This is a genomic window from Pseudomonas capsici (assembly GCF_017165765.1).
Taxonomy (GTDB): Bacteria; Pseudomonadota; Gammaproteobacteria; order Pseudomonadales; family Pseudomonadaceae; genus Aquipseudomonas; species Aquipseudomonas capsici.
In genome coordinates, this window is sequence record NZ_JAFGZD010000002.1 from 57431 (window position 1) to 288116 (window position 230686).

Sequence of the window (230686 nt, forward strand, 5' to 3'; positions counted from 1 at the left end):
AGGCAATGACACGCTCACCGGTGGTTCCGGCAACGACACTCTGGACGGCGGCAGCGGCAATGATTCGCTGGACGGTGGCTTTGGCTCCGATACCTATGTGTTCCGCAAAGGTTCGGGCCAGGACACCATCAGCAACTATGCCTACAACGACACGACGCCGAACAAGCTCGATGTTGTGCGTCTGGAAGGCTTGAACGCCGATGATGTGAGTATCCGTCGTGAGTCCGACGATCTGCTGATCCAGATCCGTCAGACCGGAGAAACTCTGCGGGTCGGATCGCATTTCTACAGCGATCAAAGCTATGGATATGCGATCGATCAGTTGCAGTTTGCCGATGGCACGGTCTGGGATCAGGCAAAAATCACCTCGGCGCTTTTGATTGGCACGGAGGGCAGCGACACCATTACCGGCTATGCGACAGATGATGACCTGATTGGTCTGGACGGTGACGACGTATTGAGTGGCCGTGCTGGTGACGACGTGCTCAGCGGTGGTGATGGTCGCGATACCCTTTACGGCGAAGAGGGCAATGACACGCTTCTCGGAGGCTTTGGCAACGACACCCTGTCCGGTGGTGCTGGCAACGATACGCTCGATGGCGGTGCGGGCAATGATTCCCTTGAAGGTGGCAAGGGTTCGGATATCTATATTTACCGCAAGGGCTCCGGGCAGGACACCATCTCCAACTATTCCTACAACGACACCACGGCCAACAAGCTGGATGTCGTTCGTCTGGAGGGTTTGAATACCGGTGATGTCAGTATCCGTCGCGAGTCCGACGACCTGCTGATCCAGATCCGTCAGACCGGCGAAACCCTGCGGGTCAGCTCGCACTTCTACAGCGATCCAAGCTATGGCTATGCGATCAACCAGTTGCAGTTTGCCGATGGCACTGTCTGGGATGAGGCAAAGATCACGGCAGCCTTGCTGATTGGTACTGAAGGCGATGACAGCATTACGGGCTATGCCAGCGATGATGACCTGATCGGCCTGTCGGGCAATGACACCCTGAGCGGCCGTGCCGGCGATGACCTGCTCGATGGTGGCGATGGCAAGGACACGCTCTACGGCGAGGACGGCAACGACACGCTGCTTGGTGGTGCCGGTAACGATACGCTGAGCGGTGGAGCGGGTAACGATCTGCTGGATGGTGGTGCCGGTAATGACACTCTGGATGGCGGCAAAGGCTCCGATACCTACGTGTTCGGCAAGGGCTATGGTCGTGACACGATCAACAACTATGCCTACAACGACACCACAATCGACAAGCTCGATGTCGTGCGTCTGGATGGGCTGACTACGGAAGATGTCAGCATCCGTCGCGAGTCCGACGACCTCGTGATCCAGATTCGTCAGACCGGCGAATCGCTGCGGATCAGCTCGCACTTCTACAGCGATCAAAGCTATGGCTATGCGATCAACCAGTTGCAGTTCGCCGACGGAGTTGTCTGGGACCAGGCTCAGATCACCGCTGCCTTGCTGATTGGTACAGAGGGCGACGATAGCATTACCGGTTACGCGGGCGATGATCGTTTGTCCGGTGCCCAAGGCAACGACATTCTCTACGGCCGTGCCGGTAACGACACCCTGGAAGGTGGTGACGGTAAGGACACGCTCTACGGTGAGGATGGAGACGATACCCTGCTGGGCGATGCAGGCAATGACACCCTCTCCGGTGGCTATGGCAATGACACTCTGGACGGCGGCAGTGGAAATGATTCGCTGGATGGCGGCTATGGCTCCGACACCTATGTGTTCCGCAAGGGCTCGGGCCAGGACACCATCAGCAACTACGCCTACAACGACACCACGGCCAAAAAACTGGACGTGATCCGTCTGGAAGGTCTGAATGCCAGCGATGTGGTGATGCGTCGTGAGTCCGATGACCTGATCATTCAGATCAAGGACAGCAATGAAACATTGCGTGTCAGTTCGCATTTCAATAGCACCCCGCTCTATGGCTATAACATCGATCAGGTGCAATTTGCCGATGGCACAGTGTTGACCAATGAGCAGATCCGTACGGCGTTGCTGACCGGTACCGAGGTCGATGAAACCCTTACAGGTTACGAGTCGGCGGACAGTCTGTTCGGTCTGTCGGGCAACGACACCCTGAACGGGCGTGCCGGTGACGACATCCTCGACGGTGGTGATGGCCGCGACACCTTGAACGGTGAAGATGGCAACGACACGCTGCTGGGTGGTGCAGGCAATGACGCGCTGAGCGGTGGTTATGGCAACGACACCCTGGACGGCGGCAGCGGTAACGACTCGCTGGATGGTGGCTATGGCTCCGACACCTATGTGTTCCGCAAAGGCTCGGGTCAGGACACCATCAATAACTACTCCTACAACGACACCACGGCCAACAAACTGGACGTGATCCGTCTGGAAGGCCTGAATGCGGCCGATGTGGTGATGCGTCGTGAGTCCGATGATCTGATCATTCAGATCAAGGAGAGTGGCGAAACCCTGCGGGTCAGCTCGCACTTCTACAGCAGTGCGATCTATGGTTACGGGATCGATCAGGTGCAGTTTGCCGATGGTACGGTGCTGACCAATGAGCAGATCCGCACGGCGTTGCTGACCGGTACCGAGGCCGATGAAACCGTTACAGGTTATGAGTCGGCAGACAGTCTGTTCGGCCTGTCGGGCAACGACACCCTGAATGGCCGTGCCGGTGACGATATCCTCGATGGTGGTGATGGTCGCGACACCTTGAACGGTGAAGATGGCAACGACACGCTGCTGGGTGGTGCAGGCAATGACGCGCTGAGCGGTGGTTATGGCAACGACACCCTGGACGGCGGCAGCGGTAACGACTCGCTGGATGGCGGCTACGGCTCCGACACCTATGTGTTCCGCAAGGGCTCGGGCCAGGACACCATCAATAACTACGCCTACAACGACACCACGGTCAACAAACTGGACGTGATCCGTCTGGAAGGCCTGAATGCTGCCGATGTGCTGATGCGTCGTGAGTCCGATGACCTGATCATTCAGATCAAGGAAAGTGGCGAAACCTTGCGGGTCAGCTCGCACTTCTACAGCAGTGCGATCTATGGCTACGGCATCGATCAAGTGCAGTTTGCCGATGGCACGGTGTTGACCAACGAGCAGATCCGCACGGCGTTACTGACCGGTACCGAAGTCGATGAGACCCTTACAGGTTATGAGTCGGCAGACAGTCTGTTCGGCCTGTCGGGTAACGACACCCTGAACGGGCGTGCCGGTGACGATATCCTCGACGGCGGCGATGGCAATGACACTCTCAACGGCGATGAGGGCAACGACACCCTGGATGGTGGCAGTGGCAATGACTCGTTGATTGGCGGCTACGGCTCCGACACCTATGTGTTCCGCAAGGGCTCGGGCCAGGACACCATCAACAACTATGCCTACAACGACACCACGGCCAACAAACTGGACGTGATCTGTCTGGAAGGTCTGAATGCTGCCGATGTGCTGATGCGTCGTGAGTCCGATGACCTGATCATCCAGATCAAGGAGAGTGGCGAAACCCTGCGGGTCAGTTCGCATTTCTACAGCAGTGCCATCTACGGCTATGGCATTGATCAGTTGCAGTTTGCCGATGGCACGGTGCTGAACAATGAACAGATCCGTACCGCTTTGCTGATTGGTACTGAAGTCGATGAAACCCTTACAGGTTACGAGTCGGCAGACAGCCTGTTCGGCCTGTCGGGTAACGACACCCTGAATGGTCGTGCCGGTGACGATATCCTCAATGGCGGCGATGGCAATGACACTCTCAACGGCGATGATGGCAACGACACCCTGGATGGCGGCAGTGGCAATGACTCGTTGATTGGCGGCTATGGCTCCGACACCTACGTATTCCGCAAGGGCTCGGGTCAGGACACCATCAGCAACTACGCCTACAACGACACCACGGCCAACAAACTGGACGTGATCCGTCTGGAAGGTCTGAATGCGGCTGATGTGGTGATGCTCCGTGAGTCCGATGATCTGATTATTCAGATCAAGGACAGCGCTGAAACCCTGCGGGTCAATTCGCATTTCTATAGCAGTGCCATTTACGGCTATGGCATCGACCAGGTGCAGTTTGCCGATGGAGTGATCTGGAGCAAGGAGGATATCAGCGCCAATCTGTTCACACCTGTAGCAGTCAGTGCCTTGACTGTCTCCGGCACGGAAGCAAACGAAACCCTCACCGGGGGCGCTGGTAACGATACGCTCTACGGAAATGGTGGAGATGATGTGCTGGATGGCGGTGCGGGTAATGACCGTCTGGACGGTGGTTATGGCAATGACACCTACCTGTTTGGCGCGGGTTCGGGCCAGGATACTGTCTCGGCCTATGATCCAACCCAGAACAAGGTCGATACCGTCAGGCTGGTCGGGCTGAACAGCAGCGATGTGATTGTTTCCCGGGAGAGCAGCGATCTGGTGATCAGGGTAATCGGTACCACTGACATTCTCCGGGTCAGCAGCCACTTCGTCAGCGATGCGACCTATGGCTATCAGATCAACCAGATCGAGTTTGCCGATGGCAGTATCTGGGATCACCAGGCCATCAAGACCCAGGTGCTGGAGGGGCGTGAAACCGACCAGGCTCTGTGGGGCTACGCCAGCGATGATCTGATCGATGGCGGTGCCGGAAACGATACCCTGAACGGTGAAGGGGGTAACGATCTGCTGCAAGGCGGTGCCGGTAATGACACTCTCAACGGTGGTCTCGGCAACGATGTGCTTGATGGTGGTACTGGCAATGACCGTCTGGATGGCGGTGCCGGTGACGATACCTACCTGTTCGGCAAGGGCTCGGGCCAGGACATTGTCTCGGCTTACGATTCAACGCAGAACAAGGTCGATACCGTCAAACTGGTCGGGCTGAACAGCAGCGATGTGATTGTCTCCCGGGAAAGCAGTGATCTGGTGATCAGGGTGATCGGCACTACCGACAGCATTCGCGTCAGCAGTCACTTCGTGAACGATGCGACCTATGGCTATCAGATCAACCAGATCGAGTTCGCCGATGGCAGTATCTGGGATCTGCAGGCCATCAAGACCCATGTACTGAAGGGGCGTGATGGCGACCAGTCGCTGTGGGGCTACGCCAGCGATGATCTGATCGAGGGCGGTGCGGGTGCCGATACCCTGAACGGTGAAGGGGGTAACGATCTGCTGCAAGGCGGATCGGGCAATGACACCCTCAACGGCGGTGCTGGTAACGATGTGCTGGATGGCGGTGCTGGCAATGACCGTCTGGATGGCGGTGCCGGAAACGATACCTACCTGTTCGGCAAAGGCTCGGGCCAGGACATTGTCTCGGCTTACGATTCAGCGCAGAACAAGGTCGATACCGTCAAACTGGTCGGGCTGAACAGCAGCGATGTGATTGTCTCCCGGGAAAGCAGTGACCTGGTGATCAGGGTGATCGGCACTACCGACAGCATTCGCGTCAGCAGTCACTTCATGAACGATGCGACCTATGGCTATCAGATCAACCAGATCGAGTTCGCCGATGGCAGTATCTGGGATCAACAGGCCATCAAGACCCAGGTGCTGGAGGGGCGTGATACCGACCAGTCTCTTTGGGGCTACGCCAGCGATGATCTGATCGAGGGCGGTGCCGGTGACGATACCCTCAATGGCGGGGCAGGCAACGACACTCTGTCTGGAGGCTCCGGTGCCGATACTCTGAACGGCGACGAGGGTAATGACCTGCTGCAGGGCGGATCGGGCAATGATGTCCTTAATGGCGGATCAGGCAATGACATCCTCGATGGCGGTGCAGGTAATGACCGTCTGGATGGCGGTGCCGGTGACGATACCTATCTGTTCGGTAAAGGCTCGGGTCAGGACACCATCTACTACGCCAATGAAAGTCGCGCAGGCAAACTCGATCAGGTCAGGCTGATTGATCTGAACGCGGCCGATGTCAGCGTGGCGCGTGAGGGTTATGACCTGGTGCTTCGTATCAACGGCACGACCGATACCTTGCGTGTCGTTTATCACTTCATGGGTGATGCGACCTCCGGTTATCAGATCGACCGTATCCAGTTCGCCGATGGCAGCGCCTGGGATCAGGACGCGATCAAGACCCAGGTATTGCAAGGCAGCGAGGCTGACCAGTCTCTGGCGGGTTACGCCAGCGATGATCTGATCGAAGGCGGCGCCGGTGACGACACCCTCAGTGGCGGTGCGGGCAACGACACTCTGTCCGGAGGCTCCGGTGCCGACACCCTCAACGGTGACGAGGGCAATGACCTGCTGCAAGGTGGGGCGGGTAACGACATCCTCTACGGTGGCAACGGCAACGACATCCTCGATGGCGGTGCAGGCAATGACCGTCTGGACGGTGGTGCCGGTGACGACACTTATCTGTTCGGCAAGGGCTCGGGTCAGGACACCATCTATTACGCCAATGAAAGTCGTGCAGGCAAGCTCGATACCATCAAACTGGTCGGTCTCAACGCAGCCGATGTCAGCGTTGCACGCGATGGCTATGACCTGGTCGTTCGTATCAACGATACGAACGACAGCTTGCGCGTCGTCTATCACTTCATGAGCGATGCCACGGCGGGCTATCAGATCGATCGCATCGAGTTTGCCGACGGCAGCTTCTGGGATCAGAGCGCAATCAAGGCCCAAACGCTTACCAGCACTCCAGCCGATCAGACCCTGACCGGTTTTGCCAGCGATGACCTGATCGATGGCGGGGCAGGCGACGACACACTCAGTGGCGGTGCGGGCAACGACAACCTGGCCGGTGGAGCAGGTGCCGATACCTTGAACGGCGACGAGGGTAATGACCTGCTGCAAGGCGGGTCGGGCAACGACATCCTCTACGGCGGCAGCGGCAACGACATCCTCGATGGCGGTGCAGGTAATGACCGTCTGGATGGCGGTGCCGGTGACGATACCTACCTGTTCGGTAAAGGCTCGGGCCAGGACACCATCTACTACGCCAATGAAAGCCGTGCAGACAAGCTCGATCAGGTCAGGCTGGTTGATCTGAATGCGGCCGATGTCAGCGTCGCACGTGACGGTTATGACCTGGTGATTCGTATCAACGGTACGACCGATACCTTGCGCGTTGTCTATCACTTCATGAGTGATGCCACAGCCGGTTATCAGATTGATCGGATTGCGTTCGCTGACGGCAGTTTCTGGGATCAAACCGCGATCAAGGCGCAAGTGCTGCAAGGCACTGAAGCGGATGAAACCCTGTCTGGTACAAGCAGTGATGACACCATCAACGCCTCGGCGGGTGATGATGTCGTCAACGGTGGCAGCGGCAACGATACACTTTCGGGCGGTAGCGGTGCCGACACCCTGAATGGCGAGGATGGCAACGATGTGCTGAATGGGGGAGAGGGCAAGGACACTCTCTACGGCGGCAACGGTAACGATGTACTGGATGGCGGTGCAGGCAATGATCTGCTGGACGGTGGTAATGGCGACGACACTTACCTGTTCGGCAAGGGCTCGGGTCAGGACATTATCTACTACGCCTATGAAGGTCGTGCAGACAAGCTCGATACCGTGAAACTGATCGACTTGAACGCGGTGGATGTGAGTGTGCGTCGTGATGGTAATGACTTGCTCATTCGCGTGCCAGGGACCACCGATAGCCTGCGTGTGGTTTATCACTTCCAGAGTGACGCCACAGGCGGTTATCAAGTCGACCGTATCCAGTTTGCCGATGGAAGCTTCTGGGATCAGGCAGCGATCAAGTCCGCCGTTCTGCAAGGCACCGATGCCGACGAAACGCTGGCGGGTACCGCCAGTGACGACAGTATCGATGCGGGTGCCGGGGACGACACCGTCAACGGTGGCAGTGGCAACGATACGCTGTCGGGCAACAAGGGCGCAGATACGCTCAATGGCGATGCCGGAGATGATCTGTTGCTGGGCGGTCTGGGCAACGACATCCTCAATGGTGGTGCTGGCAACGATGTGCTTGATGGCGGTGCAGGCAATGATCGTCTCGATGGCGGAGATGGCGACGATACTTATCTCTTTGCCAAAGGGGCCGGTCAGGACAGCATTTACTACGCCTATGAAAATCGTGCGGGCAAGCTCGATACCGTCAAGCTGGTTGATCTGAATGCAGCGGATGTCAGCGTGCGGCGTGATGGTAACGACCTGCTTATCCGCGTGCTGGGTAGCACCGACAGTCTGCGCGTCGTTTATCACTTCATGAATGATGCGACCTCTGGCTATCAGATTGATCGCATCCAGTTCGCCGATGGCAGTTTCTGGGATCAGGCAGCCATCAAGAATCAGGTGTTGCAGGGCAGCGAAGCCGAGGAAACCCTCACGGGCACCGAGGGTGACGATGTCATCGATGCGGGAGAGGGCGATGACGTCATCAACGGTGCTGCCGGCAACGACACACTGATTGGCAACGCTGGAGCCGATACGCTGAACGGCAACGCTGGCAATGATCTGTTGCAGGGCGGTTCGGGTAACGACACGCTCAATGGCGGAACCGGCGATGACATCCTTGATGGCGGCCTGGGCAACGATCAGCTCGACGGTGGTGATGGCAACGATACGTATCTGTTCGGCAAGGGAGCGGGTCAGGACACCATTTATTACGCCTATGAAAACCGTGAGGGCAAGCTCGATACCATCAAGCTTACCGACCTCAATGCCTCTGATGTCAGCGTGCGCCGTGACGGTAACGACTTGATCATCCGTGTATTGGGCAGCACCGACAGCCTGCGAGTGGTTTACCACTTCCAGAGTGACGCCGCTGGCGGTTATCAAATCGATCGTATCCAGTTTGCCGATGGCAGCTTCTGGGACCAGGACCAGATCAAGTTCCAGGTGCTACAAGGCTCTGACATCGATGAAACGCTGTCGGGTACGTCCAGCAATGACGTGATCGACGCGGGGGCTGGCGACGACACGGTCAATGGTGGCAGTGGCAATGACACCTTGTACGGCGGTGCTGGCGCTGACGCGCTTAACGGCGGAGCTGGTGACGACTGGCTGCAAGGTGGTGCTGGCAATGACACGCTCTACGGCGACGAGGGTAATGATGTCCTGGACGGCGGCGCAGGCAACGACCAGTTGAATGGCGGTAACGGCGACGATACCTACCTGTTCGGTAAAGGCGCAGGCCAGGACACCATCTACTACGCCCACGAAAGCCGTATCGGCAAACTCGATACCGTGAAGCTTGCTGATCTCAATGCGAATGATGTCAGCATCGTTCGTGAGAGCAGTGATCTGATCATTCGTGTGAACGGTACGACTGACAGTCTGCGAGTGATGAGTCACTTCTCCGAGGACGCCGCGGGCGGCTATCAGATCGACCAATTGCAATTTGCCGATGGCACGATCTGGAACCAGTCGCTCATCAAGTCGCACGTATTGCTCGGCAGTGCATCCGATCAGACCCTGCGTGGCTACACCAGTGACGATGTCATCAGCGCTGGCGACGGCGATGACAGCGTCTTTGGTGATGCGGGGAATGACAACCTGTCCGGCGGCACGGGCGCCGATACGCTGTATGGCGACGCAGGCAACGATAACCTCTTCGGTGATGCCGGCAACGACACGCTCTACGGCGGAACCGGCAATGATGTACTCAATGGCGGCGCTGGCAATGACTACCTCAGCGGTGGTGATGGCAGCGATACCTACGAGTTCGGCATTGGCTCAGGCAGAGACACCATCAGCAACTACGACACCAGCAGTGGTACTGATGTGCTGCAGTTCGGTGCCGATGTCAGCCTGGAAGACCTGTGGTTCCGCCGCAGTGGCAACGATCTGGAAGTGAGCATCATCGATACCAATGACAAGGTGCTGGTGAGCAACTGGTATGCAGCCAACGACTACCAGTTGGATCAGTTCAAGACGGCCGATGGCAAAACCCTGCTCGACAGCCAGGTACAAAACCTGGTCGACAGCATGGCGTCATTCGGAGTGGATGCCGGTGCAGAGAGAAACCTGACAGCTGCGCAACAAACGCAACTGGAGGCGGTGCTGGCTGCTAACTGGCAGTAAGTCTGAGAAAGAGGTGTGCCGGTAACGGTGCACCTCTTTTTGAAGAGAGCTGAAGGTTTATACGTTCAGATAGACTTTTGTGTGTGAAGGAGTTTCTTGATTTAAATAAATCGTCAGGCCGTAAAGTTTTACAAAAAAATAAGGAGTTTTTATGCAAACAGGAAATGTTGAGGCTCGAGATAATACATCTGAGGTCTGGTGCGATAAGTGCGCAAGAGAAGGGCAGCGAAAAGGGAGTTTTATAGTTACAGGAGATGCTTCTGCTCAACCTTGTCAAAGACCAAGCTGTGATGACCCTCTGGCAGAAATGAAAGCCAGGAAAAAATAACGCGTCTGGTGAGCGTTATTTCAGATTCGCTCACCAGTTTTTTAAAGTGTGATTCTGTGCAGTTCCATACTGATCCCTGAATTGATATATCCAATCTGATCCGCATTTTTCTCCGCCACCTGAATCTGTACCGAAAATCATCCCTTCCTCACAATACCCACACCGCAGCACTCCGAGAGGCGTCTGCCACCTGCTGTATCGCAAATCTGTTCCTGTAGGAGGCCTGAAATGGCTAAGCTTGCATTGTTTCTGATTGGCTTTTTGATCCTGACCATTGGCATTGGACTGCTGGGTACTATTTCTCCTCTGTAAGCGGGGGAATTCCGGGACATTATCGTGTGGGATATAAAAAGAGATGATCTCGCTGAAAATCTCTTCTGGCCGTTGAATTCTGTCGTCGGCTAGCATTCCTTGTCGTTTATAAGCATGTTTTCGGTGCTTGTGAAATGAATAGTCACAGAGAAGGGTAGTATAAAAGCTCTATTCAATCATACGTTTGATTGCAAGTGGCCATTATCCTGTTTACGATAAATCTTCTTTCTAAACGCATGGAGCGACTTGATGAAGATTGTCCATAAGGCTGGCCTCGCCGCAGCTTTCGTACTGTTCTGTACCACCAGTTTGCTGTCGGTGACGCAGGTCGCAAAGGTTCGTGACACTCTTCACAGTCAGGTTTCGGCAAGCATTGCCGAGTCGAGCACTACATTGGCCAGACAGATCGAGAACTGGCTGAACTCCAAGCTCAAGCTCATGGATCTGTTGAGCCAGAATATCGACAGCAACTACAGCACCGAGAACCTTCAGCACCTGATTGGCAGCCCTTTGCTCAAGGATGAATTCATTCTGGTTTTTGGTGCCTTGCAGAGCGATGGCAAACCCATCAAGAACCTGGAGTCCTGGAAGCCGAAACCTGACTGGGACGGACGTACACGTCCCTGGTATGCAGTCGGCAAGGCGGCCAGCCAGGCTGTGCTCACTGAACCCTATGTCGACTCCACAACCGGAGAAACGCTGATTTCTGCCGTGACGCCGTTGCGCGGTGCCGGTGAGTTTCTCGGCGTGATGGGGGGGGATGTCCGCTTGAAAAGCGTGTCCGACACGATCAACACCATGGACTTCAATGGTGCCGGTTACGCTTTTCTGATGAGCAGCAGCGGCAACATCATTTCTCACCCGAACAGTGCCTTGAACGGCAAGAACTACAGTGAGCTGTTCGAGGGCAAGAAGCCTGCTCTGGAGAACAGGCTGCAGCCGGTCAGTGCCGCCGGCAAGGATCTGCTGGTGTCCTTTACGCCGCTGTCCAACCTCAAGGGCATGAACTGGTACATCGGTGTCGTGCTGGATAACAGTATCGTCATGGCCGAGGCCAACAGCCTGAGCTGGCGAGCCACTATTGCCACGCTGCTGGGGGTTCTTATCAGCTTGCTGGTGCTGGGCGCGCTGATGAAGCGGCTGCTCAAACCGCTTGAACTTCTGCACACCTCCCTGCGCGAAATCAACAGCGGTGAAGGCGATCTGACCCGACGTCTACCCGATTCCGGCAAGGATGAGATTGCCCTGCTGTCCCGTGAATTCAATCGCTTCATGGAAAGCCTGCAGACCCTGATCGTTCAGGTGATGGGCAGCTCGCAACAGGTGCATGAAAGCACCAACCGCACTTCCGGCGAGGCCAACCAGGCCGATGGCCGCCTGCAACGACAATTGCAGGAGCTCGATCAACTGGCCACGGCAATGCAGGAGATGGCTTCCACGGCCGAAGAGGTGGCGCGCAACGCTCAGGCCGCAGCTCAGGCGGCGCTCTCGGCCAATGACGAGGTCGACAGCGGTGTGCGTGTGGTGTCGCGCTCGACCGAGGCGATCAAGACTCTGGCCGTCGAAATGGATGAAGCCAGCCAGGCGATTACCGAGCTGGCCAGGCTCAGCCAGAATATCGAATCGATTCTGTCGGTGATCAACAGCATTGCCGAACAGACCAACCTGCTTGCTCTGAACGCGGCCATCGAAGCGGCACGTGCCGGTGAGTCCGGGCGTGGTTTTGCGGTGGTTGCCGATGAGGTGCGCTCCCTGGCCTCGCGCACCCAGCAATCGACTCAGGAAATTCGTCAGATGATCGATCAGTTGCAGACCGGCGTTAAGCAAGCCGAGTCGCGTATGCAACTGAACCGCGACAGTGCCAGCAAGACCGCTGAAGAGGCGGGCGCTGCCAATGAGATGCTGACGGATATCCGTCGGGCAATCATCCGCATCAATGACATGAACATGCAGATTGCCACGGCGGCGGAACAGCAGAGCGCGACCACTGAAGAGATCAACCTCAATACCACCAATATCCGCGATATCAGTCATGAAGTTGCGGCCGGTGCCGAGGTTCAGGTGCGTCAGTGTGCATTGATGGTGGAGCAGGTCGATCAACAGAATCGTTTGCTCAGACGCTTCAATGTCTGAGCTTCAGACGAGCGATAGCTTTTAGAGTCATGGACGGTTGACTTGAGTGGGCATGTTTGTGAAAGCATTCATGCCCACTGTCATTCATGTTCAAGGATTCGTACATTGAAACTCCTGCCCATTCTGCTTCTGGCTTTATTGCCGCTAACCGCCCAGGCTTTGCAGGTCGGTGACCGCCTGGCACCCTGGACCCTGCTCGACCAGTACGATCAGCCCTACACCCTGAATAACCAGACCCGTACGCTTCTGGTCGCCCGCAGCATGGACGCGGCCAAGCTGGTCAATGTCGCGCTCAAGGACAAGCCCAAGGGTTTTCTGGAGTCGCGACAAACCGTGTTCGTGGCCGATATTCAGAAGATGCCCAGTGTGATTGCCAGTCTGTTCGCGATCCCCAAGATGCGTGATTACTCCTATCGCGTCATCCTCGACCGCGATGCGCGTATCGTTCCGCAATATGCAGGCGATGAAGACAAGGTGTTGTGGTTGCAGTTGCGCGATGGGCAACTGGTCGGTCAACAGCAATTCAGCAGTGCCGAGCAGTTGCTGGCCGCGCTTGAAAGACCATGATCGGTGCACAGGTACTGACCGCAGGCAGCATGACGCTGTGCTGGCTGCTGTATGTGCCTGTGTTGTGCTGGGCGGCATGGCGTGCGCCCTGGGTGGAGTTGTTTACCGACAGTCGTCGCCAGCATTTGCTGTTCGGGACGATATTTGCCTTGTTCCTGTTGTGGCTGGTGCGTCGTGATTTTGAAACGGGGGTTTCCTATCACTTTATCGGCATGACCGCCGTGACCTTGCTGCTGGACTGGCCTCTGGCAATCATCGGTGGGCTGGTGGCGCAGTTGGGGCTGCTGGCGCTGGGGCGTCAGGACCTTGCGGCTTTAGGCGTCAACGGTCTGCTGTTCATCGGACTGCCAGTGTGGGTGACAGAGGTCTGCGCGATTCTGGTGGAGCGGGCTCAGCCCAGAAGCCCGTTCGTGTATATCTTCTGCTCCGGCTTTCTGGCGGCTGCGCTGTCGGCTTTGCTCTGCCTGTTGTTGGCCCTTGCCGTGTTATCGCTGGAGGGGATTTTCGGGATGCCGTTCTGGCTGAGCGATTACATCGGCTATCTGTGGCTGCTGATCTTTCCTGAGGCGTTCATCAACGGCATGGTCATCAGTGCGTTGGTGGTGTTCAGCCCGGAATGGCTGGAGACGTTCAATCGCACTCGCTACCTGTCGGCTCCCTGGAACGACAAGTCCAACGGCGGCACCTGACTTCCGGGTGCCGCGTGCGGTCGATCAGTGTCCGCGTGGTGGCAGGTCCAGATCACCGGAGAACAGATCATCTTCGGCATCCGGGCTGACCGGAATCGCATGTTCTTCGGATGCCCAGGCTCCCAGGTCGATCAGTTTGCAACGATCGGAGCAGAACGGACGGGCCGGGCTGGCGGCGCTCCACTCCACCGGGGCGCCACAGGTCGGGCATTGGACGGTCATTGGTTGGCTCACGATTGGCCTCCACGCAAAGTCAGGAAAAAGTGATGCAGCCGCTCGACTTCGCTTTTCAGCCAGGCGGTGTCGCGGTCATTGGTCAGTACATTGTCGGCGTGGCGCAGGCGCTCTTCGCGCTGTGCCTGAACCTTGAGGATGGCCTGGACCTGCTCCGGGCTGGAGCCGTCGCGCTGCATGGTGCGTTCTATCTGCAGGTTTTCGGGAGCATCGATCACCAGAACCCGCTGCACCATCTTGTATTGTCCGGATTCGATCAGCAGCGGCGAAACCAGGATCGCGTAAGGCGATTTGGTCTGAGCCAGATAGCTGACGATTTCCTGGTTGATCAATGGATGCAGCAAGGCTTCCAGCCAGCGTCGTTCTTCCGGGTTCTGGAAAATCCGGGCGCGCAGGGCTCCACGATCCAGTTCACCGCTGGCTTGAAGCACCTCGGCGCCGAAGTGTTCGGCAATCCGGGCCAGTGCCGGACGGCCTGGTTCGACCACCCAGCGGGCGACATGGTCGGCATCCACGGTATGAATGCCCAGGTCGATAAAACACTGTGCTGCTGCACTTTTACCGCTACCGATGCCGCCAGTCAGGCCAAGAATCCAGGGTTTGAAAGCAGGGTTGGTCATTTGAAACCGGCAAACTGCAAATAGGAGTCGGTTATTTGACCACCCCAGAGCAAAGCGATCCACCCCGCGATGGCCAGATAAGGACCGAAGGGGATCGGCGTTCCCGCTTCGACCTGACGAATGCGCATCAGCATCACGCCCAGTACAGCGCCTACCAGCGACGATAAGAGGATCGTCAACGGCAGGATCTGCCAGCCACCCCAGGCACCGAGCATGCCGAGCAACTTGAAGTCACCGTAGCCCATGCCTTCCTTGCCGGTCAGCAACTTGAACAGCCAGAACACCGACCATAGCGCCAGATAACCGGCCACGGCTCCCCAGATGGCATCGCTGAGGGATGTGAACAGGCCGAAGGCATTGACGATAAGCCCCAGCCACAACAGGGGCAGGACCAGAGAGTCCGGCAGTAACTGGTGATCGGCATCGATCAGGCTCATGGCCAGCAAGCCCCAGCTCAGCACCAGTATCGCTGCAGCCTGCCAGCCAAAACCGAAGTGCCAGGCGATATAGCCTGACAAGATCCCGCAGGTCAGCTCGACCAGCGGGTAGCGTTTGCTGATCGGCGTCTTGCAGTTAGAGCATTTACCACCCAAGGCCAGATAACTGATGACCGGAATGTTTTCCCAGGCGCGAATCCGGTGGTTGCACTGTGGGCAACTGGAATGCGGAAGGATCAGGTTGAAAGTGTCCGGCTTTGGTTCGGCGGGCAGGCCAAGCACTTCACGGGCCTGGATTTTCCAGTCCTGTTCCATCATCTTCGGCAGTCGATAGACGACGACGTTAAGAAAACTGCCCACCAACAGGCCTAGAACAAAAGTGGAAATAACGAAGGCCAGCACAGAGCTGGCCAGGAAATCGATGAGGAGCATATCAGACGACGTTTCCGAGCTTGAAAATGGGCAAGTACATGGCAAGCACCAGGCCACCGACGATAACGCCGAGTACTGCCATGATCATCGGCTCCATGAGACTGGTCAGACTGTCGACCATATTATCGACTTCGTCTTCGTAGTAAGTCGCAACCTTGTCGAGCATGGAGTCCAGAGCACCGGACTCCTCACCAATCGCAGTCATTTGAATGGCCAGACTCGGGAAAACGCTCACTGAACGCATGGAGAAGTTCAGTTGCATACCTGTGGAAACGTCTTGCTTGATCTTGTTGACCGCATTCTTGAACACCACATTGCCGGTTGCACCTGCTACCGAGTCCAGTGCTTCTACCAGTGGTACGCCGGCGGCAAAAGTCGTGGCAAGGGTTCGCGCATAGCGGGCAACTGAAGATTTATAAATCAGTGGGCCTATGATCGGGACTTTCAACAGAAATCTATCGATGCTGTCACGGAATTTCTGAGACTGTTTATAGGCTCGTTTGAACATGAAGAAGCCCGCAATAAACAGACCGATAATGGCCAGCCACAGTTGCTGCACGATTTCTGAAAGTCCGATGACCATCAAGGTAAAGGCGGGAAGGTCTGCTCCGAAGCTTGCAAATACTGTCTGAAATTGCGGTACGACCTTGATAAGCAAAATGCCCGAAACAATCACCGCTACAACCATGACTGCAATGGGGTAGGTCATGGCCTTCTTGATCTTGGACTTGAGTGCCTCGGTCTTTTCCTTATAGGTGGCAACCCGATCCAGGAGACTTTCAAGCGCACCCGCCTGCTCGCCGGCATCCACCAAGTTGCAGTAAAGGTCGTCAAAGTACTCAGGCTTTTGCCGCAGGGCCGTTGCCAGGCTGTTACCCGCCGATACTTCCTGCTTCAGAAAATCCACCAGCGCACGCATGTTCGGGTTTTCGGCACCCTCGCTGATGATGTCGAAGGACTGCAGCAGCGGTACCCCCGCTTTCATCATCGTTGCCATCTGTCTTGAGAAAAAGGCGATATCCAGCGGCTTGATCTTCTTGCCCTTGCCGAATATGGAGACGGACTTTTTACGCACCTTGGTGGGGTTGATGCCTTGCTTGCGCAACTGGGCCTTGATGAGTGCCGGGTTATGGCCGCTCAACTCGCCACTCATTTTCGAGCCTTTCTTGTCCAGGCCTTCCCAAGTGTAAACAGTGACTTTGACTGCTTTGCTAGCCATGTTTAATCCTTGGTCACGCGGTTGACTTCTTCAAGGCTGGTGATGCCTTGCATTGCCTTGTGCAAGCCTGAGGTGCGCAGGTCATTGAAACCGTCCTTGCGCATCTGTTTTGAAATTTCCAGTGAGTTGCCTTCTTCCATGATGATGCGTTCCAGCTCCGGGGTTTTCTTGACCACTTCGTAAATACCGACCCGGCCTCTATAGCCACCGTTACAGTGATCGCAGCCGACAGGGCCGTAAATCTTGAACTTGCCGATTTCAGACTCGGGGAAACCTTCCTTGAGCAGGGTTTCCCGCGGAATGTCGAGTTCTTTCTTGCAATGCGGGCAAAGCTTGCGGGCCAGACGCTGGGCAATGATCAGGTTGATGGCCGTGGCAATGTTAAAGGCCGCGACGCCCATATGATGCAGACGAGTCAGGGTTTCCGCCGCACTGTTGGTGTGCAATGTGGACATCACCATATGGCCGGTCTGTGAAGCCTTGATCGCAATCTCGGCGGTTTCCAGGTCGCGGATCTCACCGACCATGATCACGTCCGGGTCCTGACGCAGGAATGCCCGCAGTGCCTGGGAGAAGTCCATGCCCTGGCGCGGGTTGACGTTGACCTGATTGATACCTTCCAGGTTGATTTCCACCGGGTCTTCGGCGGTGGAAATATTGATATCCACGGTATTGAGGATATTCAGGCCGGTATAGAGCGAAACGGTTTTACCCGAGCCGGTGGGGCCGGTGACCAGAATCATGCCTTGTGGTTGCTTCAAGGCTTCCAGATACAGGGCCTTCTGTTCCGGCTCATAGCCCAACGCATCGATCCCCATCTGCGCACTGGTGGGGTCCAGAATCCGCATCACGATCTTCTCGCCCCACAGCGTCGGCAGGGTGTTCATACGAAAATCGATGGCTTTGCTTTTGGACACTCGCAGTTTTACCCGGCCGTCCTGCGGCTTGCGCCGTTCCGAGATATCCAGGCTGGCCATGACTTTCAGGCGTGCAGCAATCCGGCTTGCCAAGTGGATAGGAGGTCTGGCGGCTTCATGCAGGATGCCGTCGGTACGAAAGCGCACGCGAAAGACTTTTTCATAGGGCTCGAAGTGCAAGTCCGAAGAGCCCATACGGATGGCATCCATCAGCATCTTGTTGACGAAGCGTACGACTGGCGCATCGTCGGCGTCATCCTTTCCGGAAATCGATGTTTCTTTTACGTTATCGGCCTGTTCTATATCTAGGCCCAGATCGACATCGGCCATTTCCCCCAAGCCCATGCCGGTGTCGAACAGTTTTTCGATGGCATCGCTGAGCTTGTCGTCCTCAACCAGAATCGCTTCGGTATTCAGGCCGGTGCTGAACTGGATATCGGTAACGGCCTGGTGGTTGGTGGGGTCCGATACGCCCACGAATAGCTTGTTGCCACGCCGCCACAAAGGCAGGGCATGATGCTGACGCACCAGCTTTTCGCTGACCAGTCCCTTGGGCTGGCTTTCTTTATCCAGGCAGTTGAGGTCAAGGAAGGGGACGCCGAATTGATCGGATGCCAGCTCCGCCAGTACCAGACTTTTGACCAGCTTGTTCTGGACCAGATAGCTGACCAGCGAGATCTTGTCGCGTCGTGCCTGTTGATAAGCCTGCTGCGCAGTTTTTTCGGTGAGAAGCTCGGCTTCGACCAATTGCTTGGCCAGACCGGTAAGGACGACATCAGACATAAAGCCACCAGACACAGACAGTGTGAGGTTTATAGCGCAGTCGGGCTTTGCTGCCAAATGGCTGTGCGGGATGTGACGAAAATTGTCAGTTTCTGATGATTTCGGTGGGCGCGAAGAGCACTTATGCTTGGTCTTGGTCAATCAATTGCGCGGTATCTGAATTTGGCATGGCCTGTGCTTTTGTTCCTGCAAGGCACCACCTCATTGACGCCTTGGAGATGTATCCATGCAAACACAAAAAGGTTTTACGTTGATCGAGCTGATGATCGTGGTTGCGATCATCGGTATTCTGGCAGCGGTAGCCATTCCGTCCTATCAAAATTACACCTTGCGCGCGCAGGCCTCTGCTCTGCTCGCAGGCTTGGATTCCGCCAAATTGGCGGTAGCAGAGAACTGGTCTAATGGATCTGCAGCTGCTGATCTTTGCGGTACGGGCGCTAGTGCGATCAGTGGATGTTCAGGTAGTGGTGTTTTGACTGCTTCACGTACAAACCCAGCTGTTACAGTTCGTCTGCAGCCGACCCCGCCAGCAACTACAACAGTTGGTGGAGCTGTTACTTGGTCATGTACTGTTACACCAGCAAACGCAGCTCCTAGCGGATGCCAAGGCTCGTAATAGCTTGAAAGAAAGGCGCTTCGGCGCCTTTTTTGATGTCGGAGGTCTGGAGTCTCCAAGTGTTATCTACAGCAAAAAAACATATTTTTTTCTTCTGCTGCTGTATCACTCTTTTTATCTGTGCGGGCACCTTCGAGTTCTCCGGTCACAACTTCCAGAGACTGGCACAGTTTGTTATTGGCACCCTCTCTGTATTGGCTCTCTGTCTATATTCGACCAAGGGCCTGAATGTCAGTGTGTTTCAACCGGGCATCAAGGCTGTTTTTTCATGTGTGTTGCTGGGCGGAATCATTTCCAGTCTGACAGCCCATCAGCCTCTTTGGGCATTGATCGAGTTATCGGTCTTGTTGTTGTGTTGCGCCATCGCCAGTGCATTTGCCCAGCAGCGAAGAATTCACGGCGCTCGGCTTGATCGGTTTTTCATTGGCTTCGTTGTCTTCATCTGCGCTGTCAAAATACTTCAGTTTCTTTCTGCAACTGCTGCAGCCTTCCTGAGTTTTCCCCCCGCGCTGGATACCGATCTGCTGCTGGAAGGTTTTTCCAACAAGCGTTTCTATGGTCAGTTTCAAACCTTCACCTTGCCGTTGCTTGCATTGCCCCTGCTGCTGGTTTCTGCGCGGCGCTCTATCAAGGTTTCGATCTTTATCCTGCTGAGTCTCTGGTGGATGATCGCCGTGACCGGCGGTACGAGAGGTACATGGCTGGGGATGGGGGCTGCTGTGGCCGTAGCTTCCTGTCTCGGAGGCACTGGACGCTATTGGGCTGGCTGGCAACTGGCAGCCGCCTCAGTGGGCATATTGCTGTTTCTTCTTCTTTTCAGTCTTGTACCGGCCTGGATGGGCATTGACGTCGTCAATTTTGCAGGTGAACGGCTGAATACTTCGCTGTCTGCCCGTGAGCTGCTGTGGCAGCAGGCATGGACCATGATCCAGGAGCATCCGCTGCTGGGGTTTGGTCCGATGCATTTTGCCGATATCTGGAATCCGTATGGCGCTCATCCGCATCAGGCGATTCTGCAATGGGCAAGCGAGTGGGGAATACCTTCCACATTGTGCGTGGCCGGTCTTGCTCTGTATGGGCTTGTGGTGACCGCTCTCTTGTTGCGCAATAGAGCCCACTCTCGGGAGCCTGTCGATTTGCTAAGGCTTTGCCTGTTCGCAAGTCTTGTTGGGGCACTGACACAGGCCATGGTCGATGGCGTCATTGTCATGCCGTATTCGCAATTATGGCTGGCAATCATTGTTGGCTGGTTATTGGCCTTGCATGAATGGCAGATCACACCGGTTTCGCGCAGCCTGATTCTTGATCGTTTATGGATAGCCTGTCTCGTTCTGGCGGCGGGCCTGATTTTCTATACGATCATTCGCGATTTCCCCGACCTGGAGAATCTTCAGCAGCAGTCCGGGCAGAGTTTTGGAGGTCCTTCTCTGCCTCGTTTCTGGCTGCAGGGGATTATCGCGCATCCTCCCGAATGAATTCGGTAAGGGCGAATCCATTCGCGAGACTGCATTTCACGCTGCCGGATGTATTCGCCCTTCACGAATAAATTAATTCGCTTATTCCCTCACCACCCCATCAACCCGCGGTTGCTTGCGAAACCGGCGCTTGACCACAATCACCACGACCAGCACCAACAGCGTCAGCACGCCGAAGAAGATCGCGTTGAAGATCGGAAACGGTTCGTCACGGCTGGTGGTGGGCTGGATTTCGGTGATGTTGGGGAACATCGACAGTAGCTGGATGCGCCAGCCGTAGTAGCGGATCAGCGCCAGTTGCTGGGAGTCGCGTGAGTAGCCCTGGGCCTTGGCCTGGATGTCCGCCGAGTCGAATTTGAAGTACCACGGGAAGCTCCAGCCGGTGTCTTCGTTGCGGTAGACCACGACCTTCTTGGTGTCCGGCTCTTCGGTGTTGATGAAGTAGACATCCCGGGTCGGGCCATCGGCCACGTTGTCGGCATTGATCACGCCGTCCGCATCCATTCTTTTGACTTCCACGCCCGTGACCATCACGACATCATGGCGCGGCAAGATGTAGTGGAGGCTCAGTGCGCTGATCCCCAATAAAACGAAAACCACCAGCCAAATCGACCGTTTGAGCCACTTCATGTCATTGTCCCCCAGTGAAAAATGGCGTGACTTTGCCTTAATCCGAACATTTTGAAGCAAAACAGTTATTACAAAATTCGACAAAGATGCTTAGAAAGCTGCTTTGTTTTCTGGAGACTCACATGATTTGGTTCCTTGAAGGCCAGTCCAGCCAGCGCGAAGTCATCATGGGCGCGCGTCATGCCTTGCCGAAAACGGTACGGATTATCGCCTCCCATCGTCAGGATCGCCCTGAAATTACCGGGCAGGCCGACGTTGCCTTGCAGGAGCCGCGCAACAATGCAGAGCGCATCGACTGGGTCATCCAGACGGCCCGGGAGCTGGGCGTCAAAGTCATTATCGCGGGGCGTGTCGGCAGCTTTTATGAGGCGCATCGCGAGCGTTTCGTGGCCGAGGGTTTTGATCTGGTCACCGGCGGCACCAGTCTGCAGACCTTTCTCAATGTAGACGACAAGAGCCTTTTCACTGCCGCCGCCGAGCAGGCCGGCCTGGCCTGCATACCGGGAATCAGCGCACACAATGCCGAAGAATTGCAGGCGGCCTATGAAACCCTGTCCCGCACAGGCGAGGTCTGCATCAAGCCGACCGTTGGCATCTTTGGCCATGGTTTCTGGCGCTTCAAGGCCGGTGTCGATGACTTCCGCTGTTTCGCCAACCCCGATGCCCGGGAAACCAGTTTCGAGGCTTACATCAATGCCTATCGCCAGTCGGATGACAGGCCGCCGATGTTGCTCATGCCGTATATGCCGGGCAGCGAATGTTCGGTGGATATGGTCTGTGAGCAGGGCAAGGTCGTGGCGTCTGTCGGTCGACGCAAGCAGGGGATGAACCAGACCTTCGAGCGCGACAGCGAGGCGGTTCGGCTGGCGGTACAGGCGGCCGAGCATTTCGGCTGCGATGGTTTGATCAACGTCCAGACCCGCGACGATGCCAGCGGCAAGCCGCACTTGCTGGAAATCAATCCGCGCTATTCGGGCGGCATTGGCTACACACGAGAAACCGGTATCAACCTGCCGGGCATTTTCGCGACCCGGCGGCTTGGGCTGAAAGAACCGGAAACACATTGGCGGGATAATATCCGGGTCAAGGCCATTACCGTGGCTGTACTGGCTACGGTTTGATCGGGATAATAGTTTTTTGCTATTGCCTTGCTCTTGTCAGGGAGGATTGGGCATGAAAGTGCTGGCACCGGGCGCCAATACAGCTATTGCGAATGCACATTGCACATGGCTGCTGGAAAGCGGCAAGGCCTCGGTATTCGGCGAATACGTGGCGGTAGCATTGCTGCCGGTTGACGAAAAACGTCAGCCCAAGGGCGATCCGGCATTGTTGCATCGTGAGCAGGACTGGATGGAGTGGAGCGACGGGCCGGAACGGGTCGGTTGTTCGCTCAGGCTGGATCGTCTGCCCGCCGGCAGTGATCGCGTTCTGGTGATGGCTTATGTCTATGCCGCCACCGGGCCGATTCGCGAGATTTCCAGTCTGCGGCTGGTGATCGACAAGGAAATCGAAGTCCTGGCGGATCTGCGGGACAACGGTGAGGCGTCGATCATTATCGGCGAGTTTTACCTGCGTAACGATCAATGGAAGTTTCGAGCGCTGCATGAAGGCTCTGCCTACGGACTGGCAGCGTTTGGACGCAAGATCGGTCTGGACGTCGATGATCGACACCCACGGCGCAGTTCCATCAACTCTCCAGGCGGTCATCAGCACCAGTCGGCTACCGGTACTGCGTTTGTGGTCGGGCCTTCCCATGTGATGACCTGCGCCCATGTCATCGAAGACATGAACGTGCTGTATATCAGCTCTCTGGAAGGGCGCTTCAAGGTCGAGCCGGTGGTGGTCGATCGACGCAACGACATCGCCTTGTTGCGGGTACAGGGCGCTTCGCCGCTCAAGCCGGCCATCTTTCGGGAGGGCTTGGGGGCAGAACCGGGCGATACGGTGGTGGTACTGGGTTATCCGCTGGCATCGATTTCCGGTGGTAGCCTGCAGGTGACGCAAGGCGGGATATCCAGCCTGTTCGGCTTGCACAGCGATGCCAGCCTGTTTCAGTTCACGGCACCCATTCAGCCGGGTTCCAGTGGCAGTCCACTGTTCGACAACGGTGGCGCGGTTATCGGGATGGTGACCTCAAGTGTGCCGGATGCACAGAACATGAATTTCGCGGTGAAGTCGGCATTGCTTCTGTCTTTTCTGGAAGCCTGCCGCGTGACGGCATCCCATGCCCGTCCGGAAAGGACGTACACCACGACCGAAATTACACGCTCTGCCCAGTCGGCGCTCTGGCTTCTCGAGGCCTCGCGTACATGACGGCTTCCCTCCGGGAAACGGGCAGGCGCAAGGGGCATCGGCCCCGTTAACCAGGAATCTATCCATGGACAGCAGTTCAGCTCTTTCCACCCCCACAAGGCTTCGCGCTGATCTGCTCCGTGGTCGTCTCGACGTGATGGTCGATTCGTCCAGCATCGCGCCGGCCTCCCTGTTCGGCTTTGCCGAGCGGCGAAATCCCAAGCGGGCGTTTCTCTTCGTTTCCCGCGTGCTCGGGCGACATATTCCGGTGCGCCCAAGCGTCATGCTCAAGAGCTTCCAGGACCTTGCCCACAAGATCCCGGCCGATCTGCCGGGGCCGGTACTGGTTATCGGCATGGCCGAGACGGCGGTCGGGCTGGGGGCTGGCGTACACCGCGCCTACAGCGAGTCGCGCCCGGATGCGCTGTATCTGGTCAGTACCCGTCACCCGACCGGCACCGAGCTGTTTGCCCGTTTCGAGGAAGAACACAGCCACGCCAGTGCCCACCTGATCCATTTGCCCACCGACCCTGCGCTGCGCGAGATGATGCTGGGCGCCCGTTCGCTGGTGCTGGTGGACGATGAAGCCTCGACGGGCAAGACCTTCATCAACCTCTACCGGGCGCTGGTCGAGGCGGGACTGAGCAAGGTCGAGCGGGTCGTGACCTGCGTCCTCACCGACTGGTCGGCCGGTGCGGTCAGCAGCACCATGGGCGATGTGGCCGAGCAGGTTTCGTTGCTGCAGGGTTCCTATTCCTTTGCTGAAGATCTGGCTGCGCCACTGCCTGACATGCCGGAGGTCGGCACCGTGGCCATGGGCGACTGGCCTCTGGTCACCGCCAATGACTGGGGACGTCTCGGTGTTCGCTCGGTACGCGATACTCTGGCTCCCGACATTCAGGTCGCCAAGGGCGAGCGTGTTCTTGTGGTGGGCACCAGCGAGTTCGTCTGGCGTCCGTTCCTGCTGGCCGAGCGTCTGGAAAAGGCCGGTGCCGACGTGCATTTCAGCTCCACCAGCCGTTCACCGATTGCCCTGGGACATGCCATCGATCATGCCTTGTCGTTCTCCGACAACTACGGCCTGGGGATTCCCAACTTTCTCTACAACGTACGGCCCGGTCAGTTCGATCGCGTCCTGATCTGCACCGAAACCCCTCAGCAGGCCGTGCCTGCCGAGCTGGTCGAAGCGCTGAATGCCGAGGTGATCTGCGATGAGTAACGAACGTCCGCTGATATTCGTGGATCTGGACGACACCCTTTTCCAGACCGCTCGCAAGACGGCTCCCGGTATCGAGAAACATATGGCTACCGTCGACCTCACCGGCAATGCCAATGGCTACATGACCAATGTGCAGAAGTCCTTTGTGAACTGGCTGCTGGCCCACTCCGATGTGGTGCCGGTCACGGCGCGTAGCGTCGAGGCTTACAGTCGGGTGAAGTTGCCGTTCAGCTCGGGCGCGATCTGTTCTCATGGAGGCGTGATGCTCGATGCTGCCGGTCGCCTGGACAGCGACTGGAATGCACAGATGAAACAGACCCTGGCCGCTTATCAGGGCCGACTGCATGAGCTGAGCGCTGCCACCCTGGCCATTGGTCAGGAAATGGGCGTTTCGTTGCGGGGCTGGGTAGTGGAGGAGGCGAAACTTTTCCATTATGTGGTCACCAAGCACAACGAAAGCGATGACAGCATTCTGACCCGGGTGCTGGCCGAAGTGCAGGCACGTGGCCTGCTCGACGACATGCATGTGCATGGCAACGGCAATAACCTGGCATTCCTGCCCAACGGTCTGGCCAAGCGTTATGCGGTGCAGGAGTGGCTACGTCGTGATCGTGCCGTTAACGGCGAGCGCCCGGTACTGGGTTTTGGTGACAGCATCACCGATCTCGGTTTCATGGACGAGTGTCACTGGTGGGCAACGCCTGCGCGCAGTCAGTTGGCCAGGGTGTTCGCCGGTGCCGCGCATGACTAATCCCGTCCACGGGCTCGATACGGTGGGCAGCGGTAGCTATCTCGCGGATGACGTGCAGTTTCTGCTGCGCAGCGTCGAGATGGCCGCTACCGATGTCGAGGAAAAAGAGCGTCTGATCCAGACGAAGCAAAAGCATTATTCGGAAATGATCAGCCAGGAGTCCGCGCCCGGCGAGGCTCATTGCGCGTTGTTCGAGCGTGCGCTGGTGCAGAACGGCGTGCGCATGGCAACCGACGTACAGGCTCTGGCGCTGGCCCTCGATCAGGCGTGCCAGGGGCGCGAGATCGTTCTGGTGTCCTTTGTGCGCGCCGGTTTGCCGTTGGGCGTCCTGCTGCGCCGGGCCTTGATCGAGCTGGGTCGCGAAGCGCATCACTATGGCATCAGCATCATTCGTGATCGTGGTATCGACTCGGTTGCGCTGGAAGCCATCATTCAGGCCCATGGCGCACAGAACATCGTTTTCGTGGATGGCTGGACCGGCAAGGGTGCGATTTCCGGAGAAATCAAACGCAGTCTGGCCGGCGACAACCGGTTCCCGGAAGAGCCGCGTCTGGTGGTGCTGGCCGACCCGTGCGGCAGTGCCTGGCTGGCGGCGTCCTCCGAGGACTGGGTGATTCCGTCCGGCATTCTCGGTGCCACGGTGTCAGGACTGGTATCGCGTTCCATATGGCCCGCCGATGGCGGGCTGCACGGGTGTGTCGTTTACGATCACTTGCAGGAACATGACGTGACCCGCTCGTTCATTGAGCGGATCGAAAGCCAGCGCCGCAATCTGCAGGCCGTTGTTGCGGCGCAGCCCTGGACGCCACAGCAGCGCATGGAGCTCAGGAGCGCGGCCCGCCAGGTTGTCGACCATCTGGCCGAGCGGTTCGGGATCAATAACCTCAACCGGGTAAAGCCGGGGATTGCCGAGGCGACCCGTGCCGTCATGCGCCGGGTGCCCGATCACGTACTGGTGCGCAATACCACTGACAGCGATGTGCAGTTGCTCATGCACCTGACCGAAAAAGCAGGCATCCCTGTCGAGGAAGCCGCAAATGCCTTGGGGCCCTATCGGGCGATAACCATTATTCGGAGTCTCAGCTAATGGCCATACCTTCGCCTTATGCTTTGGGGGCAACGCTGTATATGCCTGCCACCCGCGACGACATTCTCGATGTGGTATTCGGAGAAAAGATCCCCGAACTGCGTTCGCTGGTCGTGTGTCTGGAAGACGCCGTGGCGCTTATCGATGTCGAGACTGCGTTGGTCAACCTGCGCAATGTGCTGACACGCATCCAGGACCGTGGCGGTCGGCCGGATAATGGCCCGTTGCTGTTTGTACGTCCTCGCGATGCGGCAATGGCGAAAATTCTCAATGACTGGCCGCTGATGACTCACGTCGACGGGTTCGTCGTCCCCAAGCTTTCGCTGCAAAGTCTTGCAAGCTGGGAGGATGCCGTTACCAATCCCGAGCTGGCCCTGATGCCTACACTGGAGACCCCCGAGGTGTTCAACCCGACGGCCATGGTCGAGCTGGGGCAGGCTCTCAAGGTCAATCTGGGTGAGAGGATCATCGCCCTGCGCATTGGCGGCAACGATCTGATGGGCTGCCTCGGTCTGCGCCGCAATCCGGCCATGACGCTGTATGGCACGCCCATGGGGTATGTGATTCCGATGCTGGCCGGCGTGATGGGTTCGCAGGGTTTTGCCCTGACTGCGCCGGTCTTCGAGCAACTGGCAACTCCCGACATCCTCGAACAGGAACTGGCGCTGGATATCTCCAACGGTCTGGTGGGCAAGACAGCAATCCACCCCTCGCAGGTCAATATCATTCAGAATGCGTTTCGTGTGAGCCTGGAAGACCTGAACTGCGCCCGTATGATTTTGAACTCTGTCGCTCCGGCGGTGTTCAAGTACAACGATGCGATGTGTGAACCGGCCACTCATTACAAATGGGCAACCCACATCATGGAGCGCGCCAAATGGCACGGAGTCCTGCCGACTCCCGCTTCGATCGTGGATGCCAGCATTCGACTCGCTGAGGCAGTTAGTTAAATGATAGAGCCTGATCTTGAAGTGGAAGTGGAGCAGCGCCTGCTGGCGGTGTTCGATTTTGACGGGACACTGACCCGCCATGACAGCTTTGTCCCATTTCTCAAATTCGCTTTTGGGCAGCGTGCTTTTTCCGTCCGCATGGCCCGTCTGGTATTGCCAAGCCTGGGCTACCTGGCCAGGCGTGTGACGCGCGATGAACTCAAGGGCCGTCTGATAAAGGCCTTTCTGACAGGCGTTGAGGTGCAGTGGTTGCAGCAGAAGGCCGAAGCGTTCTGCGAGCTGTACTGGACACGCCTGATGCGTCCCGCGGCGCTGGAGTCGGTAGCGGCGGAAATCGAAAAGGGGGCCATTGTCACGCTATGTTCAGCATCGCCTGCTATGGTCCTGCAACCTTTCGCAGATCGCCTGAAAGTCGAGTTGATCGGCACCAATCTTGAAGTGATCGACGGCAAACTCACCGGTCTTATCGAGGGCAGCAACTGTCGCTGCGACTCCAAGGTCATGCGTCTGGAAGGGGTTTACGGGCCGCTTTCACAATTTCGTGTACGGGCCTGGGGTGACACGCGAGGCGACCACGAATTGCTCGCGGCGGCACAGGATGCGCACTGGCGTCTGTTCCATCCGGCGTGGCGTCGGGGCCGCTATAAAGGGCCCGTTAACGCCAAGTTACATAATCGGGATGGCAATGATGGCCCATCGCGGTAAGGCTGTAACACTTTTATCCGAATTCCGTAGTTCACATGGAGCGAAAAATGGCACTCACTTTGGCAAAAAACCAGACGATCTCGCTTGAGAAAACCGCTGGTACAGGCCTTAAGAAAGTCAGCATGGGGCTGGGATGGGACCCTGAAAAGCCGAGCGGTTTCTTCGGCAAACTGTTGGGCGGCGGTGGCGGCGATATCGATCTGGACGCCTCCTGCATCATGCTCGATGGCGACAAGAAGCCTCTGGATCTGGTCTGGTTCCGTCAGCTGCAATCGCGTGACGGTGCCATTCATCACTCCGGCGACAACCGTACCGGTGAAGGCGCGGGCGATGACGAAACCATCAGCGTCGATCTGGAAAAGCTGCCGGCAACCGTGAAATACCTGGTGTTCACCGTCAACTCGTTCACCGGCCAGAACTTCGAAAAAGTCGCCAATGCCTACTGCCGTATCGTCGATCTGGGCTCGCGCAACGAGCTGGGCCGCTTCGATCTGTCCGAAAAGGGTCAGCACACAGGCGTGGTCATGTCCTATCTGTCGCGCACTTCCAGTGGCTGGGATTTCACCGCTGTAGGTCAGGCCACCAATGGCCGTACTGCCGACGATCTGGTCGATCTGGCCATTGGAGCGGTACGCGCATGACTCAACTTGTCCCAGGCGCCAATGCGCCAGTAGCTGCAGGCCCATTGACGGTCGACGTCAGCTATTCCCCTCTAGCGGGCGCGGACATCGATGTCTCCGCGTTCCTGCTGACCAGTGCAGGCAAGGTGCGTGGCGATCACGACATGTGTTTCTTCGGCCAGAAGAGCGTGAGTGGCGGCGCAGTTCAGCTGACGGAAACGTCGGCGGGCCGTGCCGTATTCAGCCTCGATCCGGGCCGTCTGGATGCCGCCATCGAGAAGGTCGCGCTCACTGCAACCATCTATGAAAACAAGGCCAGCTTCGACAGCGTCTCGCGTCTGGCCCTGACCGTCACCGGCGGAATCGAAGCGGTCATTCCTACCAGTGGCATGAAGGAAACCGCGCTGATTCTGGGTGAGCTCTACCTGCGTCAGGGCGCCTGGAAATTCCGTTGCGTCGCCCAGGGCTTTGCTGGTGGCCTCGAACCTCTGGCCAAGAACTTCGGTGTTGAAGTCGCAGCGCCCGAGGCCCAGCCTCCTGCACCTGCACCTGCACCTGCACCTGCACCTGCACCTGCACCTGCACCTGCACCAGTAGCTGCGCCCAAGCCCACCGTCAGTCTCAGCAAGATCACGCTGGACAAGACACGTGCTTCCGTCAGTCTGGAAAAAACCAGCGCCGGTTTCGGCGAAATCAGGGTCAACCTGAACTGGAATCGTCGCAGCGAGAGCAAAAGCAGCGGCTTCTTTTCGATGAAGAAGAGCAATGCGATCGACCTTGATGTAGGCTGCCTGTTCGAGTTACAGGACGGTTACAAAGGCGCGGTCCAGGCCTTGGGCAATTCGTTTGGATCGCTCAACACCGAGCCTTTCATCAAATTGATGGGCGATGACCGTACTGGCTCCATCAGTGACGGCGAGTGGTTGCATATCAACGGAGCGCACTGGAGCAAGATCCGTCGCATTCTGGTTTACGCATTCATTTATGAAGGTGCGCCGAACTGGAAAGAAACCGACGGTGTTGTCACCATCCACGCCCCTGGCCAGCCGCCTATCGAAGTTCGCCTCAACGAGGAAGGCGGTCGTCAGGGCATGTGTGCGATTGCACTACTGGAAAACGACAACGGTGCCGTCAAGGTGACTCGTCGTGTGGATTTCCACAATGGTCACAGTCATATGGACAAGGCATATGGCTGGGGCATGCGCTGGGCTGCAGGTTCCAAGTAAACAACACGATTGATTTTTCTGAGGTGGCCTGGCTGCCTCGTAGGGGATTGAAATGCTGGACTGGTTGAAAACAAACGCAACAGCCGCTCGCGACAAGCTTGCTTCCGAAGTCTCGAAGTTCAAGAACCGTGAGTTCATGGATGCAGTGGTTTCAGGTTGTGCCCTGGTATCTGCAGCCGATGGCGAAATCAGTTCCAGTGAAAAACAGAAAATGGCCGGCTTCATTCAGAACTCTCAGGAACTGAAAGTCTTTGACATGAAGGACGTCATCCAGGCTTTTCAGGATGCCTGTGCCAAATTCGACTTCGATGTCGAAATCGGTCGTGCCGAAGCGCTGAAAACCATCGGCAAGATCAAGAAAAAAGAAGATGCTGCCCGCCTTCTGGTGCGCGTCTGCTGTGCCATCGGTGGTGCAGATGGCAGCTTCGACGAGAAGGAAAAGGCTGTCTGCCGTTCTATCTGTAACGAGCTTGGCCTGAATCCTTCCGATTTTGACCTGTAATTTTTGACCCTTTTGAGGAACGCAGTTAAATGGAAAGCACCGCTCTTGGCTTCCCTCCACTCACCATGGCCGTTTTCGTCGGCCTGGCCATCTCGGCCCTGGCCGTCGACATGTTTTCCCATCGGGGAAACAAGCCGATCACATTGACCCAGGCTTCGGCCTGGTCGATTTTCTGGGTGGCAATCTCGCTGGCATTCGCCGGCTTCCTGTACGTTCAGCACGGCTCCGAAGTCGCCACGCTGTTCGTGACCGGTTATGCACTGGAAAAAGTCCTGAGCGTCGATAACCTCTTCGTGTTCATGGCCTTGTTCGCCTGGTTCAAGATTCCTGATGGCCTGCGCCATCGCGTTCTGTACTGGGGCATCATCGGTGCCATCGTATTCCGCGGCATTTTCGTCGCCATCGGTACAGGCCTTCTGGCTCTGGGCCCGTGGGTCGAAGTGGTGTTCGCGGTAATCGTTGCCTGGACTGCAATCATGATGCTCCGGGCTGGCGATGACGACGACGAAGAAATCGACTACTCCCAGCACATGGCCTATCGCTTTGCCAAGAAACTGTTCCCGGTATGGCCGAAACTGCACGGCAACAACTTCTTCGTAAGACGCGCAGTCCTGGAAGAAGAGATCAAGAAGCCAGAGAACAGCGGTATCACCCTGGCTGCCAAGGGCGCGATCTTCGCGACTCCTCTGTTCCTGTGTCTGGTCGTGGCTGAAATCTCCGACGTACTGTTCGCCTTCGACTCCGTGCCGGCCATCATCGCCGTGAGCCGTGAGCCGCTGATCGTATTCTCGGCCATGCTGTTCGCAATCCTGGGCCTGCGTACCCTGTACTTCGTACTGGAAGCCCTGAAGCGCTATCTGGTTCACCTGGAGAAAGCGGTCATCGCGCTGCTGTTCTTCATCGCAATCAAGCTGGGTCTGAACGCAACCGACCACTTGTTCCATCATGGATACAGCATCAGCGCCAACACCAGTCTGCTGGTTGTGATGGTGGTGTTGGTCATCGGTATTGTCGCTAGCCTGCTCTTCCCGGGAAAAGACGAGTCGGCTGAAGAAAAAGCGTAAACACTGGAAAAAGGAGATAAACGAATCATGGCTTTGACTCTGCAAAAAGGTGGCAACCTTTCGCTGTCCAAAACCGACCCGACCTTGACCAATGTATTGATCGGCCTGGGCTGGGACCCGCGCGCCACTGACGGCCAGGAGTTTGACCTGGACGCCAGCGCATTCCTGCTGGGTGCCAATGGTAAAGTCCGCAGCGAAGCCGACTTCATTTTCTACAACCAGCTCAAGAGCGCCGATGGCTCCGTGGAGCATGCCGGTGACAACCGTACCGGCGCTGGCGACGGTGATGATGAAGTCGTGAAGGTCGATCTGACCCGCGTGCCTGCCGATGTCGAGAAAATCGTATTCGTCGTGACCATTCACGAGGCCGACAGCCGCAAGCAGAACTTCGGTCAGGTGGGTGGTTCTTTCATCCGCGTCGTGAACGAGAAGTCCGGCTCTGAAATCGTTCGCTACGATCTGGCCGAAGACGCTTCGACCGAAACCGCGATGATCTTCGCCGAGCTGTATCGCAATAACGGTGAGTGGAAATTCCGCGCCGTAGGCCAGGGTTACGCAGGTGGCCTGAAGGCTGTTGCCAACGCTCACGGTATGAATTTCTGATTCCTACCCTTACTACTTCTTTTAGAAAAGGATTACGCAAATGGCTGTAAGTCTGAGTAAAGGCGGTAACGTTTCCCTGTCCAAAGAGGCCCCTGGCCTGACCGAAGTCACCATCGGCCTGGGTTGGGACCCGCGTGTCACCGACGGCACCGAATTCGACCTGGATGCTTCCGTTTTCATCGTGGGCGAGAACGGCAAGGTGCTGGACGACAGCGGCTTCATTTTCTACAACAACAAGAAGTCGGCTGACGGTTCGGTCGAGCACCTGGGCGACAACCGCTCCGGCGCTGGCGACGGCGACGACGAGTCTGTACTGGTCAAGCTGCCAAGCCTGAACGCTGCCGTGAAGAAGCTGGTTTTCGGCGTGACCATCCACTCGGCCGACGAGCGCAAGCAAAGCTTCGGTCAAGTGGCCAACGCCTACATCCGTGTTCTGAACAAGGCAGACGGCAAGGAAATCGCTCGTTACGACCTGTCGGAAGATGCATCGACTGAAACCGCGATGATCTTCGGCGAGCTGTATCGCCATGGCGACGAGTTCAAGTTCAAGGCCATCGGCCAGGGCTTCGCAGGCGGCCTGAAGCCACTGGCAGAAGCACACGGCGTATCGATCGGCTAAACCCGGTCAGCGTCATGAAAACCCCGCCAGCGATGGCGGGGTTTTTTATTTGTGGAAGGGGCCTATGGTGGAAACTGGTGGCAGGGTCACAATCCGTGGGGGGGCCTTGGCCGCGACAGCCAGTGTGAAGGTACTGAAAATGTATTGCCTGTAAGCGGGTCGTCGCGGCCAAGGCCCCTCCCACAAGCGATAGATCGGGCTAAAAACTACAGAATTCCCGCACCCTTGGCTGCCTTGAGCCAGTCTGGAAACTCTTCCATCAGCAAGTCGTAAAGCTTCTCTTCCGGGACCTCATCCAGTTGGTCCAGAGCAAAGAAATTGCAGTTATCCACAACCCGTCCGGTCATGTCGTCGAGCTTTTCAAGAATTCCATAGCCGCGTCCGCCCAGGCCGACGAATTGCCAGAAGATCGGCAGTTTCGCCGCTTCGGTCATCAGCCGAGTGATTTCCCTGTTCTGATGAACACCGCCATCGCTGATGAACAGAATGTAGATCGGTGTCCGGTCGCCTGATTGCTTGTAGTAGTCAATGACCATGCGCATGGCCTTGGGCTCGTCATTGACCCTTGCACCCAGCTCCCAGTTCTTCCAGCCACCGTTGTCGGTCTGAATGAAGTCCTTGAAGTTGCCCAGCGACACCGACGACAACTGGCAAGGCTGGGCCCCGAAAGCCCAGCAATCCAGTGCGCCGTCATCATCGAAATGCACTGCCAACGGGATCAGACGGTTGACCACTTCCTGTACGTGGCCGCGACTGTATTGCGCATTCATGGAGCCGGAAGCATCCAGTACCAGGCCGACACGAGCCTTGGTGTCGGTCAGTCTGGCTTTCTCCAGGCTGACCTGAGCTTTTTTCGCCAGGCTGACCAGTTGTGGGGCTGCTTCAGCGATTTTCTTCTCCAGCGACACCCTTGTTGGAGCTGGCGCGGGAGCTTCGGCGATTTCGCCACCGAAGTGCACCACCAGAGCATCCAGTCCGGCGTTATAACCCTGCAGGTTGGATGCGATGCGCCATTCACCGTTCTTGCGATAGAGCTCAGTGACCATGATGGCTTTCTCGGCAGCGAAGGTTGCGCCAGAGAACTCGCCGCGAGCGACTTCGCGCCCGGCATCCTTGATGCTGAAATGGCTGGCCTGGATGTCGCTCATTGCCCCGATGCCATCGATGGACGCCGTGAACACCAGCCGGTCTATGGAGGCGGGCAGCCCGGCGAGGGCAATCTGAAAGTCGCCGCCGTTGATCTGCCTGACTCTGTTGCAAGGGCTGGCGGGCTGGTTGAAGAAAATCATGTAGCGGTCATCCGACAGCTTGCCTTGGGCATCAACACCGAAGCAGACGTAATCGATCACATGGGCGGACTTGATGTCGATGGATAGGGTGAGATCCGAGCCTTGAATCAGGCTGGAAAGCGGGATTCGCTGGCCTTGAGTGATTTGCATGTCTCTTCCTTGTGCATTCGGGGGCTGCCTGCGGCCCCGGGATTGTTCAGCGCTCGCTGCGTGCCACTCCGGCAGGGCTGGCCGCCAGCATGCGTCCGGCCAGGCGCGAGAAAGGCAGGCTTTGCAGCCATACCGTGCCGGGGCCTGTCAGTTTTGCGAAGAACACGCCTTCACCGCCAAACAGCATCGATTTGATACCGCCGACCATGCGGATGTCGTAATCGACGCTTTGGGTCATGGCTGCCAGGCACCCGGTATCCACATCCAGAGATTCGCCTGCCGCCAGCTCGATCTTGCGCACGGTACCGCCCATGTGCACAAAAACCCAGCCGTCACCCTCCAGCTTCTGCAGCACGAAACCCTCGCCGCCAAACAGGCCGGTGAGGATTTTCTTCTGGAGCTGGATACCGATGGAAACGCCTTTGGCTCCGGCCAGGAAACTGTCCTTCTGACAGATCAGCTTGCCGCCGAAGTCGCGCAGGTGCAGGGGCAGGATGGTGCCGGGGTAGGGCGCGGCGAATGCGACGCGACCCTTGCCGGAGCCTTGTTGCGAGAACACGGTGGTGAACAGGCTTTCACCGGTGAGCATGCGCTTGCCCGCGCCGAAGAGCGAACCCAGCAGCCCTGAAGACTGGCTGCTGCCATCGCCAAAGATGGTTTCCATCTGCACGTCGCAGGTCTTGTACATCATCGAACCGGCCTCGGCCACGGCGCTTTCGCCACGGTCCAGTTCCAGTTCGACGAACTGCGTTTCGCTGCCGTAGAGCTTGAAGTCCACGCCATCGGTGGCTTGCCCGGAGCCAAACCCGCTTGAAGTGCCTGGGTCGGGAGTGAACGAAGGTCGTCTGCTGGCCGATGCAACTGCTGGTGCAGGTGTTGGAGCAGGAGCAGCATGGGCGGGCAGGGCCGCTGGCCGGGGCTGGATCATGTCGGGCGTCGGGTCCGGGAAGGGCGTGACGCCATCCTTCTTCATGGCCCGAACTTCCTGGACCTGATAAATCGGCTGCCAGTCCGGCATGCCTTGTTTCCAGCACCATGCGCCCGGCGCTTCGCGAGCGATAAGTCGGGCCGCTGCTGCGTCCATGGGGCCGAGCTGCTTGCCCGCATTCACTACGAACCATTGTTCCAAGATGACGGCTCCTCTCTCTCGAGTTGTGTGCAGGTCAGAGACTCAAGCGCATGGACAGGTCCACCGCTTTCACATCCTTGGTCATCGCGCCAATGGAGATATAGTCGACGCCGGTTTCGGCAATCACTCGCAAGGTGTCGTCATTGATACCGCCGCTGGCTTCGAGTTTGGCGCGTCCTGCTGTCAGACGGACTGCCTCGCGCATGTCATCCAGGCTCAATTCGTCGAGCATGATGATATCGGCACCGGCTTCGAGCGCCTGTTTGAGTTCGTTCAGGCTTTCCACTTCGACTTCCACCGGCTTGCCGGGGGCGATCTTGTGCGCGGCGGCCACGGCCTGGGCAATGCCGCCGCAGGCAGCAATGTGGTTTTCCTTGATCAGGAAGGCATCGTACAGACCGATGCGATGGTTATGGCAGCCGCCACAGGTTACGGCATATTTCTGCGCCAGACGCAGGCCGGGCAGAGTCTTGCGGGTGTCGAGCAGTTTGACCTGAGTATCGCTCACCATGTCGGCATAGTGCTGCGCACGGGTGGCGACGCCTGAAAGCAGTTGCAGGAAATTGAGCGCGCTGCGCTCGCCCGTCAGCAGCGAGCGGGCCGGACCTTCCAGATGAAACAGCGCCTGATTGGGGCTGACCCGGTCGCCATCGGCCACTTGCCAGTGCACCGCAACCCGTGGATCGAGTTGACGAAAAACCGTATCGACCCATGCCGTACCCGCGATCACGGCGGCGTCGCGAGAAATGATGGTGGCCTTGGCCAGCCGCTCCTGCGGAATCAATTGAGCGGTGATATCGCCACTGCCGACGTCTTCGAGCAATGCACGCCGCACATTGGCTTCTATTTCGGCTGTCAGGTCGGCGAGTCGTAAATTCGGCATAGCAGGCTCCACTAACAAAGTCGCAGGAGTATAAGGCACCGCACCTTCGTAACCCACCTGTCCGGCTTGTCCTGTCCGCAAAGTGTGCTGTTGGTCGGTTTTGTAAATTCCTTTGCGATATATGTCGATTGGCGTTGTCTATCGCTGCACATCCCCTGATCTGTAATGCGCTTGTTACAAGGCGCAATACTTCGCTGGCGTTCCGTACAAGTTTTGAAAGATAATCCGACTTGTATTTGACGTCATAGCTTTGACGTAGCGCGAAGACCATGGGGATCGCTTCACAGGCGAAGGTTGCAAACCGCGTTTGTGATGGGATTAAAGCCGTTTCCTGTCTGGGGGTTTGATGCAAAACGACGAAAACGTTGTGCCGTTGAGCAAGGGAATTCCTGCCCAGGGTACAAGTACGCCTTTGGCCCGGCTGCCCGTCGTGTTGTTGCAGGTGCGTGATAAAGCCGCACAGCAGCTCAAGGATGCCTTGCAGGCGCTGTTCGACAACGCTGACGACACCCTGTTCGAGATGGCCGACCGCGCTGTCAGTAATACTGACCAGAACCTGTTTTTCGAGGCCATGCGCGATTTGCGCCTCAAGCGCAAAAGCATCGAGCGGGCGTTTCTCGACAAGTTCTACGAATCTTTCCTGGCGCTGGGCCAGTACCAGATCACCGAGCCCGTGCTGCCGGCAGCGGTCGCGTTCGACAAGCTGTCGCTTGTGCCTAACGACGAGCTGGAAAAAACCGTAGCCGTCGATTCGATGGTCGCCAAGGTCATTAGCCGCGATGGCGTTGCCCTGAGCCAGCTGACGGCGCGCCTGAACGAGCTGATTCCCCAGCCGATCACTGTCGACACCAACCCCATGGGGCCGGCAATGCTGTGCAACTTCTTCCTGCAGGCCAAGCGCAGCCTGGGGGTCGAGATCAAGGTCAAGCTGATCGTTCTCAAGCTGTTCGAGAAATACATCCTGACCAACATCGATCACCTGTATGGCGAAGCCAACCAGTTGTTGATCGCCACCGGCATCCTGCCCGAAATGAAAGCCTTGCCTGCCCGTCGCTCTTCCGACCGGCCTGCTCCCAGGGCGCGGCCCAGCGAACTGTCCGATCCGGCACTGGCGCAGGCGGCGGACAAGCTCGACAAGGGGGTGCTCGAAGTGTTTTCGGCGCTGCAGGAGCTCTTGCTGCAAGTGCGCGGCAACCTGACTCCGCGTCATGGCCCGAGCTCTGAGGTGCGCCCCATCTCCAGCAAGGACCTGCTGCGTCTGCTTTCGCATCTGCAGCAATATGTGCCGACCTCGGATGCCCCCGAAGATTTCGATCTGCGTAACCAGCTCGAGCAACTGCTGACCCGTGTCAGCGTCAAGAGCGGTAAATCTCGCAGTGTCGGTGCCGGCGATGAGGATGTGATCAACCTGATCGCCATGCTGTTCGAATTCATTCTCGATGACCGCAACCTGCCGCATTCGCTGCGGGCGCTGATCGGGCGTCTGCAGATTCCGATGCTCAAGGTCGCCGTGATCGACAAGAGCTTCTTCAGCCGTGGCAGCCATCCGGCCCGCCGCCTGCTCAACGAAATCGCCACTGCTGCACTGGGCTGGGGCGGGCGCGATGACTATCAGCGCGACTCGCTGTACATGCGTGTCGACCAGATCGTGCAGCGTCTGCTCAACGACTTCGTCGACGACCCGGCGATTTTCTCCGAACTGCTGGCTGACTTCCTGGCCTTCACCAGCGACGAGCGCCGCCGTAGCGAGCTGCTTGAGCAGCGTACCCGTGATGCCGAAGAAGGCCGCACCCGTGCCGAGCTGGCGCGTCAGTTGGTTCAGCATGAACTCAACCAGCGCTTGCTGGGCAAAACCCTGCCCGAAGCGGTAGTACGCCTGCTGGAGCAGGCCTGGAGCAAGGTACTGCTGCTGACCTGTCTCAAGCATGGCGAAGGTTCGAGCGAGTGGCTGGCCGGATTGCAGGCCATGGACGACCTGATCTGGAGTGTTGAACTGCACGAAGACCCGGAAGCGCGGCAGAAGCTGCTCGAACTGGTTCCGGGCCTGCTCAAGTCATTGCGCGAGGGGCTGACCAGCGCCGCCTTTGACCCATTCGCCACCAGCGAGTTTTTCAGCCAGTTGGAAGTGCTTCATGTGCAGGCTTTCCAGCACTTCTCCCGCTTGCAGGACGTGCAAGGCGATGAGCTTCAGAGTGCAGATGCATTGACTGAAGTTGAGCCTGCCGAAGGCCCGGCCATGATGGTCGTGATGGAAGAGATCGTCCTGACTGCGCCGGACGAGCCGTTGAGCAATGAAAGTGTCCTGCAATTGCCCAACGACGATGCCGGTCTGCAGATGGTCGACAAGCTGCGCGTGGGCAACTGGGTCGAGATCCAGGAAGACGAAGAGAACAAGTTGCGTTGCAAACTCACGGCTATCGTCGAGCCTTCCGGACGCTACGTGTTCGTCAACCGCACCGGCATGAAGGTGCTGGAAAAGTCCCGCATGGGGCTGGCCATCGAATTGCGTCGCGGCACCATCCGCATCCTCGACGATGCCTTGCTGTTCGACCGGGCACTGGAGTCGGTGATCAGCAGTCTGCGCAAGCTCAAGGGCTCATAAGGCCCGCAGGAGGAGGGGATGCCTGCCAGGGTGCCCCTCCTGTCTGGGTGCAGCGCCTGAAAAAATGTCTTCGCGAATGAATTCGTTCCTGTCTCCGATTCTGTTTGGGCATACTTGTGCCCATCGACCTCGTTCTTCAAGGAGCCTTCATGCAGTTGGACCCCGCAAGCGGTTGGTGTGACAACGTACGGCATTGCCCGTCACCCAATTTCAATGCGCGACCCGAGGGTGAGATCTCGCTGCTGGTGATCCACAACATCAGCCTGCCGCCTGCTCAATTCAAGACGGGCAAGGTCCAGGCGTTTTTTCAGAACCGGCTGGATATCACCGAGCATCCCTATTTCGAAGGCATTGCCGACCTGCGTGTCTCAGCGCATTTTCTGATCGAGCGTGATGGCGAGGTGACTCAGTTCGTCTCATGTCTTGACCGGGCATGGCATGCTGGCGTTTCCTGTTTCCAGGAGCGTGAAGCCTGTAATGACTTTTCCATCGGTATCGAACTGGAAGGCACGGATGACCAGCCCTTTACCGATGCGCAATATGCCGCCTTGATCGATCTGACGCGCCAGTTGCGTCAGGCATTTGTGGCAATCACGCCCGAGCGCATTTGTGGGCACAGCGATATCGCACCCGGACGCAAGACCGATCCGGGGCCATGTTTCGACTGGGCTCGTTTTAAAGCCGCCTTGCAGGACTGAAGTGAGGATCAAGCGATGAGTTTTCTGGTGTTGCTGCTGGCAGTCTGGGTCGAAAAGTTTTCGGCGCTGCGTCAGCGTGTACAACGTGACGGGCCATGGCTGAAGGAACTGGCCAGGCTCGAGTCAAGTCCGCGAACCGCTTCTCGTCCCTGGGTCATGCTGGCTCTGCTGATCCTGCTGCCGCTTCTGATACTGCATCTGGCACTGACCATCGTCGGCTCGGTGGCCTACGGCTGGCTGGCGCTGCCGCTTCATCTTCTGGTGCTGATCTACAGCCTTGGCCGTGGCGACCTGCTGGCTGCACTCGGACCCTTTCGCGATGCCTGCCGGCGTGGCGATGAACAGGCTGCCGTGCATGTGGCCGAAAGAGACATGGGCGTGCTGGCCGACAACAGCGAGCAACTGCTGGAAGGCGTTCAGAGTTACATGCTCTGGCAGGCCTATCAGAGCTTCTTCGTGGTGATTTTCTGGTACTTCCTGCTGGGACCGGTTGCGGCGCTGGCTTATCGCTTGCTGGCCCTGGCGGCCGAAAACGGCAAGACTCCGGCGCTGGTGGAGCGGGCGACGCAATTGCGTCATGCCTTCGACTGGATACCTGTCAGGCTGCTGGCGGCGAGTTTCGCGCTGGTGGGCAACTTCGTTGCGGTCAGCCGGGTGATGCTGCATGAATTGCTCAACTGGAACATCAGCGCTGCGCAACTGATTGCCCGCATCGGCCGGGTCGCCAGCGAAGTCCCGGCACCTGTCATGGGAGCCGATGGCGTGACCAGCCTCGATCTGCTCTGGGAGCTGCTGATACGTGCCGCCATCGTCTGGTATGCGGGTTTTGCGCTGTGGACACTGTTGATCTGATCTGTATTGGGAGCCCATTCATTCGCGAACAGGCCACCCGAACAGTTCACAGGCATTGCGGGTGCTCACCTGCGCCAAGCGTTCGGGGCTGACCTTCAACAGCCCGGCCAGTGCCTTGGCTATCTCCGGCAAATGCTGCGGACTGTTGCGCTGATTGGAGTACATCGCCGGAGCCATGTCCGGCGAGTCGGTTTCCAGGACGATGCTTTCCAGCGGCAGTTCGGCGATGACCCGGTGCATGCGTAGCGCCTGTGGCCAGGTCGCGGCACCGCCAAGTCCGAGCTTGAACCCCAGCTTCATGTACTCCCGAGCCTCTTCCCGACTGCCGGCAAACGCATGAATGATCCCGCTGCGCCTGAGCTTGTGGCGCTTGAGTGTCGCAATCACATCCGCGTGGCTGCGTCGTACATGCAGCAGAGCCGGTAGATCGAAGTCGGCCGCCAGTTGCAGTTGTGCCTCGAAGACCTGCTGCTGGCTCTGGCGGTCCGGGTTTTCGACGTAGTAATCCAGCCCGATCTCGCCCACGGCGCACAGCTGAGGATGGCCTTTGAGGCGACTCAGCCAGTCGCCCAGCTCGGTCAGGTGCTCGGGGCGATGCTCGTCGATATAGATCGGGTGCAGGCCGAATGCTGCATACAGCGACGGATGCTCCAGGGTCAGGTCCCATAACCGTTGCCAGTTACGTTGATAAACCCCCAGAACCACCATGCGCTCCACGCCAAGTGCGCGGCAGTTGTCGAGTACCTGCGCACGATCGGCGTCGAAATCCGGGAAGTCCAGGTGAGTGTGGGTATCGATCAGCATGCCCGGTCAGCTCTCGTGAATGCGCTGCTTGAAGGTCCGTACGATGGCATGTACGCCGGGTTCGTACTGATCGTTTTCGATGGCATCCAGTGCCAGTTGCAGGGCCTTTTCGGCAATCAACTGATGCTGCTGTGCCATGGCATTGACCGGCAGCGGCAGGAAGTCCAGCAACTGGGTGTCACCGAAAGTGCCCAGGTGCAATTGCGCAGGGTTGAGGTCCTGGCTTTGCAGCACATCGAAAACACCTTGCAGCAACACGTAGGACGTTGTGATCAGTGCATCGGGCAAATGTCCCAGGCGTTGCAGCATGTCGCTCATCAGGCGCTGGCCACACTCGCGACTGAAAGCTTCGCCATGTTCGATGGTGGTCGTGCCGGTAAAGCCATCGAGCGCATGCCGGAAACCCTCTGCCCGCGACTGGCTGACGCTCAGTTCAGGCCGCGCGCCCAGCAGGGCGATATGTTCGGGATGCGTTTGTAACAGGCTGCGGGTCAGTTGCAGGCTGGCGTCGTGGTCGTCGCTGACCACCGAGCAGAAGAAATCGGCGTTCATTTCCCGGTCAATGGCGATGATCGGCAGGCCTTTGTTCTGCAGTTCGCGGTAACTGTCGTTGTTGGAGGGCAGGCAACTGGCGACCAGCAAGGCATCGCAGCGGCGGGCACGGAATACCTGCAGCAGTTGCAGTTCGCTGGCGGGATCGTCGTCGGAACTGGCGATCAGCAACTGATAGCCGCGGGCGCGTGCGCCTTGCTCCAGCAGTTTGGCGATACGGGCGTAACTGGGGTTTTCCAGATCCGGCAGGATGAAGCCCAGAGTGCGGCTGTGACGGGTACGCAGGCCCGCAGCTTGAGGATTGGGGCGGAAGTCATGCTGTTCGACCACCGCCTTCACACGCTCGACGGTCGCGGGGCTGATGCGTTGCTGTTCGGCCTTGCCATTGATTACGTAACTGGCTGTGGTGACGGAAACGCCTGCCAGGCGCGCAATATCGCTGAGTTTCACGCGAAAAGTTCCTTTTCGTGGTTGTCTCGTATCAACGAGGAGTTTCGCTGAATGCGGAGCATCTTTACACCAGACCATAGGGGACCCCCAAGTGCTCGGTGTATTTTGAGACGTCTCCTACAGCTATCGGACCGGCTGGGCTTCAACGCGAGTCCATAATCGAGTAACGTGCCGTGCAATTCTAGATTAAACGATTCAGCAAGCTGATATTTGCTGCAAATCAGGATGAAAGTGCAATCCGACAGGCAGCACTTTCGTCTTCCAGGCTGTCGATCACTGATGATCGTCATTAAAACAAGAATCAGGTGGCGCTACGGCGCTGCACAGGAGTCAGGACATGCTCGAACTTTCTCTGGAGCAAATATCCATGGGCCGCACAGCTGTGGATAAGTCGGGCGCGTTGCAACTGATCGCCGACCATCTGGTCGCTGACGGTCTGGTTGCCGAGGGTTACCTCAACGGGCTGATGAGTCGCGAGCAGCAAGGCTCTACCTTTCTTGGCCAGGGCATCGCAATTCCCCACGGCACCCCTGAAACCCGCGATCTGGTATTCAGTACCGGCGTGCGCCTGATGCAGTTCCCTGAAGGCGTGGATTGGGGCGACGGGCAAATTGTTTACCTGGCCATCGGCATTGCGGCCAAATCGGATGAACACCTGCGGTTGCTGCAATTACTGACCCGCGCACTGGGCGAGGCGGATCTGGGCCATGCCCTGCGCGAGGCGAAAACCCCGGAAGACCTGCTGCGGCTCTTGCAGGGCGCGCCTCAGGAGCTGGCCCTCGATGCCCAGATGATCAGCCTCGGCGTATCGGCCGACGATTTTGAAGAACTGGTCTGGCGCGGGGCTCGCCTGCTGCGCCGGGCCGATTGTGTAAACAACGGCTTTGCCGCGATCCTCCAGCAGGTCGAAGCGCTGTCGCTGGGCGATGGCCTGTGGTGGCTGCACAGCGAGCAGACGGTCAAGCGCCCTGGCCTGGCCTTCGTGACACCGGACAAACCCCTGCGCTATCTGGGCCAACCACTGACTGGACTGTTCTGTCTGGCCAGCCTCGGGGAAGCTCATCAGACACTGCTTGAGCGTCTGTGCTCGCTGTTGATCGAAGGCCGTGGCCACGAACTGGGCCATGCCACCAACAGCCGCGTCATCCTGCAAGCCCTGGGCGGTGAGCTGCCAGACGAGTGGCCGACCCGGCAGATTGCTCTGGCCAATGCTCATGGCTTGCATGCCCGTCCGGCCAAGGTGCTGGCGCAACTGGCCAAGGAATTTGAAGGCGAGATTCGTGTGCGCGTGGTGGAAAGCGGCGAAACCGCAGTGTCGGCCAAGAGCCTGAGCAAGCTGCTCAGCCTCGGTGCCCGTCGCGGGCAGACGCTGGAATTCATTGCCGAGCCGAGTATTGCGCAAGACGCTTTGCCTGCCTTGCTGGCGGCTGTGGAACAAGGTCTTGGTGAGGAGGTCGAGCCACTGCCGGTCGCGACCGAGCCGCAGGCCGCTCCCCAAAAAGCTGCGGTGGCCAAGGCTGTGGCTGCGCCCGGCGAGGGTGCCGTGCTGCAAGCGGTGTCGGCCTCACCGGGCATTGCCATCGGACCTGCTCATGTTCAAGTATTGCAAGCCTTCGATTATCCGCAGCAGGGCGAATCGGTGGCTGCTGAGCGGGCGCGTCTGCAACAGGCTCTGGCCGAGGTGCGTCAGGATATCGAAAGCCTGATCCAGCGCAGCAAGGCCAAGGCCATCCGCGAAATCTTCATCACCCACCAGGAAATGCTCGATGACCCGGAGCTGGGCAGCGAGACCGAGCTGCGCCTGAACAAGGGCGAAAGCGCCGCTGCTGCCTGGGCCGGGGTGATCGATGCCGCCGCTTCCCAGCAGGAACAGTTGAATGATGTTCTGCTGGCCGAGCGTGCTGCGGACCTGCGTGATGTGGGGCGTCGTGTGCTGGCGCAAATCTGTGGTGTCGAAACCGTTGCTGCTCCCGATGAGCCTTACATTCTGGTGATGGACGAAGTCGGCCCGTCCGATGTGGCGCGACTGGACCCGGCGCACGTCGCGGGCATTCTGACCGCCCGGGGGGGCGCAACGGCGCACAGCGCTATCGTGGCGCGGGCCCTGGGTATTCCGGCGTTGGTGGGGGCTGGTGATGAGGTCTTGCAACTCAAGTCGGGCACCGTTCTGCTGCTCGATTGCCAGCGGGGGCGGCTGACTGTCGCGCCGGATGAGTCGACCTTGCAGCGTGCGGTCCAGGACCGCGATGCCCGTGAGCAGCGTCTCAAGGCGGCAGCCGCCTCGCGCATGGAGCCCGCAGTGACTCGCGATGGTCATGCCGTCGAAGTCTTCGCCAACATCGGCGACAGCACGGGCACTCCGGCTGCGGTTGAGCAGGGTGCCGAAGGTATTGGCCTGCTGCGCACCGAATTGCTGTTCATGGCTCATTCCCAGGCGCCGGACGAAGCGACTCAGGAAGCCGAATACCGTCGTGTGCTCACCGATCTGGGCGGTCGTCCTCTGGTGGTTCGTACCCTGGACGTGGGCGGTGACAAACCGTTGCCCTACTGGCCCATCGACAAGGAAGAAAACCCGTTCCTCGGCGTGCGTGGCATTCGTCTGACCCTGCAACGCCCTGACGTGATGGAAAGCCAGTTACGCGCCTTGCTGCGCTCGGCTGACAGCGGACCGTTGCGCATCATGTTCCCCATGGTAGGCACCGTAGAAGAGTGGCGTCAGGCGCGGGACATGACCCAGCGTTTGCGTGAAGAAATTCCGGTCAGCGATCTGCAACTGGGGATCATGATCGAAGTCCCGTCGGCTGCCTTGCTGGCCCCGGTACTGGCCAGGGAAGTGGATTTCTTCAGCGTCGGCACCAACGACCTGACCCAGTACACCATGGCCATCGACCGTGGCCATCCGACCCTTTCCGCCCAGGCGGACGGCTTGCACCCGAGTGTGCTGCAACTGATCGACATGACCGTGCGGGCCGCCCATGCCAACGGCAAGTGGGTCGGTGTGTGTGGCGAGCTGGCGGCGGACCCGCTGGCGGTGCCGGTACTGGTCGGGCTGGGTGTGGATGAGCTGAGTGTTTCGGCGCGCAGCATTGGCGAGGTCAAGGCGTGTGTGCGTGAACTGGAACTGAGCACCGCTCAGCAACTGGCGCAACAGGCGCTGACTGCAGGCAGCGCAGCCGAAGTGCGTGCGCTGGTGGAGGCTTTGTAATGGCGAAGATTCTTACCCTGACCATGAACCCGGCGCTGGACCTGACTGTGCAGTTGGGTCAACTGGAGCTCGGGCAGGTCAATCGCAGTGACGCCATGCTCAGCCATGCGGCCGGCAAGGGGCTGAACGTGGCTCAAGTCCTGGCTGATCTGGGGCATGAACTGACCGTGGCCGGTTTTCTCGGCATCGATAATCAGCAGCCGTTCGAGTCCCTGTTTACCCGTCGCGGTTTTGTCGACGAATTCGTGCGTGTGCCGGGCGAAACCCGCAGCAACATCAAACTGGCCGAAGGCAGCGGGCGCATCACCGACTTGAACGGTCCGGGCCCACAGGTCAGCGAAGCGGCCCAGCACGCTCTGTTTGCCAGGGTCGAGCAGATTGCACCTGGCTTCGATGCCGTGGTGGTCGCCGGTAGCCTGCCTCGTGGCGTCACTCCCGAATGGCTGCAAAAACTCTTGCTGATGCTGAAGGGGCTCGGCCTCAAGGTGGCGCTGGACAGCAGCGGCCTGGCCTTGCGTGCCGGTCTTGCAGCAGGCCCCTGGCTGATCAAGCCCAATACCGAAGAACTGGCCGATGCGCTTGATGCACCGATCATCTCTATCGCTGCCCAGGCCGAAGCGGCGACCCGCTTGCGTGCTCAGGGTATCGAGCATGTGGTGATTTCCCAGGGTTCGGAGGGGGTGCACTGGTTCAGTTCCGGCATAGCGCTGCATTCACTGCCACCGAAAGTCACTGTCGCCAGTACCGTGGGGGCCGGAGATTCTCTGTTGGCAGGCATGGTTCACGGTCTGCTTGGTGGCCATGAGCCTCAGAAAACCTTGCGCACGGCGACCGCGATTGCCGCCATGGCAGTGACCCAGATCGGTTTCGGCATTACCGATGCCGCCCGACTCAAACGACTTGAAAGCGGCGTCACTGTACGCAGCCTGACAGAACAATAAGAGAGGATCGTGATGAAGTTAGCCATTGTAACGGCCTGCCCGAACGGCAAGGTCAGCAGCGTCCTCAGCGCACGATTGCTCGATGCGGCAGCCCAGCGTCAGGGTTGGGAAACCAGCGTCGAAGTCGTGGATCCGAACAAGCCCGAACAGTGCCTTTCGGCGCTGGATATCGAAGCGGCCGATCTGGTGCTGGTGGTCAACACCGGCCCGCTGGACCTGAGCCGTTTTGTCGGCAAGCGCCTGTTCCAGGACACGCCGGCCCATGCCTTGCAGGATGTCGACGGTTTCCTGAAGCATGCTGCCGATGAGGCGCAAGTCTATGCTGCGCCTGCGACCGATGAGGCTGTCGCGGTCGGCAGCTCCGGCAGCCAGCCGCGCATTGTTGCCATCACCGCTTGTCCGACCGGTGTTGCACACACCTTCATGGCCGCCGAAGCGATTCAACAGGCTGCCAAGCGTCTGAATTACGACCTGCAAGTGGAAACCCAGGGTTCGGTCGGGGCGCGCAATCCGCTCAGTCCGCAGGCGATTGCCGATGCCGACGTGGTGCTGCTGGCGACGGATATCGAAGTCAATACCGACCGCTTTGCGGGCAAGAAAATCTACCGCTGCGGCACCGGCATTGCCCTCAAGCATTCCGACGCAACCCTGAAAAAAGCCCTGGCCGAGGGGCAGGTCGAGTCGGTGGATGAAGTGGCCAAGTCGCCTTCCAGAAAAGAAGGGACCGGCGTCTACAAGCACTTGTTGACCGGTGTGTCGTTCATGCTGCCGATGGTGGTCGCGGGCGGTCTGCTGATTGCGTTGTCGTTCGTGTTCGGCATCAAGGCTTATGAGCAAGAGGGCACTCTGGCAGCGGCGCTGATGAAGATCGGCGGCGAGTCGGCATTCAAGCTGATGGTGCCGTTGCTCGCAGGTTACATCGCTTACTCCATCGCCGACCGTCCGGGTCTGGCACCGGGCATGATCGGCGGCTTGCTGGCCAGTACGCTGGGCGCGGGTTTCATCGGCGGTATCGTGGCCGGTTTCCTGGCGGGTTACAGCGCGTTGCTGATCAACCGCTACGCCCGCCTGCCGGCCAGTGTCGAAGCGCTCAAGCCGATTCTTATCATCCCGTTGCTGTCGAGCCTGTTTACCGGCCTGATCATGATCTATGTGGTGGGCCAGCCGGTTGCGGGCATGCTCGCCAGCCTGACCACCTTCCTGGACAGCATGGGCACCACCAATGCGATTCTGCTGGGTGTGCTGCTGGGCGCGATGATGTGCGTGGATCTGGGCGGGCCGATCAACAAGGCTTCCTATGCGTTTTCCGTAGGTCTGCTGGCGTCCCAGAGCTATGCACCCATGGCGGCTGCGATGGCTGCCGGTATGGTGCCGCCCATCGGTATGGGCATCGCCACGATCCTGGCGCGCCGCAAGTTCGCGCAGAGCGAGCGCGAGGCCGGCAAGGCCGCGTTCGTACTGGGACTGTGTTTCATTTCCGAAGGCGCGATTCCTTTTGCCGCCAAGGACCCGTTGCGGGTGATTCCGGCCAGCGTGATTGGTGGTGCGCTGACCGGCGCGCTGTCGATGTACTTCGGCTGCAAACTGATGGCGCCTCACGGTGGTCTGTTCGTGATGCTGATCCCCAACGCGATCAACCATGCGTTGCTGTATCTGCTGGCCATTGTCGTGGGCAGCGTGGCGACCGGTGTGATCTACGCAGTGCTCAAACGGCCTGAAGCGGTAGAGATGGAACTGGCAAAAGCCACCGCCTGACACTTGGCTGCGGGTTGTCATATCTCTCCAACATTGGCCTGCTAGGTTTCCCCTTTCGCATCTTGAAAGGGGTTAACCATGAGCCAGTTCGATCTCAAGCGCCGTCGGGTGATTCAGGCTGTCGGAGCCGGTTTTCTGTTGCCGGGTCTGGCACCGGCAGTCATTGCCTCGGTGCAGGATCGCCCGAAGATGACCGAGGGTGTGCAGTCCGGGGATCTGCTGGGTGATCGGGCGATGGTCTGGAGCCGCAGCGACCGCCCTTCGCGCATGGTGGTCGAATGGGACACCCGCAGCATGTTCCCCAATCCGCGCCGGCTGGTGTCGGCGCTGGCCGATCAGCAGACGGATTTCACCGCCCGGGTCGAGCTGAGCGGTCTGCCTGTGGACCAGGCGATTTTCTACCGTGTGCATTTCGAGGATGCCCAGTCGGGTGTTGCCAGCGAGCCCTGGTTCGGTCATCTGCGCAGCATGCCGCAACAGCGTCGCGACATCCGTTTTGTGTGGAGTGGCGACACCGTCGGCCAAGGCTTTGGCATCAACCCGGACATTGGCGGCATGCGTATCTACGAAGCCATGCGCCTGCGCCTGCCTGACTTCTTTATCCACAGCGGCGATACCATTTACGCCGATGGTCCGATCCCGGCGCAGATCACCACCGAAGGCGGGCGTATCTGGCGCAACATCATCAGCGAAGCGAAAAGCAAGGTTGCCGAGACGCTGGACGAATACCGTGGCAACTACCGCTACAACCTGATGGACGAGAATCTGCGCCGCTTCAACGCCGAGGTGCCGCAGATCTGGCAATGGGACGATCACGAGGTCACCAACAACTGGTCGCCCAGCAAACAGCTGGATGATCGTTACAAGGTCAAGGACATCCAGTTGCTGTCGGCTCGCGGGCGGCAGGCCTTTCTGGAATACGCGCCCATGCGTTTGCAGCAGGCCGATAACGGCGGGCGCATCTACCGCAAGATCCCTTATGGCCCGATGCTCGATGTGTTCGTGCTGGACATGCGCAGCTATCGCGATGGCAATGACGCCAACCTGGCCGACAAGCCGGGGCCGACCACGGCCTTTCTGGGCCGTGAGCAACTGGACTGGCTCAAACGCGAGCTCAAGGCTTCGAATGCGCAGTGGAAAGTCATCGCAGCCGACATGCCCATTGGTCTTGGTGTCCCGGACGGCGAAGTCAGCCCCGGTGTGGGGCGCTGGGAAGCCATCGCCAACGGTAACGATGGCCCGGTCCTGGGGCGCGAACTGGAAGTGGCCGAGCTGCTGGCGTTCATGCGGGCACAACAGATCCGCGATTGCGTATGGCTGACTGCCGATGTGCATTATTGCGCTGCCCATCACTATCAACCGGAGCTTGCAGTGTTCCAGGATTTCGACCCGTTCTGGGAGTTTGTGGCCGGGCCGCTCAATGCAGGAAGCTTCGGCCCCAACCCGCTGGACAAGACCTTCGGCCCGGAACTGGTCTTCCAGAAAGCCCCGCCGGCCCAGAACACCTCACCTTTTGCGGGCTTCCAGTTCTTCGGGGAAGTGAACATCGATGGACAGACCGCAGAAATGACCGTAACCCTGCGGGATCTGGATGGTGTGTCAGTGTTTGAGCGCAAGTTGCAGCCTGCGGTTTAGTTTTTCGTGTCATGTGCATTTTGTGGGAAGGGCCTTGGCCGCGACTTCAATTGATGGCCCTGAAAATGTGTTGCCGTCATGAAAGTCGTCGCGGCCAAGGCCCCTTCCCACAATGTGCCTGGAAAACCAGGAACTGAAATTCCCTGCAACACCTTCACTCCCTGCTGGCTTATGATGACGGGACCTAATGACGGGATCAGGTCTGCGGCATGCTGGCTATTTTTCTTGAAACCCTGAACATTACCGCGCCTGTATTTGCCATGCTGTTTCTGGGCGTGCTCCTCAAGCGCATCCATGCGATCAATGATGGCTTCATCGTCGTGGCGTCGGGGCTGGTGTTCAACGTCACCATGCCGGCGCTGTTGTTTCTGGGGATCATTCACGCCAACCTGAACGAAGCGCTGCAGCCCGGACTGCTGATTTTTTTCAGCGTTGCGACCGTGTTGAGTTTCGCGGCCACCTGGGGCTGGGCGATCTGGCGTTGCCCCAGGGAGGATCGGGGCGTATATGTCCAGGGGGCGTTTCGCGGCAACAATGGTGTGGTGGGCCTGGCTTTGGCCGCCAGCATGTATGGGGCATACGGTATTTCGCTGGGAGCGATTCTCGCTGCTCTGGTGATTGTGTTTTACAACGCGCTTTCGACCATTGTGCTGGCGGTCTACAGCCCGGTGATCAAGTCCGATCCGTGGAGCATCTTCAAGAGTGTGCTGGCCAATCCGCTGATCATCAGTGTCATCGGCGCTTCACCTTTCGCCTATTTCGGTATCGGCCTGCCCAAATGGCTGGAGACGTCCGGTAGTTACCTGGCGCAGATGACCTTGCCGCTGGCGCTGATCTGTATCGGCGGTACGCTGTCGCTGGCGTCCTTGCGCAAAAGCGGCGCGCTGGCGATCAGTGCGAGTATGGTGAAAATGGTCTGGCTGCCACTGATCTGCACTTTTGCAGCATGGCTGGTGGGCTTTCGCGGTGCGGAGCTGGGGATTCTGTTTCTGTATTTCGGCAGCCCGACGGCAGCAGCCAGTTACATCATGGCCCGTACTGCCAACGGCAATTACGAGCTGGCCGCCGCGATCATCGTTATCACCACGCTGGCTGCGGCTGTGACGACCAATATCGGGATCTTCCTGTTGCAGTGGGGCGGCTGGATCTGATCGGCTGTCAATGCTGACGCCGCCAGGCCTTCACAATGCCAAAGGCTACCGCGATACCCAGCAGTGGCAGGATGAACTGGATCATCAGGTGCTCAAGCCTTTCGGCCAGCAGCATGCCGGTACTGAACGACACGATATGCAGCCCGTAGGTCAGGTACAGCGCCAGCAGCAACAGCCCTTCGAAGCGGGTGATGCGATAACCGGCGTAAAACAGCGGCAGGCAGAGCACGGCGACGCCGAGCATGATCGGCAGGTCGAACACCAGCGCATTGGGAGATATCGACAACGGCACGGGTGAGATCAGCGCGGTCACGCCCAGAACGCCCAGCAGATTGAACAGATTGCTGCCAATCACGTTGCCCACCGCAATATCCCGCTCGCCGCGCAAGGCCGCGATCAGGGACGTCATCAGGGCAGGCAGGGACGTAACGATGGCCATCAGTGTCAGGCCGATGATGCGCTCTGAAAGCCCCAGATTGATTGCGATCACCACCGCAGCATCCACCAGCAGATGACCGCCGAACGCCAGCGACAGCAGGCCGCAGGCCAGCAGGGCAATGCAGGTCAGGGTGCGGGGTTTTTCCTTGCTGTGGGTGTGTCCATGACGTGCGCCTCCAGCCTGGCGCAGCACGATAAACAGACAGCCCAGCATCGCGCCCAGCAGCAATCCCCCGTCGAGCTTGCTGAACTCGCCATTCCACGACAGACCGATGACCAGCAGACTGGCTCCGATCATCAACGGGATGTCGATGCGCAGCACCTGACGGGCGACCCGCAACGGAATGATCAGGGCACACAGGCCCAGAATCACCAGCACATTGAAGATATTGCTGCCGATGACGCTGCCTACGGCAATGTCGGTGCTGTCGGAATACGCGGCTTGCAGGCTGACGGCCATCTGCGGTGCGCTGCTGCCCAGTGCAACCACGGTCAGGCCGATGATCAGCGGCCGAATCCTGAGGATCGAGGCCAGGCGCACGGCGGCGCGCACCGATAATTCTGCGCCGATCAGCAGAAGCAGAAGACCGCTCAGCAACTGGATGAGCGCGGGGGCGGGAAGGGTCGATAGCTGGATAATTCGGGCTGTCCTCAGTCGAGGCTCTGGACACGCACCGGCGCGGTTCCGCTGCGCAGCATGCCCAGTTGTTCGGCGGCTTCGCGGGATACATCGATCAGCCGGCCTCGTACATGAGGGCCGCGATCATTGATGCGCAGCACGACACTCTTGTTGTTGTCGAGATTGGTAACCTTGACCCGGGTGCCGAAAGGCAGCTCGCGATGAGCGGCGGTCAAGGCATTCTGATTGAAGGGCTCGCCACTGGCGGTACGCTTGCCGTGATGTCGGGAACCGTAATACGAAGCACGACCGGTTTCGTCGTAGCCGTGGGGATCTATGTCATGACTGGCGCAACCGGCCAGCAGGGTGAGCAGGGAGCAGGCAGTGACAAGTCGGCGCATCGGTCAAATCCTGTGATGCCTGTTTAACGATGTGAGATCGGGTTGATCCGCGAAAAGCCCCGAATGGCTTTCGCGGATAAATCCGTTCCAATGGCTTGGATCAGCCTTCGAGCTTGGCCTTCAGCAGTTCGTTCACTTGCTGCGGGTTGGCCTTGCCTTTGGAGGCTTTCATTGCCTGACCGACGAAGAAGCCGAACATCTTGCCGCGTTTGGCTTCGTCTGCGGCGCGGTACTGTTCGACCTGTTCGGCATTGGCAGCGAGCATCTCGTCGAGCATCGATTCGATGGCACCGCTGTCGGTAACCTGCTTCAGGCCACGTTTCTCGATGACTTCGTCGGCACTGCCTTCACCATTTGCCATGGCTTCGAACACCATCTTGGCGATCTTGCCGGAAATGGTGTTGTCCAGGATGCGCTTGAGCATGCCGCCCAGTTGTTCGGCGCTGACCGGCGACTCTTCGATCTCCAGGCCTTGCTTGTTCAACAGGCTGCCCAGCTCGACCATGACCCAGTTGGCCGCCAGCTTGGCGTCGCCGCCGATGCTCACGACCTTCTCGAAGTAGTCGGCCTGCTCGCGGCTGGAAGCCAGCACGCTGGCATCGTAGGCCGACAGACCGAACTGGCTCTGGAAGCGCTCGCGTTTCTGGGGCGGCAATTCCGGCAGGGTGGCGCGGGTTTCGTCGAGGAACGAGTCTTCGATGATGACCGGCAACAGGTCCGGATCGGGGAAGTAACGGTAGTCGTTGGCTTCCTCCTTGCTGCGCATGGCGCGGGTTTCGTTGGTGTTCGGGTCGTACAGGCGCGTCTGCTGGATGACCTTGCCACCGTCTTCGATCAGGTCGATCTGGCGCTGGATCTCGCTGTTGATCGCTTTCTCGATGAAGCGGAACGAGTTGACGTTCTTGATCTCGCAGCGAGTACCGAATTCGGCCTGGCCCTTGGGGCGAACCGACACGTTGCAGTCGCAACGCAGCGAGCCTTCGGCCATGTTGCCGTCGCAGATGCCCAGGTAACGAACCAGCGCGTGGATGGCCTTGACGTAAGCCACGGCTTCCTTGGCGCTACGCATGTCCGGTTCCGAAACGATTTCCAGCAGCGGCGTACCGGCGCGGTTCAGGTCGATGCCGGTCATGCCGCTGTAGTCTTCGTGCAGGCTCTTGCCCGCATCTTCTTCCAGGTGGGCGCGGGTGATGCCGATGCGCTTGACCGTGCCGTCCTCGAGGGTGATGTCCATATGGCCCTTGCCGACGATTGGCAATTCCATCTGGCTGATCTGGTAACCCTTGGGCAGGTCCGGGTAGAAGTAGTTCTTGCGGGCGAACACGTTGTGCTGACCGATTTCGGCATTGACCGCCAGGCCGAACTTGACGGCCATGCGTACCGCTTCCTTGTTGAGCACCGGCAATACGCCCGGCATGCCCAGATCCACAAGGCTGGCCTGGGTGTTGGGTTCGGAGCCGAACGTGGTGGCGCTACCGGAGAAAATCTTCGATTGGGTCGAAAGCTGGGTGTGAATCTCCAGCCCGATGACGACTTCCCATTGCATATTAAGTTGCTCCTCAGAAGCCTTCAGGTGTGCGTGTGTGCCAGTCAGTGACTTGCTGATACTGATGGGCCACATTCAACAGACGGCCTTCCTGGAAATACGGCGCAAGCAATTGCACACCCACCGGCAGGCCGTCGACGAAGCCGGCAGGCATGGACAGGCCCGGCAGACCCGCGAGGTTGGCGGTGATGGTGTAGAAGTCTTCCAGATAGGCAGACACCGGATCGTTGTTCTTGGCGCCGATTTTCCAGGCCGGGTTGGGCGTGGTCGGGCCGAGAATCACGTCGACTTCGGCGAAGGCATTCATGAAATCATTCTTGATCAGGCGACGAATCTTCTGCGCTTGCAGGTAGTAGGCGTCGTAGTAACCAGCCGACAGCGCGTAGGCACCGACCATGATGCGGCGCTGTACTTCAGGGCCGAAGCCTTCGGCGCGGGAGCGCTTGTACAGGTCGGTCAGGTCTTTTGGCTCTTCGCAGCGATAACCGAAGCGCACGCCGTCGAAGCGCGACAGGTTCGAGGAAGCCTCTGCCGGAGCGATGACGTAATACGCAGGAATCGCGTGCTGGTTGTTCGGCAGGCTGATTTCCTTGACGATCGCGCCGAGCTTTTCCAGCTCCTTGACGCTTTCGTGTACCAGTTGCGCAATGCGCGGGTCCAGACCTGCGCTGAAGTATTCCTTCGGCAGACCGATGCGCAGGCCCTTGAGCGAGGTATTGAGGCTGGCGGAGTAATCCGGCACCGGCTCATCGATGCTGGTGGAGTCCTGTGGATCGAAGCCGGCCATGCCTTGCAGCAGCAGGGCGCAGTCTTCGGCGGTGCGGGCCATGGGGCCTGCCTGATCGAGGCTGGATGCGTAGGCGATCATGCCCCAGCGGGAAACGCGCCCGTAGGTCGGTTTCAGCCCGGTCAGGTTGGTCAGTGCAGCCGGTTGGCGAATCGAGCCACCGGTGTCGGTGCCGGTGGCCGCAGGCAGCAGACGTGCCGCAACCGCAGCAGCCGAACCGCCGGACGAACCGCCGGGAACGTGCTCCAGAGCCCAGGGGTTTTTCACCGCGCCGTAGTAGCTGGATTCGTTGGCCGAGCCCATGGCGAACTCGTCCATGTTGGTCTTGCCGAGAGTCACGGTGCCCGCGGCTGCCAGCCTGGCAACCACGGTGGCGTCGTAGGGCGCCTTGAAGTTGTCGAGCATGCGCGAGGCGCAACTGGTACGGATGCCCTGGGTGCAGAACAGGTCCTTGTGTGCCAGGGGCGCGCCCAGCAGGGCGCCGTTCTCACCGGCAGCGCGACGTGCGTCTGCGGCCTGCGCCTGGGTGATCGCCAGGTCTTCGGTGAGGGTGATGAAGCTGTTGAGCTGAGGGTCGAGCTGCGCAATGCGCGCCAGCAGGACACGGGTCAGTTCTTCGGAAGAAAACTTTTTATCGGCGAGTCCGCGGGCGATCTCGGCCAGAGTCATTTGATGCATGCAGGCTCTTTCCCTTACTCGATGACTTTCGGAACCAGATAAAGCCCGTCCTGGACCGCTGGTGCGATGACTTGGTAAGTGTCGCGACGATTGTGTTCTGTAACGGCGTCTTCGCGCAGGCGCTGGGAAGCTTCCAGCGGGTGAGCCAGAGGTTCGATGCCTGTGGTATCGACCGCCTGCATCTGATCGACCAGCCCGAGAATGCTGTTAAGTGCTTCGGTGGTACGCGGGATATCGGCGTCATCCAGGCCCACTCGGGCCAGATGGGCGATCTTTTCCACGTCGGAGCGTTCAAGCGCCATGGGGTATCTCCAGTGGAATGCCGGTGAATCGGTCTGCCGGCAAATTGCGGAACACCACCGCATTTATGCGGTCTTAAAGCCGCTAACGTCGCGGGGTGTGTTCAGAAAACCGCCAATTTAACATATTGGCTCCTTGCCCAAAATCCCTGTCGTTGTTAGAGTTTGCCGCACTTTTTTACCCACGCGTTCCCTAGGGTCCCATATCCCATGTTCAAGAAACTGCGTGGCATGTTTTCCAGTGATCTTTCCATCGACCTGGGCACTGCCAACACCCTTATTTACGTGCGTGAGCGCGGTATCGTTCTGAATGAGCCTTCTGTAGTTGCAATTCGTACTCATGGCAACCAGAAGAGTGTCGTGGCTGTCGGCACCGAAGCCAAACGTATGCTGGGCCGTACTCCAGGCAACATCGCAGCCATTCGTCCAATGAAAGACGGCGTTATCGCCGACTTCAGCGTGTGCGAAAAGATGCTGCAGTACTTCATCAACAAGGTTCACGAAAACAGCTTTCTGCAGCCCAGCCCTCGTGTGCTGATCTGCGTGCCGTGCAAGTCTACTCAGGTCGAGCGTCGCGCCATTCGCGAGTCGGCTCTGGGCGCCGGTGCCCGTGAAGTATTCCTGATCGAAGAGCCAATGGCCGCTGCCATCGGTGCCGGTCTGCCGGTCGAAGAAGCTCGTGGTTCGATGGTCGTCGATATCGGTGGCGGTACCACTGAAATCGCTCTGATCTCGCTCAACGGCGTGGTCTATGCCGAATCCGTACGTGTCGGCGGCGACCGTTTCGACGAAGCGATCATCACTTATGTGCGCCGCAACTACGGCAGCCTGATCGGTGAGTCCACCGCAGAGCGCATCAAGCAGGAAATCGGTACAGCCTACCCAGGCGGTGAAGTCCGTGAAGTCGACGTGCGCGGCCGTAACCTGGCCGAAGGCGTGCCACGTGCCTTCACCCTGAACTCCAATGAAGTGCTCGAAGCTCTTCAGGAGTCTCTGGCGACTATCGTTCAGGCCGTCAAGAGCGCCCTGGAGCAATCTCCGCCGGAACTGGCTTCCGATATCGCCGAGCGCGGTCTGGTGCTGACCGGTGGTGGCGCACTGCTGCGTGATCTGGACAAGCTGCTGGCCCAGGAAACCGGTCTGCCGGTCATCGTTGCCGAAGACCCGCTGACCTGTGTGGCGCGTGGTGGTGGCCGTGCGCTGGAAATGATGGATAAGCACACCATGGATCTGCTCTCCAGCGAGTAATTCGCCGGGGCGCTGTTCATAGGGTCTTTTGTATGCAGGTAGCGCTTGTGCTACCTGTATGCGTTAGGCTGACGCCGAAACAAGGTGCCTATTTCTTTCATCTGTCCAGGCCGGTTCATACCGCATGAATAACAGCCAATTGAAGCTTGATCCTTTGATCGCATGCCCGGGAGGAGCGGCCTATTAAACCGCTTTTCGCAAAAGGCCCGTCGCTGGGCGTACGTCTTCTGGTATTGGTCGTGCTGTCGGTCGCGTTGATGGTGGTGGACGCACGTTTCACTATCCTCAAGCCCGTACGCAGCCAGATGTCGCTGGTATTGATGCAGGCCTACTGGATTGTCGATCTGCCACAGCGCATGTTTCAGGGCGTTGCCAGCCAGTTCGGCAGTCGTACCGAGCTGATCGCCGAAAATGAAAAACTCAAGACCGAAACCCTGCTCCTGCAAGGTCGCCTGCAAAAACTGGCGGCGCTGACCGAGCAGAACGTTCGTCTGCGCGAGTTGCTCAACTCTTCGGCGCTGGTCAACGAGAAGGTTGAGGTCGCCGAGCTGATCGGCATGGACCCGAACCCTTTCACTCACCGCATCATCATCAACAAGGGCGAGCGCGATGGCGTGGTCCTTGGGCAGCCGGTGCTCGATGCCCGTGGCCTGATGGGGCAGGTGGTCGAGCTGATGCCCTATACCTCCCGTGTCCTGTTGCTGACCGACACCACCCATAGCATTCCCGTACAGGTCAACCGCAACGGTCTGCGCGCCATTGCCAGTGGCACCGGCAACCCGGAGCGCCTGGAGTTGCGGCATGTGGCGGATACCGCAGACATCAAGGAAGGCGACCTGCTGGTCAGTTCCGGCCTGGGTCAGCGTTTCCCGGCGGGCTATCCGGTGGCGACGGTCAAGGAAGTCATTCATGACTCCGGCCAACCGTTTGCCATTGTGCGCGCCGTTCCCACTGCTGCCTTGAACCGCAGCCGCTATCTGTTGCTGGTGTTCTCCGATGGGCGCTCGCCGGAAGAGCGCGCTGCCGATGCGGCGCAGGCTCAGGAATCTCTCGACAAGGGCCTTGAGCCGACCGTAGCGCCAACGCTCCCACCGCTGTCACCGGCTTTCCCGATGGTGCCGGTGCCAACGATGCCATCATTCCCGACCGGCACCACCCACGCCAGACCGGCTACCCACGGCACTTCGGCCCCGGCTGCAACTCCGGCTCCGGCCACCCAGCAGGCGCCTGCACGGCCTGCTGCAAGGCCAGCCATGTCACAGCCCCCGGCGTCTCCACCTTCCAACTCTCGGGAGCGAATCGATGGTTAGTCATGTCTCCGGGCGCAATGGCTGGGTTGTCTGGCTTACCTTCGTCATCGGCCTGCTGTTGAGCATTTCGCCACTGCCGCAGTTCATGGAAATCTTTCGTCCGCTGTGGCTGGCGCTGCTTCTGAGTTTCTGGGTTCTGGCCCTGCCGCATAAAGTCGGCATGACCACCGCCTGGCTGCTGGGCCTGATGGAAGATGTGCTATATGGCAACTATCTGGGGCAGAACGCACTGACCCTGACGCTGATCGTTTTTCTGGTCATGTCCTTGCAGCAGCGTCTGCGCATGTTCCCCATGTGGCAGCAATGTCTGGTGCTGCTGGTGGTCTTTGGTCTGGCGCAGCTCGTGCAGCTGTGGATCAGCGCCTTGAACGGCAATCGACAGCCAACGCTGGCGCTTGTGCTGCCCGCGCTGGTCAGCGCCCTGTTGTGGCCATGGGTGAGTTATGGTCTGCGTGGGTTGAGCAAGCGTTTGAAAATCAACTAAGCGCAGCGTGAGCGCAGGACTGCGTCGTGCTGCGCTTATCGTCACAGACACGGAGATGTCCTTATGCCCTTGCTCTATCTGGCTTCTGGCTCACCGCGCCGGCGTGAACTGCTCACTCAGATCGGTGTGCCTTTCACTGCGCTGAGTGCGCAAATCGACGAAACCCCTCTGAACGATGAAGCCCCGGCGGCCTATGTCGAGCGTCTGGCGCTTGGCAAGGCCGCAGCCGGTCTGGCATTGCTGGGCGATGAAGATGCCTGTGTGCTGGGTGCCGATACCGCCGTGGTGCTGGACGGTCGCATTCTGGGCAAGCCGGTTGATCGGGACGATGCGCTGGCCATGCTGGCTGCGTTGTCCGGGCGTGAACATCAGGTGCTGACCGCCATTGCGCTGATCGATCGGCAGCGCAGCGAGACTCGTGTCGTGACCAGCCGTGTGCGTTTTCGCACGATCGAACCTCATGAAGCGCGGACCTACTGGGCCAGCGGCGAGCCCCGGGACAAGGCGGGCAGTTATGCTGTTCAGGGGCTGGCAGCGATTTTCGTCGAAGAGCTGCATGGCAGCTATTCTGGAGTCGTTGGGCTACCTCTGTGCGAAACCGCAGACCTGCTGGGCAGTTTCGGCATACCCTGTTGGCAAGGCCTGGAAGGTGAAAAGCCATGAGTGAAGAGATTCTGATCAATATCACCCCGATGGAGTCGCGGGTGGCAGTGGTGGAAAACGGTGTCCTGCAGGAGGTCCATGTCGAGCGGACCCAGCGTCGCGGCATCGTCGGCAATATCTACAAAGGCAAGGTGGTGCGGGTGCTCCCCGGCATGCAGGCTGCGTTCATCGATATCGGTCTGGATCGCGCGGCCTTCATTCATGCGTCGGAAATCTCCATGCGTGAAGGCCCGGCGGTGGAAACCATCAGTTCCCTGGTTCATGAAGGCCAGAGTCTGGTGGTGCAGGTCACCAAGGACCCGATTGGCAGCAAGGGCGCACGCCTGACCACGCAACTGTCGATTCCCTCGCGCTATCTGGTGTACATGCCGCGTACGGCTCATGTGGGTATCTCCCTGAAGATCGAGGACGAGGGCGAGCGCGAACGACTCAAGAAGGTGGTCAGCGATTGCGTGGCCCTTGAAGGCATCAAGGAGTCGGGCGGTTTTATCCTGCGTACCGCCGCCGAAGGTGCGGGTGCCGATGAAATCCTCATGGATATCCGTTATCTGCGCAGGCTGTGGGATCAGATCGGCGAGCAGATCAAGACCATCAGTCCGCCCAACGTGATCTACGAAGATCTGGGGCTGGCGTTGCGTACTCTGCGCGATCTGGTCAGCCCGCGCATCGAGAAGATTCGTATCGACTCCCGGGAAACCTTCCAGAAAACCACGCAGTTCGTGGCCGAGCTGATGCCGGAAATCGCCGACCGCCTTGAGCATTATCCCGGCGAGCGTCCGATCTTTGATCTGTACGGCGTGGAAGACGAAATCCAGAAGGCGCTGGAGCGCAAGGTGCCGCTCAAGTCGGGTGGCTATCTGGTGGTCGACCCTGCCGAGGCGATGAGCACCATCGACGTCAACACCGGTGCGTTCGTCGGCCATCGCAATCTGGAAGAAACCATCTTCAAGACCAACCTGGAGGCCGCGACGGCCATTGCGCGGCAACTGCGTCTGCGCAATCTGGGCGGCATCATCATTATCGACTTCATCGATATGGAAGATGGCGAACACCAGCGTCAGGTCCTGCGTACTCTGGAAAAACAGCTGGAGCGCGATCACGCCAAGACCAACATCATTGGTATCACCGAGCTTGGGCTGGTGCAGATGACCCGCAAGCGCACCCGTGAAAGTCTGGAGCAGGTGCTGTGCGAGCCCTGTCACTGCTGCCAGGGACGCGGCAAGCTCAAGACCCCGGAAACCATCTGCTACGAGATTTTCCGTGAGATCCTGCGCGAGGCCCGGGCCTATCAGGCGGTGGGCTATCGGGTACTGGCCAATCAGCGCGTTGTGGACCGGCTGCTCGATGAGGAGTCGGGTAATGTGGCAGAACTGGAGAGCTTTATCGGACGCACCATTCGTTTTCAGGTAGAAACCATGTATTCGCAGGAACAATATGACGTGGTGCTGCTCTGAAGTTGCTCGTGTCGTGAAAGCCTGATGCTCACGCCGACGAGTCGTATGTCCTTATAACGAGAATGATGCGTGGTAAATGAGCAAAACCTGTACCGGGCCGCACCTGCACTATTGAGCCAGGTTTATTTCAGCACTGCTGACTGGCTGACTTTATTGCGGAGGGCTCTCTGAATGGAGCGTCTGTCCCGTTTCTTTTCTGCCCTGACTCGCTGGGGGCTTGGTCTTTGCGCGCTGGCGCTGATTCTGGCCGCCTTGTATGTGAGCCTGGGGCGTCAGTTGATGCCCATGGTCGCCGAGTATCGGGTCGATGTGGAAACCCGTGCCAGTGCAGCGCTTGGCATGCCGTTGAGCATCGGCAGTCTGGAAGGAAGCTGGAGCGGGTTTTCTCCGGTGCTGGTTGCCCATGATGTGATGGTGGGCGAGGGCTCCAGTGCCCTGCGTCTGGATCAGGTCACGGTATTGCCTGATATTCCAGGCAGCCTGAAGGCCCGGGATGTGCGAATCGCTCATCTTGAAGTCGGCGGTCTGCAGGTCATTCTCAAGCAGGACAAGGACGGTGCCTGGGCAGTCCAGGGCCTGCCTGTTCAGGACGACGCACCTCTCGATCCCGAGAAACTGCTCAACCAGATGCAGATCGTGTCGCGCCTGTCGCTGCTCGACAGTCAGGTGACGCTGCAGCCTTTCGACGAGTCGCCGCTGACCCTCACCTATGTCAATTTCACCCTGATGACCGGCAGTTATCATCAGCGCCTCGATGCACGCATGACCCTTCCGGACGGCCAGCCGGTGAGCCTGAACCTGCGCTCGCGAATTCAGGCCAGCCAGTGGAAGGATGGCGAAGCCGACCTGTATCTGAGCCTGCCTCAGAGCGACTGGGCCAAATGGCTGCCCAAGGCCCTGACCCGTGAATGGAAGGTTTCCACCCTCAAGACCGGTGGCGAGTTCTGGCTGAGCTGGGGCAAAGGCACGGTGCAGAGCGGTGTCGCGCGCCTCAATGCACCCCGGATCAAGACGGGCTATGCCGAGCGCAAGCCTGCCGTTATCGACAATCTGGCCCTCAATGCCTGGTTCCAGCGCAGCGATACAGGTTTTGACCTGACGCTGGATTCGCTGGCCATGAGCCTGGGCAAGGATCGCTGGGAAAGCCGTATGAAGCTGACCCGGACGGCCGCTACTGCTGATCGGGAAGAACTCTGGCATGTGCAGGCCGACAGGCTGGACCTGACGCCGGTCACGCCGCTGCTCGATTCCGTCGCTCCGCTGCCGGAAGGTTTTCGCACGGCGCTCAACAATCTCAAGGCTACCGGTGGCCTGCGCAATGTCCTGCTCGATTACCGGCCTCAGGCAGAGGGCGACAAGCGCCTGAGCTTTGCTGCCAACCTGGACAGGGTGGGTTTCAACGCCTATCACGGCGCTCCGGCAGCCGGAAACGTCAGTGGCGCCATCAGCGGTGATCTGGGACAGGGTGAGCTGCGTCTGGCCACCGACGACTTCATGCTGCATCTGGACCCGATCTTCAAGAATCCCTGGCATTACCTCAAAGCCAATGCGCGCCTGACCTGGAAACTGGACGATCAGGGCTTCACTCTTATTGCGCCTTACATCAAGGTGCTGGGCGAAGAGGGCAAGATTGCCGCCGACTTCCTGATTCGCCTGCATTTCAGTCACGACCAGGAAGACTACATGGACCTGCGGGTCGGCATGGTCGATGGCGACGGTCGTTATACCGGCAAGTACCTGCCAGCGGTGCTGAGCCCGGAACTGGACAAGTGGTTGCGCACGGCAGTGGTGGGCGGTGCGGTCAATCAGGGTTTTTTCCAGTACCAGGGCTCGCTGAACCATGGTTCCCCGGACACGGCTCGTGTCATCAGCCTGTTCTTCGATGTGCATGATGCCACTCTGGACTTCCAGCCGGGCTGGCCATCGCTCAAGGGTGTCGATGGCCAAGTCTATGTGGAGAACAGTGGTGTGAGGGTCAAGGCCAGTAAAGGCCAGTTGCTCAATACCCAGGTCAGCAAGGTGTTGGTGAACATTCCCCATGTGCCCGCCGGTCAGCCGAGTCATTTGTTGGTGGATGGCGAGTTTGCCGGTACTGTGGCCGACGGCATGAAAATTCTTCAGGAAGCGCCCATCGGCACCGGCAAGACCTTTGCTGGCTGGCAGGGCGAAGGGCCGCTCAAGGGCAAGCTGAAGCTGGATATCCCGCTGGCCAAAGCGGTTGAGCCCAAGGTCGCGGTGGATTTCAGTACCGAAGGCGCACGCCTGAAAATCGCCGATCCGGTGCTGGAGCTTACCCAGCTCAAAGGTGATTTCCGCTTCGACAGTGCCAAGGGCGTGAGCGGCAAGGGAATTCGTGCCCAGGTCTTTGATCGTCCGGTGACGGCCGAGGTCTTTGCCGAAGGCAAGCCCGGTGCCAATGTGACTCGTGTTGCGGGCAGCGGGCAGGTCGCACTGAAAAAACTCACCGAATGGTTGGGCATTACCCAGCCGTTGCCGGTGTCAGGCGATTTGCCTTATCAACTGCAACTGACCCTCAACGAGGGCGACAGCTCGTTGCTCATCAATTCCGGGCTCAAGGGGGTGACGGTCGATCTGCCGGCACCGTTCGGCAAGGCCGCCGAAGAAGAGCGGGACAGTGAGTTTCACATGACGCTGCAAGGAGCCGAGCGACGCTTCGATGCAGCGTATGGCGGGTTGGCGAATCTGGCTTTTGCCACGCCGGCTGGCAAGTTTAACGAGGGACGCGGTGAGCTGTTTCTGGGCCAGGGGAACGCTGTCGTTCCCGATGCCAAGGGGTTGCGCATACGCGGCAACCTGTCGGAGCTGGATGTTGCGCCCTGGCAAGCGATTGCACAGCGTTACTCGGGTAACGATCCTGGCGGCAGTGCCAGACAGTTGCTCAGTGGCGTGGACCTGCAGGTCGGCAAGCTGACGGCAATGGGCACTACTCTGGATCAGGCTCGTGTGCAGTTGCAGCGTAACGCCGCTGCCTGGGCGCTTTCTCTGGACAGTGCCCTGGTCAAGGGTTCTGCCACGCTGCCCGACAGCAAATCCGTGCCCATTGGCATTGACCTGCTGTATGTGCGCCTGCCTGCTCCCGATCCAAATGCTGCCGTGGTCGAAAATCCGCCTGATCCACTGGCCGATGTTGACCCGAGCAAGATTCCCGCGACGGATATCAAGGTTGCCCAGTTGTTTCAGGGCGATCAATTACTGGGTAGCTGGGCCTTGAAGATCAGGCCTTCGGCAACCGGCATTCGCCTGTCCGACATGAACCTTGAACTCAAGGGCATGTTGCTCAAGGGCGAAGGCAGTTGGGAAGGCGCGCCCGGCACGAGCAGCAGTTGGTTCAAGGGTCAGATCAGCGGCAACAATCTGGCCGATGTCCTCAAGGCCTGGGGCTTTGCGCCCACGGTCACCAGCGAAAGCTTCGAGATGGACGCCGATGGCCGCTGGCCGGGGTCGCCTGCCTGGGTCGGACTCAAGCGTTTCTCCGGCAGCCTTGACGCCACATTGCGCCAGGGGCAGTTCGTTGAAGTGGAAGGCGGTGCTCAGGCCTTGCGGGTGTTCGGCCTGTTGAACTTCAACTCCATTGGCCGTCGTCTGCGCCTGGACTTCTCCGACCTGCTGGGCAAGGGCCTGAGTTACGATCGGGTCAAAGGCTTGCTGGTGGCCAGTGACGGCGTTTACGTCACGCGCAAGCCCATTACCCTGACGGGCCCGTCGAGCAATCTTGAACTCAACGGCACACTTGACATGGTGCGTGACCGGGTCGATGCCAAACTGCTGGTGACCTTGCCGGTGACCAACAACCTGCCGATTGCCGCGCTGATTGTCGGTGCTCCGGCCATCGGCGGTGCGCTGTTTCTGGTGGACAAGTTGCTGGGTGATCGCGTTGCGCGTTTTGCCAGTGTGCAGTACAAGGTCGAAGGGCCCTGGAAAGAGCCGAAGATCACCTTCGACAAGCCTTTTGAAAAACCTCAATAGCGCGTCATGGAGTACAGTGGCGGCAGGCCATTTAAGGGAAGTGCCATGTCTTTTGCCGTGATTCAGATGGTCAGCCAGAGCAATGTGCAGGACAATCTCGCCCAGGCCCGCAGGCTGTTGGAGCAGGCTGCCGAAAGCGGGGCGCGTCTTGCGGTGCTGCCCGAGAACTTTGCCGCCATGGGACGTCGTGACATTGCCGATATCGGTCGTGCCGAGGCCCGTGGGCAAGGCCCGATCCTGCCATGGTTGAAACGGGCTGCCCGTTACCTCAAGTTATGGATCGTGGCCGGAACCTTGCCACTGCCGCCCGATGACCAGCCCGATGGCAAGGTCACGGCCTGTTCGTTGCTGGTGGACGAGCAGGGTGAACAGGTGGCCCGCTATGACAAGCTGCATCTGTTCGATGTCGACGTCGCAGACAATCGTGGTCGCTATCGTGAGTCCGATGACTATGCTCATGGGAACAACGTGGTGGTTGCCGACACCCCGGTAGGCCGTTTGGGCCTGAGTGTCTGCTACGACCTGCGTTTCCCGGAGCTTTACACTGCCCTGCGCGAAGCCGGGGCTGAATTGATTACCGCGCCTTCGGCCTTCACGGCTGTGACCGGCGCGGCGCATTGGGAGGTCCTGATCAGGGCGCGAGCCATCGAAACCCAGTGTTATATGCTGGCGGCCGCCCAGGGCGGGACTCATCCGGGACCTCGGGAAACATACGGGCACGCGGCAATTGTCGATCCATGGGGTCGCGTGCTGGGCCGGCAGGAGCAGGGTGAGGCTGTGCTGCTGGCTGAGCGGGACAATGAAGAACAGGCGTCCATCAGGGCGCGGATGCCGGTGTCCAGTCACCGGCGCTTTTTTTCGCAGGACGCCGTGCGGCCTGCTTCGGAGTGAATATGAGTGGCTTGTCCTCTGTCAGCGAACATCTTCTGGCGCCCGGTGGCTTGACTCTGGACAGCCTGCAATCGGTTCTGGGCGAGCTGGCCGGCCCGGGAATCGATGCGGCTGACCTTTACTTTCAGGGGATGATCTCTGAGTCCTGGTCTCTGGAGGATGGCATCGTCAAGGAAGGCAGCTTCAACCTTGACCAGGGCGTCGGGGTGCGTGCGCAATCGGGTGAGAAAACCGGTTTCGCCTACAGCAATGCCATCACCCAGGAAGCCTTGAACACGGCAGCCCGTGCCGCTCGCTCGATTTCCCGTGCGGGCCAGAACGGCCGGGTCCAGGCATTCACCTCGCAGGACGTGGCCCAGTTGTATGCGCCGGACAACCCGCTGGAAGTGCTGACCCGTGCCGAGAAGGTCGAACTGCTCAAGAGCGTCGACGTCGCCACTCGTGCCCTGGACCCACGTATCCAGAAGGTATCGGTGAGCATGTCCGGTGTCTGGGAGCGGATTCTGGTGGCTGCCGCCGATGGCACGCTGGCTTCCGATGTGCGACCGCTGGTGCGTTTCAATGTCAGCGTCATCGTCGAGCAGAACGGTCGCCGCGAGCGCGGCGGCCATGGTGGCGGCGGGCGTACCGACTACCGTTATTTCCTCGCTGAAGACCGCGCCATGAGCTACGCCCGCGAGGCGCTGCGTCAGGCTCTGGTGAACCTTGAAGCGATTCCGGCACCGGCGGGCACCTTGCCTGTGGTACTGGGTTCCGGCTGGTCCGGTGTACTGCTGCACGAAGCGGTCGGCCATGGCCTGGAAGGCGATTTCAACCGCAAGGGCAGTTCAGCCTACAGCGGCCGGATTGGCGAAAAGGTTGCTTCCAGCCTCTGCACCATCGTCGATGACGGTACGCTGGCCGGTCGTCGCGGCTCGCTCAGCGTGGACGATGAAGGCACCCCGACCGAATGCACGACCCTGATCGAGAACGGCATTCTCAAGGGCTACATGCAGGACAAGCTCAATGCGCGCCTGATGGGTGTCGCTCGCACGGGTAACGGTCGTCGCGAATCCTATGCGCATCTGCCGATGCCACGCATGACCAACACCTACATGCTGGGTGGCGAGAGTGATCCGCAGGAAATCATCGCTTCGGTGAAGAAAGGTATTTATTGCGCCAATCTGGGCGGTGGTCAGGTCGACATCACCAGCGGCAAGTTCGTGTTTTCCACCAGCGAAGCCTACCTGATCGAAGACGGCAAGATCACCGCTCCGGTCAAGGGTGCGACCCTGATCGGCAACGGACCTGAAGCCATGAGCCGGGTGTCGATGGTCGGCAACGACATGTCTCTGGACAGCGGCGTGGGTGTCTGCGGAAAGGATGGCCAGTCAGTACCGGTAGGTGTCGGTCAGCCGACTCTGAAGATCGATGCGATCACGGTCGGTGGCACTGGCGGGTGAGGATGTGACGGGGCTGACTGACAGCAGTCAGCCCCATGGTCGCGATCAACGCAGACCGCGTTGAATCTCGTCCAGATCACGGATGTATTTGAAGATTTTGCGGCTGGTGGCCGGCGGTTTGTTGCGTGCAACTTCGTGTTGAGCCTGACGGATCAATGAGCGCAGTTGCTGGCGGTCAGCATCCGGGTAGTCGATGACGAACTTTTCCAGATCGCCGTCGTTGCCCGAGATCAAACGATCACGCCAGCGCTCCAGAGCGTGGAAGCGTTCGTTGTACTGGCGAGTGGAGGCATCGAGTTGGTCCAGCAATTCCAGAATGGCTTCCTGGTCCTGATCGCGCATCAGCTTGCCGATGAACTGGATGTGGCGCTTGCGGGCAATGTGCGCGGTGTGCTTTGGCGCATCGGCCAGAGCCTTGCGCAAGGCGTCGGTCAGAGGCAGCTTGGCCAGTACATCGGGTTTGAATGTCGTCAGTCGCTCGCCAAGATCAACCAGAGCATGCAGCTCGCGTTTTACCTGGCTTTTGCTTTTCTCCCCGTCGAGGGAGTCGTCGTAAGAATCAACCATGGGGGCCGTCCGCAAATAAACGCCGCCATGATAACCAGTCGAGGGCCGCTTGTCCGGTCCGGTCGGTATTCGGCGTGTGCCGAAAGCAGAATTTGATGGAGAAAATCATGAGTGCAACCCAAAGCGTCGGCCCTCAGGCCTTGCCCGAACTGCAGGAACAGGTCGAGCAGATCATTGCCGAAGCCAGGCGTCAGGGCGCCAGTGCCTGTGAAGTTGCGGTGTCGCTGGAGCAGGGGCTGTCGACATCCGTTCGTCAGCGCGAAGTGGAAACCGTAGAGTTCAACCGCGACCAGGGTTTTGGTATCACCCTGTATCTGGGGCAGCGCAAGGGTTCTGCCAGCACCTCGGCCAGTGGCGCTGACGCCATTCGCGAAACCGTGGCTGCGGCATTGGCCATCGCCAGACATACCTCCGAAGACGAAAGCTCCGGTCTGGCCGATGCCGCGCTGATGGCCAGGGAAAACAAGGATTTCGATCTGTACCACGCTTGGGACATCACGCCCGAGCAAGCGATCGAGAAAGCTCTGATATGCGAAGCCGCAGCCTTTGATGCCGACAGCCGGATCAAGAACGCTGATGGCACCACGCTCAACACCCATCAGGGTTGCAGGGTCTATGGCAACAGCAATGGTTTCATCGGTGGTTACGCTTCGACACGTCACAGCCTCAGTTGCGTGATGATCGCCGAAGGCGAAGGTCAGATGCAGCGTGATTACTGGTATGACGTCAACCGTATCGGCACCTTGCTGACGGATGCCCAGAGCATCGGTCGCAAGGCCGCGCAACGTGCCGCCAGTCGTCTGGGCGCGCGTCCGGTTCCGACCTGTGAGGTTCCGGTGCTGTTCTCTGCCGAGATGGCGGGTGGACTGTTTGGCAGCCTGCTGTCGGCGATTGCCGGTGGCAACCTGTACCGCAAGTCTTCGTTCCTGGAAGGTACTCTGGGGGAGCGCCTGTTTCCTGAGTGGATGACCATCGACGAGCGTCCCCATCTGATGCGCGCCATGGGCAGTTCCGCTTTCGATGGCGACGGTCTGGCGACTTATGCCAAGCCGTTCGTGGAAAACGGCACGCTGGTTTCCTACATCCTGAGCACTTACTCAGGCCGCAAACTGGGTCTGCCCAGCACGGCGAACGCCGGTGGCGTGCATAACCTGTTCGTCACTCACGGCAGTGAAGATCAGGCTGCGCTGATCCGGCGCATGGGACGCGGCCTGTTGGTCACCGAGCTGATGGGCAGTGGTCTGAACATCGTGACCGGCGATTACTCCCGCGGTGCAGCGGGTTTCTGGGTCGAGAACGGTGAGATTCAGTTCCCGGTTCAGGAAGTCACCATTGCCGGCAATATGCGTGAAATGTTCAAGCAGATTGTCGCGATTGGCAGCGATCTTGAATTGCGCAGCAACATCCGTACAGGCTCGGTGCTGATCGAGCGCATGACTGTCGCGGGTAGCTGACCCCTCTTCGCGAATGAATTCGTTCCTCCCGGTCCGGGAGCGAATTCATTCGCGAATCCCCATCCCTCCGAATCCCTTCTCAATCCCTCTGCGCAAAGCTCACTTTAAACTCCACACTTGTTTTGATTCTTAATCTCATTCAATAATGAATATCATTTCCAAAATGAGATGCGGTCATGGGGTCTGTGTTACACGAGCTGCCTTACCTGGAAAACTGGCGCGGTCTGAGTCTGCGGATTCGCTGTGCCCTTGAGCCTGACGAACCGCGCCTCATCGATCATTACCTGGCAGAAGGGCGCTATCTGGCGCGTTTCACGGCTACGCCACAGATCCTGATCGCCGAAACCACTTTCCGCCTGTTGATGGACACCGCGCGCGACACGGTCCTGCCGTGGCACTGGCGCTGCCTGTGTCTGGATCAGGCCTGGCGGCCTCTGCGCGACGTAAAGGCGCTGGCTTCCACACCCGCACGACAGCAACGCTGGGCAGCCTGCGCGCATCAACTGGCTTCCTGCGTTTTGCAGCCTTCGATTTCTCTCACTGAACTGGTGCAAGGATATTCCGATGAGTAATACCCGTATCGAACGCGACAGCATGGGCGAACTGCAGGTCCCGGCCGAGGCCTTGTATGGCGCACAGACTCAGCGTGCGGTGGATAACTTTCCAATCAGCCAGCAACGCATGCCGAAGCAATTCATTCGTGCCCTGTTACTGGCCAAGGCTGCTGCTGCCCAGGCTAACCTCGAATTGGAGCAGATCAGCGAAGGGCAGAGCAAAGCCATCGTAAGCGCGGTGAAAGAGCTGCTGGCCGGTGATTTCATGACTCACTTCCCGGTGGATATCTACCAGACGGGGTCCGGCACCAGCACCAACATGAATGCCAACGAGGTGATTGCCACCCTGGCGACCCGAGTGCTGGGGGAGACGGTCAACGCGAACGATCACGTCAACTGTGGTCAGAGCAGCAACGACATTATCCCGACCACCATCCACGTCAGTGCGGCCCTGGCCCTGCATGAGCAACTGCTGCCGGCCCTGAATCATCTGGTCCAGGTCACCGAGCACAAGGCTGTGCAGGTACACGACTTCGTCAAGACCGGCCGCACCCACTTGATGGATGCCATGCCGGTCCGCCTGAGCCAGGTCCTCAATGGCTGGGCACAGCAGATTCGCGCCAATATCGAGCACCTGCAAGGTCTGCAACCCAGCCTGCAGGCGCTGGCTCAGGGCGGCACAGCTGTCGGCACCGGCATCAACGCGCATCCTGAATTCGCAAAACGTTTCAGCACGCACTTGAGCGCCCTGAGTGGCGTGCAGTTCGAGCCTGGCAAGGATCTTTTCGCCCTGATCGGCTCCCAGGACACCGCCGTTGCGGTTTCCGGGCAACTCAAGGCAACAGCCGTTTCCCTGATGAAAATTGCCAATGACCTGCGCTGGATGAACTCTGGCCCGCTGGCCGGTCTGGGTGAGATCGAATTGCAAGCCTTGCAGCCGGGCTCCTCGATCATGCCGGGCAAGGTCAATCCGGTGATCCCCGAGGCGACTGCCATGGTTGCAGCGCAGGTCATCGGCAACGATGCGGCCATTACCGTCGCGGGTCAGTCCGGTAACTTCGAGTTGAATGTGATGCTGCCGATCATCGCCCAGAACCTGCTCAGCAGTATCGAATTACTGGCCAACTCCAGTCGTCTGCTGGCGGACAAGGCGATAGCCAGCTTCAAGGTCAACGAAGCTAAGCTCAAGGAAGCCCTGTCGCGTAATCCGATTCTGGTGACTGCGCTCAATCCGATCATCGGCTACCAGAAGGCCGCCGAAATCGCCAAGAAGGCGTACCAGCAAGGACGTCCGATCATCGATGTAGCCCTTGAACACACCGATTTGCAGCGCAGTCAGCTGGAAGTGCTGCTCAATCCCGAAAAACTCACTGCTGGCGGCATCTGATTCAAGCCCGTCTGGAGGTATGTCATGCAGCATTGGAAACGCACCATCGAACTGGCCAATCGCTGTTTCAATCAGGGGGAGTGGGTCGAGGCTCGCGAGCTCTACCTTCAGGCGCTGGCGCTGGCTCAAGTGCTGTTCGAGCGCTGGCCGGATGCCGACGAAGCGGTGGCGGCCTGTGTCATTTCCCATCACAACCTGGCCGATCTGCACCTGAGCCTGGGCCAGCCGGAGGAGAGCGCCGAGTACCTGTGCGCGATCCACCAGCACCTGCTGCAGACCATGCAGGACCCGCGTCTGCCCAAGGCCCTGCGCGAAGCCGCGTTGCGCCACAGCAACAAGACCTATGCCGAACTGTTGGGCTTCATCGGCGAGCACGGCGAATACCCAAGAACGCATCGGTTGCTGAACAGCAACAACGAGCATACGCGCTCATCGTTGCAGCGAGATTCCGCCGCCAGTCCTGGCCTTTTCTACGGAGCACATTGAAATGCCTTACACCTTGCCTGCACTGCCTTACGCTTACGATGCCCTGGAGCCGCACATCGATGCGCAGACCATGGAAATCCATTACACCAAACACCACCAGACCTACATCAACAACCTCAACGCCGCTGTCGAGGGCACCGAATTCGCTGAGTGGCCCATCGAGAAACTGGTGGCCAGCGTTCAGCAATTACCGGAAAAACTGCGCCCGGCGGTTATCAACCAAGGTGGCGGCCATGCCAACCACTCCCTGTTCTGGACCGTCATGGTTCCCGGCGGCGGTGGCCTGCCTCAAGGCGAAGTTGCCAAGGCCATCGACGAGCAACTGGGTGGTTTCGACAGCTTCAAGGACGCTTTCACCAAGGCTGCCCTGACTCGTTTCGGCAGTGGCTGGGCCTGGTTGAGCGTGACGCCCGAGAAAAAACTTGTGGTGGAGAGCAGCGGCAACCAGGACAGCCCCTTGATGAATGGCAATACGCCGATCCTCGGCCTGGACGTCTGGGAACACGCTTACTACTTGCTGTACCAGAACCGTCGTCCCGAATACATCAACGCGTTCTACAACGTGATCAACTGGGATGAGGTGTCCCGGCGCTACCAGGCCGCTGTGGCCTGATTCTCCAATAAAAAGACCTAAGGCAGTTTATGCGTTCGGAAATACTCACAGTCAGCAGCGTGCGGTTGTTTCGTCTGGCGATCGGGACAGTTCTGCTGTTGGCCGGTATGGCATTGCTGGGCGCGCAAGGACTGGCCTGGCTCGATCTTGAGCCGCGCTTGATGCGGGCGCTGGAAGGCGGTGCGATCTGTGCCCTGGGCACTGCATTGGGGGCGGTTCCGGTGCTGGTGATCCGCAACATGCCGATCATGGTGTCCGATGGGCTGCTCGGCTTTGGTGCTGGTGTCATGCTGGCAGCAACTGCGTTTTCCCTGATCGTGCCGGGGCTTGAGGCTGCCGAAGGTCTTGGTTTTTCATCCTGGGGCGCGGCGGGCCTGATCAGCACCGGCATCGTTCTGGGCGCGCTGTGCCTGTTTACGGTCGATTACAGCGTCTCGAAAGGGTCGTCTGTGGGCGGTACCGCAGATCATCCCGGGATCGCTCCGCGAATCTGGTTGTTCGTGATTGCCATCGTGGCGCACAACATTCCGGAAGGGATGGCCATTGGCGTATCGGCGGGCGGGGGGCTGTCGGAAGCCGACAGCCTGGCTATCGGAATCGCCTTGCAGGACGTGCCTGAAGGGCTGGTAATCGCCATGGTGCTGGCAGGTGCGGGCATGTCACGGGGCAAGGCATTTCTGATCGGGGCCGCCTCGGGTCTGGTCGAGCCGCTGTTTGCCGTGCTGGGGGCCTGGCTTGTCGGGATTGCCGAGCAACTGCTGCCGTTCGGCCTGGCCTTGGCCGCAGGAGCGATGCTGCTGGTGGTCACCCACGAGATCATTCCGGAATCGCGTCTGAACGGGCACAACAAAATCGCCAGTCTGGGATTGATTGTGGGGTTCTGTCTGATGATGGCGATGGATACGGCGCTGGTTTGAGAGCGGTTCTGGCATCGTGAGGGGGGGGGGAAATATTTTGTGATGTGTGTATTCGACTTTGACGGTGTCGCCATGCGTGTGTATCGTACACAACATAAGGCGTGGTGATGGACCAGATGCGAAGTCGTGATGTGATTGAAATGATTGAGGCGGATGGATGGTTCGAAGTGGCGGTGAAGGGAAGTCATCACCAGTTCAAACATCCAACCAAAAAAGGACGGGTGACTGTTCCACACCCCAAGTCTGAAATAGCTAAAGGAACGCTACACAACATATTGAAAAGCGCCGGCCTCAAATGAGTTCGGAGTGATTACCGAATGCCCAGCATGGTATCGGTAAAGTGGTACTGGGCGACTGAGCGGCCTCAAGGGGCTCTCAAACCTGCAGTGGCTGCTCTCAAGTGCTCTGTGTAACGAGCGCTTTAATTCTCAAGGGAGAATTACGTGAATGAAATTTCCAGTCGTAATACATAAAGACGCCGACTCTGATTTTAGTGTGACTGTGCCCGATGTGCCTGGATGCTTCTCGGCTGGTACTACCTTCTCGCAAGCGCTTGAAAATGTACGCGAAGCACTGGCACTGCACTTGGAGGGGCTCGTAGCTGATGATGAGGCTTTACCGCAGGCGCAAGAAGTAGACGTGCATCTCGGTAATCCGGATTATGCAGATGGCATATGGGCTTTGGTTGACTTTGACTTGACCCCTTATCTGGGGAAGTCGGTGAGGTTTAACGCCTCTTTGCCAGAGCATCTTCTGAATAGAATTGATGAGCGAGTTCAGAAGGATCACCGATACGCTTCGCGATCAGGTTTCTTGGCAACTGCCGCATTGAGAGAACTGTGTGCCTGATTGAACAGGGCGCCATCGGCGCCCTTTCTTTTAAAACCCTTACTCGCCCTCATCGAACTTGTTATTGATCAGTTCGACCAGCCCGTCCAGTGCTTCCTGTTCGCTTTCGCCTTCGGTCAGCAGGTGAATGTCCGTGCCTTTACCGGCTGCCAGCATCATCACGGCCATGATGCTTTTGCCGTCGACCATGCTCTGCGGTGAGCGGCCAACTCTGATCTGGCAAGGAAACTTGCCTGCGACGCCAACGAACTTGGCGGCCGCGCGGGCATGCAGGCCCAGTTTGTTGATGATGGTGATTTGACGAGCGGGCATCGCAGTGAAAATCCTTCAGCTGAGGTCGCGGTGGCGGACCTGAACGTTCTTGAGTGATTGTTGCAGGACCTGACCCAAACGTTCTGTCAGGTAGACGGAGCGATGATGCCCGCCTGTGCAGCCAATAGCGATTGTGACGTATGAGCGGTTGCTGGCAGCAAAACGAGGCAGCCACTTGTTGAGATAGGAGAAAATGTCCTGGAACATTTCTTCGACATCGGGCTGGGCTGCCAGGTATTCGACAACGCAGGCGTCAAGACCCGAGTGATCGCGCAATTCCGGCTTCCAGTACGGGTTGGGCAGGCAGCGCACATCGAATACAACGTCGGCGTCCACAGGCATACCGCGTTTGAAGCCGAACGACTCGATCAGGAAGGCGGTACCGGCTTCAGGCCTGTTCAACAGTCGAAGCTTGAGGGTGTCGCGTAACTGATAGAGGTTCAGGTGCGTGGTGTTGATCTTGAGATCGGCCAGATCGATGATTGGCCCCAGTAGTGTCGTTTCGTCGTGTATGGCTTCTGCCAGCGAACGATTGGCCGTGCTCAGTGGATGACGACGGCGGGTTTCGGAGAAGCGTTTGAGCAGCGTCGCTTCGTCGGCATCCAGATAGAGCACGTCGCACTGGATGTTGAGTGCGCGAAGCTCTGCGAGGATTTGCGGGAAGCGCGTCAGGTGGCTCGGCAGGTTACGTGCGTCGATGGACACCGCCAGCAGGGGCTCTGCCAGTTCGCTGTTCATCAGCGCGCGTTCTGCCAGTTCCGGAAGGAGTCCGGCAGGAACGTTGTCTACGCAATAGAAGCCGTTGTCTTCCAGCACATTCAGAGCTGTGCTCTTGCCGGAACCCGAGCGACCACTGACGACGATCAGGCGCATGATCAATGTCCGTTCTGTACGTCCAGTACCACTTTATAAAGCGTTTCACCGCTTTCGGCACTGCGTAGGCGGTCGCGCACTTCTGTGCGGTCAAGCATGCTGGCGATCTGGCGCAGCAGCTCCAGGTGTTCGTCGGTGGCAGCTTCCGGGACGAGCAGGACAAACAGCAGGTCAACCGGAGCACCATCGATGGCGTCGAAATCGATAGGCGATTCCAGACGCATGACTGCGCTTACAGGCGTTTCACAGCCTGCAAGGCGGCAATGGGGGATGGCAATGCCGTTGCCGAAACCGGTAGATCCCAGTTTTTCGCGGGCAACAAGGCTTTCAAACACACTTTGCTGGTCCATGCTCGGTACTTCTCGACCGATCAGGTTGGCAATTTGTTCGAGTACACGTTTTTTACTGCCGCCCGACACGTTCACGCATGAACGGCCGGGGGTCAGGATGTTTTCAAGTCGGATCATTGAATGAGTGTCAGCGAGCTGTCGCACCTTTAAGGATGTTCTGCTGCTTCTCCTTGTGCTTGAGCAATTGTCTGTCGAGCTTATCAGTGAGAAGGTCGATGGCCGCGTACATGTCGTCATGTTCGGCGTTGGCTACGACCTCTCCACCATGGATGTGCAGTGTGGCTTCGATCTTCTGTTTGAGCTTCTCGACAGCCAGCGTGACCTGCACATTAGTAATCTTGTCAAAATGCCCTTCGAGCTTCTTGAGCTTGAGCTCCACGTATTCGCGAAGGGGCTTGGTCACTTCCAGTTGGTGTCCACTGATATTGACTTGCATACAGCTTTCTCCTTTGCCAGTGCATAAAGAAGCAGGAGTTCATTCCTGCCGCTGGAACGCTGTGGCTCTGCCTGCATCACATCAGTCGCTTGCGCTCGCTCGAAGGTGCGATCCCGAGCGATTCGCGGTACTTGGCAACTGTGCGACGGGCTACTTGAATGCCTTGTGCCTCCAGTAAACCAGCGATCTTGCTATCACTCAACGGCTTTTTCTGATTTTCCGCTGCAACCAGTTTCTTGATGATTGCGCGAATGGCCGTCGAAGAGCATTCCCCGCCTTCGGACGTGCTTACATGGCTGGAAAAGAAGTATTTCAGCTCGTAAATACCCCTTGGGGTATGCATGAACTTCTGGGTGGTCACGCGGGAAATCGTCGATTCGTGCATGCCGACCGCTTCGGCGATGTCATGCAGGACGAGCGGCTTCATGGCCTCGTCGCCATACTCGAGAAAACCGCGCTGGTGTTCGACGATCTGGGTGGCGACCTTCATCAGGGTTTCGTTGCGGCTTTGCAGGCTCTTGATGAACCAGCGGGCCTCCTGCAACTGATTGCGCATGAAGGTGTTGTCGGCGCTGGTATCGGCCCGGCGCACAAAACCGGCATATTGCGGATTGACCCGCAGGCGCGGCACGGATTCCTGATTCAGCTCCACCAGCCAGCGTTCGTTGTCCTTGCGCACGATCACGTCGGGTACGACGTATTCGGCTTCGGTCGATTCGATCTGCGAGCCGGGACGCGGGTTGAGGCTCTGGACCAGTTCGATGACCTGGCGCAGTTCGTCTTCCTTGAGCTTCATGCGGCGCATGAGCTGGGTATAGTCGCGGCTGCCCAGCAGGTCGATGTAGTCAGTGACCAGGCGCTGGGCTTCGCTCAGCCAGCGGGTCTTGGCCGGCAGTTGGCGCAGTTGCAGCAGCAGGCATTCGCTCAGGTTGCGTGCGCCGATACCGGCTGGCTCGAATTGCTGGATACGGTGCAGAACGGCTTCGATCTCGTCGAGTTCGATATCCAGTTCGGGGTCGAAGGCTTCGACGATTTCCTCGAGGGTTTCGTCGAGGTAGCCCTGATTGTTGATGCAGTCGATCAGAGTGACGGCAATCAGCCGGTCCTTGTCGGACATCGGCGCCACATTCAATTGCCACAACAGGTGGCTTTGCAGGCTTTCGCCAGCGGAAGTGCGGGTGGTGAAGTCCCATTCGTCGTCATCGTTGCTGGGCAGGCTGCTGGCGCTGGTCTGATAGACATCTTCCCAGGCGGTGTCGACGGGCAATTCGTTTGGAATGCGTTCGTTCCATTCGCCGTCTTCCAGGTTGTCCACGGTGGGTGCGGACTCCTGATAGCTGGGCTCCTGGATCTCGGTGCTGGGCTTCTGCTCGATGTTGTCGGCCAGAGGATCTGAGTTGTCGAAGTCGTCGCCTTCCTCCTGGCGTTCCAGCATAGGATTGGATTCCAGTGCTTCCTGAATCTCTTGCTGGAGGTCCAGGGTCGATAACTGGAGCAAGCGGATAGCCTGTTGCAGCTGCGGCGTCATCGTCAGCTGCTGGCCCATTCTCAAGACTAGCGATGGTTTCATGGCAGGGGCTAAACACCTTATTCGCCGGCGCACATGCGCCATCCACTACAGGGCGCCGAAGCGCCAACTTAAGCAAGTTATATGCCTGAATCTGAAGTGTTTGCCTAGAGCGTCATGACAAAAAATGCATTGTCAACAGGATGCTCGGGCAAAGCTCGCATCAAGAGAGCTCACACAGGATCGACTACAGGCGGAACTCGTGGCCGAGGTAGACCTCTTTCACCAGTTGGTTGGCCAGAATGGTTTCCGAGTCGCCTTCGGCAATCAGTTGCCCGTCGTTGACGATGTAGGCGGTTTCGCAGATGTCCAGGGTTTCGCGGACGTTGTGATCGGTGATCAGCACGCCGATGCCCTTGGCTTTCAGATGATGAATGATCTGTTTGATATCGCCCACCGAGATGGGGTCCACGCCTGCGAAGGGTTCATCGAGCAGGATGAACTTGGGAGCGGTAGCCAGTGCCCGTGCAATTTCCACGCGGCGGCGCTCACCACCCGACAGGCTCATGCCCAGGTTGTCGCGGATGTGGGTGATGTGGAATTCCTGAAGCAGGCTTTCCAGTTCCTTGCGACGTGCGGCTGCGTCGAGTTCCTTGCGGGTCTCGAGGATGGCCATGATGTTGTCGGAAACGGACAGCTTGCGAAAGATCGAGGCTTCCTGGGGCAGATAGCCGATACCGGCGCGGGCACGACCGTGCATCGGCTGGTGGCTGACATCGAGATCGTCGATCAGGACGCGGCCCTGATCGGCCTGCACCAGGCCGACGATCATGTAGAAGCAGGTCGTCTTGCCGGCACCGTTGGGGCCGAGCAGGCCTACGATCTGACCGCTGTCGATGGACAGGCTTACGTCGCGTACGACCTGACGACTCTTGTAGCTTTTAGCCAGATGCTGGGCTTTAAGCGTCGCCATTTACTGGGCCTTCTGCTGTTCGGTTTTCTTTTTGGGCTGGATGACCATGTCGATCCGTGGACGCGGTGCAGTCACTTTGGCGCCGCCATTGGCGCGGCCAGCGGTGACGACCTGCTTCACGGTGTCATAGACGATCTTCTCGCCTTCGGAGGTATTGCCGTCGTTGATGACCTTGGCCTTGTCGATCAGCACGATGCGGTCCTGTGCCGCGTAATACTGGATGGTGACGCCATAGGCCTGCACGATCGGCTTGTCTACCGAGGGTTTCTGCTCGTAATAGGCCAGGTTGCCGACGGAGGTGAATACGTCGACTTCGCCCTGTGCGTTACGAGTGATGGTCACGGTGTTGCCGGTGATCTTCATCGAACCCTGAGTGATGATCACGTTGCCCTTGTAGGTGGCAACGCCTTTCTTGTCATCGAGCTGCGCATCGTCAGACTGGATGTGGATCGGCTGATCGCGGTCGGTTGGCAGGGACCAGGCGCTCGGGCTTCCCAGTGCTGCGCCCAGGCCGAGCAAAAAAGGAAGAGTTTTAACGAGACTCATACTGTCCTCTTACGTTGGACAGCAGGTCCATCCTGCCGTCGTTCAAATACGCTTTCATTCCCTTGGCTGTCGTTACACCGCCAGCGGCGTCGATTCTAACCACTTGCTCGGTCTGCGCATATTGCTTCTGTGGGAATACGGTCATACGACTGCTGGTAATGATAGTCGTACGCTGCTTTTCATCGGTACGTGCAACACGCACGGAGTCGATCAGTTCGACTTCGGTGCCGCCCGGCGAGACCTCGCCACGCTCGCTCTGTACGTGCCACGGGAACAGGGTGCCGCGGTACATGTGCAGGTCGGGCTTGGTCAGCAGGGTGATGTCCGTGGCCTTGACGTGCTCGACCTTGTCGGCAGTCATGTCGTATTGCATCTTGCCGTCGGGCAGATACTGCACGCTATGGGCATTGATGGCGTAATAGTCGATGGCGGTGTCGTCGGTGGTGGCGACAGGCTGGTCCATGAAGCTTTCCGGGCTGATATTCCAGTAGCCGACTGCAGCAAGCAGCAGCGCCAGTACCCCGAAGGTCAGAAACGTGCGTATTTTCTTACTGAACATAGAAAAGGCTTCCATAAGGGTGCATGGCGGGCTGCTTCAGCGCTGTTGCCCGGCGCGCAGGCGACAAGTCTGGCCGATCGTGACCCTGGCAGGTGATGTGTTCCCGGTTCGGAAAAAGCACGATAGTGGCCATTACATGACACCCGCTCGCAGCAGATCCTGCAGGTTGAAGGCACCTGTCGGGCGGTCGGTGGCGTCGACCACTATCAGCGCGCCGATCTTGTGGTCTTCCATGATTTTCAGGGCTTCTGCGGCCAGCATGTCGGCATGTACCGTCTTGCCGTGAATGGTCATGACTTCATCGATGGTGGTTTCGCGAATATCGATCGGGCGATCCAGGGTGCGGCGCAGGTCGCCGTCGGTGAAGATCCCGGCAAGCTTGCCGTCGGCGTCGACGATTGCGGTCATGCCCAGGCCCTTGCGGGTCATTTCCAGCAAGGCATCACGTAGCGGTGTGCCACGCAGCACCTTGGGCAGGGCGTCACCGGTGTGCATGACGTTCTCGACTTTCAGAAGCAGGCGTCGGCCCAGTGCGCCGCCCGGATGCGAGAATGCGAAGTCTTCGGCGGTGAAGCCGCGAGCTTCGAGCAGGGCAACAGCCAGGGCGTCGCCCATGACCAGGGCCGCGGTGGTCGATGAGGTGGGTGCCAGGTTCAGCGGGCAGGCTTCGTGTTCTACCTGAACGTTGAGGTTGACATCGGCGGCCTTGGCCATGATCGAGGCCGGGTTGCCCGTCAGGCTGATCATCTTGATGCCCAGGCGCTTGATCAGGGGCAGCAGGGTGACGATTTCATTGGTCGTGCCGGAGTTGGACAGGGCCAGAATGATGTCGTCGCGGGTGATCATGCCCATGTCGCCATGACTGGCTTCGGCGGGATGCACGAAGTACGAGGTCGTGCCGGTACTGGCCAGGGTGGCGGCGATCTTTCTGCCGATGTGCCCTGACTTGCCCATGCCGACCACTACGACGCGTCCCTTGCTGGCCAGAATCATTTCGCACGCGCGCACGAAATCGGCATCGAGATGGCCGAGCAAGCCTTGTATGGCTTCCATTTCGAGGCGGATGGTTCGTTGCGCGGATTGAGTCAGGTCGCTGGATCGGGTCATATCTTGAATTAGTCGGCTTGCTGAAAGGCGGCGATTATAGCGGTAATGTACGATTCCCTCACGTCTGATCGTCATGGAGTTGTATCCGGGTTGGTTTGCTCAGCCTTTCGGGGGTATAGAAAGGCCTGTCCCGGGGGTATTTCTGCATATGCAGAGTGCCTGCAAGGTGCGGCGGGGTATCTAACAAACAGGTTCTCTTCTTGGGTGGCGTGCTGCTGCGGTGATATAGTGCGCGGCTTGTTCGGCTGCCCCGTGCTGTCTGTCTCTTGCGAGAGTCTGGCAGGAGAAGGGAGAGGCTGTATCGCAAGGAGTTTAGATGAGCGCCGATGACGCCTACGCGGTCGATTTGAAAGGAGTGTCCTTCAAACGCGGCACGCGCAGCATATTCACTAATGTCGATATTCGCATTCCCAAGGGGAAGGTCACCGGGATCATGGGGCCATCCGGCTGTGGCAAGACGACCTTGCTGCGCCTCATGGGGGCGCAGTTGCGGCCAAGTTCGGGCGAGGTCTGGGTCAATGGCCAGAATCTGCCCGAGCTGTCACGCAGCGATCTGTTCGATGCGCGCAAGAACATGGGTGTCCTGTTCCAGAGCGGCGCATTGTTCACCGATCTGGATGTTTTCGAGAACGTTGCCTTTCCCTTGCGCGTTCACACCCAGTTGCCGGAAGAGATGATTCGCGACATTGTCCTGCTCAAGCTGCAGGCAGTCGGCTTGCGCGGCGCTCTCGAACTGATGCCCGACGAGCTGTCCGGTGGCATGAAGCGCCGTGTGGCGCTGGCCCGTGCAATCGCCCTCGATCCGCAGATTCTCATGTATGACGAACCCTTTGTCGGGCAGGACCCGATAGCCATGGGGGTTCTGGTACGTCTGATCCGCTTGCTCAACGATGCGCTGGGGATCACCAGTATCGTGGTGTCTCATGATCTTTCCGAGACGGCAAGTATCGCGGACTACCTTTACGTCGTCGGAGACGGGCAGGTGCTGGGGCAGGGTACGCCGCAGGAACTGATGTCCTCGGATAATCCGCGCATTCGTCAGTTCATGACCGGTGAGCCTGACGGCCCCGTTCCGTTTCACTATCCGGCACCGGATTTCCGTGAAGATCTTTTGGGGAAGCGCTGATGCGCAATAAGTCATTGCTGGACCGTATTCGCCTGTTTGGGCGTTCGGCCATTGATACCGTTGCAGTGCTGGGGCGATCCGGCATCTTTCTGGGCCATGCCTTGCTGGGGCGTGGCGGGATAGGCGGCGGTTTTTCGCTGCTGATCAAACAGTTGTACTCGGTGGGCGTGATGTCTCTGGTCATCATCGTCGTGTCGGGGATTTTCATCGGCATGGTGCTGGCGCTCCAGGGTTTCAGCATTCTGGCCAGATACGGTTCGGAGCAGGCCGTGGGCCAGATGGTCGCATTGACCCTGCTGCGCGAACTGGGTCCCGTGGTGACGGCGCTGCTGTTCGCCGGACGTGCCGGCTCCGCACTGACGGCGGAAATCGGCAACATGAAGTCCACCGAGCAGTTGTCCAGCCTCGAAATGATCGGGGTCGACCCTCTCAAGTACATCATTGCGCCACGCCTGTGGGCCGGATTCATTTCGCTGCCGCTGCTGGCGATCATTTTCAGCGTGGTCGGAATCTGGGGCGGCTCATGGGTCGCGATCGACTGGCTGGGCGTCTATGACGGCTCCTTCTGGTCGAACATGCAGAGCAGCGTTTCCTTCACCAGCGATGTGCTCAACGGTGTTATCAAAAGTGTCGTCTTTGCTTTCGTGGTGACCTGGATCGCCGTTTTCCAGGGCTATGACTGTGAACCCACTTCCGAGGGGATCAGCCGTGCCACGACCAAAACCGTTGTATATGCCTCACTGGCAGTGTTGGGCCTCGACTTTATTCTGACCGCCTTGATGTTTGGAGATTTCTGATGCAAAACCGTGCAATCGAAACCGGAGTCGGCCTGTTCCTGCTGGCCGGGATACTGGCTTTGCTATTGCTCGCCCTGCGTGTCAGCGGCTTGAGCGCCAGTGCGACCAATGACAGCTATAAACTTTACGCATACTTCGACAATATCGCCGGTTTGACTGTCAGAGCCAAGGTGAGCATGGCGGGTGTGCCGATCGGCCGGGTAACGGCAATCGATCTGGATCGTGACACCTTTACCGGTCGTGTAACGCTGGAGATCCAGAAAAAGGTGGATAACCTGCCTTCTGACTCCACCGCTTCGATCCTGACCTCCGGCCTGCTCGGTGAAAAGTACATTGGTATCAGCGTGGGCGGTGACCAGTCCCTGCTCAAGGACGGCAGCACGATCCATGACACGCAGTCATCGCTTGTGCTGGAAGACCTGATCGGGAAATTCCTGCTCAATACCGTGAGTAAAGAAGCCAAATGAGGAGCTTTAAATGATCTCTATCCTGCGCCGTGGTCTGCTGGTATTGCTTGCCGTGCTGCCGATGATGGCAAATGCGGCGACAACGCCCTCCGCTCATGACCTGGTAGATCGCACCACCAAGGAATTGCTGAGCGATCTGGCCAGTAATAAAGAACAGTACAAGTCCAATCCGGGCGCGTTCTACGATGCCTTGAACCGTATCGTCGGTCCGGTAGTGGATGCTGATGGCATTTCCAGAAGCATCATGACCGTCAAGTACTCGCGCAAGGCTTCGCCTGAGCAGATGCAGCGTTTCCAGGAAAACTTCAAGCGCAGCCTGATGCAGTTCTATGGCAATGCGCTGCTGGAGTACAACAACCAAGGCATCACCGTTTCGCCAGCCAAGGATGAGGGTGCGGATCGCACCAGCGTCGATATGCAGGTAAAAGGCAACAACGGCGCGGTTTATCCGGTTTCCTACACCCTTGAGAAAATCAACGGCGAGTGGAAAGTCCGCAACGTGATCATCAATGGCATCAATATCGGCAAGCTGTTCCGTGACCAGTTCGCCGACGCCATGCAGCGTAATGGCAACGATCTGGACAAGACCATCGATGGCTGGGCAGGCGAAGTTGCCAAGGCCAAGGAAGTGACGACCGAAGCTGCACAGAAGGCGGCGCAATGAGTGAATCTGCCGTTCGCCTCGGTTCTCCGGGTCAATTGCAGCTGACGGGCGTGCTGGATTACCGTAGCGGGCCGCAACTGCGCAAGCAGGGCGCGGCCCTCATCAAATCCAGCGATGCGCCTCACCTCGTTCTGGATTGCTCCGGTGTGCTGAAGTCCAGCAGTGTCGGCCTGGCACTGCTGCTGGCATTCATGCGTGACGCCAGCGAGGCGGGCAAGTCGGTCAGCGTACAGTCATTGCCCGGGGATATGCGGGAAATTGCCCGTGTATCAGGCTTGAACGAGCTTTTGGATATTCATTAACAGCTGTTATCGGGAAAGCCCTTTGTCTGGCACCCCTTGCGTTGGGGTTCGCATAGCATGGGCTTTTTTGTATGATGGCCGACCCGCGCACACAGGGCGCCGATCGAGGTTAAGCATGCAGGCTGTAGAAGTTAAGAGCTTCCTTGAAGGAAAGCTGCCCGAAATCCAGGTGGAAGTTGAAGGCCAAGGCTGCAATTTCCAGCTGAACATCATCAGTGACGAGATGGCCAGCCTGAGCCCCGTCAAGCGTCAGCAAAACATCTATGCCCATCTGAACCCTTGGATTGCCGATGGCAGCATCCACGCGGTCACTATGAAATTTTTCAGCCGCGCTGCCTGGGCCGAGCGCACCTGAGCCAATTGGTGTCGAGATTCTAATGGATAAATTGATTATTACCGGCGGCGTTCGTCTTGATGGCGAAATTCGCATTTCCGGGGCAAAGAACTCCGCCCTGCCGATTCTTTCGGCAACGCTGCTGGCCGATGGCCCGGTAGTCGTTCAGAACCTGCCGCACCTGCACGACATCACCACCATGATCGAGCTGTTCGGTCGGATGGGCATCGAGCCTGTGATCGACGAAAAACTCAGCGTCGAAATCGACCCGCGCACCATCAAGACCCTGGTCGCGCCGTACGAACTGGTTAAAACCATGCGTGCGTCGATTCTGGTACTGGGTCCGATGGTTGCTCGCTTCGGTGAAGCTGAAGTCGCGCTGCCCGGCGGCTGCGCCATCGGTTCGCGTCCGGTCGACCTGCACATCCGTGGCCTGGAAGCCATGGGTGCAATCATCGATGTCGAAGGCGGCTACATCAAGGCCAAGGCCCCTGAAGGCGGTTTGCGTGGTGCCAACTTCTTCTTCGATACCGTGAGCGTGACCGGTACCGAGAACATCATGATGGCTGCCAGTCTGGCAAACGGCCGCAGTGTTCTGCAAAACGCGGCCCGCGAGCCTGAAGTCGTCGATCTGGCCAACTTCCTGATCGCCATGGGTGCGAAAATCCAGGGTGCCGGTACCGACACCATCACCATCGACGGTGTGAAGCGTCTGGGCCCGGCGACCTACAAGGTCATGCCTGACCGCATCGAGACCGGTACCTATCTGGTTGCCGCGGCTGCCACCGGTGGTCGCGTCAAGGTCAAGGACACCGATCCGACCATCCTGGAAGCCGTCCTGCTCAAGCTGCAGGAAGCCGGTGCAGAAATCACCAGTGGTGAGGACTGGATCGAACTGGACATGCACGGCAAGCGCCCCAAGGCCGTCAACGTGCGTACCGCGCCTTACCCGGCGTTCCCGACCGACATGCAGGCGCAGTTCATCTCGCTCAACGCAATCGCGGAAGGCACTGGTGCCGTTATCGAAACCATCTTCGAAAACCGCTTCATGCATGTCTATGAAATGCATCGCATGGGCGCGCACATCCAGGTGGAAGGCAACACGGCAATCGTGACCGGTACCGAAGTGCTCAAGGGCGCGCCAGTGATGGCGACCGACCTGCGTGCCTCGGCCAGTCTGGTGATCTCGGCGCTGGTTGCCCAGGGCGATACCCTGATCGATCGTATCTACCACATCGACCGTGGTTACGAGTGCATCGAAGAGAAGCTGCAAATGCTGGGTGCCAAGATCCGCCGCGTTCCGGGCTAGCAGCATGGGGTTCCACTGTCTTCCGGGCAGTGGAACCTGCGGTGTGATTTTCTGATTCGTTTCACCTTGAGCCCGTCATGTCGGGCTCAAGTGTTGTGTCGGGCCGTCTGCCCGGGGCAAAAGTTTCCTGATAAGGACTTACGTTTTCCATGTTGACCATCGCACTGTCCAAGGGCCGTATCCTCGACGACACACTGCCGCTTCTTGCCGAGGCGGGCATTGTGCCAACCGAGAATCCGGACAAGAGCCGCAAGCTGATCATCCCCACGACTCAGGACGACGTGCGTCTGCTGATCGTGCGCGCTACCGATGTACCGACCTATGTCGAACATGGTGCTGCCGATCTTGGGGTCGCGGGCAAGGATGTGCTGATGGAGTACAGTGGCCAAGGGCTGTATGAGCCGCTGGATCTGCAGATTGCCCAGTGCAAGCTCATGACCGCTGGAGCCATTGGTGCTGCCGAGCCGAAAGGCCGCTTGCGTGTGGCGACCAAGTTCGTGAATGTTGCCAAGCGCTATTACGCCGAGCAGGGCCGTCAGGTCGATATCATCAAGCTGTATGGCTCGATGGAGCTGGCACCGCTGATCGGGCTGGCCGACAAGATCATCGATGTGGTCGACACCGGCAATACCTTGCGCGCCAACGGCCTTGAGCCGCAGGAGCTGATCGCGACCATCAGTTCGCGTCTGGTGGTGAACAAGGCTTCCATGAAAATGCAGCATGCGCGCATCCAGGCGCTCATCGACACTCTGCGCAAGGCAGTAGAGTCGCGACACCGCGGCTGATCCGATTACGCGACCTTCGAGTCGCGTCCAGCTATCCGTGTCATAGCCAAATTTCTCAGGTGCCTGCGCGGATAGCTTGGTAGCTTATGGCACCTGAGCATCCGCCACTTATTGAGATATCGCTATGACCACTCCCACTGCAATACGCCGACTCGATGCTGCCGATCCGGATTTCGCACGACATCTGGATCATCTGCTGAGCTGGGAAAGTGTGTCTGACGATTCGGTCAACCAGCGTGTGCTCGACATCATCAAGGCCGTGCGTGAGCGTGGTGACGCAGCCCTGGTCGAGTTCACCCAGCGTTTCGACGGTCTGCAAGTCGCCTCGATGGCTGACCTGATCCTGCCTCGCGAGCGCCTGGAACTGGCGCTGACACGCATTTCTCCTGCCCAGCGTCAGGCACTGGAAACGGCTGCCGCTCGCGTGCGCAGCTACCACGAGAAACAGAAGCAGGACTCCTGGAGCTACACCGAAGCCGATGGCACCGTGCTTGGCCAGAAAGTCACGCCGCTGGACCGTGCCGGTCTGTACGTGCCGGGTGGCAAGGCCTCTTACCCTTCGTCGGTGCTGATGAATGCCATCCCGGCGAAAGTGGCCGGCGTGGCCGAAGTGGTCATGGTCGTGCCGACCCCGCGTGGCGAGATCAACGAGCTGGTGCTGGCTGCTGCCTGCATCGCCGGTGTGGACCGCGTCTTTACCATCGGTGGCGCGCAGGCTGTTGCTGCGCTGGCATACGGCACTGAAAGCGTTCCACAGGTGGACAAAGTCGTCGGCCCTGGCAACATTTATGTCGCCACTGCCAAGCGCCATGTATTCGGTCAGGTCGGGATCGACATGATCGCCGGGCCTTCGGAAATCCTTGTGGTCTGCGACGGCCAGACCGATCCGGACTGGATTGCCATGGACCTGTTCTCCCAGGCCGAGCACGACGAAGATGCCCAGGCGATTCTGGTCAGCCCTGATGCCGAGTTCCTCGACAAGGTAGCCGCCAGCATCACTCGATTGCTGCCCACCATGGAGCGTGCCGCCATTGTCGAAACCTCGATCAATGGCCGTGGTGCCCTGATCAAGGTGGCCGACATGCAGCAAGCCATCGATGTCGCCAACCGCATTGCGCCGGAACACCTTGAGCTGTCGGTCGCCGATCCTGACGCCTGGTTGCCGCATATTCGCCATGCCGGTGCGATTTTCATGGGGCGTCACACGTCCGAGGCGCTGGGCGACTACTGCGCCGGTCCGAACCATGTACTGCCGACTTCCGGCACTGCACGTTTTTCTTCGCCGCTGGGTGTCTATGACTTCCAGAAGCGCTCATCGATCATCTACTGCTCGCCGCAAGGTGCATCCGAACTGGGCAAGACCGCTTCGGTCCTGGCCCGGGGCGAATCGTTGACCGGGCACGCTCGCAGTGCCGAGTACCGGATCACCGATAGCAACTGGAGTGCGGGCAGCACAGAGGAAGGCAAGTAATGAGTAAATTCTGGAGTCCTTTCGTCAGCAGTCTGGTGCCTTATGTGCCGGGTGAGCAGCCGAAGCTGACCAAGCTGGTCAAGCTCAACACCAACGAAAACCCTTACGGGCCTTCGCCCAGGGCGCTTGAGGCAATGCGTGCGGCATTGACCGATGACCTGCGTCTGTATCCTGACCCCAACAGTGACCTGCTCAAGCAGGCGGTGGCCGGGTATTACGGTGTGCAGGCCAGTCAGGTGTTTCTGGGCAATGGTTCCGACGAAGTGCTGGCGCACATCTTTCACGCGCTGTTCCAGCACGACAAGCCCCTGCTGTTCCCGGATATCAGCTACAGCTTCTATCCGGTGTATTGCGGTCTGTACGGCATCGAATATGACGCTATCGCGCTGGACGAGCAGTTCCGGATTCGCGTGGCGGATTATGCAAAACCGAATGCGGGGATCATCTTCCCGAACCCGAACGCGCCCACCGGCTGCCTGCTGCCGCTGGAGGCGGTCGAGCAGATCGTCAAGGCCAGCCCGGATTCGGTAGTGGTGGTCGATGAGGCCTATGTCGATTTCGGCGGCGAGACAGCGATTGCGCTGGTTGATCGTTATCCGAACCTGCTGGTGACCCAGACGCTCTCCAAATCCCGTTCACTGGCCGGTTTGCGGGTCGGGTTTGCTGTAGGGCATCCGGATCTGATCGAAGCGCTGGAACGGGTCAAGAACAGCTTCAACTCCTACCCGCTGGATCGTCTGGCGATTGTCGGTGCGACGGCAGCCTTTGAAGACCGTGAACACTTCGAGACCACCCGCAATGCAGTAATCGCCAGCCGCGAGGCATTGGTCGAGAAGCTGGAAGGTATGGGTTTTGAAGTGTTGCCTTCGGCGGCCAACTTCATCTTTGCCTGTCACCCGAAACATGATGCGGCAGGTCTGGCGGCGAAACTGCGCGAGCAGGGCGTTATCGTGCGTCACTTCAAGCAGGAGCGGATCGCCCAGTTCCTGCGGATCAGCATCGGTACGGCTGAGCAGAATCAGGCGTTGCTGGACGGATTGAGCGGGATCTAGGTTCTTTCATACCGCTGTCGCGAGCAAGCTTGTGTGAGAGGGCTTGCCCGCGACGGGTATGCGGATATCTACACTCTTGCGACGATCACTGTTCTTTCGCGACCGGCGTTGGTGCCGGTGGCGGTCGCAGGCCAACTTCGGCGCTCAGACGCAACTCCTTGCCATTGCGCATGACATCGATCGCAATCTTGTCCTTGGGTTTGGTGCGTGCCACCTGATTCATCGAGCGTCGGCCATCACCAGCCGGTTCGCCATTGATGCTCAGGATCACATCCCCCAGTTGCAGGCCGGCTTTCTGTGCCGGGCCATCGCGGAAGATTCCGGCAACCACAATCCCAGGGCGGTCCTTCAGGCCGAAAGAGTCAGCCAGTTCCTGGGTCAGGGGTTGAACTTCGATCCCCAGCCAGCCACGAATGACCTGGCCATGTTCGATGATCGACTTCATGACATCCATCGCCAGTTTGGTCGGAATCGCAAAACCGATGCCCTGAGAGCCGCCTGACTTGGAGAAGATCGCGGTATTGATGCCGGTCAGGTTGCCGGAAGCGTCCACCAGAGCGCCGCCCGAGTTGCCGGGGTTGATGGCAGCGTCGGTCTGGATGAAATCTTCGTAGGTATTAAGGCCCAACTGGTTGCGTCCGGTCGCACTGATGATGCCCATGGTGACGGTCTGGCCGACACCGAACGGGTTGCCGATGGCCAGTGCCACGTCGCCGATACGGATACCGTCGGAGCGTGCAATGGTGATGGCCGGCAGGTTTTTCAGGTCGATCTTCAGTACCGCCAGATCGGTTTCGGGGTCGTTGCCGATCACCCGGGCGATGGTTTCGCGGCCGTCCTTGAGGGCAACCACGATCTGGTCGGCACCGGTGGTGACATGGTTGTTGGTCAGCAGGTAGCCTTCGGGGCTCATGATCACGCCGGAACCGAGGCTCGACTCCATGCGTTTCTGCTTGGGAGCGTTGTCGCCGAAGAACCTTCTGAACTGAGGATCCTCGAACATGGTGGGGGTGTTGCCCTTGTTCACCATCTTGGTGGTGTAGAGGTTGACCACTGCGGGTGCAGCGGCACTCACTGCATCGGCATAGGACGAAGGGCCCTGCATCACAGTGGTGACCTTGGGAGCCTGTTGCAGGTTTACATCCCGGCTGGGCAGCCCGACCCATTCCGGGTAGCGCTGGATAATCAACATGGCGATGAGCACGCCAGCCAGCAATGGCCAGCCGAAAAAGCGCAGTGCCTTTAACATTGAGCAAGTCCTGATGGTTACAGGCGCAAAGATTTTTCCACGGGTGCGCCATAATGGCGGGCATTATACGAGCACAAGGCAGCTCTGAACTGCATATTTAGGAGTCTTTTATGGCTGTTGCCCTCAGTACCCTGGTCGAAGAGGCCGACCGCTATCTCAACAGTGCCCGCATTCAGGATTATTGCCCCAACGGTTTGCAGGTCGAAGGCCGACCGCAAATCATGCGTATCGTCAGTGGCGTGACGGCCAGCCAGGCTTTGCTGGATGCCGCTGTCGAGGCCCAGGCCGACCTGATCCTGGTCCATCATGGCTATTTCTGGAAGGGCGAGAATCCTTGTGTCGTGGGTATGAAACAGCGTCGCCTGAAGACATTGCTCAAGCACGACATCAGCCTGCTGGCCTATCACTTGCCTCTGGACGTTCATCCTGACGTGGGCAATAACGTGCAACTGGCCCGTCAGCTGGATATCACGGTCGAAGGCCCGCTGGACCCCGAGAATCCCAAGGTAGTCGGTCTGGTCGGTTCTCTTTCCGAGCCGATGACGCCTCGTGATTTTGCCCGCCGCGTGCAGGACGCCCTGGGGCGCGAACCGCTGTTGATCGAAGGCAGCCAGATGATCCGGCGCGTGGGCTGGTGCAGTGGTGGTGGGCAGGGCTACATCGATCAGGCCGTGCTTGAAGGCGTGGACCTGTTTCTCAGCGGAGAAGCCTCGGAACAGACCTTTCACAGCGCCCGCGAGAACGACATCAGCTTTATCGCAGCAGGGCACCACGCAACCGAGCGCTACGGTGTTCAGGCACTGGGCGACTATCTGGCGCGACGTTTTGCTCTGGAGCATATTTTCATCGATTGCCCGAATCCGATCTGACAGATCCAAACGTCGGGCTATATGGATAGATCGTTTCGATCTATCCGGCGCGCTGATTATGCGGTATGCCTCATGATAAAGTGCGCGGCTCGAATACGGCCCGCTGGCCGCCCGGGAGGATTCTTCCCGGCCCACAACGAATGCAATCCGTGAGTAACCATGGTTGACAAACTGACGCATCTGAAACAGCTGGAGGCGGAAAGCATCCACATCATCCGCGAGGTCGCCGCCGAGTTCGACAACCCCGTGATGTTGTACTCGATCGGCAAGGACTCTGCCGTGATGCTGCACCTGGCGCGCAAGGCCTTCTTCCCTGGCAAGCTGCCGTTCCCGGTCATGCACGTCGATACCCGCTGGAAATTCCAGGAAATGTATCGCTTCCGCGACCAGATGGTCGAGGAGATGGGCCTGGACCTGATCACCCACGTCAACCCCGACGGTGTTGCACAGGGCATCAACCCGTTCACCCACGGCAGCGCCAAGCACACCGATATCATGAAGACCGAGGGCCTGAAGCAGGCACTGGACAAGCATGGTTTCGACGCAGCTTTCGGCGGCGCACGGCGTGACGAGGAAAAATCCCGTGCCAAGGAACGTGTCTACTCGTTCCGCGACAGCAAGCACCGCTGGGACCCGAAGAACCAGCGTCCCGAGCTGTGGAACGTCTATAACGGCAACGTCAACAAAGGCGAGTCGATCCGCGTGTTCCCGCTGTCGAACTGGACCGAGCTGGACATCTGGCAGTACATCTATCTCGAAGGCATCCCGATCGTGCCGCTGTACTTCGCCGCCGAGCGCGACGTCATCGAGAAGAACGGCACCCTGATCATGATCGACGACGAGCGCATCCTCGAGCACCTTACCGACGAGGAAAAGGCCCGCATCGTCAAGAAGAAAGTGCGCTTCCGTACCCTTGGCTGCTACCCGCTGACCGGTGCCGTCGAATCCGAAGCCACGAGCCTCACCGACATCATCCAGGAAATGCTCCTGACACGAACTTCCGAACGCCAGGGCCGGGTCATCGACCACGACGGCGCAGGCTCGATGGAAGAAAAGAAACGGCAGGGGTATTTCTAAGCTTCAAGTTACAAGCGGCAAGCTGCAAGTTGGAAGCGCATTGCGTAGCTTCAGGGTTTTGCAGGTTGCCGCCCTTTGTGGGTGTCTTTGAGTGCCCATAACAAAAAAATTCTGACTAGTTGTACGCCGACAAGCTTGCCGCTTGAAGCTTACAACTTGGAGCTTAAACCCTATGAGCCATCAATCCGAATTGATCAGCGAGGACATCCTCGCCTATCTGGGCCAGCACGAACGCAAGGAAATGCTGCGCTTTCTTACCTGTGGCAACGTCGATGACGGCAAGAGCACGCTGATCGGGCGTCTGCTGCACGATTCCAAGATGATCTACGAGGATCACCTGGAAGCCATTACTCGTGACTCCAAGAAGTCCGGCACCACCGGCGATGACGTGGATCTGGCGCTGCTGGTGGATGGTCTGCAGGCCGAGCGCGAGCAGGGCATCACCATCGATGTCGCTTACCGCTACTTCTCTACCGCCAAGCGCAAGTTCATCATCGCCGATACGCCGGGCCACGAGCAGTACACCCGTAACATGGCGACCGGTGCATCGACCTGCGATCTGGCGATCATTCTGGTCGATGCCCGTTACGGTGTGCAGACCCAGACCCGTCGTCACAGCTACATCGCCTCGCTGCTGGGCATCAAGCACATTGTCGTGGCCATCAACAAGATGGACCTCAAGGGCTTCGATGAGAGCGTCTTCGAGTCGATCAAGGCCGATTACCTGAAGTTCGCCGAAGGCCTGGCCTTCAAGCCGACCACCATGGCATTCGTGCCGATGTCGGCGCTCAAGGGCGATAACGTGGTGAACAAGAGCGAGCGTTCGCCCTGGTACACCGGCCAGTCGCTGATGGAAATTCTCGAAACCGTTGAAATTGCCAACGACCGCAACTATGCGGACCTGCGTTTCCCGGTGCAGTACGTCAACCGTCCGAACCTGAACTTCCGTGGTTTTGCCGGCACCCTGGCCAGCGGTATCGTGCACAAGGGCGATGAAATCGTCGTGCTGCCGTCGGGCAAGAGCAGTCGCGTCAAATCCATCGTCACCTTCGAAGGTGAGCTGGAGCAGGCCGGTCCGGGTCAGGCCATCACCCTGACCATGGAAGATGAAATCGATATCTCCCGTGGCGACCTGCTGGTGCATGCCGACAACGTCCCTCAAGTCAGCGATGCGTTCGACGCCATGCTGGTGTGGATGGCAGAAGAGCCGATGCTGCCGGGCAAGAAATACGACATCAAGCGCGCTACCAGCTATGTGCCTGGCTCGATTGCCAGCATCACGCATCGCGTCGATGTGAACACGCTGGTCGAAGACCCTGCCAGCGCCCTGCAGTTGAACGAGATTGGTCGGGTCAAGATCAGCCTCGACGCGCCTATCGCGCTGGATGGCTACGAAAGCAATCGCACCACGGGTGCATTCATCGTCATCGATCGCCTGACCAACGGCACGGTTGCGGCGGGCATGATCATCGCCAAGCCGGTCAGTGCCGGTGGCGCGAATCACCATGGCGAACTGGCTCACGTATCGACTCAGGAGCGTGCCCAGCGCTTCGGCCAGAAGCCGGCTACGGTGTTATTCAGCGGTTTGTCGGGGGCAGGCAAAAGCACGCTGGCCTACGCGGTCGAGCGCAAGCTGTTTGACATGGGACGTGCGGTTTATGTCCTCGATGGCCAGAACCTGCGTCATGACCTGAACAAAGGTCTGCCACAGGACCGTGCCGGTCGTACCGAGAACTGGAGTCGTGCTGCCCACGTGGCCCGTCAGTTCAACGAAGCCGGCCTGCTGACCCTGGCAGCTTTCGTTGCGCCGGATGCCGAAGGTCGCGAACGCGCCAAGGCGCTGGTTGGCAAGGAGCGTCTGCTGACGGTCTACGTCCAGGCTTCGCCAACCGTCTGCCGTGAACGTGATCCACAAGGCCTGTATGCCGCCGAAGGCGACAACATTCCGGGTGAGTCCTTCCCGTACGATGTACCGCTGGATGCCGATCTGGTGATCGATACCCAGTCGTTGAGCGTGGAAGAGGGCGTCAAGCTGGTACTGGACCTGTTGCGCACTCGCGGCGCTATCTGAGTCCTTCGCGAAAAAGCCCCAACAAAAAAGCCCGCCATTCGATCCGAATGGCGGGCTTTCTGTTTATCGGTCGCTTACGGCTTTTTCAGACCGTAATGCTCATCCAGCATGCCCGGCGTGTTGGGTGCCTTGGGCGCGTAGTCCTTTGGTGCTTCGCTGTCACGTGGCGGGGTAAGACGGTCGCGAGGCGCTTGATTGGCCTCAGGGTGCAGGGCCGCCAGCAGGCGTTGGCGGGTCAGTTCGTCAAGGGCCAGACGGTTGGCACCCTCGGCGAGATGCTCCTGGACTTCCTGATAGCTTTGCGAGAGTTTCTGTACCAGGGTAGCCGTGCTGTTGAAGTGAGTGACCACCTCGTTCTGATAGGTATCGAAGCGCTCCTGAATGCTGTCCAGCTGGCGCTGGGTGTTATTCGGAACGGTATTGGGCAGCAGACGTGCGACCAGGAAACCAATGACGACACCGGCAACCAGGGCAAGAGTCGGCAACAACCAAACTAAGAGCGAGTGTTCCACGAGTCCTTCCTCTATAAACGGCTTTGCTTTACGTTAACGGCTCTAACCTGCGCTGTATACCCGCGACGCGTCGCTCATATGTCAGCCACAGACAATCAGCTAGACGAGTCGATCCATTTCGAGGTCACGGAGTTTATTTTGTCCATGCGTGAAACCCCAGTATTCATTGATGGCCCCGAAGGTCAGCTTGAAGCGCTTTATCAGGATCTGCCCGGTGCCGTGGGCCTGGCGCTGATTTGCCATCCTAACCCGATCCAGGGTGGAACGATGCTCAATAAAGTGGTTTCGACGCTGCAGCGTACTGCGCGCGATGCCGGTCTGGTTACGTTACGTTTCAATTATCGTGGCGTCGGTGCCAGTGCCGGTACTTCGGTTGCCGGGCCGGAAGAGGTGGAAGATGCGGTTGCCGTCGCGCAGTGGCTGCGTGAACAACAGCCGGATCTGCCCATCACGCTGCTGGGGTTTTCCTTTGGCGGATATGTGGCGGCTACGCTCGGCGGGCGTCTGGAGGCTCAGGGAGAGCAGCTCAAGCACCTGTTTCTGGTGGCCGCTGCCGCATCGCGCCTGAAAGACCAGAGCGTGCTGCCGCAGAACTGTCCGCTGACGGTCATTCAGCCGCAAAGCGATGAAGTCGTTGACCCTGAAATGGTCTATGCATGGTCTGCGCTTCTGCAACGCCCCCATGAGCTGCTGAAAGTGGCAGAATGCGGACACTTTTTCCACGGCAAGCTGACCGACCTGAAAGATCTGGTCCTGCCGCGTCTCTCGAATTGATTGCAGCCATAGAATAAGCGACCTGCCATGACTACTCGTATCCTGACCGGTATCACCACCACCGGTACTCCCCATCTGGGCAACTATGCGGGCGCGATTCGCCCGGCCATCGTCGCCAGCCGCCAGAAGGACGTCGATTCGTTCTACTTCCTTGCGGATTACCATGCCTTGATCAAGTGCGACGACCCGCAGCGCATCCAGCGCTCGCGTCTGGAAATCGCCGCGACCTGGCTGGCTGCCGGTCTGGATGTCGATCGAGTGACCTTCTATCGCCAATCCGATATTCCCGAGATCCCGGAACTGACCTGGCTGCTGACTTGCGTGGCCGGCAAGGGGTTGCTCAACCGGGCTCACGCTTACAAGGCTTCCGTGGACAAGAATGTCGAGGCCGGTGAAGACCCGGATGCGGGCATCACCATGGGCCTGTTCAGCTATCCGGTGTTGATGGCTGCCGACATTCTGATGTTCAACGCCCATAAAGTGCCGGTCGGTCGTGACCAGATCCAGCACGTCGAAATGGCCCGCGATATCGGTCAGCGCTTCAACCATCTGTTTGGCAAGGGCAAGGAGTTCTTCGTCATGCCTGAAGCCCTGATCGAGGAAAGCGTTGCGACGCTGCCCGGTCTGGATGGACGCAAGATGTCGAAAAGCTACGACAACACCATTCCGTTGTTCAGCAGCGCCAAGGACATGAAAGACGCGATCTCGCGTATCGTCACCGACTCGCGCGCCCCGGGCGAAGCCAAGGATCCGGACAACTCCCACCTGTTCACGCTCTATCAGGCATTCTCCAGTGCCGAGAAGTCGGCCGAGTTCCGCTCCGAGTTGCTGCAGGGGCTGGGTTGGGGAGAAGCCAAGAGTCGTCTGTTCAAGCTGCTGGATGGCGAACTGAGCGAGGCTCGCGACAAGTACCATGCGCTGATCGAGCGTCCTGCGGATCTGGAAGACATTCTGCTCGCCGGTGCCCAGAAAGCCCGTCGTGCCGCCACGCCGTTCCTTGAAGAGCTGCGCGAGGCGGTGGGCCTGCGTTCCTTCCGCACGGTTACGCAGAATGTCGAAACCGGCAAGAAGAAAGCTGCCAAGGGCGCACGGGTTGTGAGCTTCCGTGAAGACGACGGCAGTTTCCGTTTCCGTCTGCTGGCTGCCGATGGTGAGCAGTTGCTGCTGTCGGACAAGTTTGCCGATGGCAAGACGGCAGGCGCTGCCAGCAAAAGTCTGCTGGGGCCGGGCGAGCCACTCATCATCACCTCTGATCTCCACTTTGAGGTGGCTTTTGGCAATGCCAAGGCTGAAAGCCCGCAGTTTGAAAGTGCCGAAGCCGTACAGGCCGGTATAGAGCGCTTGCTGGCTGAGCTCAAAGCCTTGCAGGATTGATTGCCATTCCCCCGGGCCATCGCTACAGTGACGGCCCGCTTTTTTGTTGCCTTGTTAGCGAATATGACGCCCCTAGAACGATATCAAGCAGATCTGAAACGCCCTGACTTCTTCCACGATGCCGCGCAGGAAAACGCTGTGCGTCACTTGCAGCGTCTGTACGAAGATCTGGTTGCTGCAAACAACAGCAAGCCGGGCATGTTCGGCAAGCTGTTCGGCAAGAAAGAACCGACCCTGGTCAAGGGGCTGTATTTCTGGGGCGGCGTGGGCCGGGGCAAGACCTATCTGGTCGATACGTTCTTCGATGCCCTGCCGTTCGAGCAGAAGGTGCGGACTCACTTCCACCGCTTCATGAAGCGTGTGCACGAAGAGATGAAAACCCTCAAGGGCGAGAAGAACCCGCTTACCCTTATCGCCAAGCGCTTTTCCGACGAGGCGCGGGTGATTTGCTTCGACGAATTCTTCGTCTCCGACATTACCGATGCCATGATTCTTGGCACCTTGATGGAAGAGCTGTTCAAGAATGGCGTGACCCTGGTTGCCACGTCCAACATCGTGCCCGATGGCCTGTACAAGGATGGCCTGCAGCGCGCCCGCTTCCTGCCGGCCATTGCCCTGATCAAGCAGAACACCGATATCGTCAACGTCGACAGCGGCGTCGACTATCGCCTGCGCCATCTGGAGCAGGCCGAGTTGTTCCACTTCCCGCTCAATGAAGCCGCCCATGAAAGCCTGCGCAAAAGCTTCAAGGCGCTGACGCCCGAGTGTGCGCAGACCATCGAAAACGATGTGCTGATCATCGAAAACCGCGAGATTCGCGCCCTGCGTACCTGTGACGATGTGGCATGGTTCGATTTCCGCGAACTGTGCGATGGGCCTCGCAGCCAGAACGACTACATCGAACTGGGCAAGATTTTCCACGCCGTACTGCTCAGCGGTGTCGAGCAGATGAGCGTCACTACCGACGATATTGCTCGCCGCTTCATCAACATGGTCGACGAATTCTACGACCGCAACGTCAAGCTGATCATTTCGGCCGAGGTTGAGTTGAAGGACCTGTACACGGGCGGGCGTCTGACGTTCGAGTTCGCACGTACCCTGAGCCGCCTGCTGGAAATGCAATCCCACGAGTTTCTGGCGCGGGCGCATAAGCCTTAAGGGCGAAGCTGCAAGCGGCAAGTCATAAGCTGCAAGTAAGGGCAGATCGAGTTCTGCTTTTGATCTTCTTGCAGCTTGAAACTTGCAGCTTGTAGCTTTTCGGCAGGCCGCTATGCGGCCTGCTGAAACTGCTGCCTGTACTGATTCGGCGACAGGTCGGTGTGTTGGCGGAACAGGCGGGCGAAGAAGCTCGCATCGTCGTAGCCGATTTCATAGCTGATGGTCTTGATGCTCTTGCGGGTCCCCGAGAGCAGTCCCTTGGCTGTTTCGATGCGCAGGCGCTGCAGGTAATGCAGGGGCTTGTCGCCGGTAGCGGCCTGGAAGCGGCGCATGAAGTTGCGGATGCTCATGCCGTGGTTGCGGGCCACATCTTCGAAGCGGAATTTGTCCGCGAAGTGTTCTTCAAGCCAGTGCTGGATCTGCAGGATTATCACGTCCTGATGCAGCTTCTGGCCGCCAAAACCTATCCTTCCCGGTGAATAACTGCGTCGCACCTCATAGAGGATGTCGCGGGCTACTGCCTGGGCGACGTTCGAGCCACAGAAACGTTCGATCAGATAAATATAGAGGTCGCAGGCCGAGGTGGTGCCGCCTGCGCAATACAGGTTGTCGGCGTCTGTCAGGTGTTTTTCCTGATTGAGCAGGACCTTGGGAAACCTCTCGCTGAATGCATTGAAGAAGCGCCAGTACGTTGTGGCCTCCTTGCCGTCCAGCAGGCCAGCTTCGGCCAGCCAGAACACTCCGGTGGCTTCGCCGCACAGGACGGCGCCGCTGGCGTGCTGTTCGCGCAGCCATGGCAGTATTTGCGGGTATTGCTGTAGCTGGCTGTCGAAATCGTCCCAGAATGCCGGGATGACGATGATGTCGCTTTCGCACAATGGGCCGTCTACGGGCAGGGTGACGTCGCTGAAGCTGCCGACGGGCATGCCGTCCGGGCTCACCAGGCGGATTTCAAAGGCAGGCTTGAGGCCATGTCCCAGTTGCTTGCTGTATCGCAGGCTGGCCAGATGGAAAAAATCCTTGGCCTGCATCAGGGTTGAGGCGAATACCTTGTCAGTGGCAAGAATGCTTACACGCCGCAGCGGGGCGGTCTGTTGAATCGGCATAATCTTTTGTTCTTATATGGAATAGTGGTCAAACAACGGCTGAATCGTCTTATTTTTTCGCGGGTGTGTCTAGCCTGCAAAACCGTGACTGACAGGCCTGCCAACCTGATGGCTGGCCTGTCAGGGCAATAAACGGATCGTGAGTGGAAAATCTGGTTGAGGTTATTTTTTCAGCCTGTATAATCCGCCAGCTCTTTGCAGTGGAAGTGATGCGCCGTCTGCCGAAGAATCTTGCCGTATAACGGACGCGCTGACCCGAGCCCCCGATAGCGTCTGTTTCCGGCTGCCTTTGACTTGTCAAAGTACGCACTATTCAGTAAGATCCGCCGTCTCATTTTCAGGCGGCCCCTGAGGCTATAAAGAATGAAAACTTTTACTGCTAAACCGGAAACAGTTAAGCGCGACTGGTTCGTCGTCGACGCTGCTGGTCAGACCCTGGGTCGTCTGGCCACCGAAATCGCGAGCCGTCTGCGTGGCAAGCACAAACCGGAATACACTCCGCACGTCGATACCGGTGATTACATCGTCGTTATCAACGCTGAGCAAATCCGCGTTACCGGTGCTAAAGCTTCCGACAAGATTTACTACTCTCACTCCGGTTTTCCGGGCGGGATCAAATCGATCAACTTCGAAAAGCTGATCGATAAAGCTCCTGAGCGCGTGATCGAGACCGCGGTCAAAGGCATGCTGCCTAAGAACCCGCTGGGTCGCGACATGTATCGTAAGCTGAAAGTCTATGCGGGCGCTGTACACCCTCATACTGCTCAGCAGCCCCAAGAACTGAAGTTTTAACGGAATAGTTCATTATGTCGGCGACTCAAAATTACGGCACTGGCCGTCGCAAGACCGCAACCGCACGCGTTTTCCTGCGTCCGGGCACTGGTAACATCTCGATCAACAACCGTTCTCTGGACGTGTTCTTCGGCCGCGAAACTGCCCGCATGGTAGTTCGTCAGCCACTGGAACTGACCGAAACTGTTGAGAAGTTCGACATCTACGTCACCGTTATCGGTGGCGGTGTAAGTGGTCAAGCTGGCGCAATCCGCCACGGTATCACTCGCGCTCTGATGCAATACGACGAAACTCTGCGTAGCGCCCTGCGTAAAGCCGGTTACGTTACTCGTGACGCTCGTGAAGTTGAACGTAAGAAAGTCGGTCTGCGTAAAGCGCGTAAGCGTCCGCAGTACTCGAAGCGTTAATTCGCACTTCGTTCAAAAAGAACGCCCAGCCTCTTCGGAGCTGGGCGTTTTTTTATGCCTGTTAAATATGTGTGACAACGTGCCACAGGGCTGTAAGCCTTGATTTACAAGGTTTCCTACTTTTTGTGCGGTCTTATTACCTTGTTAAATGAAGGGTTTTTATTTACCATCCGGCCAAATCTATAAGCAGCTAGATTGAAATTAATAGACGCCTGATCAAACAGGCCACATAGCTGATGGGAGAGGACGGAATGAGCAATGACGGCGTGAATGCAGGCCGGCGTCGCTTCCTCGTGGCAGCCACATCCGTGGTTGGTGCAGCAGGAGCGGTGGGGGCTGCGGTCCCGTTCGTGGGGTCATGGTTCCCCAGTGCCAAGGCGAAAGCCGCAGGGGCACCGGTCAAGGTGAATATCAGCAAGATTGAAGCAGGGCAGCAGATGATTGCTGAGTGGCGCGGTCAACCGGTATTCATTGTTCGTCGTACCAAGGAGATTCTGGATAACCTCGGCAAGATCACCGGCCAGTTATCCGATCCCGAGTCCAAGGCTTCTGTTCAGCCTTCGTATGTTGATCCGGCGCTTCGTTCGATCAAGCCGGAAATCCTGCTTCTGGTCGGTCTGTGTACGCACCTTGGGTGCTCGCCGACCTTCCGTCCTGAAGTCGCGCCGGTCGATCTTGGCAAGGACTGGGTGGGGGGCTATTTCTGTCCTTGTCACGGCTCTCATTACGATCTGGCCGGTCGGGTCTACAAGTCGCAACCCGCGCCGCTGAATCTGCCAGTACCCCCGCATTCCTATGAGTCGGACAGTGTCATTGTCATTGGCGTGGATAAGGAGGGTGCGTGATGAGCAAGTTCATGGATTGGGTCGATGCTCGCTTCCCGGCGACAAAGATGTGGGAAGACCATCTCAGCAAGTATTACGCTCCAAAGAATTTCAACTTCTTCTACTTTTTCGGCTCCCTGGCGCTGCTGGTTCTGGTCAATCAGATCCTCACCGGTGTCTGGCTGACCATGAGCTATACGCCTTCGGCTGAAGAGGCGTTCGCGTCCGTCGAATACATCATGCGTGACGTCGAGTACGGCGCGATCCTGCGTCTGCTGCACTCCACCGGTGCCTCCGCCTTCTTTATCGTGGTCTACCTGCATATGTTCCGTGGCTTGCTCTACGGCTCGTATCAAAAGCCGCGGGAGCTGGTCTGGGTGTTCGGCATGCTGATTTACCTGGCGCTGATGGCTGAAGCCTTCATGGGCTACCTGCTGCCCTGGGGGCAGATGTCGTACTGGGGGGCTCAGGTGATCATTTCGCTGTTCGGTGCCATTCCGGTCATTGGTGACGACCTGACCCAATGGATTCGCGGCGATTACCTGATTTCCGGGATTACCCTGAACCGTTTCTTTGCTTTACACGTGGTCGCTCTGCCGATCGTGGTGCTTGGTCTGGTGGTGTTACACATTCTGGCGCTGCATGAAGTGGGTTCCAACAACCCGGATGGTGTGGACATCAAGAAGCTCAAGGACGAAAACGGCATTCCCCTGGATGGCATTCCTTTCCATCCTTATTACACCGTGAAGGATATTGTCGGCGTAGTGGTGTTCCTCTTCGTCTTTTGTTCCATCGTGTTCTTCTTCCCTGAAATGGGCGGCTACTTCCTCGAGAAGCCCAACTTCGAGGCAGCCAATGCCTTCAAGACGCCGGAGCACATCGCGCCTGTCTGGTACTTCACGCCGTTCTACGCGATCTTGCGGGCGATCCCGGACAAACTCATGGGCGTTATCGCCATGGGGGCGGCCATTGCGGTGCTGTTCGTGCTGCCGTGGCTGGATAGAAGCCCGGTCAAGTCGATGCGCTACAAGGGATGGTTGAGCAAGATCTGGCTGCTGTTGTTCTGTGTCGCTTTCGTGATCCTCGGTGTACTGGGCGTTCTGGCCCCGACCCCCGAACGCACGTTGCTGTCGCAGATCTGCACCTTTCTGTACTTCGCCTACTTCATTCTGATGCCGTTCTATACCCGGCTAGAGAAGACCAAACCGGTTCCAGAAAGGGTGACTGGCTGATGAAAAAGCTATTTGCTGTATTGATCCTCGCGATTCTGCCTGTCATCTCGTTCGCCGCCGAGCATGGTGCTCCAGAGCTGGAAAAGGTCGATATCGATGTCTCCGACAAAGCTGCGATGCAGGATGGCGCACGGACGTTCGTCAACTACTGCATGGGCTGCCACAGCGCCAAATATCAGCGCTACGAGCGTGTAGCCGATGATCTTGGGATTCCCCATGAACTGATGCTGGAAAAGCTGGTGTTCACGGGAGCCAAGATCGGCGACCACATGACCACCGGCATGCAGCCAAACGATGCCAAGACCTGGTTCGGTGCTGCGCCGCCTGACCTGACGCTGGTGGCGCGAGTGCGTGGCACTGACTGGCTTTATGGCTATCTGCGCTCGTTCTATGAGGACCCGGCTCGTCCACTGGGGGTGAATAACAGAGTGTTCCCCAATGTCGGTATGCCTAACGTGCTGGCCAGCCTTCAAGGCCGGCAGGTGGTGGGATGCAAGCAGGTGCAGGTGGTCGAGGAGGGCAAGAAACAATATGACCCTCTTACCGGTGCGCCGCTGACTCATGAGGCCTGCGATCAACTGACCATCGTGCCGAAAACCGGCAGTCTGACCGCAGAGCAGTTCGACGAGAAGATCAAGAATCTGGTGACCTTTCTGGCCTATTCAGCCAATCCGGTTAAACTGCAGCATCAGCGTATAGGCACTTATGTGCTGCTTTATCTGGCCTTCTTCTTTGTCTTCGCGTATCTGCTCAAGCGTGAATACTGGAAGGATGTTCATTGATCGAGCTGTAGCTTCGCACTGAAACAAGCGCTCCAGTGGAGTCTCCATTCGGATAGTGACTGCGAGGCGGGTATAGTGGCGGCGCAAGATAGCTCATTTACTTTGCGTAAATGAGCTATCTTGTCGCCCGCGACGACGACCTGTCTTTGCGCGGTCATAATCGGAGGCACCACTGGGGCGCGTTCGTTTGTCTGCCTTATAAATTTTAACAAGCGAGGAGGATCGCCATGGGCGTGACCAATCGGTTGGCCTGTTACTCCGACCCCGCCGACCACTATTCCCATCGCGTGCGTCTCGTGCTCGCTGAGAAGGGTGTCAGCGCCGAGATCATCGATGTGGTTGCGGGTCGTCATCCGCCCCAGCTCATCGAAGTGAATCCGTATGGCAGCGTGCCAACCCTGGTCGATCGTGACCTGGCGTTGTACGAGTCTACGGTGGTGATGGAATATCTTGATGAGCGTTACCCGCACCCGCCCTTGCTGCCGGTTTACCCTGTGGCGCGTGCCAATAGTCGCTTGCTGATCCATCGGATTCAGCGCGACTGGTGTGGACTGGTGGATCTTATTCTGGATTCGCGCAGCAAAGAGTCTGCCCGCGTACAAGCGCGCAAGGAATTGCGCGAAAGTCTGACCGGTGTTTCGCCGTTGTTTGCGGAAAAACCTTTTTTCCTCAGTGACGAGCAAAGCCTTGTCGATTGCTGTCTACTGCCCATACTCTGGCGTTTGCCAGTCTTGGGTATCGAATTGCCACGGCCTGCCAAGCCGTTGCTTGATTACATGGAGCGCCAGTTCGCGCGCGAGGCATTTCAGGCGAGCCTGTCTGTAGCCGAACGTGAGATGCGCTAAGGCTTAAGGAGCCGTTGATGAACTCCAGTCGCCCTTATCTGATTCGAGCTCTCTATGAGTGGATCGTCGATAACGATTGCACGCCGCATATATTGGTCAATGCGGAGTACCCGTCGGTGCAGATCCCTCAGGGTTTTGCCAACGATGGACAGATTGTCCTGAACGTTTCGCCCAGTGCTGTGCGTCATTTGCACATGGATAACGATGCGGTCAGTTTCGAAGGCCGCTTCGGCGGCGTGCCGCATACCTTGTATGTTCCGATTGGCGCAATCCTGGGTATCTATGCCCGGGAAAATGGCCAGGGCATGGTCTTCGATCTGGAGCCTCCGATGGAGGAAGAGGACGAGATCGAGCTGGAAGAGGACACGCCACCACCGGACAGCGAGCCGCCGCGTCCCAGCGGCAGGCCGAGCCTGAAGGTTGTGAAATAAAAAAAGGCGATCCATGTGGATCGCCTTTTTTAATGCCGCCATCTTATCAGTCGATGTACTCGAACAGCCGGACGATTTTCTGTACGCCGGAGACGCCCTGCACCAGGTTGGTGGCGCGATTGGCTTCATCCTGGGTGAGCAGGCCGAGCATGAAGACGATGCCGTTCTCGGTCACGACCTTGATACGCGAGCCGGGGATCGAGTTGTCTGCCAGCATCTGGGCCTTGATCTTGGTCGTCAGCCAGGCATCGTTGTTGCGTGCCAGCAGAGAAGATGGAGCCATGACCTGAAGTTCGTTGTTGACCTTCTTGACTCGCTGCACGGAGCTGGCAGCCTGCTCGGCCAGGGCCTTGAGGTCTGCACGAGGCGTCTGGCCGGCCAGCAGGACAATGCCGTTGAAGCTGGTGACGACAATGTGCGAGCCTTCGGCCAGATCGGGACTGGCCTTGGAGATGTTCACTGCGGCTTTGGTTTCGATGAGGGAGTCATCGATCTTGCTGCCGAAAGTCCTGGTTCCCCGATCATCCTCGATCGGTTTGTCGCGTGTTGCCGTCAGAACCGAGCTGCATCCGCTGATGCCCAGGCACAGAGTCAGGACCAATAAGCTGAGGCGATTCATTCTTCACTCCCGAACAGTTGGCTGTCGATCAGATCGCAAAGGCAATGGATCGCCAGCAGATGGACTTCTTGTATGCGTGCCGTGACGTTGGCGGGTACGCGGATTTCCACGTCCTCCGGCAATAGTAACGATGCCATGTCGCCACCGTCGCGTCCCGTCAATGCTACGACAATCATTTCTCGATCATGTGCGGCCTGGATGGCTTGAATAATGTTTGCCGAGTTGCCGCTGGTGGAAATGGCCAGCAGCACATCGCCCGGCTGGCCCAGGGCGCGGATCTGCTTGGAGAAGATTTCGTTGTAGCTGTAATCGTTGGCGATCGAGGTGATTGTCGAGCTGTCTGTGGTCAGCGCTATTGCGGGCAGGCTCGGCCTCTCGCGCTCGAAGCGATTGAGCAGTTCGGAGGAGAAGTGCTGGGCATCGCCGGCAGAACCGCCGTTACCGCAGGCAAGCATCTTTCCTTCGTTGAGCAGGGCGTTGACCATGACCTGGCTGGCTTGCTCGATAAAGGGGGCAAGGACCTCCATCGCCTGTTGCTTGGTGTCGATGCTGGCCTGGAACAGCCGGCGAATTCGGGATTGCATGTCCATCAATGTGACCTTAATGAGAGCGTACGGCGGCTGGTCGGGTGCGCTGCGGGTATTTCCGGCGGCTCACCACACACTGAATGTGCAGCCCGCAAATCAAATAGCAAAATGGGTGGTAAAGGGTGTTGCTGCGCGTCAGGTTTCCGATTGCCCGGGCTTTTGCCCGTGGTAATTCAACTGTCGAATGCGTTCTTGAGCCATTTCAGCGGAGCGCTCTTGCCGGGATCGCCATCGACAGCTATCACGTCGAAACGGCATGGATGATCGGCCCACTGTGACTCTTGTTGCAGGAACAGTTGTGCAGCGGTAATCAGTTTTTCCTGTTTGCGAAAATCGACGCTTTCCATGGCTCCACCCCAGCCTGAATGGCGTCGGTAGCGAACTTCGACGAATACTACTGTATCGCCGTCGAGCATGACTAGATCAAGCTCGCCGCGTTTGCATGACCAGTTCTGAGTGATCGGGCGCAGGCCTTGTTGCTGTAAATAGAGCAGGGCGCAGGCTTCCGCCTCGCGCCCTGCCTGTTTCCGGGTGTTGCCTGGCATCAATTGGGAGTGTCTGGCAGGCGCTGGACCTTGCCATCGACGAATTCTGCCCACGGCAACTGACGCTCGACACGACGGCTCGGGCTCATGCTCAGGCTGCCCGACAGACCGTCGATGCGGCTTTCAGGCAGTGCCTTGAGCTGGCCAAGGCGCGGAGCCAGGCGATAGGCGTCGATGCCCATGGCGTAGAGGCGACCCAGGCTGCCGGATGCCTGTGGCCACTGAGCGGTCACTTGCTGGCGCAGAGGGTCGTTGGCATTGAGCAGCCATGGGGTTTCGCAGAAGCGCACGCCGTTGAGGTCCAGATACTGGGCCTGATCGTTGCTGTTGGTGAACAGGTGAGAAGTGGCGTAGACCGGAACGTCACCAGCGTACTGGAAGACCATGGTCGGCTTGATCTGCTGGGCCTGCTGCGGAGTTGCAGCGAGGAACATGAAGTCGATGTCCTGGCGGCGTGTAGGCTGTGCTGCAACCTGAGTGCCTACGGTGCTTTGCAGGCGCTGGGCGCGGCCTTCGCTGTTGCGCAACTGGAACAGGTCGGCGACTTGCTGGGCAAGCGCGACAGGCTGGTCGACGTGTTCGGCGGCGATGAGTGTGCCGCCCTTGGCTTGCCAGCTCTTGCGGAAAGCATCCAGTACACGATCGCCCCATTCGCCTTTCGGCACCATGGCGACGGCACTGCGCTTGCCGTCTGCCCAGGCGCGACGGGCCACTTCCCGTGCTTCGTCTTCGGCGGCAAGGCCGAACTGGAACAGTTGTGCGGGACCTTCGGTATTGGAGTCGCTGTAGTTCAGGGCCAGCGTGGTCATGGGCAGTTGCTGGCGACCGTTTAGCTGTTTGACCAGATTCTTTTCCAGCGGACCGACTACCAGTTGGGCTCCGGCGGCCTTGGCCTGACGATAGAAATCATCCATCGAGGTGACGCGCGAGCTGTCGAAGACCTGGATGGCAGGCGGGTTCTGGCCGGCTTGCTGGGCCTGATAGTGCGCGGCCATGAAGCCTTCACGCAGCGCCTTGGCGACAGAGGCCAGTTGGCCGTCCTGTGGCAGCAGCAGGGCGATCTTGGTCAGCGGCTCGCTGGTCAGGGCGCGAAGCTGGGCGAGGGTGGTCGGCAGTTTCTGGGCGGCCGGATGTTGCGGGTTCTGTGCTTTCCAGGCGTCGATGGCAGCCTGTTGCTGTTCCAGCGTGCCGGCACCCTTGACCGAGCGGGCCAGGCTCAGCCAGCCGCCCATGTCGTCGGTGGCAGTGCTTTGCAACTGATCGGCAGGCAGGGCGGCAACAAGCGCCCAGATGGCGTCGTTGTTGGCGCTGGCGTCGTTACCTTGCAGCAGAGGGCCTGCAAACACGCGCTCGCGAGCTGCGGCGAGCGTCTGCCCGTCGGCTTCGAGTGCGCGGGCGCGGACGGCGTGGGTGCGGATCTGCTGTTCAACCGACAGTTCGCCCAGGCGTTGCAGGCTCGGATGATCCAGTGCGCTCAGTGCGGCTTTGGGTTGGTTGCGGCCCATGGCAAGTTCCGCAGCCAGGGTGCTGGCGAACACCTGCAGGCCGGGCTTCAACTGATCCAGGGGGACCTGGGCCAGAATCTGGGCGGCGCGACCGGGATTGTTCTGGCGATTCGCCAGATCTGCGGCGCTCAGGCGCAACGGGGCGGCCTGATCCGGCGTCTTGGCGGCAGCAGCCTGTTCGAGCAATTGCTCGATGGTGGCGTCGGGAGTGCGAGGCAATTCGCCAAGACTGGATGAGGGCGAGCTGGCGCAGGCTGCCAGAAGGGCAGCGAGGCAGAGGGCAGAGAACAGCCGCAGGCAGGCGATCATTGATGTGTTCCTGATACTCAAGCAAGTTAGCGGGGAATTGTACCCAAGCACTGGCCGGGGTGCGACTTCGAAGGTGTCGAAAGCAGTGATATTGGTCGTGTCATGGTTGCTCTATCGGCCAATACAGCTGATTCGAGAGTGTTTCAGTATCTTGCGACGGGGCAGAATCATGGAGTTGCTTCCTTTTATGCCCATCCCTGAATGTGTTGCACCATGGGGCAGGGTCGTAGCCTGTACAATGCGGTTTTTTCAACCATCGAAAATGAGGTCTGCGCTTTGACTGCTCCGGTTGTTTCAAATTCCACCCTGGGTTCGCTTTATGTAGTGGCGACGCCTATCGGCAATCTGGACGACATGAGCGTGCGGGCCTTGAAAGTGCTGCGTGACGTGGCGTTGATAGCGGCAGAAGACACTCGTCACTCCTCGCGCCTGATGCAGCATTTTGGAATATCCACGCCTCTGGCGGCCTGCCATGAACATAACGAGCGTGACGAGGGTAGCCGTTTCATCACTCGCCTGCTGGCGGGGGACGATGTTGCACTGATCTCCGATGCCGGTACGCCGCTTATTTCCGATCCCGGCTATCACCTTGTCCGGCAGGCGCGGGCGGCGGGTGTTCAGGTGGTTCCCGTGCCGGGTGCTTGTGCCTTGATCGCTGCCTTGTCGGCAGCCGGTCTGCCTTCGGACCGTTTTATCTTTGAAGGTTTTCTGCCGGCCAAGGCTGTCGGTCGCAAGGGTCGGCTTGAAATGCTGCGCGAAGAGCCGCGCACCTTGATCTTTTATGAGGCGCCGCACCGGATTCTGGAGTGTCTTCATGACATGGAGCAGGTGTTCGGCCCTGACCGGCCTGCATTGCTGGCACGGGAGCTGACCAAGACCTTTGAAACCCTCAAGGGGCTGCCGCTGGCGCAACTGCGTGCCTTTGTCGAAGGTGACAGCAATCAGCAGCGTGGCGAGTGTGTGGTGCTTGTGGCGGGCTGGACACCGCCCGAAGATGAGGATGTGGTGGGGGCCGAGGCGCGCCGGGTTCTGGATCTGTTGCTCGAGGAAATGCCTCTCAAGCGGGCGGCTGCACTGGCAGCGGAAATCACCGGTGTGCGCAAGAATCTGCTTTACCAGGTCGCACTGGACAAACAGAAGGATCAATAAGTTCCGTCTTGTGCGACAAATGCACGTCATTCTGGCTTTTAATGCTTGTTCTTGACGCCTCGTCCCGATACCCTTGGCAGCGGAGAGTCGATTGGACAGTCGCTGCCTCTTGTTGTTTCGCAACAAGGGGGGGAGGAAAGTCCGGGCTCCATAGGGCGGAGTGCCAGGTAACACCTGGGAGGCGCGAGCCTACGGAAAGTGCCACAGAAAATAACCGCCTAAGCACTTCGGTGCCGGTAAGGGTGAAAAGGTGCGGTAAGAGCGCACCGCACGTCTGGCAACAGGTCGTGGCAAGGTAAACCCCACTCGGAGCAAGACCAAATAGGGTTCCCAGGCGTGGCCCGCGCTGGAACCGGGTAGGTTGCTAAAGACGTCCAGTGATGGCCGTCGTAGAGGAATGACTGTCCTCGACAGAACCCGGCTTACAGATCGACTCTCCACCTTCCTTTCTCGTCTGCTGTTAAAGCAGCGGTTTTTCTTCTCCGTAATGCCAAAAAATTCTTACACTTAATAAATTACTTTAAGTTTGAGTCGCAATCATTTGGGCGGCTTCGTGTTTGCCTGTCAAAACCTTCGAGAAATTGTCTCTCCTCCTCCATTACCGCTCCTAAATCTCCGAAATGTAAGGGGTTTCCTTAAGACCGTGCCTTGACGGTGTGGTGGGCGCATTCCTATAGTGTGCGCAAGTGGCAGAAAGTGGCACGAAGTGGGTTTTTTTAGCGCGAAAAGTTAAAATTCGGAGAGTGCGCCTGTGTTTCGTGGTGCCAACGCAATCAATCTCGATGCCAAGGGTCGTCTCGCCATGCCGAGCCGGTATCGTGACGAGTTGGATTCGCGTAGCTCCGGGCAACTTATCGTGACCATTGATGCCGTTGACCCCTGCTTGTGTCTTTATCCGCTGTCCGAGTGGGAATTGATCGAGGCGAAACTTCGCGAGCTGGCTACCTTTCGCGAAGAAAACCGCCGGTTGCAGAGGCTTTTGATTGGTAACGCTGTGGATCTGGAGCTCGACGGCAGTGGGCGTTTCCTGGTGCCGCCGCGTCTTCGTGAATACGCCAGGTTGGATAAGCGTGTGATGTTGGTTGGACAGCTTAATAAGTTTCAACTGTGGGACGAGGATGCCTGGAATGCTCTTGCCGATGCAGACCTTGCAGCCATTCAAAAACCTGGCGCGATGCCTGATGAATTACGTGACCTGATCCTGTGACTATGAACAGCAGTTTTACCCACATCACCGTACTGCTCGAAGAAGCCGTCGAGGCTCTCGCTGTGCGCGCCGATGGCTGCTATCTGGACGGCACATTCGGTCGTGGCGGACATAGTCGTCTGATACTCCGGCATCTTGGGCCCGATGGCCGACTGCTGGGGTTCGACAAGGATCCTCAAGCGATTGCCACAGGGCAAGCGCTGGCGGCCGAAGACGGCCGCTTTGTCATTGTGCAGAGAAGCTTTGCCGAACTGGGCTCCGAGACTCAGGAGCGCGGGTTGGCAGGCAAGGTCAGCGGCATTCTGCTGGACCTTGGCGTGTCCTCGCCGCAACTGGACGACCCTGAGCGCGGCTTCAGTTTCATGAATGACGGCCCGCTGGACATGCGCATGGACCCGACTCGCGGCGTGAGTGCTGCCGAGTTCATCGCAACCGCACCTGCCGAAGAAATTGCACGGGTTTTCAAGGAATACGGTGAAGAGCGTTTCGCCAAACGCATGGCCAACGCTGTGGTTGAGCGTCGCGAAATCCAGCCTTTCGAGCGCACTGCCGATCTGGCAGAAGTCCTCAAGGTTGCCAACCCTGCCTGGGAAAAAGGCAAGAATCCGGCCACGCGGGCCTTTCAGGGCCTGCGTATTCACGTCAATAACGAACTGGGCGATCTGGAAGCCGGTCTTGAAGCGGCGCTGGACGCCCTTGAAGTCGGCGGTCGTCTGGTGGTCATCAGCTTCCACTCGCTGGAAGACCGCATCGTCAAGCTGTTCATGCGCAAGCTCGTCAAGGGTGAAGCTGACAACATGCCTCGTAACCTGCCGATCCAGTTCAAGGCCTTCGAGCCGAGGATCAAGCTTATCGGCAAGGCGCAGTTCGCTTCGGACGAAGAAACCAGAGCCAATCCACGCTCGCGCAGTGCTGTCATGCGTGTGGCGGAGAAGCTCAGGTGAGCCGTCTGTTCCTCAAGCCATTGCCCGGCGGCAGTCTGATCATGCTGCTGCTGTTCATTGCCGTCCTCGTTTCGGCAATCGGCGTGTCCTACAGCGCCCACTGGAACCGGCAGTTGCTCAACTCCCTGTACTCGGAAATGAGCGTGCGCGACAAGGCGCAGGCCGAGTGGGGGCGTCTGATTCTCGAGCAGAGTACCTGGACGGCCCATAGCCGTATCGAGAACCTGGCCACCGATCAGTTGAAGATGCGCATCCCCAACGCTGCCGAAGTGCGGATGGTGGCGCCATGATGAAGCTTGAAGGTGCTCTGTACCCGTGGCGGTTCCGTGTGGTGGTAGGGCTGCTCGTCATTCTGGTGCTCGCCATCTGCTGGCGCATTGTCGATCTGCAGGTCATCGACCACACCTTCCTCAAGGAGCAGGGTGATGCTCGCAGCGTCCGCCATATTCCTATCCCGGCTCACCGTGGTCTGATCACCGACCGTAACGGCGAGCCTCTGGCTGTCAGTACGCCTGTGACCACGCTCTGGGCCAACCCGCGTGAAATGCAGCAGGACAAATCCAAGTGGCCGATTCTGGCGACTGCTCTGGGTCAGGACCTCAAGGCCATGACCGAGCGCCTGGACTCCCAGGCCACCAAGGAATTCGTCTATCTGGTTCGCGGCCTGACGCCTGAGCAAGGGCAGGCTGTGCTCGACCTCAAGGTTCCCGGTGTCTATGGCATCGAGGAGTTCCGGCGTTTCTATCCGGCCGGTGACGTGACCGCACACATGGTCGGCTTCACCGACCTCGACGATCATGGTCGCGAGGGGGTCGAGCTGGCCTATGACGACTGGCTCGCCGGGGTGCCCGGCAAGCGGCAGGTCATCAAGGACCGCAGGGGGCGACTTATCAAGGACGTCCAGGTAACCAAGAACGCCAAGGCCGGCAAGACCTTGGCTTTGTCTATTGATCTGCGTCTGCAATATCTGGCCACCCGCGAGTTGCGTAACGCCATAGTAGAGAACGAAGCCAAGGCCGGTAGCCTGGTAATCATGGACGTCAAGACTGGCGAAGTCCTGGCCATGGTCAACCAGCCGACCTACAACCCGAACAACCGCCGCACCATGGTGCCGGCCGCGATGCGCAACCGGGCAATCATCGACGTGTTCGAGCCGGGCTCGACCATGAAGCCGATTTCCATGACCACGGCGCTGGACAGCGGACGCTGGAAGCCTACCGACAAGGTCGAGGTTTATCCGGGCACCTTGCAGATCGGCAAGTACACCATTCGTGACGTGACCAAGACCGAAGGGCCGATCCTCGACCTGACCGGCATCCTGATCAACTCCAGTAACGTGGGCATGAGCAAGATCGCCTTCGACGTGGGCGGTGAGGCGATTTTCCGCACCATGCAGCGCGTCGGTTTCGGCCAGTACACCGGCCTCGGCTTCCCGGGCGAGCGCGTGGGCAACCTGCCGAACTACCGCGAGTGGCGCAAGGCTGAAACCGCGACCCTGTCCTATGGCTACGGCTTGTCGGTCACTGCCTTGCAACTGGTGCATGCCTACGGCGCACTGGCCAACAATGGCCGGATCGTGCCGCTGACCATCCTGAAAAGCGATACGCCGCCGACCGCAGTGCAGGCCATTCCGGAAAACACCGCCAAGACCCTGCAGGGCATGTTGCAGCAAGTGATCGAAGACCCGCGCGGCGTGTATCGCGCCCGTGTGCCGTCCTATCACGTCGGCGGCAAGAGTGGTACTGCACGCAAGACTTCCATCGGCACCAAGGGCTACGCGGAAAACTCCTACCGCTCCCTGTTCGCCGGTTTTGGCCCGATGAGCAATCCGCGCTACGCGATCGTCGTTGTGATCGATGAACCGAGCAAGGGTGGCTATTTCGGTGGTCTGGTTTCTGCCCCGGTATTCAGCAAGGTCATGTCCGGTACGTTGCGTCTGATGAACGTGACACCTGACAACCTCGCCGCGCCCCAAGAGCAGGTCAATGTTGCCCCTGTAGTGAAAGGAGGGCGTGGCTGATGGCTTTCAATCTGAGCAAGATTTTCGCTCAAACCGACCGCGATCCCCTGATTCGCGAGTTGACGCTCGACAGTCGTAATGTTCGTCCGGGAGACCTGTTCCTGGCCGTGCCCGGTATCAAGCTCGATGGCCGTGCCCACATTGCCGATGCCTTGCAGCGCGGCGCTGCGGCAGTGGCTTATGAGGCCGAAGGTTCGACGGTATTGCCTATCACCGATGTGCCGTTGATTCCGGTCAAGGGCCTGGCTGCGCAGTTGTCGGCCATTGCCGGTCGCTTCTATGGCGAGCCGAGCCGTGGTCTGAATCTGGTGGGCGTGACTGGAACCAATGGCAAGACCAGCGTCACGCAACTGGTTGCCCAGGCTCTTGATCTGCTCGGTCAGCACTGTGGCATTGTCGGTACTCTGGGGACCGGCTTCTATGGCGCGCTGCAAAGCGGTCGCCACACCACGCCTGATCCGATTTCCGTACAAGCCACCATCGCTGACCTGAAAAAGGCCGGTGCCCGCGCCGTTGCGATGGAAGTCTCCTCCCACGGCCTCGACCAGGGACGTGCCACGGCTCTGGATTTCGATGTCGCCGTACTGACCAATCTGTCCCGCGATCACCTTGATTACCACGGCACCATGCAGGCCTACGGTGCAGCCAAGGCCAAGCTGTTTGCATGGCCGGATCTGCGTTGCCGGGTCATCAATCTGGACGACGAGTTCGGGCGTGAGCTGGCCGAGGTCAAGCATCACTCGCGGCTGGTGACCTACAGCCTGCTGGACAAAAGCGCATCGCTGTATTGCCGCGATGCGAAGTTCGATGACGACGGCGTACGCGCCACGCTGGTGACTGCGCAGGGCGAACACCTGCTGCGCAGCCGTCTGCTGGGCCGCTTCAACCTGAGCAATGTGCTGGCTGCCATCGGCGCCTTGCTGGGTCTGGAATATGCGCTGGACGAAATTCTCAAGGTCTTGCCAAAGCTGGAAGGTCCGGTCGGACGCATGCAGCGTCTTGGCGGTGGCGACAAACCTCTGGTCGTGGTCGATTACGCTCATACCCCCGATGCTCTGGAGCAGGTGCTTCATGCCTTGCGTCCACATGCCAAGGGCCGTCTGTTGTGCCTGTTCGGTTGCGGTGGCGATCGTGACAGTGGCAAGCGTCCGCTGATGGCCGAAGTGGTCGAGCGTCTTGCCGATGGTGTCTGGGTGACGGATGACAATCCGCGCACCGAAGCACCGAGCCGGATTTTCGACGATATCCGCCCGGGTTTCGTGAACGCCGCTGCCGTGCATTTCATTGAAGGCCGTGGTCAGGCGATTGCCGAACTGATTGCCAGCGCCGATGCCGCGGATGTCGTGGTCCTGGCTGGCAAGGGGCATGAGGATTATCAGGAGATCGACGGTCAACGCCACGCGTTCTCTGACCTGGAAGAAGCCGCCAAGGCTCTGGCCGCATGGGAGCTTGCGCATGCTTAAAGCATTGACCTTCAGCGAACTGGTTGCGCCACTCGACGCTCGTTCTGTTGGCGACTGCACCTTTACCGGCGTCAGCACCGACAGTCGCGCCATCCAGCCGGGCCAATTGTTCGTGGCTCTGACCGGACCGCGTTTCGACGGTCACGAATATCTGGATCAGGTTGCTGCCAAAGGTGCCGTGGGTGCTCTGGTCGAACGGGAAGTGGAAGGCTCGACCTTGCCGCAACTGGTCGTGCTCGATACTCGCAAGGCGCTGGCACAGTTGGGTGCGATCAATCGCAATGCCTTTGTCGACAGGCCTGTTGCTGCAATCACCGGTTCCAGCGGCAAGACCACGGTCAAGGAAATGCTGGCCAGCATCATGCGCACTCGCGGGCCGGTTCTGGCTACCCGTGGCAACCTGAACAACGAACTGGGCGTGCCTCTGACCCTGCTTGAACTGGCACCGGAATACTCTTCGGCAGTCATCGAGCTGGGTGCCTCGCGTGTCGGCGAAATTGCCTTCACCGTCAGCCTGACAAAACCTCATGTCGCTTTGATTACCAATGCCGGGACTGCCCATGTCGGCGAGTTCGGTGGTCCGGACCGGATCGTTGAAGCCAAAGGTGAAATCCTCGAAGGGCTCGATGCCAGCGGTATCGCTGTCCTGAACCTCGACGACAAGGCTTTCCCGATCTGGCGGCTGCGTGTCGGTGAGCGAAAAATCGTCAGCTTTGCCCTGAACAACAGCCAGGCCGACCTGTACGCCAGCGACCTGGGGCGCGATGCGCGTGGTTGTCCGAGCTTTTTGCTGCACAGTCCGCTGGGGACTGCGCAGGTGCAATTGAACCTGCTGGGTACACACAACGTGGCCAATGCCCTGGCGGCAGCGGCTGGTGCCTTTGCGCTGGGCGTGCCCCTGGACGGCATCGTCACGGGCCTGAACAACGTTCAGCCGGTCAAGGGGCGCACGGTTGCACAAATCGCCAGCAATGGCGTGCGGGTGATCGATGATTCCTACAACGCCAATCCTTCTTCCATAAATGCCGCTGTCGATCTGCTTGCCGACTTCCCGGGCCGAACCGTTCTGGTGCTGGGTGATATCGGTGAGCTGGGCGAGTGGGCAGAGCAGGGGCACCGCGATGTGGGCACCTATGCCGCCGGCAAGGTTTCGGCACTGTATGCCGTTGGCCCGCTGATGGCTCATGCCGTCAACGCCTTCGGCGAGAATGCGCGGCATTTTGCCAGTCAGGCCGACCTGATTGCAGCGCTGGGTGCCGAGCAAGACCCCAATACCACTTTACTGATCAAGGGTTCGCGTAGTGCCGCGATGGAAAACATCGTGGCTGCCTTATGCGGTTCTAGCCTGGAGAAACATTGATGCTGCTGCTGTTGGCCGAGTTTTTACAACAGTTTCATAAAGGCTTTGCGGTCTTCCAATACCTGACCTTGCGCGGGATCCTCGGCGTGCTCACGGCCTTGACCCTGTCGCTGTGGCTGGGGCCGTGGATGATTCGCACCCTGCAAATGCGCCAGATCGGTCAGGCCGTGCGTAACGATGGTCCGCAATCGCACCTTTCCAAGTCCGGCACCCCGACCATGGGCGGTGCCTTGATCCTGTCGTCCATCGGTATCAGTACCCTGCTGTGGGCTGACTTGAGCAACCGCTATGTGTGGGTGGTTCTGCTCGTCACGCTGTTTTTCGGTGGCATCGGCTGGATCGATGACTATCGCAAGGTGATCGAGAAGAACTCCCGTGGCTTGCCAAGCCGCTGGAAGTACTTCTGGCAGTCGGTGTTCGGCCTGTGCGCAGCGATCTTCCTTTATACGACTGCGCCATCGGCAACCGAGACCACCCTGATCGTGCCGATGCTCAAGGATGTGCGCATCCAGCTGGGCATGGTCGGTTTCATCGTCCTGACCTATTTCGTGATTGTCGGCTCCAGCAACGCGGTCAACCTGACCGATGGCCTGGACGGTCTGGCCATCATGCCGACCGTGATGGTCGGCGGTGCGCTGGGCATCTTCTGCTACCTGTCGGGTAACGTGAAGTTCGCCGAATACCTGCTGATTCCCTATGTGCCTGGAGCGGGTGAACTGATCGTGTTCTCCGGTGCGCTGATTGGTGCGGGGCTCGGGTTCCTCTGGTTCAACACCTACCCGGCCCAGGTGTTCATGGGCGACGTCGGTGCCCTGGCACTGGGCGCGGCACTGGGCACCATGGCGGTGATCGTCCGTCAGGAAATCGTTCTGTTCATCATGGGCGGCGTGTTCGTGATGGAAACCCTTTCAGTGGTCATTCAGGTTGCGTCATTCAAACTGACCGGTCGCCGCGTCTTCCGCATGGCGCCCATCCACCACCACTTTGAACTCAAGGGCTGGCCTGAACCGCGTGTGATCGTCCGTTTCTGGATCATCACCGTGATTCTGGTGCTGATCGGCCTTGCAACGCTGAAACTGAGGTAGACCGAGTGTCTTTGATCGTTTCCGACCGCTTCCGTATCGTTGTCGGTCTAGGCAAGAGTGGCATGTCCCTGGTTCGCTTCCTGGCGAACCGGGGTGTTGCCTTTGCCGTGGCCGATACTCGGGAGAATCCTCCGGAGCTTGCGACTCTGCGTCGCGACTATCCGCAGGTGGAAGTGCGTTGTGGCGAGCTGGACGTCGAGTTTCTCTGCCGTGCCGACGAGTTGTATGTCAGCCCCGGTCTGGCCCTTGCGACACCGGCCTTGCAGGAGGCCCATGCCCGTGGCGTCAAGATGTCCGGCGACATCGATCTGTTCGCGCGTTACGCGAAGGCGCCGATCATTGCAATCACCGGTTCCAATGCGAAAAGTACCGTGACCACCCTGGTGGGCGAAATGGCGCAGGCCGCCGGCAAGCGCGTTGCGGTCGGCGGCAACCTCGGCATGCCGGCGCTGGATCTGCTCGGTGACGATGTCGAGCTGTACGTGCTTGAGCTGTCCAGCTTCCAGCTCGAAACCACTCACGAACTCAACGCCGAAGTCGCGACCGTGCTCAACGTCAGCGAAGACCACATGGACCGCTACAGCGGCCTGCCGGCCTACCACCTGGCCAAGCACCGGATTTTCCGTGGTGCGCGGCAGGTGGTCGTCAATCGTCAGGATGCGCTGTCCCGTCCGCTGATCGTTGAAGGTCTGCCTTGCTGGACCTTCGGCCTGACCAAACCGGACTTCAAGGGTTTCGGCCTGCGTGAAGAGAGCGGCGAAAAATACCTGGCCTTCCAGTTCGACAACCTGATGCCGGTTCGCGAACTGAAAGTCCGTGGCGCACACAATCAGGCCAATGCCCTGGCTGCGCTGGCACTGGGGCACGCCGTCGGCCTGCCGTTCGACGCCATGCTGAGCAGCCTGCGCACCTTCACCGGTCTTGAGCATCGCTGCCAGTGGGTACGCGAGCTGGCTGGTGTTCAGTATTACAACGACTCCAAGGCCACCAACGTTGGTGCCGCGCTGGCGGCCATCGAAGGCTTGGGTGCGGACATTGCCGGCAAACTGGTGCTGATCGCCGGTGGCGACGGCAAGGGCGCTGACTTCAGTGGCCTGCGTGCTGCCGTCGCGGCGCACTGCCGTGCCGTGATCCTGCTGGGGCGCGATGCCGAACTGATCGCGCAGGCACTGGGCGACGCTGTACCACTGGTTCGAGTCAAGACATTGGAAGAATCCGTACAACGCAGTGCCGAACTGGCTCAAGAGGGCGATGCGGTGCTGCTGTCGCCTGCCTGCGCAAGCCTCGACATGTTCAAGAACTACGAAGAGCGCGGGCATCTGTTTGCCCGGGCCGTGGAGGGCTTGTCATGATCTTTGGCGTGATCAAGCCTTACCCGTCGCCGCTGATCAGCGGACGCGGCATAGACCTCGACTTCCCGATGCTGGCTGGTTGCCTGGCATTGCTGGGGCTTGGTCTGGTGATGATTACTTCCGCGTCGTCGGAAGTGGCTGCCGTGCAGTCGGGCAACACGCTGTACATGATGACCCGTCATCTTGTCTATCTGTTGATCGGCCTGGGTGCCTGCGGCGCGACCATGATGATTCCGGTCGCCACCTGGCAGCGCATGGGCTGGCTGATGCTGATCGGTGCCTTCGGTCTGCTGTTGCTGGTGCTGGTGCCGGGCATCGGGCGTGAGGTTAACGGCTCGATGCGCTGGATCGGTTTCGGCGCGTTCAACGTGCAGCCTTCCGAAATCGCCAAGGTCTTTGTGGTGATCTTCCTGGCGGGCTATCTGATTCGTCGTCAGCAGGAAGTCCGTGAAAGCTGGATGGGCTTCTTCAAGCCATTCATCGTGCTGCTGCCCATGGCGGGCCTGCTGCTGATGGAGCCTGACTTCGGGGCCACGGTGGTGATGATGGGCTCGGCGGCGGCCATGCTGTTTCTCGGCGGCGTCGGGCTGTTCCGTTTCTCCCTGATGGTGGTGCTGGCAGTGGTTTCCGTGGTGGTGCTGGTTCAGGCCCAGCCTTACCGGATGGCGCGTCTGACCAACTTCACCGATCCGTGGGCAGACCAGTTCGGTTCCGGCTACCAGTTGACCCAGGCGCTGATCGCATTCGGTCGCGGCGAATGGTTCGGCGTCGGTCTGGGCAACAGTGTCCAGAAACAGTTCTATCTGCCGGAAGCTCATACGGACTTCGTGTTCTCGGTGCTGGCCGAAGAGTTGGGTGTCATCGGGTCTTTGCTCACGGTGGCCTTGTTCCTGTTCGTCAGTATTCGTGGCATGTACATAGGTATGTGGGCAGAAAGGGCCAAACAGTTCTTCGGTGCTTACGTTGCCTACGGTCTTTCTTTCCTGTGGATCGGCCAGTTCCTGATCAATATCGGGGTAAACGTCGGTCTGCTGCCGACCAAAGGCCTGACTTTGCCATTCCTCAGCTACGGCGGCAGTTCGCTTGTGATCTGCTGCGCGAGCCTCGGCCTGCTGCTGCGCATCGAGTGGGAATCGCGCAACAACATGGGCAGCGAAGAAACCGAATTCAAGGAGAGCGACTTCGCCGAGGAGCCGCCCCATGGACGCTAACGTGCTGATCATGGCCGGCGGCACCGGCGGGCATGTATTCCCGGCACTGGCCTGTGCCCGCGAATTCCAGTCGCGTGGTTACAAGGTCCATTGGCTGGGTACGCCGCGTGGTATCGAAAACGAGCTGGTGCCACAGGCAGGGCTGACCCTGCATCTGATCGATGCCACCGGTTTGCGTGGCAAGGGCAAGCTGTCGTTGCTCAAGGCCCCTTTCATGCTGCTCAAGGCATTGCGACAGGCCCGCAAGGTTGTGCGCGAGCTGAAGCCGGTCTGTGTCGTGGGTTTCGGTGGCTATGTCACAGGTCCCGGCGGGCTGGCTGCGAAGCTGGCGGGTGTGCCGTTGATCATTCATGAGCAGAACGCTGTGGCCGGTACGGCCAACCGCAGTCTGTCGTCCTTCGCCAGCCGTATCTGCGAGGCGTTCCCGGACACCTTCAGTGCAACGGCCAAGCGTCGTACCACCGGCAATCCGGTGCGGGTCGAGCTCTTTCTTGAAACGCCACGACAGCCGCTGGCCGGTCGCAAGGCGCGTCTGCTGGTCCTGGGCGGCAGCCTGGGCGCGGAGCCCCTGAACAAGTTGCTGCCCGAAGCTCTGGCTCAGGTGCCTGAAGACATACGGCCCGAGATTTTCCATCAGGCTGGCAGGAAACACGATGAAGTCACCGCCGAGCGTTATCGAAACGCCGGCGTCGAGGCGCAGGTCGCGCCGTTTATCCAGAACATGGCACAGGCCTATGCCTGGGCCGATCTGGTCGTCTGTCGCGCAGGTGCGTTGACCATCAGTGAACTGGCAGCCGCAGGCTTGCCTTCGTTCCTGATCCCGCTGCCTCACGCGATCGACGACCACCAGTCTCGTAACGCTGACTATCTGGCTCGCGAAGGCGCAGCCTTTGTCATGCCGCAAGCGACAACTGGCGCCGCCGAGATGGCTACGCGCCTGAAAGAGGTTTTGATGCAACCCGAACAATTGAACAACATGGCCCGTACCGCCCGCAGGCTGGCCCGGCCAGACGCAACCAACACCGTTGTCGACGTTTGTGTGGAGGTGGCCAATGGTTGAGAGTCAACGTGCCATGCCTCAGCCTGAAATGCGCCGTATCCGCCGCATCCACTTCGTCGGTATCGGCGGTGTGGGTATGTGCGGTATCGCCGAAGTGCTGTTGAATCTCGGTTATGAAGTGTCGGGCTCGGACCTGAAGAATTCGGCCGTTACCGAACGTCTGAAATCCTTCGGCGCGCACATTTTCATCGGTCACCTTGCCGAGAACGCCGTCGGTGCCGACGTGCTGGTGGTTTCCAGCGCCGTGAACACCTCCAACCCGGAAGTCGCGACAGCCCTTGAGCGTCGTATTCCCGTGGTGCCCCGTGCCGAGATGCTGGCCGAGCTGATGCGCTATCGCCACGGCATCGCCGTCGCCGGTACTCACGGCAAGACCACCACCACCAGCCTGATCGCTTCGGTGTTCGCCGCCGGTGGCCTGGACCCGACTTTCGTGATCGGTGGCCGTCTCAACGCTGCCGGCACCAACGCACAGTTGGGCACCAGTCGTTACCTGATCGCCGAAGCCGATGAAAGCGACGCCAGCTTCCTGCATCTGCAGCCGCTGGTCGCCGTCGTCACCAACATCGACGCCGATCACATGGCCACTTACGAAGGCGACTTCAACAAGCTGAAGAAGACCTTCGTCGAGTTTCTGCACAACCTGCCGTTCTACGGTCTGGCCGTGATGTGCATCGACGATCCGGTGGTGCGTGAAATCCTGCCGCTGGTCAAGCGTCCGACCCTGACCTACGGCTTCAACGAAACGGCCGATGTGCGTGCGATCAACGTACGCCAGGACGGCATGCGGACCTTCTTCACCGTGTTGCGTCGCGACCGCGAGCCGCTGGATGTGTCGGTGAACATGCCGGGCAACCATAACGTGCTCAACTCGCTGGCAACCATCGCCATCGCCACTGACGAAGGTGTCAGCGACGAAGCCATCGTTCAGGGCCTGTCAGGCTTCCAGGGCGTGGGTCGACGCTTCCAGGTCTATGGCGAACTGCCCGTCGAAGGCGGCAACGTGATGCTGGTGGACGATTACGGTCACCATCCACGTGAAGTGGCTGCGGTCATCAATGCCGTGCGTGGCGGCTGGCCGGATCGTCGTCTGGTCATGGTCTATCAGCCGCACCGTTTCAGCCGTACCCGCGATCTGTACGACGATTTCGTACAGGTGCTGGCCGATGCCAACGTGCTGTTGCTGATGGAAGTCTACCCGGCGGGCGAAGAGCCTATTCCCGGTGCCGACAGCCGCAACCTGTGTCACAGCATCCGTCAGCGCGGGCAACTGGACCCGATCTATATCGAGCGTGGTGTCGAGCTGGCGCCGCTGGTCAAGCCGCTGCTGCGCGCCGGTGACATCCTGCTGTGCCAGGGCGCCGGTGATATCGGTGGCCTGGCTCCGCAACTGCTCAAGAGCCCGCTGTTTGCCGGTGCGGTCGTTGCGTCTACCGAAGGTAAGCTCAAATGACAGCGACCTCGCAATCTTCCCTGCGCTCGACCCTTGAGCCGAAAAGCTTCGGCCGCGTCGCCGTGCTCTTCGGTGGCAAGAGCGCCGAGCGGGAGGTTTCGTTGAAGTCCGGGCGTGCGGTGCTGGATGCATTGCTCAGTGCCGGCGTGGATGCGTTCGGCATCGATGTGGGCGATGACTTCCTGCAACGGCTGGTCAGCGAGCGGATCGACCGTGCCTTTATCGTTCTGCATGGTCGTGGCGGTGAAGACGGCACGATGCAGGGCCTGCTGGAGTGCCTGCAAATCCCTTACACCGGCAGCGGCGTACTGGCTTCTGCACTGGCCATGGACAAGTTGCGCACCAAGCAGGTCTGGCAAAGTCTCGGGCTGGCCACTCCGTTGCACGCGGTTCTGGGCAGCGAAGCCGATTGTATTTCTGCCGCGACGGAACTGGGCTTCCCTTTGATCGTCAAACCGGCCCATGAAGGTTCAAGTATCGGTATGGCGAAGGTGACCGGCGTCGACGAATTGATCGCCGCATGGAAAGCCGCCAGTACCTACGACTCGCAAGTTCTGGTCGAACAATGGATTCAAGGTCCCGAGTTCACGATCGCCTGCCTGCGTGGCGAAATATTGCCGCCCATAGGCCTGGGCACTTCTCACAGTTTCTACGATTACGACGCCAAGTACCTGGCTTCCGATACCCAGTACCGGATTCCGTGCGGGCTGAGTGATGCCAGGGAACAGGAACTCAAGCAACTGACAGCACGCGCCTGCGAGGCCATCGGCATTGCAGGCTGGGCGCGCGCGGATGTCATGCAGGATGCACAAGGCAAGTTCTGGCTGCTGGAAGTCAACACCGTGCCGGGCATGACCGATCACAGTCTGGTCCCCATGGCAGCTCGTGCTGCCGGGCTGGATTTCCAGCAACTGGTGTTGGCGATTCTGGCCGACAGCGTTCAGGTGAGAGGTTAAGCATGTACGGCGCGTCGGCACGTCATCAGCCACCTGCTCCTGGCCGCAAGCCAGTGCCGCGTGGTGCCAGTCGGATGGTGGCCAAGGAGCCATTGTCGGCGCGACTGCCCAAGCCGGGCTTCGGTTTCCTGAAGGGGCTGTTCTGGCCGGTGCTGCTGGTGGTTCTGGGGTTCGGTACGTACGAAGGTGCGCAGCGCCTGTTGCCGTATGTGGACCGTCCGATCACCCGCATCAACGTGCAGGGCGACCTGAGTTACATCAGTCAGCAGGCGGTGCAGCAGCGAATCGCGCCTTATGTGGCGGCCAGCTTCTTCACCATCGATCTGGCCGGCATGCGTACCGAACTGGAGCAGATGCCATGGATCGCTCATGCCGAAGTACGGCGTGTCTGGCCGGACCAGGTCGTGATTCGACTGGAAGAGCAACTGCCCGTCGCCCGTTGGGGAGACGAAGCGCTGTTGAACAACCAGGGACAGGCTTTCACACCGCGTGAACTGTCCAACTATGAACACCTTCCCCAGTTGTTCGGTCCGCAGCGGGCCCAGCAACAGGTGATGCAGCAGTACCAGGTGTTGAGTCAGATGTTGCGCCCCATGGGGTTCTCCATCGCGCGCCTGGAGTTACGTGAGCGTGGCAGTTGGTTCCTGACCACCGGTGCCGGCAATGCCGGTCCGGGTATCGAGTTGTTGCTGGGACGCGATAATCTTGTGGAAAAAATGCGCCGCTTCATCGCGATTTACGAAAAGACGCTTAAAGAACAAATCACGAATATTGCGCGCATCGACCTGCGTTACTCCAACGGCCTTGCGGTCGGATGGCGTGAGCAGGTAGCGCCGACAGCGGACAAGCCCGCCGTCGCGAAGAATTGATAAGAGGCTGGACCATGGCAAATGTGCAAAGCGGCAAAATGATCGTCGGGCTGGATATCGGTACCTCCAAGGTGGTGGCACTGGTAGGCGAAGTCGCGGCCGATGGCTCGCTGGAAATCGTGGGTATCGGTACCCATCCATCCCGTGGCCTGAAAAAGGGCGTGGTGGTGAATATCGAATCGACCGTGCAATCGATCCAGCGCGCCGTCGAAGAAGCACAACTGATGGCGGGCTGCCGTATCCACTCGGCGTTCGTCGGCGTTGCGGGCAACCATATTCGCAGCCTGAACTCCCACGGCATCGTGGCGATTCGTGATCGCGAAGTCAGCTCCGCGGATCTGGAGCGTGTGCTCGATGCCGCGCAGGCGGTTGCCATCCCTGCCGATCAGCGCGTGCTGCACACCTTGCCGCAGGATTACGTGATCGATAACCAGGAAGGCGTGCGCGAGCCGCTGGGCATGTCCGGCGTGCGTCTGGAAGCCAAGGTGCATGTGGTGACCTGCGCAGTGAACGCTGCCCAGAACATCGAAAAGTGCGTGCGCCGCTGCGGCCTGGAAGTCGACGACATCATTCTCGAACAACTGGCGTCGGCCTATTCGGTATTGACCGATGACGAGAAGGAACTGGGCGTGTGTCTGGTGGATATCGGTGGCGGCACCACCGACATCGCGATCTTCACCGAAGGCGCCATTCGTCATACCGCCGTGATCCCGATTGCCGGCGATCAGGTCACCAACGACATCGCCATGGCGCTGCGTACACCGACCCAGTACGCCGAAGAAATCAAGATTCGCTACGCCTGCGCCCTGGCCAAACTGGCCGGTGCCGGTGAAACCATCAAGGTACCGAGTGTGGGCGACCGTCCACCTCGCGAGCTGTCGCGCCAGGCCCTGGCCGAAGTGGTCGAACCTCGTTACGACGAGCTGTTCACCCTGATCCAGGCCGAACTGCGCCGCAGCGGTTACGAAGATCTTATCCCGGCCGGCATCGTGCTGACCGGTGGTACGTCGAAAATGGAAGGTGCGGTCGAACTGGCCGAGGAAATCTTCCACATGCCGGTACGCCTCGGCGTACCGCATAGCGTCAAAGGGCTCGCCGATGTTGTGCGCAACCCGATCTACTCCACAGGCGTCGGCCTGTTGCAGTACGGGCTGCAGAAACAGTCGGACGGCATCTCGCTGTCCGGTCTGGGCAACAGCAGCAGCTACGGCGACGAACCCAAGGCCCCAGTGCTTGAGCGCGTCAAGCGCTGGTTCCAGGGCAATTTCTGAGTTTCAAGGCTTCAAAAGTGGTAGCGGCAGGTAGTAGGCAGAAACAACTAGAGAACTGAAGGAGAGGGAAAATGTTCGAACTCGTAGACAACGTCCCGCAGAGCCCGGTAATCAAGGTTATCGGTGTGGGTGGTGGTGGTGGCAACGCTGTCAATCACATGGTCAAGAGCAACATCGAAGGCGTGGAATTCATCTGCGCCAACACTGATGCTCAGGCACTGAAAAACATCGGCGCACGCACCATCCTGCAATTGGGTACTGGCGTGACCAAAGGTCTTGGCGCTGGCGCCAACCCTGAAGTCGGCCGTCAGGCGGCACTGGAAGACCGTGAGCGCATTGCAGAAGTCCTGCAAGGCACCAACATGGTATTCATCACGACTGGCATGGGCGGTGGTACCGGTACCGGTGCAGCTCCGATCATTGCCGAAGTGGCCAAGGAACTGGGCATCCTCACGGTTGCGGTCGTTACTCGTCCGTTCCCGTTCGAAGGCCGAAAGCGCATGCAGATCGCCGATGAAGGCATCCGTATGCTGTCGGAAAGCGTCGACTCGTTGATCACCATCCCCAACGAGAAGCTGCTGACCATCCTGGGTAAAGACGCCAGCCTGCTGTCGGCTTTTGCCAAGGCTGACGATGTTCTGGCCGGTGCCGTTCGCGGTATCTCCGACATCATCAAACGTCCGGGCATGATCAACGTCGACTTCGCCGACGTCCGTACCGTGATGAGCGAAATGGGCATGGCGATGATGGGTACCGGCTGCGCCAGCGGTCCGAATCGTGCGCGTGAAGCGACCGAAGCGGCCATTCGCAACCCGTTGCTCGAAGACGTCAACCTGCAGGGCGCACGTGGCATCCTGGTCAACATCACCGCCGGTCCTGACCTGTCTCTGGGTGAGTACTCCGACGTGGGTAGCATCATCGAGGCGTTCGCTTCCGAGCACGCGATGGTCAAGGTCGGTACCGTTATCGATCCGGACATGCGTGACGAGTTGCACGTGACCGTGGTTGCAACTGGTCTGGGCGCGAAAATCGAGAAGCCTGTGAAGGTCATCGACAACACCCTGCAAGCTGTCCAGCAGGCCGCTGCTCAACCTGCAGCTGCTCGTCAGGAAGCTCCATCGGTGAACTACCGCGATCTGGAACGCCCGACCGTAATGCGCAATCAGGCTCATGCAAGCGCCACTGCAGCGGCCAAGATGAACCCTAACGATGACCTCGACTACCTGGACATCCCGGCTTTCCTGCGTCGTCAGGCCGATTGATGAAATGTATCAGGGGTATTAGGGTGATTGGTGTTCAGCAAAGGCATGGTCTGCTATCATCGCCAGCCTTTGTTGATACCAGTTCGCAACTTGCGCTGAAGCGGCCATGCCATGATTAAACAACGCACCCTGAAAAATATTATCCGTGCCACAGGTGTTGGCTTGCATTCCGGGGAAAAGGTTTACCTGACCCTCAAGCCTGCGCCTGTGAATACCGGCATCGTGTTTTGCCGAGCCGACCTGGACCCTGTCGTGCATATCCCTGCACGTGCGGAAAATGTCGGAGACACCACACTGTCGACCACTCTGGTCAGCGGTGACGTAAAGGTCGACACGGTAGAACATTTGCTTTCGGCCATGGCTGGCCTTGGCATCGATAACGCCTACGTCGAGCTCTCTGCCTCCGAAGTTCCAATCATGGATGGCAGCGCAGGCCCTTTCGTATTCCTGATTCAATCGGCCGGCCTGGAGGAACAGGACGAGCCGAAGCAGTTCATCCGTATCCTGCGTGAGGTGACAGTGGAAGAGGGCGGTAAACGCGCTACTTTCGTGCCTTTCGAAGGGTTCAAGGTCAGTTTCGAGATCGATTTCGATCACCCTGTCTTCCGTGACCGCACCCAGAGTGCAAGCGTGGACTTTTCCAGTACTTCCTTCGTGAAGGAAGTCAGCCGTGCACGGACCTTCGGGTTCATGAGTGACATCGAGTACCTGCGCAAGCACAACCTCGCACTCGGCGGCAGCGTGGAAAACGCCATCGTGGTCGACAAGGAAGGCGTATTGAACGAAGACGGCCTGCGTTACGAGGACGAATTCGTCAAACATAAAATCCTGGACGCCATCGGTGACCTCTACCTGCTGGGCAACAGCCTGATCGGTGAGTTCCGTGGCTTCAAGTCGGGGCATGCACTGAACAATCGTCTGCTGCGCACGTTGATCGAGCAGCCGGACGCCTGGGAAGTCGTGACCTTCGAGGATGCCAGTACGGCACCTATTTCTTACATGCGTCCTGTCGCGGCCGTGTAAGCAAGCTTTACTCTCTTTCCTTTGTTCTTTAAAGGCTGCCTTCGGGCGGCCTTTTTTTATGGTTTTTTCGCATGCAAAAAAAGCGGCTCAGTGTGAGCCGCTCTGCGATCAATGATGACTGCTGCACAGATTGTCGTTGATACGTGCCTTCATTCTCTGCCAGAAACCATGCTCGACTGGTCGTGTAGTCTGCAGTGCTACATTCGGCATATCCCGCAAGCGAATCCATGGCTCATCGCGCCATTGCATCACGCTCAATGACGTGCCTGGCCACTGCCAATGGCTGAGCCTCGGGTTATCCAGAGTCATATTTTGCGGTGCGTGCAGTACCGTCAGTACTTCATGAGTCAGCCACTGTCGCAGTGCCCGGTTTTCGGGGACGTAGTGATGAACCAATAACGCAAACGCACCTGACTCGCTGACCATCAATTGTTTTTGCCACTTGCCGTTAGCCTGCAACCAGACAATCCGTCGCTGATCTGCATCGAGCTTGAGTGCTGAGCGTTCACCCAGTGTCTGGCCCATCAGTCGTGCAAGGTCTGCAAGACAAAACCATGCCTGGGCTTCGCTGTGGATGGCACGCAGCATACGGTGGTGGCGTACGAAAAGGGTGGCTTCGAAATGGTCTGTGCAGGGGGGAGTTGGAACGATATTCCGCATGGGTTGCACTCTACTTTGATCACGGATTGAAGCTGCCATGGATTGTCGCCAAACAATGGGGTGGCAGCTATGTGAGGGTTGGCGAACCGGCAAGTAGAAAACCGGCAGACCCGAAGGCCTCCCGCACACAGCCGCCATAACGCGGTGGCAGACAGAATAAAGCGACTGCGGCGTGATGGGGAGTGTTTACTTGATCGGGTCGCCAAACCCGGTCGCTGATTTGCAACGACGGTGGCAAGGTTAACGGTGGCTTGGCTGGTCAGTAATTGGGGAATTCAGCATGGTCCTGGTAAGCATTCATATGTGCTTGTAGGAAGCTACGATCAGGGTCTTTTCAGCCATCTGCCACTTGCCTGAAACATTGTCGGTGTTGACTGGCGTCTTGCGTTGAAACCCAAGGCTGGACGATGACGAGAAACCGACAACAAGGTGCGGCGCTGCTGATGGTGCTGGTCGCACTGGCCATGCTGGCCGCAGGGCTGGCCTGGATGGTCGAGCAGGGAAGGCAGGAAGTGGACAGCGTGCGTCTGTTACAGCAGCGTGTGCAGGCGCGGTCCATTGAAAAGGCGGCTCTGGCCTTTACCGGGCAGGCGCTCAAGGATCCGCTGTGGCGTGCCAGTCCGCTGTTCTGGCAGGCCTTGCGCGGGCAGCCTTTGAGCTATGACTTCAAGGGCGGCAAGGCGAGTATCCGGATTGTCGATTTGCACCGCTGCTTCAACGTCAACAGCCTGATCGGACCGGAAGCCGAGCGTGCGCAAAAGCAGCTGGTTTACCTGCTGGGTGCGGATATGCAGGCTGAGCGTCTGGCCCAGAGCCTGACCGACTGGATCGATGACGATCACCAGAGCAGTCTGCAGGGAGCAGAGAACAACGAATACCTGCGCGCTTCGCCACCGCGTCTGGCGGCCAATCAGTCGATGGTCGATATCAGCGAACTGAACCTGCTGCTACCTGCCGACAACCAGCGTGAGCAACGTTATCCACAGCTGTGCGCATTGCCGGAAACCACGGGTTGGCGGCTGAATGCCAATGCCCTGAATCTCAGTGAGTTGCCCTTGCTGGAGGCTTTGTACGAGGGGCAGGTCGAGCGCTCGCAACTGACCCGCCTGATCAGTGGCAGGCCTGCCGGTGGCTATCTGGATGCCAGCGCCTTGCGTCAGGCCATGGGCGCCATGGACGATGAAGCCTTCGCCCGACTGAGCGAAGGGTTACTGCTCAATGGCGACCACTTCCTGTTGCAGATCGAAGTGGAACTGGATGGCCAGACATTTCACAGCCAATACCGCGCCGAAGCCCTGGGTATCGTGAAATGGCACAGCCGCGTGCCAGCTCAAGAGATGGTGGTAAGGGAGCGTAAGGCGGGGAAGATTTAAGCTACAAGCTACAAGCTACAAGCTACAAGCTACAAGCCGCAAGTCACCACGTTCACTTGCAGCTTGTAGCTTGCCACTTGCGGCTCTATTCCCCAACTACACCGCCAGATCGCCTCCATCAGCCCGCTGGATCACCACGGTTGAAGCGCGTGGCCGTACGGTTCCGACGGTCACGTCGGTTGCCACATCGGTCGATGGCCAGTTGTCGGGGTGCTGGATGTTGAGGAACAGGGTCTTGTTGTCCGGCGTAAAGGCCAGGCCGGTGACTTCGCTGCCATTGGGGCCGACGAAGAAGCGGCGCAGGTCGCCCTGGTTCTGGGCATTGACCGGGATCTGTTTGCCTTGGGCATCGACCATGTTGGTGGGGATGACTGCCAGCATCTGGTCGTTGGTGTAGCTGGTGATGGTGGATTCGCCGTTGTCGGTCTGGATCCACAGCACGCCGCGGCTATCGAAGCTCATGCCGTCGGGGCTGGCGAACTGGTTCAGTTCGGTCAGGCCGGAGCGGTTGATATCTGCCGTGCCGGAAGCGTTGGCACCAAAGACAAAGATGTCCCAGGTGAACGACACCAGATCGTCCGCATCATGCCAGCGGATGATGTGTCCGTGTCTGTTGTTGACCCGTGGGTTGGCAGCGTTGGCCGTGGTGCGGCTGGTGTTGTTGGTCAGGGTCAGGTACACGTCGCCATTGAGCGGGTTGACGGCCGTCCACTCCGGGCGGTCCATCGGTGTGGCACCCACTGCATCCGCTGCACCGCGGGTGTTGAGGATGATGCCCGGCAGGTCGGTGAACTTGGCACCCAGGGTGCTGCTGTCGGTCGTGGCGGTGGCTACGTCGAGCAGCAGCCAGTTGCCGCTGCCGTCGGCATTGAAGCGGGCGACATAGAGTTTGCCGCTGTCCATGTACTTGGCACCGGTGGCCAGGCGATCGCTCGGGTTGGCGTCGGCTGCGTCCCAGAGGGCAGTGGAAACGAACTTGTAGAGGTATTCGTTCTGCGAGTCGTCGCCCATGTAGAACACCACCGGTTTGCCGGGAGTGGTCAGGCCCGGCCAGCAGCCTTCGTGACGGAAGCGGCCAAGAGCGGTGCGTTTTACCGGCAGGGTGCTGGCGTTGTACGGGTCGATTTCAACGATATAGCCATAGGTGCTGGCTTCGTTGCGGTAATCGTCCGTGGCGGTGGCGCCGGACGGGGTGATGTTGAAACGGGTGAACTCGCCGTTGACCTCTGAAGCATCGCCTGCGGCGGTTTCCCAGCGATAGTTGCCGTTCGAGGTGGCGATGCCGATGCGCACCTGGTCTGCCGGACGAGTGCCTCTGTTGACGAAAATCCCCGGCCAGTTTTCTTCACAGGTCAGGTACGTGCCCCAAGGCGTGTAGCCGTTGCCGCAGTTGTTGTTGGTGCCGCGAGTCTGGCTGCCGTCGGTGGAGAACACGGTCTTGACGTGATCGGTGCCCTTGAGCGGGCCGGACAGGTTCATCACCGAAGCAGTGGTGAAGCGACGGTTCAACGGATCGTTTTCCACCACCTGCCAGCGGTTGCCGACCTTGCTGATGCGCACCACGCCCGCGCCATGGGCGTTGATTTCCTTGCGTACTTCTTCTGCCGGGCGAACGCCGCCAACCAGGGTCGGGCCGGACGGGTGCAGGGCGTTCTGGTCGATGTATTCGAAGTTGATCGCCAGCAGGCCGTCGGTGGAACTGCCGTTGATGGGGAAATAGTGCATGCCGTCGTGGTGCATGCCCATGGAGTTGGCCTGATCGGTAGAGGTGTTGCTGCCGTCGCTTTTCCAGGGGTTGGCGAGATTGCTCAACGGCGTGCCCCATGGGGCGAGTACATAAGCGGTATAACCGGCGGCCACGGTGACAGCGTCGGTGCGCGAGCCCGGGATCGAAGTAAAGCCCAGCTTCAAGCTCTCTGGCGTAGCGGGTGTCGGTGCCGGGTCGTCATTCGAATCGCTGCCACTGTCGAAGCAACCGGTCAGCCCGACGCCCGCAATCATGGCAATGGCAGCACCCAGCCCGCCACGTACCACGCTGCGACGGCTCAGATAAGTGTCCAGCACGGATGACAGCGGCTCGTTGGTACTCAGGTTGCGGTTCTGGTTATCGCCGGTATTACGACTCATTCATCAGGTCCTTTTTATGAAATAGGTTTGGAAAAGGAACCGGGACTGTAGAAGCCGAGTGTGATGATTCATTGGCAGTTTTATTAAGAAAGTGTCTGAGAATCGTCGTAGTTATTTCATTTTGTTACAGAGAGGGTTGTCAGGGCCGAGGTTAAAAATCTGCCATCAAACTGTCATTTTCCATCGCCAATATGCCGCCCCTGTGAAGGATTCGCCTCAGGACACAAGAACAATGGCTTCAATGGCGCGGCGCGATGTGTTGGGATGGATGACGGCGGGTGCCATGGCGCCGTTGCTGTCCGCCTGCTCAAGCCTTCAGTACAAAGGTTCTGTGGCCAGTGGCAGCTACGTCGATCTGCTGTATGTGGCTGACACTCTGGATGCCCGTCAGCCAGGCAAGCCGGTGGTTCCTGCCACGCATCTGGGGCCGGCGACCCGTATCGGTCAGGCTCCCTGGATTACTGGGGCCAATGCCCGTGTTCACGCACCCGATCAAACCTCACTCAACAGTCTTCTCGATAGCAGCCTGAGTCAGCACATCGAAACCGGTGGCTATCCGGTGCTGGGCGCATTGCTGCAGCGTTTGCGCAGCGAAGCGGGTGAGGGCAACAGCCTCACGCTGGAGAACGGGCAATGCTGGAATGGCAGTGGCCTGGCTTATCTGACTCAGGGAAAGTCCGGCGTTCAAGGCAGCGCATTGTTGGGCACCGAAGTGCGGGTCAGCAGCGATGAGCGTCTGCTCTGGCCGCAGCAGTGTGCCGGTCTGTATCGTCAGTTCGGGCATCCAGTTCTGGGAGCAGACCTGGCTGCGGATGTCGGTCAGCGCCTGGGCACCGAGGCCGTGGCTTTCTTTCGTCGCGGCGGAATCCGCATCGCGGTTGTCGGCATTACCGACCCTTACGCCCGTGATCAGAAACTGTCCCTCAAACAATGGCACGACAGCCTGCAACCGACACTTGAGCGTGCCCGGGCCGATGCCGATCTGCTGATTGCCCTGGCCGATGTCGGCACCGGGCCGGGGATCTGGCTGGCCGAACGTCTGTCGCAGATCGACATGGTGCTTTGCGCTCGCGGTCAGGATCTCTGGCCGCAGCCCGTGGAAATCATGCAAGCCTCTGGCAAGCGAGTGCCGGTGGTATTGGGCGGGACCCGGGCCAGCGGAGCCTTTCGCATTCGTTGCCAGCAGAGCGCGGGGCAGTGGCAGTTCACAGCACGTTTTCATCCGGCTTTTGAAAGCACCCTGACTGCGGTCGATCGGAATCAGGCCCAGCGTATTCGGCAGATCACTCAACAGCAACGCGCTGCCCATGCTGGCTGGCTTGACGAGCCGCTGGCCCGTGCGCCGGAAAACCTCTGGCGTCGGGATGTGCGCGGCGGCAGTTGGGACCGCTTGCTGCATGAGGCCTTGGCCGAGCGTCCCGACAGCTCCGTGCTGCTGCCGGGCCTGCGCTACGACAGCCCGCTGGCGCAAGGGCAGATGATTACCCGCGAGCACCTGATCAGCCTGACCGGCAGCTATCCGGCCCCGGTGGTGAATGTGCCCGCGAAGCAGGTTCCCAGGGTGCTTGAGAACGTCGCCGAGCAAATGTTTGGCGATATGTTGCTGCTGGACAACAGTCAGGATCTGCCGCGCTGGATGGGCCAGCCATGGGAGGTCACTTACAGCGCGGGCGGCAAGCGGGTCAGTGGCGTGAGCGAACCCGCCGGACAGTGCCGCACCTTTGGCCTGGGGTTCGATGCCCAGGCCGGTCAACCGCTCTGGCAGCACCTTGAAGCCTGGCTGCGCGAGCGTCCTGCCGACTGGCGCATCGCACCCTTGCACTTGCCAAAGATGCGTTACGTACAGGGGCATCCCGGCTGGCATCCACGGGAGTCTGCCGCATGATTCGTCTGGTCTGGGCGAGTCATATGCTGCTGGTGATGCTGATCGGCTGGCTGGCGGCGCAGTGTGTGTTGCAGGCCTGGCATGGTCTGGCGCAACCGGCCACCGACAGGGCACCGACGGCTCCAGTGGCCGGTCTGTTGAGCAGTCACTGGCGCGCCGGTCCCGTCCTCAGCAATGAATTGCCCCTGACCACGCTGGGTATCGAATACCTGGGCAGCTTCAAGGCGATTCCCCTGAGCGCCACGGTGGTGGTGCTGCGCTTCGAGCAGCGTCAGCGCACTCTGGGTCGCGGCCAGAAACTGGCACCTGGCGTTTCTCTGCATGACATCGATGAGCTGGGCATGGTGTTCGACAACAACGGCAAGCTCGAACGTTTGCCATGGCCCGCGCAACGGCCTTACTTCGGCTTCAAGCAACAGGGATAAGCAATGACCTCCACTCGTCTCAAGCAACCGCTGCGTCTTGCTCTTCTGCTGTGTGCTCTGACCCTGAGCGGTGTGAGTGCCGAAGAGGAACCGCTGTATGAGGTCAACTTTGTCGATACCGAACTCAGCGAGTTCATCGACAGCGTCTCGCGCATCACCCACACCACCTTCATCATCGATCCGCGGGTCAAGGGCAAGGTTACGGTGCGCAGCAGCGAGATGCTGGGTAGTGAAGAAATCTACGATATTTTTCTGGCTCAACTGCGCGCCCAGGGTTTTGCGGCGGTGGACCTGCCAAACGGCAGTGTGAAGATCGTCCCGGATCAGGCCGCTCGCCTTGAGCCCGTGCCGGTGGAGGCGGGCCGTAATGCATCGCAGGCCAACGATGGTATGGCGACCCGCGTGTTCAACGTGCGCAACGCTGCCAGCGAACAGATGCTCAATATCCTCAAGCCGTTGATCGATCCTCGGGTGGGAGTGATCACGCCGTACCCTTCGGCCAATCTGTTGGTGATTACCGACTGGCGCAGCAACCTGGATCGTATCGACAGCCTTCTGGTTCAGCTCGACCAGGTCAGCCAGGAACCGCTGGAAGTGCTGCCGCTGAAAAATGCCAATGCCAATGACACCGCGCAACTGGTCACGCGCCTGCTGGCGCGCGAGCAGGGTGCCGACAGCGCGCAAGTGGTGGCCGACCCGCGCAGCAATGCCTTGCTGGTGCGTGGCAGTACCGACAGTCGCGCCCGTGTGCGAGCCTTGCTCAAGCAACTGGATAAGCCTTACGACCCGCAACACAACGCCAATACCGTGGTGATCTACCTGCGCCATGCCAATGCGTCGGAAGTGGTCAAGGTCCTGCGCGGTCTCAGTCAGGACATCGCAGCGCCGACATCCGCCGCTCAGGGCAGCGAGAAATCCCTGCCGGTCAGCACTTCGGGCATCCGCATGGAATACGAGGAAGGCACCAACGCGGTGGTGATGGTCGGGCCGGACAGTGAATTGACGGCTTATCGCAGCATCGTCGAGCAACTGGATATTCGACGTGCCCAGGTGGTGGTCGAAGCCATCATTGCCGAAGTGTCGGACACCCGCGCTCAGGAACTGGGTGTGCAATGGCTGTTTCAGGGCAACAACTTCGGTGGCGGCGCGATCAATTTCAGCGGCAATGCCCCGAGCGTCACCAGTGTGGGCGCGCTGGTACAGTCCGGGGACACGGCAGGCCTCGGGCAATTGCTGGCCGGTGTTCAGGGTGTGACGGCAGGTGTCGGCAACCTGAGCGGGGGCGGGCTGAATTTTCTGGCCTTGCTCAATGCCCTGAAAAGCCAGAGCGGTTTCAATCTCCTGTCGACGCCAACCTTGCTCACGCTGGACAACGCCGAAGCGTCGATTCTGGTCGGGCAGGAAGTGCCGTTCGTGACCGGTTCGGTGACCCAGAACAACGCCAATCCCTACCAGACCATCGAGCGCAAGGAAGTGGGTGTGAAGCTGCGCATCAAGCCGCAGATCAACATCGACAACACCGTGCGCCTGGATATCGTGCAAGAGGTTTCGTCGATTGCCGACAGCACCACGGCCAGCGATGTCATCACCAACAAACGCGAGATCAAGACCAAGGTCATGGTCGAGGATAACGGGCTGGTGGTGCTGGGCGGGCTGATCGGTGACGAGTCCACCACCAGCGATCAGCGGGTGCCATTGCTGGGTGATATTCCAGGGCTGGGGCGACTGTTTCGCTCCGACTCGACCCAAAGGGTCAAACAGAACCTGATGGTATTCATCCGCCCGCGCATCGTGCGCGACGGCGAGACGCTGGCTCAGCTCAGCAGCGAGAAATACCGCAACCTCAAGGCCAGCACCTCGTTGGCGCTGCCGGGTGCAAGCGAGGGTGATCCGCTGCTGCAATTGTTTCCGGCCAGCCGTGAGCGCCTGGAGCAGGGCGCATGGTGAACGCGCTGCTGCCGTATCGCCTTGCACGCCAGACCGGCGTGGCCAGGGTGCCGGGCGACGCGGGCTGGCAGCTATGGCTGAGGGCTGGCAGCGACACCGACACCCTGCAGGAAGTGATGCGGGTGCATGGTGTGCCGAGCACCGTTGAATACCTTTCGACGCAGGATTATGAAACCCGGCTCGGTGAGCTGTATCAGGCCGGCGAGTCGGCCACTGCTGCGCTGATCGATGGCATTGGCGAGCAGGTCGACCTCGACAGCCTGATGAGCGAACTGCCGAAGATCGAAGACCTGCTGGAGAACGATAACGACGCGCCGGTCATTCGCCTGATCAACGGTCTGTTCGGCGAAGCGTTGCGCTTGCGGGCTTCGGATATTCATGTGGAAACTTTCGAAGCGAGCCTGGTGATTCGCCTGCGCATCGACGGGCATATGCGCGAAGTGCTGCGTCCGCCGCGGGCGCTGTCGACGATGCTGGTGTCGCGGATCAAGGTCATGGCCCGGCTGGATATCGCCGAAAAGCGTCAGCCCCAGGATGGCCGGATTACCCTGCGCTCGGCGGGGCGTGAAGTGGACATTCGCGTCTCGACCTTGCCGGGCATTCATGGTGAACGCGTGGTGATGCGGGTTCTGGACAAGCAGGCGAGCCTGCTGGATCTGGGCAATCTCGGCATGCCATTTGAAGTGGAGCAGGGACTGCGAGCCTGCCTGCAACGTCCCAACGGCATCGTGCTCAGTACCGGCCCGACCGGCTCGGGCAAGACCACCACGCTCTACGCCAGCCTGAACAGCCTCAACGATGGCTCCTGCAACATTCTCACGGTGGAAGACCCGGTCGAGTACGCGATCACCGGTATCGGTCAGACCGCGATCAACCCCAAGGCCGGAATGACTTTTGCCAATGGCCTGCGAGCGATTCTGCGTCAGGACCCGGACGTCATCATGCTGGGTGAAATCCGTGACCGCGAGACCGCTCAGATCGCTGTGCAGGCCAGTCTCACCGGGCATCTGGTGCTGTCCACCCTGCATACCAATAGCGCCGTGGGCGCAGTGACTCGCTTGCGGGACATGGGCATCGAACCTTTCCTCATCGCTTCGACCCTCAAGGGCGTGCTGGCCCAGCGGCTGGTGCGTCGGCTGTGTCATTGCGCCGTTGCGCAACCCTTGCAGGACGCCGAGCGGATGCTGTGGCCGGAACTGGCCGGGCTTACCGAAAGCTTTCACCCACAAGGCTGCGATTCCTGTCAGGGCAGCGGCTATGACGGGCGTATGGGCTTGTACGAATTCATCGAACTGGATGCAGGCCTGATTGCCTTGCTGTACGACGGTGCCAGCGAGGTCGCGATGCAGGACTACCTGGCCGACAAGCGCCAGAGTCTGGCGGCCATGGCCACCGAATGCCTGCGACGAGGTGAGACCAGCCTGGCGCAGGTCTTGCGCGCGGTACGGGGCTGACCGATGCCGACCTATCGCTATCAGGCTCTCGACTCGGCAGGCCGCACGCGCAAAGCCAGCCTCCAGGCGGAAAGCGAGCGGCATGCCCGACAGCTTTTGCGTGAGCAAGGTCTGTTCGCCCGGGACTTGCAGATTCAAGACTCGACTTCACCCAGCCCACGCGGCCAGCGCCTCAACCACACCCAGTTGTGCGAGCTGACGCGCCAGTTGGCGACGTTGCTCAGTGCCGGGATTGCGTTGGTGGATGCCCTGGCGACACTCGAACGACAACTGGCCGAACCTGCGATTCGCAACCTGCTGGTGGCTGTGCGCGGTGCGCTCGGGGAAGGCCACAGTCTGGCCCAGAGCCTGCGTCGGCAAGGCGGTTTGTTCAACGGGCTGTATTGCGCGCTGGTGGAGGCGGGCGAGCGCTCCGGCAAGCTGGCACCGGTGCTGGAGCGTCTTGCCGAGCACCTCGAACAAGTCCAGCGCCAGCGGCACAAGGCGCGCACCGCAATGATCTACCCGGCGGTACTGATGCTGGTATCGCTGGCGGTGGTGATTGGCCTGATGACATTCGTGGTGCCCAAGCTCACCGAGCAGTTCAGCCATACCGGGCAGAGCCTGCCGCTGATTACCCAATTGCTGATCGGTATCAGCGAAGGGTTGGTGCGTGTCGGGCCGTGGTTGCTGGTGCTGGGACTGCTGGCCGCGATGGGGGCGGGTTTGCTGCTGCGCAAGGCCCATTGGCGATTGCGCCTGGACCGCAGCCTGTTGCGCCTGCCCAAGGCCGGTCCGTTGCTGACGGTGCTGGAAAGCGCACGACTGGCCCGCAGTCTGGCAATTCTGGTGGGCAGCGGCGTGCCGTTGCTCGAAGCCCTGCAAGTGGCCACTGCCACCGTGGGCAATCGCGAAGTGCATCGGGCGCTGGAAACCGTCCGTGAACAGGTCGAGGGCGGCGTCAGCCTGCATCGCGCTCTCAACGCCGCCGGTCATTTTCCGCCATTGCTGCTCAACATGGTCGCCAGCGGCGAGGCCAGCGGGACCTTGCCGGACATGCTCGAACGGGTGGCGGACAACCAGGAACGCAGTTTCACCCGGCATGTGGACATGCTCATGGCCTTGTTCGAGCCCTTGATGATTCTGCTGATGGGCGCCGTGGTGCTGTTCATCGTCCTGGCCGTGCTGTTGCCGATCATGCAACTCAACCAGGGACTCACTTTCTGACTCATGGAGAACCGTCTTATGCCCAAGCCTGCCTCACGCCGCCAACGTGGCTTCACGCTGATGGAAATCATGGTGGTGATTTTCATCATCGGTCTGTTGATCGCCGTGGTTGCCCCCAGCGTTCTCGGCAATCAGGACAAGGCCATGCGTCAGAAAGTCCTGGCCGACCTGTCCACTCTTGAGCAGGCGCTGGACATGTATCGCCTCGACAACCTGCGCTATCCGACCAGCGAGCAAGGCCTTGCGGCCCTGACCAGCGCGCCCTCGGTCGAGCCTCTGGCACGCTCATGGCGGGCCGATGGCTACATCCGTCGTCTGCCGGCGGACCCGTGGGGCAACCCGTATCACTATCGTGCGCCCGGTGAGCACGGACGCATCGATATCTACTCGCTGGGAGCCGATGGCGTGCAGGGCGGGGAAGGCACCGATGGCGATATCGGCAACTGGAACCTCTAGGCGTGAAGGTTTCACGGGGCTTTTCCCTGCTGGAGATGCTGGTGGTGTTGCTGATCATCGGCCTGTTCAGTGCCTTGAGCGTGGCCTGGCTGGATTCAGGCCATGCGCCGATGCAGCAGGCTCTGGAACAACTGGCTGCCGAGGCTCGCACTCAAGCGGCCCAGGCCCGACATAGCGGGCAGGTATCGGGAATGCGCTGGAATGGTCGGCAGCCGGAGTTTGTGCATCTGGAGCGCAGTCAGGGGCAAACCCGCTGGGTCGTTGACTCAATGCGCTTGAAGCCCTGGCCCCAAGGGTTGCTGGCGGACTGGCCGGTGTCCGACGAGCCCCGCGTGATATTCACGCCATCGGGTGTGAGCGCCGCAGTGAACCTGAACTGGCAATGGCCCGAAGGCCGGCAGCGCTGGGAGTGGCGCACGGATAACAGCCTGACTCAGGTTCGTCTGCCATGAGGCACCAGCGCGGTTTTACCCTGCTGGAAGTGATGGTGGCGCTGGGCATCGCGGCGGTCATGACCATGATGGTCAGTCAGATGTTGCGCCAGCGCATCAGCGTGCATCAGGCCGTTCAGCAGCATCGACTCGGTGCCCTGTGTGCCCGTGAGCTGGAAGCGCGTTTCGGTGTCGAGCGCTACTGGCCGCAGATCAGCAAGGTCAGCGGCGAATTGCAGCAGGGCGACAGGGTTTGTTACTGGCGGATGGATCTGGGCATGACCGGTGTGCAGAACCTGCGCCGGGGTGAGTTGGCGCTGTTCGCTGCCCGTGACGAGCGCGAGCCGCTGGGACATTACACCGTCTTTCTGGTGCGGCCGTGAGCATTGGCCAGCGCGGTTTGACCCTGATCGAGTTGCTGGTGGCCATGGCGCTGACGGCGGTCGTCGGGGTGGTGCTGGCCGCGCTGGTGAACGGTTGGATCAAGGTTCGCGAGCGTCTGGCCGAACCCGGTAACGAGCCGCTGGTGCTGGAGTTCTGCCTGGCCCTGGAGCGTCGTTTCGATGGCCTGGTGTTACGTCGTTTGTATGAAAAACGCCTGCCGTTGCCGATGAGCTGGCTCGACTGGGACCCGGCTGCGAATCGGTTGGGCTGGGTCGCCATGAGCGCCTGGCCCGAGGCCGAAGGCCAGTCGAGATCGCAGCGGCAACGGCTGGAATTCAACCCTCGGGAGCGGCGTTTGAGTCTGTGGACTTCGCCTGACCTGTATGCCGTTGACGCACCCCGGTGGGAGCGTCGCGAATATCTGGATGAGGTCGACAAGGTCGGTTTCAGTTTTTATCAGGGGACCCGCTGGCTGGCGTTCCCTTCCTCCGTCGCACTTCAGCCCGACCGGGGCGTGCGACTCGAATTCGAGCGTCATGGAGCGCCTTATGTCTGCACCTTCAGCTTGCCCGATAGTCGCCCATGATCTTTGAACGCTGGAATCTCAAACGCCGTGCGCAGCGTCATTGGTTGCTGCTGCGTCCTGCTGCCACTGGGGTCTGGCAATGGCGGCGTCTGCCGGGAGATGAGCAGGGCGACTGGCCGCCGCCTGCGCATTATCTGCAGGACACCCTCGCGTTGGTCATGCCGGCTGCGCAGTGCAGCCATTTCCAGGTGCCTGCGCCACCGGGCCTCAAGCCTCATGAATGGCCGATGTTGCTGGAGGACCTGCTGCAACAGCCTGCCGAAGAGGTGCAGGTCAGTTGCCTGTCACGACTCGCCGGGCATCTGGAGTTGCTGGTGGTAGAGCGTGTACAGGTTCAGCGCTGGTTGAGCGAATGTGAGGAACTGGGCGTATTCCCCGATTATCTTTGGGCGGAATTGCAATTGCTGCCGACGCAGGCTGCTGGTCAGACACTGGACTGGTCGCGTCCCGAAGGTCGTTGCCTGATACGCGGCGCTGACAACGGTATGCAGCACTGGCTGGTGTGGCCGGATGTGCTGGGCGAACCGCCCGAGGCCTGGCGACAGCCGAGCGAGGAAATGACCGGTCCATGGCCCGCCCGCTGGGCCGCGTTGAATCGTTTGCCCAACTTGTTGGTGCGTTCGGGCACTCGTCGTCCAAAGGCCAGATCGCAGGCATCGCCATTTGGCAGAAGCCTGTCTCGTCTGGCGGGTGTCTGTGGCGTGCTGGCTCTCTGTTGGGGCGTGCTGGCGCTGTGGCAGTTCTGGCAGCAGGTGCCGGTCTGGAAGGCTCAGGTCGAAGCCTTGACCGGTCCGCTCGACAGCGCCCGGCAAGCGGCACGGGTGTTGTCTCGTCTGCAGTCCGAGCAGAGCGACTGGCGAAGTCGTCAGCAGCAGATCGTCGAGCTGGAACAGGCCATGACACTGTGGCTCGACAGCCAGAAAGACTGGGGCGTGTCCGGCACTTATTTCGACGGACGAACCCTGAGGCTGGTGTTGAGTGGCAAGGCTTTGCCTCCTGACACGACTCACTGGCAGGCCATGGCCAAGGCAGCAGGGGCGAAGGTCAGCGTTGAAGCGAACGAAAAGACCGACCTGCTGACGCTCAATTTCAATCTGGATGGGCAGCCATGAATGCATTGATTCAGAGAGCTTCAAACGCTTTCGCCGCCTTGCCGCCTGCCCGGCGTTACGCGCTGTTGGCGGGGTGGGTCGTGATCCTGACGTTATCGCTGGTGCTGATCGGTCGCCCTTTGCTGACCTGGGGCAAGGATCTGCGGCAGTGGCCGCTTCTGGCACAACAGGCCAGGGCATTGAGCCCCGGCCCGGCGTTTACTGCCGAATACTGGCAGGCGCTGGCCAGTGCCCGGGGGCTGGTACTGACACGGGTCGAACAGCGCGGCGATATCTGGCAGTTGCAAGGTGAACTGAGTCGGGCCGAACCTCTGACCCAACTGATGCACAGCATTCAGGAGCGAGGCGGGCGACCGCTGCGCTGGAGTCTCGAACAAGGCCATCAGGGGCTGGTGTTCAGCCTGGATGTGGGGTGTGCCGGGAGGCTTCCATGAGTCGAAAGCCATGGATCTTAGGTGCGCTGGTGTTTGCCGTGACGCTTTTGCTGAATATGCCCGCCGCTTTTCTGTCCCGCTTCGTTCCGTGGGCACCTGGCTGGCAGCCGCAGGGCGTTGTCGGGACTGTGTGGCACGGACGAGCCGAGCAGTCGGGGAGCGTCGGGCCTGTGAGCTGGGACCTTCGGCCCTGGTCAGGGCAAGGCCGGGTGAGCGCCGGATTTCAGCAGCAGGCCTGGGAACTCAAGGTACAAGGCTGGCCCTGGGCGTGGCGTGCAGAGCTTGTGCCCGCAGGCAGTCTCGTCACGCCGGCCACGGCTTACGTGGTGGATGGGCGCTGGCAAGGGCGTTTGCTGATGCAGGGGCGTGGCGCGCAATGCACGTCTGGTGAAGGGAGTCTGCAGGGCCGGGATCTGGCCGTGCTGTCGCCGTGGATGGTGGTATTGGGCAACGCGGATCTTGTGCTTGAGTGCCGGGACGGATTGAAACTCCTGGCCGATGTCCGACGTGAGGGCGAGCATCGTTTCGAGGTCGGACTGGAACCTGTCGCCCATCGGATGAAGGTGAGCGGTCAGGTCGAGCCGACGGCGATGGTGGCACCGTTGCTGATTCAGGCCGGGCTGCTCAAGGCGGGCTCGTCGCAATTTGAAACGGTTTTGGGCAGGCGCTGATGCTTACTTCCTGTCCCTGGCGTGACTGGCCAGACGCTCCAGCGCAGCGCGCAGTTTCGGGTCGCTGATCCCTTCTGCGGTGGCCTGGATGCTTTCCGCTGCTGCGGGCGACAGGTCGATGGTATGACCGACGGCACCCCTGGGCACGGTGGGAGGCTGTACCTTGAAGACAATCCGCATCAGGTTGGCGAATTCGTCGAAAGCGACCAATTGCCGCTGCAGACGCTTTTGCTGATAGCGCAGGCGTGTGGCCCAGTGACCGTCGGTCACGATCAGCAACAGGGTGCCTTCGCGCCACGAAGCCACATGGCAGTGTTCCCGGGCGGCAGGCTGCAACTGGCTTTCGAGCAGGCGCTGAAGGTGGCTCAGACGCTCGGCATGGCGAAAGATTGCCTTGAGCGGCTTGGCGTCTCGCAGCAGGACTGCGGGGGCTCTGGCAGTGAGGGGACGAAAGGCCATGGATACGATGCCGGAGGGGGATGACAAAGTCTTCATGTTAACAGAAAGCGCTCTTGCAGCTTCGTTCGGCGAGCTTTCCGTGCTTTTATATACAAATCAACGAGTAACTTCGGCCCTTTAAGGGTTGAAGTGCTGAATAATGGCCCCATTGTAAGACTGCCCCGTAACAGCGCTGTGCCAGCATCGTGGAATAACGCCACTTTCCTCACCACCGTTTCCGGGTAGAATGCTCGTTCGCATGCGGCCATAAGGCTGCACGGGCGACTCACGGGGCCGCCCTCCATTCCTATGTGTGGAAGATCCTGTCGATATGTTTGCGCCTTTGTTAAAAAAACTTTTTGGAAGCAAGAACGAGCGTGAAGTCAAACGCATGCTCAAGACGGTACAGATCGTCAATGCCTTCGAAGAGCAAATGGTGGCCCTTTCGGACGAGCAACTGCGTGCCAAGACCGAAGAGTTCAAGGCCCGCATAGCCAAAGGCGAGACCCTCGATAAGCTCCTTCCAGAAGCTTTCGCGGTTGCGCGTGAAGCGGGCAAGCGTGTCATGGGTATGCGCCACTTCGACGTCCAGTTGATCGGCGGCATGACCCTGCACGAAGGTCAGATCGCCGAGATGCGTACCGGTGAAGGTAAAACCCTGGTGGGTACGCTCGCGGTTTACCTGAACGCACTGTCCGGCAAGGGCGTGCACGTTGTGACCGTGAACGACTACCTGGCTCGTCGTGACGCCAACTGGATGCGTCCGCTGTACGAATTCCTCGGCCTGACCGTAGGGATCGTCACGCCATTCCAGCCACCGGAAGAGAAGCGCGCCGCCTATGCTGCCGACATCACTTACGGTACCAACAACGAATTCGGCTTCGACTACCTGCGCGACAACATGGCGTTCAGCATGGAAGACAAGTTCCAGCGTGAACTCAACTTCTGTGTGATCGACGAAGTCGACTCGATTCTCATCGACGAAGCCCGTACGCCGCTGATCATTTCCGGTCAGGCTGAAGACAGCTCGCGTCTGTACACCGAGATCAACCGTCTGATTCCGCGCCTCGAGCGCCATATCGAAGAAGTGGAAGGGCAGGTCACCAAGCCGGGCCACTACACCATCGACGAGAAGAGCCGTCAGGTCGAGCTGAACGAAGCCGGTCACCAGTTCATCGAAGAACTGCTCACCGAAGCCGGTCTGCTGGCTGAGGGCGAAAGCCTGTACTCGGCGCACAACCTGGGTCTGCTGACCCACGTCTATGCCGGTCTGCGCGCTCACACGCTGTTCAACCGCAACGTCGAATACATCGTCCAGGACGGTCAGATCCTGCTGGTCGACGAGCACACCGGTCGTACCATGCCGGGTCGCCGCCTGTCCGAAGGCCTGCATCAGGCCATCGAAGCCAAGGAAAACCTGAACATCCAGGCCGAAAGCCAGACCCTGGCTTCGACCACGTTCCAGAACTACTTCCGTCTGTACACCAAACTGTCCGGCATGACCGGTACTGCAGACACCGAAGCGTTCGAGTTCCACCAGATCTACAACCTGTCGGTCATGGTCATTCCGCCGAACAAACCGCTGGCGCGCAAGGACTTCAACGACCTCGTCTACCTGACGGCGGAAGAGAAGTACGCGGCAATCGTTGCGGACATCAAGGCCTGTCTGGCAGAGAACCGTCCGGTTCTGGTGGGTACGGCGACCATCGAAACTTCCGAGCACATGTCCAACCTGCTCAAGAAGGAAGGTATCGATCACAAGGTCCTGAACGCCAAGTTCCACGAGAAGGAAGCGGAAATCATTGCCCAGGCCGGTCGTCCGGGTGCACTGACCATCGCCACCAACATGGCCGGTCGCGGTACCGACATCCTGCTGGGTGGCAACTGGGAAGTCGAAGTTGCCAACCTCGAAGACCCGACCCCCGAGCAGATCGCACAGATCAAGGCCGACTGGCAGAAACGCCATCAGCAGGTGATCGAGGCGGGTGGCCTGCATGTCATCGCTTCCGAGCGCCATGAATCGCGTCGTATCGACAACCAGCTGCGTGGTCGTGCCGGTCGTCAGGGCGATACCGGTTCCAGCCGTTTCTATCTGTCGCTTGAAGACAGCCTGATGCGCATCTTCGCCTCCGACCGGGTGAAGAACTTCATGAAAGCCCTGGGCATGCAGTCCGGCGAAGCGATCGAGCACCGCATGGTGACCAACGCTATCGAAAAGGCCCAGCGCAAGGTGGAAGGTCGCAACTTCGACATCCGCAAGCAATTGCTCGAGTTCGACGACGTTGCCAACGAGCAGCGTAAAGTGATCTACCACATGCGTAACAGCCTGCTGGCAGCCACCAACATCGGTGACACCATCAGCGACTTCCGTGAAGAAGTGCTCAGCAGTCTGATCAGCCAGCACATTCCGCCGCAATCGCTGCCCGAGCAGTGGGATGTCGCCGGTCTGGAAGCTTCGCTCAACAGCGATTTCGCCGTGAAGCTGCCGATCCAGCAATGGCTCGACGAAGACGATCACCTGCACGAGGAAACCCTGCGCGAGAAGATTCTGGCAGAGCTGCTGGTGGCTTACACCGAGAAGGAAGATCAGGCCAGCGCCGAGGCCCTGCGGACTTTCGAGAAGCAGATCCTGCTGCGCGTGCTGGACGACCTGTGGAAAGACCACCTGTCGACCATGGATCACCTGCGTCACGGTATTCACCTGCGCGGTTATGCACAGAAGAACCCGAAACAGGAATACAAGCGCGAGTCCTTCACCCTGTTCCAGGAGCTGCTGGATTCCATCAAGCGCGACACCATTCGCGTGCTGTCCCATGTTCAGGTGCGTCGCGAAGATCCGGAGGAAGAAGAGGCGCGTCTGCGTCGCGAATCCGAAGAACTCGCCAAGCGCATGCAGTTCCAGCATGCCGAAGCGCCGGGCCTCGATCAGCCGGCACTGGTTGAAGAGGGCGGTGATGTGGCTGTCGCTACCGCGACCACCACTGCGCCGGTTCGCAACGACATGAAACTGGGCCGCAACGAGCTGTGCTGGTGTGGTTCGGGCAAGAAGTTCAAGCACTGTCACGGCCAGATCGGTTAAGGCCCTGACGCTGTAATACCACGCCGCGACCGGCTTACCCGTCGCGGCGTTTTTTCATTAGATTGCCGTACCGATGCGGACGGCGCAGATACTGCTCAAGGAGCGCACCCATGGCTGTTGGTCTTGGTCCTTTGCCTACATTGCACCCGGTTCCCGGTTTTGAACTGGGGATTGCTTCTGCCGGCATCAAACGTCCGGGTCGCAAGGACGTTGTCGTCATGCGATGTGCCGAAGGTTCCAGTGTTGCCGGCGTGTTCACACTGAACGCGTTCTGCGCAGCGCCGGTCATCCTGGCCAAGCAGCGCGTGCAAGGCCCTGTGCGTTACCTGCTGACCAACACCGGCAACGCCAACGCCGGCACCGGCGAGCCAGGTCTGGCTGCCGCAACCCGCACCTGTGCCAGACTGGCCGAGCTGGCGGGTGTCGATGCCAGCGCTGTGCTGCCTTACTCCACCGGCGTCATCGGTGAGCCGTTGCCTGTGGAAAAGATCGAAGGTGCCTTGCAGGCCGCTCTCGACGATCTGTCCGTGGATAACTGGGCTGCCGCCGCAACCGGCATCATGACCACCGACACTCTGCCAAAAGGCGCGAGCCGTCAGTTCCAGTACGAGGGCGTTACCGTCACCGTGACCGGCATCAGCAAGGGCGCTGGCATGATCCGTCCGAACATGGCGACCATGCTCGGTTACATCGCGACCGACGCCAAGGTATCCCAGAGCGTATTGCAGGACCTGATCCGCGACGGCGCGAACAAGTCGTTCAACCGCATCACTATCGATGGCGATACCTCGACCAACGACTGCTGCATGCTGATCGCCACCGGTCAGGCCGATGTACCTGCCGTGACCGAAGCCAAAGGCCCGTTGTTCGAAGCCTTGAAGAAAGCGGTCTTCGAAGTCTGCATGGAAGTGGCCCAGGCCATCGTGCGTGATGGCGAAGGCGCGACCAAGTTCGTGACCGTTGAAGTCAATGGCGGCGGTAACCACCAGGAATGCCTGGATGTCGGCTATGCCGTGGCTCACTCGCCGCTGATCAAGACCGCGCTGTTCGCGTCCGACCCTAACTGGGGTCGTATCCTGGCAGCGGTGGGGCGTGCAGGCGTACCGGATCTGGACGTCAGCAAGATCGACGTGTTCCTCGGTTCCGTGTGCATTGCCAGCAAAGGCTGCCGTGCGACGACCTACACTGAAGAACAGGGTTCGCTGGTCATGGCTCAGGAAGAAATCACCATCCGTATCGAGCTGGGCCGCGGTGATTGCAGCGAAACGATCTGGACCACCGACCTGTCCCACGAGTACGTGAAGATCAACGCCGAATACCGCACCTGATCCACCCAATCCATAGGAGTAATGTCGATCAGTAAAGGTACGAATAAACCTGTAGGAGGCAGCTTGCTGGCGAAAAAGCCTGAAAACCGGCAGAGATTCAGCATATGTACGCTAGAGTCGCCAGCAAGCTGCCTCCCACAAAGTGTTCATGACCTTATTGATCGGCACTACCCCATAGGAGCCACCTGACTCCGGAGCCAAGGATATGTCTCTGCACCTCATCATCGGCGACAAACGCTATTCCTCCTGGTCGCTGCGCCCCTGGCTGGTGCTGGCAATGACCGGCGCGCCTTACACCGATCAGGTGATTCGCCTGAACAAGCCGGATACCCGCGAACAGATTCTCCAGTATTCTCCGACCGGCAAGGTTCCAGCGTTGCAATGCGAGCATGGGACCATCATCGATTCCCTGGCCATTTGCGAATACCTGAACGAGCGTTTCCCCGAAGCCAATCTCTGGCCACGTGATATCGCTGCCCGCGCCCAGGCCCGTTCGGCGTGCGCGCAGATGCACAGCGGTTTCATGAGCCTGCGTTCCAACATGCCGATGGACCTGCATCGCGATCAGGCGCTGGAAGTCATTCCGGTCGATACGCAACAGGACATCGACCGTATCGTTGCGTTGTGGAGCGAGTGCCGTGCAGCAGCGGTCGAGAGCGGTCCGTTCCTGTTCGGCCAGCCGAGCATTGCCGATGCCTTCTTTGCGCCGGTGGCCATTCGTCTGCGCAGCTATCGCGTCGCCTTGCCTGCCGAAGCGCTGGCCTATATTGAAACCCTTTACCAGTGGCCTGCTTTTCAGAGCTGGCAACAGGCTGCCTTGCAGGAGACCGATGAGTGAAACGTGTTCATGTGGCCGCCGCTGTCATTCGTGGCGCTGACGGCAGGATTCTTATCGCCAAGCGTGCAGATAACCAGCATCAGGGCGGTTTGTGGGAGTTTCCCGGCGGCAAGGTTGAAGCCGGGGAGGCTGTCCAGGCCGCATTGAGCCGTGAGTTGCAGGAAGAGTTGGGGATTGGCGTCACGGCGGCACGCCCGCTGATCAAGATCCAGCACGATTACCCGGACAAACAGGTTTTGCTGGATGTCTGGGAAGTCTCGGCCTTTACCGGCGAGCCCCATGGCGCCGAAGGACAGCCGCTGGTCTGGGCCAGCCAGCGTGAACTGGCCGGTTACGAATTCCCGGCGGCCAACAAGCCGATCGTTGCCGCGGCACGCTTGCCCGGAGAGTACCTGATTACGCCCGATGGTCTGGAAACCTCCGAGCTGCTGCGCGGCATGCAGAAGGCTATTGCTGGCGGCATCAAGCTGGTCCAGTTACGGGCTCCGGCTGGCTATGACCCGCAATATCGGGATCTGGCCGTGGATGCGGTGGGCTTGTGCGCAGGCAAGGCGCAACTGATGCTCAAGGGGCCTCTGGAATGGCTGGGTGATTTCCCGTCCGCCGGATGGCACCTGACGGCGGAACAACTGCGCAAGTACGCCAGCCGAGGTCGTCCATTCCCGGAGGATCGCTGGCTGGCGGCCTCCTGCCATAACGCTGAAGAACTGGCGCTGGCCGAGCAGATGGGCGTGGATTTCGTCACCCTGTCACCGGTCCAGCCGACCCTGACCCATCCCGACGCACAGCCGCTGGGTTGGGAAGAAGCCTCACGGCTGATCGCAGACTTCACCAAGCCGGTATTCCTGCTGGGCGGTGTCGGTCCGGATGAGCGTCAGCGCGCCTGGGAAAGCGGCGCACAAGGCGTGGCCGGAATCCGCGCCTTCTGGCCAGAGGCCTGACGCGGGGCACGATCCGTGGGAGGGTCAGGTTTTTTCTGGCTTGGGAGCCGGTTGCCAGAGGATTTCGGCAATGCCTTGGCGCTTGGCGATCACTCGGGCAGCCACGAACAGTAAATCCGACAGCCGATTGATATACGCCAGCCCGACACCGGCCAACGGTTCCTGTGCATTGAGGTGCTGACAGCGCCGCTCTGCACTGCGAGCCAGGCTGCGACAAACGTGGGCCTGGGCGATCAGCATCGAGCCACCGGGCAGGATGAAGTTTTCCAGCGGGCCGACTTCCTCGTTCCACTCATCGATTGCGGCCTCCAGTCGCTCGACTTCGGCAGCGTTCAGCGCCTGATAGGCCGGCATGGCCAGTTCGCCGCCCAGATCGAACAGACGGTGCTGACAAGGGCTCAGCACCTCGATCACTTCACTGAGCGCAGGAATGCGTTGCACCTGCTCGTTCAACCCGGCCAGCAGCAGCCCCAACTGACTGTTGAGGGTATCGACTTCACCGATGGCCTCGACACGCGGGTGATCCTTGGGCACTCGACGACCATCGCCCAGCCCGGTTTCTCCGGCATCGCCGGTGCGCGTGTAAATCTTCGACAAACGAAAGCCCATCTGTATGGCTCCTGATTACAACTTTGAAATGACCTGTTGCTGCACATTCACCTGAGTGCTCACCAAGGGCAGGCGCAGGGTAAAGCAGGTCCCCATGCCGATAGCCGATTGCACTTCCATCTGGCCCTTATGGTTATTGGTGATGATGAAGTACGACACCGACAGCCCGAGTCCGGTGCCCTGGCCTATTTCCTTGGTGGTGAAAAAGGGCTCGAAAGTCCGCTTGCGCACGTTCTCCGCCATGCCGATGCCGTTGTCTTCCACCTGAATTTCGGCCCATGGCGGGTTGAGGCGGGTGCGCAAGGTGATGCGTCCCGGCTCGGCTTCACTCTCTGAGCGTTGGTGAATGGCCTGCGCAGCGTTCTTCAGCAGGTTGAGCAGCACCTGTTCCAGTTCGTTGGGGATGCAAGGCACAGGCCCCAGTTCCGGATCGAACTGGCGGATGATGTTCTGGCCCTTGAAGTCGAAGCCTATGGCCAGATCAAAGTCGTTGCCGGCGATTTCCAGCGCCTGATCGATCAGGGCCGGCAGGTCGCAGGAGGTCAACTGGCGGTTGCTCAGGCGGCTGAAGTTGAGCATATGGCTGACGATCTTTGCCGCCCGTGCGCCGGCCTGCTGAATACCGTCCAGCAGTTGCGGGACGCCGCGGCTGGTCAGGTAATGATTGATGGTATTCAGGTCGATGCCGTCGGACTCGGCCTGTTCGATGTTCTTGGGCAGTTCCGGCGACAGGCGGCGGCGGATGTTCTGCACGTTGTGCAGGATCGCGCCCAGCGGGTTATTGATTTCGTGAGCCATGCCGGCCGCGAGCCCGCCAACGGAGAGCATCTTTTCCGACTGCACCATCATTTCTTCCAGGGAAATGCGTTGGGTGATGTCATCGATCCGGATCACCACGCCACGGCCTGCATCGCCTGCCAAGGGGTAGAAGGTCAGGGCATAGCTGCGCGGCTCGTCGTTCTTGATCCAGGTCACGCGCTCGATCTTGGTGACGCTGTGCTGCTCGACGGTCTGCTTGATCTGGGGCAGGAACGCTCTCATGGGTTCGAAGGCAATGAAGATCGGCTGATTGAGGGCTTCGTCCAGGGTTGTGCCGGACAGGGCGGTGGCTTCCTGATTCCACTGGGTGACGTACAGTTGTTCGTCCAGGGCAATCATCGCCGAGGGCATCGAGTCGATAATGCTGTTGAGGTAATTCTGGAAGCCGGTGAGCTTTTTCTCGATCTTGCTGCGTACCTTGACCTCCAGCTCGAGCTTGCGATTGGTGTGACGGGTTTCCTCGGCCATGCCCTGAGCCTGGGCGTAGGCTTCCTGCGAGTCGTCGCGGGCGCGCTTGAGTTGCTGCTCGCGGGCTTCGATGCGCGACAACATGGTGTTGAAGGCTTCGGCCAGATTGCCGATTTCGTCTTCGTTGCCGGGGCTGGCGCGCAAGGCATAGTTTTCTTCGCGGGTGACCTGGCGCGACAGCTCTTCGAGTTGATAGATGGGTTCGGTAATCAGGCGTCGGATCTGTCTGGCCACGACCAGCCACAGCAGCACACTGAACACCAGAATGCCCAGGCTTGCGGTCAGCGTGCCGGTATAGAACGCCGTGGGCAGTTCGCTGCTGGCAACCAGCAATAAATGTCCCGGAGCCTGATCGCCCTTGGGCACGGTGATGATCTGCGTATTGCGAAACTCGGTCAGACGCCAGCCTTCGATATCGCCGTAATGGGCGGGCAGATGCAGTCCTTCGCCCTGTTGCATCTGCGCCAGGCGGCTACCGTCGTTGTCGTAGAGCGCTGCGGCCCGCAATGGCCCGTAGCTCCTGAGCTCCTTGAGCAAGGCATTGGCATTGCGCGGCGAACTCAGGGCCTGCTCGTTGAGATTGGGACTGCTGATCAGGCGTCCGATGGTCTGCAGGGCCTGCGGAGCCATGGCTTCCTGAGAGATGTAATAAGCGGCGCTGATAAAGGTCAGGTTGGCGACCAGCAGCACCGTGGTCAGCAGGACCAGCAGGGCTGCCAGCAGTTTCTGGCCCACAGGCAGGTTTTCTAGACGCTTGCGCAATGGCATGGGGCGAATCACACGCAAAGGATGAAACAGCAGGGTAGCGTGAGCTAGTCGGTACGCAAACCCTTGCTTTCGAGATGGCCGGTCAGGCGCAGCTGCAATTGTTGCAAGTGAGGCACTGCACATTGATGGCGAAGGGCTGCTGCACAGGCGTAACCGAGCAGGTAGCTGATTTCCGTGCGTCGGCCATTGTTCACGTCCTGATACATCGACGAGTAATTGGCCGCCGTGGCCCGGATCACACGTTGCACTTCAGTGTGCAGGTCCAGAGCCGCAGCGGGCTGGCCGCACCGCTCCAGCAGGTCCGTGAGTTCGACACACAGCGTCGCCACTTCGCAGTGATGTTCCAGCAGGCCGCCGTTGCGGCAGTCGTGCAGAACGGTCAATGGATTGATGGCGCAATTCAGGGCCAGCTTGCGCCACAGGCGTGTCAGGATATCGGGTGTCCATTCGTGGGCAATGCCGCTGTCATGCAGGTCTTGCAGAAGGGCAGGCGGCGTCGGTTCACGGGCATCGCCCAGCCATGTGTAGCCGTGACCCGCGAATACCACGCGCCAGTCCGATTCGCGAAAGGCGCCTTCGGTACTCGACGCAAAAATGCAGCGGGCATGTGGAATACGTGCTGCTACCGCATCCTGGCTGCCCAGACCGTTCTGCAACAGGATGATGTCGGCGTTTGCGTGCAGGCGTGAAGCGATCCGGGACACGGCCTGTTCGGCATCATAGGCCTTGCAGGCTACCAGCAGGCGTTCGATGGGCTCGTTGCTGTCGGTGGTCTGGGCCGCAATGAAGACCGGTTGGGCAACGCCATTCTCCACAAGCGTCAGACAGCCGCCATTGGCCTGATAGGCCTGCAGGCGCGCCTCGTTACGCAGAATCAGGCGCACCGGCACGCCCGCACGAGCCAGCCGTGTGGCCCACAGACTGCCCAGGCTGCCTGCGCCGAGTATGTGCCAGAGAACGGCCATCAGAGAGACATATCCGAAAGGTTGAACGGCCTTGCAGCGATAAAATCGAAAGTCGACATGAAAGGCTCGCAGTGAACGCCGGGAAAGTCTCGTTATAATGAGCGTTCTTTCATACCGTCAAGTCACGCGTGCTCGCTTTGATCGGGCACGCCGTTTATCTGGAGAAATTACATGCCATCGTTCGACGTAGTGTCCGAATTGGATAAACACGAAGTCACTAATGCCGTCGACAACGCCATCAAAGAGCTGGACCGTCGCTATGACCTCAAAGGCAAAGGCACTTTCGAGTTCAAGGATCTGACCGTCACGCTCACCGCCGAGGCAGAGTTCCAGCTTGAAGCAATGATCGAAATCCTCAAGCTTGCCCTGGTCAAGCGCAAGATCGACGTGAAATGCCTTGAGGTCAAGGATGCTTATGCTTCGGGCAAGGTGATGAAGCAGGAAGCGGTACTCAGGGAAGGTATCGACAAGGAGCTGGCCAAGAAAATTGTTGCCCATATCAAGGACGCTAAACTGAAAGTGCAGGCCGCCATTCAGGGGGAACAAGTGCGCGTCACGGGTAAAAAGCGCGATGACCTGCAAGATGCCATTGCTTTACTGCGTACATACGACTCGGGGATGCCGCTGCAATTCAACAACTTCCGTGACTAGTGTTCGTGTGCCCGGGAACCCTTGATTCCCGGGCATGTCCGAACACCCCTGTAGACGCTGAAATGATTGTTTCCGGCAGTCCTTTCAAGATTGGTTCGTGACAGGCAGGAGAAACAAGATGGATTTGAGCGCAGAAGTCGATCAGCTGTGGAAGGTTTCACAAAGCTGGATTCCGATGATCATGCAGTACAGCAGTCGTGTGCTGCTGGCGCTGGTAACACTGAGTATTGGCTGGTGGTTGATCAACAGGCTGACCAGCAAGGTCGGTGCATTGCTGGCACTGCGTAATGCCGACCTGGCATTGCAGGGGTTTGTCAGCAGCCTGGCGAACATCATCCTCAAGATTCTGCTGGTGGTGAGCGTTGCGTCGATGATAGGTGTGGAAACCACCTCGTTCGTCGCGGCCATCGGTGCTGCGGGTCTGGCCATTGGTCTGGCCTTGCAGGGCAGTCTGGCGAACTTTGCGGGTGGCGTGCTGATTCTGCTGTTCCGCCCGTTCCGTATCGGCGACTGGATCGAGGCTCAGGGTGTGGCGGGTACTGTCGACAGTATCCAGATTTTCCACACCGTACTGCGCACGGGTGATAACCGCACGGTGATCATGCCCAACGGCAATCTGTCCAACGGCATCATTACCAACACCAACCGTCAGCCGACCCGCAAGATCGTGTTCGATATCGGTGTGAGTCCCGATGCGGACCTGAGGAAAGCCCTCGAAGTGCTGTTGGAAATGGCTCAGGACCCGCGTGTCCTGCAGGATCCGGCACCGCAGGCAGTGGTGGCGGCGCTGGGCGAAAACGCGATTACCCTGTCGTTGAGGGTATGGACCAAGACCGGCGATATGGGCGATGTGAGTTCGTTCTTCAATATCGAGGCGCGTGATCGCCTGAAAGCTGCAGGTATCGATATCCCTTCGCCACAACGCATGGTGCGTGTGGTTCAGGAGTAATCGATAACTCGTCAGAAAGCTCGCTGTTCCCTGCGGCGAGCTTTCTGATGAGTGCTGGCCTCAAGCCTTGATGCGCACTTGCTTGCGCACCCCTCCGCGATAAATCCCTCTCAAAATCCTTGTCGCCCCTTGTAATCAGGGCGCTTCAGCCGTCTGTGCAACCTTTTGCGCAGGTGCGCAGCGGATTGCGCACTTTTTCTGTTTGTCTGTATGAAAAATAACCGGTTTTTAAAAGGGTTACTTTTTAACTGTCTGATTTTAATAATAAAAATAAAGAAGGCATGACTCTTGATACACGCCGCCCCCAGGCACGAGCGATGTTGCTCGTCACGATTCCGGGCGCAACACATGACTCACAAACACGGCACCCTTCAGCAACGGCGTGCAACCCGCTTCGACAAGACACCTTCCAACGCCACCAGCCTTTGTCCGTTCAAGGGGCCGGACGTGGCCATTGTGCCGGTGCGCTACGCCCTGGACCGTTCCCGCTACGATGTCGAGCCCGACCAGCTCAAACCCTTGCCCGCGCAGGGGCAGTGGAGCGCCTTGCCCAGGCTCAGGACCCGCAGCTACACCTTGCGCCAGCTCTACGACGGCTATGTCTATGTATTCGACGAAACGGCTGAGACCTTTCATGAGTACAGCTTCTCGGGAATCGATGCCTGCCTGACACGCATCGTCTGGACCGAGGCTCATCAGGGGCAGGATGTGCGCCGCGGCGAAGGCGAGGGCAAGCCCTACCTGCTTTATCCCCGCAAGCACCGTCTGCACCTGGCCTTTTCCCCCGTGCAGTGGACCTGGCGCATCTGCGAGCACCTGCGCTCTCACGCCGACAGCCGCGCCCTGTGGATGAAGCCGGTGGATCTGGCGCGTTTCTGCGTCACCCTGAACCAACCCGACACCTTACCCCTGCCGGCTCTGGCCAGCGCCGTGGCCGATATCGACAAGGAGTGGCTGGTCGAAGACAACCGCTTTGCCGACTCGTCTATCCCCACCTCCGACCCTCGGAACCCTGCCGCGCCCTCGCTCTTTACCCCGCTCGGGGCCGATGTGTACTGGCTGGGCAGTGTCCCCGACCAATACAGCTCGCTGCTGATCGCCCTGGACGACCCGCTGGGCGTGCTCAACGATCTGGGCCTGCAGCTGGCAGGCGATCAGGCGGTCTATCAAACCTGGCAACAGGAACACGAGCACAAGCTGCAGATGGCCCAGACCGTGACCCTGCTGTGCGGTGCCAATGGCGACCCGCAGCACCTGCCCGAATCGGTCCGGGGTGACCACCTCAAGACGCAGCAGTACCTGAACGAGCTGGAAACCTGTTTCGATCAGATGGATCTGGAAGAGATGCTGACCATGCACGGCAGTCCGCCGGGCGGTTCGTTGGGCACAAGCGACATGTTCCAGAGCGCCGATATGCGCCATGCGTTTCGTACCCGCTACGGTCGCTACCCGTCCCAGGAGGACCGGCAGGCCTGGAAGGCACGCGAGAAGTGGCGGGCTGAAATCGACCTCAGAGGTGCCCGCGCCTATCTGCAGGCACACCTGCCCCTCAGCGACACCCTCCTGCAACGAGTGCGCGACACCCGGCACGACTTTCAGGTCTGGACCGAGTACCTGGGCAACGACCCGCTCAGGCTGTTTATCGACACCACAAATCCCAGAACTCTGCTGTATCTGCAAACCGTCATGACCCAGTTGCTGGCCGTGTATGGGCAGGATCAGCAGGCCAGTGCCTGGCTGGCTGAACAGGAAGCCCGTGGCAGCAGCCTGTTCGGGACGATGCGTTACGGATTTTCTCCGGCCCTCAAGGAAGCCCTGCATCGGCAAGCCAACGCCCTGTTCAACGGCCTGGGCGACCTCACCAATCTGGCCACCCGTGCCGGTGAGCTCAACACCGCCCTCAACCACCGGGGCTTCGCCGACGCGGCCTGGATGAAAAAGCTCAAGCAACCGGTGCAGGATACCTTCAAGGCCCTGCGCGAACTGGCGAGGGGGGCAGGGAAGACGATTGCCGAAACCATGCTGCTGGCCTGGGTGCCGGTGGACAGCCGTCTGGCACTGGGGAGGGGGCAGAACCTCGTGGCCTTGTTGCGTAACCTCATGATCGGCCAGCTACTGGCCGATACGCCGGACCTGATTCGCCTCGACGAACAGATCGCCTCCCGGCTCAAGCAGTGGAAGCGCGAGCAGCGTCTTCTGATCAAACAGATCGATGATACCCGCTTCAATTGGCTCCACCCCCTCCATCCTCGCGAACGCCGAAACCTGGCGCGCCAACTGCAATCACAACTCGACGCCCTGCGCCTGCATGAGCTGAATATTCCGGGGTTGCTGGACTTCCAGAACAACCGGTGTGCCCAATTGCTGCAAGCGGAAATCCGCGCTTTCTTCAAATCCGGCCTCGACGTCGTCAAGGACTGGCACACCCGCGCCAGGGCCTGGAACGAACGCCTGGGCGGCTTGGGGGCCGCCATCACCTGGGGCGTAATCCTGATCAACTTCATCAACACCGCCGTGCTCTATCAGGACCTGACCCGCGATGGCGACTTCAGCGCCAAGGATATCGTCAAGATCGGTTACAGCCTGAGTTACAGCTTCAACCTGTTGATGGCCGTGTTTGTCGAAGCGCCTTGGGCGGTGATCAGGGAGGCGAAGCCGGTGGTTATTGGTGGGTATGACATCGGTATTCTGGATCGCTCATCCGCTTATTGGAAAGCTCAGGGGAATCATGTCTGGGGTGATGCGATTCGCGGGTTCCGGGTCACGATGGTGGCGTTGGGCGCGTTTGCGGTGACGGCGGCGGTGCTGGAGCTTTGGGATATCTGGGATGATCACGCTAATGCCAAGACTTCAGAAGAAAAAATCGCGCTCTATGTAAAAGGCTTGGCTGTTATTGTGATGGGGCTTGGTGGTTTGGCACCATTGGCTGCGGGGATAGGTTTATCTAGCAAGATTGTGTTTTTTGCCATGGGCTCATGGCTCACCATTGTTCTTCTAATAGCGGGTTTTATTTATTTAATTGCCAGCCTCGCCTTGAATTACTTCAAACAAGACAGTGTCGGCTGGTGGTTACGAAAGTGCTGCTGGTCGCGCTCGCCTGAACATCGCCATGCAGAGACTCCAGAAGGAGAGGCCGAAGAAAAACGCGCGTTACTGGAAATCCAGTTGAGCCCGCAAGTTCTGGTTAAAAGCACGGTTGAGTACCGGCGCAAATATATAGGCATGGCCGGGTATGTAGATATGCCAGTGCAAAATGGTGCCTGGATACAAATACGTTTGCCTGAAGCCTTGCGTGGGCAATGGGTTCAACTGAACGTGATCAGCAGTACGCGAGCTTTCGGCTTTATGCCCACGGTGCAAACCAATACGCCCATTGCAGATAAATTTGAAGAGCGTGGCAAATTCACGCCGCTCAATAAGTTGGGCAGTCTCGGCAGTGAGCGCCCGCCCCATAACCCCTCGGATCTGTATTTTCCGGTTTTTCCTGCGGGGGAGGATGTCGTCTGGCAGACCTGGGTTCCGCTCAGGGAAGAGGCTGTCTATATCGAGCTGCAAATCTGGTACCCGAAGGCCGTCGGTGTCTCGGGGGAAAAAGCTCAAAGCTATCTCTATCAGGTAGAGCTAAGTCAGGAAGGAAACATGACAGTCGATGGCTCAACCCTCACGCAGCTTGAAGTCAATAAATACAGTCGCGCCCAGGCACTGACCCTTGTGCTTCCGGAATAAAAATCTATGACTCATATAAAAGCGTGCAGTACGGAGCAGGCTTCAATTCCCTGCGTCGACACATCTGTCATGGTGTGGAGTATTAAAACAATCAACTGCCCTCCAAAGGAATTCATGAGATTTCAAATTTCTGCTATAGGGGGGATCTCTGCTTTTTTCATTTACTTCACATGGTTAATGTGGGATGCCTTGGTCGAGAATACAGGCTTGTTTATAGGGTTTGGATGTGCAACGGTCTTGTACCTTTCTTACATGATCATACTTGTTATAAGGCAAAAGACTATTTTCAACTACCGAATAAAAAAGCAATCAGGTTCTGTCGAACACTACCTGCACTACCCAGACTTCGCAGGCCCGCTCTTCAAAGGCATCGCCATTTTCACCATCCTGCTCTTTCTCGGCGTCGCGCTCGTTACCGGTTCGCTGTTATTCCTGGTCGGCCCTGCTGCCATTGCACTCGGGGCAGCCCGTACTCTATTGAACTGGGAAAATAAAATTCACTACGAGGAAAGCCTGCCCTGGGGAGAGTACAACTTCGTCACGGTGGATCGTAAACGCTCAATGATCGTCACCCACCGCACTGACACCACACTAGGATTTGAAGCCCGTTTCCCCAACAAGGAGCTGTTCGAGAAATACCTGCAATTTCTACATGCCGTCCTGCCGCCTACGGCTGAATTCACTGAAAAGGACTGGGAATGGTAGAGAGGAGTAGTCGGGGCTTATGTTGCCTAAACGAAACCTTCACGCAGCTCGAAGTCAATAAGTACAGCCGCGTCCAGGCACTGATCCTTATGCTTCCGGAATAAGAAATCGTATGACTCATATAAAAACTTGCAGCACGGAGCAGGCTTCAATTTCCTGCACCCATACACCTGTCATGGTGTGGAGCATCAAAACAATCGACTGCCCTCCCAAGGAGTTCATGAGATTTCAAACCTCCTTTATAATTGGGGCTCTTGCGCTTCTCACTTATTTTGTATGGTTAATGTGGGATATCATAACTGAGAGTGCAGGCTTTTTTATAAGCTTTGTTTGCGTAGTAGTTGCATCTTCAACCTATATGATCATGCTTGTAATAAGACAAAAGACCATCTTCAATTACCAATTAACAATCCAAGCATGCTCTGTCGAATATTTCCTTCACTACCCAAGCTTCGCAGGCCCGCTCTTCAAAGGCATCGCCATTTTCACCATCCTGCTCTTTCTCGGCGTCGCGCTCGTTACCGGCTCGCTGTTGTTCCTGGTCGGCCCTGCTGCCATTGCGCTCGGGGCAGCCCGTACTTTGCTGAATTGGGAGAATCCGATCCATCATCGAGAAACCCGCCCATGGGAGATGCATAACTTCGTCACGATTGATCGCAAGCGCTCAATCATCGTTATCCATTGCACTGACATCACCACAGGCTTTGTGGCTCACTTTCCCAACACGGACCTGCTCGAACAGTACCTGCAATTCCTGCACACCGTCCTGCCGCCCACGGCCGAGTTCATGGAGAAAGACTGGGAGTGGTAAAAAGCCCGGTTTCATGTACCGGGCTTTTGATCATTGCGGTTGGTCGGCCACGGTCTTTTCGGGCCCGTCCTGTCTGGCGGCAGTACGAATTTCCTTGCTCCACTGCAGGATGATCATCAACAAGGTCGGTACGCCCAGCAGGGCGGTAATGAGGAAGAAGTTGTGGTAGCCGAATTTCTCGACCATTACCCCCGAATAGCCGCCGATCAGGCGTGGCAGCAGTAGCATGATCGAGCTGAGCAGGGCGTATTGGGTGGCGGAGAACTTGAGGTTGGTCAGGCTCGACAGGTAGGCCACGAATGCTGAGGTGGCCAGTCCGGAGCTCAGGTTGTCCAGGGAAATGGTCAGCACCAGCATCTTCAGGTTCGGGCCCATGTCGGCCAGCAGCAGGAACAGGATATTGGTCGCCGCCGAGCTCAGGCCGCCGATGAACAGGATCGGCATGATGCCGAAGCGCACGATCAGCAATCCGCCGATGCCCGCGCCCAGCAGGGTCATGATCAGGCCGAAGATCTTGCTGACACTGGCAATCTGGTCCTTGGTGAATCCCTGATCGATGTAGAAAACGTTGGCCATCACGCCCATGACCGTGTCGGACATGCGATAGGTCGCGATCAGGCCCAGCAGGATAAAGGCCTGCCAGCGGTAGCGCATGATGAAGTCGTTGACGGGGGTCAGTACGGGGGCAAGGCCGCGTCGGCCCATGGAGGACAGACAGGCGATGGTGAGCAGGATATACAGGATGGAGCGCAGGAAGGCGCGGTCTTCCATCAGCAGGTCCATCCAGCTGCTGCCTTCGAACAGGACGCTGGCGAAATCGGTGTTGTAGAGCTGGGTGAACATGGCCGGAACGGAAACCAACAGCACGATCAGCACGAAGACCGATGCCAGCTGATGCACAAATCCATAGCGCGCCGCCGACAACTGGGTGCGCAGCGGCACGGGCGGTTCGCGCATGATGAAGGTGGTCACAAGGGCTGGCAGCATCAACAGGCCGAACAGCACATAGGTCCCGGTCCAGGCCGAGTGTTTGTAAGAGAAGCCTGTCGAGCCGAAACCTTCGGCGAAATACAGCGCACCGGCAGTGGACAACAGCGCCGCGACCCGGTAACCGGACATGTAGCTGGCGGCCAGAGCTGCCTGCTGAGTGTCCTGAGCGATTTCCAGGCGATAGGCGTCGATGGCGATATCCTGGGTCGCAGAAGCGAAGGCCACCACCACGGCAATCGCGATCAGCCATGACAGATGTTGCTGCGGGTCGCAAAAGCCCATGCCGATCAGCCCCAGCATCACCAGCGCCTGCGAGAGGACCAGCCAGGAACGCCTGCGACCCAGTTTCCCGAGCAAAGGCAGGCGCCATTGGTCGAGCAGGGGCGACCAGACCCATTTGAAGGCGTAGGCCAGACCGATGAGGCTGGCATAACCGATGGTTTCGCGGGCGACACCGGCTTCGCGCAACCAGACCGACAGGGTTGAGAAGACCAGCATGTAAGGCATGCCCGCAGCGAATCCAAGCAGCAGCAATACTAATGTCGAGGGGCTGGCATAAGCGGCGAGCGCGGCGCGCCAGGTTTTACGGGGCATGGGCTGGAAACTGCCTCAGGTTGCGAAAACAAAGGGCGCACTCTAACCGCTGTGCTACATGGGACGCCAGCCATGGCGCTGCATATCGACCCGATTGTTACGGATGGTAAGGCCTTCTGCACGCAAGCGGGCACGCTGTTCGTCACCTGAGACGCTGCCCAGTGGCAGACTCAGCCTGCCGCCAGCCCCCAATACCCTGTGCCAGGGCAGCGAAGTGCCCTCGGGTAACTGGCTCAGGGTGCGCCCGACCCAGCGTGCGGCTTTCCCCAGCCCGGCCAGTTCGGCTAATTGTCCATAACTGACGACCTTGCCCTCCGGGACCTGTTCGAGTGTGAGGTAGAGCGCAGTGCGTCGGGCCTCTGCGGGGGAAAGTCCGGCAGGATCACCCTGTTCTGAGGCGGTTTGGATCACGGTTTCATTCCTGTTTAGAGGTATGTATGTGTTTTGTTACCGGAACTACGGAAAGATCTTACGGTCATTGATACCTGACGTTGTCTTGCTGGCCTGCAGGATAATGCCCGATTTTCCGCTTAACAGAGCCTAGTAGTCGCTTATGTTGTCCAGAACCCTGTTGTGCCTCGCAATAACCACGGTTTCCACTCCACTGCTTGCCGATACCGTCTGGTTGAAGAACGGTGACCGGTTGAGCGGCACGATCAAACTTTTCGATGGCGGCAAGCTGCTCATCGAGACGCCTTATGGCGGCTCTGTGCCTCTGGACTGGAAACAGGTCAAGACCCTCGAAAGCGATCAGCCATTGCTGGTCAAGCAGGACCAGTACACAGGCGAAGTCGCCAAGTCGTTGAAGGCTGGCGATGACGGCAAGGTCGTGCTGGTCAACGGTGAAGCGCCGAAAACCGTGGAGCTGGCCAGTATCCAGCAAATCGTCAAGCCCAAGCCGGTCATCACCGACCTGGTCTGGAAGGGCAATATCGATGCCGCCCTGGATTTCCAGCGCGCCGAGAACGATACCAACGACTACAACGTGGCCTTCAAGACTTCGGCACGCCATGGTCAGTGGCGGCATAACGCCAAGGGCGACTACAACCGTGAGACAACCGACGATGCGGTCAGCACCGACAACTGGAGCGCCGAATACTCTCTGGACCGCTTCCTGACCGACAAGCTGTTCTGGGATGGGCGTATCACCTACAAGCGCGACAAGATCGAAGACCTGTCCCGTCAGCGCACCGTCGGTACCGGTCCCGGTTATCAGTTCTGGGATGACGAGCTGGGTGCATTCAAGGTGGGCGCACTGCTGAACCGTACCGACTTCGAGTTCTCCAACGGCGACAAGGAGAACTTCTATGCAGTCGCCGGTACCTGGGACTACAACCGCTATCTGGTGGGCAAGAAGTTCGAGTTCTTCACCAACGGGGAAGTGGGCAAGCCTCTGAGCGGCGTGGCCGACTATTCGATGGATGTCGAAGCGGGCCTGCGTTACAAGGTCACCGACTGGGCATCGCTTAACCTCAAGGCCGAGAGAAACATCATCAGCGGTTCGGACAATGGCGATGTCGACAAGACCCGCTACACCGCCGGCTTCGGTGTGAGCTGGTAAGAACCGGCAGATTTCCCCACGGCCTCGTCCAGCGATGCCGTGGGGAGTGCAGCCACTTTACGTACAAGATCTAGATCCGCATTGCCCCATCAAGCTCCAGAATCCTGCCGCTGTAATAGTCGTTCTCCAGAATATAAGCCACCGAATGCGCGATTTCGGTTGGCGTACCCATGCGCTTGAGCGGGATGGCCGACGTCATTCTTTCCAGTGCTTCGGGTTTCATGCTGGCGGTCATTTCCGTTTCGATAAAGCCCGGCGCAATGCCAGCGACTCTGATGCCGTAACGCGCCAGCTCCTTGGCCCAGGTCACGGTTGCTGCCGCCACCCCGGCCTTGGCGGCCGAATAGTTGGTCTGCCCGATATTGCCGGCGCGGGATATCGAAGAAATATTGATGATTGCGCCTGTACTCTTCTGCTCGACCATTTTGGCTGCCACTTCCCGGGTGCAGAGGAAGACGCCGGTCAGGTTGACGTCAATGACGGACTGCCATTGCGTCAGGCTCAGCTTGGTGATTTCACCGTCCTTGACCTTGAGCAACAAGCCGTCGCGCAGGATTCCGGCATTATTGATCAAGCCATGAATCGGGCCGAAGTCTTCGGCTATCTTTGCAACGGCGTCCGTTACCTGCTCTTCACTGGCGACGTTGGCCAGATAGGCCCGGGCTTCCACACCCTGCGCCTTGCAGGCTGCGACGGTCTGGTCGAGCTTTTCCTGGTTCAGGTCCACCAGCGCCAGATTGACGCCCTTGGCTGCCAGATACTCTGCCATTGCCCGGCCCAGTCCCTGACCGCCACCGGTAATAATAATTAACTTGTTTTTCAATTCCATGTGCGTGCCCAATCTCTAAGCCAATGCCGTGGCACCACTTACCATGGATGCCATTCACAACACTTTATAAGCTGTTTCAGAGCGTTCGTCTTTATTTCGACGAAAACGTTATAGGGAGTCACAGGATGAGCGCGAAAGCCTCTAAAAATGCCCGGGAGTTGCTGCTCAAGGAGTACCGCTCGGTGTTGTCCACCCATTCCAGCTCCATGCCGGGCTTTCCGTTCGGTTCGACAGTGACGTATTGCCTGGACGAGCAGGGCTGGCCGCTGATTTTGATAAGCCGCATTTCCCAGCACACCAAAAACCTGATCCAGGACCCGAAGTGTTCCCTGCTGGTGAGTGAGCGCGAAGCCGATTATGCCCAGGCAGCAGGGCGTCTCACGCTGCTGGCCGAGGCCCGCAAACTGACCGACCCGCAGGCCATCGAAGCGGCTGCCCGTCGCTATTACCGCTTTTTCCCCAAGTCAGAGAGTTATCACACCGCGCATGATTTCGATTTCTGGGTGCTCGCTCCAGTGCGTTATCGCTACATTGGCGGCTTCGGGGCTGCTTACTGGTTCGATAATGTCGCCCTGGCCAACCCGTTCTTCGGGGATGTCGAAGCCCGCATGATTGAACACATGAATGACGACCACGCCAATGCCATTGCCCATTACGTGGCCTTGTCGGGCCTGCCGCAGACCGAGCCTGCGCAAATGGTCGGTCTCGATGCCGAAGGCATGCACCTGCGCATTGGTCACGGTATCCACTGGCTGGCATTCGTCGAGCCCTGCAATACGCCGACACAAGTGCGCGAAGCCTTGGTTCATCTGGCCCGCGTGGAAAAATGGCCGCTATCTGAAGAGCAAAAGGCTTGAATTAACGATCTTCTGACATCACATACGGTCTACTTGGAAGGCATTCTTCCTTAGAGGAACTGATTTGATGCGTGTTTTTCTGCTGCTCTTTCTACTTTTTCCGGTGCTGGAGCTGTTTATTCTGGTGCGGGTCGGCATGTCCATCGGCTTTCTGTGGACCTTCCTGCTGGTGCTCGGCACATCGGTGCTCGGATTGTTCGTGATGCGCGTGGCGGGGTTTGCCACGGCGTTGCGTGCCCGTGAAAGCCTGGCCCGCGGTGAGCTTCCTGCCCAGCAGATGCTTGAAGGCCTGATGATCGCCGTCGGTGGCGGTCTGCTTCTGCTGCCGGGCTTCATCAGTGACATCCTGGGTGTGATCTGCCTGTTGCCGTTCACTCGTCGCATGCTGGCCGACAAGTTGCGTCAGCGAGCCGAGAATCAGGCCATGCGCCAGCGAGCGTTCGCCGAGGACATGCATCAGGCCAGTCAGGGGCCGACAAACAGCCGTCCCGGCGCGATTCACCAGACTGCCCGCGAGCCCGATGTCATCGAAGGCGAGTTCGAGCATCGCGACAAGTAACCGGCGTAACCTGTCTGCACGGCACCTTCGGGTGCCGTTTCCGTTTCAAGTGCCTGTCCATACGAAAAAAAATCCTGATCGAGACTTGTAATCACCTTGTCCGCCCTTATGTATGGGTCACCGCAAGGTTTCTGGCCTGTAAGCCAGACCGTATTCTGCGGTTCGCTCGTCGAACCGTGACCGGCAAGACCGGATTTTTAAAACCCCGCCGGTGTATTCACCGAGCGCTCTAAAACCATAATCAGGAGATCGACAATGAAGCTTCGTCCTCTGCATGACCGCGTCGTAATCCGTCGCAGCGAAGAAGAAACGAAAACTGCCGGCGGTATCGTGCTGCCAGGTTCGGCTGCTGAAAAGCCTAACCGTGGCGAGATCGTCGCTGTAGGTACCGGCCGTGTGCTGGATAACGGTGAAGTACGTGCGCTGGCCGTGAAAGTGGGTGACAAAGTAGTGTTTGGCCCTTACTCCGGTAGCAACACTGTGAAAGTAGACGGCGAAGACCTGCTGGTGATGAGCGAGAACGAAATCCTCGCTGTCATCGAAGGCTGAGAAACCCGCTGATTTCCGTCACGACAAAGTATCCAAGGAATAAAGATCATGGCTGCTAAAGAAGTTAAATTCGGCGATTCTGGCCGCAAGAAAATGCTCGCTGGTGTAAACGTCCTGGCTGACGCAGTAAAAGCGACCCTGGGCCCGAAAGGCCGTAACGTGATTATCGAGAAGAGCTTCGGTGCTCCTCTGATCACCAAAGACGGTGTTTCGGTTGCCAAGGAAATCGAACTCAAGGACCGTTTCGAGAACATGGGCGCGCAACTGGTCAAGGACGTTGCTTCCCGTGCCAACGACGACGCCGGTGACGGTACCACCACCGCTACCGTTCTGGCTCAGGCCATCGTCAACGAAGGCCTGAAAGCCGTCGCTGCCGGCATGAACCCGATGGACCTCAAGCGCGGTATCGACAAGGCGACCCTCGCCATCGTTGCCGAGCTGAAGAAGCTGTCCAAGCCTTGCACCGACACCAAAGCCATTGCTCAGGTGGGTACCATCTCCGCCAACTCCGACAATTCCATCGGCGACATCATTGCCGAAGCCATGGAAAAAGTGACCAAAGACGGCGTTATCACCGTTGAAGAAGGTTCGGGTCTGGAGAACGAGCTGTCTGTCGTGGAAGGCATGCAGTTCGATCGTGGCTACCTGTCCCCGTACTTCATCAACAAGCCGGACACCATGGTTGCCGAGCTGGACAGCCCGCTGATCCTGCTGGTCGACAAGAAGATCTCCAACATTCGCGAAATGCTGCCGGTTCTGGAAGCAGTCGCAAAAGCTGGCCGTCCTCTGCTGATCGTTGCCGAAGACGTCGAAGGCGAAGCCCTGGCGACTCTGGTCGTGAACAACATGCGCGGTATCGTGAAAGTTGCAGCCGTCAAGGCTCCAGGTTTCGGCGACCGTCGCAAGGCAATGCTGCAGGACATCGCTGTCCTGACCGGCGGTACCGTTATCTCCGAAGAGATCGGCCTGAGCCTGGAAAGCACTACCCTGGAGCACCTGGGTAATGCCAAGCGCGTTGTGCTGAACAAGGAAAACACCACCATCATCGACGGCTCCGGCGTCAAGACCGACATCGACTCGCGCATCGCCCAGATTCGCCAGCAGATCGGCGACACCAGCTCCGACTACGACAAGGAAAAACTGCAAGAGCGTCTGGCCAAGCTGTCTGGCGGCGTTGCAGTGATCAAGGTCGGTGCCGGTTCCGAAGTCGAAATGAAAGAGAAGAAAGCCCGCGTTGAAGACGCCCTGCACGCTACCCGTGCAGCCGTTGAAGAAGGCGTGGTTCCTGGCGGTGGCGTTGCTCTGGTTCGCTCCCTGCAAGCCATCTCCGAGCTGAAAGGCGACAACGCCGATCAGAACGTCGGTATCGCTCTGCTGCGTCGCGCTGTAGAAGCACCTCTGCGCCAGATCGTTGCCAACTCCGGTGACGAGCCAAGCGTTGTCGTCGACAAGGTCAAGCAGGGTTCGGGTAACTTCGGTTACAACGCTGCTACCGGCGAATACGGCGACATGATCGAGCTGGGCATCCTGGACCCGGCCAAAGTGACCCGCTCTGCTCTGCAGGCAGCATCCTCCATCGCCAGCTTGATGATCACCACCGAAGCGATGATCGCTGACGTGCCTGAAGACAAGCCAGCGGCTGGCGGCGGCATGCCAGACATGGGCGGCATGGGTGGCATGGGCGGCATGATGTAAGCCAGCCTTACCCTCAGCGACACCACGAAGAACCCTGCCTAGTGCAGGGTTCTTTGTTTTCGGGCTTCTGTCACTCGATGCCATACAGCTAAAAAGCCAGTATGGATGGCGAACGCTTTTACCTGCCCGAGAGTCTGACCACCATTCATTCGGATTTCAGGATTGCCATGTCCACTGCTCGGATCGGTTTTGCATGCCAGTATCGTCACCCCCAACGCAACCTGTCTGCTGGCGAGTTGAAAACCATTGAAGCGGCCTTGAACCCGCGCACTACCACTTTGCGCTGGATGGAAAGCGTCGCACCCGAAGTCGCGCATGCCAAACTGGTGGAGATCATCGAGCACAACCTCGAAGCCCAGTTGCGCTTGCTGGCTTACGTGGCGACCTTGCCTGATGCCCTGAAAATGTTGCGACTGAGCAGTGACCTGTTGCCGTTCTACAGTCACCCGAAAGTCTGCGCGTTCTATCGTCAGCCGCACATTCAGTCGATGCTGATCAAGGGCTTTGCCGCTATTGGTGCTGCGGCGCGTGCTGCCGGAATCCGGTTGTCCATGCATCCGGGTCAATATTGCGTGCTGGGGTCCGACAAGCCTGAAGTAGTCGAGAACAGTCTGGCCGAATTCGAATACCACGCCGACATGATCCGCATGATGGGCTACGGCCGGCAGTTTCAGGATTTCAAATGCAATATCCATATCGCCGGTCGTCTGGGTGCCGAGGGTATTCGCTCGATCTGGTCACGTCTGTCGAAAGAGGCTCAGAACTGCATCACTTTCGAGAACGACGAAAAAACCTACGGCGTGGACGATTGCATCGGGCTGGCCGATCTGGCACCGGTGGTTCTGGATGTGCACCACTGCTGGATCCATGAAGATGACTACATGCCTGCGCAGTCGCCTCGAGTGGCGCGCATCATCGAAAGCTGGCGTGGCGTGCGTCCGACCATGCATTACTCTCAGCCTCAGGAGCGTCTGCAGGAGCTGGGTTTTACCGCCGAGCAGAAGCTGGAAATGGACTCGCTGATGCAAGTCCTCTCCAAACGCGACCTCTATGGCCACAGCGACATGATGTGGAACCGCTGGACCAACGAGTACGTGACCGGATTTCTTGACCGCTTCGACGTCATGTTCGAGTCCAAGCACAAGAACGTGGCCACGCTGGATTACTACAACCAGTACATGACTTAAGGTTTCGCCAGCAGGCTTTGCTCTGCCTGGATGCTTTTATCCGGCCTGTAGAGGATGAAGTAATACGCGCCCAGGCAGATCAGCCAGCAGAACACCGCTGTCCAGACGTTGTGCGAGAAGAAGTGCGCGCCTTGCAGCATACGGCCGACGGAAAAGATCGATCCCAGACTCAAAGCCAGTACCAGTCCGGCTTTCGCCAGGCGTGGCTTGCGATCGCGAAACATGAAGAACAGGGCGAACAGAGTAAAACCGGTCGCCGCATGGCCGCCCGGCCAGCAGCGGCCCGGCTTGTCCGTTTCAGGGCGTGAAGCGAGCAGTTCGCTGTAGGTTTCCTTGCCGCCAAACTCCGTGAGGCTCCAGGGACATTGCACTGAAGTGATGACTTTCACCGGCGTCACGAATCCGGTCGAGAGCGCCATGGACAGCACCAGACAGCCCAGTTCACGGCGCCACGGCATCAAACGCCCGACCTTGAACGAGGCCGCGAACAGAAGCATGGAGACGACAGCCAGGCCAATGACGACCTGTTTGGCGCGGTCATGCAGAATATCTTCGAGAAAATGGCTGTGCCTGCCGATGAAGTCGCCTGCCACCGGATCATAAACCAGACGGGCGAGATCCATGTCCAGGGAGGTCAGTTCCAGCAGCATGAGAGTCAGGGCTGTTGCAAAGGGAATACCCAGATAGATCCAGAGATTGAGCGGGCGAGAGTGTGGCAGGGTTGCAGGTGTCGACATGTCGAATCCAGTTCAATTGCAAAGGCCCCGACGGCTGTTACGGGGGACGCGGCAGTTTCTGCCACCGTTGGTGAAAAAAACGTAAAGCCACGCGGTACTGGCCCTGAGGCTGACTTCGCCTTAAGCTGCGCCAGCCTAAATTGCATATGAGAGTGCCTACCATGCGAATTCTTCTGGTCGAAGATAACCGCGACATCCTGGCCAACCTTGCCGATTATCTGGGTATGAAAGGCTATACCGTCGACTGCGCGCAGGATGGCCTCTCTGGATTGCATCTGGCCGCAACCGAGCACTATGACCTGATCGTGCTCGACATCATGCTGCCCGGTATCGATGGCTATACCCTGTGCAAACGTCTGCGCGAAGATGCGCGGCGTGATACGCCAGTGATCATGCTCACCGCACGGGATCAACTGGATGACCGCTTGCAGGGCTTCCGCTCCGGTGCCGACGACTATCTGCTCAAGCCTTTCGCGCTTTCCGAGCTGGCGGCGCGTATCGAGGCGGTGCTGCGCCGGGCTCAGGGGGGAGGGCGGCGTACCCTGCAGGTGGCCGATCTGGTCTATGACCTCGATACGCTGGAAGTCACCCGTGATGGCCGCATGCTCAAGCTCAACCCGGTAGGCCTGAAGCTTCTGGCGGTCCTGATGCAGAAGAGCCCTCATGTGCTGCGCCGCGAGGTTCTTGAAGAAGCCTTGTGGGGCGACGATTGCCCGGACAGCGACAGCCTGCGCAGCCATGTGCATCAGTTGCGCCAGGTGATCGACAAGCCTTTCCCCAAACCGCTGCTGCAAACCGTACATGGTGTCGGCTATCGTCTGGCCGAGGGCAAGGATGGAGTTTAAACAGAGCCTTGCCCAGCGGATCATCATCGCCTTTGCCCTGATGAGTGCGCTGGTCGCCGGATCCTTCGCTGTAGGGATCATTTCCACGGTTCACCTGGTTGAGGAAAAACTGATTTCCGCAGGGCTTGGAGGGGATCTCAATCGCCTGATGCTGATGGACAGCGTCAGCGACTGGAGCCATCGTCCCAAGCCGGACCAACTCTTCTACTTCAGCAACGGGCCGGGCGATTTCGACCTGCCCAAGGACCTGCGCCATCTCGAGCCGGGTTTTCATGAGGTATTTCGTGGTCCCTTGTCCTACCACGCCATGATCGAAGTGGTAGATGGCAGGCATTACGCCTTGCTGCAGGACCAGAGCGACTTTGAAGAGCGCGAGCGTATCCTGTTCGCCGTCGTACTGGTGGGGTTCGTCCTGGCGCTGGCGCTGGCCGTATTTCTGGGCTGGGTGCTGGCCCGGCGCGTCATGGCACCGGTGGTGCGTCTGGCCCGGCAGGTTCGCCATCGCGATCAGCTATTGGGACTGGCACCGCCATTGGCCCCCGATTATGCCGCTGACGAAGTCGGCGAGCTGGCTGTTGCCTTCGATGCCACCCTCGGTCGTCTCAGGCAGGCGCTGATCCGGGAGCGAATGTTTACCAGCGATGTCAGTCATGAGCTACGCACGCCTTTGATGGTGCTCGCCAGCTCCTGTGAATTGCTGCTGGAAAACCCGGCCCTCGATCAGCGGGCCAGAAGGCAGGTGGAGCGTATTGCCAGGGCGTGTGAAGAAATGCGCGATCTGGTGCAGACCTTCCTGATGCTGGCCCGAACCCAGCGCGAGGATCCTGCCATGACGCCACGTGCCACTCTTGGTGCCGTTGCCGAGCAACTGGTCGCCTTGTGGCGTGGACCGATCGAAGGCAAGGGCCTGCAACTGATCTACAACCCGCCAGAAACCGACCAGACTACCGAGGTGCGCTACAACGCTACCTTCCTGCATGCGGTGATGGGTAACCTGCTGCGTAATGCGCTGCATTACACCGACCATGGCTTTATCGCCCTGACCTTGCTGGAAGACGGTTTTATCGTGGAGGACAGTGGCGTCGGTATTCCCGAAGAGAAACGCGAAGCCATGTTCGAGCCTTTTGTGCGGGGCAATGAGCAGCGCGGTGAAGGCCTTGGCCTGGGGCTTTCGCTGGTGCAGCGGATCTGTGCGAATCAGGGCTGGAGTGTAGGGCTTACGCCCATGGAGCCCCATGGCTGCCGGTTCAAGGTGAGTCTGGTGACCAAGTCCTGATGGGGCAGAAGTGACTGTAATATCTTGAAATGTTCTCTGATCACAGAGAACATTTTTTTCACATCTGCATGACTTGATGATGACAGGCTGTTGGTTAGTCTGGCTGCAACATGACTCATGAGATGCCTCCCATGAACAAGCGCATCGAACTCGAGTTCTCGCGCAAATACACCAAAGATCATGCGCGGCAGTATCTGGAAAAACATCAGAACGGTCTGTCGCGCAGGCTGTCTCACTATCGCGATGAGCAACTGGCCAGAAAGGCCCTGCATTTGGCGGGCGACCCTGGGCTGGTACTTGATCTGCCTTGCGGTGCCGGTCGTTTCTGGCCTTTGCTGGCTGAAAAGAACAACCGCTCCATCATCGGCGCCGACAATTCTGCCGACATGCTCAATACCGCAATCGAGTCTCAGCCTGAGCATGTGGTGAAAAGGGTACAGCCTTTGCAGACATCTGCATTTGCGATCAACCTGCCCGAAAATGCCGTGGACAGCATCTTCTGCATGCGCCTGCTGCACCATGTTGGGCAGGCCGAGCATAGAATGTCTCTATTGCGGGAGTTTCAGCGGGTTACGCGTGACAGCGTGATTGTTTCATTGTGGGTTGATGGCAATTTCAAAGCCTGGAAACGCAAGCGCCTCGAGCAACATCGACAGCGCAAAAGTGGGGCTGAAAGTTACCAGAATCGTTTTGTGTTACCGGTCGAAACTGTCGAAGCCGAGTTTGAGACGGCGGGTTTCCGGATTCAGGAACGTATGGATTTCTTACCGTTTTACGCCATGTGGCGAGTCTATTTACTGCGTAAAAGGTAGTCCCGGATGAATGTTCAGACTTTAGGTAAAGCGATGCGAGCCTCCAAAAAAGAGAGCCGCTTCGGCTACTTCTGGAATCTGCGCGGTGAATGGGTAGAAGAGCCCAACGTTCGTCGTGGTGGTGAAAGTGGTGTTCAGCGGGTTCACTCTGGCGAAGGCCCGATGCTTTACAGCAAACGCCAGACAGGCCATACCTATCGCAGTTTGTTGTATCCGTTGGGGCGTCCGACCGTCCTGCGTGAGCGCGATGCAATCGAAGGCCTGCGGCAGGTCAACGTGGGTGTTCCTGAAATAGTGTTCTGTGGTGCGGAGCGAGACCGGAACAATGAATGGCGTGCCTTGCTGGTCACGGCTGCGCTGGACGGTTTCGAGGATCTCGACCAGTGGTACGCCAATGGTGGTCGCGAGCGTTGCGGCGAGTTGCTGCATGAGCGGCTGCTCAAGGAAATAGGCGCGACTCTGGCCCGGATGCATCTGGCCCGCTGGCAACACAGCTGCCTCTACAGCAAGCATGTATTTGTACGCGTGACTGGCGAAGGCCCGCAGGCCAAGGTGGAAGTTGCACTGCTGGACCTGGAAAAAGCCCGCCGTCGCTTCACCGCCCATGGTGCTGCCCAGCATGACATGAAACAGTTTCGACGCCATTCGTCATTCGAGACAGCAGACTGGCAAAAGCTCGTCTACTTTTACCATTCGGTATTTGGCAGCACTATCAAGGGTCTGGAGTGATGAAACTTGAAATGGCTAGAGGTTTGTTTGTCATAGGAGCTCTGGCCACGGCGACTGTCGCCGTGGCAGCTTGGGAGCAGCCTTCGACAAAGATTCTCAGTGTCCAGAGCGGTCAAGGACACTGCCCGTTGCCACGCGCATTGAAGAGCGTGGCAGATGTGAAGCCAGATCATGATTTATTGCTGTTGATGTACAGCCTGTCCCAAGGGGGCGGGCGCAAGGGTTGAAGTGAGTTCCGGTTTCCCGAAGCCCCTTGCAGGGCTCTTCGTCTTTCAGTCTTTTTGATGTGCAGGCAGCACGCGTGCAGCACCAACCGGTTTGTCCCGGGCCGCCAGAAGCGTATACACGCAGGGCAGCACGAACAGGGTAAACAGGGTTCCCACCGACATCCCTGTGGCAATCACGATTCCTATATCGAAACGACTGACCGCTCCGGCACCCGTCGCGAGTATCAAGGGCACCATGCCGAACACCATTGCCGCCGTGGTCATCAACACCGGGCGCAGACGAATTGCTGCCGCTTCCTCCACCGCTTCCCGTACCGACAGCCCTTTCTCGTGGCGTAGCTGATTGGCGAACTCGACGATCAGGATGCCGTGCTTGCTGATCAGGCCAATCAGCGTCACCAGCCCGACCTGGGTGTAGATATTCATGCTCGACAGCCCCAGAAACAGCGGGATCAGTGCTCCGCAGATCGACAGCGGCACCGTCACCAGAATCACCAGCGGGTCGCGGAAACTCTCGAACTGGGCTGCCAGCACCAGGAAGATGATCGCCAGCGCAAGGGCAAAGGTTACCCACAGGGCGCTGCCTTCCTGAATGTACTGACGTGAAGCGCCGGCATAGTCATACGCGAAGCCTGCCGGTGCCTCTTCGTTGGCGATCTGGCGGACCGTCTCGATAGCCTCGCCCATGCTGACAATCGGAAAGCCCTGGATGATCGCCGAGTTGAGTTGCTGGAACTGGTTGAGCTGACGAGGCCTGGCCCGGTCGCTGACGGTGATCAGCGTGGAGAGCGCCAGCAGCTTGCCTTCGTTGTTCTTCACGTAATAGTTGTTCAGCCAGCCGGGATTGTCCCGGTATGCCCGCTCGACCTGAGCAATGACCTTGTAGCTGCGACCCTCGATGGTAAAGCGGTTGATTTCCGCTTCGGCCAGCAGGGTTGCCAAAGTGCCGCCCAGATCCTGCATGGATACGCCCATCTGGGCTGCCTTGGCCCGGTCGATATCGACCACCACCTCGGGTTTGTCGAACGCCAGATCGATATCCATGAATGCGAACTTTCCGGACTCCACGGCACGCTTCTTCACCCGCTCGGCGACTTCCAGCAGTGCGGCATAATCGTTCGGCGTATTGATCACGAACTGGAACGGCAGGCCTTCACCGGTGCCGGGCAAGGAGGGCAGGTTGAAGCCGAAGATCTGCAGGCCCGGAATCTGCGCCAGCCGGGCCTGAACTTCCGGCAGGATTTCCATCTGGGTACGGCTGCGCTCGTCCCATGGCTTGAGCAGGAAGCCGCCCACGCCGGTCTGCACGCCATTGAAACCGTTGATCTGGAACGACGAGTAATACTCGGGAAACTCCCGGAATATCTCAACGAACTCATCGGTATAGGCGTTGATGTAATCCAGGTTGGTCGGCTGGGGCGAAGTCGCCATCATGAAAATGATGCCCTGATCTTCGTCCGGTGCCAGATTCGACTGGGTGAACTTGAGCAGCACCGGGATCAGGCACAGGACGATCAAGGCGAACACCAGCACCACCGGACGGGTATCGAGGGTGCCGTGCAGCAGGCGCCGATAGCGGATTTTCAGGCGCTCGAAAATCTGGTCGAGCCTGTGGGCCAGACCGCTGGCGTTTTCATCGTGGCGCAGCAGCAAGGCACACATCATGGGCGACAGGGTCAGGGCCACGATGCCCGAAATCACGACCGCGCCGGCCAGGGTCAGGGCAAACTCCTTGAACAGCGCGCCGGTCAACCCTTCCAGAAAGCCGATAGGCGCATACACCGCTGCCAGAGTGATGGTCATCGATACCACCGGCATGGCGATTTCCCGTGCACCTTCAATGGCGGCGTCGAACGGGGTCTTGCCTTCCTCGATATGCCGATGAATGTTTTCCACCACCACAATCGCATCGTCCACCACCAGTCCGATGGCCAGTACCATCGCCAGCAAGGTCAGCAGATTGATCGAGTAACCCATCAGTTGCATGAAGAACAGCACGCCGATCATCGACAGCGGAATGGTGATGACCGGAATCAGCACCGAACGCAGGGCACCGAGAAACAGGAATACGATCACCACGACTATCAGGACCGCTTCGATCAGGGTTTTCACGACTTCATGAATCGAAGCCTGGATGAACAGCGTCGCGTCATAGGCAATGGACACTTTCAGGCTGGGCGGCAACTGGCTTTCCAGCTCCGGCATGATGCGTCGTACTTCCTTGATCACATCCAGCGGGTTGGAACTTGGAGTGCCCTTGATGCCGATGTAGACCGAAGGTATGCCATCGAACGAACTGACGGCGTTGTAGCTTTCTGCGCCCATCTCTACCCGCGCCACATCCCGCAACAGCACCCGGCTGTCGCCATCAGTCTTGAGTGGAATCGCGGCAAAGGCTTCAGCGGACTTGAGGTCGGTGGTGGCGTTGATGCTGGTGACCACGTATTCGCCCTTGACCTCGCCGGCTGCCGACAGGAAGTTATAGCGGCGTACTGCATCGGTAACATCCGCTGCGGTCAGGCCGAAGCCGGCCATTCGTACAGGGTCCAGCCACAGGCGCATGGCAAAGACCTGATTGCCGAGGATTTCCGCTTCGGCCATGCCGGGCAAGGTAGCCAGCTTGGGCTGGATGACCCGTGACAGGTAATCGGTGATCTGCGGATTGCTCAGCTCGGAGCTATAGAAGCTGATGTACATCAGTGCCGAAGCGTTGGCGGCTTCCTTGCTCAATACCGGGTCTTCGGCATCCTGCGGCAGCTTGTTCTTGACCTCGTTGGCCTTGGCCAGCAACTCGGTGAAAAGGCGGTCGCTGTCGGCACCGATACGGGCATAGATCGTGATCACCGAGAAGTTCTGGCGACTGACCGAAGTCATGTAATCGATGCCTTCGGCACTGGCCAGACTCTGTTGCAGCGGCTGGGTGATATAGCCCTGAATGGTTTCGGCATTGGCACCAGGATAGGCCGTGGTCACGGTGATCATGGCGTTTTCCATCTGCGGATACTGGCGGATGGTCAGTTTGCTGAACGCCTGAAACCCCAGCAGTACGATCAGCAGGCTGACCACGGTCGCCAGCACCGGGCGGCGAATGAACGGATCGGTAAATGCCATGAAAAATTCCTTGATCAGTCAGCCCGTGGCTGGCTGTTCGGATCGGCGGGCAAGGTCTTGTCGGCGCTGATGGCCACATGGGTTCCGTTGTCGAGCTTGAGCTGGCCGCCGCTGACAACCTGATCGCCAGCCTTGAGTCCTCTGGCAATCACCACCTTCCCGGCGCGGCGCTCGCCGGTTTCGACAAAGTGCCGTTCGACGACCTGTTGTGGCTGGCCGCTGGCGTCCAGCTCCGGCTCGCCCTTGTCGTTTTTCTTCGGCCCCACGACAAACACCGAATTGCCATAAAGGGTGTAGGTAATCGCACTTTCCGGCACCACGATCTGGTCGGGAGCACTGGGCAACACGACCTGCAGACTGGCGAACATCCCCGGCAGCAGCCGACCCTCAGGGTTGGGCAGGGTGGCGCGGATCAGCACGTTGCGGGTGGTTTCATCGACCCTGGGGTTGATGGCGCTGACTCTGGCTTCGAACTGCTGGTCCGGATAGGCCGCGACACTGAGCCGGACCGTCTGGTCGATGGCGATATCGGGCACTTCCTGCTCCGGCACGTAGAAATCCACATAGAGGCTGCTCAGATCCTGCAGGGTTGCGATCACTGTTCCGCTGGCCAGATAGTCGCCCACATCCACCTGACGAATGCCGATGGTGCCGCTGAACGGCGCGAGGATCTGTTTCTTGGCCAGGGAAGCCTTGAGCTGGGCGACAGTGGCAGCGGCTTTTTTCTGTTGTGCGGCGAGCCTGTCGAAATCTCCCCGTGAAATGGCCTGATCGCCCACCAGCCGGCTGCCACGACCGTATTCGACCTGAGCCAGCCCCAGGTCCGCCTCGGCAGTACCCAGCAGGCCTTTTTCGACATCGCTGTCCAGTTGCAGCAAGGGCTGGCCCCGGCGCACCTTTTGCCCCGACTCGAACTGTATGGCCTTCACGGTGCCGGCGATTTCCAGGCTCAGGTCGACACCCTGAAAGGCCTTGAGAGTACCAATGGCAGGAAGAAGGTTTTGCCACGGTTGTTCGCTGGCCGTGGCTACGGCTACGCTGACCGGTGGTTTGGGGGCGCTGAATTGCTGGATCTGTCGATAGATTGAGAATGCTTTGTAGCCCGCGAGCAAAAGCACTACAAGCAAAACAAAGCCCAGCATGATCAGCATGCGCCGACGCACCATACTGCACTTCCTTTGGAGATATTTAACCTGAGAAGCAGGCTAGCTCCAGCGCTGGATATTGCAAACCGGCAGCGTGTCGGACATTTCTGTATTTGTGGTGGGAGGAAGTCACACCAGATGCAAATGGTTGTCCCAGAGCCCGGCTGGCAGATCCAGAGGCCTGGCCACCAGTTCGGACTTGCGGCAATCGTAGAAGCGACAGCGGCCCTGACCCGAGGTCACCACAAAGCCATCGGCAACCGCACCTACGCCTGCGCAGTCAGGCAGGGGGGCGTCGAGCTTCAAGGCACCGCTGTCCAGATCCCAGATAAAGAACCGGTTGCCACGCGGAGCGGTAAGCGCCACCAGTCGCAGGTCGCTGTGCACCGCGACGCTGGCGGTGTAATGACCCATTGCTCGCAGTTGCTCCTCGGCGACCGGAAAGGCCTGGAAGGGCTGACCTGGACGCTTGATCGCCAGCAGTTCGGCGGACTCATGGGCATCCCCCATGAACTGCTGACCGGCGACAATGGTGCCGTCGCTGGCAATGCCCATGTGGCGCACGCTGTTCATCTGCTGGGAAAGAGTTTCCTTGCTCAGCAGCGTACCGTCGCGCTGCATCAGCACCAGGCTGGGCTCCATGGCATGCAGATTCATCTCGACCCGGCTTTCGGCCTCGGTGCGAATACCGCCGTTGGCGACCGCCAGGGTTTCGCCGTCCGGCATCCAGGACACCTGATGCGGACCGATGCCGTGCGTGGGGATTTCTGCCGAATGCACCAGCCGTTCATCGACAAAACGATAAACCCCCAGCACGCCACGGCCCGGATCGGTGGTGTCGTTTTCCGTGGCATACAGCCATTCGCCATCGGCATGAATAACGGCATGGCCGTAGAAGTGCCGGTTCGGCTGCGAGGTGATGGTTTGCAGCAGGCGTCCGTCGCGCAGGTCGATCAGGTAGCTTTCGGTGCCGGGCCTGCGGGCGATGAATACCGCCAGCGGCAAGGACGGGTGATTGATGATGTCATGGCAGCGTTGCGCGACCCGGGTCGCGAACACCTGCGTGCCGTCGAGCCGGTAACCTACTGCATAGTGCCTTGCGTCGCTGTCGTCGCGAGCGGAAAGCAGCAGGGGGCTCGTGCCTTTTTGCCGAAACAGCGTCCAGCCGCCCAGCGTACAAGCGCTGAGCAGCAGACTGCCAAGAGCCAGGGCCTGGCGTCGCAACATCATCTACACCCTCTCGATCAATCGCCGTCGTTGGCGTTGAAGCCCAACTGAATACCCAGAGCCTTGGCCAGTTCGCCTTCATGCAGGCGGTGAACCACGTTCAGGCTGTCATAAAACCCATTGAGCTGCTGACGGCCCGCTTCGCTGGCCAGCAGGTCGGCCAGGGGCGGCTTGAGTTCAGACAGCAGTTTGCGGCTGGCAGCGTAGGCTGCGTCGATCTTGTCGGCCAGTGGTTTCTGCTCGGCGGGCAAAAGACTGCGCAGGCCCTTGTTATCCACACCGGCCCAGACGGTTTGCGCGCTGATCAGGCTGGCTTCGAGGCTGCTCAGCGAGGACTTGCTGCGCCAGGAGTCGGCCTGGAAGGGTTGTGGCTGGCCCTTGGTCTGGCGACCCAGCGGCGTGCCCAGTTTTTTCTTCAGGCTGTCCAGAGCCGTGACCTGTACGCGCAGCACTTCGGCAATGGCTTCGTGGGAGTCGGCGTAACGGGTGTTGGGGAACTTGCTCAGTTGCGCGAGCATGCCGTCGTTGCTGTTCCAGCGGCTGAGGATTTCTTCGGCCAGGAGCTTCTGCCGCTCACCGATCGCCATCAGCAATGGGCAGTAGCGGGCTTTCTGCTCGGCGTTGGCCATGTCGATTTCGGCATCGAACAGGATGTATTCATAAGCCGACAGTCCCTGAACCACGACGCTGGCCTTGGACAGTTCTTCGGCAGTGATCTGCGGCTGGGCGCTGACCAGTTGCTCGACCTGACGCCCGACCAGATTCTTCTTGTCCGGCCAGAACTGTACCTGCCAGGCACGATTGCCTTCGGCCAGCGGGCCGATCAGCAAAGGCTGCAATTCGGCCCAGGTTTTCTGGGCTTTGAGGAAGTCGGCGCGTGCGCTTTCCAGATCGGTCTTGCCCTGGCAGAAGGCAACTGCGCTGCTGGCCAGCTGGCGATCCGCTTCGACCCAGCGGCTGTAGGTCGGCAGGATCACCTGTTTGGCAATGGCGGCAGAAGTCACGGCTTGAGGGTCCGATGGCGCGCAGGCGCCCAGAGCCAGGGCCGCGAGGCTGGTGAACAACAACTTGGGTCGGAACATCTGTCCGGCTCCTTCTTGTAAAAAGGGAATGCTTATAACGAGTTCAGGAACGCCAGGAGCGCCGCACGCTGGTCGGCATCAAAGGCCAGGACCTGTCGCTGCGCTGCCTGGGCTTCGCCGCCGTGCCACAGTATCGCCTCCATCACGTTGCGAGCGCGACCATCATGTAGCAATTGTGTGTGGCCACTGACGGTTTCCGTCAGGCCCAGCCCCCAGAGGGGAGGTGTCCGCCATTCGCGGCCGCTTGCCTGGAACTCGGTCCTGTTGTCGGCCAGACCTTCACCCATATCGTGCAGCAACAGGTCGCTGTAGGGGCGAATCACCTGATTGGCCAGCTCGGGTTCCGCAGCATCGGCGCGGGTGGTGAATTGCGGGGTATGGCATTGCTGGCAACCTGCCCTGAAGAACAGGTTCTTGCCCGCCAGCACTTGCGGATCATCCACGTTGCGACGGGCCGGGACAGCCAGATTGCGGGTGTAGAACTCCACCAGCCGTAAAATATTGTCGCTGACTTCGGGTTCGCCATCGGGGCCATTGCCGTTCGGAGCATTGCGGCAATCCGTTTGCGCGGGCGTGCAGTCATCGGCGGTCTTGAGGCGGGTGGTCAGGCCCATATCGCCCGCAAACGCGTGGGCATTCTGTTGATTGAGCGTGGGTTGCCCGGCCTTCCAGCCGAAGCGTCCCATGACAACCTTTTGCTGCGCATCGTCCCAGACCCAGTTGGGGCGTCCGGAAATGCCATTGTCATTCTTGTCGTCGGGGTCGGCATTGGCCAGGATCGCCGCTTCGGGAATCGCTTCGAGCAGCCCCAGGCCGATCATGGGCGGCGCAATACGTGCCGAAGCATGCGTGTAAGGGTGCATGGGGCCGTAACCCAGTTGAGTGATGCGCAGGGTCGGCTGACGCAACTCGACCGTCATGCCGTCACGAAAGCGTATGGTCAGCGGATCGTACTCTACCCGTACCTTGCCTTCCGGTGCGACACCGGGGACCGACATGTCCTGAAGCTGTCCTCCGTATGTCGGTTCGGGCACCACACCGTTGCGCTTGATGACCTCGGCATACGCTGCGCTGTCGGGAATCGAGAGCCTGACCAGCATCGACACGGCGTTGCTGTCGCCGGGCTCTGGCGGATGGCCACGACCGTCCTTGATATGGCAGTTCTGGCAGGCGTTGGTATTGAACAGCGGGCCCAGGCCGTCACGGGCGGTGGTGGTCGAAGGGGCAATGACCCACGGGTTGCGGAAGAAACTGTTGCCGACACTGAAGTCCAGCCTGCGCACCGGCGAGAGGTTGGCCGATGGCATGGAAAAGGCGTTCTGATCGCTTTTTCCTACTGTCGCAGACCCGCCGGAAAGAGCTTCTCCCGGTTCTGCCTGAGTGAAGCGCGGTGCGTCATCGCACGCGGTCAGGACCAGAGTCGATAGAAAAACCAGGGACAGGCGCAGCGGCATACTCATACGAATTCTGTAACGAGCTGAAAAGCAGGGCGAGCAAGCTTATCAGCCTCATGGGTCAGGAATGGGAAAAGTTACCGTTTACTCGGGCTGAGGCAACTTGTTGTTACTAATTTGCGGCCTGTGCGGCTCTCTGAAATGTCTTCGGACCGTACAGAAAAATGCCAGTCAGCAAGCCTGACTGGCATTTGGTATTGCAGGTCTGAAGCCTCGGTTACAGCGCTGATCAGAACTCGTGATCGGCGTTGTCCGGGTTCAGATCGGTGATGCCCAGCTTGCCAGCGGCCTGCTCGATGGCACCGGTCTGCTTGACCAGCGCTGCAATGGCGTCACGCACCACTTGATTGCCAGCGGTGTTGCCTGCTGCGATCAACTGGTCGAAGTGCTCGCCCTTGTTGGCGTGGTCGACGATCACTTGCAGCTTGGCCTGGGTATCGTCCAGGTCGGCGCGCAGGGTGGCGTCGGTCGCCGGGTCAACCTTGGCGACCAGGGACGAGAGGCTTGGGCCGGTGATCTTGCTGCCGTCGGTACGGGTGTATTCGCCCAGGTAGACGTTGCGGATGCCCTTGCCGTTGTAGAAGTGCGAGTTGTGCGTGTTGTCGCTGAAGCAATCGTGCTCGTCTTCGCTGGAGTTGGCTTCCAGGGCCACTTTCATGCGCTCGCCGGCCAGTTCGCCCAGCGACAGGCTGCCCATGCCGAAGAGCATCTTGCGCAGGCCGCTTTCGCCGGATTCGGCTTCCAGAGAGGCGCGATAGTTGTCGGCTACACCGGGTTTCCAGTTGCCCGACATTTCCTCCAGGTCGGTGACCAGCAGATCGGTCACGGCCTTGAGGTACGCACGGCGACGTTCGTTGTGACCGCCGGTGGCACCGGCACCTTCGAGGTAGTCGCTGGCAGGACGTGCGCCGGCACCCGGGCCGGTGCCGTTCAGATCCTGGCCCCACAGCAGGAATTCGATGGCGTGATAGCCGGTGGCGACGTTGGCCTCCGAACCACCCAGCTCATTGAGGCTGGCGAGTTTCTCGGGAGTGATGTCCTTGACGTCGACCTTGTCTTCGCCGACCTGGATTTCAGTATTGGCAATGATGTTGGCGGTTGCGCCCGGGTTGCCCAGCGCGTGCTGGTAATCCTTGGCCACATAGTCGATCAGGCCTTCGTCCAGCGGCCAGGCGTTAACCTGACCTTCCCAGTCGTCGATGATGGTGTTGCCGAAGCGGAACACTTCGCTCTGCATGTAAGGCACGCGTGCTGCAACCCAGGCGTCACGAGCCGCCTTGAGGGTCTGGTCGCTCGGGGCAGCAAGGAAGGCGTCGACAGCGGTCTGCAGCTTCTTGGCACCGGCTTCGGCATCGCTGAACACGGCAAAGACAATGTTGGCGTAATTGGTGACCACGGCCTTGGCGGCGGCGTCATCGGTCTGGGTTGCAGCTGCTGAAGCAGGTGCGGCAGGCGCTGCTGCCGGAGTCACAGGAGCTGCAGCAGGAGCGGGGGCTGCTGCCTTGTCCTTGCCTTCGCCGCAACCGGCGAGGGAGATAGCAATGGCCAGCAGACTAGCTGTTGCCAGAGGCATACGAATCATGACGAATTCCTGCGTCTAGAGGGATTTATGGCGCCGTGCGCCCAGAAAAACTGCGACATAATGCGAAAGATTTGCATTCGGTGTAAAGGCATAACGCCCTTAAAGTCGTGAACGAGCATTCGACGACATGTAACTGTCGGTTTCAAGACAACCTGACACGGCCTCTTCGCGGAAGGCTTTTTACAGGACTTCAGCCTGACTGCGTTGTGACTGTTTCAGGTACGGCAGGATTTCACGGCCGGGCAGGGGTTTGCTGTACAGGTAGCCCTGACCTTCATGACAGCCTTCGGAGATGATGTAGGCCTCCTGTTCGGTGGTCTCCACCCCTTCGGCGATGACCTGCATGCCGAGGCTTTTACCCAACTGGATAATGGCGCGCACGATGGTTGCGTCGTCATCGTCGTCGATCAGGTCCTGCACGAAACTCTTGTCGATCTTGATCTTGTCCAGCGGCAGGCTCTTGAGATAACTCAAGGACGAATAGCCGGTGCCGAAGTCGTCGATGGCGATCAGCGCGCCTGAGCGGCGCAGGCTGAGCAAGTGCTGGGCGGCGGTGTCGATGTCTTCCATCAGGCCGGTTTCGGTGACTTCCAGCTCCAGGCTGCGAGGCGGCAGGCGGTAGATCTGCAACAGGTTGTTGACCACCCGTGGCAGTTCCGAGTGGTGAAGTTGCACGGTGGACAGGTTGACCGCCATGCGCAGTTCGGTGAAGCCCTGATCGTGCCATTCCCGCAGTTGGCGACAGGCCTGATCGAGCACCCATTCGCCAATGGCGATGATGGTGCCGTTCTGTTCGGCCAGAGGAATGAAGACATCGGGCGGCACCAGACCGTGTTCTGGATGCTGCCAGCGGATCAGTGCCTCGACGCCCATCACCCGATGGTCGCGATAGCTGATCTGTGGTTGATAGACCAGATAAAGCTGGTCGCGTGGCAGGGCTTCGCGCAGGTCTTTTTCCAGTTCGCGACGCCGCCGCATTTCGCTGTCGACACTGGCGATATAGAACTGATAACGATTGCGCGAGCGCGTCTTGGCCAGGGTCATGGTCTGTTCGGCTTTTTGCAGCAGTTTCTCGGTGCTGTCGCCATCTTCCGGGAACAGGGTGATGCCGATGGTGGCACGCAGGCGGATTTCATGAAGATCCAGTGCGAACGGTGCCTCAAGGTCATCCAGAATATTCTGCGCCAGTTCCGCTGCTTCATAAGGCTGCTCGATATCGGCCTGAACCAGAGCGAACTGGTCGCCACCCAGCCGAGCCAAGGCACCCAGCCGACCGCTGTGGGCGCGCAGCCGGTCGGCCAGTGCCAGAAGCAACTGGTCGCCGGTCTGATAACTGAACTGTTCGTTGATGCCCTTGAAGTCATCCAGGCCGACACACAGCACCGCCACACGACGCTGCAGGCGTCCGGCGTCCACCAGAATCTTGTCCAGTTGCGTCTGTAATTGCAGCCGATTGGGCAGGCCGGTGAGGAAGTCGTACTGGGCCATGCGTTGCAGGCTGTTTTCCGCTTCGTGGCGCAGGTGGGTATTGCGCTCGATGGAGGCCAGCAACTGGTTGGCAGTATTGACCCAGATACCCAGCTCGTTCTTTTCATGGCCCTTGAGCAGCGGCAACAGATGCTCGCTGGGGCGGTCCGGATTGATGCTGGTCAGGTGCTCGATGATTCTGGACAGCGGCTTGGTCAGCAGCCAGTGATAGACCAGGTACAACACCATCCCCATGGCCAGGGCACGCAATACGCCGGCAATGAAAATGATCACGGCGTTGATGATAAAACTCTCGCCATAGTTGGCGGTATCCAGTGTGATGCGCAGGTCACCGTAATATTCGCTGTAGGGGCTGCGGCCGACCAGTTGGGTCGTGAAACTGCGCTCCTGGCCGAGAATGATGTCTGTCAGCCAGCGAGTGGGAGAGGTTTTCAGGGGGCGCTCTTTTTCCGCGAGCAACGTTTCGTTCGGGTGGCCGATGGAGGCCATGCGCACGGAGTCATCCTGAAACAGGCCCTCGATGACCTGCATGCCCATTTCCCGGTCAAGGCTGTACACCGCCTGGGTCGACGGGTCACGGAACATATCCAGGATACGCTCGGCATCACTGGCTACGTTCTGGTGTGTTTTGTAGGCATCGTAGACGATTTGTGCGCAACTCAAGACAACGCCCACGAACAGCGCTGAAAGCAGTACCACGCGCAACAACTTCACCGACAAGCTGTTTTTGAGTTCCAGCTTCAAATGGTCATTCCTTAATTCGTGCCGGGAGTGCTTCTCATCAGGCTGGTGTCTGCTTTCCTTGCCCTTTTTACCTGTAACCAGACGATCCTACTATGTCGGACAAGTATGCAAAGAACTTGAGCAGAACTCTGCAAATACAATCGGTAATATTAGTCTGCTATTGCTTTCTGGCAACACATAACCACTGGTGTCGGGGGGACAGTCGAACCCCCCGTTGGCACGAAACGGGGGGAAAGGGCCGACCCAGAGCGTTGCCTTCAGAAACTCAGGCCAATTGTCGTACCACTTCGAGGAAGGCCTGTCGGAATGCCAGCATTTCGGCTTCTGTACCGATGCTGACTCGCACCCAGGTCGGCCATGCATCCCATTTCCTGCCAATCAGAATATTGCGTTGGGCCAATCCCTTGATGACATCCTCAGCCTGATGGCCGGTTTCGATCATGAAGCAGTTGGCCTGTGAAGGTGTGCAGGTGAATCCATGACTTGCGAGAAAGGCCCGGGTCTCTTCGCGTACGCGGGTATTGAGCTGCTTGCGTTGCCTGACCAGATCAGGGTCTTCAAGACTGGCGATACCGCCCATGGCGGCAGGCAGGGGGACAAAGTTGTTGCCGCCCCATACTTCGATTTTCTCCAGCAGTTCGGGGTGCCCTACCGCCAGACCCAGCCTGGCTCCCGCCATGCCATAGAGCTTGGAGAAGGTGCGCAGCACCAGAACATCCTTGCGTTTGGCTGCCAGCGGGACAAGGCTGGCGGCATCCGAGAAGTGAATGTACGCCTCATCGATCAGCACCACTGAGCCTTCGGGTTTGGCGAGTATGGCTTTCTCTATCTGCTGCTGTGGTGTCACGGTTCCGGTGGGATTGTTGGGGTTGCAGATGTAAATCAGGCCGGGTTTCTTGTCGGCTTTTAACATGGCCTCAAGATCATGTGCCCCATCGGGTAGCAGGGGGACTTCGTGAAAGGCGACGTTCTGACTGTTGGCCGCTTCGATGGGCGCATCATAGGAAGGTGTGGCCAGAGCCAGGCTGCGCTGCTCATCGGTAAAGGCCGCAATGGCGTACTGCAAGGGTTCACGCGAGCCGCTGTAGGCATGCACGTAATCACTGGGTATCTGATTCTGTCTGGCGAACAGCTCGATCAGCTTCAACTGTGCGCCATAGTGATAGCGTCCAGTCGAGGCTGCGCCAGCCTGCATTTTTTCAAGTGCCAGGGGCGAGGGGCCCAGATGGCTTTCATTGAAGTTGAGATGAATCTTGCCGCTGCCGGCAGGACGGTCTGTTCCTGAAGCGGCTGAACTGATTCGGGGGAGTGCCAGGCTTGTGCAGGCCAGGGCAGAGAGGGTAACGAAAGAACGACGGCTGACCGATGACATGGAGTAAGTCCCTTGTTGGTTGCGAACGTCTGCACGCGTAATGGCGTATTGATGTGATGCAGGCCTTGAGTGACGGGGTCTTCGTTGATGGAAACGATAGCAAGCGAAGGATATTTACCGGAGGGATCGTGGAGGGCAGTCAGGGGCGTTCTGGAAGACGCAGGATTCCTTTTTGAATCAAAGGCCTGAATGACAGGCAACAAAAAACCCGGCATTGCCGGGTTTCTTGTGTGGAGCGGGAATCAGGCAGCGTATTGCTTGGCCACGAAGTCCCAGTTCACCAGGTTCCAGAACGCTTCGACGTACTTTGGACGCAGGTTGCGGTAGTCGATGTAGTAGGCGTGTTCCCAGACGTCGCAGGTCAGCAGCGGAGTGTCGCCGCTGGTCAGCGGGTTGCCTGCACCGATGGTGCTGGCCAGAGCCAGGGAGCCGTCAGCTTTCTTCACCAGCCAGCCCCAGCCGGAACCGAAAGTGCCGATGGCGGTTTTGCTGAACTCTTCCTTGAACTTGTCGAAGGAACCGAATGCAGCGTTGATGGCATCGGCCAGAGCGCCAGTAGGTTCGCCGCCGCCATTTGGCGACAGGCATTCCCAGTAGAACGTATGGTTCCAGACTTGAGCGGCGTTGTTGAAGATGCCGCCCGAAGAAGTCTTGATGATTTCTTCCAGAGTCTTGCCTTCGAACTCGGTGCCTGGCACCAGGTTGTTCAGGTTCACGACATAGGTGTTGTGGTGCTTGTCGTGGTGATATTCCAGAGTCTCAGCAGTAAGGTGCGGCACCAGAGCGTCTTTTGCGTAGGGCAGAGGTGGCAATTCAAAAGCCATGGTTTATCTCCTTATCAGGTCGATTGCGGTAATCGCAAGGCCGATCACGGGCGGCCGTATACAGCATGCACCGGGAGTTTTTACTCTTTTGCGGCGCAGACCCCGGATCATAGCACCGGGCTTTCGGCTTAACCACGCAACAAGTGTGTGGGATAAAGGTTCCAGAGCCGTTGCGTCCATTTATCTCGTAAAAGGAAAAATCTTTCAGTTGGCCCTGATCAATTGTGCCGCCACACTGAACATCATGACCGCCACCATCAGGTCGAGCAGCCGCCATGTAGCCGGGCGTGCCAGCCATGGGGCGAGCCATGCCGCACCGAGTGCAAGGATCGAGAACCACGCAAACGAAGCGCTGGCGGCACCGGCGACATAGGCACCCGGCGCGCTTTGCTGAGCACCCAGCGAGCCGATCAGCAGGACCGTGTCGAGATAGACATGAGGATTGAGCAGCGTCACGGCCAGAGCGCTGAGCAGAACCGCACGACGCGACCTCTGGCCAGCCTTGGCATCCTGCTCAAGGCTCTGGCGCGAGCAGGCGCGACGCAAGGCCTGTATGCCGTACCAAGTCAGAAAAATCACACCACCCCAGCGTGCCACCGCCAGCAAGGTCGGATTCTGCGCCAGGACATTGGCCAGGCCGAAAACCCCCACGGCCACGAGAATCGCATCGCAGAGAATACACAGCATCGCCACTGGGACGTGATGTTCGCGCCTCAGGCCCTGGGCCAGGACAAAAGCATTCTGCGCACCGATGGCCATAATCAGGCCGCCCGCGACCAACAGGCCGTTGAAGTAACTTTGCCACATGAAATGAAGTCCGCAATCCAGAAGAGAGGTGGCGATTGTCTGGCTCCCAGGTGTATAAGAAAAACAAATATTCCTGATTCCTCATTAGGAAAACTGATGTTCGATTACAAACTACTGTCAGCCCTGGCCGCTGTCATTGAACAGGCCGGTTTTGAACGTGCCGCCCAGGTGCTGGGGTTATCGCAGTCAGCCATCTCGCAGCGCATCAAGCTGCTTGAGGCGCGCATTGGCCAGCCGGTGCTGGTCCGGGCCACGCCGCCCACGCCCACCGATATCGGCAGGCGTCTTCTCAACCATGTGCAACAGGTGCGTCTGCTGGAGCGTGACCTGCAGGCCCAGGTGCCAGCGCTGGATGAAGAAGGCATGCCCGAACGACTGCGCATCGCGATCAATGCCGACAGCCTCGCGACCTGGTGGGCGCCGACCGTGGGTGCCTTCTGTGCCGAGCAGCGTCTGTTGCTGGATCTGGTGGTCGAGGATCAGGACGTTGGCCTCAAGCGCATGCGCGCCGGTGAAGTGGCCGCCTGCCTGTGTGGCAGTGAGCGACCGGTGGCCGGTGCCCGCAGCCAGTTGCTGGGTGCCATGCGCTATCGTGCGTTGGCCAGCCCGGCGTTCATCGAGCGCTATTTCGCCGAAGGCGTCAGCCCCGAAAAGCTCATGCGTTCAGCGGCACTGGTGTTTGGACCCGATGACTTTTTGCAGCATCGGTATCTTGCCCTGCTTGGGTGCGAGGGCGGTTTCGAGCATCATCTGTGCCCTTCGTCCGAAGGGTTTGTGCGGATGATAGAAGCGGGTGTCGGCTGGGGACTGGTGCCCGAGTTGCAGGTGCAGACGCAATTGCAGCAAGGCTCGCTGCGCGAACTGGTGCCTGAGCGTTATATCGACGTGCCCTTGTATTGGCATCACTGGCGCAATGGCGGACAACTGCTGGCCCGCCTCACGGAAAACCTGGTGCAACAGGCGAGCAAGTGGCTGGTGCCCCTGAGCGACAAGTGAGCGTCAGTGCAGACATATGAAATGTGGGAGCGGTAAATGAAGATTCTGGTCACCGGCGCAAGCGGCTTCATCGGCGGACGCTTTGCGCGTTTTGCTCTTGAGCAGGGCATGAGCGTGCGCATCAATGGCCGTCGGGCCACAGGTGTCGAGCATCTGGTACGGCGCGGAGCCGAGTTCATCCAGGGTGATCTGTCGGACCCGGAACTGGTCAAGGCCTTGTGTCATGACGTGGAGGCCGTGGTGCATTGCGCCGGTGCGGTCGGTGTATGGGGCACTCGCCAGGATTTCGTCCTGGGTAATGTGCAGCTCACCGAGAACATTGTCGAAGCCTGTCTGAAACAAAGAGTGCGACGGCTTGTCCATCTTTCGTCGCCGTCGATCTATTTCGACGGACGTTCGCATCGCAATATCAAGGAAGAGCAAGTGCCCCGGCGCTTGCACAATCACTACGCGAGCACCAAGTACCTGGCCGAGCAAAAGGTGTTTGGCGCCGAAGAGTTCGGGCTTGAAGTCATCGCCCTGCGGCCTCGATTCGTCACGGGCGCGGGCGATACCAGCATTTTTCCGCGCCTGCTGCACATGCAGCGCAAGAAGCGTCTGGCAATCGTGGGCAACGGGCTGAACGTGGTGGACTTCACCAGCATGCAGAACCTCAACGACGCACTGCTGAGCAGTCTGCTGGCCAGCGGCGCGGCGTTGGGCAAGGTTTACAACATCAGCAATGGCGCGCCGGTCCCGTTGTGGGATGCCGTCAATTATGTGATGCGCCAGATGCAGTTGCCGCAAGTCACGCGTTATCGCTCATACCGGTTGGCGTACACCGCTGCAGCGATCAATGAAGCTGCATGCCTGTTGTGGCCGGGGCGACCTGAACCCACGCTGTCGAGGTTGGGAATGCAGGTCATGAACAAGGATTTCACGCTTGATATCAGCCGGGCCAGGCATTATCTGGATTACCAGCCCAGAGTCAGCCTCTGGACTGCGCTGGATGAGTTCTGTGGCTGGTGGTCGGCCCAGCAGGGTGGTTCGCGCTGAAACGGCAACAGAGCCCGGTTATACTGCGCAACTTTGCTTTCAACCGTTTCTTTTAAAGGGTTACCCATGCGTAACGATCCATACGACGACGTCGATGACGTTCCGAACCTCAGCGCCAAGGACGACGATGACGATGATTTCGTCCCGACCAAGGGCGCTCGTGAACGCACGACTGTGCACTCGCGCAGCACGCCGGTGGTCAAGGTCAAAGGGCCCAGCACCGGTCCGCTCTGGGCTTTGGTGGGTGCCTTGTTCATTGCGTTCTGTGGTCTGGGCTGGTGGAGCTTCCAACAGGTTTCCCTGATGGAACAGCAACTGGTCGCCACCCAGGAAAGCTTTGCCCGCATCAGCGAGGAAGCGGCCGGTCGTCTGCAGGATATTTCCGGCAAGGTGGTCGCCACCGAATCCCTGAGCAGCGATGGCGAAGCCCTCAAGCAGCGCATCAAGCTTCTTGAGGCGCAACTGGAAGATCAGGACAAGCAGCGCGCAGGTGTCGAAGGGCAGCAAAGCAGCCTGGACAAGCGTCTGGAGCAGATCTCCACCCAGGCTGCCCAGCAACAGCATGACAACGCGCAATTGCAGGAACAGCTCAAGAATGTTGCCATTGAACTGACTGCCATCAAGAGCGCATTGCCGGACCTGAAGGCCGCCCAGAACGATCAGGGCAAACTGGACGCTCAGCTCAAGAGCCTGAGTGCCGATGTGGCGACCCTGAAAAAGCAGGGCAATCCTTCCGCAGCCATCGAGCGGCTCGAGCAGGATCTTGTGGTGCTCAAGAGCGAGCAGGAAAACCGCCCGGCACCTTCGTCCAGCAGCGGCAATACCGCCGAGTTCGATGCCTTTCGTGCTCAGGTGACCCGTAGCATCAACACGCTGACCAGCCAGATCCAGACGCTGTCGCAGCAGATCAACGCCAGTCGATAGAGCCGGCGTCGGACCCGCGCCGACTGCGCCGCGGGTCCGGTTTTCCTTCTACCTGATCGATGCATGAAACCCTGACGATCCGGAGTCGGGGTTTCATGGCGTACCCGGCTGTTACAGACGTGGGTAATCGATATAACCGACCGGGCTCTTGCCGTAGAAGGTTTCAGGATTGGCCGGGTTCAGTGGTGCATCCTTTTCCAGGCGTTCCACCAGATCCGGGTTGGCGATATAGGGCACGCCGAAAGCGATGGCATCGGCCTTGCCCGCTGCCAGCCAGGCATTGCCGCTGTCCTTGGTGAACCTTTCGTTGGCGATGTAGACGCCACCAAAGGCTTTCTTCAACTGTGGTCCCAGGCTGTCGTCTGCTTCCTTCTCGCGGGCGCACAGGAATGCAATGCCGCGCTTGCCCAGTTCGGTGGCTACATAGCCAAAGGTTTCGGCCAGATTGTCGTCGCCCATGTCATGCAGGTCGGCGCGTGGTGCCAGATGCACCCCGACACGGCCCGGGCCCCAGATTTCGATGATTGCATCGGTGACTTCCAGCAGCAGACGGGCACGGTTTTCCAGGGAGCCACCGTATTGATCGGTGCGCTGGTTGGTGCTGGTCTGCAGGAACTGATCGATCAGATAACCGTTGGCGGCATGCAGCTCCACGCCATCGAAACCGGCAGCCTTGGCGTTTTCTGCGCCGATCCGGTAGGCCTCGATCACATCACCGATTTCCGCCAGTTCCAGGGCTCGCGGTGTCACGTAGTCGGATTTCGGACGCAGCAGGCTCACATGCCCGGCGGGCTTGATTGCGCTGGGGGCTACGGGTGTTTCGTCGTTCAGGTACGAAGGATGGGAGATGCGTCCTACGTGCCACAGTTGCATGACAATGCGGCCACCGGCGCCATGTACCGCCTTGGTGATATTGCTCCAGCCGCGGACCTGATCGTTGGACCAGATGCCCGGTGTATCCGGGTAGCCCACGCCCAGCGGCGCGACCGAAGTGGCTTCGCTGATGATCAGGCCTGCCGAGGCGCGCTGTACGTAATACTCGGCCATCATCGCATTCGGCACACGGCCTTCGTCGGCGCGGCAGCGCGTCAGGGGCGCCATGATGATGCGGTTGGGCAGTTGCAGATCGCCTACGGTGATCGGGTCAAAGATAGTTGTCATGCGTCGAACCCTCTTAAATGATCAGTTGGTAGCAGGAGCCAGATCGGGATTGGCGGTCTGGCGGAAAGTAATCAGGGTGATCAGCAGTGCAAGCACAGCCAGCGCACCGGCAGCCAGTGGCACGCTGGTCAGGCCCAGGCCATGAGCGATGACGCTGCCACCGACCCAGGCGCCCAATGCGTTACCGATGTTGAAGGCGCCGATATTCAGGGTCGAAACCAGATTCGGTGCGGCCTTGCCGAAGGTCACGACATTGACCTGCAAGGCCGGCACTGCGGCAAACGCCGCAACCGCCCAGAGGAACAGGGTGATTTCGGCCGGGACCAGTGCCACGCTGCTCCAGCTCAGGACGGTGGAAACCACGGCCATGGCAATGAATACGCCGATCAGGGTGGTTGCAATGCTGCGATCAGCCAGCTTGCCGCCCAGGACATTGCCTGCTGTCAGGCCCAGGCCGATCAGCAGCAAGGTCCAGGTCACACCTTGCGGCGACACGCCAGTGACCTCGCCCAGCAATGGCGCAACGTAAGTGAACAGCGTGAATACCGACGCGGAGAACATCGCGGTCATGCTCAGCGACAGCCAGATACCGGCCCCCTTGAGCGCGGCCAGTTCGGCGCGCATATCGAGTTTCTCTTCCTCGCGATTGACCGGCAGGAAGCGCACCAGACCGATGAAGGCAATCACACCGATCACGGTCACGGCCCAGAAGGTCGAACGCCACCCGGCGTACTGGCCCAGCGCAGTACCCAGTGGCACGCCCAGCACATTGGCCAGGGTCAGGCCGGTGAACATCAGGGCCACGGCCGAGGCACGACGGTTGGCCGGGACCAGACCTGCGGCAACCACTGAACCGATGCCGAAGAATGCGCCATGACACAGTGCGGTGACGACACGAGCGAACATCAGCACGTCGTAGTCGCTGGCCAGCGCGCAGAGCAGATTGCCGATGATGAAAATGCCCATCAGCGTGACCAGTGCGGCCTTGCGCGGCAGCCTGGCTGTGGCCAGGGCCATGAACGGCGCGCCGATGGCGACCCCGAGGGCATAACCGGTCACCAGCCAGCCGGCACCGGGGATCGAAACCCCCAGATCGGCGGCGACATTGGGCAGCAGGCCCATGATGACGAATTCGGTGGTGCCGATGGCAAAGGCGCTCAGGGCCAGAATAAGCAAGGGAAAGGGCACGTGGCGTCTCCTCTGGGAATGGGGCGTCAAGGCTGATTGTTCAGTTCTTGCACCAGGGCTTTGACGAAGGCTTCGATGACTTCTTCATTGCGTCTGAAGAAATGCCATTGCCCGACCTTTTTGCTGCAGATCAGGCCTGCGCGTTGCAGGGTGGCAAGGTGGGCTGAAACCGTGGATTGCGACAGGCCCGCACGTTGATCGATCTGACCGGCGCACACGCCATGTTCGATAGCGTGTTCCTGATCCGGAAAGCAGGCTCGCGGGTCCTTGAGCCAGGTCAGGATCTCGCGGCGCAGGGGGTGCGCCAGGGCTTTTATTATTTCGTCGAGGTCGATGGTCATGTCGTTCTCAATTAACGGTATATCGCGATGAGGCGAACCTTATATCTGTATTTCGCGATATACAAATATGAAATTGCGCTAAGCAAGGAATGAATCGGTATATCGAGTTATAACGATATATGGACCGATACCCCGAAAACGGCGTAGGCTCTGCTTCATGAATTACCTCGCACATCTTCATCTTGGCGGCCAGCGGCCCGCCCAATTACTCGGCAGCCTGTATGGCGATTTCGTCAAAGGGCCTTTGCCGGGGCGTTTTCCTGCGGAGCTTGAAGCGTCGATCCGCCTGCATCGCAGCATCGATTCGTTCACCGACAACCATCCACTGATCAAGGATGCAATGGCGCGCTTTCCGGTGCAGCGGCGGCGTTATGCGGGAATCATGCTGGATGTCTTTTTCGATCACTGCCTGGCCCGGGACTGGCATCGCTATGCCGATATCCCGCTGGAAAGCTTTACCCGCAAGGTGTACGGCGCGCTGGCCGCCGAGCGCCAATTGCCCGAGCGACTGGCATTGATCGCACCGCGCATGGCGGCGCAGGACTGGCTGGGCTCGTATCGCGAATTCGACGTGCTTGAGCAAGTGCTGGGCGGGATTTCCAGGCGCCTGTCACGGCCTGAAGGGCTGGCCGGCGCCATGCAGGAATTGCAGGCGCTGTACCAACCCTTGAGTGCCGACTTTGCCGAGTTCTATCCGTTGTTGCAGGATTTCGCTCAGGCGGCCCTGGCAGGGCGCGATACCACTTCGCTCGGCTGAGCGGTTTCGCCAAACAATGCCACCTGAACCGCCTGCTGCGCCTGAAACGCCAGCGCGGCGCGTTCCTGGCCGGCAGTGGGGATCGGTTGCAGCAGATGGATATGCACCTCGCCCCGATCGTTGGCGAACAGGCGGCGCAGGTGCGACAGCAGATCGTCATCGCCGATGAAGGGGGCAATCGGGTCCGGCATGCCGTCGCGTGAATAGGCAATCGCTACTGGCTGCAGGGCAACGCCTGCTTCGATGGCGCTGGACAGCAAGCGACCGTGGAAGGTGCGCAGGCCGCGGCCATCGGTGGTGGTGCCTTCCGGGAAAATCACCAAGGGCGTGCCGTGTTGCAGATGGCTGCACATCTGCCGCTGGATCAGGCGGCTGTCACCCGAGCCACGCCGAATGAACAGGGTGCCCGCCTTGAGCGCCAGCCAGCCCGCAACAGGCCAGGTCCGCACTTCGGCCTTGGACAGAAACGACAATGGCGCGAGCATGCCCAGCAGTGGAATGTCCGTCCAGGACACATGATTGCTGACCCATAACATGGGGTGAGTCGGCAATACACCACTGACGGTCACGCGAAAGGGCAGGGCATTGGTCAGGCGTGCCATGAACCAGCGGGTCCAGCGTTGTCGGCGCTCCATGGAGCTGCCGACCTTCAGACGCTCCAGCACGGCAAAGGCTCCGGCTATGATCAGTCCGGCAGCAATCACCAGCAATACCCGAGCGACCCGCGCATGGCTGCGCATGCGGCTCATCACACGGCTGCCTTGAAGTGGCGGGCATAACGCGGGCACAACTCGTCGCGCTTGAGCAGGATGAATACATCGGCCACCTGGAAATCCTCATCCCAGCAAGGTTCGCCGCAGATCTTCGCACCCAGACGCATATAGGCCTTGAGCAGAGGCGGCATCTCGCAGATCACGTTGTTCGGAATGTCGAGCGTCGGCAGTGGATTTCGAGGCTCGGCCCGCAGGTTCTCGGTACACAGATAGCGTTCGCGCAGACGCTGCATGATCGCGTGCGCCTGAATGCCGCCGTCCTGCATCGGAATGCTGGCGCAGCCCATCAGGTAGCTGTAACCGCCTTCGTTGAGAACTTCGGCCAGTTCACTCCATAACACGGCAATGGTGCCGCCGTTGCGGTAGGCCGGGTCGACGCAGGTACGGCCCAGTTCGAGGATCGGGCCTTGCAGATGCAGCAGGCCGTGCAGGCTGAACTCTTCTTCGCTGTAGAAACGGCCCAGGGAACTGGCCGCCTTGTGATCGAGCAGCCGGGTGGTGGCCACCAGGCGACCGGTATTGAGATCGCGAACACCGATATGCGAGCAGTGAACATCGTAGTCATCGATATCCAGTCCCTGTTCGGCCCCTTTGAGGCGGGCGTTGAACTCTTCGCTGAACACACTGAAACGCAACGCCTGAGCTTCCTGCAGGGCGTGTGCTCCGATCAGGCGCTCGGCCTGAAGACGACGGTCAGAAGTGTTGTCACGGATGCGGGCTATCTGGGTCATACCAAGTCTCCATGAGCCAGCCATGCAAGTGCGGCCGGTTGACTGAATTGTCCAAGCGCTTTGCTGTACGTGCAGGCTAGGGAGCAGTCGTGTCATGGCGGTGAAGCTTTGGTGATGGTTGTGTGACGGGGGCAAGTGAGCGTGTTTGTTCAGGGACAGAGGAACCGGGCTTGTCCGGGAGGCGAATGAATTGGCTCCTGCCGGGGTACGCGGTCCTGTAATGAAGTTCTGCTAATGTTGGCCGGTTATCCTTCAGAGACTCTGGCCATGGCCCGCTTTTTTATCCGCTTGTGCCTGCTTTGTTTGCTGAGCCTGAATGCCTTTGCGACCCGTGCCGAAACCTGGCCGAATGAGCAATGGGACGTTGAGCCTGCCAGGCCGACCACTGCGCTCGAGGCGCTTGAGAACTACGCTTTCCCGCCTCGCGACGACACGACCCGGGCAGGCATTCGCAGCGATGCCCTGCTGGTGATTCGTGACGGCCGCATCGTCTATGAACGCTATGCCGGAGTCACCTCCGCCCAGACGCCGCACCTGACCTGGTCGATCAGCAAAAGCGTGTTGGCCACAGTGCTGGGTGTGGCATTCGGCGAAGGACGTTTTCAATTGAGTGATCCTGTCGCGAAGTTCTACAGCCCCTTCGACGCGCATCCGGATATCACCCTCAAGGATCTCCTGCACTGGGCCTCTGGGCTCGACTGGCAGGAGGATTATGAATATGCGCCGCTCAACTCATCGGTGGTGGCCATGCTCTATACCCGCGGTCGTGACGATATGGCCCGTTTCACGGCTGAACACGCTGCCGCCAAAACGCCTGGAACCTCGTATCTGTACTCCAGCGGCGACAGCAATGTGCTGTCGGCGGCACTGAAAAGCATGGTGGGCGAACAGGCTTACAAGGACTATCCATGGACCGCACTGTTCGATCCGCTGGGCATCCGCAGTGCCGTCTGGGAAACCGATGGCAGCGGCACCTTGGTCGGCTCTTCCTACACCTACATGACCGCCCGTGATCTGGCACGCATCGGTCTATTGATGCAACGCGGCGGACGCTGGCAGCAAAAACAGTTGCTGCCCGAGGCCTGGATGAACTTTGTCCTGACGCCTTTTGTCGGCCAGAACCTGCAGGCGAATATCGAGGTGCCGGGCGGGCACTGGTGGCTCAATCGTACTCAGGACGGCGGCGAAGGTCCGTGGCCCGATGCGCCGCCGGATACCTTCGCGGCGCTCGGTCATTGGGGACAGGCGCTGTATGTGATTCCCAGCGAAGGACTAGTGATCGTACGTTATGCCGATGATCGCGATGGCAGTTACGATCACAACCAGATGCTCAAACTGCTGCGAACAGCCTTTTGCAGGAGGGACAAACAATGAGTGCGCGTCGAATGTTCATCCTGCGCCGTCCTTTTACCAGCCTGCTCTTGCTGATCCTCTTCATGGTCGCCGTGCTGGCCTGGCAGTATCGCGTCGCCTTGCAGGCTTTCCCCACCATCATCAGTGCCTATACGGCCAAGGAATACTGTTCGTGCCGCTATGTGATGAACAATCCTGCCGAATACTGCCGCAGTTACGTCAAGCAATACATTCCCGCGACACTGACGGATGATCCGCCTGCCAAATCGGTCATTGCCAGCGGTCTGGGACGCAGCAGCGTTGCAGCATGGCAAGGCGTGCGCCAAGGATGCCGTTTGCAGCCTGAGAAACCTTGAAAGGCGAACCGAGCAGTTTGCCAGCGGTCTGACAGGCGGATAAGGTTGTCCTCGAATGCACATAGGGAGTTTTCATGCTGGCCTGTCACTGTCCTGCTACCGCTGCTTTGAACGCTATGGCACGTTGACGTGGCTGGAGCGATCTTCCCCTGGCGTCCGGACAATCGCTTTCAACTGCTGATTGATGGGCCGACCTTTTTCCCGCGCATGATCGCCGCTATCGACTGTGCCGAACAGCAGGTCGATCTGGAGCTGTATCTGGTCGAAGCGGGTGCCTGCGCGAATGCCATCGTTCAAGCCTTGGCCGATGCTGCACGACGCGGCGTGATCGTGCGCTGTCTGTTTGACGACTTCGGTTCCCAGGCTTTCGACGCCGGTTTGCGCAAGCAACTGACCGATGCTGGCGTGATCCTGCGTTTCTACAACCCCATCCGTTGGCGGCGGGGCATCCGCAACTTCTATCGTGACCATCGCAAAATCCTGGTGGTGGATAAAGAGTTGGCGGTCGTGGGCGGTACGGGTGTCACGGATGAGTTCTGGGAGCCGGCGAAGACTTCCAGCCAGTGGCATGAAGTGATGGTGGAAATCACCGGCCCGCTGGTGATCGACTGGCAGGCTTTGTTCGACCGCCAGTTTCACGCCAACACCCATCGCACGGCCTGGCGGCCCATTGAGGATTTCGGCCTCAGGCACCTGCCAAGAGTCCCCGATTCCGGGCAAGGGTTTGGTCGTGTGGCCTACGCCGATGCGCGCCAGCATCGCGACATTCTGCAATCACTGGTCCGAGCCTTGAACAGCGGCCAGAAGCGTATCTGGCTGGCGACTCCGTACTTTTTGCCCACCTGGAAAGTCCGTCGTTCATTGCGCAGAGCGGCTGCGCGTGGCGTCGACGTTCGCCTGCTCCTCACAGGCCCGCGTACCGATCATCCGTCGGTGCGTTATGCCGGGCATCGTTACTACCCGCGACTGCTCAGAGCCGGGGTGAAGATCTTCGAGTATCGACCGCGATTTCTGCATCTGAAAATGGTGCTGATCGATGACTGGGTCAGTATTGGCTCCTGCAATTTCGATCACTGGAACCTGCGCTTCAACCTCGAAGCCAACCTGGAAGCCATCGACCCGGCCTTGACCCGTGATGTGGTTGCCAGTTTCGAAAAGGATTTTGCCCTGAGCGCCAGCATCACTCTGGCCGACTGGAAAGCCCGCCCTTTGTGGCGTCGGGTCAAGCAGCGGCTGTGGGGGTGGATCGACCGGCTGGTGGTCAATCTGCTGGATCGGCGGGGTTAATATGCGCGCCCGCCCCAGACCACCGCGAGTCGATGACGACAAGCGTGTGGGGTAAAGTGCCTGTTCATTCGCAGGCACTCTTGGGAGCCAAGACATCTGATGCTGTTTTATGTGTAAGCCTGCCGCGCTTGTTGAGTCCGTAATGCGGGCAATATCGTTTTCTTGAAAAGCTTGTGAAGTTGATGCGCAGAATGAATCAATGTGTCTGCATTTCCGGCAGCGATATGAGACCGTATTTGCGGAAACTGCTTGAAGGCTTCGACCGCAGAGCCCAGCTCTGTCACCATTTCTGGAAAAGGATGAAGGGACTGGATTTTCTCTATGAATGCTGTCTTCCCCTCTACATTCAATACGCTCAAGTTCCCTCCTGAAATAGCACCGGCAGTTATTCTGCGTTGCTTGGTTTTGCTCAGGCCGATCAACAAGGTGTCGGTGCTATTCAAGTAATAGTAATCTTTTGATTCCGCTCCCCTTATAGGACTTCCGCTGACCTTGCCAAGGTGAGTGAGTTCGTGGCCTATAAGGGTGGCGAGGTCAGGGCTGTCAATGTGTCTGGTGCCCAGAATGATTCGACCTTCAGGGTCGTTTTTTCTGATATAGGCGCGCGAGGTCGAGTCAGGTGCCATTTTGACGCCTAATATCTTGTCTTCACCCAGTTCTCCTCGATACTCGGCAGCCAGCATGAAAGTCTGTTCCCAAGCCTCTATTACTGTGTTCTTTACATCCATATAGGACTGACCGAAGAATTGCTGCATGATTTCGCTGCTTTCCTCCGGGTGCGCCTTGATCATGTACAGTGCGTCCTGAAATATCACATGTGTTTCGATCAGCGCGCTTTTCAGCTTTTCTCTCTGTTCCGGCGGGAACTCCCCTAGACCGCGATGAAGAATGATATGTCTGCTTAGCCAGACAGACTGCTCGTGTTCATCGCCTCTGCCTCTATAAACTCTGCCATCCGGATCACTGTTGAGAATGGGGTTATTGCCTACGAAGCAAAAGATATTCAGCCCGTTTACAGTGCCTGCCGGATCGGGATTGATCCATCGCTGCAACCACGGCGCGTAATACCTGAAGCCGTAGTAATACAACCCGCTGGCATCGCGTTCCTTGCCTGAGTATCGAGTCGTCTTGTATTTCGCTTCCAGCGCACTGCGCGCCGCCCACCATGCAGTGCCACCAAAGGGGTAATAACTTTCCTGGCTGATCAGGCCGCCTTGCCGGTCCAGCTCCAGAGTGCTGGAGCCCAGATGATCGGTCAGGCTGTAGCGGATCTGATCGTTCTCGATGCCGCTCGGCTGACCTGCCTGCCAGTGCAATACCCGAACATTGTGGGCCGTCACCACATGCAGGATTTCACCATCGGCTGTGGTGCGAATTTCCAACCCAGGCAGGTAGCGCACTTCATTGCTCAAAGTACGGCTTGAGGTTTGGACACTGCTGATCTTGCGGCATCTTTGCCCTTGGCCATCATAGATATAACGCTCGTGATCGCTGGCTTCCGTTGCGCGAGTAACGGTGGTGATTTGCTGTAGCTGGTTGCGTACATCCCATTCCAGTGTCTGGCCGCGTATCAGTTGTAGCAGATTGCCGTTGGCATCGAAGCCAGTTTCAAAATCCGCATCGGTTTCACCTTCGGGCAGGCTGCGATTGCTGTCTGGAGCCACGCGCATGGTGCGGGTGAAGGCTTGCGCGCCCACATGACGCATCTGCAACAGGTTGCCTGCGCTGTCGTAGTCGTAAGTCTGGGTGTAATTGCTGACCTGATTCGGATCGGGCGGCAGAGGTTGCAGGCCGGGCAGGGCGGGGCCATGGCTGGTGCCGGTATTGACCTCACGGCCTGTGGCTTCGATCAGTTGATACAGGGAGTCGTAATAGTAATGGCTGATCGGCTCGACCTGCTGGTTGGCAAAGAAGCGAACCGGTTGAGCTCGGTCTTCGATCTGCAGGATATTGCCGACCGGATCATAGCTGTAGATGAGACGTTGCAACGGTTCGGCGCTACGCTCCATCAGACGGCCATCCTGCGGATCGTAAAGCGAACGGCTGACGATGCCATTGCCCGCCGTTTCCTGCTCGACCTGATCGAAGGCGTTGTAGTCGATATCACTGATCAGCGTTTGCGATTGCACAGCCCCTGCAAGCGTCAGATCGACCGTTTTCAATTGCCCGGCCACGGTCTGGCTGAAATGCTGCGTATGGCCCATGGCATCGTTGTGCAGAAGGAGGTCGCCCACGGCATTGAAGGCCCATCGGGTTTCCAGTGGGATGGCTTCCAGCAGGGCATCGCGTTCGGCTTCGGGCAATGGCCAGTCCGGGGGTTCCACGGTTTGCAGAAAGCGCCGAACCTCGTTCAGTGCCGAGCCGGGCACCCCATAGTCGGACCAATACAAAGTACCTGCCGTATCGTCATGGCGGATCAACTGGTTGCACTGGTTATGCTCAAACTTATCTGGCCCACCGTAGCTAAAACGCTCGGTGATCAAGCCTTGTTCGGTGATCGAAAGCGGGCGCAACAGAACGTCGTATTCGATCTGCCGCTGACTGCCGCGCCCGTCCCATTCCGCCACGATCTGCTCTGCTTCACCCAACAGACCGAGTCGCCAACCGGCATCGACGCTGTCGGTGAGCAGGGGCTGGCCACTGAGGTTGTAAGTGGTGAGGAGGTTGGACTGCGCCAGACGTGAATCCTGCTGGCTGATCAGGCGTCCCGCGGCATCGTGGGTTTGCCGGTTTACACGTTCATCGGCAGGTTGATCCTGTTCACGCCGACAGAACGCAATACTGCGCACAAGCAACCCACGGGGCTCTTTGACAGCCAGAGTGGGGGTGTGGGCATGCAGTGTCATGTTCATTCGCAAGCGTCCCTGTTTGCGGTCTGATATGAGTCTAGTTCAGGGGGGCGGTCGCACGCAGGTTGGTAGACCGGTGACCAGACACCCGGTGCTTTCACAGAGAAAGACGCCGATGCTGAGTGCGTTTCGGTATCGGAGTGGCGAGATCCAGGGCGGGAATACTGGAGGGATGATGTACGCTGAGTCTGGCCATGGGGCCGTTGAATTTCTCATTAATGTACGAAACCGCCAGCGATATGGAGTCAGCGTTTTTCAATATGATCCGGGTTCGCTGCAGCGGGTCCTCATTAAAGGTTTTGCTGTCTAACGGCACTGCGTCGGGTCCACTCCATAATATGTTTTTGTAATGCCTCTGGAGCCTTTGTAACTGAGTGAGAGTCTCGATTCTTTCCGAATATGAGTCTGCCCCGCTGGCTCCCGCCGGAGTTGCTTCTGGAGTGTTTATGTACCAGAAGTCATTGGTGCTCAGGGCTATGTGTGAAGCTTCATGGATGATGTTCCAGGATGCCATGTGGGCTTGCTCATTTATGGGGCCGGCTCTCATGAATAAATGATGCTCGGGGTCATCGGTATATTGCCAGGCCACTTGTCGACTGCTCTCGTTTTCATTCATGGCAACTATCCTGGTGCTGTCCCAGGTTTGAAGAAACGCAGACAGCGCTCTCATACTCTGGCTTAACATCCTGAGGATTTGTGTGTCGGTTTGGGAGTGGGCTTCAGGGGAGGTTCTGAATTGAGTCAACAGCTTTTTTCGATCTGCCGGGCTCGCAAAATGCGGCATGCTTTGATTGATTACTTGTTGGGCGAAGATTATCCCTTTTTTGCTGGACGACAGAGCTATAAGCAGGGACCCTCCAAGGCGTGGGTTCTTTCGCGCTATTGCCTCTATCCCTATGGCCTGGACAGGGTCACCACTGTTACCGAGTTCATCGATTACATCGGCGAAATTAAAAGGGGTCGAGCCCGAAGGATCCACCCATGAGGTGGGAGCGTTCCTTGAAAAGCGAAAAAGATTCAGCCCATCCACATCACCTGCCGGGTCCGGATTGATCCATCGCTGCAACCACGGCGCGTAATAGCGCAAGCCGTAGTAATACAAACCACTGGCATCGCGCTCCTTGCCTGAGTATCGAATCGTCTTGTACTTCGCGTCCACGGCATTGCGCGCAGCCCACCATGAGGTGCCACCAAAGGGGTAATAACTTTCCTGACTGATCAGGCCGCCTTGATGATCCAGTTCCAAAGTGCTGGAGCCCAGATGATCGTTCAGGTTGTAGCGAATCTGATCGTTCTCGATGCCGCTCGGCTGACCTGTCTGCCAGTGCAATACCCGAACATTGTGGGCCGTCACCACATGCAGGATTTCACCATCGGCTGTGGTGCGAATTTCCAACCCAGGCAGGTAGCGCACTTCATTGCTCAAAGTACGGCTTGAGGTTTGGACACTGCTGATCTTGCGGCATCTTTGCCCTTGGCCATCATAGATATAACGCTCGTGATCGCTGGCTTCCGTTGCGCGAGTAACGGTGGTGATTTGCTGTAGCTGGTTGCGTACATCCCATTCCAGTGTCTGGCCGCGTATCAGTTGCAGCAGGTTGCCGTTGGCATCGAAGCCAGTTTCAAAATCCGCATCGGTTTCATCCTCGGGCAGGCTGCGATTGCTGTCTGGAGCCACGCGCATGGTGCGGGTGAAGGCCTGCGCGCCGACATGACGCATCTGCAACAGGTTGCCCGCGCTGTCGTAGTCGTAAGTCTGGGTGTAATTGCTGATCTGATTCGGATCGGGTGGCAGCGGTTGCAGGCCGGGCAGGGCCGGGCCATGGCTGGCACCGGTATTCACCTCGCGGCCCGTGGCTTCGATCAGTTGATACAGGGTGTCGTAGCGGTAATGGCTGATCGGCTCGACCTGCTGGTTGGCAAAGAAGCGCACCGGTTGAGCACGGTCTTCGATCTGCAGGATATTGCCGACCGGATCATAGCTGTAGATGAGGTGTTGCAAAGGTTCGGCGCTACGCTCCATCAGACGGCCATCCTGCGGATCGTAAAGCGAACGGCTGACGATGCCATTGCCTGCCGTTTCCTGCTCGACCTGATCGAAGGCGTTGTAGAGAATGTCGCTGACCAGCGTCTGGGCTTGAGTGGCACCTGCCAGAGTCAATTGGACCGTTTTCAATTGCCCGGCCACGGTCTGGCTGAAATGCTGCGTATGGCCCATGGCATCGGTGTGCAGAAGGAGGTCGCCCACGGCATTGAAGGCCCATCGGGTTTCCAGTGGGATGGCTTCCAGCAGCGCATCGCGTTCGGCTTCGGGCAATGGCCAGTCCGGGGTTTCCACGATTTGCAGAAAGCGCCGAACCTCGTTCAGTGCCGAGCCGGGCACCCCATAGTCGGACCAGTGCAGGCTCCCTGCCGTATCGTCATGGCGGATCAACTGGTTGCACTGGTTATGCTCGAATGCGTCCGGCCCGCCATAGGTAAAGCGCTCACTCACCCGGCCTTGCTCGGTGATCGACAGGGGGCGCAGAAGAGCGTCGTATTCGATCTGCCGCTGACTGCCGCGCCCGTCCCATTCCGCCACGATCTGCTCTGCCTCGCTCAACAGACCGAGTCGCCAACCGGCATCGACGCTGTCGGTGAGCAGGGGCTGGCTGCTGAGGCTGTAAGTCGTGAGGAGGTTGGGCTGCGCCAGACGCGGGTCCCGCTGGCTGATCAGGCGTCCCGCCGCATCGTGGGTTTGCCGGTTTACACGTTCATCGGCAGGTTGATTCTGTTCGCGCCGATAGAACGCAATACTGCGCACAATCAGCCCTCGTGGCTCCGTGACAACCAGAGTGGGTGTATGGGTATGCAGCGTCATGTTCATTCGCAAGCGTCCCTGTTTGCGGTCTGACATGAGTCTAGTTCAGGGGACCTTGGCAGATTGGGCCATACGTCACAATGAGGTGAGAGCGGGTTCATTCGCGAGAAGGCATTGAGCTTTTTTGAGAATGAACTCGCATCTGCCAATGGCCCGGATTTTACTGCTATCGCGGGATCGATCTGTTACGGGCAGTCGTTGGTTCATGGGTTTGCCCGGGAATGCCCGCCAGGACGACGCTTGCCGGGTGACGGTTTGGGCAGATCGATGGTTGCCGGAGAAACCGTGAATCTCGAAGACACCGGCGTCACGGAAAACCTTGAAGCAGGGGCGGGTGGCTCCACGGCTGTGACCGTGAATCTGGAAGGAGTCTTGAGAGGTTCTACCTCCTGACGCGCTGCAGCCAGTGCCTCAGGTTCGACGTGGACATAGATATCCAGATCGGAAGAGCCAGAGAATTTCGTTTCGACACGAGTGGCTATCAGTCTGAAGGTTTTCAATAACCGGTTTGTACTTTTTCCATTCTGGGTACGGGTCAGAAAGGCATTCATCAGCTCTGTCGAACCACTGGCATACTGCCTGGCTACTTCCTGTACGCCTTTGTTGATGACAAGACTGCGTTTGATCACTGAAGGAAGGGTATTCGGAAAACCTTCTGCAGTGGACACTCGGCGGAACTGCTCGGTGGCGACCTGGTCGGCGTGGACAATGGGCTCCTCTCTCACATGTTTGAAATTCTCTTTGAATGTCCATTTATGGGGGCGGAATTTGTTTTCAAAGTAATCTTCAAACGGGTAATCCCTGTGGGCGAACTTTGACGATATTCTATAGGTGCTTTCAAATTCGTGGGTGTAGGCTGTTTTCAGAAAGTCGTATTGTACGGATGACTGTTGCTGAATTTCATCGAGCCGCGCCTGAAGCCCTTCATCGATAAAATATTTCTCATCCCTGTTGGTAAATACGGTGATGGTGCCGTTGTCATCGACCGATACGACGGGATTGTTTCCGACAAAGCGGAAAAGGTTCAGCCCATCCACATCACCTGCCGGGTCCGGATTGATCCAGCGTTGCAACCACGGCGCGTAATACCTGAAGCCGTAGTAATACAACCCGCTGGCATCGCGCTCTTTGCCTGAATAACGAACGGTTTTGTACTTCGCTTCCACGGCACTGCGCGCCGCCCACCATGCAGTGCCGCCGAACGGGTAATAACTTTCCTGGCTGATCAGGCCGCCTTGCCGGTCCAGTTCCAGAGTGCTGGAGCCCAGGTGATCGGTCAGGCTGTAGCGAATCTGATCGTTGGCGATACCGTCCGGTTTGCCTGCCTGCCAATGCAGCACCCGCACCTTGTCGGCGGTGATGACGTGCAGGACCTCTCCGTCGGCGCTGGTGCGGATTTCCAGTCCCGGCAGGTAGCGCACTTCATTGGTTAACGCGCGACTGGAGGTTTGGCTGCTGCTGATCTTGCGGCAGCGCTGGCCCAGAGCGTCGTAGACATAGCGCTCGTGATCGCTGGCGGCTGTGGCGCGGGTGACAGTGATGATCTGCTGCAATTGATTGCGCAGATCCCATTCCAGTGTCTGGCCGCGTATCAGTTGCAGCAGATTGCCGTTGGCATCGAAGCCGGTTGCAAAATCCGCATCGGTTTCACCTTCGGGCAGGCTGCGATTGCTGTCCGGTGCGACGCGCATGGTGCGGGTGAAGGCTTGCGCGCCAACATGACGCATCTGCAACAGGTTGCCTGCCGCATCGTAGTCGTATTGCCGGGTGTAGTTGCTGACCTGATTCGGATCGGGTGGCAACGGTTGCAGACCCGGCAAGGCCGGGCCATGGCTGGCACCGGTATTGACCTCGCGGCCTGTGGCTTCGATCAGTTGATAGAGCGTGTCATAGCGGTAATGGCTGATCGGCTCGACTTGCTGGTTGGCAAAGAAGCGCACCGGTTGAGCCCGGTCTTCGATCTGCAGGATATTGCCGACCGGATCATAACTGTAGATGAGGTGTTGCAGTGCCGGCTGGCTTGGTAATGCGGCACTGAACTCCATCAGGCGACCGTCTTGCGGATCGAAGTGTGAGTGGCTTACGACTCCGTTCCCTGCTGTTTCCTGCTCGACCCGATCAAATGCGTTGTAACGAATCTCACTGACCAGCGTCTGTGGCTGCTCGGCACCGGCCAAGGTCAATTCGACGACTTTCAATTGTCCTGCCACGCTCTGGCTGAAATGCTGCGCATGGCCCATGGCATCGGTTTGACGCATGACCTCTCCCAGCGCATTGAACGCCGACGATGTCGTGAAAGGGACGTTTTCCAGCAGAGCATCACGCTCGGTTTCGGCCAGTGGCCAGTCCGGTGTCCCGGCAGTCGGCAGAAAGTATCTGGTCTCCCTCATCGGCGAGCCAGGAACCCCATAATCCGACAGATGCCGGGTCCCGGCGGGATCGTCATGGCGGATCAATCGATTGCATTGATTGTGCGCATGATCGTTCGGGCCACCGTAGCCGGCGCGCTCGGTGACACGCCCCTGTTCGGTGACAGTCTCCGGGCGCAGCAGCGTGTCGTATTCGATCCGGCGTTGAATGTCGCGACTGTTCCAGCTCGCCAGGGTCTGGCCCGCTTCACCCCATAATGCGAGTTGCCAACCGGCATCGACACTGTCGGTGAGCAGTACCCGGCCACTGAGGCTGTAAGTCGTGCTGAGGTTGGGATGCGTGAGACGCGGGTCACGTTTGTCGATCAGACGTCCTGCCGGGTCATGGGCCTGATGTGTCAGGCGTTCGGCGACAGGCTGATCCGGGCGGCTGCGATAGAACGCAATGTCACGTACTGCGAGGCCACGTGGGTCTGTGACGACAAGCGCAGGGGTTTGGGTGTGCAGTGAGGTATTCATTCGCAAGCGTCCCTGTCTGCGATCGAAGCGGGTTTTATATCGAGATACCGGCCTGTTGGGCTGGGTCAGGTATCCAGTCGTCCGGATTCACAGGCGTGTAATCATGAACTGTGAACCTCTTCTGCCAGCTTTTCTGGCTTCGAGAGACCATTCACGGGTATTGGAGATAAGTCCGATTACGTTCTCTGTGGCTTTTTTCAGGGTTGCAAAGGATTCCTTGTGGACGGTCGGTATACGGCTGATTTTGATTTCAGTGATTTCTGCCTTTTCGAATAGTGCTTTGAGACTGAGTAAGTTGTCTTCCAGCGCCCATTCCAGAGAGTCCAGGTTGGAGTCCAGGTGCTGCCATTTTTCAAGTGGTATGTCTTCGTCACTTTTATAGATTTCGTAACCCAGTTCTGCGACTTGCGGAGCGCTTTTCAGGGGCTTGCCGACCAGCGGGATAAGTCCCAGTACCGATGAAACAGCAGTCTGCATGGCTTTTTTACGTACTTGCGGATCACGGATATTGGTCTTCTCGCGAATTTTGAACAGGGCCTTTTCATACAGTGAGTTGGCCGTTACCGACGCTTCATGAAGTATTTTATAAGGGTTCAGAGCACTGACCTTCAGATTGACCGCCGTCGTCAATTCAAGTTTTTCCGCTGCGGTTTCTGCGGCATAACCTGCTGCCTGGCTACCGGCTATACCGCCCGCAATCCCTCCTACTACGACCCCAAGGGGACCACACGTGACGGCTCCGACGGCGGCACCTACCGCAGCGCCGCCGCCTATGGAGCCTCCTAGTTGGGCAGCCGCTCCTCCAAGCAAGGAACTGCTGCGTTTTGCAGCGGACCGCTTGCGCTCGCCGGGGTCCAGATAGTTGTATATCTGTAACCGGGCGGCTGTGACCCGTTCTTCGGTAATGTCCAATGCGAGTGTATGAATCAGGATGTTGTGGAGAAGAAGGTTCTTTGCCTCTTTCAGGTCTTTTCTTTGAGTGGCCGACGATTCCATTCTTCCGTCGGCATCGACCAGGCCGATGGGGTTGTTGCTCACCATCAGATACAAATTCAATCCGTCAATATCTCCCGACGGATCGGGATTGATCCAGCGTTGTAGCCACGGTGCGTAATAACGGAAACCGTAGTAATACAACCCGCTGGCATCGCGTTCCTTGCCTGAATATCGAATTGTCTTGTATTTCGCTTCCAGCGCACTACGTGCAGCCCACCATGACGTGCCGCCGAACGGGTAATAACTTTCCTGGCTGATCAGGCCGCCTTGCTGGTCCAGTTCCAGAGTGCTGGAGCCCAGGTGATCGGTCAGGCTGTAGCGAATCTGATCGTTGGCGATGCCGTCCGGCTTGCCTGCCTGCCAGTGCAGCACCTGCGCCTTGTCGGCGGTGATGACGTGCAGGATTTCACCGTCGGCGCTGGTACGGATCTCCAGCCCCGGCAGGTAACGGACTTCGTTGAGCAGGGTACGGCTGGCGGTCTGGGTGCTGCTGATCTTGCGGCAGCGCTGGCCCAGAGCGTCGTAGATATAGCGCTCTTGATCGTTGGCGGCTGTGGCGCGGGTGACGGTGATGATCTGCTGCAATTGATTGCGCAGATCCCATTCCAGTGTCTGGCCGCGTATCAGTTGCAGCAGGTTGCCGTTGGCATCGAAGCCGGTTGCAAAATCCGCATCGGTTTCACCCTCGGGCAGGCTGCGATTGCTGTCCGGTGCGACGCGCATGGTGCGAGTGAAGGCTTGCGCGCCGACATGACGCATCTGCAACAGGTTGCCTGCCGCATCGTAGTCGTATTGCCGGGTGTAGTTGCTGACCTGATTGGGATCGGGGGGCAACGGTTGCAGACCCGGCAAGGCCGGACCATGGCTGGCACCGGTACTGACCTCGCGGCCTGTGGCTTCGATCAGTTGATACAGGGTGTCATAGCGATAATGGCTGATCGGCTCGACCTGCTGGTTGGCGAAGAAGCGCACCGGTTGAGCCCGGTCTTCGATCTGCAGGATATTACCGACCGGATCATAGCTGTAATGCAGAGATTGCAGAGGATCCGCGGTCACGCTTTGCAGTAAACCGCTGGACGCTTCATAAACGCTCCGGGTGACCACGCCGTTGCCAGCGGTCTGCTCTTGAGCCTGGCCGAATGCGTTGTAGCTGATCCTGTCCATAAGCGGGGTTTCGTTCTGTGCATTCAGGCGCAGATAGACGCCGCTCAGCTCTCCCGCGACCGAATAGGCAAAACGTTGGGCATTGCCCCTGGCATCGGTCTGAAGTATTGGTTCTCCTGTCGCGTTGTACTGCCATTGAGTGGTGAAGGCTTCGCTTTCCACAAGGTCGAGATAGTCCGTGGCTTCCGTCCAGTCAGGCAGTTCCGGGGTTTTCAGGAATTGCCGGGATAGCGTGAGCACCTGGCCGAGCACTCCGTAATCGGCAAAGTGTAATGTGCCGGCCGTGTCATCCAGGCGGATCAGTTGGCCGCACTGGTTATGTTCTGCCGAGGCGTCGCTGTTATCGGCGTAGACCAGGCGTGTGATGGTCCGGCTGTTGTGCCGGTCATCGATTTCCACTGTCGCCACAGGCCTGAGGTATTGGTCGTAACGGGTTTGCCAGGCGCTGCCTCGCGCGTCCCAGCTCTGAATGACGTTGCCGGCTTCGGCCAGCAGGGCAAGATCCTCCCCGGCGTCGACGCTCTTGCTCGAGAGCGGGATGCCGGCCAGGTTGTAATGATGTCTGCGATTGGCTGGCGATGCAGCATCCTGTTCTGCAAGTGCCCACAGACGCGGATCCCACAGCGCAGTCAGACGCCCGGCGGAGTCGTAGGCCATGCGCTTTATCAGGGCTTGCGGTTCTTCCTCGCTCTGCACCCTGCGCCAGGCGATTTCGCGCAGGGTCAGCCCCCGTCCATCCAGGGTGCGGACAAGAGGGGTATGTGCATGAAGTGAATGGCTCATTCCTGTTCACCTGCTGCTTTCAGGGCCAGCATTTCTTCGGCCGTATCGTTCTCATCCTCGCTGATGGTGTACCAGGTCCTGTACGTCTGGCGCCGCATCCAGCCCTTGGCGGTGAGGGTAATGGTCGGGCGTCCCAGTGCGTCGTAGAACTGGCGGTCGTAATGGCCGTGTTCACGCAGGCGTTCGTCCTTGATGTACACATGGCTGTTGGCGAAGTAGGGGCGATAGATTCGCACCGCCAATCCCTTGTTGTTGTATTCCACGCGCTCGCTGACTCTCCAGCGCGGTGAGGCGTGGACGATCTTCGGCTTGCCGTTTTCCAGCTCCAGATAACCGTTTGCATCGACTGCATAGGCGTCACCGTCTTCGACCAGTTGACGGGTCTGCAAGGTGCGTCCGAAGCCATCCAGCGAAACCAGACTGATGCGGATCTGTTTTTCCGGATCGCCCGGGTAACGGTCAGCCTGCAGGGTTGCACAGGCAAAGGGAATGGTCCCCGGGTCCATGATGAGATTGCCGTCGTAGTAGTAAACGCTGGCCGAATTTGCCAGCGCATTCGCCGGGGCATTGACGGCTGCATTACTGCCACCCCAGAAACGCTTGTCGGGGTTCAGCGGATCAAAGCCGACTGGCTGGCCAAGTTCGGTGCCGTAGAAGCTGGTGGCCCATAAGCGACCGAATCCATCGTAGTCCGCCTCCTGGGTGTTGCGATTGGGGTCGACGATTCGGAACACTTGCAGCGCCCGGTAGTTGTAGCTCGCCGTGGTGCTGCAACCCACCGGGTCGGTCACCTTGGCCACAAACAGGTAGTAAGGGTCGTATTCGACGCTGCTCCAGCCGTGGCTGCGTGTCGGCCTGAAGGTCATGATGCGATAGAAGCCTTCAGGCCCCGCATAGGTGGCGAATCCCCGCTTGACCGACCACAGGTTCAAACCGTCATCCGGCAGAAACGACGGCATCTGCTGATAACCCACCTCTATCAGCCGGGCGGTCAGCTGCGCGGAATCCATGACCCGATCGTAGGCGCTGAGGGCATGATCATCGAGCTCTGCGCTTTCGGTTGCATCGGTCAGTGCCTGAAAGGTCGCTTCTCCGTCGCTGCAACCGATGTAGCGCTGGACCGAAAGAGCGGTGAGTGTGCGCGGCAGGCTGGCGAATGTTCCCTGCGGATCGATGAACCGTTCATGGCTGATCTGTGAGGGTGACAGGGCGCTGGCGGGAACGACCATGGCATTGCTGCGTCCCCTGTACGGCAAGCCCAGTCGCCAGCTCTGTGGGTCGTCCAGATGGATGGACTCGCTGCGCATCTCGTTGAGATAGAAGTACTGCTGCGCTTCGTCGTGGGAGGCCTGCCACCATTGCTGCTGATAGGGATCCTCGAACGGCGGCGTATCGCCCGGTTTCTTGCGGCGGGCATAGTTCACGACCACGCTGTGGGTCAGAGTGCCATAAAGGTCCCAGGCCAGATTCAGGCTGTGCTGACACATGGGGTCATCGAGCTGTTCGGCTTCGTATTGCCAGGTGATGGATTCCAGCTCCAGCGGCAGCATCAGCGCATAAGGCTGATGCGCGTTGAGCGGTTGAAGCTGGCGCACCAGATAACGATACGCCTGCACGGAATACAGCACGTCCGGTTGCTGATTTTCGTCGAGACCAAAGATCTCCGTGCGCAGTGGCGAGCCGCTGAGTGCGCGTGCCATTTCCTGGCGCGTGGCTTCGTCGGGATCGGTGATCAAGTGGTCGGTGTGCGTATCCGGGTCGTAACCGGACAGCAAGTGTTCGCCCAGCGGTATGGCCTGAGGGTCGCTGGTGTCGTAGTCGTCGCCCGTGGGGATTGCCGTGCGTCCGTTGTGAAACCAGGTCTTGTTCAAGACCCCGGCGGTAAAGCCTTCCTGCTGCTGCGGCGGTTTTTCCGTGTCGGTCTGCAAGACCAGACCGAAGCCACGAAACTCTCGTTCCTGCGGGTCATAAAAACCTTGGCGATAGTTGAAAAGCTGGGTCAGGGTCGTTCCGGTCACGATGTCTTTGCGGGTCTGCCGGACGACCACATGAAGCGGAAACGGCATGAACGAGACGGGAGTTTTTCCGGCATCCTGCAAGGCTTTTTTCTCATCCAGCCATTCCTGTGCCGAGCTGCGGTAAGTCACTTCGCCCGTTGCGCCCATGTGGTTATCCGTGGCGTTGAGCAGGTAAGGCTTGTGCAGCAGGCCTGCCCGGTTGGCGGCATAATGCAGGGTCCAGTGGCGGGGCTCCATGTGTGGTGCTGTCAGCACCAGACTCGAAAAGCCCAGCCCTTGCAGGTCGACGGCGCTGACCTGGCAGAAACGGTCATACAACATGCCTTCGGGCCAGGCTTGCTCGAAGGGCTCTGCGAAGGCATTGCCACCTTCGTTCATGAAAATCCGGATGCCTTCGGGTTCAAGGTAGAGCAGGTCGCTGGCTCCCGAGCCATCCAGATCGGCGAGCCGGATCCGTTGCGCATCGAAGGTGTCGTAGTCGAACGGCAGGCTGGCGAACAACTTGCCCGTGCCGAAGCGTCCGCCTCCCATGTTTGGCCAGAAGCGGGCTTCGTTGTGTCTAATACGGATCAGGTGCTGCTGGCCTGTGCCGAGCAGATCATTGAACACCACCAGCTCGTTGGGGCTGTCGCTGAATACGGGCAAGCGGTCATCGTCGTGGGGAACGTCCATGGGCACGGAGAACCCTATGGTTCGACGATTGGCATACAGGCGAGCACTGTGCGGGCCGATCAGGGCCAGGTCGGAAAGGCCGTCACCGGTCAGGTCGGCCAGTTGCCCCCTGGGGTGTTGGAACTCGACCGGGAAACTCTGGAAGGGGGTGAAGCCGGACCAGCTACGGTCGGGGTTGATAGTGAGGAAGCCCGCCATGCCGGGCTGGGCGATAAGCCAGTTCAGGCGTCCGTCACCGGTCAGGTCCAGCAGTGTCTGGTTCACCGGTTTGCTGGAGTCGGTCGCCGGAATCTCCGGCAACTCCCGCGCAGGGGCATAGGTCACGGTATCCGGCTCCCCCGATTCGGCATGTACCGGTTCCCGATAGAACCAGCTCTTGTCGCTCTGATAAAGCACGCCCGGCAGCCCGTCGCCATACAGATCGATCATTTGATAGTTCTGGCCGTCGTTGAGACCGGGCATGGGGTCCAGTGGCGTGTAAATGTCGTTCTCGGTGTTGAACTGGCTGTAGCTGAACTGCATGGCCGGCTGCTGCTGAAGCTGCCTGGACGTCGTTCCATCCCAGGCCTGGGCATGCGCGGCGCTCAGCAGGTTGTACTTGAGACTGGTCTGTTGGTACTCCAGCAGCAGGCGCTGGACCAGCAAGGGGGATTCTTCGAGCTCGTCCGGAAAGTGATGAAACATCAGGACCTGCTGGCACAAGCGCAGATTGCCCAGCTCGAAGCCATAGGCAAAGCTGGAATGCGGGTCGCTGCGCACCGGCCATGCAACCTGTTCGGCATAAGTGGGTTTTTCCTTCGGATCGGTGCTGCGTTCGCCATAGTCGAAAAGCAGGTCGAAGTGCCATTGCAGGTTTTCCAGTGAGTCTTCGTCCCACAGATACAGCACGGGATGTGCCTGGGCGTTGCCATAGCGAACCCGCCACAGATAGCACTGGGCAATGAAGTCCCGAGGATGATCTTCGGGAAGGCCGACTTCGTCCTCGGCCTTGTATTCGTACAGGATGTGTTCGCCCAGAGGGTTCATGCTTTCTTCCAGCAACCATTCGGCGACACGGTTGGAGTCTGCAGGGTCGGTGCTGCGCGAACTCGCTTTCTTGCCGTAGAAGTACAGGTTGCCGTCGGCGTCGTGAATCAACCAGAAGCCCGGATCGACCGTATCGATGCGCCAGTGCTCGATCCGCTCGAATGCACCTTCGAGCCTGGCAAAATAGCGAACCACTTGATAGGTCACGCCCAGGTCATGGCCGTTGTAGCTGCTGACACGGGTGAAGCGGATGGTGCCGTCGGCATCGCGTTCGGGCAGCCAGACTTCGCCGTTGGGACCGAGGATCACATCCTCATCGGTATAGGTCGGCACGCCTTTGCTGGCACGTCGTGCCACGCAGCCGATATTCAGGTTCCAGCCCAGGCCGAACAGGCCATTACCGATGCTGCTCTGGTAGTTGAGCGACAACGCCGGCTCATAGCCTCGGCCAGGGCTGACGGGCAGGGGGATCTCCAGGGAAGCGGTGCCGTTGCTGCCAACGGCACCCCAGCCTTTGCCGATACTTTGAATGGCCCCGCCGCCCTTGGGCAGCGACGGGGTAATGACAGCGGGTTGAGATGTCTGTAGTGAAGATTCTTGGGCATCCATGGCTCTGGCTCTCCCTCGCTAGCTGCTTTTTGCGGTGTAGCGCACGTGTACGATGATGTCGGTGATCGAAGCGATCATCTCTTCTTGCCCGGCACTGAAGGTCAGGGCCCAGCGGGAAATCGCACCGGTGCCTTCAAAGGGCAGGTAACGCTCGTCATCGAAGTTGAAAACGAACAGGCCGTCGTCATCGATACCGGTCGACACTGCGATCTGCTGGCTGGCGCGCATGTTTTCCTTGAGCGGGCCGTCGGGGCTGCTCATCTGTACGGCATTCCAGCTCTGTGTCAGGGTGGCGCGAATATCCTGATAAGGACCGACCGTCACCGGCAACGAAACGCTGATGCGTTTGATGCGGCGCAGGAAGTGGCCGGGGTAGTCGGCATCGAGCATGGCGCGGGTTATTTCGAATTCGACGATGCCTTCTTCTGCCAGACGGGTGACCACGGCGTCCCACCCCATATTGAGGCTGGGATCGTCCTCGGTCGAAACGGGCAACTGTTTCACCGACACCGTCTTGACGATTTCCAGCTTGCGATCATGACGGGCCAGATACGCGGCATCCATGCGCAACAGGTTCAGCTTGAGCGACTCGCCAGCGGTCAGGCCGCGCCAGGTATCTTTCCAGGCCGCGGGCTGGATGAAGCTTGTCGAATAATCGGCAATCTCGTATTGCCAACAGGCCTGTGCGGCCAGGCACAGCGAAAAGGTCGCGTCGTAAGCCTGGTAGTAAAAGGTCGAGAACTGGCCGTTGAGCCACTGGTAAAGCTGGCTGTTGGTAAAGCGCTTGTTGAGGAAGGCATGGACGACTTCTGCCTGTTTCCTGGCTTCCTCGGCCTGACGCAATTGCAGCGCCGTGACACGGGTCTGGGCATCGTGGACGGCCAGTTGCGCGGCGATCTGATCGACTTCGAGTTTGGCCTGGTCGCGAGCATTTTCCCATTCCTGCAGGCGGCGGCGGAATATTTCCGAGCGTTCCAGAGCGTCGCCAATGGCATCGTTCAGGGTGGCGACGGCATGTGCGCCGATGGCGACCATTTCGGGAACACCCTCAAGACGGAAGCCTCCCATGGCTCCTCCTGATGCGACGCCAGCAGCCATTCCTCCGATTGCACCGGCATGAAATCCAGCATGATTGGGACTGGGTTTGAGTGCAGCCGAAACGGCTGTCGCGGTGGCAGCAACACCGCTTGCAACCCTGGCGCTCAGATGCGATGCAGCGGCGATGATTTCTGCGGGGCTGACATTCTCCGCTGCCAACCCTGCATAGAAAACGGCTCTGGCAGCGGAAATATCTCGACTGGCCTGCAACGCCTTGCGTGCTTCCACTTCGACTTTCTGAGCTTCCCGCTGCAGGTCGATGGCGTATTGCGCGAACTCCCACACCTGCTGCTGTTGCAGTTCCGCCAGTTGCCCCTGTTCCTTGCGTTCGATGATCGACAGCAAGGTTGAGCCAAACTGGATCAGGTTATCCACCGCAGCACTGGCCCGGTTGAACATCACGGCATAACGGTAATGAGGTGTTTCCTGTGCCAGAAGACTGCCCGAGCCACCTTCGGTGGCACCATTGGCATAGGCGGCCAGCAGGGCGCGTGGGTCCAATGGTGCGGCGAACAGCGGCAGTGACAGGGGTTTGCCATCCAGTGTCAGGTTATGCCGCAGGTTATGCAGCCGCGATTCGAGCATGTCCCAGTAGCGGGTCAGTTCCGCATTCATGGGCACGATAAAGTGATCGGTGTCTTCTGCGCTCAGGGTCGGGTCGCTGCCGAAGGTGCTCAGACGCAGCAACGGCAGTTGACCGCCTTCATGGCGAGCCTGTCTTTCCTGCTCGATAAGCCGGTTTTCAAATTCCCTCAGCCCCGGATTGCTCGAGGCCGCCAGGACCGACAACTTGATCGGTGTCCAGCGGCTGGTGAGCACTGTATCGGGACGTGGCCCCAGAAGGTCAAGGGTACGCACATACCAGAGCTTGGCCTCGCCCAGGCTGTCGGGTGTCAGTTGCCGATAGGCCATGTCCCCGCGATCGATGAGGTTCTTGATGTAGTGGAAGTACACGGCTTTCTGATACCTGACCGGATCGCTGGCGGCGATGCCGTCCGGATCGATGGGCGCACGCATAAAGTAATCCGGGTCAGGCAGTTCGGTGAGTGGCCGCACGTTCCAGTAGGCCGGAGCGTCGTTTCTGGCCTTGCGCCCCGGGTCGAAAATGAAGGCCAGCCAGAACTCGGCATCCTGAAAGCGCTGCTCCAGGTTCAGGCGATGGGAAATCATGAACGGCAGATGCAGGAACAACTCCCAGAAATACAGGCCGTTGGCCCCTTTGAAATCCATCTTGGTCGATGTGGTTTCAGTGCCGATTGGAGGCTCCTGAAGTTGCTGGGTTTCCCAGGAGAGCAAGGCTTCCAGAGCAATATTGGCCTTGTTGATCAGCTCACGGGCGAACAGGGTGTTCATGCGGATCGGATCGCGCTTGTCAGTGGTCGAGCTGTCGCTGAACTGGATACTGGAGGTAGAGAAGTCGATGTATTCGGCGATGCCCAGAAACGGGTCGGTACGTTTGCTGATTTTTGGCGCTATCGGGTCGGTGCCGGCTTCGGATTCCCAGGTGAGTTCCAGTTTTGTGGATCTGATGGCGCTGGCAATCCAGCCTCCATCCTTGGCATTTATGCCGACACCATGGGTGATGTAGAACGCATTGGAGCCTTCGATGTAAGTCGCGGGCAGCTTGGGGCGTAACGTCGACTTGTCGAACGATATGGTTGCCGAGTAGGGGCTGGGCGCCAGGATCTGGTCCGCGTGACTGGCATTGTTGAGATGCAGTTGCGCCTCATACGGCTTGTTCATGTCTGCCGGGTGACTGAAGTACTGGGCCAGCGTTATCGACTTCTCAGGGATGGAAAACTCTATTGCCGGAGTAGCTGGTACAGCAATAAGGTAGTCCAGCAATATTATTCCCGTCTTGACATCGCTGACACTATAAGGTGTTTCGCCATTTACCAGACGGATCAGGTAATTCTTGACGAAGCCCCCATTGCAATCGATTACGTTGGTGCTACCAAATAGAATAAAGGGAGAATACGTAGCGTTGACTATGAAGTTTTCAAGTCCCGAAGGCTCTTTGTTTGCATAGTTGGTATACATGAAGAACTGCAAAGCCAGAAGGTTGAAATCATCTGGGGTCGGCAGAGTTATGGTCGAACCTTCCAGCAGTCTGTTATAGAGGCCGACCTGATTACCGACTACCAGATGCAGAGCGATGCTGCCCTCTGCGCCCTGGAAAACAATGTCGATGGTCAGCGGCGGTGGCGCATTTTCATCCTCATCCGGAATGATGCTTTTATTGATATCCGTGGTGATCTGGAAGGTTGAGTTGGCGTGATCTATGGTGGGCAGCCTGTTGGCCGGGTCTTCCAGAGCGCGAACTCTGGATTGCCACCCTCTGTAATCCCAATCCTCGGTGCCCGTCTCGGGTGACGATGTGGTAATGGTCTTGAAGCCGACCCGCATGTTCCAGGTAAATTGAAAGTTGGCCTTGTTCTTGAGGGCAAATACCCAGCAGGTTTTTCTGATACGTAACTCGTTGGGTTCGGCGGTGGCCGGATCGTAGTCTTTATCGACCAGACCTTTGGAGGGAAAGGCGCGGGTCGTGTTGAAGTTCTTGTCCACAAACGCGGTATGCAGGAAGGCATAGTCGGATGTTCCTCCATCCGTATCGCCTGCGCTCAGTATTTCCCCGGCATACATGGCAATGAACAGCGATTCCGGCGAGGCGGATATATCGAAAGTTGCAATGCTATTGAGGTCTCTTTTCAGGTCGATGGTCTTGTCGGCTCTGGTGAGTACACTGGCACTCACCACGCTCATATAAGGCTGAGGAGCACTCCAGGAGTCGTCGTATTTCTTGTACGACATGTTGAACACCAGTTGTACCTGGTCGGTTGTGGTCACCGTGGGAGCTTCGGCAGAACCGGAGATCTTCGCTTCGCCTGCAACATCGATGATGTCGACCCAGGTCACGAATAGCCGGTTGTTGAAGAATACCGGCCGCAGGGTGCGTTCCAGGGTGGTGGCGTTGACGCCGATGTCCGCGCGTTTCCAGTCCGACCAGGCACCCGGTGTCGGGTGATCATGTCTGGGACCATCGGTGCCTTCCAGATAGGCCCGTTCGTTCATGTCGACCATGCGCCAGTAATAGATGTTTTCGGCGCGGGATTTGCCGATGAAGTAATACTTGCCTTCGGCGAACCGGGTGCTGTCGATGTAACCATTGATGATGGTGAGATTGGCCACTTCCTCGAAGCTGGCCAGATAAGACTTCACGGCTTCCTGAGTGGTATCGATACTGATCTTGTTCTGGTTGATGTCGTTTTCCAGTTGCGTGAAGTAACCGGACTTCTTGAGGCGCAGCGCCGGCGAGATGAAAACTTCCGGGTACAGGGCCAGTTGCATGTTGGCGGCCCAGATCGGGTATTGGCTGCTGCGGTCGCGCCATTCGACGAAGTGTGCCTGAGTGGGGTCCAGCCGTTCGTATCCCGGCTCCATACCCAGCAAGGCACCGTTGATGTACTGCTGAAGGCTGGCAATCGCCGAGGCTACAGGGCTGGTTTCCACCTCATTGCAGACCTGATTGTCGAGCAGGAAGAACTCATAGAGATCGTTGGCGGTTTTCAGGCGCTGGTCCAGGCCCAGCTGGATCAGCAAGGCTGAATTGGGAACGACCTCCCCCAGGTAGTACTCCACCAGCGCGTCCCGAAAGGACTCATTGAGCTGGCTTTCAACGGAAAGGGACATGTGTGTTGCCTCCATGGCAATCGATGATAAGAGGGCTGAGGCGCGGGTTAACGATTCGTGCCCATGACGGCATCTCCCACCTGTTTCCATTGGTCGATGGTGCTGGCGCTGGTCAATTCCGTTGCGTCCAGCAGTTGATCGGCACTGAGGCCCGTCGAGTTGCAGGTATCCTGCATGCGTTTTATCCAGTCCACCTGGTGCATGGACTTGGCGATGCTTCCCAACTGCGTGCGCGCTCTGGCCAGTTCGGTTGTGCTCCAGCCTGTCAGCACTGCCAGTTGCGCATCGCATTGATCCGGTGTGCCGCCGTTGTTGGCCAGTAAGAAATAAGCCAGCAAGGTCGCTTCCGGCTGTTCGCAGTTGTCACGCAAGTGCCGGTAACGATCCAGAACATAGAGGCTGGTCAGCGAAAGCGGCAGCGGGGCGGCCAGGCTGGCATGCAGCCATGCGGGATTGACCAGAAAGGTGCGCAACGCCTGGGCGCTGAGGCCCAGTTGCTGATTGACCTCGGCATAGCGATGCAGGGTCATCAACGTGTCGATCAGTTCCTGGCTGCCGTCAATCAGCGGCAGGCTGAGGCTGGCACCTGTCGCGGTGTCGATGGCTTGTCCCAGGAAGACGTCGGCGCTGGTGCCGGCCCAGCGCATGATTGTTTCGCAGCGATCCAGCGGCACCCCGGCGCTGGACTGCAGCAGACCTTCCATCAAGCGGTGCTGAATGACGTAGCCTTTGAACAGAAATTCGCCGAGCCGGGTCCTGGCCATCTCTTTGCTGGGCGCATCGAGAGCGACCGGCTCTAGCTGTACGGCGAGCAGTGCGTCCATGTCGTCTGCAACGTTGCCCTCCAGGGTCAAGGGCAGCGCCTTGACCAGACCATGGGCTTCGATGAGCGGGGCGAGCACGCTTCCCCACCAGTCGATGGCGACGTCATTGTCATCCTTGGCTGGCAGGTTCAATGCGCTGAGCTGTTGCCCGGTCAGTACGGTTTCGCGCGCTTCCTTGCCCAGTTGCTCCAGTTGGTCGAGCAACGATTGAGAAACCGAGGGTTCGACGGTATCGACCGCCAGTTGGCGGCGCAGCGTCCATACATCACGACCGGTTTCGTTGAGCCAGTCTACGGCCCAGTCCAGTTGCATGAGAATGTCCAGGACATCGGGGGCAGAGGCCTGGTCCGCTGTTTCGCCGACAGCATTTCTGATCGTCCCTTTCACGACCAGACTGCGATAGGACTCACCCCCCAACAGATCGACCAGCGCACGGCTGGCCGGTGCTGTCAGGCCGAACATCGAAGCGATGCGGGTCTGACGATACATGGAGGATATCATCGACAGGGTGCGTCTGAAGGCCTGGTCTGCGCCGGCATAGGCATTTCGGGTATCGATAAGAATCGGCCACAGGCTTTCCCGAGTATGTTCCAGACCTAATGCGGCACAGATCTGTGTGAGGGTCTTGTTGCTAGGGCTGTCTCCGCTGGTCAGCCAGACCTGCCTCCCGTCCAGGACCAGCGGCGTGTCGAACAGCACCGGGTTGTTGAAGACCCGGTCGAACATCGATAAGTGCCCTTGGCTGGTATAGGCGCTCAACTGATGAAAGAAACCGGCAAACTCTTGCGGCTCAATCGAATAGCGTCGGTTCAGGTAGCGATAGACGCCCAGCGCGCGCAGGGTGTTCTCGGTCAGCGCGTTACCGGGATTGGCCGCCCCCTCGGAACGGATGATCGCCATGAGCAGAGTGTCGAGCTGTGCGAACGGGATATTCAGCCAGCGTTGCAGACGAATCATGCGCTGCATGCGGTCGAAACGATCCAGGCTGGTATTGAGCAACTGACGTTTCTGTTGCGCATCCAGGCCCAGCTCCATGGCGGCAGTGTCTGTCGGGCCATTGACGTAGCTGGCACCGTATTTGGCCGAATGGGCCGCGGCAATGTCGCTATCGGTCGGCTGTGCGGTTTGCGGAGTGCTGGCGGCACCTGCTGCCTGAACATTGGGTGAGGGGTGAGGAGAGTGGTCTCCTGTCGCCAGCAGCGCCTCTACGGCATTACCTGACAGACCGGTTTTTTCATTGAATATCTTGAGCGAGTTCAGCGGATTGCCCGCTCCGCTGACGTACAGGGTGCCGTATTTGTTCTTGAAGAACTGCGTGATCAGGGATTCGTCCGCTTCCGGCAAGGCCGGAGCCAGTACAAGCGCCTGCTGCTCCGGCCCCGTGCCGCTCATCATTATCTGTGCCCAGGCACTGCCCGATTGCACCGCACCATAAGCATTGCTGCCCGGCGAGGTGGCGGGGACCTGAAAGCTGATGCGGTAGCTCAACTCTCCGAGGATCGGCTTCTTGCCCGCGAGCCCCAGGCTGATCTGTCGATGATGAAAATTGTAGGGAAACTGGAAAGGGTGCTGCTTCTCGGCGACCAGTTGATAAATGCTCTTGCCCTTGAGCCCCTCGACCGTGTTTGTGTAGGCACCAATGGCCTTTTCCAATACCGTGTTGACGATTTCAAGAGTGGGGATCGAGGTGTAGGTCGTCTGATTATCGATCAACAGGTCTTTCAGGTCAGGGCGACGGGTATTCAGGTGAATACGGTCGGGTTCGGCGCTACTGCCTTCCAGCTCTTCCATTGCGAAGCGGTAGAGAGCGGTGAGGTAGGCGGCGGGAGAGTCCCTGGCTTCAATGGCTCCCACTTTGCAAAACAGATCCCAGTTCTCTTTGAACAGGTTGGGAAAGCTGGGGCCGATATCCACCAGCGAACGCACACCCGTGCGCTGGGTCAGGGTCTGAGTGCGCCCGGAGGACACCAGTTGGTTGCGGTACAGGCGCACGATCTGGGTGGCGTAACAGCGGGCATTCTCGTAGGCCAGATCACCGTTGGCATCACTGTACTGAAGCAGTTCGCGCACGAAAGCCGGTTTGGCGCGGCGCACGATATCGAATACCGAACTGATCCCCATTTTTTCCATGGCACTGACAAAAGCCACTTTGTCATCCGTGCGTTCAGAGGAGGAGGTTTCTGCCTTGGCGAGATTTTGTAACAAGGAAAAGGGTTGGTCAGACATGTCAGTGCTCCATGCAGGATGACTGACAGCTTTTTTCAATCCGGGGCTTCTGTCATCTGACAGAAATGACAGTGAGCCGCAGAGGATTTTGATTTTTTCAGATAAAACAGTGGTTTATGAAAGGGGGCGTAAACGGTTCGATTAGCGATAAATGAAAGCGTTTTTATGGCGACAGGACCTTCAAGCGCTCTTCGATCTTTCGGTTATTGGCTCGAAATGGCGGGATGCCTCTCTTTCCCTTGAGGGAAATTTCCGAGAAAATCCCGAGCCCTTGCGCCACGTCATTGGGCTCTCTAGGCTGCACCGGTCGCTGCAAAATCAGCGATCAGGTTTGGTAGACCTGAGCAGCCCGGCGCAATGCGCCACCTTCTACGGGGCGCGTTTTTACGGCTTGCGTTTATGGTGGCCGTGCGCTCGGCGTCTTTGGACGCACCGGTGTGCCAGGCTGCCGGTCTACCAACTTGCGTACGGCCGCCACCCTAATCGTTGGTAGCGATATGTGGCGGCTCCTTCAACAAGCCTGGAGTTACGCAAATGCTCGATAAAGTCATACCCGACCCACCCACCGCACTGTTCATCGTCAACGAAGCCGTGAACCAGGAAGAAGCGCTCAACTACGCCTCCGACCTGCTGCGTTGCATCATCACCACGGCCTACGAATCCGGCGATAGCGCCCAGGGCCGAGGCCGTGATCTGGCCTTCTCGGTGCTGCATCTGGCGGAAATGGCCAAGGCCATGGTCGACCGCTCCATCGCCTGCCTGTAACCCGTAAGCGAATTTATTCGCGAAGTCTGCATTCCTGTCGCCACATATCTTGCGGATGTACCGGCCTCTTCGCGGATAAATCCGCTTCTACCGGATTTTGACGTATGGCCCAAACCGGCCATGCAGCCCTGGACTAGACTCATTGCAGAGTGCAAACAGGGACGCTTGCGAATGAACATGACGCTGCACACTCATACACCCGCATTGGGCGTCATTGATCCGCGAGGTTTGGTAATTAGCAGCGTTGCGTTGTATCGCAGCGTAGTGGATCAGCCTGTCGAGGCGCGCGTAACCCATCAACGCTATGACGTAGCGGGACGTCTGGTCAGCCAGCGTGACCCGCGCCTGACGCATTCCAACCTCAATACGATTTACAGCCTTGGCGGCCAGGGCCTGCTTAGCGACAGTGTCGATGCCGGCTGGCGGCTCGGGCTGCTGGGCGAGTCAGGCCAGATCGTTGAGGGATGGGACGGGCGAGGCAGTCAGCGGCAAGTTGAATATGACGCTTTGCTGCGGCCACTGACGATCACTGAGCAAGGACGAGTTAGCGAGCGCTTGAGCTATGGCGAAGCGGATGCGTTTGAGCATAACCAGTGCAATCAGGTGGTTCGTCATGACGATACGGCGGGTACTCGTTATTGGCTGGATTACGGTTTGCCCGGTTCGCCCTTGAGCGAGATTCGGCGTTTTCTGCTGGATGTGGAAATGCCGGATTGGCCACTGGCCGAGGCTGAGCGTGATGCTCTGTTGGAAGACACTGCCCTGCAAACGCAGTGGAGGCTCAATGCTCTGGGTGAAGCCATCACACAAACCGATGCCATGGGCCATACACAGAACTTCAGGCAGACCGTGGCCGGTCAGTTGAAAACCGTCGATCTGACACTGGCCGGAGCTGAGCAAGCGCAGGTGCTGGTCAGTGACATTCATTACAACGCCTTCGATCAGGCCGAGCAGGAAACGGCAGGCAATGGCGTCGTCAGTCACGCCCTTTACGATCCGCAGGATGGTCGGTTAATGGAGCGCAGTGCCTCGCTGTTACAGCACCTCACCTACATGTACGATCCGGTCGGCAATATCGTGCAGATAGAAGACACCGCACAGCCGGTTCGCTTCTTCGCCAACCAGCGTGTCGAGCCAGCCAATGTCTACAGATACGACACCCTGTATCAACTGATCGAAGCCACAGGCCGCGAGGTGAATGCCGGTGCCAGCCACGGCCCTGAACTGCCCGGTTTGCAAGCCTTGCCGCCCGACCCCAATCAGGTCAGCAACTACACCCAAACCTACGATTACGATGCAGCTGGCAACCTGTTACAGCTGCGTCATGTCGGCGCGCAGTCCTTTACCCGTACCCTGCGCGTCGCGCCGGACAGCAACCGCAGCCTGCCCCAAGATGAAGTGGATGTGGATTTCAGCGACGGCTTCGATGCCAACGGCAACCTGCTGCACCTGATACGAGGCCAGACGCTGGAATGGGACATACGCAACCAACTGCAACGGATCACAACGGTTACGCGAGCCACCCAAGCCAGCGATCATGAGCGCTATATCTACGATGCTCAGGGCCAGCGTTGCCGCAAGATCAACAGCAGCCAAACCTCCAGCCGCACGTTAACCAATGAAGTCCGTTACCTGCCAGGCCTGGAAATCCGCACCACTGCCGATGGCGAAATCCTGCATGTCATCAATGCCCGAAACGCACGGGTGCTGCACTGGCAGGCCAGCCAGCCGAACGGCATTGCCAACGATCAGATCCGTTACAGCCTGAGTGATCATCTGGGGTCGAGTACGCTGGAGCTGGATCAACAAGGCAGCCTGATCAGCCAGGAAAGTTATTACCCGTTTGGCGGGACGGTATGGTGGGCGGCGCGCAGTGTCGTGGAGGCCAAGTACAAAACCGTGCGCTATTCGGGCAAAGAACGCGATGCAGGCGGGTTGTATTACTACGGTTTCAGGTATTACGCGCCGTGGTTGCAACACTGGATAAATCCCGACCCGGCGGGAAATGTAAACGGGTTGAATTTTTTTTGTTTTGTGGTCAATGCCCCCATCACTCATACGGATGTGGACGGCAGAATTTATAAAGAAAAAGGCGACATTACCGAACTCATCATGGAAGCGTTCGGATACACCATTCATTATCGCGGCCTGAGTGAGTTTCCTGAGAGTCAGAGAGAGTATTTAATAAAATCACTAGAAGAAGCTCGTGAAGTTTATAAAAACGCATTACACATAATTAAATCAAACCCTGAGCAAACCACCCCTGTCATGCGCAGTTTTTTTGGTTACGAGCATAAAAAAGTCACCCCTCGCATCATAGAGTCATGGGAGAAAATCCACTCCCTGATTTCCGAGTACAAAGGGGAACTGGGAGAGGACAAATTTATCGGTGTCACATCAGCCATGATGCCGACTCAAGCGTTTGTCTCTGACGATGACCCTCACGGCCGTATAGCCATAGATCTCAACAATATGAACACCAGTGAGTTACCTTTGGTGATTGGTCACGAAGTCTCTCATTTAAAAGATATCAGTGGAAGCAAAACGAAAGGACCTCACACAAACGACTATTACTACCTTTTTAACCTGAGCGCATCAGACCTGGCTCTCGGAGGAAATACACTCAACCAGAACGCCCATCAAGCCGTTGCAGAAATAATAACCGGAGGCGGCATGAACCCTGTTTACTTCTCAAGATTCGAACAGCTGAGCAATGCATTCATAAATCGAATCAAGTCTCTTCACCCGTCCCCTGAGAGTATTATGGATTTACAAAGCGCCCTCAATGAATTCAACCGAAACCCCGGCATCGCTGCTGAAATTTCTGCGGAGAATGCTGACAGTCTGACATTCTCAGCTTACAGGCTACATATGTTACATGCGAAAAATTCCTCACGCCCCTTTAGAATCTAACAATATGAACAGGTGCTCGAGCTTGTGCAGATTTCCTATCAAGGTGCCATGGCCGAACTGAATACATCGGCCCCGGGAGCCGATACGAGGCAATGGGTCGGTATTACTGTGGGAGCCGAGTCGTTAAAGCATTTGCCGAGTCTGGCTGAAAGCTACACATCCTTGAATGACATTGTGCAGGAGTACCGCGAAGGTGAAAGGTATCACCAGTTTGCAGTCGTGTCCGGCTCCATGGGGCATGCGTATGTGACGCCTTCAGATCCCCATAAGAGAATATTTCTCTCAGACTCGTTGCTTGATAAACATGCCATGGGGACCGCATTGGTCGTTAGCCATGAGCTTTCTCATGTGCTTCCTAAAGACAGTACCAAGGATTTTGCCTATCTGAACTCGACGTTCATCAAAGAGAGCCGGACCAACCTTGATAGAAAGGAGTTCAACGCACACCTTGATCAACTGGCGCTGTCTTCGCAAAGCCTGAGCGAGGGGCGGGAGAACGACTATATCTATTCCCGCACCCAGGATGTGGCGTTGCGAGGATTGGTCAAGAAGGATGAGTTGATGAAGCTTTTCGAGGTGCGCAGGGAGGAGGATATCAGGGTGGAGCGTTTGAGCGACCCGGCTGTAAGGGCCAACCTTCTACGACGCAATGCTGAATTGCCGCGCTTGGGCTGTTCCTGTCCAGAAAAAGTATGACCACCCGACTGCAGTCGTGGGGGCAGTTTCATCCGGGATAAACCTGCTAGGCTCTGTACGAAATGTATCTGCGCTCGATGATGCTGCGTTAAAAACAAGCTCGTGCGCGAGTCCGATCGGAATGCTCATTTACACCAGTAAAGTCGAGCGCGACTCCGACCGTTCCTCGCCTGTTTTTGCCTTGCCTCACCTTCGCTCGAAAACATTTCGTACAGAGCCTAAAAAAGAAACCCGGTATTCAACCGGGTTTCTTGAACGGGCAAGCCCGACTTACTGCACTTCCACCGCCAGGCTGTCGCTGATCTTTTTCTGCCAGATCTGCGGGCCGGTGATGTGGACGGATTCGCCTTTGCTGTCGACCGCGACAGTGACCGGCATGTCCTTGACCTCGAATTCGTAGATCGCTTCCATGCCCAGTTCGGCAAACGCCAGGACCTTGGATTTCTTGATCGCCTGAGCCACGAGGTAGGCAGCGCCACCGACGGCCATCAGGTAAACAGCCTTGTTGTCCTTGATCGCGTCGATAGCGGTCGGGCCGCGCTCGGATTTGCCGATCATGCCCAGCAGGCCGGTCTGTTCCAGGATCTGGCGGGTGAACTTGTCCATGCGCGTGGCAGTGGTCGGGCCTGCCGGGCCAACCACTTCTTCGCGTACCGGATCAACCGGGCCAACGTAGTAGATGAAGCGACCCTTGAGGTCCACCGGCAGGGTTTCGCCCTTGTTCAGCATCTCGACCATGCGTTTGTGCGCAGCGTCGCGACCGGTGAGCATCTTGCCGTTGAGCAGGACGGTTTCGCCCGGCTGCCAGCTTTGCACTTCTTCCGGGGTCAGGGTGTCGAGGTTGACGCGGCGGGCCGAAGGACCTGCTTCCCAGACGATTTCCGGGTAGGCATCCAGCGGCGGCGCTTCCAGGGAAGCCGGGCCTGACCCATCCAGAACGAAATGCGCATGGCGGGTCGCGGCGCAGTTCGGGATCATGCACACCGGCAACGAAGCGGCGTGGGTCGGGTAGTCCATGATCTTGACGTCGAGCACGGTGGTCAGACCGCCCAGGCCCTGAGCACCGATGCCCAACTGGTTGACCTTCTCGAACAGCTCCAGACGGATTTCTTCGATACGGTTCTGCGGGCCACGAGCCTTGAGCTCGTGAATGTCGATGGATTCCATCAACACTTCCTTGGCCATGACCGCAGCTTTCTCGGCGGTACCGCCGATGCCGATACCGAGCATGCCAGGCGGGCACCAGCCAGCGCCCATGGTCGGAACGGTTTTCAGTACCCAGTCGACGATGGAGTCGGACGGGTTGAGCATCGCCATTTTCGACTTGTTTTCCGAGCCGCCGCCTTTGGCCGCGACATCCACTTCGACGGTGTTACCCGGCACGATGGAGTAATGGATGACCGCCGGGGTGTTGTCCTTGGTGTTCTTGCGAGCGCCTGCCGGGTCGGCGAGGATCGAGGCGCGCAGGACGTTTTCGGGCAGGTTGTAGGCGCGACGCACGCCCTCGTTGATCATGTCGTCCAGGCTCATGGTGGCGCCATCCCAGCGCACGTCCATGCCGACACGCACGAACACGGTGACGATACCGGTGTCCTGGCAGATCGGACGATGACCGGTTGCACACATACGCGAGTTGATCAGGATCTGGGCGATGGAGTCGCGTGCAGCCGGGGACTCTTCACGCAGATAGGCCTCATGCATGGCCTGGATGAAATCAACGGGGTGGTAATAGGAAATGAATTGCAGGGCGTCTGCAACGCTCTGAATCAGGTCGTCTTGCTTGATCACGGTCATGCGGCGCGCTCCTCTGTTGGGACGGGAACATTCAATTACGCTATCGGCGGACATCTGGCGCAGCGGCAGGAGCCAGAGTTGTCAGGTTAGCCGTAGCGGGCGCAAAAAGGCGCGGCAGTATAACCCGCCCAATCGGCCAACCTGTACAATCGCGAATATTTTCTGCGCAGGGCCTGGAACTTTTCGATGCCTGAGATACATGTCGGCGACCGGCACTGGCCGGTGACTGAGGCCAGTAATCTGCTCGATGCCCTGAATCAGGCGGGCGTTGCCGTGCCCTACAGCTGTCGGGCGGGCAGTTGCCATGCCTGTCTGGTGCGTTGTGTCGAAGGCGAACCTGCGGATGACAAACCCGATGCGCTGGACTGCGGCAAGCGTCAGCAGGGCTGGCGTCTGGCGTGCCAGTGCCGGGTTGTCGAAGATCTGAAAGTAGAAGTATTCGACCCCGTGCGCGACGGTCTGCCCGCCCGGGTGTCGGGTTGCGACTGGCTGAGCCCGACAGTGCTGCGCCTGCGTCTGGAGCCGGATCGCCCGTTGCGTTATCGCGCCGGGCAGCATCAGGTTTTGTGGACGAGCGACGGTATTGCCCGCCCGTACTCCCTGGCCAGCCTGCCCGGTGAAGACGCCTTTCTGGAGTTTCATCTCGACTGCCGTTTGCCCGGCGCCTTCTGCGACGCTGCGCGGCAGTTGCACGTGGGCGATGCCATAAGGCTTGGAGAACTGCGTGGCGGTGCCTTGCAATACGACCCCGACTGGCAGGATCGTCTGCTGTTGCTGCTGGCTGCCGGCACCGGCCTCGGTCCGTTGTGGGGCGTGTTGCGTGAGGCGTTGCGTCAGGAGCATCAAGGTGCCATTTATCTGCTGCATCAGGCCCGTGAGTGCAGCGAGCATTATCTGACTGACGAATTACGACGTGTGGCTAAGGCGCATCCGCAATTACAGGTCCGTCTGTTGACTTCTGATGAGTTGCAGAGCGCTCTGGGTGAAGTGCGCTTGATCTGCCGTCAGGCCGTGGCACTGGTCTGCGGCAGCCCGGTCAGTGTCGAGACTTTCGCCAAGGCCTTGTATCTGGCGGGGGTGCCACGTAACCGGGTGTTGGCCGATGCGTTTACCGCTAGGGATAGCGCAGGTATATAAAGCGTTATCCCAATACTCTGAAGACAAAGCCTTTGAACAACCCGCTGTCCGAGATGAGGGCTCCTGCCACCAGGATGTTGCCGTCGTCCTGGACAGCAACATCGTAATTAAGGGTGTGTCCAGTTCCTGCCGCGATCCTGACCCAGCCTTGAGAGGCGCCGAACTGAGTGTCCCACACGCCCCGATTATCAAGGCGTCCTACGATTGCCTCTGACGCGCTTCCCAAGGTACCGCCGAGCACGACATTCAGGCCCGAGCGGCTGTCCAGAGCGGCATTGTTCCATTGACTGCCTTGCTCGCCGATTTCGGTAAACAGCG

195 protein-coding genes, 1 other RNA gene and 1 pseudogene (2 of these 197 cut by a window edge) are annotated in these 230686 nt (G+C 58.7%); 130 read left to right on the forward strand and 67 right to left on the reverse strand.

The window, feature by feature from the left end; genetic code table 11:
* The 5 genes and pseudogenes from JSY17_RS03010 to JSY17_RS03025 all read left to right on the forward strand — a co-directional run.
* Window positions 1–10006 carry the 3' portion of a calcium-binding protein gene (locus tag JSY17_RS03010; protein ID WP_408636082.1) on the forward strand. It extends 2963 nt beyond the left edge of the window, so only the last 10006 of its 12969 coding nucleotides appear in the window; the start codon falls outside the window, past its left edge; it ends in the stop codon at window positions 10004–10006.
* Window positions 10007–10895: 889 nt separating this feature from the next.
* Window positions 10896–11921: pseudogene (locus JSY17_RS25950) on the forward strand (cache domain-containing protein); the annotation flags it as partial.
* A gap of 30 nt (window positions 11922–11951) precedes the next feature.
* A complete protein-coding gene (locus tag JSY17_RS25955) occupies window positions 11952–12779 on the forward strand; it encodes a methyl-accepting chemotaxis protein (protein ID WP_408636083.1) in 828 nt (275 codons plus the stop codon).
* A gap of 105 nt (window positions 12780–12884) precedes the next feature.
* Window positions 12885–13346: a hypothetical protein gene (locus JSY17_RS03020; protein WP_206400516.1), complete on the forward strand. Its 462-nt coding sequence runs from the start codon at window positions 12885–12887 to the stop codon at window positions 13344–13346.
* Window positions 13343–14035 (forward strand): energy-coupling factor ABC transporter permease, encoded by a 693-nt coding sequence (locus tag JSY17_RS03025; protein ID WP_206400517.1) that lies wholly within the window; start codon window positions 13343–13345, stop codon window positions 14033–14035. Before JSY17_RS03020 ends, JSY17_RS03025 begins: the two co-directional genes overlap by 4 nt.
* Before the next feature lie 24 nt (window positions 14036–14059).
* On the opposite strand, the gene yacG is transcribed toward JSY17_RS03025, so the two are convergent.
* Genes yacG through pilB form a run of 5 tightly spaced genes read right to left on the reverse strand, consistent with a single transcriptional unit; the run spans window position 14060 to window position 18677 of the window.
* Window positions 14060–14269: a DNA gyrase inhibitor YacG gene (gene yacG, locus JSY17_RS03030; RefSeq protein ID WP_117165735.1), complete on the reverse strand. Its 210-nt coding sequence runs from the start codon at window positions 14267–14269 to the stop codon at window positions 14060–14062.
* On the reverse strand, window positions 14266–14889 hold the full coding sequence (coaE, locus tag JSY17_RS03035; protein ID WP_206400518.1) for a dephospho-CoA kinase: 624 nt from the start codon (window positions 14887–14889) through the stop codon (window positions 14266–14268). Before coaE ends, yacG begins: the two co-directional genes overlap by 4 nt.
* Entirely contained in the window at window positions 14886–15758 is an 873-nt protein-coding gene (locus tag JSY17_RS03040; RefSeq protein ID WP_206400519.1) for a prepilin peptidase, read from the reverse strand. Before JSY17_RS03040 ends, coaE begins: the two co-directional genes overlap by 4 nt.
* Before the next feature lies 1 nt (window position 15759).
* Window positions 15760–16977 (reverse strand): type II secretion system F family protein, encoded by a 1218-nt coding sequence (locus tag JSY17_RS03045; RefSeq protein WP_117184904.1) that lies wholly within the window; start codon window positions 16975–16977, stop codon window positions 15760–15762.
* Between the two features lie 2 nt (window positions 16978–16979).
* Complete coding sequence (gene pilB / locus JSY17_RS03050) at window positions 16980–18677, reverse strand: type IV-A pilus assembly ATPase PilB (protein ID WP_206400520.1); 1698 nt, start codon at window positions 18675–18677, stop codon at window positions 16980–16982.
* Between the two features lie 226 nt (window positions 18678–18903).
* Here pilB and JSY17_RS03055 point away from each other — a divergent pair, with 226 nt between their 5' ends.
* Window positions 18904–19293: a pilin gene (locus JSY17_RS03055; protein WP_117184906.1), complete on the forward strand. Its 390-nt coding sequence runs from the start codon at window positions 18904–18906 to the stop codon at window positions 19291–19293.
* Window positions 19294–19352: 59 nt separating this feature from the next.
* Window positions 19353–20768, forward strand: a complete 1416-nt coding sequence (locus tag JSY17_RS03060) for an O-antigen ligase family protein (protein WP_408636081.1) — start codon at window positions 19353–19355, stop codon at window positions 20766–20768.
* Window positions 20769–20849: 81 nt separating this feature from the next.
* On the opposite strand, the gene JSY17_RS03065 is transcribed toward JSY17_RS03060, so the two are convergent.
* On the reverse strand, window positions 20850–21398 hold the full coding sequence (locus JSY17_RS03065) for a DUF1523 family protein (RefSeq protein WP_122371707.1): 549 nt from the start codon (window positions 21396–21398) through the stop codon (window positions 20850–20852).
* A 122-nt stretch (window positions 21399–21520) separates the two neighbouring features.
* Between JSY17_RS03065 and JSY17_RS03070 the strand changes: the two genes are divergently transcribed.
* The 13 genes from JSY17_RS03070 (at window position 21521) to JSY17_RS03130 (ending at window position 33036) form a co-directional block, all read left to right on the forward strand.
* On the forward strand, window positions 21521–22519 hold the full coding sequence (locus JSY17_RS03070; protein WP_206400522.1) for an ATP-grasp domain-containing protein: 999 nt from the start codon (window positions 21521–21523) through the stop codon (window positions 22517–22519).
* 52 nt (window positions 22520–22571) lie between these two features.
* Window positions 22572–23711, forward strand: a complete 1140-nt coding sequence (locus JSY17_RS03075) for a trypsin-like peptidase domain-containing protein (RefSeq protein WP_206400523.1) — start codon at window positions 22572–22574, stop codon at window positions 23709–23711.
* Window positions 23712–23775: 64 nt separating this feature from the next.
* On the forward strand, window positions 23776–24909 hold the full coding sequence (locus tag JSY17_RS03080; RefSeq protein ID WP_206400524.1) for a phosphoribosyltransferase domain-containing protein: 1134 nt from the start codon (window positions 23776–23778) through the stop codon (window positions 24907–24909).
* Window positions 24902–25660: an HAD family hydrolase gene (locus tag JSY17_RS03085; RefSeq protein WP_117182111.1), complete on the forward strand. Its 759-nt coding sequence runs from the start codon at window positions 24902–24904 to the stop codon at window positions 25658–25660. Before JSY17_RS03080 ends, JSY17_RS03085 begins: the two co-directional genes overlap by 8 nt.
* Window positions 25653–26747 carry a cysteine protease StiP family protein gene (locus tag JSY17_RS03090; RefSeq protein WP_206400525.1) on the forward strand — a complete coding sequence of 365 codons (1095 nt, stop codon included), beginning with the start codon at window positions 25653–25655 and terminating at the stop codon, window positions 26745–26747. The genes JSY17_RS03085 and JSY17_RS03090 overlap by 8 nt, the downstream gene beginning before the upstream one ends.
* Window positions 26747–27697 carry an HpcH/HpaI aldolase/citrate lyase family protein gene (locus JSY17_RS03095; RefSeq protein WP_117184913.1) on the forward strand — a complete coding sequence of 317 codons (951 nt, stop codon included), beginning with the start codon at window positions 26747–26749 and terminating at the stop codon, window positions 27695–27697. Before JSY17_RS03090 ends, JSY17_RS03095 begins: the two co-directional genes overlap by 1 nt.
* Window positions 27698–28402, forward strand: coding sequence for an HAD-IB family hydrolase (locus JSY17_RS03100; RefSeq protein WP_117182114.1), 705 nt, complete (start codon window positions 27698–27700; stop codon window positions 28400–28402). It abuts the gene before it with no gap.
* A gap of 47 nt (window positions 28403–28449) precedes the next feature.
* Window positions 28450–29043, forward strand: coding sequence for a TerD family protein (locus JSY17_RS03105; protein WP_122371702.1), 594 nt, complete (start codon window positions 28450–28452; stop codon window positions 29041–29043).
* Window positions 29040–30248 carry a TerD family protein gene (locus JSY17_RS03110; RefSeq protein ID WP_206400526.1) on the forward strand — a complete coding sequence of 403 codons (1209 nt, stop codon included), beginning with the start codon at window positions 29040–29042 and terminating at the stop codon, window positions 30246–30248. Before JSY17_RS03105 ends, JSY17_RS03110 begins: the two co-directional genes overlap by 4 nt.
* 52 nt (window positions 30249–30300) lie before the next feature.
* A complete protein-coding gene (locus JSY17_RS03115; protein WP_117165752.1) occupies window positions 30301–30750 on the forward strand; it encodes a tellurite resistance TerB family protein in 450 nt (149 codons plus the stop codon).
* A gap of 29 nt (window positions 30751–30779) precedes the next feature.
* On the forward strand, window positions 30780–31814 hold the full coding sequence (locus tag JSY17_RS03120) for a TerC/Alx family metal homeostasis membrane protein (RefSeq protein ID WP_117165753.1): 1035 nt from the start codon (window positions 30780–30782) through the stop codon (window positions 31812–31814).
* A 27-nt stretch (window positions 31815–31841) separates the two neighbouring features.
* On the forward strand, window positions 31842–32417 hold the full coding sequence (locus JSY17_RS03125) for a TerD family protein (RefSeq protein ID WP_117165754.1): 576 nt from the start codon (window positions 31842–31844) through the stop codon (window positions 32415–32417).
* 40 nt (window positions 32418–32457) lie between these two features.
* Window positions 32458–33036 (forward strand): TerD family protein, encoded by a 579-nt coding sequence (locus JSY17_RS03130; RefSeq protein WP_117165755.1) that lies wholly within the window; start codon window positions 32458–32460, stop codon window positions 33034–33036.
* Window positions 33037–33242: 206 nt separating this feature from the next.
* On the opposite strand, the gene JSY17_RS03135 is transcribed toward JSY17_RS03130, so the two are convergent.
* From JSY17_RS03135 to nadC, 3 genes are read right to left on the reverse strand one after another with little or no spacing between them, the layout of a single operon-like run.
* Entirely contained in the window at window positions 33243–34475 is a 1233-nt protein-coding gene (locus JSY17_RS03135) for a VWA domain-containing protein (RefSeq protein WP_206400527.1), read from the reverse strand.
* Window positions 34476–34521: 46 nt separating this feature from the next.
* A complete protein-coding gene (locus tag JSY17_RS03140; RefSeq protein WP_162880403.1) occupies window positions 34522–35604 on the reverse strand; it encodes a TIGR00266 family protein in 1083 nt (360 codons plus the stop codon).
* A gap of 34 nt (window positions 35605–35638) precedes the next feature.
* Window positions 35639–36487 (reverse strand): carboxylating nicotinate-nucleotide diphosphorylase, encoded by an 849-nt coding sequence (gene nadC, locus JSY17_RS03145; protein ID WP_117182118.1) that lies wholly within the window; start codon window positions 36485–36487, stop codon window positions 35639–35641.
* Window positions 36488–36833: 346 nt separating this feature from the next.
* Between nadC and JSY17_RS03150 the strand changes: the two genes are divergently transcribed.
* The 3 genes from JSY17_RS03150 to ampE all read left to right on the forward strand — a co-directional run bounded on the left by JSY17_RS03150 (window position 36834) and on the right by ampE (window position 40639).
* Window positions 36834–39089, forward strand: a complete 2256-nt coding sequence (locus JSY17_RS03150; protein ID WP_200977188.1) for a DUF1631 domain-containing protein — start codon at window positions 36834–36836, stop codon at window positions 39087–39089.
* A gap of 149 nt (window positions 39090–39238) precedes the next feature.
* The gene (gene ampD, locus JSY17_RS03155) at window positions 39239–39787 is read left to right on the forward strand and encodes a 1,6-anhydro-N-acetylmuramyl-L-alanine amidase AmpD (RefSeq protein ID WP_206400528.1); all 549 of its coding nucleotides are present in this window, start codon (window positions 39239–39241) and stop codon (window positions 39785–39787) included.
* A gap of 15 nt (window positions 39788–39802) precedes the next feature.
* Window positions 39803–40639, forward strand: coding sequence for a regulatory signaling modulator protein AmpE (gene ampE / locus JSY17_RS03160; RefSeq protein ID WP_117184918.1), 837 nt, complete (start codon window positions 39803–39805; stop codon window positions 40637–40639).
* An 18-nt stretch (window positions 40640–40657) separates the two neighbouring features.
* Here the strand turns inward: ampE and JSY17_RS03165 are convergent, their stop codons facing one another.
* On the reverse strand, window positions 40658–41443 hold the full coding sequence (locus JSY17_RS03165; RefSeq protein ID WP_206400529.1) for a TatD family hydrolase: 786 nt from the start codon (window positions 41441–41443) through the stop codon (window positions 40658–40660).
* Between the two features lie 6 nt (window positions 41444–41449).
* Window positions 41450–42445, reverse strand: coding sequence for a catabolite repressor/activator (gene cra, locus JSY17_RS03170; protein WP_206400530.1), 996 nt, complete (start codon window positions 42443–42445; stop codon window positions 41450–41452).
* Between the two features lie 337 nt (window positions 42446–42782).
* On the opposite strand from cra, the gene ptsP reads away from it, so the two are divergent.
* The 5 genes from ptsP to JSY17_RS03195 all read left to right on the forward strand — a co-directional run bounded on the left by ptsP (window position 42783) and on the right by JSY17_RS03195 (window position 51132).
* Window positions 42783–45650 (forward strand): phosphoenolpyruvate--protein phosphotransferase, encoded by a 2868-nt coding sequence (gene ptsP, locus JSY17_RS03175; RefSeq protein WP_206400532.1) that lies wholly within the window; start codon window positions 42783–42785, stop codon window positions 45648–45650.
* Window positions 45650–46591, forward strand: a complete 942-nt coding sequence (gene pfkB, locus JSY17_RS03180; protein WP_206400534.1) for a 1-phosphofructokinase — start codon at window positions 45650–45652, stop codon at window positions 46589–46591. Before ptsP ends, pfkB begins: the two co-directional genes overlap by 1 nt.
* Before the next feature lie 12 nt (window positions 46592–46603).
* The gene (locus tag JSY17_RS03185; protein WP_206400536.1) at window positions 46604–48346 is read left to right on the forward strand and encodes a PTS fructose-like transporter subunit IIB; all 1743 of its coding nucleotides are present in this window, start codon (window positions 46604–46606) and stop codon (window positions 48344–48346) included.
* 78 nt (window positions 48347–48424) lie between these two features.
* Window positions 48425–49981, forward strand: coding sequence for an alkaline phosphatase D family protein (locus tag JSY17_RS03190; protein WP_206400537.1), 1557 nt, complete (start codon window positions 48425–48427; stop codon window positions 49979–49981).
* Window positions 49982–50190: 209 nt separating this feature from the next.
* Window positions 50191–51132, forward strand: a complete 942-nt coding sequence (locus JSY17_RS03195; RefSeq protein WP_206400538.1) for an AEC family transporter — start codon at window positions 50191–50193, stop codon at window positions 51130–51132.
* Between the two features lie 7 nt (window positions 51133–51139).
* Here JSY17_RS03195 and JSY17_RS03200 read toward each other — a convergent pair whose 3' ends face one another.
* The 5 genes from JSY17_RS03200 to gatC all read right to left on the reverse strand — a co-directional run bounded on the left by JSY17_RS03200 (window position 51140) and on the right by gatC (window position 55903).
* Window positions 51140–52168 (reverse strand): calcium/sodium antiporter, encoded by a 1029-nt coding sequence (locus JSY17_RS03200; RefSeq protein ID WP_206400539.1) that lies wholly within the window; start codon window positions 52166–52168, stop codon window positions 51140–51142.
* Between the two features lie 53 nt (window positions 52169–52221).
* Window positions 52222–52590, reverse strand: a complete 369-nt coding sequence (locus JSY17_RS03205; protein WP_206400540.1) for a septal ring lytic transglycosylase RlpA family protein — start codon at window positions 52588–52590, stop codon at window positions 52222–52224.
* Window positions 52591–52690: 100 nt separating this feature from the next.
* Window positions 52691–54136 carry an Asp-tRNA(Asn)/Glu-tRNA(Gln) amidotransferase subunit GatB gene (gatB, locus tag JSY17_RS03210; RefSeq protein WP_117182130.1) on the reverse strand — a complete coding sequence of 482 codons (1446 nt, stop codon included), beginning with the start codon at window positions 54134–54136 and terminating at the stop codon, window positions 52691–52693.
* Between the two features lie 13 nt (window positions 54137–54149).
* Window positions 54150–55601: an Asp-tRNA(Asn)/Glu-tRNA(Gln) amidotransferase subunit GatA gene (gene gatA / locus JSY17_RS03215; protein ID WP_117165771.1), complete on the reverse strand. Its 1452-nt coding sequence runs from the start codon at window positions 55599–55601 to the stop codon at window positions 54150–54152.
* A gap of 14 nt (window positions 55602–55615) precedes the next feature.
* A complete protein-coding gene (gene gatC, locus JSY17_RS03220) occupies window positions 55616–55903 on the reverse strand; it encodes an Asp-tRNA(Asn)/Glu-tRNA(Gln) amidotransferase subunit GatC (RefSeq protein WP_117165772.1) in 288 nt (95 codons plus the stop codon).
* A 207-nt stretch (window positions 55904–56110) separates the two neighbouring features.
* Here gatC and mreB point away from each other — a divergent pair, with 207 nt between their 5' ends.
* The 8 genes from mreB to tldD all read left to right on the forward strand — a co-directional run bounded on the left by mreB (window position 56111) and on the right by tldD (window position 67379).
* Window positions 56111–57148: a rod shape-determining protein MreB gene (mreB, locus tag JSY17_RS03225; RefSeq protein WP_002555108.1), complete on the forward strand. Its 1038-nt coding sequence runs from the start codon at window positions 56111–56113 to the stop codon at window positions 57146–57148.
* A gap of 227 nt (window positions 57149–57375) precedes the next feature.
* Complete coding sequence (gene mreC / locus JSY17_RS03230; protein WP_404823328.1) at window positions 57376–58458, forward strand: rod shape-determining protein MreC; 1083 nt, start codon at window positions 57376–57378, stop codon at window positions 58456–58458.
* On the forward strand, window positions 58451–58942 hold the full coding sequence (gene mreD / locus JSY17_RS03235; protein ID WP_206400541.1) for a rod shape-determining protein MreD: 492 nt from the start codon (window positions 58451–58453) through the stop codon (window positions 58940–58942). Before mreC ends, mreD begins: the two co-directional genes overlap by 8 nt.
* Window positions 58943–59005: 63 nt before the next feature.
* A complete protein-coding gene (locus tag JSY17_RS03240; protein ID WP_122371690.1) occupies window positions 59006–59605 on the forward strand; it encodes a Maf family protein in 600 nt (199 codons plus the stop codon).
* A complete protein-coding gene (gene rng, locus JSY17_RS03245) occupies window positions 59602–61059 on the forward strand; it encodes a ribonuclease G (protein WP_117182132.1) in 1458 nt (485 codons plus the stop codon). Before JSY17_RS03240 ends, rng begins: the two co-directional genes overlap by 4 nt.
* Window positions 61060–61230: 171 nt before the next feature.
* Complete coding sequence (locus JSY17_RS03250; RefSeq protein ID WP_206400542.1) at window positions 61231–65046, forward strand: YhdP family protein; 3816 nt, start codon at window positions 61231–61233, stop codon at window positions 65044–65046.
* A gap of 45 nt (window positions 65047–65091) precedes the next feature.
* The gene (locus JSY17_RS03255; RefSeq protein WP_206400544.1) at window positions 65092–65937 is read left to right on the forward strand and encodes a carbon-nitrogen hydrolase family protein; all 846 of its coding nucleotides are present in this window, start codon (window positions 65092–65094) and stop codon (window positions 65935–65937) included.
* Between the two features lie 2 nt (window positions 65938–65939).
* A complete protein-coding gene (gene tldD / locus JSY17_RS03260; RefSeq protein WP_117182134.1) occupies window positions 65940–67379 on the forward strand; it encodes a metalloprotease TldD in 1440 nt (479 codons plus the stop codon).
* Window positions 67380–67424: 45 nt separating this feature from the next.
* On the opposite strand, the gene yjgA is transcribed toward tldD, so the two are convergent.
* A complete protein-coding gene (gene yjgA, locus JSY17_RS03265) occupies window positions 67425–67946 on the reverse strand; it encodes a ribosome biogenesis factor YjgA (protein ID WP_117165779.1) in 522 nt (173 codons plus the stop codon).
* Window positions 67947–68053: 107 nt separating this feature from the next.
* Here yjgA and pmbA point away from each other — a divergent pair, with 107 nt between their 5' ends.
* The 8 genes from pmbA (at window position 68054) to JSY17_RS03305 (ending at window position 74206) form a co-directional block, all read left to right on the forward strand.
* Window positions 68054–69400 (forward strand): metalloprotease PmbA, encoded by a 1347-nt coding sequence (gene pmbA / locus JSY17_RS03270; protein WP_117165780.1) that lies wholly within the window; start codon window positions 68054–68056, stop codon window positions 69398–69400.
* A gap of 176 nt (window positions 69401–69576) precedes the next feature.
* Window positions 69577–69972, forward strand: a complete 396-nt coding sequence (locus JSY17_RS03275) for a FagA protein (protein ID WP_117165781.1) — start codon at window positions 69577–69579, stop codon at window positions 69970–69972.
* The gene (locus tag JSY17_RS03280) at window positions 69965–71341 is read left to right on the forward strand and encodes a class II fumarate hydratase (RefSeq protein ID WP_117182136.1); all 1377 of its coding nucleotides are present in this window, start codon (window positions 69965–69967) and stop codon (window positions 71339–71341) included. The genes JSY17_RS03275 and JSY17_RS03280 overlap by 8 nt, the downstream gene beginning before the upstream one ends.
* Before the next feature lie 24 nt (window positions 71342–71365).
* Window positions 71366–71827 carry a tetratricopeptide repeat protein gene (locus tag JSY17_RS03285; RefSeq protein ID WP_117165783.1) on the forward strand — a complete coding sequence of 154 codons (462 nt, stop codon included), beginning with the start codon at window positions 71366–71368 and terminating at the stop codon, window positions 71825–71827.
* 1 nt (window position 71828) lies between these two features.
* Complete coding sequence (locus JSY17_RS03290; protein WP_117165784.1) at window positions 71829–72440, forward strand: superoxide dismutase; 612 nt, start codon at window positions 71829–71831, stop codon at window positions 72438–72440.
* 29 nt (window positions 72441–72469) lie between these two features.
* A complete protein-coding gene (locus tag JSY17_RS03295; RefSeq protein WP_122371685.1) occupies window positions 72470–73357 on the forward strand; it encodes a ZIP family metal transporter in 888 nt (295 codons plus the stop codon).
* Window positions 73358–73473: 116 nt separating this feature from the next.
* Window positions 73474–73656, forward strand: a complete 183-nt coding sequence (locus JSY17_RS03300) for a type II toxin-antitoxin system HicA family toxin (RefSeq protein WP_117182203.1) — start codon at window positions 73474–73476, stop codon at window positions 73654–73656.
* Between the two features lie 148 nt (window positions 73657–73804).
* The gene (locus JSY17_RS03305; protein ID WP_117182139.1) at window positions 73805–74206 is read left to right on the forward strand and encodes a type II toxin-antitoxin system HicB family antitoxin; all 402 of its coding nucleotides are present in this window, start codon (window positions 73805–73807) and stop codon (window positions 74204–74206) included.
* Between the two features lie 39 nt (window positions 74207–74245).
* Here the strand turns inward: JSY17_RS03305 and JSY17_RS03310 are convergent, their stop codons facing one another.
* The 9 genes from JSY17_RS03310 to JSY17_RS03350 all read right to left on the reverse strand — a co-directional run bounded on the left by JSY17_RS03310 (window position 74246) and on the right by JSY17_RS03350 (window position 80869).
* Window positions 74246–74518, reverse strand: coding sequence for an HPr family phosphocarrier protein (locus tag JSY17_RS03310; protein ID WP_117165787.1), 273 nt, complete (start codon window positions 74516–74518; stop codon window positions 74246–74248).
* A gap of 15 nt (window positions 74519–74533) precedes the next feature.
* Window positions 74534–75391, reverse strand: coding sequence for an RNase adapter RapZ (gene rapZ, locus JSY17_RS03315; RefSeq protein WP_117165788.1), 858 nt, complete (start codon window positions 75389–75391; stop codon window positions 74534–74536).
* Between the two features lie 2 nt (window positions 75392–75393).
* Window positions 75394–75858, reverse strand: a complete 465-nt coding sequence (gene ptsN / locus JSY17_RS03320) for a PTS IIA-like nitrogen regulatory protein PtsN (protein WP_117165789.1) — start codon at window positions 75856–75858, stop codon at window positions 75394–75396.
* 10 nt (window positions 75859–75868) lie between these two features.
* Window positions 75869–76177 (reverse strand): ribosome hibernation-promoting factor, HPF/YfiA family, encoded by a 309-nt coding sequence (gene hpf, locus JSY17_RS03325; RefSeq protein ID WP_025261779.1) that lies wholly within the window; start codon window positions 76175–76177, stop codon window positions 75869–75871.
* Window positions 76178–76253: 76 nt separating this feature from the next.
* A complete protein-coding gene (locus JSY17_RS03330) occupies window positions 76254–77747 on the reverse strand; it encodes an RNA polymerase factor sigma-54 (RefSeq protein WP_117165790.1) in 1494 nt (497 codons plus the stop codon).
* 184 nt (window positions 77748–77931) lie between these two features.
* Window positions 77932–78657: an LPS export ABC transporter ATP-binding protein gene (lptB, locus tag JSY17_RS03335; protein WP_117165791.1), complete on the reverse strand. Its 726-nt coding sequence runs from the start codon at window positions 78655–78657 to the stop codon at window positions 77932–77934.
* Window positions 78658–79203 (reverse strand): lipopolysaccharide transport periplasmic protein LptA, encoded by a 546-nt coding sequence (lptA, locus tag JSY17_RS03340; RefSeq protein ID WP_117165792.1) that lies wholly within the window; start codon window positions 79201–79203, stop codon window positions 78658–78660. It abuts the gene before it with no gap.
* Window positions 79190–79762 carry an LPS export ABC transporter periplasmic protein LptC gene (gene lptC, locus JSY17_RS03345; RefSeq protein WP_122371684.1) on the reverse strand — a complete coding sequence of 191 codons (573 nt, stop codon included), beginning with the start codon at window positions 79760–79762 and terminating at the stop codon, window positions 79190–79192. The genes lptA and lptC overlap by 14 nt, the downstream gene beginning before the upstream one ends.
* 132 nt (window positions 79763–79894) lie before the next feature.
* Window positions 79895–80869 (reverse strand): KpsF/GutQ family sugar-phosphate isomerase, encoded by a 975-nt coding sequence (locus tag JSY17_RS03350; protein WP_206400546.1) that lies wholly within the window; start codon window positions 80867–80869, stop codon window positions 79895–79897.
* 316 nt (window positions 80870–81185) lie between these two features.
* Between JSY17_RS03350 and JSY17_RS03355 the strand changes: the two genes are divergently transcribed.
* The 10 genes from JSY17_RS03355 (at window position 81186) to hisC (ending at window position 89176) form a co-directional block, all read left to right on the forward strand.
* A complete protein-coding gene (locus JSY17_RS03355; protein ID WP_117165795.1) occupies window positions 81186–81995 on the forward strand; it encodes an ATP-binding cassette domain-containing protein in 810 nt (269 codons plus the stop codon).
* Window positions 81995–82792, forward strand: a complete 798-nt coding sequence (gene mlaE / locus JSY17_RS03360; protein ID WP_117165796.1) for a lipid asymmetry maintenance ABC transporter permease subunit MlaE — start codon at window positions 81995–81997, stop codon at window positions 82790–82792. Before JSY17_RS03355 ends, mlaE begins: the two co-directional genes overlap by 1 nt.
* Window positions 82792–83259, forward strand: coding sequence for an outer membrane lipid asymmetry maintenance protein MlaD (gene mlaD, locus JSY17_RS03365; protein WP_025261771.1), 468 nt, complete (start codon window positions 82792–82794; stop codon window positions 83257–83259). Before mlaE ends, mlaD begins: the two co-directional genes overlap by 1 nt.
* 10 nt (window positions 83260–83269) lie before the next feature.
* Window positions 83270–83923 (forward strand): MlaC/ttg2D family ABC transporter substrate-binding protein, encoded by a 654-nt coding sequence (locus JSY17_RS03370; protein WP_117165797.1) that lies wholly within the window; start codon window positions 83270–83272, stop codon window positions 83921–83923.
* Window positions 83920–84225: an STAS domain-containing protein gene (locus JSY17_RS03375; RefSeq protein ID WP_117165798.1), complete on the forward strand. Its 306-nt coding sequence runs from the start codon at window positions 83920–83922 to the stop codon at window positions 84223–84225. The genes JSY17_RS03370 and JSY17_RS03375 overlap by 4 nt, the downstream gene beginning before the upstream one ends.
* Before the next feature lie 115 nt (window positions 84226–84340).
* On the forward strand, window positions 84341–84580 hold the full coding sequence (locus JSY17_RS03380; RefSeq protein WP_025261768.1) for a BolA family protein: 240 nt from the start codon (window positions 84341–84343) through the stop codon (window positions 84578–84580).
* A 22-nt stretch (window positions 84581–84602) separates the two neighbouring features.
* Complete coding sequence (murA, locus tag JSY17_RS03385; RefSeq protein WP_117165799.1) at window positions 84603–85868, forward strand: UDP-N-acetylglucosamine 1-carboxyvinyltransferase; 1266 nt, start codon at window positions 84603–84605, stop codon at window positions 85866–85868.
* A 149-nt stretch (window positions 85869–86017) separates the two neighbouring features.
* Window positions 86018–86653 carry an ATP phosphoribosyltransferase gene (hisG, locus tag JSY17_RS03390; protein ID WP_025261766.1) on the forward strand — a complete coding sequence of 212 codons (636 nt, stop codon included), beginning with the start codon at window positions 86018–86020 and terminating at the stop codon, window positions 86651–86653.
* A gap of 124 nt (window positions 86654–86777) precedes the next feature.
* A complete protein-coding gene (gene hisD / locus JSY17_RS03395; protein WP_117165800.1) occupies window positions 86778–88124 on the forward strand; it encodes a histidinol dehydrogenase in 1347 nt (448 codons plus the stop codon).
* Window positions 88124–89176: a histidinol-phosphate transaminase gene (gene hisC, locus JSY17_RS03400; protein ID WP_206400555.1), complete on the forward strand. Its 1053-nt coding sequence runs from the start codon at window positions 88124–88126 to the stop codon at window positions 89174–89176. Before hisD ends, hisC begins: the two co-directional genes overlap by 1 nt.
* Before the next feature lie 85 nt (window positions 89177–89261).
* On the opposite strand, the gene algW is transcribed toward hisC, so the two are convergent.
* A complete protein-coding gene (algW, locus tag JSY17_RS03405; RefSeq protein ID WP_117182141.1) occupies window positions 89262–90425 on the reverse strand; it encodes a Do family serine endopeptidase AlgW in 1164 nt (387 codons plus the stop codon).
* A gap of 110 nt (window positions 90426–90535) precedes the next feature.
* On the opposite strand from algW, the gene JSY17_RS03410 reads away from it, so the two are divergent.
* From JSY17_RS03410 to cysN, 3 genes are all read left to right on the forward strand, one after another.
* Entirely contained in the window at window positions 90536–91294 is a 759-nt protein-coding gene (locus tag JSY17_RS03410) for a Nif3-like dinuclear metal center hexameric protein (protein WP_025261762.1), read from the forward strand.
* A gap of 159 nt (window positions 91295–91453) precedes the next feature.
* Window positions 91454–92371, forward strand: coding sequence for a sulfate adenylyltransferase subunit CysD (gene cysD, locus JSY17_RS03415; RefSeq protein ID WP_117165803.1), 918 nt, complete (start codon window positions 91454–91456; stop codon window positions 92369–92371).
* Window positions 92372–92543: 172 nt separating this feature from the next.
* On the forward strand, window positions 92544–94442 hold the full coding sequence (gene cysN, locus JSY17_RS03420; RefSeq protein WP_117184935.1) for a sulfate adenylyltransferase subunit CysN: 1899 nt from the start codon (window positions 92544–92546) through the stop codon (window positions 94440–94442).
* Between the two features lie 74 nt (window positions 94443–94516).
* On the opposite strand, the gene JSY17_RS03425 is transcribed toward cysN, so the two are convergent.
* A complete protein-coding gene (locus JSY17_RS03425) occupies window positions 94517–94954 on the reverse strand; it encodes a YhcB family protein (RefSeq protein ID WP_117165805.1) in 438 nt (145 codons plus the stop codon).
* A 144-nt stretch (window positions 94955–95098) separates the two neighbouring features.
* On the opposite strand from JSY17_RS03425, the gene JSY17_RS03430 reads away from it, so the two are divergent.
* The 3 genes from JSY17_RS03430 to zapE all read left to right on the forward strand — a co-directional run bounded on the left by JSY17_RS03430 (window position 95099) and on the right by zapE (window position 98260).
* Window positions 95099–95728, forward strand: a complete 630-nt coding sequence (locus JSY17_RS03430; RefSeq protein WP_117165806.1) for an alpha/beta hydrolase — start codon at window positions 95099–95101, stop codon at window positions 95726–95728.
* 27 nt (window positions 95729–95755) lie between these two features.
* Window positions 95756–97102, forward strand: a complete 1347-nt coding sequence (locus JSY17_RS03435; protein WP_206400565.1) for a tryptophan--tRNA ligase — start codon at window positions 95756–95758, stop codon at window positions 97100–97102.
* 63 nt (window positions 97103–97165) lie between these two features.
* Window positions 97166–98260, forward strand: coding sequence for a cell division protein ZapE (zapE, locus tag JSY17_RS03440; protein ID WP_117165808.1), 1095 nt, complete (start codon window positions 97166–97168; stop codon window positions 98258–98260).
* Window positions 98261–98370: 110 nt separating this feature from the next.
* Here zapE and JSY17_RS03445 read toward each other — a convergent pair whose 3' ends face one another.
* Window positions 98371–99267 (reverse strand): GlxA family transcriptional regulator, encoded by an 897-nt coding sequence (locus JSY17_RS03445; protein ID WP_162881763.1) that lies wholly within the window; start codon window positions 99265–99267, stop codon window positions 98371–98373.
* 462 nt (window positions 99268–99729) lie between these two features.
* On the opposite strand from JSY17_RS03445, the gene rplM reads away from it, so the two are divergent.
* The 7 genes from rplM (at window position 99730) to JSY17_RS03480 (ending at window position 104679) form a co-directional block, all read left to right on the forward strand.
* A complete protein-coding gene (gene rplM / locus JSY17_RS03450) occupies window positions 99730–100158 on the forward strand; it encodes a 50S ribosomal protein L13 (RefSeq protein WP_025261754.1) in 429 nt (142 codons plus the stop codon).
* Between the two features lie 14 nt (window positions 100159–100172).
* Complete coding sequence (gene rpsI / locus JSY17_RS03455) at window positions 100173–100565, forward strand: 30S ribosomal protein S9 (RefSeq protein ID WP_025261753.1); 393 nt, start codon at window positions 100173–100175, stop codon at window positions 100563–100565.
* Between the two features lie 251 nt (window positions 100566–100816).
* Window positions 100817–101410 (forward strand): ubiquinol-cytochrome c reductase iron-sulfur subunit, encoded by a 594-nt coding sequence (gene petA / locus JSY17_RS03460; RefSeq protein ID WP_117165810.1) that lies wholly within the window; start codon window positions 100817–100819, stop codon window positions 101408–101410.
* Window positions 101410–102621: a cytochrome b gene (locus JSY17_RS03465; RefSeq protein ID WP_117182144.1), complete on the forward strand. Its 1212-nt coding sequence runs from the start codon at window positions 101410–101412 to the stop codon at window positions 102619–102621. Before petA ends, JSY17_RS03465 begins: the two co-directional genes overlap by 1 nt.
* Window positions 102621–103403: a cytochrome c1 gene (locus JSY17_RS03470; RefSeq protein WP_117165812.1), complete on the forward strand. Its 783-nt coding sequence runs from the start codon at window positions 102621–102623 to the stop codon at window positions 103401–103403. The genes JSY17_RS03465 and JSY17_RS03470 overlap by 1 nt, the downstream gene beginning before the upstream one ends.
* A gap of 227 nt (window positions 103404–103630) precedes the next feature.
* Window positions 103631–104248, forward strand: a complete 618-nt coding sequence (locus JSY17_RS03475) for a glutathione S-transferase N-terminal domain-containing protein (RefSeq protein ID WP_117165813.1) — start codon at window positions 103631–103633, stop codon at window positions 104246–104248.
* Window positions 104249–104265: 17 nt separating this feature from the next.
* On the forward strand, window positions 104266–104679 hold the full coding sequence (locus JSY17_RS03480) for a ClpXP protease specificity-enhancing factor (RefSeq protein WP_117165814.1): 414 nt from the start codon (window positions 104266–104268) through the stop codon (window positions 104677–104679).
* Window positions 104680–104725: 46 nt separating this feature from the next.
* Here the strand turns inward: JSY17_RS03480 and JSY17_RS03485 are convergent, their stop codons facing one another.
* The 4 genes from JSY17_RS03485 to JSY17_RS03500 all read right to left on the reverse strand — a co-directional run bounded on the left by JSY17_RS03485 (window position 104726) and on the right by JSY17_RS03500 (window position 108244).
* Window positions 104726–105298, reverse strand: coding sequence for a BON domain-containing protein (locus JSY17_RS03485; RefSeq protein ID WP_117182145.1), 573 nt, complete (start codon window positions 105296–105298; stop codon window positions 104726–104728).
* A complete protein-coding gene (locus JSY17_RS03490; RefSeq protein WP_117165816.1) occupies window positions 105295–105888 on the reverse strand; it encodes a phosphoheptose isomerase in 594 nt (197 codons plus the stop codon). Before JSY17_RS03490 ends, JSY17_RS03485 begins: the two co-directional genes overlap by 4 nt.
* 170 nt (window positions 105889–106058) lie before the next feature.
* Window positions 106059–106430, reverse strand: a complete 372-nt coding sequence (locus JSY17_RS03495) for a YraN family protein (protein WP_206400566.1) — start codon at window positions 106428–106430, stop codon at window positions 106059–106061.
* Window positions 106430–108244, reverse strand: coding sequence for a penicillin-binding protein activator (locus JSY17_RS03500; RefSeq protein ID WP_122371679.1), 1815 nt, complete (start codon window positions 108242–108244; stop codon window positions 106430–106432). The genes JSY17_RS03495 and JSY17_RS03500 overlap by 1 nt, the downstream gene beginning before the upstream one ends.
* A 276-nt stretch (window positions 108245–108520) precedes the next feature.
* Between JSY17_RS03500 and rsmI the strand changes: the two genes are divergently transcribed.
* The 18 genes from rsmI to lpxC all read left to right on the forward strand — a co-directional run bounded on the left by rsmI (window position 108521) and on the right by lpxC (window position 127929).
* Window positions 108521–109393 carry a 16S rRNA (cytidine(1402)-2'-O)-methyltransferase gene (gene rsmI / locus JSY17_RS03505; protein WP_206400568.1) on the forward strand — a complete coding sequence of 291 codons (873 nt, stop codon included), beginning with the start codon at window positions 108521–108523 and terminating at the stop codon, window positions 109391–109393.
* Between the two features lie 83 nt (window positions 109394–109476).
* Window positions 109477–109834: RNase P RNA component class A (rnpB, locus tag JSY17_RS03510), an RNA gene on the forward strand.
* A 310-nt stretch (window positions 109835–110144) separates the two neighbouring features.
* Window positions 110145–110600, forward strand: coding sequence for a division/cell wall cluster transcriptional repressor MraZ (mraZ, locus tag JSY17_RS03515; protein WP_117165819.1), 456 nt, complete (start codon window positions 110145–110147; stop codon window positions 110598–110600).
* A 2-nt stretch (window positions 110601–110602) separates the two neighbouring features.
* Window positions 110603–111544, forward strand: a complete 942-nt coding sequence (gene rsmH, locus JSY17_RS03520; protein WP_117182149.1) for a 16S rRNA (cytosine(1402)-N(4))-methyltransferase RsmH — start codon at window positions 110603–110605, stop codon at window positions 111542–111544.
* The gene (ftsL, locus tag JSY17_RS03525) at window positions 111541–111834 is read left to right on the forward strand and encodes a cell division protein FtsL (RefSeq protein WP_117165821.1); all 294 of its coding nucleotides are present in this window, start codon (window positions 111541–111543) and stop codon (window positions 111832–111834) included. The genes rsmH and ftsL overlap by 4 nt, the downstream gene beginning before the upstream one ends.
* Window positions 111834–113564 carry a peptidoglycan D,D-transpeptidase FtsI family protein gene (locus JSY17_RS03530; protein WP_206400927.1) on the forward strand — a complete coding sequence of 577 codons (1731 nt, stop codon included), beginning with the start codon at window positions 111834–111836 and terminating at the stop codon, window positions 113562–113564. Before ftsL ends, JSY17_RS03530 begins: the two co-directional genes overlap by 1 nt.
* The gene (locus tag JSY17_RS03535) at window positions 113564–115027 is read left to right on the forward strand and encodes a UDP-N-acetylmuramoyl-L-alanyl-D-glutamate--2,6-diaminopimelate ligase (protein ID WP_117182150.1); all 1464 of its coding nucleotides are present in this window, start codon (window positions 113564–113566) and stop codon (window positions 115025–115027) included. The genes JSY17_RS03530 and JSY17_RS03535 overlap by 1 nt, the downstream gene beginning before the upstream one ends.
* A complete protein-coding gene (locus tag JSY17_RS03540; protein WP_200999404.1) occupies window positions 115020–116387 on the forward strand; it encodes a UDP-N-acetylmuramoyl-tripeptide--D-alanyl-D-alanine ligase in 1368 nt (455 codons plus the stop codon). Before JSY17_RS03535 ends, JSY17_RS03540 begins: the two co-directional genes overlap by 8 nt.
* Window positions 116387–117472, forward strand: a complete 1086-nt coding sequence (mraY, locus tag JSY17_RS03545) for a phospho-N-acetylmuramoyl-pentapeptide-transferase (RefSeq protein WP_117165825.1) — start codon at window positions 116387–116389, stop codon at window positions 117470–117472. The genes JSY17_RS03540 and mraY overlap by 1 nt, the downstream gene beginning before the upstream one ends.
* Before the next feature lie 5 nt (window positions 117473–117477).
* Window positions 117478–118824, forward strand: a complete 1347-nt coding sequence (gene murD, locus JSY17_RS03550; RefSeq protein WP_200977222.1) for a UDP-N-acetylmuramoyl-L-alanine--D-glutamate ligase — start codon at window positions 117478–117480, stop codon at window positions 118822–118824.
* The gene (gene ftsW / locus JSY17_RS03555) at window positions 118821–120035 is read left to right on the forward strand and encodes a putative lipid II flippase FtsW (protein ID WP_117165827.1); all 1215 of its coding nucleotides are present in this window, start codon (window positions 118821–118823) and stop codon (window positions 120033–120035) included. Before murD ends, ftsW begins: the two co-directional genes overlap by 4 nt.
* Complete coding sequence (gene murG, locus JSY17_RS03560) at window positions 120025–121095, forward strand: undecaprenyldiphospho-muramoylpentapeptide beta-N-acetylglucosaminyltransferase (protein WP_117165828.1); 1071 nt, start codon at window positions 120025–120027, stop codon at window positions 121093–121095. Before ftsW ends, murG begins: the two co-directional genes overlap by 11 nt.
* Complete coding sequence (gene murC, locus JSY17_RS03565; RefSeq protein WP_117165829.1) at window positions 121088–122548, forward strand: UDP-N-acetylmuramate--L-alanine ligase; 1461 nt, start codon at window positions 121088–121090, stop codon at window positions 122546–122548. The genes murG and murC overlap by 8 nt, the downstream gene beginning before the upstream one ends.
* Complete coding sequence (locus JSY17_RS03570; protein ID WP_117165830.1) at window positions 122545–123504, forward strand: D-alanine--D-alanine ligase; 960 nt, start codon at window positions 122545–122547, stop codon at window positions 123502–123504. The genes murC and JSY17_RS03570 overlap by 4 nt, the downstream gene beginning before the upstream one ends.
* A gap of 2 nt (window positions 123505–123506) precedes the next feature.
* Window positions 123507–124373, forward strand: a complete 867-nt coding sequence (locus tag JSY17_RS03575) for a cell division protein FtsQ/DivIB (protein WP_206400570.1) — start codon at window positions 123507–123509, stop codon at window positions 124371–124373.
* 14 nt (window positions 124374–124387) lie between these two features.
* Window positions 124388–125644, forward strand: a complete 1257-nt coding sequence (ftsA, locus tag JSY17_RS03580; RefSeq protein ID WP_117165832.1) for a cell division protein FtsA — start codon at window positions 124388–124390, stop codon at window positions 125642–125644.
* Between the two features lie 71 nt (window positions 125645–125715).
* Window positions 125716–126906, forward strand: a complete 1191-nt coding sequence (ftsZ, locus tag JSY17_RS03585) for a cell division protein FtsZ (protein WP_117165833.1) — start codon at window positions 125716–125718, stop codon at window positions 126904–126906.
* A 111-nt stretch (window positions 126907–127017) separates the two neighbouring features.
* Complete coding sequence (lpxC, locus tag JSY17_RS03590; RefSeq protein ID WP_025261727.1) at window positions 127018–127929, forward strand: UDP-3-O-acyl-N-acetylglucosamine deacetylase; 912 nt, start codon at window positions 127018–127020, stop codon at window positions 127927–127929.
* Window positions 127930–128037: 108 nt separating this feature from the next.
* On the opposite strand, the gene JSY17_RS03595 is transcribed toward lpxC, so the two are convergent.
* A complete protein-coding gene (locus tag JSY17_RS03595; protein ID WP_206400572.1) occupies window positions 128038–128589 on the reverse strand; it encodes a BRO-N domain-containing protein in 552 nt (183 codons plus the stop codon).
* Between the two features lie 407 nt (window positions 128590–128996).
* Between JSY17_RS03595 and gspK the strand changes: the two genes are divergently transcribed.
* Window positions 128997–129962, forward strand: a complete 966-nt coding sequence (gene gspK / locus JSY17_RS03600) for a type II secretion system minor pseudopilin GspK (protein WP_117182155.1) — start codon at window positions 128997–128999, stop codon at window positions 129960–129962.
* 96 nt (window positions 129963–130058) lie between these two features.
* Here the strand turns inward: gspK and JSY17_RS03605 are convergent, their stop codons facing one another.
* On the reverse strand, window positions 130059–132089 hold the full coding sequence (locus tag JSY17_RS03605) for a PhoX family protein (protein WP_206400573.1): 2031 nt from the start codon (window positions 132087–132089) through the stop codon (window positions 130059–130061).
* A gap of 232 nt (window positions 132090–132321) precedes the next feature.
* Between JSY17_RS03605 and JSY17_RS03610 the strand changes: the two genes are divergently transcribed.
* Genes JSY17_RS03610 through gspN form a run of 12 tightly spaced genes read left to right on the forward strand, consistent with a single transcriptional unit; the run spans window position 132322 to window position 143080 of the window.
* Window positions 132322–133974 carry a bifunctional UDP-sugar hydrolase/5'-nucleotidase gene (locus JSY17_RS03610; protein ID WP_206400574.1) on the forward strand — a complete coding sequence of 551 codons (1653 nt, stop codon included), beginning with the start codon at window positions 132322–132324 and terminating at the stop codon, window positions 133972–133974.
* A complete protein-coding gene (locus JSY17_RS03615; protein ID WP_117184949.1) occupies window positions 133971–134399 on the forward strand; it encodes a pilus assembly protein PilZ in 429 nt (142 codons plus the stop codon). The genes JSY17_RS03610 and JSY17_RS03615 overlap by 4 nt, the downstream gene beginning before the upstream one ends.
* Window positions 134400–134402: 3 nt before the next feature.
* Window positions 134403–136346, forward strand: coding sequence for a type II secretion system secretin GspD (gene gspD / locus JSY17_RS03620; protein WP_200977227.1), 1944 nt, complete (start codon window positions 134403–134405; stop codon window positions 136344–136346).
* 5 nt (window positions 136347–136351) lie between these two features.
* A complete protein-coding gene (locus tag JSY17_RS03625; protein ID WP_269814529.1) occupies window positions 136352–137800 on the forward strand; it encodes a GspE/PulE family protein in 1449 nt (482 codons plus the stop codon).
* Between the two features lie 3 nt (window positions 137801–137803).
* A complete protein-coding gene (gspF, locus tag JSY17_RS03630; RefSeq protein ID WP_206400577.1) occupies window positions 137804–139006 on the forward strand; it encodes a type II secretion system inner membrane protein GspF in 1203 nt (400 codons plus the stop codon).
* A gap of 18 nt (window positions 139007–139024) precedes the next feature.
* The gene (gspG, locus tag JSY17_RS03635) at window positions 139025–139462 is read left to right on the forward strand and encodes a type II secretion system major pseudopilin GspG (RefSeq protein WP_122372922.1); all 438 of its coding nucleotides are present in this window, start codon (window positions 139025–139027) and stop codon (window positions 139460–139462) included.
* A gap of 2 nt (window positions 139463–139464) precedes the next feature.
* Window positions 139465–139914 (forward strand): prepilin-type N-terminal cleavage/methylation domain-containing protein, encoded by a 450-nt coding sequence (locus tag JSY17_RS03640; RefSeq protein WP_122372921.1) that lies wholly within the window; start codon window positions 139465–139467, stop codon window positions 139912–139914.
* The gene (locus JSY17_RS03645) at window positions 139911–140276 is read left to right on the forward strand and encodes a type II secretion system protein (protein ID WP_117182163.1); all 366 of its coding nucleotides are present in this window, start codon (window positions 139911–139913) and stop codon (window positions 140274–140276) included. The genes JSY17_RS03640 and JSY17_RS03645 overlap by 4 nt, the downstream gene beginning before the upstream one ends.
* Complete coding sequence (locus JSY17_RS03650) at window positions 140273–140863, forward strand: prepilin-type N-terminal cleavage/methylation domain-containing protein (RefSeq protein WP_117182165.1); 591 nt, start codon at window positions 140273–140275, stop codon at window positions 140861–140863. The genes JSY17_RS03645 and JSY17_RS03650 overlap by 4 nt, the downstream gene beginning before the upstream one ends.
* Window positions 140860–141975 carry a type II secretion system protein GspL gene (locus JSY17_RS03655; protein WP_206400579.1) on the forward strand — a complete coding sequence of 372 codons (1116 nt, stop codon included), beginning with the start codon at window positions 140860–140862 and terminating at the stop codon, window positions 141973–141975. The genes JSY17_RS03650 and JSY17_RS03655 overlap by 4 nt, the downstream gene beginning before the upstream one ends.
* Window positions 141972–142409 (forward strand): type II secretion system protein GspM, encoded by a 438-nt coding sequence (gene gspM / locus JSY17_RS03660; RefSeq protein ID WP_206400580.1) that lies wholly within the window; start codon window positions 141972–141974, stop codon window positions 142407–142409. Before JSY17_RS03655 ends, gspM begins: the two co-directional genes overlap by 4 nt.
* A complete protein-coding gene (gene gspN / locus JSY17_RS03665) occupies window positions 142406–143080 on the forward strand; it encodes a type II secretion system protein N (protein ID WP_206400585.1) in 675 nt (224 codons plus the stop codon). Before gspM ends, gspN begins: the two co-directional genes overlap by 4 nt.
* 3 nt (window positions 143081–143083) lie before the next feature.
* Here gspN and JSY17_RS03670 read toward each other — a convergent pair whose 3' ends face one another.
* Complete coding sequence (locus tag JSY17_RS03670) at window positions 143084–143539, reverse strand: DUF721 domain-containing protein (RefSeq protein ID WP_117182172.1); 456 nt, start codon at window positions 143537–143539, stop codon at window positions 143084–143086.
* A 310-nt stretch (window positions 143540–143849) separates the two neighbouring features.
* Between JSY17_RS03670 and secA the strand changes: the two genes are divergently transcribed.
* From secA to JSY17_RS03690, 4 genes are all read left to right on the forward strand, one after another.
* Window positions 143850–146597 carry a preprotein translocase subunit SecA gene (gene secA, locus JSY17_RS03675; RefSeq protein ID WP_117182175.1) on the forward strand — a complete coding sequence of 916 codons (2748 nt, stop codon included), beginning with the start codon at window positions 143850–143852 and terminating at the stop codon, window positions 146595–146597.
* 110 nt (window positions 146598–146707) lie between these two features.
* Entirely contained in the window at window positions 146708–147925 is a 1218-nt protein-coding gene (gene argJ, locus JSY17_RS03680; protein WP_117165850.1) for a bifunctional glutamate N-acetyltransferase/amino-acid acetyltransferase ArgJ, read from the forward strand.
* Window positions 147926–148130: 205 nt separating this feature from the next.
* On the forward strand, window positions 148131–148763 hold the full coding sequence (locus JSY17_RS03685) for a glutathione S-transferase family protein (RefSeq protein WP_117184958.1): 633 nt from the start codon (window positions 148131–148133) through the stop codon (window positions 148761–148763).
* Entirely contained in the window at window positions 148760–149704 is a 945-nt protein-coding gene (locus tag JSY17_RS03690; protein WP_117184959.1) for a Nudix family hydrolase, read from the forward strand. Before JSY17_RS03685 ends, JSY17_RS03690 begins: the two co-directional genes overlap by 4 nt.
* A gap of 24 nt (window positions 149705–149728) precedes the next feature.
* Here the strand turns inward: JSY17_RS03690 and JSY17_RS03695 are convergent, their stop codons facing one another.
* Genes JSY17_RS03695 through JSY17_RS03705 form a run of 3 tightly spaced genes read right to left on the reverse strand, consistent with a single transcriptional unit; the run spans window position 149729 to window position 153333 of the window.
* Complete coding sequence (locus JSY17_RS03695; protein WP_122372912.1) at window positions 149729–150313, reverse strand: cob(I)yrinic acid a,c-diamide adenosyltransferase; 585 nt, start codon at window positions 150311–150313, stop codon at window positions 149729–149731.
* 15 nt (window positions 150314–150328) lie between these two features.
* The gene (locus tag JSY17_RS03700; protein WP_122372911.1) at window positions 150329–152368 is read right to left on the reverse strand and encodes a sensor histidine kinase; all 2040 of its coding nucleotides are present in this window, start codon (window positions 152366–152368) and stop codon (window positions 150329–150331) included.
* Window positions 152369–152412: 44 nt separating this feature from the next.
* Window positions 152413–153333, reverse strand: coding sequence for a putative 2-dehydropantoate 2-reductase (locus JSY17_RS03705; RefSeq protein ID WP_206400587.1), 921 nt, complete (start codon window positions 153331–153333; stop codon window positions 152413–152415).
* 171 nt (window positions 153334–153504) lie between these two features.
* Here JSY17_RS03705 and JSY17_RS03710 point away from each other — a divergent pair, with 171 nt between their 5' ends.
* The 5 genes from JSY17_RS03710 (at window position 153505) to JSY17_RS03730 (ending at window position 160175) form a co-directional block, all read left to right on the forward strand.
* Window positions 153505–153984 carry a YajQ family cyclic di-GMP-binding protein gene (locus JSY17_RS03710; RefSeq protein WP_117165856.1) on the forward strand — a complete coding sequence of 160 codons (480 nt, stop codon included), beginning with the start codon at window positions 153505–153507 and terminating at the stop codon, window positions 153982–153984.
* A gap of 118 nt (window positions 153985–154102) precedes the next feature.
* The gene (locus JSY17_RS03715) at window positions 154103–154933 is read left to right on the forward strand and encodes a mechanosensitive ion channel family protein (protein ID WP_117165857.1); all 831 of its coding nucleotides are present in this window, start codon (window positions 154103–154105) and stop codon (window positions 154931–154933) included.
* Window positions 154934–155281: 348 nt separating this feature from the next.
* The gene (locus tag JSY17_RS03720; protein ID WP_206400589.1) at window positions 155282–158659 is read left to right on the forward strand and encodes a T6SS effector BTH_I2691 family protein; all 3378 of its coding nucleotides are present in this window, start codon (window positions 155282–155284) and stop codon (window positions 158657–158659) included.
* 6 nt (window positions 158660–158665) lie between these two features.
* Window positions 158666–159364, forward strand: coding sequence for a permease (locus JSY17_RS03725; RefSeq protein WP_206400595.1), 699 nt, complete (start codon window positions 158666–158668; stop codon window positions 159362–159364).
* Between the two features lie 112 nt (window positions 159365–159476).
* Window positions 159477–160175, forward strand: coding sequence for a permease (locus JSY17_RS03730; protein ID WP_232849256.1), 699 nt, complete (start codon window positions 159477–159479; stop codon window positions 160173–160175).
* Between the two features lie 30 nt (window positions 160176–160205).
* Here JSY17_RS03730 and JSY17_RS03735 read toward each other — a convergent pair whose 3' ends face one another.
* Window positions 160206–161759, reverse strand: a complete 1554-nt coding sequence (locus tag JSY17_RS03735) for an AmpG family muropeptide MFS transporter (RefSeq protein ID WP_206400597.1) — start codon at window positions 161757–161759, stop codon at window positions 160206–160208.
* Window positions 161760–161813: 54 nt separating this feature from the next.
* A complete protein-coding gene (locus JSY17_RS03740) occupies window positions 161814–162170 on the reverse strand; it encodes an MGMT family protein (RefSeq protein WP_236122685.1) in 357 nt (118 codons plus the stop codon).
* Window positions 162171–162312: 142 nt separating this feature from the next.
* Here JSY17_RS03740 and JSY17_RS03745 point away from each other — a divergent pair, with 142 nt between their 5' ends.
* A complete protein-coding gene (locus JSY17_RS03745; RefSeq protein ID WP_201014338.1) occupies window positions 162313–163320 on the forward strand; it encodes a DUF481 domain-containing protein in 1008 nt (335 codons plus the stop codon).
* A 70-nt stretch (window positions 163321–163390) separates the two neighbouring features.
* Here JSY17_RS03745 and JSY17_RS03750 read toward each other — a convergent pair whose 3' ends face one another.
* Window positions 163391–164149, reverse strand: a complete 759-nt coding sequence (locus tag JSY17_RS03750; RefSeq protein WP_200998971.1) for an SDR family oxidoreductase — start codon at window positions 164147–164149, stop codon at window positions 163391–163393.
* A 125-nt stretch (window positions 164150–164274) separates the two neighbouring features.
* Between JSY17_RS03750 and JSY17_RS03755 the strand changes: the two genes are divergently transcribed.
* The 5 genes from JSY17_RS03755 (at window position 164275) to JSY17_RS03775 (ending at window position 168996) form a co-directional block, all read left to right on the forward strand.
* Window positions 164275–165006: a HugZ family pyridoxamine 5'-phosphate oxidase gene (locus JSY17_RS03755; protein ID WP_200998970.1), complete on the forward strand. Its 732-nt coding sequence runs from the start codon at window positions 164275–164277 to the stop codon at window positions 165004–165006.
* Window positions 165007–165073: 67 nt separating this feature from the next.
* Entirely contained in the window at window positions 165074–165565 is a 492-nt protein-coding gene (locus tag JSY17_RS03760) for an FxsA family protein (RefSeq protein ID WP_117183996.1), read from the forward strand.
* 255 nt (window positions 165566–165820) lie between these two features.
* A complete protein-coding gene (locus JSY17_RS03765) occupies window positions 165821–166114 on the forward strand; it encodes a co-chaperone GroES (protein WP_004881479.1) in 294 nt (97 codons plus the stop codon).
* Between the two features lie 48 nt (window positions 166115–166162).
* Complete coding sequence (groL, locus tag JSY17_RS03770) at window positions 166163–167809, forward strand: chaperonin GroEL (protein WP_117165866.1); 1647 nt, start codon at window positions 166163–166165, stop codon at window positions 167807–167809.
* A 167-nt stretch (window positions 167810–167976) separates the two neighbouring features.
* The gene (locus JSY17_RS03775; protein WP_206400598.1) at window positions 167977–168996 is read left to right on the forward strand and encodes an apurinic/apyrimidinic endonuclease family protein; all 1020 of its coding nucleotides are present in this window, start codon (window positions 167977–167979) and stop codon (window positions 168994–168996) included.
* On the opposite strand, the gene JSY17_RS03780 is transcribed toward JSY17_RS03775, so the two are convergent.
* A complete protein-coding gene (locus tag JSY17_RS03780) occupies window positions 168993–169733 on the reverse strand; it encodes a phosphatase PAP2 family protein (RefSeq protein ID WP_206400600.1) in 741 nt (246 codons plus the stop codon). The genes JSY17_RS03775 and JSY17_RS03780 overlap by 4 nt on opposite strands.
* 161 nt (window positions 169734–169894) lie before the next feature.
* Between JSY17_RS03780 and colR the strand changes: the two genes are divergently transcribed.
* The 5 genes from colR (at window position 169895) to JSY17_RS03805 (ending at window position 173622) form a co-directional block, all read left to right on the forward strand.
* Window positions 169895–170578, forward strand: a complete 684-nt coding sequence (gene colR / locus JSY17_RS03785) for a two-component system response regulator ColR (protein ID WP_025261685.1) — start codon at window positions 169895–169897, stop codon at window positions 170576–170578.
* Window positions 170568–171854, forward strand: a complete 1287-nt coding sequence (locus tag JSY17_RS03790) for a sensor histidine kinase (RefSeq protein WP_117183994.1) — start codon at window positions 170568–170570, stop codon at window positions 171852–171854. The genes colR and JSY17_RS03790 overlap by 11 nt, the downstream gene beginning before the upstream one ends.
* A gap of 131 nt (window positions 171855–171985) precedes the next feature.
* Window positions 171986–172666 (forward strand): class I SAM-dependent methyltransferase, encoded by a 681-nt coding sequence (locus JSY17_RS03795; protein ID WP_117165869.1) that lies wholly within the window; start codon window positions 171986–171988, stop codon window positions 172664–172666.
* Between the two features lie 6 nt (window positions 172667–172672).
* A complete protein-coding gene (locus JSY17_RS03800; RefSeq protein WP_117183992.1) occupies window positions 172673–173395 on the forward strand; it encodes a lipopolysaccharide kinase InaA family protein in 723 nt (240 codons plus the stop codon).
* Window positions 173395–173622, forward strand: coding sequence for a hypothetical protein (locus JSY17_RS03805; RefSeq protein ID WP_117165871.1), 228 nt, complete (start codon window positions 173395–173397; stop codon window positions 173620–173622). Before JSY17_RS03800 ends, JSY17_RS03805 begins: the two co-directional genes overlap by 1 nt.
* A 45-nt stretch (window positions 173623–173667) precedes the next feature.
* Here JSY17_RS03805 and JSY17_RS03810 read toward each other — a convergent pair whose 3' ends face one another.
* The 10 genes from JSY17_RS03810 to JSY17_RS03855 all read right to left on the reverse strand — a co-directional run bounded on the left by JSY17_RS03810 (window position 173668) and on the right by JSY17_RS03855 (window position 188458).
* Window positions 173668–176733 (reverse strand): multidrug efflux RND transporter permease subunit, encoded by a 3066-nt coding sequence (locus tag JSY17_RS03810; protein WP_206400602.1) that lies wholly within the window; start codon window positions 176731–176733, stop codon window positions 173668–173670.
* 14 nt (window positions 176734–176747) lie between these two features.
* A complete protein-coding gene (locus tag JSY17_RS03815; RefSeq protein ID WP_206400604.1) occupies window positions 176748–177899 on the reverse strand; it encodes an efflux RND transporter periplasmic adaptor subunit in 1152 nt (383 codons plus the stop codon).
* A 108-nt stretch (window positions 177900–178007) separates the two neighbouring features.
* Window positions 178008–179105 carry a DUF1513 domain-containing protein gene (locus tag JSY17_RS03820; protein ID WP_206400929.1) on the reverse strand — a complete coding sequence of 366 codons (1098 nt, stop codon included), beginning with the start codon at window positions 179103–179105 and terminating at the stop codon, window positions 178008–178010.
* Window positions 179106–179122: 17 nt separating this feature from the next.
* A complete protein-coding gene (locus tag JSY17_RS03825) occupies window positions 179123–180187 on the reverse strand; it encodes an imelysin family protein (RefSeq protein ID WP_117183988.1) in 1065 nt (354 codons plus the stop codon).
* A gap of 32 nt (window positions 180188–180219) precedes the next feature.
* On the reverse strand, window positions 180220–181647 hold the full coding sequence (locus JSY17_RS03830; RefSeq protein WP_206400606.1) for a di-heme oxidoreductase family protein: 1428 nt from the start codon (window positions 181645–181647) through the stop codon (window positions 180220–180222).
* A 223-nt stretch (window positions 181648–181870) separates the two neighbouring features.
* Window positions 181871–183223, reverse strand: coding sequence for an imelysin family protein (locus JSY17_RS03835; RefSeq protein WP_206400608.1), 1353 nt, complete (start codon window positions 183221–183223; stop codon window positions 181871–181873).
* A gap of 180 nt (window positions 183224–183403) precedes the next feature.
* Window positions 183404–185455, reverse strand: coding sequence for a putative bifunctional diguanylate cyclase/phosphodiesterase (locus tag JSY17_RS03840; protein ID WP_117183985.1), 2052 nt, complete (start codon window positions 185453–185455; stop codon window positions 183404–183406).
* Between the two features lie 265 nt (window positions 185456–185720).
* Entirely contained in the window at window positions 185721–186827 is a 1107-nt protein-coding gene (gene ptaA, locus JSY17_RS03845; RefSeq protein WP_206400610.1) for a pyoverdine biosynthesis transaminase PtaA, read from the reverse strand.
* 242 nt (window positions 186828–187069) lie between these two features.
* Window positions 187070–187651 carry a superoxide dismutase gene (locus JSY17_RS03850; protein ID WP_117165879.1) on the reverse strand — a complete coding sequence of 194 codons (582 nt, stop codon included), beginning with the start codon at window positions 187649–187651 and terminating at the stop codon, window positions 187070–187072.
* A 204-nt stretch (window positions 187652–187855) separates the two neighbouring features.
* Window positions 187856–188458, reverse strand: coding sequence for a LysE/ArgO family amino acid transporter (locus JSY17_RS03855; protein WP_117183983.1), 603 nt, complete (start codon window positions 188456–188458; stop codon window positions 187856–187858).
* A 96-nt stretch (window positions 188459–188554) separates the two neighbouring features.
* Between JSY17_RS03855 and JSY17_RS03860 the strand changes: the two genes are divergently transcribed.
* The 3 genes from JSY17_RS03860 to JSY17_RS03870 all read left to right on the forward strand — a co-directional run bounded on the left by JSY17_RS03860 (window position 188555) and on the right by JSY17_RS03870 (window position 191413).
* Window positions 188555–189454, forward strand: a complete 900-nt coding sequence (locus JSY17_RS03860; protein WP_117165881.1) for a LysR family transcriptional regulator ArgP — start codon at window positions 188555–188557, stop codon at window positions 189452–189454.
* A 36-nt stretch (window positions 189455–189490) separates the two neighbouring features.
* Window positions 189491–190489: an NAD-dependent epimerase/dehydratase family protein gene (locus JSY17_RS03865; protein WP_206400612.1), complete on the forward strand. Its 999-nt coding sequence runs from the start codon at window positions 189491–189493 to the stop codon at window positions 190487–190489.
* 66 nt (window positions 190490–190555) lie between these two features.
* On the forward strand, window positions 190556–191413 hold the full coding sequence (locus JSY17_RS03870) for an ATPase (RefSeq protein ID WP_200977267.1): 858 nt from the start codon (window positions 190556–190558) through the stop codon (window positions 191411–191413).
* A 111-nt stretch (window positions 191414–191524) separates the two neighbouring features.
* On the opposite strand, the gene JSY17_RS03875 is transcribed toward JSY17_RS03870, so the two are convergent.
* From JSY17_RS03875 to JSY17_RS03885, 3 genes are read right to left on the reverse strand one after another with little or no spacing between them, the layout of a single operon-like run.
* Window positions 191525–192574, reverse strand: a complete 1050-nt coding sequence (locus JSY17_RS03875) for an alkene reductase (protein ID WP_117183977.1) — start codon at window positions 192572–192574, stop codon at window positions 191525–191527.
* Window positions 192575–192595: 21 nt separating this feature from the next.
* Window positions 192596–193762 carry an MFS transporter gene (locus tag JSY17_RS03880; protein WP_117183975.1) on the reverse strand — a complete coding sequence of 389 codons (1167 nt, stop codon included), beginning with the start codon at window positions 193760–193762 and terminating at the stop codon, window positions 192596–192598.
* Between the two features lie 26 nt (window positions 193763–193788).
* Complete coding sequence (locus JSY17_RS03885; protein WP_117183973.1) at window positions 193789–194103, reverse strand: ArsR/SmtB family transcription factor; 315 nt, start codon at window positions 194101–194103, stop codon at window positions 193789–193791.
* 157 nt (window positions 194104–194260) lie between these two features.
* On the opposite strand from JSY17_RS03885, the gene JSY17_RS03890 reads away from it, so the two are divergent.
* On the forward strand, window positions 194261–194860 hold the full coding sequence (locus JSY17_RS03890) for an acyl carrier protein phosphodiesterase (protein ID WP_117183972.1): 600 nt from the start codon (window positions 194261–194263) through the stop codon (window positions 194858–194860).
* Here JSY17_RS03890 and JSY17_RS03895 read toward each other — a convergent pair.
* On the reverse strand, window positions 194818–195609 hold the full coding sequence (locus tag JSY17_RS03895; RefSeq protein ID WP_206400613.1) for a lysophospholipid acyltransferase family protein: 792 nt from the start codon (window positions 195607–195609) through the stop codon (window positions 194818–194820). The genes JSY17_RS03890 and JSY17_RS03895 overlap by 43 nt on opposite strands.
* On the reverse strand, window positions 195609–196364 hold the full coding sequence (gene olsB, locus JSY17_RS03900; protein ID WP_117183969.1) for an L-ornithine N(alpha)-acyltransferase: 756 nt from the start codon (window positions 196362–196364) through the stop codon (window positions 195609–195611). The genes JSY17_RS03895 and olsB overlap by 1 nt, the downstream gene beginning before the upstream one ends.
* Window positions 196365–196631: 267 nt before the next feature.
* Between olsB and JSY17_RS03905 the strand changes: the two genes are divergently transcribed.
* From JSY17_RS03905 to JSY17_RS03915, 3 genes are all read left to right on the forward strand, one after another.
* On the forward strand, window positions 196632–197738 hold the full coding sequence (locus JSY17_RS03905; RefSeq protein WP_206400614.1) for a serine hydrolase domain-containing protein: 1107 nt from the start codon (window positions 196632–196634) through the stop codon (window positions 197736–197738).
* Window positions 197735–198073 carry an amidase gene (locus tag JSY17_RS03910; protein ID WP_122372894.1) on the forward strand — a complete coding sequence of 113 codons (339 nt, stop codon included), beginning with the start codon at window positions 197735–197737 and terminating at the stop codon, window positions 198071–198073. Before JSY17_RS03905 ends, JSY17_RS03910 begins: the two co-directional genes overlap by 4 nt.
* A gap of 129 nt (window positions 198074–198202) precedes the next feature.
* A complete protein-coding gene (locus JSY17_RS03915) occupies window positions 198203–199360 on the forward strand; it encodes a phospholipase D-like domain-containing protein (protein ID WP_117183966.1) in 1158 nt (385 codons plus the stop codon).
* 107 nt (window positions 199361–199467) lie between these two features.
* On the opposite strand, the gene JSY17_RS03920 is transcribed toward JSY17_RS03915, so the two are convergent.
* On the reverse strand, window positions 199468–201843 hold the full coding sequence (locus JSY17_RS03920; RefSeq protein ID WP_232849258.1) for an RHS repeat domain-containing protein: 2376 nt from the start codon (window positions 201841–201843) through the stop codon (window positions 199468–199470).
* Window positions 201844–201846: 3 nt separating this feature from the next.
* On the opposite strand from JSY17_RS03920, the gene JSY17_RS25575 reads away from it, so the two are divergent.
* A complete protein-coding gene (locus JSY17_RS25575) occupies window positions 201847–202044 on the forward strand; it encodes a hypothetical protein (RefSeq protein WP_232849259.1) in 198 nt (65 codons plus the stop codon).
* A gap of 262 nt (window positions 202045–202306) precedes the next feature.
* Here the strand turns inward: JSY17_RS25575 and JSY17_RS03925 are convergent, their stop codons facing one another.
* The 6 genes from JSY17_RS03925 to JSY17_RS03950 all read right to left on the reverse strand — a co-directional run bounded on the left by JSY17_RS03925 (window position 202307) and on the right by JSY17_RS03950 (window position 223063).
* A complete protein-coding gene (locus tag JSY17_RS03925; RefSeq protein ID WP_206400930.1) occupies window positions 202307–205075 on the reverse strand; it encodes an RHS repeat domain-containing protein in 2769 nt (922 codons plus the stop codon).
* A 197-nt stretch (window positions 205076–205272) separates the two neighbouring features.
* Window positions 205273–207957: an RHS repeat domain-containing protein gene (locus JSY17_RS03930; protein WP_206400619.1), complete on the reverse strand. Its 2685-nt coding sequence runs from the start codon at window positions 207955–207957 to the stop codon at window positions 205273–205275.
* Window positions 207958–208044: 87 nt separating this feature from the next.
* Window positions 208045–210900 (reverse strand): RHS repeat domain-containing protein, encoded by a 2856-nt coding sequence (locus JSY17_RS03935; RefSeq protein ID WP_206400620.1) that lies wholly within the window; start codon window positions 210898–210900, stop codon window positions 208045–208047.
* Window positions 210897–215225: a SpvB/TcaC N-terminal domain-containing protein gene (locus JSY17_RS03940; RefSeq protein ID WP_206400623.1), complete on the reverse strand. Its 4329-nt coding sequence runs from the start codon at window positions 215223–215225 to the stop codon at window positions 210897–210899. The genes JSY17_RS03935 and JSY17_RS03940 overlap by 4 nt, the downstream gene beginning before the upstream one ends.
* Before the next feature lie 18 nt (window positions 215226–215243).
* Window positions 215244–220013: a Tc toxin subunit A-related protein gene (locus JSY17_RS03945; RefSeq protein WP_206400625.1), complete on the reverse strand. Its 4770-nt coding sequence runs from the start codon at window positions 220011–220013 to the stop codon at window positions 215244–215246.
* 47 nt (window positions 220014–220060) lie between these two features.
* Window positions 220061–223063 carry a Tc toxin subunit A gene (locus JSY17_RS03950; RefSeq protein ID WP_206400626.1) on the reverse strand — a complete coding sequence of 1001 codons (3003 nt, stop codon included), beginning with the start codon at window positions 223061–223063 and terminating at the stop codon, window positions 220061–220063.
* Window positions 223064–223597: 534 nt separating this feature from the next.
* Between JSY17_RS03950 and JSY17_RS03955 the strand changes: the two genes are divergently transcribed.
* The 3 genes from JSY17_RS03955 (at window position 223598) to JSY17_RS03965 (ending at window position 227437) form a co-directional block, all read left to right on the forward strand.
* Complete coding sequence (locus tag JSY17_RS03955; protein ID WP_117165897.1) at window positions 223598–223828, forward strand: DUF6124 family protein; 231 nt, start codon at window positions 223598–223600, stop codon at window positions 223826–223828.
* A gap of 171 nt (window positions 223829–223999) precedes the next feature.
* Window positions 224000–226741, forward strand: a complete 2742-nt coding sequence (locus JSY17_RS03960; RefSeq protein WP_206400628.1) for an RHS repeat domain-containing protein — start codon at window positions 224000–224002, stop codon at window positions 226739–226741.
* A gap of 24 nt (window positions 226742–226765) precedes the next feature.
* Window positions 226766–227437 (forward strand): M48 family metalloprotease, encoded by a 672-nt coding sequence (locus JSY17_RS03965; RefSeq protein ID WP_206400630.1) that lies wholly within the window; start codon window positions 226766–226768, stop codon window positions 227435–227437.
* 270 nt (window positions 227438–227707) lie between these two features.
* Here JSY17_RS03965 and JSY17_RS03970 read toward each other — a convergent pair whose 3' ends face one another.
* The gene (locus JSY17_RS03970) at window positions 227708–229231 is read right to left on the reverse strand and encodes a fumarate hydratase (protein ID WP_117183947.1); all 1524 of its coding nucleotides are present in this window, start codon (window positions 229229–229231) and stop codon (window positions 227708–227710) included.
* Between the two features lie 186 nt (window positions 229232–229417).
* On the opposite strand from JSY17_RS03970, the gene JSY17_RS03975 reads away from it, so the two are divergent.
* Window positions 229418–230368: an iron-sulfur-binding ferredoxin reductase gene (locus JSY17_RS03975; protein ID WP_206400631.1), complete on the forward strand. Its 951-nt coding sequence runs from the start codon at window positions 229418–229420 to the stop codon at window positions 230366–230368.
* 4 nt (window positions 230369–230372) lie between these two features.
* Here the strand turns inward: JSY17_RS03975 and JSY17_RS03980 are convergent, their stop codons facing one another.
* Window positions 230373–230686, reverse strand: partial view of a hypothetical protein gene (locus JSY17_RS03980; protein ID WP_200998950.1) — the final stretch only. It continues 973 nt past the right edge of the window; 314 of the gene's 1287 nt are visible here — the last part of the coding sequence; the start codon falls outside the window, past its right edge; its stop codon occupies window positions 230373–230375.

What these genes read in the sequence shown, in the direction of transcription:
- lpxC (WP_025261727.1), top strand. Translation starts at nt 127,018, where the DNA reads ATGATTAAACAACGCACCCTGAAAAATATTATCCGTGCCACAGGTGTT.
- JSY17_RS03870 (WP_200977267.1), top strand. Translation starts at nt 190,556, where the DNA reads ATGCGTAACGATCCATACGACGACGTCGATGACGTTCCGAACCTCAGC.
- mlaD (WP_025261771.1), top strand. Translation starts at nt 82,792, where the DNA reads ATGCAAAACCGTGCAATCGAAACCGGAGTCGGCCTGTTCCTGCTGGCC.
- secA (WP_117182175.1), top strand. Translation starts at nt 143,850, where the DNA reads ATGTTTGCGCCTTTGTTAAAAAAACTTTTTGGAAGCAAGAACGAGCGT.
- JSY17_RS03795 (WP_117165869.1), top strand. Translation starts at nt 171,986, where the DNA reads ATGAACAAGCGCATCGAACTCGAGTTCTCGCGCAAATACACCAAAGAT.
- JSY17_RS03070 (WP_206400522.1), top strand. Translation starts at nt 21,521, where the DNA reads ATGATTTGGTTCCTTGAAGGCCAGTCCAGCCAGCGCGAAGTCATCATG.
- gatC (WP_117165772.1), bottom strand. Translation starts at nt 55,903, where the DNA reads ATGGCGCTTGAACGCTCCGACGTGGAAAAGATCGCCCATCTGGCCCGA.
- JSY17_RS03975 (WP_206400631.1), top strand. Translation starts at nt 229,418, where the DNA reads ATGCCTGAGATACATGTCGGCGACCGGCACTGGCCGGTGACTGAGGCC.
- JSY17_RS03800 (WP_117183992.1), top strand. Translation starts at nt 172,673, where the DNA reads ATGAATGTTCAGACTTTAGGTAAAGCGATGCGAGCCTCCAAAAAAGAG.
- JSY17_RS03910 (WP_122372894.1), top strand. Translation starts at nt 197,735, where the DNA reads ATGAGTGCGCGTCGAATGTTCATCCTGCGCCGTCCTTTTACCAGCCTG.
- JSY17_RS03865 (WP_206400612.1), top strand. Translation starts at nt 189,491, where the DNA reads ATGAAGATTCTGGTCACCGGCGCAAGCGGCTTCATCGGCGGACGCTTT.
- JSY17_RS03805 (WP_117165871.1), top strand. Translation starts at nt 173,395, where the DNA reads ATGAAACTTGAAATGGCTAGAGGTTTGTTTGTCATAGGAGCTCTGGCC.
- JSY17_RS03700 (WP_122372911.1), bottom strand. Translation starts at nt 152,368, where the DNA reads ATGCCATTGCGCAAGCGTCTAGAAAACCTGCCTGTGGGCCAGAAACTG.
- murG (WP_117165828.1), top strand. Translation starts at nt 120,025, where the DNA reads ATGGACGCTAACGTGCTGATCATGGCCGGCGGCACCGGCGGGCATGTA.
- JSY17_RS03655 (WP_206400579.1), top strand. Translation starts at nt 140,860, where the DNA reads ATGATCTTTGAACGCTGGAATCTCAAACGCCGTGCGCAGCGTCATTGG.
- JSY17_RS03055 (WP_117184906.1), top strand. Translation starts at nt 18,904, where the DNA reads ATGCAAACACAAAAAGGTTTTACGTTGATCGAGCTGATGATCGTGGTT.
- JSY17_RS03755 (WP_200998970.1), top strand. Translation starts at nt 164,275, where the DNA reads ATGAGCGCGAAAGCCTCTAAAAATGCCCGGGAGTTGCTGCTCAAGGAG.
- JSY17_RS03945 (WP_206400625.1), bottom strand. Translation starts at nt 220,013, where the DNA reads ATGTCCCTTTCCGTTGAAAGCCAGCTCAATGAGTCCTTTCGGGACGCG.
- JSY17_RS03300 (WP_117182203.1), top strand. Translation starts at nt 73,474, where the DNA reads ATGCGAAGTCGTGATGTGATTGAAATGATTGAGGCGGATGGATGGTTC.
- ftsW (WP_117165827.1), top strand. Translation starts at nt 118,821, where the DNA reads ATGATCTTTGGCGTGATCAAGCCTTACCCGTCGCCGCTGATCAGCGGA.
- mlaE (WP_117165796.1), top strand. Translation starts at nt 81,995, where the DNA reads ATGCGCAATAAGTCATTGCTGGACCGTATTCGCCTGTTTGGGCGTTCG.
- JSY17_RS03695 (WP_122372912.1), bottom strand. Translation starts at nt 150,313, where the DNA reads ATGGGCTTTCGTTTGTCGAAGATTTACACGCGCACCGGCGATGCCGGA.
- JSY17_RS03765 (WP_004881479.1), top strand. Translation starts at nt 165,821, where the DNA reads ATGAAGCTTCGTCCTCTGCATGACCGCGTCGTAATCCGTCGCAGCGAA.
- JSY17_RS03745 (WP_201014338.1), top strand. Translation starts at nt 162,313, where the DNA reads ATGTTGTCCAGAACCCTGTTGTGCCTCGCAATAACCACGGTTTCCACT.
- JSY17_RS03715 (WP_117165857.1), top strand. Translation starts at nt 154,103, where the DNA reads ATGGATTTGAGCGCAGAAGTCGATCAGCTGTGGAAGGTTTCACAAAGC.
- JSY17_RS03065 (WP_122371707.1), bottom strand. Translation starts at nt 21,398, where the DNA reads ATGAAGTGGCTCAAACGGTCGATTTGGCTGGTGGTTTTCGTTTTATTG.
- JSY17_RS03500 (WP_122371679.1), bottom strand. Translation starts at nt 108,244, where the DNA reads ATGATCGCCTGCCTGCGGCTGTTCTCTGCCCTCTGCCTCGCTGCCCTT.
- JSY17_RS03835 (WP_206400608.1), bottom strand. Translation starts at nt 183,223, where the DNA reads ATGATTCGTATGCCTCTGGCAACAGCTAGTCTGCTGGCCATTGCTATC.
- JSY17_RS03075 (WP_206400523.1), top strand. Translation starts at nt 22,572, where the DNA reads ATGAAAGTGCTGGCACCGGGCGCCAATACAGCTATTGCGAATGCACAT.
- ftsA (WP_117165832.1), top strand. Translation starts at nt 124,388, where the DNA reads ATGGCAAATGTGCAAAGCGGCAAAATGATCGTCGGGCTGGATATCGGT.
- JSY17_RS03535 (WP_117182150.1), top strand. Translation starts at nt 113,564, where the DNA reads ATGGCTTTCAATCTGAGCAAGATTTTCGCTCAAACCGACCGCGATCCC.
- JSY17_RS03685 (WP_117184958.1), top strand. Translation starts at nt 148,131, where the DNA reads ATGTCTCTGCACCTCATCATCGGCGACAAACGCTATTCCTCCTGGTCG.
- JSY17_RS03710 (WP_117165856.1), top strand. Translation starts at nt 153,505, where the DNA reads ATGCCATCGTTCGACGTAGTGTCCGAATTGGATAAACACGAAGTCACT.
- JSY17_RS03485 (WP_117182145.1), bottom strand. Translation starts at nt 105,298, where the DNA reads ATGAATCGCCTCAGCTTATTGGTCCTGACTCTGTGCCTGGGCATCAGC.
- JSY17_RS03815 (WP_206400604.1), bottom strand. Translation starts at nt 177,899, where the DNA reads ATGGTGCGTCGGCGCATGCTGATCATGCTGGGCTTTGTTTTGCTTGTA.
- JSY17_RS03940 (WP_206400623.1), bottom strand. Translation starts at nt 215,225, where the DNA reads ATGGATGCCCAAGAATCTTCACTACAGACATCTCAACCCGCTGTCATT.
- hisC (WP_206400555.1), top strand. Translation starts at nt 88,124, where the DNA reads ATGAGTAAATTCTGGAGTCCTTTCGTCAGCAGTCTGGTGCCTTATGTG.
- mreD (WP_206400541.1), top strand. Translation starts at nt 58,451, where the DNA reads ATGGTTAGTCATGTCTCCGGGCGCAATGGCTGGGTTGTCTGGCTTACC.
- tldD (WP_117182134.1), top strand. Translation starts at nt 65,940, where the DNA reads ATGAGTGGCTTGTCCTCTGTCAGCGAACATCTTCTGGCGCCCGGTGGC.
- JSY17_RS03605 (WP_206400573.1), bottom strand. Translation starts at nt 132,089, where the DNA reads ATGAGTCGTAATACCGGCGATAACCAGAACCGCAACCTGAGTACCAAC.
- JSY17_RS03045 (WP_117184904.1), bottom strand. Translation starts at nt 16,977, where the DNA reads ATGGCTAGCAAAGCAGTCAAAGTCACTGTTTACACTTGGGAAGGCCTG.
- JSY17_RS03410 (WP_025261762.1), top strand. Translation starts at nt 90,536, where the DNA reads ATGGCTGTTGCCCTCAGTACCCTGGTCGAAGAGGCCGACCGCTATCTC.
- ptaA (WP_206400610.1), bottom strand. Translation starts at nt 186,827, where the DNA reads ATGTCATCGGTCAGCCGTCGTTCTTTCGTTACCCTCTCTGCCCTGGCC.
- JSY17_RS03465 (WP_117182144.1), top strand. Translation starts at nt 101,410, where the DNA reads ATGAGCAAGTTCATGGATTGGGTCGATGCTCGCTTCCCGGCGACAAAG.
- JSY17_RS03885 (WP_117183973.1), bottom strand. Translation starts at nt 194,103, where the DNA reads ATGACCATCGACCTCGACGAAATAATAAAAGCCCTGGCGCACCCCCTG.
- JSY17_RS03080 (WP_206400524.1), top strand. Translation starts at nt 23,776, where the DNA reads ATGGACAGCAGTTCAGCTCTTTCCACCCCCACAAGGCTTCGCGCTGAT.
- JSY17_RS03855 (WP_117183983.1), bottom strand. Translation starts at nt 188,458, where the DNA reads ATGTGGCAAAGTTACTTCAACGGCCTGTTGGTCGCGGGCGGCCTGATT.
- ptsP (WP_206400532.1), top strand. Translation starts at nt 42,783, where the DNA reads ATGCTCGAACTTTCTCTGGAGCAAATATCCATGGGCCGCACAGCTGTG.
- JSY17_RS03850 (WP_117165879.1), bottom strand. Translation starts at nt 187,651, where the DNA reads ATGGCTTTTGAATTGCCACCTCTGCCCTACGCAAAAGACGCTCTGGTG.
- mraY (WP_117165825.1), top strand. Translation starts at nt 116,387, where the DNA reads ATGCTGCTGCTGTTGGCCGAGTTTTTACAACAGTTTCATAAAGGCTTT.
- JSY17_RS03375 (WP_117165798.1), top strand. Translation starts at nt 83,920, where the DNA reads ATGAGTGAATCTGCCGTTCGCCTCGGTTCTCCGGGTCAATTGCAGCTG.
- JSY17_RS03780 (WP_206400600.1), bottom strand. Translation starts at nt 169,733, where the DNA reads ATGTCGACACCTGCAACCCTGCCACACTCTCGCCCGCTCAATCTCTGG.
- gspM (WP_206400580.1), top strand. Translation starts at nt 141,972, where the DNA reads ATGAATGCATTGATTCAGAGAGCTTCAAACGCTTTCGCCGCCTTGCCG.
- JSY17_RS03735 (WP_206400597.1), bottom strand. Translation starts at nt 161,759, where the DNA reads ATGCCCCGTAAAACCTGGCGCGCCGCGCTCGCCGCTTATGCCAGCCCC.
- JSY17_RS03595 (WP_206400572.1), bottom strand. Translation starts at nt 128,589, where the DNA reads ATGCGGAATATCGTTCCAACTCCCCCCTGCACAGACCATTTCGAAGCC.
- nadC (WP_117182118.1), bottom strand. Translation starts at nt 36,487, where the DNA reads ATGCCGAATTTACGACTCGCCGACCTGACAGCCGAAATAGAAGCCAAT.
- colR (WP_025261685.1), top strand. Translation starts at nt 169,895, where the DNA reads ATGCGAATTCTTCTGGTCGAAGATAACCGCGACATCCTGGCCAACCTT.
- JSY17_RS03475 (WP_117165813.1), top strand. Translation starts at nt 103,631, where the DNA reads ATGGGCGTGACCAATCGGTTGGCCTGTTACTCCGACCCCGCCGACCAC.
- JSY17_RS03775 (WP_206400598.1), top strand. Translation starts at nt 167,977, where the DNA reads ATGTCCACTGCTCGGATCGGTTTTGCATGCCAGTATCGTCACCCCCAA.
- JSY17_RS03290 (WP_117165784.1), top strand. Translation starts at nt 71,829, where the DNA reads ATGCCTTACACCTTGCCTGCACTGCCTTACGCTTACGATGCCCTGGAG.
- JSY17_RS03280 (WP_117182136.1), top strand. Translation starts at nt 69,965, where the DNA reads ATGAGTAATACCCGTATCGAACGCGACAGCATGGGCGAACTGCAGGTC.
- JSY17_RS03930 (WP_206400619.1), bottom strand. Translation starts at nt 207,957, where the DNA reads ATGAATACCTCACTGCACACCCAAACCCCTGCGCTTGTCGTCACAGAC.
- zapE (WP_117165808.1), top strand. Translation starts at nt 97,166, where the DNA reads ATGACGCCCCTAGAACGATATCAAGCAGATCTGAAACGCCCTGACTTC.
- JSY17_RS03310 (WP_117165787.1), bottom strand. Translation starts at nt 74,518, where the DNA reads ATGCCCGCTCGTCAAATCACCATCATCAACAAACTGGGCCTGCATGCC.
- gatB (WP_117182130.1), bottom strand. Translation starts at nt 54,136, where the DNA reads ATGCAATGGGAAGTCGTCATCGGGCTGGAGATTCACACCCAGCTTTCG.
- JSY17_RS03720 (WP_206400589.1), top strand. Translation starts at nt 155,282, where the DNA reads ATGACTCACAAACACGGCACCCTTCAGCAACGGCGTGCAACCCGCTTC.
- olsB (WP_117183969.1), bottom strand. Translation starts at nt 196,364, where the DNA reads ATGACCCAGATAGCCCGCATCCGTGACAACACTTCTGACCGTCGTCTT.
- rpsI (WP_025261753.1), top strand. Translation starts at nt 100,173, where the DNA reads ATGTCGGCGACTCAAAATTACGGCACTGGCCGTCGCAAGACCGCAACC.
- JSY17_RS03040 (WP_206400519.1), bottom strand. Translation starts at nt 15,758, where the DNA reads ATGCTCCTCATCGATTTCCTGGCCAGCTCTGTGCTGGCCTTCGTTATT.
- JSY17_RS03725 (WP_206400595.1), top strand. Translation starts at nt 158,666, where the DNA reads ATGACTCATATAAAAGCGTGCAGTACGGAGCAGGCTTCAATTCCCTGC.
- pmbA (WP_117165780.1), top strand. Translation starts at nt 68,054, where the DNA reads ATGAGTGCAACCCAAAGCGTCGGCCCTCAGGCCTTGCCCGAACTGCAG.
- JSY17_RS03165 (WP_206400529.1), bottom strand. Translation starts at nt 41,443, where the DNA reads ATGCTGATCGATACCCACACTCACCTGGACTTCCCGGATTTCGACGCC.
- pfkB (WP_206400534.1), top strand. Translation starts at nt 45,650, where the DNA reads ATGGCGAAGATTCTTACCCTGACCATGAACCCGGCGCTGGACCTGACT.
- JSY17_RS03890 (WP_117183972.1), top strand. Translation starts at nt 194,261, where the DNA reads ATGAATTACCTCGCACATCTTCATCTTGGCGGCCAGCGGCCCGCCCAA.
- cysN (WP_117184935.1), top strand. Translation starts at nt 92,544, where the DNA reads ATGAGCCATCAATCCGAATTGATCAGCGAGGACATCCTCGCCTATCTG.
- rapZ (WP_117165788.1), bottom strand. Translation starts at nt 75,391, where the DNA reads ATGCGCCTGATCGTCGTCAGTGGTCGCTCGGGTTCCGGCAAGAGCACA.
- JSY17_RS03185 (WP_206400536.1), top strand. Translation starts at nt 46,604, where the DNA reads ATGAAGTTAGCCATTGTAACGGCCTGCCCGAACGGCAAGGTCAGCAGC.
- JSY17_RS03575 (WP_206400570.1), top strand. Translation starts at nt 123,507, where the DNA reads ATGTACGGCGCGTCGGCACGTCATCAGCCACCTGCTCCTGGCCGCAAG.
- JSY17_RS03760 (WP_117183996.1), top strand. Translation starts at nt 165,074, where the DNA reads ATGCGTGTTTTTCTGCTGCTCTTTCTACTTTTTCCGGTGCTGGAGCTG.
- gspN (WP_206400585.1), top strand. Translation starts at nt 142,406, where the DNA reads ATGAGTCGAAAGCCATGGATCTTAGGTGCGCTGGTGTTTGCCGTGACG.
- JSY17_RS03875 (WP_117183977.1), bottom strand. Translation starts at nt 192,574, where the DNA reads ATGACAACTATCTTTGACCCGATCACCGTAGGCGATCTGCAACTGCCC.
- JSY17_RS03905 (WP_206400614.1), top strand. Translation starts at nt 196,632, where the DNA reads ATGGCCCGCTTTTTTATCCGCTTGTGCCTGCTTTGTTTGCTGAGCCTG.
- JSY17_RS03470 (WP_117165812.1), top strand. Translation starts at nt 102,621, where the DNA reads ATGAAAAAGCTATTTGCTGTATTGATCCTCGCGATTCTGCCTGTCATC.
- JSY17_RS03150 (WP_200977188.1), top strand. Translation starts at nt 36,834, where the DNA reads ATGCAAAACGACGAAAACGTTGTGCCGTTGAGCAAGGGAATTCCTGCC.
- JSY17_RS03350 (WP_206400546.1), bottom strand. Translation starts at nt 80,869, where the DNA reads ATGACCCGATCCAGCGACCTGACTCAATCCGCGCAACGAACCATCCGC.
- JSY17_RS03615 (WP_117184949.1), top strand. Translation starts at nt 133,971, where the DNA reads ATGATTCGTCTGGTCTGGGCGAGTCATATGCTGCTGGTGATGCTGATC.
- gspG (WP_122372922.1), top strand. Translation starts at nt 139,025, where the DNA reads ATGCCCAAGCCTGCCTCACGCCGCCAACGTGGCTTCACGCTGATGGAA.
- JSY17_RS03895 (WP_206400613.1), bottom strand. Translation starts at nt 195,609, where the DNA reads ATGAGCCGCATGCGCAGCCATGCGCGGGTCGCTCGGGTATTGCTGGTG.
- ptsN (WP_117165789.1), bottom strand. Translation starts at nt 75,858, where the DNA reads ATGATCCGACTTGAAAACATCCTGACCCCCGGCCGTTCATGCGTGAAC.
- JSY17_RS03380 (WP_025261768.1), top strand. Translation starts at nt 84,341, where the DNA reads ATGCAGGCTGTAGAAGTTAAGAGCTTCCTTGAAGGAAAGCTGCCCGAA.
- JSY17_RS03950 (WP_206400626.1), bottom strand. Translation starts at nt 223,063, where the DNA reads ATGTCTGACCAACCCTTTTCCTTGTTACAAAATCTCGCCAAGGCAGAA.
- rsmH (WP_117182149.1), top strand. Translation starts at nt 110,603, where the DNA reads ATGAACAGCAGTTTTACCCACATCACCGTACTGCTCGAAGAAGCCGTC.
- JSY17_RS03025 (WP_206400517.1), top strand. Translation starts at nt 13,343, where the DNA reads ATGATCGGTGCACAGGTACTGACCGCAGGCAGCATGACGCTGTGCTGG.
- cysD (WP_117165803.1), top strand. Translation starts at nt 91,454, where the DNA reads ATGGTTGACAAACTGACGCATCTGAAACAGCTGGAGGCGGAAAGCATC.
- algW (WP_117182141.1), bottom strand. Translation starts at nt 90,425, where the DNA reads ATGTTAAAGGCACTGCGCTTTTTCGGCTGGCCATTGCTGGCTGGCGTG.
- JSY17_RS03105 (WP_122371702.1), top strand. Translation starts at nt 28,450, where the DNA reads ATGGCACTCACTTTGGCAAAAAACCAGACGATCTCGCTTGAGAAAACC.
- JSY17_RS03090 (WP_206400525.1), top strand. Translation starts at nt 25,653, where the DNA reads ATGACTAATCCCGTCCACGGGCTCGATACGGTGGGCAGCGGTAGCTAT.
- JSY17_RS03970 (WP_117183947.1), bottom strand. Translation starts at nt 229,231, where the DNA reads ATGACCGTGATCAAGCAAGACGACCTGATTCAGAGCGTTGCAGACGCC.
- JSY17_RS03120 (WP_117165753.1), top strand. Translation starts at nt 30,780, where the DNA reads ATGGAAAGCACCGCTCTTGGCTTCCCTCCACTCACCATGGCCGTTTTC.
- JSY17_RS03125 (WP_117165754.1), top strand. Translation starts at nt 31,842, where the DNA reads ATGGCTTTGACTCTGCAAAAAGGTGGCAACCTTTCGCTGTCCAAAACC.
- JSY17_RS03250 (WP_206400542.1), top strand. Translation starts at nt 61,231, where the DNA reads ATGGAGCGTCTGTCCCGTTTCTTTTCTGCCCTGACTCGCTGGGGGCTT.
- JSY17_RS03705 (WP_206400587.1), bottom strand. Translation starts at nt 153,333, where the DNA reads ATGGCCGTTCTCTGGCACATACTCGGCGCAGGCAGCCTGGGCAGTCTG.
- JSY17_RS03645 (WP_117182163.1), top strand. Translation starts at nt 139,911, where the DNA reads ATGAGGCACCAGCGCGGTTTTACCCTGCTGGAAGTGATGGTGGCGCTG.
- JSY17_RS25955 (WP_408636083.1), top strand. Translation starts at nt 11,952, where the DNA reads ATGGGCAGCTCGCAACAGGTGCATGAAAGCACCAACCGCACTTCCGGC.
- JSY17_RS03955 (WP_117165897.1), top strand. Translation starts at nt 223,598, where the DNA reads ATGCTCGATAAAGTCATACCCGACCCACCCACCGCACTGTTCATCGTC.
- JSY17_RS03830 (WP_206400606.1), bottom strand. Translation starts at nt 181,647, where the DNA reads ATGAGTATGCCGCTGCGCCTGTCCCTGGTTTTTCTATCGACTCTGGTC.
- JSY17_RS03495 (WP_206400566.1), bottom strand. Translation starts at nt 106,430, where the DNA reads ATGCCAGGCAACACCCGGAAACAGGCAGGGCGCGAGGCGGAAGCCTGC.
- lptC (WP_122371684.1), bottom strand. Translation starts at nt 79,762, where the DNA reads ATGTTCAGTAAGAAAATACGCACGTTTCTGACCTTCGGGGTACTGGCG.
- JSY17_RS03670 (WP_117182172.1), bottom strand. Translation starts at nt 143,539, where the DNA reads ATGGCCTTTCGTCCCCTCACTGCCAGAGCCCCCGCAGTCCTGCTGCGA.
- JSY17_RS03530 (WP_206400927.1), top strand. Translation starts at nt 111,834, where the DNA reads ATGAAGCTTGAAGGTGCTCTGTACCCGTGGCGGTTCCGTGTGGTGGTA.
- JSY17_RS03130 (WP_117165755.1), top strand. Translation starts at nt 32,458, where the DNA reads ATGGCTGTAAGTCTGAGTAAAGGCGGTAACGTTTCCCTGTCCAAAGAG.
- JSY17_RS03935 (WP_206400620.1), bottom strand. Translation starts at nt 210,900, where the DNA reads ATGAGCCATTCACTTCATGCACATACCCCTCTTGTCCGCACCCTGGAT.
- JSY17_RS03860 (WP_117165881.1), top strand. Translation starts at nt 188,555, where the DNA reads ATGTTCGATTACAAACTACTGTCAGCCCTGGCCGCTGTCATTGAACAG.
- JSY17_RS03810 (WP_206400602.1), bottom strand. Translation starts at nt 176,733, where the DNA reads ATGGCATTTACCGATCCGTTCATTCGCCGCCCGGTGCTGGCGACCGTG.
- rplM (WP_025261754.1), top strand. Translation starts at nt 99,730, where the DNA reads ATGAAAACTTTTACTGCTAAACCGGAAACAGTTAAGCGCGACTGGTTC.
- JSY17_RS03960 (WP_206400628.1), top strand. Translation starts at nt 224,000, where the DNA reads ATGAACATGACGCTGCACACTCATACACCCGCATTGGGCGTCATTGAT.
- gatA (WP_117165771.1), bottom strand. Translation starts at nt 55,601, where the DNA reads ATGCATCAAATGACTCTGGCCGAGATCGCCCGCGGACTCGCCGATAAA.
- gspF (WP_206400577.1), top strand. Translation starts at nt 137,804, where the DNA reads ATGCCGACCTATCGCTATCAGGCTCTCGACTCGGCAGGCCGCACGCGC.
- JSY17_RS03295 (WP_122371685.1), top strand. Translation starts at nt 72,470, where the DNA reads ATGCGTTCGGAAATACTCACAGTCAGCAGCGTGCGGTTGTTTCGTCTG.
- argJ (WP_117165850.1), top strand. Translation starts at nt 146,708, where the DNA reads ATGGCTGTTGGTCTTGGTCCTTTGCCTACATTGCACCCGGTTCCCGGT.
- JSY17_RS03285 (WP_117165783.1), top strand. Translation starts at nt 71,366, where the DNA reads ATGCAGCATTGGAAACGCACCATCGAACTGGCCAATCGCTGTTTCAAT.
- lptA (WP_117165792.1), bottom strand. Translation starts at nt 79,203, where the DNA reads ATGAGTCTCGTTAAAACTCTTCCTTTTTTGCTCGGCCTGGGCGCAGCA.
- JSY17_RS03750 (WP_200998971.1), bottom strand. Translation starts at nt 164,149, where the DNA reads ATGGAATTGAAAAACAAGTTAATTATTATTACCGGTGGCGGTCAGGGA.
- mreB (WP_002555108.1), top strand. Translation starts at nt 56,111, where the DNA reads ATGTTCAAGAAACTGCGTGGCATGTTTTCCAGTGATCTTTCCATCGAC.
- hisD (WP_117165800.1), top strand. Translation starts at nt 86,778, where the DNA reads ATGACCACTCCCACTGCAATACGCCGACTCGATGCTGCCGATCCGGAT.
- JSY17_RS03330 (WP_117165790.1), bottom strand. Translation starts at nt 77,747, where the DNA reads ATGAAACCATCGCTAGTCTTGAGAATGGGCCAGCAGCTGACGATGACG.
- hisG (WP_025261766.1), top strand. Translation starts at nt 86,018, where the DNA reads ATGTTGACCATCGCACTGTCCAAGGGCCGTATCCTCGACGACACACTG.
- murA (WP_117165799.1), top strand. Translation starts at nt 84,603, where the DNA reads ATGGATAAATTGATTATTACCGGCGGCGTTCGTCTTGATGGCGAAATT.
- JSY17_RS03085 (WP_117182111.1), top strand. Translation starts at nt 24,902, where the DNA reads ATGAGTAACGAACGTCCGCTGATATTCGTGGATCTGGACGACACCCTT.
- JSY17_RS03790 (WP_117183994.1), top strand. Translation starts at nt 170,568, where the DNA reads ATGGAGTTTAAACAGAGCCTTGCCCAGCGGATCATCATCGCCTTTGCC.
- JSY17_RS03110 (WP_206400526.1), top strand. Translation starts at nt 29,040, where the DNA reads ATGACTCAACTTGTCCCAGGCGCCAATGCGCCAGTAGCTGCAGGCCCA.
- JSY17_RS03135 (WP_206400527.1), bottom strand. Translation starts at nt 34,475, where the DNA reads ATGCAAATCACTCAAGGCCAGCGAATCCCGCTTTCCAGCCTGATTCAA.
- JSY17_RS03275 (WP_117165781.1), top strand. Translation starts at nt 69,577, where the DNA reads ATGGGGTCTGTGTTACACGAGCTGCCTTACCTGGAAAACTGGCGCGGT.
- lptB (WP_117165791.1), bottom strand. Translation starts at nt 78,657, where the DNA reads ATGGCGACGCTTAAAGCCCAGCATCTGGCTAAAAGCTACAAGAGTCGT.
- JSY17_RS03255 (WP_206400544.1), top strand. Translation starts at nt 65,092, where the DNA reads ATGTCTTTTGCCGTGATTCAGATGGTCAGCCAGAGCAATGTGCAGGAC.
- JSY17_RS03115 (WP_117165752.1), top strand. Translation starts at nt 30,301, where the DNA reads ATGCTGGACTGGTTGAAAACAAACGCAACAGCCGCTCGCGACAAGCTT.
- murC (WP_117165829.1), top strand. Translation starts at nt 121,088, where the DNA reads ATGGTTGAGAGTCAACGTGCCATGCCTCAGCCTGAAATGCGCCGTATC.
- coaE (WP_206400518.1), bottom strand. Translation starts at nt 14,889, where the DNA reads ATGACCAACCCTGCTTTCAAACCCTGGATTCTTGGCCTGACTGGCGGC.
- JSY17_RS03355 (WP_117165795.1), top strand. Translation starts at nt 81,186, where the DNA reads ATGAGCGCCGATGACGCCTACGCGGTCGATTTGAAAGGAGTGTCCTTC.
- yjgA (WP_117165779.1), bottom strand. Translation starts at nt 67,946, where the DNA reads ATGGTTGATTCTTACGACGACTCCCTCGACGGGGAGAAAAGCAAAAGC.
- JSY17_RS03435 (WP_206400565.1), top strand. Translation starts at nt 95,756, where the DNA reads ATGACTACTCGTATCCTGACCGGTATCACCACCACCGGTACTCCCCAT.
- JSY17_RS03100 (WP_117182114.1), top strand. Translation starts at nt 27,698, where the DNA reads ATGATAGAGCCTGATCTTGAAGTGGAAGTGGAGCAGCGCCTGCTGGCG.
- ampD (WP_206400528.1), top strand. Translation starts at nt 39,239, where the DNA reads ATGCAGTTGGACCCCGCAAGCGGTTGGTGTGACAACGTACGGCATTGC.
- gspD (WP_200977227.1), top strand. Translation starts at nt 134,403, where the DNA reads ATGACCTCCACTCGTCTCAAGCAACCGCTGCGTCTTGCTCTTCTGCTG.
- JSY17_RS03820 (WP_206400929.1), bottom strand. Translation starts at nt 179,105, where the DNA reads ATGTTGCGACGCCAGGCCCTGGCTCTTGGCAGTCTGCTGCTCAGCGCT.
- pilB (WP_206400520.1), bottom strand. Translation starts at nt 18,677, where the DNA reads ATGTCTGATGTCGTCCTTACCGGTCTGGCCAAGCAATTGGTCGAAGCC.
- JSY17_RS03240 (WP_122371690.1), top strand. Translation starts at nt 59,006, where the DNA reads ATGCCCTTGCTCTATCTGGCTTCTGGCTCACCGCGCCGGCGTGAACTG.
- groL (WP_117165866.1), top strand. Translation starts at nt 166,163, where the DNA reads ATGGCTGCTAAAGAAGTTAAATTCGGCGATTCTGGCCGCAAGAAAATG.
- JSY17_RS03370 (WP_117165797.1), top strand. Translation starts at nt 83,270, where the DNA reads ATGATCTCTATCCTGCGCCGTGGTCTGCTGGTATTGCTTGCCGTGCTG.
- JSY17_RS03195 (WP_206400538.1), top strand. Translation starts at nt 50,191, where the DNA reads ATGCTGGCTATTTTTCTTGAAACCCTGAACATTACCGCGCCTGTATTT.
- JSY17_RS03570 (WP_117165830.1), top strand. Translation starts at nt 122,545, where the DNA reads ATGACAGCGACCTCGCAATCTTCCCTGCGCTCGACCCTTGAGCCGAAA.
- JSY17_RS03305 (WP_117182139.1), top strand. Translation starts at nt 73,805, where the DNA reads ATGAAATTTCCAGTCGTAATACATAAAGACGCCGACTCTGATTTTAGT.
- JSY17_RS03480 (WP_117165814.1), top strand. Translation starts at nt 104,266, where the DNA reads ATGAACTCCAGTCGCCCTTATCTGATTCGAGCTCTCTATGAGTGGATC.
- ampE (WP_117184918.1), top strand. Translation starts at nt 39,803, where the DNA reads ATGAGTTTTCTGGTGTTGCTGCTGGCAGTCTGGGTCGAAAAGTTTTCG.
- rng (WP_117182132.1), top strand. Translation starts at nt 59,602, where the DNA reads ATGAGTGAAGAGATTCTGATCAATATCACCCCGATGGAGTCGCGGGTG.
- JSY17_RS03095 (WP_117184913.1), top strand. Translation starts at nt 26,747, where the DNA reads ATGGCCATACCTTCGCCTTATGCTTTGGGGGCAACGCTGTATATGCCT.
- JSY17_RS03825 (WP_117183988.1), bottom strand. Translation starts at nt 180,187, where the DNA reads ATGTTCCGACCCAAGTTGTTGTTCACCAGCCTCGCGGCCCTGGCTCTG.
- JSY17_RS03610 (WP_206400574.1), top strand. Translation starts at nt 132,322, where the DNA reads ATGGCTTCAATGGCGCGGCGCGATGTGTTGGGATGGATGACGGCGGGT.
- JSY17_RS03730 (WP_232849256.1), top strand. Translation starts at nt 159,477, where the DNA reads ATGACTCATATAAAAACTTGCAGCACGGAGCAGGCTTCAATTTCCTGC.
- JSY17_RS03190 (WP_206400537.1), top strand. Translation starts at nt 48,425, where the DNA reads ATGAGCCAGTTCGATCTCAAGCGCCGTCGGGTGATTCAGGCTGTCGGA.
- JSY17_RS03925 (WP_206400930.1), bottom strand. Translation starts at nt 205,075, where the DNA reads ATGAACATGACGCTGCATACCCATACACCCACTCTGGTTGTCACGGAG.
- JSY17_RS03540 (WP_200999404.1), top strand. Translation starts at nt 115,020, where the DNA reads ATGCTTAAAGCATTGACCTTCAGCGAACTGGTTGCGCCACTCGACGCT.
- ftsZ (WP_117165833.1), top strand. Translation starts at nt 125,716, where the DNA reads ATGTTCGAACTCGTAGACAACGTCCCGCAGAGCCCGGTAATCAAGGTT.
- hpf (WP_025261779.1), bottom strand. Translation starts at nt 76,177, where the DNA reads ATGCAAGTCAATATCAGTGGACACCAACTGGAAGTGACCAAGCCCCTT.
- JSY17_RS03430 (WP_117165806.1), top strand. Translation starts at nt 95,099, where the DNA reads ATGCGTGAAACCCCAGTATTCATTGATGGCCCCGAAGGTCAGCTTGAA.
- JSY17_RS03490 (WP_117165816.1), bottom strand. Translation starts at nt 105,888, where the DNA reads ATGGACATGCAATCCCGAATTCGCCGGCTGTTCCAGGCCAGCATCGAC.
- JSY17_RS03205 (WP_206400540.1), bottom strand. Translation starts at nt 52,590, where the DNA reads ATGCGCCGACTTGTCACTGCCTGCTCCCTGCTCACCCTGCTGGCCGGT.
- petA (WP_117165810.1), top strand. Translation starts at nt 100,817, where the DNA reads ATGAGCAATGACGGCGTGAATGCAGGCCGGCGTCGCTTCCTCGTGGCA.
- gspK (WP_117182155.1), top strand. Translation starts at nt 128,997, where the DNA reads ATGACGAGAAACCGACAACAAGGTGCGGCGCTGCTGATGGTGCTGGTC.